The organism is Agrobacterium vacciniicorymbosi (assembly GCF_040427045.1).
In the GTDB taxonomy this organism is placed as follows: Bacteria; Pseudomonadota; Alphaproteobacteria; order Rhizobiales; family Rhizobiaceae; genus Agrobacterium.
Genome location: NZ_JBETMF010000006.1, coordinates 56,858 through 282,873, shown reverse-complemented (window position 1 = coordinate 282,873; position 226,016 = coordinate 56,858). Strand labels below are relative to the sequence as shown.

Here is a 226,016-nt window from a genome sequence, read left to right as displayed (position 1 = left end):
TTCCTTCATGGTGCGGCTGCAATCGGCGCTGGATGCGCTGCGGCACTTTACCGGCAATGCCAGCCATCAGTTGAGAACACCGCTTGCTATTATCCGCACTCAACTCGCCTTGTCGGCGCGCGCGTCTACTTTGCAGGAAGCGCAAGCTGCTGCGCACAAAGGTGATGCGTCGGTGGCTCATGCCGAGCATATTCTGGCTCAGCTTCTACGCATGGCCAATATCGACGCGGCGGGGTCGGGGGAAAAGCAGAGCCTTGTCGATGTCGATCTTGTCTCGCTGGCGCAATCCGTAACTGCCGATTATGTGCCTGTCGCGGCAGAGGCTGGCATCGATCTGGGTTTCGAACAGATGGATGCGGTCAGCATACCGGCAGAACCATTGTTGCTGGGCGAGTTGCTTGGCAACCTCATCAGCAATGCCATTGCCTACGCCGGGCGTGGTGCTGAGGTAACGGTGAGGGTGGGACGCGCGGGAGGTTCGACCTTTATCGAAGTCGAGGACAATGGCCCCGGGATTTCCGCTGAGAAGAGAGACGTCGTGCGGCAGCGTTTCGCCAGAGGTGATGGTAACGCGGCACCGGGCGCGGGCCTTGGATTGGCAATCGTCGAAGAGATTGCCTCGCTTTTCAACGGGCAGCTTTCGCTGGAAGACGGCGCGGTCGGAAAAGGGCTGAAAGCCACCGTGCAGTTTTCGTGAAGCGGCGCAGACGCGCCGCTTCTGTCGCTTGCGAGTAGTCTTACTCGTTAATCTTGTCGATCAACTGCATCATGATGTCTGCACAAGCCTTCATTGGCTCGTCGTCAGCACATTTGATGTCGATCTTCGTTTCGCCCTGCTCCAGGCGGAAATGCGCGCCCTTGGACGGTGGCGGCGGTGGTGGCATCATCATGCGGTCACGCGGGCCGCCCTCTCTTGGGCCACCTTCACGCGGACCCCAATGGCCGGGTGGCGGCGGTGGTGGAGGCGCTTCTGCCCGTGGGCCAGCACCTGGTGGCGGTGGTGGTGGAGGCGGCGCATCAGTCTGTTGGCCCGCATCAGGCCCGCCTGCTGGTGGTGGCGGTGGAGGCTGCTGGGCAAACGTCGAACCTGCCGCGAGAAGAAACGCGGCACCGGCAATAATCAGCTTTTTCATGAGGGAGACCTCTGTGTTTGACAACGCAAGACAAACGGCCTCGAAAGGCACTCGGTTGCTCATGGCCCAAAATAAAGTTCTCAACGAAAACTGTATTTACTTAGAAAGGTGCATCCATCTTAGAATGCTACAAGCTTGTTATAATCTCAGATGACGCGGTCTTGGTCTTCGCGACCAGCGAAAGCCTGTAGCCGAGCGCATCCGCCACCTTGGCAATTGTCCCGAGTTCTGGATTACTTTCACCGCTAAGGGCTTTGTAAAGCGTTTGGCGAGAGAGGCCAGTTTGACGTGAAAGATCACTCATGCCTTTTGCCCGAGCGACGACACCCAAAGCGTGCGCGAGCTCATTTGCATCACCGGATTCCGTAGCATCTGCAACATAGGCGGCAATTGCGTCTTCGCTATCGAGATAGCGGGCAGCATCATATTCGCGTGTAACAAGTGGCACGATCTATTCCTTCAGCGCTTTGGCCAGCTTCTTGGCCTTGGCAATATCACGTCGTTGAGAACTCTTGTCGCCACCGCACAGCAGCACGATAACGACTTTGCCGTCCTGGATGAAATAAACACGGTATCCCGGCCCGTAATCGATCCTGAGTTCGCTGACACTTTCGCCAACTGGTTTCACATCGCCCGGATTTCCATCCGCAAGCCGATACACGCGCCTTGCGATACGAGCTCGCGCCTGCACGTCGCGCAACCCGCCTAGCCATTCAGCGAACTCTTCCGTCTCACGGATCGTGAACATCGAAAATGTAAACCATAGTTGTCAGTTCGTCAATCTCAGTGAGCTGCCCTTAGCCCATCCGCTCCGAGGCATAGGAACCCGGGCTTGGCGGGAAAACCACTGTGCGGTTGCCGTTGATGAAGGTGCGGTGGTGGATGTGGGCGTGGATGGCGCGGGCCAGTACCTGGCTTTCCACATCGCGACCCAGCGACACGTAGTCTTCGGCAGATTGGGCGTGGGTAACGCGGACGGTGTCCTGCTCGATGATCGGGCCTTCGTCCAGATCGGCGGTGACGTAGTGGGCCGTTGCGCCGATGAGCTTTACACCGCGCTCATAGGCCTGCTTGTAAGGGTTGGCGCCCTTGAAGCTGGGCAGGAAGGAGTGGTGGATGTTGATGATGCGACCGGACATTTTGCGGCACATTTCGTCTGACAGGACCTGCATGTAACGCGCCAGCACCACCAGTTCAGCACCGCTGGTGTCGATCAAATCAAGCAGTTGCGCCTCGGCCTGCGGCTTGTTGTCCTTCGTTACCTTGATGTGGTGGAAGGGAATGTCGTGATTGACGACGACCTTCTGGTATTCGAAATGGTTGGAGACCACGCCGACGATATCGATGGGCAGCGCCCCGATCTTCCAGCGATAGAGCAGGTCGTTGAGGCAATGGCCGAAGCGCGAGACCATCACAAGCGTCTTGGTGCGCTCGCCATCGCTGTAGATATTGGCCTCCATGCCGAATTCCGCGGAAATCGGCGCAAAACCGGCTTCGATATCTTTCATGCCGACGCCTTCTTCGGAAATGAAGGAAACGCGCATGAAGAACTTGCCGGTTTCAAGGTCATCGAACTGGGAACTATCGACGATGTTGCAACCCTTGCTCGCCAGATAACCCGATATGGCTGCGACAACGCCGCGTTTGGATTGGCAGGCTACGGTGAGTACATAGGTCGTCATCGGTTTCCCTCATCAAGTGTCGCCACGGCCTATAGCGCAGGCTTGAGTTCAGCGCAAAGCCTCTCATCTGCGTGCCATTTCCCGTTCGTTACCAATGCCTTGAATTCATAAGGCATGGTGCGCGGGCCGGGACATGCCGGAAGCGACATTCGATGTTCAAAAGGAGAGCGACGATCAGGAAGGGAAAGCCGCCTCCAAAAAAATGGCAGCGGCTTAAGACGGTGTCAGGCGAGGAAGCTGTCGCGCAGCGCCTCGAATTTCGTCAGCTGGTCGGCCAGCAATTCCTTGTTCGCATCGCGGCGAACAAAGAGCTTGAACATGGCGCTGCCGCCCGCATTCATGAACCAGACCGACAGAGAGCGGCGTCCATGAAACTCACGATCGATGAAGGTGATCGAGGCACAGTTGTCTTTCTTGATATGCCCGCCAATGGGGCTATCGCCATGAATATTGAACCAGCCATGCCCTTCCGTTCCCACGGGCAGATGGCCGGGCACTTCAAAGACGATATCCGGCGTCTGCACGATCATCAGGACTTCGCCCCATGTGCGCAGCTCGTTCCAGATGTCGTTGAACTTTTCGGCAGGGGCCGAGACGGCTGCACCATGCGGCAGAAGCCCCAGAATTTCGGCTGGCGTTACGTCTGCCTTGGCGGCAATGGCTTCCACCACGCCATCGGGCTTTTCGGCAAGAGCGGCCTTGGCGCGCTCCAGCCGTTCATCGGTTTTTTCGGCAATCGCACTCATGGTCGGGTTCAAGCCGCAACGGGACGGTCTTGGCCGTCCTTGTCTTCATGAATGATGACGTCGAAACCTTCGAAATGCGGGCCGGAGAGATATTCGACCTTGCCGCGATTGTTGCCAGCATTGGCATGGGCAGCGCGGAACTGCTCTGACTTCGTCCACGCGGTGAAGTCTTCCTTGGTCGCCCAGACGGTGTGGGAAGCGTAAAGCGTATGGTCGTCGGCCTTGGCGCCTTTTAGCATGTGGAATTCCAGATAGCCGGGCATTTCGGCCAGATGGCGCTTGCGCTCACGCCAGATGGTTTCAAAGGCTTCTTCAAAGCCCGGCACGACACGGAACCGGTTCATTGCAATAAACATCGATAGTCTCCCTTTAAATGTGCGGTACCGAATGTTGGTACGTTGCCCCTGAAAAGGGGAGATATTAAAGATAACGAAAATAGTCAACTTATCGGATTGTGTGGTTTTGAAAGATGTGTAATTAACTCAACTTATATGGCGTGCAGGCTGTAGCGCGCCGCATTGTTCAGGATAGACATCATGCCGCTTTCACGTCGCTCTCTCGCTTTTGGTGCCGCTCTTCCCCTCGCGCTGGCGCTGTTTCCGCTTCATGCCCATGCCTCTGATAAGGGCAATCCCGAGGCGAAGCGGATCGTGGCGGTTGGCGGTACGGTAACGGAAATTCTCTATGCGCTGGGTGCCGGTGACCGCATCGTCGCGCGGGATTCCACCAGCAGTTTTCCAAGCGAAGCGCTTTCCAAGCCTGACGTTGGCTATATGCGGGCGCTATCTTCCGAAGGCATTCTGTCACAAAAGCCCGACCTCATCCTGTCGGAAGACGGTTCCGGCCCGGCTGACGTGATTGGCATTCTCAAAGCCAGCGAAGTGCCGATGGTCACCGTCGATACCCCACCGGAGGGTAGCGCCATTGCCAAGAAAATCGAGGATGTCGGCGCAGCCGTTGGTCTTCAAGACAAGGCCAAAGTACTTGCAACGCAGGTCAATTCGGATCTCGCAACGCTGGCCAAGGACGTGGCCGCAGTTGGCGACAAGAAGAAGCGCGTGCTGTTTGTTCTCTCCACGGCAGGCGGGCGCATCATGGCCGCTGGCAAGGAAACGGAAGCCGCAGCCATCATTGAAATGGCTGGCGGTATCAATGCCGCGCAGGACATTACCGGCTACAAGCCGTTGACCGATGAAGCGGTAATTGCCGCAGCCCCCGATGTGGTCCTGACCATGCAGCGTGGTAACCATGCGGCCAATCCCGACGAAGTCTTTGCGCTTCCGGCCTTCCAGTCCACTCCGGCTGCTGCCTCCAAGTCGCTGATCAGCATGGACGGGCTTTATCTGATCGGCTTTGGTCCGCGCACGCCTGCTGCCGGTCGTGACCTGGCGTCGCAGCTTTACCCAGAGATCGTGAAGCCGTGAGTGCCGTGGCTGTGGCAGAGGTCGCAGGCCACATACCGGGCGACCGCTCGCGCAAGGGTGTCATCACCCTTGTAGCCCTGTGTGGGTTTTTGGTGTTTGCCTGTTTTGTGTCGCTATCCAGCGGGCCGACGGGCGTGGGGCTGCATGAGCTGTGGCTCTATTTTACCGGCCACTCCCAGACCATGGAAGCGCGTGACCGTGTGATCCTCGAAGCGGTGCGCCTGCCGCGCACGGGGCTCGGCCTGATGATCGGGGCCGCACTGGCGGTGTCCGGTGCCATGATGCAGGGCCTGTTTCGCAATCCGCTTGCCGATCCGGGTCTGGTCGGCGTTACGTCCGGTGCGGCACTGTTTGCTGTGGCTGCGCTTGCGCTCGGCGGCGGCATGCTGGCACCGCTTTCGGCATTTTTCGGCATGCACTTTTTGCCGCTGATGGCTTTTGTCGGCGGGCTCATCAACACGCTACTGCTCTATATGATCGCGACCCGAAACGGCGCGACATCGACAACCGTCCTAATTCTCGCCGGTATCGCTGTGGCAGCACTCAGCGGTGCGTTGACGGGGCTGATGATCTTCATGGCCGACGACCGCGCCTTGCGCGACATCACCTTCTGGAGCCTGGGCTCGCTGGGTGGTGCGACACCGCTCAAAATCTGGACGACGCTGCCCTTCTTCCTCATCATCCTCGCCAGCATTCCCTTTGTCTCGAAAGGGCTGGATGCGCTGATTCTGGGGGATGCGGCGGCTTTCCACATGGGCATTCCGGTGCAGAGGCTCAAGCGCATCGTCATTCTGGCCGTTGCTGCGGCCTGTGGTGCGAGTGTGGCTGCGGCGGGTTCCATCGGCTTCGTCGGCATCGTCGTGCCGCATCTTTTGCGGCTCGTCATCGGCTCCTCGCATCGCTTCCTTCTGCCTGCCTCGGCCATTGGCGGGGCAGGGTTGCTGCTGCTGGCGGATAGTTTTGCGCGCACCGTGGCAGCGCCTGCCGAATTGCCGATTGGCGTCGTCACCGCTCTGATCGGCGCTCCCGTCTTCCTGTTTCTGCTGCTTGGCCGTGGCAACGGGCTCGGTTTGAGGAATGTGTCATGATTTCCACACGCGGTGTAACCGTCATCCGTTCCGGACGTAGATTGCTGGATGATGTCTCGATCAAGCTCGAACCCGGCACGTTCAGCGTTATCATTGGACCGAATGGTGCGGGTAAATCCACGCTGATGAAGGTGCTGTCAGGCGAGATGCGGGCCGATGCCGGGGATGTTGTCTATAACAACGTCGATGTCAGCCTGTTCAAGCCTGCGCAACTGGCGCGCATTCGCGCCGTTTTGCCACAAAGTACTGTATTGAGCTTTCCTTTCACCGCGCTGGAAATCGTCCGCATGGGTGCTGTGGCGCAAGGCTCCATCAAGCCGGAAGAGCAGGCTCGACAGGCGCTGGCCAAGGTGGGCCTGAGCGGCTTTGAGGGGCGGTCCTACAACATGCTTTCGGGCGGGGAGCAGCAGCGGGTCCAGTTTGCGCGCGCTCTTGCGCAGGTGCCTGCCGCTGTTGAGAAGGGGGAGGCGCGGGCGCTGTTGCTGGATGAGCCGACGTCGAGCCTCGATCTCGGCCACCAGATTTCCGTGCTCGAAACCGCCCGTGATTTCGCGCTTGCGGGTGGCACGGTGCTGGCGGTTCTGCACGATCTTAATCTCGCAGCGGAATTTGCCGATCAACTTATCGTCATGCACCGCGGCAAGATCACCGCCTGCGGACCTTCGCTGGAAACCATCAATGACGAGACGATTGCGCGCGTCTATGGCATTGAAGGCACGGTGGGGCGTATTCCCGCACGGCATATCCCTTACGTCCTGCCGCAATCGCGGCATCGGTAAGGTCAGACGTCAGGGCTCTGGCCGGGTGGTGACGAACAGTGCGGCCCCCATCATGACTGCGGCAACGATGCTCGCTCTCAGCGGGGTCGGCTCCGTTGCAAACCAGAAAATCGCGTAACTCATTGTCATCAAAGACACAGCGGCGATTTTAGCCTTGCGGGGAATAGCGCCTTTTTCCCGCCAGTTTCTCAGTGAAGGGCCAAATCTTGGGTGGGACAGAAGCCAGGCTTCTAGCTTCGGCGAGGATTTGGAAAAGCACCAGAGCGCGATCAAAAGAAAGGGTGTCGTCGGCAAAACGGGCAGAAACGCACCGACGATGCCGGTGGCAACCATAAGCCAGCCAAGACAGAGATAAAGGATGCGCATGCTTGCCGGTATCATGAGTTCAAGTGTCATGATAGTGGGAAACCTAGAGCGCCGAAGGCGGGTGTGGTGATCTGCTATGCGCCTTGAAATGGCCTCAAGGGTTGAAACTCTCGCCTCCAGCCGTTATCTGCCTGCCCCGATGCCCGCAGCATAAGCGGGCCACCACGATGCAGGAAGAAGGAAACACCATGGCCAAACTTATTCACTCTATGGTCCGGGTGCTGGACGAGAAGCGTTCGGTGGGTTTTTACAAACAGGCCTTCGGTCTGGAAATCGCAGAGCGTTTCGAGTTCGAAACGTTCACGCTGGTCTATCTCAGCAATGCCGAAGGTGACTTCGAGCTGGAGTTGACCATCAACAAGGGCCGCGAAGTTCCCTACGCGCTGGGCGATGGCTATGGCCACATCGCCGTCAGCGTAGACGATGTGGATGCCGAACATGCCCGCCTGACGGCGCTTGGCCTTTCGGTCGGCAAGATCGTCAATGCGGAATACAAAGGCGCGCCTTTCGCGAAATACTTCTTCATCTGTGACCCGGATGGGTACAAGATCGAAGTGCTTGAGCGCGGTAATCGCTTTAAATAATCACGGGGTTTTTCATGGCAGAGGCAGGCGTCAAACTGGAAGACAGCTGGAAACACGTTCTTTCAGCAGAATTCGCCAGCCCCTACATGCTCAAGCTCAAAGAGTTTCTGCTGGCCGAGAAAACGGCCGGCAAGCACATCTTCCCAAAGGGCAGCGAATATTTCCGCGCTCTGGACCTGACGCCGCTGGATGAGGTCAAGATCGTCATTCTCGGTCAGGACCCCTATCACGGTGCGGGTCAGGCGCATGGCCTGTGCTTTTCCGTGCAGCCGGGCGTGCGGATTCCACCCTCGCTCGTCAATATCTACAAGGAATTGCAGAGCGATCTCGGCATCCAGCCGGTCAAGCACGGCTTTCTGGAAAGCTGGGCCAAACAGGGCGTGCTGCTGCTCAACAGCGTTCTGACCGTGGAAGAAGCGCGCGCGGCCTCGCATCAGGGTCAGGGCTGGGAAAAATTTACCGATGCAATCATCCGCACCGTCAATGATGAGTGCGACGGCGTCGTTTTCCTGCTGTGGGGCTCTTACGCGCAGAAGAAGGCCGCCTTCGTCGACCAGACGAAGCATCTCGTTCTGAAATCGCCACACCCATCGCCACTGTCGGCCCATAACGGCTTTTTCGGCAATGGCCATTTTTCAAAAGCGAACGAGTTTCTCGTCTCGCGGGGTCGGGAGCCTATCGACTGGCAGTTGCCAGCGGATGTCTGAGCCCGTCACGCCGACTGGAAGCTATTTGACCACATTGATCTCGGACACATAGTCGCGAACGATACCGTCGTCCGATGATGCCCGGATAACGACCTTGTCACGCCCGATATATCCTTTTTGAGACGTGTAGTAGGCAACGGTTCCCATCACCTCTTTGCCTGTGCAAATCCTGTAATCGCCGGAAAACGTGCCTTCGACTTTTTCGTGAACGATATCGATCTTGCCGTGTTGAGGAGGATCTATCACGCGCATATCCGCAAATGTGCGCATGTTGCAATCGCGTTTCACAATGGCAACTCGAGTGATTTTGAGACGATCACCGCTCACAGTCGTCTTTTGAGACGAATATTGTTTCACACCATCGGCGTTGGTGGTGACGCAACTCGATAGCGCCGCTGAAATTGTCAAAACCAAAGCTGCATTAACCGCGAATCTATTCACGATCCACTCCAGTAGCAAAGTTGTGACGTGAAACTAGATGGGAGCCAACGGCAGTCAAGTTAAATTAACGGAACGAACGCGCAAAAACAGCTTTGCACTTTTAAATTGACTGCTCTAAAGATAACCGGACTGTAATCTGAAGGTTTAAGCCGGTGCTTCTTTCTGCGCAAACATCTGTCGCTCTTCCCGATCCAGCCGCGATTGTCGATGCTTTTCACGAGCATTTTGCCGAGTATATGACGATGACCCGTCAGGGCGCGGCGCTGCATTTCGAGGCGGATTACGGCAACGGCACGTTCGATGCCGAGGATGGGCGCTTTGCAGTCAGGATCAACTGCGTTTCGGAAAATGTGTTGTTGTCCGTCAAAGCCATGGTCGCCGAACATATCGTCGAGTTTACCGGCGATACGTCTCTGGACTTCCGCTGGGAAGGCCATGGCTCGGACATGCGCGAGATGCCCAATCTCTTCAGCGGTCGTGTCGTACGTGCCTATAATCTGACGCCGAACATGCGCCGGGTGGTGATTGCCATCGACAAGGGCATCGAGCGTCTGGTGAGCGGCGGTCTGCACGTCCGAATCCTCATTCTGCGCGATCAATCCCGCACGCCAGTCTGGCCGCATCTGTCGAAGACGGGTGCCATTGTCTGGGCAAAGGGCGAGGACGAGCAGGCGCGGCGCGTCTACACCATCCGTTCCGGTGATGTTGAGCGTGGGGAAATCGATCTCGATTTCGTCATGCATGAGGGCGACGATATGCCGGGCGCACATTTTGGCGCGACGGCTGCGGCGGGCGATATTGTTGGCATCGTTGGCCCCGGCGGCGAGTTGCCGGATGCGGAAACTTACGTTTTCGCCGGTGACGAGACCGCGCTACCTGTGATGCTGCGCATGGCCGAGGAAATGCCAGCGGGCAAGAAACTGACCGTCTATGCCGAAATCGACAATGAAAACGAGCTGCAGACGATTGCTTCCAAAGCTGACGTGAACTGGAACTGGCTCTATCGCAACGGCGAGGCTGCTGGATCGGCGGGTTTGCTGGAGCAGGCGCTGCGGGCGCACCCATGGTCCGGTCCTCAAGGGCTGCACGTTTTTGTTGGCTGTGAGAAGGGCGAAGCCCGCATCGTCAAGAAAATGCTGGCTGAGGAAGCCAAGCTTCCGAAGACGGCGTTTGTGACCGCGGGTTACTGGGTGAAGGGTGCCAATGACGACGACCATTGAGTGGCGCGTCATTTGCTGAACAATTCAGTTCATCGTTTCCAAATTAAGAACAATCCGTTCTGAACGTTCCGTCTATACGAATGGCCTGATCTGCACCATCTTGAGCCCATGAACGAAGGGCATCGCTTCCCGCGAGCCCGCCAATCTCTAGGGGTTTTAAAATGTTGGATCAGATCAAAGGCCTGCACCACGTCACATCCATGGCGGCCAGCGCACGCGGCAACAATCACTTCTTCACCGATACGCTCGGTCTGCGCCGCGTCAAGAAGACCGTCAATTTCGATGCGCCTGACGTCTATCACCTCTATTACGGCGATGAAGTCGGCACGCCCGGCTCGGTCATGACCTATTTCCCATTCCCGCACATCGCACGCGGTCGTCCCGGTACGGGCGAGGTTGGCACGACGCTGTTTTCCGTTCCACAGGGTTCGCTGGGTTACTGGCAGGACCGTCTTGCCAAGGCCAATGTGGATGGTTTGAAGGCCGATGAGGCTTTCGGCAACAAGCGTCTGCATTTTGCCGGTCCCGATGGCGATGGTTTTGCGCTGGTCGAGATCAAGGATGACGAACGCGCGCAGTGGACAGCCAATGGCGTCGGTGAAGATCAGGCCATCAGAGGCTTTCAGGGTGCGTCGCTGCGCCTTGCAGATGAAGGTGCAACCGCTGAACTGCTAAAGTTCATGGGGTATCAGGAAGTGGACCGTCAGGACGGCGTGCTGCGTCTGGGCATGCCCGGTGGCAATGGCGCGGATGTGATCGACATCGAGACCATGCCGAATATTTCAGGTGCGCGTTTGGGAGCCGGTTCGGTTCACCACATCGCCTTCGCAGTCGAAAACCGCGAGAAGCAGTTGGAAGTCCGCAAGGCGCTGATGGATACGGGCCATCAGGTCACGCCAGTCATTGATCGCGATTACTTCTGGGCAATCTATTTCCGTGCACCCGGCGGCGTGCTGTTTGAAATTGCCACCAACGAGCCCGGTTTCGACCGCGATGAAGATACGGCGCATCTGGGCGAGGCGCTTCGACTGCCTTCGCAGCACGAACATTTGCGCGCGACGCTGGAGCAGCATCTGGAACCGTTGGAAGACTGAAACACAGAGATAGAGAACGGCCGCGCGGCATAGACGCCGCCGGTCGCTCAGGAGAGTTGCATGAGCAAGGATAGTTACCTTCATAAGGTTCGCGCCGGTGCGCCGGGCCAACCAGCCTTTTTCGTCTTTCACGGCACGGGCGGAGACGAAAACCAGTTCTTCGATTTCGGCGCGCGGCTATTGCCGAATGCCACCATCATTTCACCGCGCGGCGATGTCTCGGAATTCGGTGCGGCCCGCTTCTTCCGCAGAACTGCGGAAGGCGTCTATGACATGGCCGATCTCGACCGCGCCACCCAACAGATGGCCGCCTTCGTCACCGCCAACCGCGATGAGCATGAAGCTGGCCTCGTGATCGGCCTCGGCTTTTCCAACGGTGCGAATATTCTGGCGAATGTCCTGATCGAATTCCCCGATTTGTTCGATGCAGCGGTGCTGATGCACCCGCTGATCCCATTCGAGCCAAAGCCCGCACCAGCGCCCGGTTCTCGCCGCGTGCTGATAACGGCGGGGGAGCGCGACCCGATCTGCCCCGTGCCGCTGACCAATGCTCTGGTGGATTACTTAAAGGCGCAGGGCGGTTCGGTGGAGATGGAATGGCATGCTGGCGGGCATGACATTCGTGGGAACGAGATAGAGGCGGCTAAGGCGTTTTTGACGCCTTATGTTTGACGCGTTCCGTCATGCCGGCCTTGAGCCGGTATCCAGCAGCACCGCGTCTGCGGTGCGAAAGAGTCTTTTGACCTGACAGACGTCAGGTCACTGGACCCCGCAGCAAGTGCGGGGTGACGGAGGAATAACGTCTACCGATACCCGCAATCCTGCAACTGCTTCTCATAGCGGATGGCCATATTGGCAGAACGGCGGGCGGCCTTTTGGATGGCGGTGTTGTTGCGCCAGACGCCGTTCGAATAGCCCGCATGGCCGGAATAGTAGGCGAGATAGAGGTTATAGGGGTCGTTCAGCGCAATGCCGTTCTGGCGGTTGCTCTTGGCGTGATACCAGCCGACGAAGTGGATTGCGTCGGTGAAATCGGTGCGGCTGGCGTTCCAGCGGCCTGTTTCGCGCTGATAGACCTTCCATGTGCCATCCAGCGCCTGGGCATAGCCATAGGCAGTGGATTTGCGTCCCCAGGGAATGAAGCCGAAGAGTTTGTTGCGCGGCGGGCGCGCATAGGGCTGGAAGCTGGACTCGGTATAGATGGTTGCCATCATGACCGGCACCGGTACGCCGAACTCCCGTTCTGCCGCCTGCGCGTCTTTCTTCCAGTTGTTGAATATGCCGTTCCGCTGTTCGAAAATCGCACAGGCATTGGTGATTTGCGACGGAGCCGTCGCGCACCCTGCCAAGGCGGTCAAAAGAAGAACGACGACAAATACGCCACGCATCGCGAAACCTCTCGTTCCGCTCATTACTAATTTGTAAATCTTAATGGTCGGTTTTGAGACAAGGTTAATGCAAATGCTTTGGATTAAGATTTGATTCATAAATGAAAAATGCCCGGCCCAGAGGCCGGGCATCGAGTTTGATATTCGCAAAAGTCCTAGTGAACGAGGCCGGAGCCGCCCACAGCGACGATGGTGAAGGGCTGTCCTTCCACCGGCAGGGTGCGCACTTCCTTCAGGCTCTGCGTATCGACCAGTCGCACAAGACTATGACGCGGATCGGTGATGGCAATCACGTCGCCAGCGACGGCAAGGCGCGGGCGTGGGTCGCGCCAGTGGCCATCCTTGCTGTAGGGCTCAGTGACCGTTTCGGTTTTGCGGATTTCGCCGCTCAGCGTATCGACCAGATGAAGCTTGCCGTCTTCGGTCAGCACATAGGCGTTTTTGACATGGGCCGGGTCCAGCGCAAAATCCACGCGGCGTGTCGGCAGATCGATGAGGCGGTAGGGCTTTTCGGCATCGGGGTCGATCAGCACGATCCTGTCATCGCCATAATTGCCGAGAAAGAACTGCATGGCCTTGCCACCCAGAAGCGTGCCGACCTTGCCCTTCGGGAATTCCTTGTCATAGGGCAGCATGGTCAGCTTCGGCTCCTTGCCGGGAACGGGTGAGGCAATCAGCACGCCTTCCTCGCAGCCGAAAGCGGCGATTTTGGCGGAGCTGGCTTCTCCGTGCAGGCCGGTGCAGGTGGCGACGTCGCCGACCTGTTCGCCCTTGCTGTCCACGATGCGCAGGCCAAGCCGCGGTGGCAGGTCACCGGCTTTGGTCTCGGCTTTCAGATTGGGCACGGAAACCAGCATGTAATCGCCCATCGGCAGTGCAACGCCGTGGTGGGGTGCAGTGGTGTCAAGACTTTTATGGGCAGTGCTGCCCTCCAGCAAGGCATCTTCCGAATGGGTATTCGCCACGCCGCCTCGATCATAGAAGATCACCACATCGTCGCCGTGCGGCACGGCATGGCCGGGCTTTTTGCCTTCGATCTTGAGGGGAAGCAGCGCCGGATCGGTGATCTCGATATCGCTGTGTTCTCCGTGGTCGGACAGTGCAATGCCGGTCTTGATGACGTGGGTTGTGTCCGCATCCGACTGAACGGCATAGACGGTCTGGCCGGATTCGCTGGCGGTGAGGGCAGCATAGCCGGTGATATCGAATTTGCCCAACTGCTTGCCGTCCTCGAGATCAAGCGCGCGCACGACTGGGGCGGTATGATCGCCGATGAAAAGGCGCCAGCTTTGTTTTTCCTCTTCGGCAAATGCCTGGCACGACAGCGCTATCCCTGCGCTTGCTGCTGCATATCTCAGGAAGGACCTATGCATCTTATTCTCCGCGTTACAATGTTACATTCCCTCGATATGTAATGATATAACGTATGTAAAGCGCTAATGTGCGAATGCCCACAGGATGGTGTGTGAAGAGTTTGATTGTGCGGTTAGATACGCCCGATGGCGCTTGCCATCTGGTAGAGCGCCAGGCCGGAGGCCGTGCCGGCATTGAGGCTATCGAGCTGCGGCGATTGCGCGATGCGGGCGGTGTGGAAGCGTGACAGCACATCCTGCGGCAGGCCATCGCCTTCTGTGCCGATGACCAATGCCATGCGGTTCGATGCCGGTATCTGACGGATTTCCTCGGTGCCTGCGGGGGAGAGGCTCCAGATATCGAAGCCCTCGGCTGCCAGTGTCTCCAGCATCTCCACAGCGCCGCCGCCGCGATGATAGGGCACGGACAGAACCGAGCCTACGGAGACGCGCAGGGATTTGCGGTAGAGCGGATCGCAGCAGGTGGCGTCCATGAAGACGGCATCCGCGTAAAAGGCTGCGGCGTTGCGGAACATCGCGCCGAGATTATCGTGGTTGGAAATACCGCAGCCTGCCAGTACCAGCGATGATTGCGGCAAGTGGCGGATCGTTTCCACCATGCTGCTGTCGCCCTTGCGCTTTCCCAATGCCAGAATGCCGCGATGCAAATGGAAGCCGACGATGGCGTCCAGCACCGATGCTTTCGCCACATAGACGGGCACATCGGGCGGAAACTGTTCGAGAATATCCGCCACGCCCGCCAGGCGGTTTTCAAGGATCAGAATGCTTTCCGCCTCGAAATCACGACCCGCCTTGTGCGCTGCTGCCAGCATGCGCAGGACGACCGTGCCTTCCACGATGAAGCGGCCCTGTCTGCCGGTCAGGTCACGTTCGCGGATGTCGCGGAAGGCGGCAATGCGCGGATCGTCAGCATCATCTATGACGGTGAGGGCAAGATCACCGGGCATCGATGGTGATGTCTGCCACGAAGCGGCCTGCCTGCACGTTGAAGACCAGCGCCTTGCGCGTGCCATTGGCCAGACGTCCGTAAAACAGCATATCGCCATTGGCGAAGGAGACGTTTTCGATTGTGAAGCCCTGTGGCAGGCTGGCGGTGGCGGCAACAGGCGCGTCTGCCGGAACCGCCGTGGCATTGTTCGTCGTTGCCGTGGTTGCGGTTTTGGAAGGGCCAACCGCCTTATAGACAACGGCACCGAAGACAGCCATAAGGCTGATAAACATCACGGAGCCCGACACGATCTGCAAACGGATCATCTTGCGGCGAACTTTTTCCATGGCCGGATCTAACGGCTTGTCTTCCTGTTCGTCTTGCTCGATCTGCGTCATCGGGTTCCCTGGACATTGCTGATGGATCGGAAAAATAAGAATGAACGACCCCTTTAAACAAGGCGGAGACGCAAGGAAAGTCCTGATTGCCGGGGAAGATGCCGAAGGCCGCCTCGATGCATGGCTGGCGGCTGAAGTCGGCGGTGATCTTTCGCGCAGCCGCATCAAGGCGCTGATCGAGCAGGGGGCTGTTTTTCTCAACGAAAAGGCCGTTACCGAGCCGAAGAAAAAGGTGCATCCGGGCGACCGCGTGGAGATCACCATGCCCGAGCCGGAAGACCCGGAGCCCAAGGGCGAGGATATTCCGCTGGAGGTGGAATATGAAGATGACGATCTGATCGTTCTGCTCAAGCCCGCTGGTCTTGTCGTGCATCCCGGTGCCGGCAACTGGACCGGTACGCTGGTCAATGCGCTGATCCACCATTGCGGCGACAGTCTTTCCGGCATTGGCGGCGTCAAGCGGCCCGGCATCGTTCACCGGCTGGACAAGGAAACCAGCGGTGTCATGGTCGTGGCCAAGAACGACAATGCCCACCGCAATCTCGCCGCACAGTTTGCCGACCACGGTCGCACCGGTCCGCTGGAACGTGCCTACAAGGCCATCGTCTGGGGGCGCCCGAAGACGTTGCGCGGCACCATTGATGCGCCGCTGGGCCGCGGGGCAGACCGCACCAAGCGGGCGGTGAAGAACGAGGATTCCAACGACGCGCGTGAGGCGATCACGCATTATGATGTTGTGGAGCGTTTCCACGAAAAGCCGGATGCGACCTGCCTTGCCTCACTGGTAGAGTGCCGTCTTGAAACTGGCCGCACGCATCAGATCCGCGTGCACATGGCCCATATCGGCCATCCGCTGATTGGCGACCCGGAATATGGCGCGGCCTTCCGCACCAAGGCCAATCTTTTGCCCGACCATGCCAGAGACGTGGTGAACCTGTTTCCGCGTCAAGCTCTTCACGCTTATCTGCTGGCCTTCGAACATCCCCGCACCGGCGAGGTGATGGAATTCGAGACCGATATGCCTGACGATATGGCCGAATTGGCAGCGGCGCTGCGGGCCTGAAATGCCTGAATTCACGATAACAGCGCTCTGGGAGAGGCATCTTCCGGAGCGCTTTTCGCTGCAAATAATTCCGGTAAGTGTCAAATAATATTCGTAAATTAGATTATTAGAAATATTCAATCGTAAGCAAAAAATCCCGCTGTCTCATTTTTGCTTCAATTACTCTTAGTTTTTGCGGTGCAATAAGAAGTATAGCGTGAGTGCCTAATAGTCTAAATAAAACTATCCTGGATTGAATTTTATTCAATCTGCTCTTTTAGATGCAGAAAACAGGGATAAAGCACAATGAACGTGAATGACCGTAAATTCATCTTTCATGACCTGCAAAAAGTCGAAGGTTATATTGATCCTCCCGATGCTCTGGTGTTCACATCACTGCTCCATGTCCAGCAACGGAAATCGCTGAAAGGCGGCGTTGCCGAGATCGGCGTATTCTACGGACGCTCCTACTTCCTGCTGCGCAAGGCCGTGGGCAATGACGGTGACGTGCTTGCCGTGGACTTGTTCGACCTCGATGATGCCGATGGCGAATGCCGTCAGTACGAACGTTTTCTGGATAATGGCAACCGCCTGAACCTCAAGGTCGATGAAAGTCTGGTGATCAAGGGCGACAGTACGCAACTGACACCGGACGAGGTGCTGGAGAAGGTCGGCAGGGTCCGCTTTTTCAGCATTGATGGCGGACATATGCTGCACCACGTTCTGGCCGACAGCAAACTGGCCATGGATGTTCTGGCCGACCACGGTGTGATTGCTTTTGATGATACGTTCAATCCGCAATGGCCGGAAGTCACCGTCGGCGTGTCTGATTTTCTGCGGCAGCATGGCGATGATTTCAGCGCTTTTTGCATGACGAAGTACAAGACCTATGTGTGTCGCCGCGAATATCACGATTTTTATGAGAAGGTGGTGACGCAGGCGCCCGAACTGCTTGCCTTCGAGCATGTGGAAACGGAGTTTCTGGGGGCGAAGGTCACACGGCTGCACAATCCCATGGGTCGCCGGATGATTTACGAGTTGATGATCCGCTCCGGCCTGACGAATTTTTCGGAACGAATTTATCGTTGATCGGTTTTCCGTGCGACCAATAGCCGAGTTATTTTAGAACGCGCGAATGAGTGCGTGCGCTTGAAACAAGTGCGCGCAATACATATTTGTTACGTGGGTTCGTGCGGGGTCGAAACTCGACCCGCGACTTTGGTTTGCCTGAAAGGGGAGCCAGCCTAAAACAAAGATAAGGGGGTGCTTTATGGCCCGCAATAGTTTGCCTTCCATTACCGCCGGTGAAGCCGGTCTTAACCGATATCTCGATGAAATCCGCAAGTTTCCGATGCTGGAGCCGCAGGAAGAATACATGCTCGGCAAGCGTTACGCCGAACATGGTGACCGCGATGCTGCGCACAGGTTGGTGACGAGCCATCTGCGTCTCGTGGCAAAGATTGCCATGGGGTATCGCGGCTATGGCCTGCCGATTGGCGAAGTGGTGTCCGAAGGCAATGTGGGCCTGATGCAGGCGGTGAAGAAATTCGACCCCGAGCGCGGCTTCCGCTTGGCGACCTATGCCATGTGGTGGATCAAGGCGTCCATTCAGGAATATATCCTGCGTTCGTGGTCGCTGGTTAAGATGGGCACGACGGCCAACCAGAAGCGTCTCTTCTTCAACCTGCGTCGCCTCAAGGGCAAGATTCAGGCCATTGATGATGGCGATCTGAAGCCGGAGCATGTGACCGAGATCGCGACCAAGCTTCAGGTGTCCGAAGAAGAAGTCATATCCATGAACCGCCGTCTGCACGGCGACGCATCGCTCAACGCCCCTATCAGGGCGGCAGAAGGCGAAGCAGGACAGTGGCAGGACTGGCTGGTGGACGATCACGAAAGCCAGGAAGCTGTTCTGATCGAGCAGGACGAGCTGGAAACGCGCCGCCGCATGCTGGCCAAGGCCATGGGCGTGCTTAATGAGCGCGAACGCCGCATCTTCGAAGCCCGTCGTCTTTCCGAAGATCCGGTAACGCTGGAAGATTTGTCCACGGAGTTCGACATCAGCCGCGAACGTGTCCGCCAAATCGAAGTCCGTGCCTTTGAAAAGGTGCAGGAAGCGGTTCAGAAGGAAGCGCTGGAGGCTGCGAAGGCTCTGCGCGTTGTCGACGCTTAAGGCACTTCTTCCGGCAGTATGACGAAATACAAAAAGGCCCCGGATGATCGCATCCGGGGCCTTTTTCGTTTCTGTGATGACGATCCTTACTGACCAGTCGTCGGCGCTGCGGCGCTCCACTCGCGAAGAGCGGTATCGAATGCAGCCTTGCCATCCGCACCCTTTTGCAGGGTCAACAGCGCGCGGCGACCGTTGCGGTAGGAGACGGGGATGTCGATCCAGTCACGCGTCCGCATCAGTTCCAGATTGGTCTTCAAAGCATCCGGGAAGTCGTTGAGCGCGATCATGTGGAAATCGTCGGTGATCTTGGCCGGAACCGCGATCAGCGCGTTGCCACGATCCTGCTCGGTGCTTTTCATCGCAATGCGCTGAACGCTGTCGATAGCGCCGCCTTCGAAACCGGCACCAACCGAGAAGACGATCTCGACCAGATGGCTGGCTGGCAGCGATGGGTCTGTGTTGCGCTTGAAGGTGATCAAAGCGCTGAGGCCACGTCCTGGGATGGTGATCTGACCCTGAACGGTGGCAGAGGGCTTGCCTTCGGCATCTGCTTCATTTTGCAGCGACCAGGAGACGGTGCCTTCGATGGCCGTCGGCACGGTCTGGCCCAGCACCTCTTCGTAGAGGAACATGCGGTGGCCGGAAGCGGCGGCGGCGGCTGGCTGTTGGGCTGCTGCCTGACCCGAGGCGGCAGGTGTTCCCGCAGCCGGTGTCTGTCCTGCCGGAGGCGCGGCTTCAGTCTGCTGGTAGACAGACTGGCCTTCAGCCGTCACAGGCTGGCCGTTCGCGCCGGGGCCTGCACCCTCATCCTTTTCGCTCCCATCCGCCAGAAGGCGCTGGGTGAACTTGGTGCCGGTGACTGAACCATCATCCGTTGCTGCCGGAGGAGTCTGCGTCGCTGGCTGCTGGGCATTGGTGCTTGGCTGTGCAGGCGTGGTCGTCGCCGGTGTATTCGGCTGGTTGGACGCGGTTTCCGTTGGCTGCGTGGACGTGGTGCCGGTCTGTGCCGATTGCACAAGGCCGCCCACCATGTCGTTCAGCGCTTCACGGTTGGTCCACAGCGCATAGGCGCCACCGGCCAGAAGCACGACGCCGCAGAGCGACAGGACGATGGCTGCATAGTTCCGGCGTGGCTTCTTCTTGGTGCGATAAGCAGCAGCAGGAATGCCATCTGCCGCAAGACCCGATTCGAAATCGCTCTTGCCTGCGTTACCCGAGTTGTTGCCGGACGCGCCATCATAACCGATCAGCTCTTCCAGATCGTCCCAGGGCGTGCGCTCGGCGTCACCCTTCTGGCCGGGCTGCGGCGCGAAGGGATCATTGTCGGCGCGGGGAAGGCCCGGGCTGGTCTTTGGTGGCAGATCGAGCGCCGTATCCTGAAAATAGGTGGAATAGTCTTCGACAACAGCAGGCGACTGCTTCTGTGCCTCGGCCTTATGCTCCGGCTGGCCGTAATCCGCATCGGAAAATGCCGGGGCATCGCCGAAATGAACATCGTCAGAGCGCTTTTCTGCCTGCTCCGGCTCGGCATTCACGTCCTGATAATAGGGGGATGGTGCGGCGTAGCTGGCTGCATAGGGCAGGGGCGTGTTTTCGTGGAAAACTTCGCTGTCGTCGGCGCGGTGTGTTGGTTCGTGATGAGGCTCAGCGGCTGGCTGCTGGGCAATCTCTTCGTCCTGCTGGTGCGCCCAAGCTGGCTCGGCGACCGTGTCCTGACCTGCCCAGTTTGCATGGGCGTGGTCTTCCTCCGCAACCGGCTCTGGCTCTGCTTCGGCAACGGGCTCGTAATGCTCGTCGGCGTAGCGCGGCTCTTCTTCCTTTGTGGTGAAATAGGAAGTCGCTTCCGGCTCGGGCTCCGGCTCGTGACGGGCATATTCCGGCTCTACCGGTTCCGGTTCGGCATAAAGCTCTTCAGCTGCCGTCTCTGGCTGCTGATGATAGGCCGCATAGTTTGGTTGATGCTCTTCCTCGACCGGGGCGACAGGCTCCGGCTCGACGGCAACGGGCTCGTCCTCATGCTGGCGCTGTTCTTCAGCGACATCTTCCTCGTAATAGGGCGAGGAGACATCGGCTGCGACCGGAGCTGCTGCCGGTGCGGCATACTCCTGCTCGTCTTCCAGTGGTGGAAGCGCCTCGGAATATTCGCCCTCGACTTCGGCAATGGCCGTGTCCAGCTTGAGGATTTGCCGCTTCAACAATTCTTCTGGCGGGCGCGGCTTCATGTTTTCGAGCTGGCGCACGACTGCGCTACGCGCCTTGTCGTACACCTTTGCCCGGTTTTCGGGAGTATTGTTCGCCAAGCCATCCACGGCCTTGCGAATGACTGCTACAAAATCCGCCATAAGCACTTTCTCGTCGAGGCCAGCGACGTACTGGCCCGATATGGTTTATGAAACTCGATCGTCGAGGACATTAATCCTCAAATGGATCAGTCACAAGTATTGTGTCATCTCGCTCAGGGCTTGTGGAGAGCAGTGCCACCGGCGCGCCGATCAACTCTTCGACCTGACGGACGTATTTGATAGCCTGAGCAGGCAAATCCGCCCATTTGCGGGCGCCGACGGTGGATTCTTTCCAGCCTTCGAGCGTGATGTAGATCGGCTCGACCCGTGCCTGTGCACCCTGGCTTGCAGGAAGATGTTCGATTTCCTGCCCGTCCAGCTTGTAACCAACGCAAATCTTAAGCTCTTCGAGACCGTCGAGAACGTCGAGCTTGGTCAGTGCGATGCCGGTGATGCCATTGGTTGCGACCGACTGGCGAACCAGTGCAGCATCGAACCAGCCGCAGCGGCGCTTGCGGCCCGTCACGGTGCCGAATTCATGACCCTTTTCGCCTAAGAACTGGCCGATTTCGTCGTTCAGTTCCGTCGGGAAGGGGCCTTCGCCAACACGAGTTGTGTAAGCCTTGGTGATGCCGAGGATATAGCCGAGCGAGCCTGGACCCATGCCGGAACCAGCAGAAGCCTGTCCGGCCACGGTGTTGGACGATGTTACATAGGGATATGTGCCGTGGTCGATATCGAGCAGCGAGCCCTGAGCGCCTTCGAACAGAATGCGTTCGCCAGCGCGGCGCTTCTTGTCGAGCAGCAACCAGACGGTTTCGCTGAAAGGCAGAATGCGCTCAGCAACCGATGTCAGCTCGTCCATGATCGTTTCATGGCTGACTTCCGCCGCACCAAAGCCGCGACGAAGCGCGTTGTGGTGGGTGAGGATGCGGTCGACCTTGGCTGACAGCGCTTCCTTGTCTTCCAGATCCATGACGCGGATGGCGCGACGACCGACCTTGTCTTCATAGGCAGGGCCAATGCCGCGGCGCGTCGTGCCGATCTTGGTGCCGCTGTTGGAGGCGGCGTCTTCGCGCATGCCGTCCAGTTCGCGGTGCAGAGACAGAATGAGGGTGGCATTGTCTGCAATGCGCAGGTTTTCAGGCGTGACCTTCACGCCCTGCGTCTCGAGACGACCGATTTCGGCGATCAGCGCATGTGGATCGACCACGACGCCATTGCCGATGACGGCGAGCTTGCCGGGGCGCACGACACCGGAGGGCAGAAGCGACAGCTTGTAGCTGACGCCATCAATAACAAGCGTATGACCTGCATTGTGACCGCCCTGATAGCGCACGACGACGTCAGCGCGCTCCGACAGCCAGTCAACGATCTTACCCTTGCCTTCATCGCCCCACTGCGAGCCGACCACCACGACATTCGTCATTTCTTGCTTTCCTGCTCATGGCGCCAAAACGCCTAACTCAAACCCGCGAATGTATACTGCGTTGTTTTGCGGAAAGCGACCCTGTTTATGCGGCGAAACTTTGCTTTTTCCGAGACATTTCAGTTTGGAAGCCATTTGTTAACCACTATCGGCGCTTGCAGAACGCGAATCGGCGGTGCAGAACAGCGACGGTTGTTCATCTGAAAGTCGAATATCCCCGTGTCATCCAGAGCCTATCTCGTTTTGATCATCGCCACGATCTGCTGGGGTGGAAACGCCGTGGCCGGAAAACTGGCCGTCGGGCATGTCAGCCCCATGGTTCTGACCTTTCTCAGATGGACGCTGGCGGTTGCCATCATCACCGCCATTTCCCTGCCGCAACTGGTGCGCGACTGGCCGGTGGTGAAGACACGACTGCCCTACTTCTTCGTGCTGGGGGCGGTGGGTTACACCTGCTTCAACGCGGCACTTTACACGGCGCTGAAATATACCTCCGCCATCAATGTCGCGGTCATTCAGGCCGGTATCCCCATGGTCATTTTCGGCCTGAATTTTCTGCTGTTCCGCACGCGGGTCTTTGCCGGGCAGATCATCGGTTTTGTTCTAACGATTGCGGGGGTGGGGCTTTTGGCATCCCACGGCGACCTCATGTCGTTGATCCAGCTGGACATGAATATTGGCGATGCAATCATGCTGCTCGCCGTTCTGTCCTACGCCATCTACACAGTCATTCTGCGCTGGAAGCCGCAGGTCAACTGGCGCACGCTGATGGCCATTCCGGCCATGGCGGCTTTGATTTCGTCGGTGCCTCTGCTGTTTTGGGAAATGTCGCAGGACGCAGCGCTCTGGCCAGATACCAAAGGCTGGGCGATTACGCTTTATACGGCGATTTTTCCGTCGCTGGTCGCACAGATATTCTTCATTCTGGGCGTGGAGCGCATCGGCCCCAATCGGGCGGGGCTTTTCATCAACCTCATCCCCGTCTTCGGCACGCTTTTGTCGGTCGCCATCATTGGCGAAACCCTTCACCCCTACCAGATCATCGCCTTGTTTCTGACGCTGGGCGGCATTGCCGTGGCGGAAAGAAAAAAACCGCCGGTTCCCTGAGGGGGAAACGGCGGCAAGTCAGTCATGAACTTTGAATTGGTGTGAGGCGCTTGGCGCGGACGCGTTACTTGGCGGCCTGTGTCTGGTCGAAACTGCCGAAATATTGATCCAGCGCTGAGAACGTCTGTTGACGCGAAACATCGATATTATCTGCGCTGGCAAGCGGCGGGATGGATGTGACGGCGTCGCGTTCGATGGCTGCAAATCCGCGCGCAAAACCGCCGGGGCCTGCTGCATCGGCATGGGTGGAGACGGAGGCGATAACGGCGCCGCAGATGGCGGCAGCAAAGAGTTTCTTCAGCATGATCTTACCCCGTTTTTGCGTCAGCCAGCTTGCCCGCCGGTCTTTTCCGCGTTTCGTCTTTGCTGCAGATTTTCCATCCGCCGCCAGTGATGACGACATTACCGGGCAGTCTTTTCAGGGGCTTTAAACCGATAGCTACAATTTTATCGGTCTTTATTTTTAATGCGATCTATCGCGATTTTTTTGAAAATCTCGAGAATGGGATCAGTTTTTCTGCTGGGACATCACATCGCTGGCGCGGCTGGCGAGGTTTTTGCGTCCGTTTTCGCCGGATGCAGTGGCAAGCATGGCTGGAATAGGGGAAGCGTCGCCTTCCTGCGCGGCAGTCAAAGCAATCATGCGCGCGGCAATCTGGGAGATTTCCTTTCGAATGGCCTCGTCATTTCCATTGCCCCTGCCGTTCAGCAGTCTTTCCGTCAGAGCCGTGCCCTGATTGCGAATGTCTTCTATTTCGCGGGCAATCTGGTCCGGCGTTTGTGCCGTCGCCCCAAGCTGGATCAGCGGGGCGGCGGTGGCAGCTGCGGCGTCGACAGTGCTGGGTTCCGCACCCGTAGAGAGGCGCTCCTTAAGCCGGGCGACTTCCTGCGCACGGCGTTCCAGCAGCATTTCATTGTCGGCATTGCGGGCCGCTTCCTGCGCCAGTTGCTCTTCGAGGCGGGCGATCTTGCGGCTTTCGCGGCTCATATGGGTGGCGGCTTCGCGGTTCTTGGCGGTTGCTTCGTCAAGTTCCTTGGTGATCGTTTCGCGTTCCTTGCGCCATGTCGCCGTCTTGTGCTTGGCCTGCTCCACCTCGATGTCGCGGGCGGAGAGTGCAATCTTCAGATCATCCAGTTCCCGCGAAATGGCGCTGACACGTTTCGTCAGGTTGGAGATTTCCTGCGTGCGGGCAAGTGCTGTCTCTTCGGCGTCGTTGAGTGTCGCTTTAAGGCGGGCTGCGGCATCTTCGTGACGGCGAGCCTTTGCGCGTAGATCGCTCGCCTCCAGCGTCATCTGTTCGAGTTGCGCTTTCTGCTCACGGGTTTCGGTCAGAAGGCGGCTGGCATCGCTGGCGGCGGTGTCGTTTCTGAATTTCAGCGCCAGCGCCTTTTCGCGCTCGGCATCCAGTTCCTGCCGGGTGCGGGCATTCTCGGCGGCATAGAGCGCGCGTGCCATGTCTTTCTGGGCGCGCACTTCCTGCGGGCTAATCGGCATCGTCGCCTGCAGGCGCTTTTCCGTGTAGACCACGATACGGCGGTGAATGGCCGGTGCCATCAGCGAAACCAGCAGAATGGCGGAGAGAAAACCCAGGCCGAAAAGAATGGCGTACTCGATCACGCAGGTCGTCTCCACTCAAAGTAACGCAAAGGTGAACTCAAATCGGGTGCATCGCAGTGCGGCTCATTCAAACTGGCGCGAATCATGCCACGCCAATCTTGCGCCAGGCCTTATCCATCATGGATGCAGCTGGCGCCATTTTACGCGAATATGTGTCGAATGCGAATCAGAAAGGATTCCAGGTCGGCTGCTGCGTCAGCTTCAGATAGCCGACATTGATGCCCAGACGCGCGCCGATGCCGGTTCTGATCGGGGCAATGGTGACATCGCTGTTTTTCAGCACGGTCATGCCGACGCCGGCGACGATGAAGGCAGAACCGCTGACACCACCGTAACGACGGTAAAGCGCATCGACTGCCGGAAGATTATAGACCAGCATCATGGCGCGTGTGCCCTGGCCACCGTAATCCAGCCCCAGCGACGGACCCTGCCAGAACACCGGGTGCTGGCCTGCATTCTTGGTATAAAGCTGGCCTTCGCCATAGGTCAGACCGGCTACGAAAGCGCCAGAACCTTCCTGGCCGAGAATATAGCCGTTTGGCAATCCATATTGCTGGAAGGCGCGTTCCACCACCTTTGCCAGTCCTCCGGTGGTTTCACCGAAAAAGCCGTGGCCAGCGTCAATGATTTCCTGAAAGGAGTATTGATCGCTGCTCTGGGCAGAGGCCTGCGCGGATGACACGCAAAGGCTTGCGAGTACCACGAAAATCTTTACCAGTCCGAGGCGTGCGATGGTGCGGAGTTCGTTAGGTCGCATCGTCAATTCCGTCCGTCTGTTTCGTTCGTTTTGTCCTGTTAAGACATTTGGCATTTTGAAACCATGATATTAACAATCGGTTTACCAAATATGGTGTCATTATGGCTTAATAACTTCCACACCGTCCGCGCAGCCTTGCGCAGGAGAGAATTTTATGACGAGCAAACCCAATCTGACGCTGTCCGGCCCCGATCTGGCGGCGCTTCTGTGCAGTCGCGTGTGCCATGATGTGATCTCGCCGGTGGGCGCCATCAACAACGGACTGGAGCTTCTGGACGAAGGTGGCTCGGACGAAGATGCGCTGGATCTCATCCGCACATCGGCGCTCAACGCCTCGGTTCGCCTGAAATTTGCCCGTCTTGCCTTCGGTGCCTCCGGTTCTGCCGGTGCTTCCATCGACACGGGCGAAGCGGAAAAGGCGGCTAAGGATTTTGCGGCTGCGGAAAAGAAGGCGGAAGTCAGCTGGAGCGGCCCACGCGCCATCGTGCCGAAGAACCGCGTGAAGCTGCTGCTCAACCTGTTCCTCGTTGCTTACGGTGCCATTCCGCGCGGTGGCAATGTGGATGTCATTTTGGAAAACCCGGAAACGGACGCCCGATTCGAAATCACCGTCAAAGGCCGCATGATGCGCGTGCCAGCCAAATTCGCGGCCCTTTCCGAAGGCACCGAAGAAGAAGCCGTCGATGCCCATTCCGTTCAGCCCTATTACACGCTGCTGATGGCGCAAGAAGCGGGCATGAAGATCGAATACAAGGTCCATGAAGACCGCGTCGTGTTTACGGCAGTGACGGTATCGGAGGGTGTTGCGTAGTTAATTTGTCAAATCGCCGCGTGCTAAATATCTCTCAAAGCCTTGATCTCTACGTATGCATTGCATAGTATGCTCTGCATATATAGCAGATTGAGGTTTTGGTATGATCGGAAAATTTGAAGAACTCACTCTACTAGCGCTATTGCGCTCTGGGCCAAATTCCAACGCTGCTAAGGTATACAATGTCCTCGAAGGAGGCGTATCTTCTCCTCCGCCATTTGCTGCGCTTTATACTGCCTTAGACAGAATGGTAAAAAAAGGCATGATTTCCGAGGTGTCTGACACTTCTGACAAGCGTGCTAGACGGCTTTTCACTATAACTGGTGAAGGCCGTCATGCGCTTGACGAGGCACTTACTGCAACGCGTGCTCTCGGCGGGAACGTGTGGGGCACTGAAGTGCTGGGTGGTGCCAATGGCTGATTTTCTCTCAATATTTGAAGGCGCGATTGGTAGCTTAGCTAAAAATACCCCTGAAAATCGGCGCAAGATCTATAAAACAGGCACCGAGGCAGTGGTGTGTCAACTCGACAAAATAAAGCCAAACATAACGAATGAGCTATATCAGAGCCAGCTGTTTAAACTGGAAACTGCAATACGGCAGTGTGAACTGAAATATACTAAAGATGCACCCAGTTCCGTGACGTTGTTGTTTGATATTGATCCTGAAAAGCATGTTGTATTCAGTGGGTACGGCCCAAATTTTTCTGACTCGAACCAGACAACTAAGGCTATGAAACGGAGTGCGTACTTCGTTGAGTTGACTTTGCCATCTGATATAAGCTCAGATTTCATCAACAACATGGAAGATATATTTCTAGAGCGCTGGGTGCCTAGGTACGGACTGCGGCGTGCTCGTTGGATTTGGCATACACAATGCTATGGCTTTATTATTAGAAATTGGTTTGAGCATATTTTGCTGATTGCAGAGCGTGTGATGAAGCTCAAAAGTGGTTCATCCTGACCTGACATCTAAACAAGCAGCAAATCCACAAAATGCCTCAAAACAAAAAAACCGCCGGAGGAGGGCGGTTTTTTCGTTTGCGGGTATGCTTGGGAGGATATCAGGCTGTTTCGAGATATTCGGTCGCGCCATCCGGCTCGCGCAGAACATAGCCACGGCCCCAGACCGTTTCGATGTAGTTTGCGCCGCCAGCGGCATTGGCCAGCTTCTTGCGCAGCTTGCAGATGAAGACGTCGATGATCTTCAGTTCCGGCTCGTCCATACCGCCATAGAGGTGGTTGAGGAACATTTCCTTGGTGAGCGTGGTGCCCTTGCGGAGCGAAAGCAGCTCCAGCATCTGGTATTCCTTGCCCGTGAGGTGAACGCGCTGGCCGCCGACTTCAACGGTCTTGGCATCCAGGTTCACGATCAGCTCGCCGGTGGAGATAACCGACTGGGCATGGCCCTTGGAGCGACGAACAATGGCGTGAATACGGGCGACAAGCTCATCCTTGTGGAAAGGCTTGGTCATGTAATCGTCTGCGCCGAAACCGAGGCCGCGAACCTTGTCTTCAATACCGGCCATGCCGGAGAGAATGAGGATCGGCGTCTTGACCTTGGAGAGGCGAAGCGTTCTCAGCACCTCGTAACCCGACATGTCGGGAAGGTTGAGGTCGAGCAGAATAATGTCGTAATCGTAGAGCTTTCCAAGGTCCACGCCTTCCTCACCGAGGTCGGTCGTATAGACGTTGAAACTTTCAGACTTCAACATCAGCTCAATGCTCTGAGCTGTCGCGCTGTCGTCTTCGATGAGTAGAACCCGCATAATTATCCCCTTTGCCGCCCGCGGAAGGTAAATGATTGCCCTTTGCGCGATACGGATCCAGTCGTTGCCTGATTTGCAGGCTGCCACCAAATGGTTAACAAATTCTAATTACCTTTGGCAAGGTGTGCAGAATTTATTAAATAATGGCTCCAGTCTACTGTTATTCAACGCGAATCCGCATCACCAAACTTGAATCATAACGTGAACAAATCCCGCTAAGTGACTCAATCGACTCTTACATTGTCGTGCCCGTGTTTTTTCGGGCTTGGCATTTACCGACCTTTAAATGATCTGCCTTATCATTAACGATGCCCGTAAACGAAAGGTTAACGACGCCATTTTTTTATTAACGTCGGGTAACTTTTCAGAATCATTCCGGCACAGCCGGGGTGAAGGGTCGGTTCCAGTTTTGACCGGGGTCTCGCTATCCACGGAGTATTGCGTATGAAGTCGCGTGACAGCCTAGTTCGCCTGAAGGAATTTCAGGTCAACGAAAAACGTCGTCAGTTGCAGCAATTGCAGTCGATGATGTCCGAATTCGAACGAATGGCCAAGGAATTGGTCCATCAGATTTCTCTGGAGGAGAGCAAATCGGGAATTACCGATCCTACGCATTTCGCCTATCCGACCTTTGCGAAAGCAGCCCGCCAGCGTGCGGATAATCTGCAGGTTTCCATTCGTGAATTGAAGATGCAGGAAGAAGCGGCAGAAGCGGTTCTGGAAGAAGTCCAGGCCGAGTACGAACGAGCAGCTGCTCTGGAAAATCGCGACGTTGCGATTCGTGCACGCGCCTGACACATAAAGAAAGAAACGAATCGTCCTCATTGACGGTGGCCAGTGGATCAGGAGGCTGCTTTCAATGACGCGACGCCGTGTCTATTCGCCGTTGTGATCTTTGATCCGCCCGGCGCAATCGTTTCTCAATAACCTACTGACAAAAAGCCGCCCGATGTTCGGGCGGTTTTTTTGTGCCTGTGAGATTTATCGATTATGCTCATTTTCAGAATGATGACATAAGCGGCGGGAATGAAGGGCTGAATGTGATGAGCGAAACTTCAAAACCATTTTCCGCACCAAAAATCACCCGTGGCTCCTGCCTGTGCGGCAACGTGCATTGGGAATTTCGCGGCGAAATCATCGATGCCACCAGCTGCAATTGCACAGCCTGCCGCCGTTATGGTGTGCTTTGGGCCTATGATTATGACGGGCACGGCATTTCCGTAGAAGATCCTAAAGGCCAACTGGTCGGCTACCAGCGCGGATCGAATGTTCTGTCGTTCAATTTCTGCAAGGTCTGCGGCAATCTGGTTTCATGGCGAGGGACCGTGGTGCAGGATGATGGTCGGGTGCGAATTGCCGTTAACCTTCGGCTGGCTGAACCGGATGATGTCGCGCATATACCGGTCGTGCGCTTGGAGGGCCTCCACAGTTTCAAGGATTTGCCGATGGATGGTCGCACCGTGGGTGATATCTGGTACTGATCAGCCCGAAATCACATCCGCCCAATCGGCATGTCGCAATGCCTGCGCCTTGAAGAAAGGACAAAGCGGCATGATTTTCCAGCCACCCTTGCGGGCCTCTTCGACGGCGTGAGCGGCAAGCGCCTGGCCAACGCCTTTACCACGCAGTTCGTCGGGAACACCGGTGTGGTCGATGATGACGAGTGTGGGTGAAACGCGCGAAAACGTCATCTCACCGACATGGCCATCCAGCGTTGCCGCATACCGGCCTTTTGATCCTGTTTCGGATGTGGAAATCTGCATCTGCTCAACTCCGTTTATATTGAGCGGAGTTTATAAGCTTGTCCGAAAAAGAAAATGCGGGGAAGTGTGAACGGTCTGGGCTCAGATTGGATCGTGCGTTGAAAACAAATCAGCGCCACGCATTCCCCGAAATCTTTGAGGAAAGGTGACGCTCGATCTTTGTCGTCGATATCCCCTTTGGAAGGGGAAAGCGCAAACTAGTGGCGGTATTGCTGAATGCGCGTGGTGCGCAGACCTGCAAGGCCGTGGTCACTGATGGAAGACTGCCAGGAGAGGAATTCCTCCACTGTCAGCGTGTAACGTTCGCAGGCTTCCTCGAGGCTCAATAGTCCTCCTCGTACCGCGGCGACAACCTCTGCCTTTCGACGAATGACCCAGCGGCGCGTGTCCGCAGGGGGCAAGTCGGCAATCGTTAGAGGGCTGCCATCGGGGCCGATGACATATTTAACTCGTGGGCGTATCATTTCGGTCATTGGACACTCTACACAAACTCAAGACCATATGCAGACGCACTTTAGGACCGTACCTTTAAAAATTACCTAAGCAGTCAGAGACAATTTATTAAGAATTTGAATGGTTTCGCCTGATTTGTTCGAGCTTTGCTGGATTCTTGTGCCAAAAAGAAAATTCATTTTGTTGTTTTTTGTGCCAACTCTTGTCCGATCAAGTCATTTCCGAATTTCGTAATATTCATCTGTAGTTAGCAATCGGCAGAAACTGGCCTTTGCCAGTATAGCGCCTTGGCCGACTTGGCCGGACTTCATGCGCCTGCCGTTTTCTTGACGAAACGACAGGCGCAAACGGCGATTTAAAGCATCGTCAAGGAGACTTCCGTCTTTCCTGGACCATAGGCCAGCTGGCAGGTGCCGCTATGCGCCAGCGAAATACGGTCATTCTCGGTCAGAGCCGCGATGAAGCTGACGGATTGCAGGCTGTTCGCCGCCGATGTCGTACCGTTCAGCGCCAGTGCACTGGTGGTGCCATTGATCCTGATGCTGACCGTGTGGCCCGATGATGAAACGACGGCAAGCGAAAGAGTGATGAGATAGGTGCCACTTGCCGGCACCTGCAATTCCTTCAGTGTGCCGGTGACGACATTGCCCAGCACAAAGCCGCCTTGCTGGACCGTGAGGTCGGTAAAGCCCGAAACCGATCCGGCGGCATGGGAAACATTGCCCGCTGCGCGTCCCGCCCGCACCAGAGGTCGGGCTGGCATGGACACGACACCGGAACCGGAAATCGACAAGGCCGTGCTCCAGTTTGCGCCATCCGCCGAGGTCTTGATCGAGAAACGGTCGTTTCCGGCCAGCCCCATTTCCGCACGGCCACCCCAGCCGGATTGAAACAGCAGCGACGCCGTATCGCCCGATGTTGCCTTGTTGACTTTCACCTGATGCCCGCCGCCGGAGGGCGCATTGGTAAACAGGCTGGCGGCGGAGGAGACGATCAGCCTGTTTCCCGCATCCGCCGTGGCATTGATACCCAGTTGCTGAAAGGAAGCCGTGTCGGGCAGGGGAGTGTCCTGCCATTCTCCGTCGCGCAGCACTTTTATGCGGCCGGTCTCGGCAAAGCAGGCGCGCCAGCCGTCTCGGGGAGAAATGTAAATCCACGCATCATCCTGGCGGAAGGCAAGGTGGCCTGCCTTTTGCGCCCAGTCTCCCGTGGGACTGGTGGCGATCAGAAAGCAGTCACCGTCTCCGACTGTCTGCGGTGGTGCTGCCACTTCGCTGTGGATGACGAGCTGGGTGATCGCATCCAGCCTTTGCAGGGCTTCGTTATGGGTGACGTGTTTTTGCGCCTGCGATGGCAGAATATAGGGAAGTTCAAGTCTTGATGTCTGTTCAGTCATGGTTCGATCTCCTTTGCGCTGGAGATTGTGCGGCCATGCCGGAGCCCGTGAATGAAAATGCGAAAATAAATTTTAAGGAGCGGCGCCCCAGGCAATGAAATCGGGATTTGCCAGGCCGTCTTGGTCGCCATCATTGAGCTCATAGCGCAACGGCATGCCCGCCATATCGAGCGTTATGCCCCCGGCGGCGCGCAAAACGGCGTCACCTGCTGCGGTGTCCCACATCATGGTCCGGCTGAAGCGCGGGTAAACATCTGCCGCGCCTTCAGCCAGCATGCAGAATTTGAGGGAGGAGCCGATGGAAATGCTGTCGATCAGACCATGTTCTGCCACGAAGGCCTCCGTCTTCGGCGTGCAGTGCGAGCGGCTGATGACGGCAATCGGAATGGTCGGCTTGGCGCGGCAGCGCACCTTGCGCGCCTCTGTCTGCTCGAACTCATCCGAAACCTGTACCTTGCAGGCCACATTGCCATCGCCTGTCCACAGCACTTTGAGCGCCGGTGCATAGACCACGCCGAGAACCGGCGCACCGTTGCGGACGAGCGCGATGTTGACGGTGAAATCCTGCTTGCCAGAAATGAATTCCTTGGTGCCATCAAGCGGGTCGACCAGAAAAAATTCGTCGCCTGCCTCTGGCACGATGCCGTTGGCGGCAGCTTCTTCGGCAATGACGGGGATATGAGGAAAATGCTCGGCCAGCGCATCCAGTATGATCGTCTCGGCGCGCTGGTCCGCCTCGGTGACGGGGGAGCAGTCATTCTTGTAGGTCACATGCGGACCGGCGTCGTGGACCGACATGATCTCTCTGCCCGCCTTCAACGTGGCCGCTGTTAATATTTCGAGCATCGAAGTCCCTTTTGCCGGTGGCCGGACGCGTCGTTCCGACGAAAACGACATAAGCTTTCAAAGCGCAATTTACAACGCAACCGGTTTCTGGCGCAGGCATGAAAATAGAGGGCGCTTGGCAGGATTTTGCGATGATGAGGCGCTTTTTGTGGCAGTTTCTGCCAAAATTATGATCGTTGTGAGTGCTGAGGAAGCATTCAATGTGGAAATTCCAAATAAAAAGCTGTTTTACAGATTTTTGACTTCACATTTCGCCTGAACGCGATATGGATTTCAACCAAGGGGGACAAAAAATGCAGCCCCCGGAATCAACATAAACGAGACCTGTTCCGTTGAGAGTAGGTCCGGGGGAAAGATATGGAGTACTTTATCCAGCAGCTCATAAACGGGCTGACTCTTGGATCGATCTATGGCCTTATCGCTATTGGCTATACGATGGTTTACGGCATTATCGGCATGATCAACTTCGCCCATGGCGATATTTTCATGCTCGGCGGCTTCGCTGCCCTGATCGTCTTCCTTATTCTCACATCGTTTTTTGCAGGCATTCCCGTCGCGATTCTGCTTCTGGTGATGATGGTCGTCGCCATGCTGATGACCGGCCTGTGGAACTGGGCAATCGAGCGCGTGGCCTACCGCCCTCTGCGCGGCTCTTTCCGCCTTGCGCCGCTGATTACGGCTATCGGCATGTCGATTGCGCTGTCCAACTTCATTCAGGTGACGCAGGGCCCGCGCAACAAGCCGATCCCGACGCTTGTAACGGAAGTGTACCATTTCGGCGCCATCACCATTTCGCTGAAGCAGCTATTGATCGTGGTGATCACCTCGGTTTTGCTGCTCGCCTTCTGGTATATCGTCAACAAGACGCCGCTTGGCCGCGCACAGCGCGCAACCGAGCAGGACCGCAAGATGGCGGCTCTTCTGGGTGTTGACGTCGATCGCACGATTTCCATCACCTTCGTCATGGGTGCTACGCTGGCTGCCGTCGCAGGCTCCATGTATCTGATGTATTACGGTGTTGCCTCGTTCAACGACGGCTTCATTCCGGGCGTCAAGGCTTTCACAGCTGCTGTTCTGGGCGGCATTGGTTCGCTTCCGGGTGCGGTGCTGGGTGGTTTGCTCATCGGCCTCATTGAAAGCCTTTGGTCTGCCTATTTCTCCATTGCCTACAAGGATGTTGCAGCCTTCGGAATTCTCGCTTTCGTGTTGATTTTCAAGCCGACCGGTATTCTGGGCCGTCCGGAAGTCGAGAAGGTTTAAGATCATGGCAAATATCGCTTCCGAAAACGGAACGTCCGGCCCGAGCCTGATGGCGCAGGCTGTGAAGGAAGGTATCTTCGCAGGCCTCGTGTCGCTGGGAATGTTCATTCTCTATGTCGGCATCGTCACCTATCAGGACATCAACAACCAGCTGATCTGGGGCACGCGCTGGGGCCTTCTGGCCATCTTCGTTGGCATCGCCGCCGTTGGCCGCTTCCTCGTCGTCGGCTTCATCCGCCCGCATCTCAACCGTCGCAAGCTGGCGAAAGCCAAGTCCGGCGTACTGGAGATTTCCGAAGACAAGGGCTTCTTCCACAAGCATTTTCTCAAGATCGCGCTCATCTTCCTGCTGATCTATCCCGGCATTGCCGTCGGTCTCTTCGGTTTTCAGGGATCGCTGAAGCTGGTGGACAATTTCGGCATCCAGATCCTCATCTATGTGATGCTGGCCTGGGGTCTGAACATTGTGGTCGGTCTCGCTGGCCTGCTCGATCTGGGTTACGTCGCCTTCTATGCGGTCGGCGCTTACTCCTACGCTCTCCTGTCCAGCCATTTCGGATTGTCCTTCTGGGTTCTGCTGCCCATGGCCGGTATTCTGGCTGCTTTCTGGGGCATCATTCTCGGCTTCCCGGTTCTGCGCCTGCGCGGTGACTATCTCGCCATCGTGACGCTTGCCTTCGGTGAGATCATTCGTCTGGTTCTTCTGAACTGGACCGATGTGACCAGGGGCACTTTCGGTATCTCGGGTATCGCCAAGGCATCCATCTTCGGCATCTGGTCGTTTGATGTCGGTGCGCCGAACAATTTTGCCAAGGTCTTTGGCCTGCCCATGTCCTCGGCCTATTACAAGATCTTCCTTTTCTACGTCATTCTGCTGCTCTGCATGCTCACGGCCTATGTGACCATCAAGCTGCGCCGCATGCCGATTGGCCGTGCCTGGGAAGCCCTTCGTGAAGACGAAATCGCCTGCCGTTCGCTCGGTATCGATACGGTCAAGACCAAGCTCACCGCCTTTGCAACGGGTGCGATGTTCGGTGGTTTTGCTGGCTCGTTCTTTGCCGCGCGTCAGGGCTTCGTTTCGCCAGAAAGCTTCGTGTTCCTGGAATCGGCGGTCATTCTTGCCATCGTCGTTCTCGGCGGCATGGGGTCGCTGACGGGCATTGCCATTGCGGCGGTCGTCATGGTCGGTGGTACGGAACTGCTGCGCGAGATGGAATTCCTCAAGCACATCTTCGGCCCTGATTTCACGCCGGAACTCTACCGCATGCTGCTGTTCGGCCTGGCGATGGTCATCGTCATGCTGTTCAAACCACGCGGTTTCGTCGGTTCGCGTGAACCCACGGCCTTCCTGAAAGAGCGTAAAGCCGTCTCCGGCAGCTTCACCAAGGAAGGTCACGGCTGATGGCTTCCGGAAACAGTGCAATGACAAAAGACACCATTCTCAAGGTCGAACACCTGTCTATGAAGTTCGGCGGCCTGATGGCCATCAACGACTTCTCCTTCGAGGCCAGACGCGGTGAGATCACCGCGCTGATCGGCCCCAACGGTGCGGGCAAGACGACCGTGTTCAACTGCATCACCGGCTTTTACAAGCCGACGATGGGCATGATCACCATGCGGCGTAAGACGGGCGAGGAGCATCTGCTCGAGCGTCTGCCGGATTTCGAGATCACCAAGAAAGCCAAGGTCGCGCGTACTTTCCAGAACATCCGGTTGTTTTCCGGCCTGACGGTTCTCGAAAACCTGCTGGTTGCCCAGCACAACACGCTGATGAAGGCGTCCGGCTACACGATCCTCGGTCTTTTGGGCCTGCCGACCTACAGCAATGCAGCGGCAGCGGCCATCGAGAAGGCCAAATACTGGCTGGACAAGGCCGATCTGACGGAACGTGCCGACGATCCCGCAGGTGATCTTCCCTATGGCGCGCAGCGTCGTCTGGAAATCGCCCGCGCCATGTGCACGGAGCCGGAACTTCTGTGCCTGGACGAGCCTGCTGCAGGTCTCAACCCGAAGGAATCGCTGGCGCTCAACAATCTGTTGCGCGGCATTCGCGCCGAAGGCACGTCGCTGCTTCTCATCGAGCATGACATGTCTGTTGTCATGGAGATTTCCGACCATGTCGTGGTTCTCGAATATGGCCAGAAGATTTCCGATGGCACGCCTGACCATGTGAAGAACGACCCTAAGGTCATCGCCGCCTATCTGGGTGTCGAGGATGATGAAGTGGAAGACGTAATTGCAGAAGAACTTGGGGGGACAATTTGATGTCCGGTGAACCCCTTCTCAAAGTCCAGGGCGTAGAAACCTATTACGGCAACATCCGCGCATTGGCTGGCGTCGATGTCGAAGTCAACAAGGGCGAAATCGTCAGCCTTATCGGCGCTAATGGTGCTGGCAAATCGACGCTGATGATGACGATCTGCGGCAGCCCGCAGGCCCGTACCGGTTCGGTGATCTTCGATGGCGAAGACATCACGAAGGTGCCGACGCATCTCATCGCCCGTCGCCGCATTGCGCAATCGCCTGAAGGCCGTCGCATTTTTCCGCGCATGACCGTTCTGGAAAACCTCCAGATGGGCGCCAATCTCGACAATCTGAAATACTTCAAGGAAGACGTCGAGAAAATCTTCACGATGTTCCCGCGTCTGAAGGAACGTCAGAGCCAGCGCGGCGGCACGCTTTCGGGTGGTGAACAGCAGATGCTGTCCATTGGCCGCGCGCTGATGTCGCGTCCCAAGCTGCTTCTGTTGGATGAGCCGTCGCTTGGTCTCGCACCTCTGATCGTCAAGGGCATTTTCGAGGCGATCAAGACGCTGAACAAGGAAGAGGGGCTGACCGTCTTCCTCGTGGAGCAGAATGCCTTTGCGGCGCTGAAGCTTTCCGACCGCGCCTATGTCATGGTCAACGGCAAGGTCACGATGAGCGGTTCCGGCAAGGAATTGCTGGCCAACCCGGAGGTGCGCGCTGCCTATCTCGAAGGCGGTCGTCACTAGGAACATCGGTGCCTGCCACTCGGCAGGCGCTGGTTAACGGCCGGTTCTGTCACTGCGACGGGCCTGCTGGGTCAACATAACAATAAAGCCTGCCGGCAAACGGCGGGCGAGAAATCAAAGGCAGGTCCCGCGGCAAAAAAGCCAAGGGCGCTGATGGGGAAAAAGATGCAGGGACTTTTTTTCGAAAGTGACAGCGGCGTTCGCTACGTGTTGCGTGGGCTGGTTGTGCTTCTCGGGTTCTGGACGGCATGGCGCACCGGCAAGTCCGTGGCCGATGGCTGGGGTGAATATCCAAGGGTGGTCATCTACACGCTGCTTCTGGGCGTCGTGATGCGCTTTTTGCACTATGCGCTGTTTGCCGGGCCAATGCTGGACGGCTTTTATTACCTGATGGATGTGGTCGTTCTGCTGGTTTTCTCGACTGTCGGTTTCCGCATGCGCCGGACCAGCCAGATGGTCGATAACTACTACTGGCTCTACGACCGAACTTCATCATTTTCTTATAAGAAGAAAGATTGACAGCGGCGTTTTTCTGAATTCAGAATACCCGCAAGAGTGGAACAGCCTGAGCAGTTAAGGTGGGTGCTGAGCAGGCAGGGATAATCAACCCAACCAATGGAACTGGGAGTAATATAATGAAGAAGTCTCTTCTTTCCGCAGTTGCGCTGACCGCAATGGTCGCCTTCAGTGGTTCTGCCTGGGCTGACATTCTCGTCGGCGTCGGCGGCCCGCTGACCGGCCCGAATGCGGCTTTCGGCGCACAGCTCCAGAAGGGTGCTGAACAGGCTGCGGCAGACATCAATGCTGCAGGCGGCATCAATGGCGAAAAGATCAAGATCGTGCTGGGCGACGACGTGTCCGACCCTAAGCAGGGCATCTCGGTTGCCAATAAGTTCGTTGCTGATGGCGTCAAGTTCGTTGTCGGTCACTTCAACTCCGGCGTTTCCATTCCGGCGTCTGAAGTCTACGCGGAAAACGGCATTCTCGAAATTACGCCTGCTGCGACCAACCCTGTCTTCACCGAGCGCGGCCTGTGGAACACGTTCCGTACCTGCGGTCGTGACGACCAGCAGGGCAGCATTGCCGGCAAGTATCTCGCAGATCACTTCAAGGACGCGAAGATTGCCGTCATTCATGACAAGACGCCTTACGGTCAGGGTCTTGCCGATGAAACCAAGAAGGCGCTCAACGCTGCTGGCCTGAAAGAAGCCATCTACGAAGGCGTTAACGTTGGCGACAAGGACTTCTCGGCCCTCATCGCAAAGATGAAGGAAGCTGGCGTCTCGGTCATCTACTGGGGTGGTCTCCACACCGAAGCCGGTCTCATCATCCGTCAGGCTGCTGACCAGGGTCTGAAGGCCAAGCTCGTTTCCGGTGACGGTATCGTTTCCAACGAACTGGCTTCCATCGCTGGCGACGCTGTTGAAGGCACGCTGAACACCTTTGGTCCTGATCCAACCGTCAACCCTGCCAACAAGGACCTCGTTGCGAAGTTCAAGGCAGCAGGCTTCAACCCTGAAGCTTACACGCTCTACTCCTACGCAGCCGTGCAGACCATCGCCGGCGCTGCAAAGGATGCAGCCTCGCTCGACCCAGAAAAAGTCGCTGCTGCGATGAAGAAGGGCAAGTTCTCCACCGTTCTCGGCGAAATCTCCTTCGACGAAAAGGGCGACCCGAAGCTTCCAGGTTACGTCATGTACGAGTGGAAGAAAGGCCCAGACGGCAAGTACAGCTACTTCCAGCAGGGCAGCTAAGCCTCAAGCGGAATTGCACCAGAAAGCCCGGCAGCGATGCCGGGCTTTTTTCGTTTTAAGTTTGGTTGTTTTGCAATTGCCATAATGGAGCCAACAAGGCAGAGAAGATCGACAGCTCGCGAAAATTGCAAACAGAGGTAGCAATGGCGGTAAAGCGGTTTGTTCTCTGGTTCCTCGTTCTTGTCGTCCTCGCCGGTGCCTTGGCGGGCATGCACCTATTCAGCAAATCCCGCACCAGCCAATTGTTCGGCGACATCATCGCGAGGGTGGAAACCGACAAACCTGTTGTGGCGCTGACCTTCGATGACGGCCCGTCACCGCGCTTCACGCAGGACGTCTTGAACATTCTGAGAGACCGCAATGTCACGGCGACGTTTTTCCTGACCGGCAAGGAGATCGAGGAAAACCTGCCGCTGGCACGATTGGTCATCGCTGCTGGCCATGAGATCGGCAACCATTCCTATTCGCATTCCAGCATGGCCTGGATGGGATCGACGCGGGTGAAGGAGGAGATCGAGCGGACCGATGTGGCTATCCGGGCCGCAGGCTATCAGGGTGAAATCCTGTTTCGTCCACCCTATGGCAAAAAGCTCGTGACCCTGCCGTGGTATCTTTCGCAGCATGATCGAAAAACCATCATGTGGGATGTCGAGCCGGAATCATTTCCCGAAGTGGCCGATAATGCCGAGGCGATGACGCGATATGTCCTCGATAACGCCAGAAGCGGATCGATCATCATCCTGCATGTGATGTATCGCAGCCGCGACGTGTCGCGTCAGGCTCTGCCGCAGATCATTGATGGCCTGCGTCAACGCGGCTTCGAATTCGTCACTGTGTCACAGCTTTTGCAGAATGGCTCGCTCAATCCAGACGGTTCAAAATGAAATCGGCGCGTTCTCGCACGCTCAGTTTCAGCAATATGATGGTTTCATAACCAAGATCGCTGTAATCGCGAAGCAGGCGTTCATATTCTTCGATAGCTGCTGCGAGATCATGCTGCCGCTCTCCATCCGTCACATAGATTTCCGGCCATGGCGGCGTCAGAAAGACAAGGGGATTGTAGCGATGCTTCTGCTTCAGCTCGTGAAGAAAGCCATCGCCGCAAACATGGTGAAGCGCAGAAGCCGCATCGATGATGCCACGATCAAAGAAGACCCTGCCGCTGTCAGGCGCATTATCCAGATCTGCCAGCGCCATGGCTACCGCGCGGCGGGCGAAGGCTTCCATATCGACCCATGGAAGGGCCGTTCCTTGCTGCTCTGTTTCCTGTCTGACGATACGCCGTCCCGGTTCCTCGACCGTGGCGTAACCACGCTTCGCAAGTTCGTCCAGCAGGGTGGATTTGCCGCCGCCAGAGCAGCCGGACAGGACGATCAGGTTATTCGTTTCTTCGCTAATATTCATTCTCCTATGTCGCTGGAAGGGCTGCGCTTTTTTGGATGAGCAACATTACGCAGGTTTAATCTTTTTCGCGGGAACCAGTGGCAGGATCGAACGTTTGTTCGCAACCTAACAATGAGGTCTCGCCATGAAAACACTTCTCATCTCTTCTTTGATTGCAGTTTCTTCCGTCTTCGTTTTTTCGGCCCCGTCCTATGCTGATACCGTGACAGTCACCACTACGCAGAAGGTTCGTACGCCGATGCGCGAAGAGTATCGTCCTCGTCATCACCGCGTTGCCCGCGATTGTTTCGTGAAGAAGGTTCGCACGCACCATCACGGTCGTGTCGTCATCAAGGAAACGCGCGTCTGCCGTTAATCCGCTGATACAGTCGTTTGACAGACGGGTGCAGATTCTGCGCCCGTTTTGTTATGCGTCGTGCAGAATATGGGCGGCTTTGACGGCTGCTGAAGCGCGGTTTTCCACGCCGAGTTTGACGTAAATCTGCTCCAGATGCTTGTTCACGGTGCGGGCGGAGAGCCCCAGAATATCTCCGATGTCCCGGTTGGACTTGCCCTTGGCGATCCACAGCAACACTTCCGATTCACGGATCGTCAGAGCAAAATGCTGGCGCAGCAGCGCATCGGCTGGTTTGTCGCTGGCCGCCGTCAGCCGGAACAGATGCTCGTCCGGCCCCATCGCGCCGAGAAACGTCAGTTGCAGCGTTGCCCGGTCTGCCTGCTGAATGGTCAGCGGTGCATCCCGAGCCAAGTCGTTTCCTCGATTGGCGAGCCACCCCGCAATATGCTGCGTGACGATCTCCAGCCCGTCATCGCGACCGGTCGCAGCATTGACCAGCCGTGTTGCCTGTGGGGTCGACCAGTGAATGGCACCGTTGGCCCGCACCGCCAGCAGGTGGCGACCTGCGGCATCCAGCGCAACCCGCGCACTTTGGGCAGAACGTGCATTCGATAGATGCACGCGAATGCGGGCGCGCAACTCATCGATATTGATCGGCTTTGTCAGATAATCGACACCGCCGGCTTCCAGCGCCCGCACCACATGTTCCGTCTCGGTCAGCCCGGTCATGAAGATCACCGGCACCTGCGTGACGGCAGCGTTGGATTTCAGTCGCGTGCAGGTTTCGAAACCATCCATGGATGGCATAACGGCATCAAGCAGGATGATATCGGGGGTGATGCGCTCCGCGATGTTGAGGGCTGATTGGCCGGAGGTGGCGATCAGAACGGAAAAGCCGGACTGCTCCAGCGCATCGGTCAGAAAGCCCAGCGCGTCCGGGCTGTCATCCACCAGTAGCACGATATCCTTCGCTAGCGCGGCAGACGGGACGCTCATGGCTGACGCTCCTTTTTGATGCTGGGCTGGTTCTCAAAACGGCTGAGAAAGGCGGCGTAGCCCGCCATGTCGAAGGACTGCACGTAACCTGTCAGTTCTTCGGTGAAGGCCAGATTTTCAGATGTGCGGGCGAGATCGGCAAGCTTTGCCTCGATGCCTCTGATATAGCCGATTTCACCCAACTGCTGCAAATCCTTGATGTGCGATGGCCCCGGCGTGGTGATTTCGGCCTTGGCTGGCGTGGGCAGGGCACGGGCATCCGTATCATAAACCCATGTCAGGCCCAGATGCACGGCGAGCTTGTCGCACAGGCGGCGGATATCGACCGGCTTGGCAATCGTGTCGTTGTGATTGTCCTCTCCTGCGCCAGCAATCGAGCCATCGCCAATATTGGCCGAGAGCATGATGAGAGGCGCTATCTGGCCTGCCTCGCGCAGCTTCGTCACCAGTTGCCAGCCGCTCATGCCGGGCATGGAAATGTCGATGAGGAACAGATCGGGTTTGACACCTTCGATCAGTGTCAGGCAATCCGGGCCGCTCTGGGCCGTCAGCACAACGAAATCGAGCGGGCCAAGCACCTCGCGCATCAATTCGCGGTGGTCCTCATTATCGTCAACCACAACGATGGTGCGGCGCGGGCCTGAATAGGAGACGATGGTTTTTTCCGGCGCGGGTGCTGTGCTGGGGCGATCCACCGCCGAGAGCATGAGCCGCACCTTGAAGGTCGACCCCTTGTCTTTTTCGCTGACCACGGAAATTTCGCCGCCCAGCGTGTTGGTCAAAAGCTGGGTGATGGTGAGCCCGAGGCCAAGGCCGGGCATGGGGCGAATGCTTTCTGCCTCGCCGCGCTGAAACGGTTCGTAAATGCGGTTCAAATCCTTCTCGGCAATGCCGCGCCCCTTATCGCAAATGGTAAAGGTCGCGACCTGGCTGCGATAGGCGACATCGAACCGCACTTGCCCTGCATCGGTGAATTTGATGGCGTTGGACAGAAGATTGACGAGGATCTGGCGCAGGCGCTTTTCGTCGGTGCGGACATATTGCGGCAGCGCGCGGGTGCGCTCATGCAGCAGCTCCAGCCCCTTTGCCTGCGCCTGCGGGCGGAAGAGATCGATGATCTGGTCGAGAAAATCCTGAATGTTGATTTCGTTGGAATAGACCTGCAAGCGGCCCGCTTCGATCTTGGAAATATCCAGCAATCCATCAATCAGCCCTGAGAGGTGATCTGCGGAGCGGCGGATGACCTTGATGGCAGATTGGCGCGGCTGCGGGATGGTGTCGTCTCGCTCAAGGATCTGCGCATAGCCGAGAACGGCATTCAGCGGCGTGCGCAACTCATGACTAAGGCCGACGACGTAACGGCTTTTCGCGCGGTTGGCAGCTTCCGCCGTGTCCTTGGCGTTCTGCAACGCCGCATCCGTCTTTTTGTGGGCGGCGATCTCCTTCAGCAGAAGAGTATTCTGGCGCGACGATTCTTCCTCCGCCACCACGCGGCTGTCATGGGCGAGAACCAGAAACCAGCAGACGATGCCCGCGATGACGGCAAAGACGAAGAAGACCGCAAGGATCGTGCGGTTCACCACATCCACAGTGGCGGGGGAGGAGGTGCCCACCTGATGGGCAATCAGGGCTAGCGTTGCGCCCAAAACGATGATGGCCAGCGCCGCCGACATGGCGTAGCGCCCCAGCCGGGTGGCGAGCCGGGCCACCAGATCATTCGGCAAGAAGGTACGCGCGACGGTGGCGACCTGATAGTTCAGCTTGGCCTTGGGCTTGCACATATCATGGCAGCGGCTGTCCAGCGAGCAGCAGAGAGAACAGATGGGCGCAGCATAGGCGGGGCACCATGCCATGTCTTCCGGCTCGAACGGATGTTCGCAGATGGAGCAGGTGATGCTGCTTTCCAGTTTCCACTTCTGTCGCGGTTTGCGCGCAAGGTAGAATTTACCCTTCGTACCCCAGGCAATCAGCGGCGATACCGTAAACGCAACGATGAGGGTAAGGTAGGGCGCAAGCGAAGCGGCCAGCGTACCGAACAGGCCGAAATGGGCCGTCAGCGCGATGGTTGCCGATAGCGCCATTGTGCCGACGCCGACGGGGTTGATGTCGTAGAGATGCGTACGCTTGAACTCGATGCCCGGCGGCGCAAGGCCGAGCGGCTTGTTGATGAAGAGATCGGCTGAGATGGTGCACAGCCACGCCATGGCGACAATGGAAAAGATGCCGAGTGTTTCTTCCAAGAGCCGATAGATGCCGAGTTCCATCAGCAGCAGCGCGATCAGAACGTTGAAGACGAGCCAGACGACGCGGCCCGGGTGGCTGTGGGTGAGGCGTGAGAAGAAGTTCGACCACGCCAGTGACCCGGCATAGGCGTTCATGACGTTGATCTTGAGTTGCGAGACGACGACGAAGGCCACCATCAGCAACAAGGCGGCGTTTTCGTTGGGGATCATATAGCCGAAGGCGGTGAGATACATTTGCGAGGGGTCGGCCGCGCGGTCTACGGGAACGCCGGAGCTGAAGGTCAGCACCACAAGGAAGGAGCCAGCCAGCAGTTTCGGCACGCCGACCAGAACCCAGCCTGCACCGGCCAGAAACACGGCAAAGCGATGCCGCAGTTTCAGCTTGCCATCGGCAGGCAGAAAGCGAAGGAAATCCACCTGCTCACCGATCTGCGACATCAGCGCCAGAATGACGGCAGACGCAGCGCCGAACTCGATGAGGTTGAAATCCGCTGTCGTCCCCGGCGGGCCGGAGGCGTGGTGAATACCGGCGAAAGCGCGCCACAGATCGAATTTGCCCCAGTCCATAAAGGCGATGAAGATGAAGGGCAGGATGTTGAGAATGATCCAGAAAGGCTGAGTGATGATCTGGAAGCGGCTGATCAGCCGCACGCCGTGGGTGACGAGCGGAATGACCATGACGGCGGAGATGATGTAGCCAATCCACAAGGGAATGCCGAGCGCCAGCTCCAGCGCGCCGGACATGATCGATGCCTCGATGGCAAAGAGCATGAAAGTAAAGGCGGCGTAGATGAGCGAGGTGATGGTGGAGCCGATATAGCCGAAGCTCGCTCCACGCGTTAGAAGGTCGATATCGACGCCGTAGCGGATGGCATAACGGCTGATCGGCACACCCACCGCCAGCATGACGGTGGCGGCGACGAGGATGGCGAAGAAGGCATTCGTGGTGCCATAGGACAACGTAATCGCGCCGCCGATAGCTTCCAGCGCCAGAAACGATATAGCGCCGATGGCGGTGTGGGAAATGCGGCTGGAGGAAAACTGCCGGGCGCTTTTGGCAGTAAAGCGCAGCGCATAATCTTCCAGCGTCTGGTTGGCGACCCAACGGTTATATTCGCGCCTGACGGGGATGATGCGTTGCCGTGCGGCCATGCCTAAAAACCAGCGCCTTTTTGGGTGTGATGCTCAATTGTGCAGTTTCGAGCCAAAGACCTTTGTTTGCAAGGAAAATACGGCAGTCTCCGTCTCAAAGACGCACTGACATGCCGCCATCCACAGTCAGGACATGGCCATTGACGAAGGAGGCCGCATCGCTGGCCAGAAACAGTGCTGCGCCAGCGATTTCATCCGGCTTTCCCCAGCGCTCCAGGGGAACACGCATCTTGGCGAAAGCCAGCATGTCCGGGTCTTCGGCAAGGGCGGCGTTGGTTTCCGTGGCGAACATGCCGGGCGCGATGGCGTTGCTGGTAATACCACGCGCGCCATATTCAACGGCAATGCTGCGCATCAATCCGGTTAGTCCCTGTTTTGCGACGGGGTAGATCGCATCGCCCGGTCGCACCACATGGCCGAGAATGGAGGTGATGGTGATGATGCGCCCGTAACCATTTGCGTTCATGGCTTCTGCTGCATCTCGCGACAGGCAGATGGAAGAGGTGAGGTCGGTGCGGATGAGATCCAGGACGTCATCGTCTTGGAAGTCACAGAGTGGGCGGCGGTCTCGTGCGCCGACATTGTTGACGAGAATATCGAGGTGCCCGGCCTCTTTCATGATGTAGCGAACGAGGCTGCTGCCAGCGGCAGTGTCCGCTATATCGAATGCGGCGTAGTCAGCTTTTCCGCCTGCGTTGCGAAGGGTGTCGACCGATGCTTGCAGCGTCTCGGCGTTACGTCCGGTCAACCAGACATGCGCACCCGCCTCGGTGAAGGCCTTGGCGATTTCAAAGCCGAGACCGCGCCCGCTGCCGGTGATGATGGCCGTGCGGTTTTCCAGAGAGAATTTTTGGAGAATGCCCATCGCTCACCATCCTGTTTTGATTGGTTCATCAGCGCGAAGAATACGCGGCGTGAAGAGGAGGGAGAAAGGTCAACTGAGAGACCAGCGGTTCGCAAGTGGGGACTCTGGACAGAAAAATGGCGTCGCCCGGATCGAGCGACGCCATTTCAAATATTAGGCAGCAGCCGACTTTGCGAGCGGCACTTCTGCAATCGTCTTCAGAACGACGGAGGCGATCTGGTAAGGGCAGCCCTGGGAGTTCGGACGACGGTCTTCGAGGTAGCCCTTGTAGCCGTTGTTGACGAAGGAGTGCGGAACACGGATCGACGCGCCACGGTCAGCAATGCCGTAGGAGAACTTGTTCCAAGGCGCTGTTTCGTGCTTGCCGGTCAGGCGCAGATGGTTGTCTGGGCCGTAAACGTCGATGTGCTCTTTCCAGTTCTTTTCGAAAGCACCCATGAGCGCTTCGAAATACTCCTTGCCGCCAACTTCACGCATGAACTTGGTGGAGAAGTTGCAGTGCATGCCGGAGCCGTTCCAGTCGGTGTCGCCGAGTGGCTTGCAATGGAATTCGACGTCGATGCCGTACTTTTCGCAAAGGCGAAGAAGCAGGTAACGCGCGATCCAGATCTGGTCGGCAGCGCTCTTGGAGCCCTTGCCGAAGACCTGGAATTCCCACTGACCCTTGGCCACTTCAGCGTTGATGCCTTCGTGGTTGATGCCGGCTTCGAGGCAGAGGTCCAGGTGCTCTTCAACGATTTCGCGAGCGATGGAGCCGACGTTCTTGTAGCCGACGCCCGTGTAGTATGGGCCCTGCGGAGCTGGGTAACCCTGCTCAGGGAAGCCGAGCGGACGGCCATCTTCGTAGAAGAAGTATTCCTGCTCGAAGCCGAACCATGCGCCTTCGTCGTCAAGGATCGTCGCGCGGCTGTTGGAAGCGTGCGGTGTTACGCCATCCGGCATCATGACTTCGCACATGACGAGTGCGCCGTTGGTGCGGGCCGGGTCTGGGTAAATGGCGACGGGCTTCAGAACGCAATCCGAGCTATGGCCTTCGGCCTGCATAGTGGAGGAGCCATCGAAGCCCCAGAGCGGAAGCTGCTCGAGTGTCGGGAATTCATCGAATTCCTTGATCTGCGTCTTGCCGCGCAGGTTAGCTACCGGCTTGTAACCATCCAGCCAGATGTACTCGAGTTTGAACTTAGTCATTACGAACCTCTCATAGGTTAAGATGCGAAGCCTTGATATCCTTATGCGAGCAAAGCCATCTTTTCAGACCACTCTCTCTTTCAAGTGCTGCCAAGGTAGATGCATTCGCCGTGCCAGTTTGAAAGGTGAGGTCGCTTGCCGCGCTATTTTTTTGGAAGCTGCACCCGGCAAATCTCGAATTTCAATTATTTTAGAAAATTTCAATTTACGAAAAACGCATTGATTTCCGATGCTTTTGTGCGGGCAGGGCCATTTTTCTGATCAAAAATGATGCCGTTTTTGAAAAGGCGCGTATTTTTTCGTTCAAAATTTCGATTTTCACGCTGCAACTGCATAAAGACTGTTCTTTGAACTTATGCTTTGGTGGCTTGCCTAAATTTTAGCCTTTGTGATATTTTTTTAATCAAAAGGGGGTGAAATGAGGCTTGATTTGTATTATATTCGGAACGAAGCAAATGCTTGAGGTATTCAACGAAGAGTAACTGTCATGAGAAGCGAACCGAACATGGAAAGTGCAAAGATTTATCAGTTTCCGGTTGGTGGCCGCGCAGGCTTTAAGGGTTTCCGCAAGGACGCCGTGTCAAAGGTGCAGGCTGTTAGCGCGCAGACGACGTATGTAGACTTCGACAGCTGGTATCATCAGGAAGCGATTTCGGAAAGTTCCGACGCCGATAAGCCGCACAACTGATCGACAGGCACGCCGCAGCACAGCGGCGTCACGCTGTTCCTGTTTCGCCACCCCTCCTACGTCAATTGACGTATACGGTTTCAATCTCGTGAGGCCGATAGTCCCACTCCAGCAGCGGTAACAAAACCGCTGAGCCCACAGAGGCTAAACAGGAGAGGGGTTCTTCCGATGACATTTCAAAAGATGCTGAGTGGCGCTTTGCTTGGCGCGATCATGTCTACCACCGCATTCCACGGTGCCTTTGCCGCTGACGACACCATCAAGGTCGGCGTGCTGCATTCGCTGTCCGGCACGATGGCGATTTCCGAAACGACCCTCAAAGACGCCATGCTGATGCTCATCGACGAGCAGAACAAGAAGGGCGGCGTTCTGGGCAAGAAGCTCGAAGCCGTTGTTGTCGATCCGGCCTCCGACTGGCCGCTGTTTGCTGAAAAGGCACGCCAGCTGATTTCTCAGGATAAGGTCGCCGCCGTCTTCGGTTGCTGGACCTCGTCTTCGCGCAAATCCGTTTTGCCTGTCTTCGAAGAGCTGAACTCCATTCTCTTCTATCCCGTTCAGTATGAGGGTGAAGAATCCTCCCGCAACATTTTCTACACCGGTGCCGCACCAAACCAGCAGGCCATTCCGGCTGTAGATTATCTCGCCGACACCGAAGGCGTCGAGCGCTGGGTTCTGGCCGGTACGGACTATGTCTATCCCCAGACAACCAACAAGATCCTGAAGGCCTACCTGATGTCGAAGGGCGTCAAGGAAGAGGACATCATGATCAACTACACGCCATTCGGCCATTCCGACTGGCAGACAATCGTGTCCGACATCAAGAAATTCGGCTCTGCCGGCAAGAAGACCGCCGTCGTTTCCACCATCAATGGTGATGCCAACGTGCCGTTCTACAAGGAACTGGCAAACCAGGGCGTGAAGGCCGAAGACATTCCGGTTGTTGCCTTCTCGGTGGGCGAAGAAGAACTTGCCGGTCTCGACACCGGCCCGCTGGTCGGCCACCTTGCCGCCTGGAATTACTTCCAGTCCGTCGATGCCCCTGTGAATGCAGAGTTCATCAAGGAATGGCATGCCTTCACCAAGAACGACAAGCGCGTGACCAACGACCCGATGGAAGCCGCCTATATCGGCTTCAACGCATGGGTCAAGGCCGTCGAAGCCGCTGGCACGACGGATACCGACAAGGTGCTGGACTCGATCATCGGCGTTTCCGTGCCGAACCTGTCCGGCGGCTACGCCACTGTCATGCCGAACCACCACATCACCAAGCCGGTGCTGATCGGCGAGATCCAGTCCGACGGCCAGTTCCAGATCGTGCAGCAGACCCCACAGGTCGTGGGCGACGAGTGGTCGGATTATCTGCCGGACTCGAAAGACCTGATCTCCGATTGGCGCAAGCCGATGTCCTGCGGCAACTTCAACGTTGCCACGGGCAAGTGCGGTGGCAAGGGTAGCTGATAGGCGCTCATAGCCAAAACTGAGCAAGGATTACCCCCCTCTGCCCTGCCGGGCATCTCCCCCTCAAGGGGGGAGATCAGCAAGACGCCACGACATTGCGACAACTCGACCGAAGAAATTGCCGGGCGGGTGCCGCAGGTCGATCTCCCCCCTTGTGGGGGAGATGCCCGGCAGGGCAGAGGGGGGGTGAACCACACCCACGGTGCTCGACCGCATGCACTGAAGCATCGTCGCAATGAGGAGCTGACATGACGATCCGATTTCTTCTTCGAGCCATTTTCCTATGGCTGACGCTCGGGATCGCCGCTCCAACCTACGCGCAGCAATCCGATCCTAAACCACTCATCGACGCGCTCGGCACTGCCGATTTCAAACAGGCAGAAGCCTTGATCGGGCAGATTGCGGCGACGGGAGACCCGCGTGTGGTCCCGCCACTGAATGCCTTTGCGGAGGGCGAGCTTTATGTTCGCAAGTCCGACACTCTCGTTTTCATGACCAAGCCTGCCGGTGCCAATTTTACGCTCATCGACCCGCTGACCGGTGAAAGTGTGGGCGAAGCGCCGAAGGCTGTGGTTGCTAAGATTAAGGTCAATAACAATCTGCGCCGCGTCATCCGTGCGGCACTCGGTGGTCTGACGCTGCTCAGCCCGGAAAAATCCGTTCGCCTGTCGGCAGCAGATGCGGTGTTGAAAGCGCCGAGCGCGGAGAACCTGCAATTGCTGGAGACGGCGCTTGCCAAGGAAACCGATGCGCAGGTGCGTGGCCGCATGGAAGAGGCGCGCGCCGTTTCGCTGCTGGCTTCGGATCGGTCGGTCGAGGAAAAGCGCGCCGCCATCGAGACCATCAAGAAGCTCGGCGGGCGGGATGCGATCAGCATTCTCATGGTCGCATCACCGGCGGTCGATGCCAGCCTGAAGCCCGATATTGATGCCGCGATTTCCGGCATTCAAAGCTCGCTTGCGCTGTGGGATTACGCGCAGAACATCTGGTACGGCCTGTCGCTGGGCTCCGTGCTGCTGCTGGCGGCCATCGGCCTCGCCATCACCTTCGGCGTCATGGGCATCATCAACATGGCGCATGGCGAGATGGTCATGATCGGCGCCTACTCCACCTTCATGGTGCAGGAGGTGATCCGCAGTCATTATCCCGGCCTGTTCGACTGGTCGCTGGCCATTGCGCTTCCGGTCGCGTTTCTGGTCACCGCCGCCGTTGGCCTCGTCATGGAGCGCGGCGTCATCCGCTTTCTCTACGGACGGCCGCTGGAAACGCTGCTGGCCACATGGGGTATATCGCTCATCCTGCAGCAGGGCGTACGCTCCATCTTCGGCCCCACCAATCGTGAGGTGGGCAACCCCAGCTGGATGTCCGGGTCTTTCAGCGTCGGCTATATGAACTTCACCTGGAACCGCGTCTGGATCGTCTGCTTCTCGCTTTCCGTCTTCTTTGCCCTGCTTCTTCTGCTCAAGCGCTCGGCCTTCGGTCTGCAAATGCGGGCTGTGACGCAGAACCGGCGCATGGCATCCTCTATGGGTATTCGCACCTCCTGGGTCGATGCCTTCACCTTTGCGCTCGGCTCCGGCGTTGCCGGGCTGGCTGGGGTGGCGCTCAGCCAAATCGACAATGTCTCGCCCAATCTCGGCCAGTCCTACATCATCGACAGTTTCATGGTGGTGGTCTTCGGTGGGGTCGGCAATCTCTGGGGAACGCTGGTTGGAGCGCTCTCGCTCGGCGTGCTCAACAAGTTCCTTGAGCCCACAGTCGGTGCGGTTCTCGGCAAAATCCTCGTTCTCGTTCTTATCATCCTGTTCATTCAGAAGCGGCCACGCGGTCTCTTCGCACTCAAGGGAAGGGCCATCGAAGCATGATTACCGGCTTCCTCCTTCGGGCGCTCGACCGCCGGATTCTCATCGCCATCGGCATCATTTTAGCCATCGCGGTCCTCGTGCCCGCGTCCAACCTGCTGCTTCCCGCAGACAGCGCATTCCGCATACCGACCTACATCATGTCCATGCTGGGCAAGTATCTGTCCTATGCCATTCTGGCGCTGGCGCTTGATCTGGTCTGGGGATATTGCGGCATTCTCTCGCTGGGTCACGCTGCCTTCTTCGCGCTCGGCGGTTATGCCATGGGCATGTATCTGATGCGCCAGATTGGCACGCGTGGTACTTATGGCCACCCCGTTCTGCCTGATTTCATGGTGTTCCTGAACTGGAAGGAACTGCCGTGGTTCTGGCATGGCTTCGATATGTTCTGGTTTGCGATGCTGATGGTGCTCGTCGTGCCGGGCCTGCTGGCTTTCGTGTTCGGCTGGTTTGCCTTTCGCTCCCGCGTCAACGGCGTCTACCTCTCCATCATCACGCAGGCGATGACCTACGCCCTGCTACTGGCCTTTTTCCGCAACGATATGGGTTTTGGCGGCAATAACGGCCTGACGGACTTCAAAGACATTCTCGGCTTTTCCGTGCAGGCGGATGGCACGCGTGCCGTTCTGTTTGCCATGACAGCCATCATGCTGGCGCTGTGCCTGCTGATTGCATCCGGCATCGTCAATTCCAAATTCGGCAAGGTGCTGGTGGGTGTGCGCGATGCGGAAAGCCGCGTGCGGTTTCTGGGTTTCCGGGTGGAAAACATCAAGCTCTTCACCTTCGTCGTTTCGGCCATGATGGCCGGTATTGCCGGTGCGTTGTTCGTGCCGCAGGTCGGCATCATCAACCCCGGCGAATTCTCGCCCGCCAACTCCATCGAGGTCGTCGTCTGGACGGCAGTCGGTGGGCGCGGCACGCTGATCGGGCCGATCCTCGGCGCTATCCTCGTCAATGGCGGCAAGAGCTATTTCACCGGTGCATTCCCCGAGTTCTGGCTGTTTGCACTGGGCGGTCTCTTCATCGCGGTCACGCTGTTCTTCCCCAAGGGCATTGTCGGCACTGCCCAGCATTATCTGGCAGGGCGGCGCGAAAAGCGGGTGGAGGCCTCTAAGGATGCGGCCAAGCGTGCGGAAAATGACGCTGCCGTCAAACCGGCGCAACAGGCTGCGGAGTAACACATATGAACACGATTGCCGAAAACAGAACGAAAAGCCTGCTCTATCTCGACGGCGTTTCCGTTTCTTTCGATGGCTTCAAGGCGTTGAATTCCCTGTCCTTCGTGGTCGAGCCCGGCGAACTGCGCGCCATCATCGGCCCCAATGGTGCGGGCAAGACAACCATGATGGACATCATCACCGGCAAGACCCGGCCAGACACAGGCAAGGTGCTGTTTGAAGACAGCATAGACCTCACCAAAAAGGACGAGGCGGATATCGCCCAGCTCGGCATTGGCCGCAAGTTCCAGAAGCCGACTGTTTTCGAAAGCCATACGGTCTGGGACAATCTGGAACTGGCGCTCAACCGCAAACGCGGTGTCTTCGCCACGCTGTTCTATCGCCTGACGGAAGAGGATAAGGCCCGCATCGAAGAGATTTTGGCCACGGTCCGCCTAAGCTCCCGCCGCAACGATCTGGCCGCCAATCTCTCCCACGGGCAAAAGCAATGGCTGGAAATCGGCATGTTGCTGGCGCAGGAGCCAAAGCTGCTTCTGGTCGATGAGCCGGTGGCAGGCATGACGGATGCGGAGACCGCAGAGACGGCGGTGCTGCTGAAGGAAATAGCCAAGACCCGTTCAGTTGTGGTGGTGGAACACGACATGGGCTTCATCCGCGAGCTGGGCGTCAAGGTGACGTGTCTGGCGGAAGGGTCCGTGCTGGCCGAAGGGTCGATCGATTTCGTGTCGAGCGATCCGAAGGTGATCGAGAATTATCTGGGGCGCTAGAAACAGTGAGGTCTGACTTGCGCCTTTAATCAGAACCGGATTTAAATCATGAAATTTAAAATCTGGAGTTGATTTAATGGCTTTGGTCGGACTTTTGGTGATGGCAATCGGGGGCGCGGCAGTTTGGTATTGGCGGCTGAAGATGATGCGGGAAGCGGGCAGCGAGATCATCGATACGGTCGAGAAAATGCGTGGGGCCTATAAGCGCCGGTCATTTCGCAAGAAGGCCGAAGTCGCACCCATCGCCTCTATTCGTGATCCCGCGATTGCTGCTGTTGCGTTCTTCATGTGCCTCGCAAACGAAAAGCCGATGCATGTGGAAGCGGCAAAATCGGTTGTTCGTGAGAAGATGAAAAACATCATCGCGTCGAAGGACATGGAAGAAGTGATCGTCTTTGGAGAGTGGGCATCGAAGAACGTCGTCAATCCTGAAGACCCAATTCGCCGTTTCCGGGACCTCTGGGCGAACGTGTTGGATTTCGATGAACGACGCCAACTGATCGATATTGCCGAAGAGGTCGCCCAAGTGGGTGGCGAAAAAACCAGTGAGCAGGACTCTGCACTACAGGCACTGAGGCGAACTTTACTGAACTAGAACAGGTGGATAAATGCTAAGCGTCGAAAACATCAATCTCCATTACGGCGCAGCGCAAGCCTTGCGCGGCATTTCGCTGAATGCGGAAATGGGCAAGATCACCTGCGTGCTGGGGCGCAACGGCGTCGGCAAGAGTTCTTTGCTCAGAGCCGTCACAGGTCAGCACCCGCTCAGCGGCGGTACGATCAGTTTTGGCGGTGAGAGCCTCAACGGGCTTGCGCCTTACCAGCGCGCCAAGCGCGGTGTGGGCTATGTGCCGCAGGGGCGTGAGATTTTTCCATTGTTGACGGTTCAGGAAAATCTGCAATCGGGCTATGCGCCGCTGCCGCGCAAGGAACGCTTCATTCCAGATGATATTTTCAGCCTGTTTCCGGTTCTGCAATCCATGCTGTCACGCCGGGGAGGCGACCTCTCGGGCGGGCAGCAGCAGCAACTGGCCATTGGCCGCGCGCTGGTAACACGCCCCAAAATCCTGGTGCTGGACGAACCGACGGAAGGCATTCAGCCATCGATCATCAAGGATATCGGTCGTGCGATTAAATATCTGCGGGACTCGACGGGCATGGCGATCCTGCTCGTTGAACAGTATCTCGACTTCTGCCGCGAGCTTGCTGATTACGTTTATATCATGGACCGAGGCGAGATCGTGCATGAGGGTGCGGCAGAAACGCTGGATACAGTTGAAGCGCGGCGACATTTGACGGTATAATAATACCTTATACTGTCAAATCTACCTCACGAACCGATAAAAATGATGTAATTCGTGACTGATATTACAACGATGCATAGCATTCATGCGTAATTTTAGCGTTTCACTGAGAAAAGACCTGTGTTATTGGCAGCGCAAATGCTGCATGCGAGACACAGTGGTTGAACCATCCGCACGCTGCTTCCGTCGATCCCTTACATTCCACGTAATTTCCGGCATAGTGTGTCGGGAACAGTGCCAATAAAGGCGTGCCGATGAATTTTACGACTGCTGCTGGCCGGTTTTTCCGGTTCGTTCGTCCCGCTCGCGCTCTTGTCGCGGGTTTTGCCATTCTCACAGCAACCAGCGCCGCAGCTTTGGCTTCAACCTGCGGTCAGACAATGGAACCCGGCAGACACGCGTTTTCGCTGATGTCTGAGGGGTCTGAACGCGCGGGCGTTTATTTTGTTCCGTCTTCTTATGACGGAAATAAAAAAATGCCTGTGGTGTTCGATTTTCATGGCAGCAACAGCAATCCGAACGGACAGTTGGATCGCAGCGGCTGGGATAAGGTCGGCGAGCGTGAAGGCATCGTGGTTGTGGCGCTTCAGGGTAGCCTGAACGGCGAACTGCCCGGCACCAATGCCTGGAACGTGCCCGGCGTGACCAAGCGCGAAGGTGGGCTGGATGAGCCCGGCTTCATTCGCGATGCGATTAGCATGGTCAAATCCAAATTCTGTGTGGATGAAGAACGCTTCTACGGTTCCGGTTATTCCGGTGGCGGGCGCATGCTTTCGCAGTTCCTCTGCAATGGCAGCAACGACTTTGCCGCTGCCGGTTTCGTCGCCTCGCTCCGCGCCGGATATCCAGTCGAGACCGAAGGCAAGTGGGCGCCGGATGCGACAAGCTGCACGCCTGCAAAGCCGCTGTCCATCGTTGCCTTCGCCGGTCTCAAAGACCCGGCCAATCCCTATCAGGGTGGCGGCAAGTCTTACTGGCAATATGGCGGGGAAACCGCGCTGAAGCGCTGGGCGGAAATCGATGGCTGCAAGGGCTCGGTCAAGAGCAAGGCGAGCGATAGCTTCACCCTGAATTCCTACGATGTCTGCAAAAGCGGTGCACGCATCCACTCCTATGTCATCGATGCCTGGGACCATGCTTGGCCGCGCGCAACGATGAAGGCGGATGTGGTTGCTTCGGCTGCTGCCATCATCCGCAAGCCTTCGAGCGATACGGCTGGAAAGGTGCAGCAAGCCGTTGAACGCAAGATGCCCACAACGGATACGGTGCAGCGGGTTGATGCGGCTGAAAGAATGTGGGAGTTCTTCCAGAACAAGGAAGGGCAGATGGTTGTCGATGCAACTGCGAAAACCGATTGCTCGGTGAAAGCGGTTCCCGCTTCCGCATCCGCGAAAGCTTCGGAGACGTCGTGCAGCCAGACGAGCAAAGCATCCCTCAACACCGCCCGCAGCGCGCCAGAGGCCGCGGGCGCGTTGTAACCAAAGCGCTGAACGGGCGCAGCCGTCTGGACGAATTGTTTCAGGAAGGCTGCGCCAAGATCAGACTGCCTGATACGTTTTCCAATGAAATGGAAGCCATTCTCATCAACTCTTCCGGCGGATTGACCGGTGGAGACGAGATCGAATGGCAGGCCGTTGCCGGTGCGGGCACCTCGCTCGTCGTTACGACGCAGGCCTGCGAAAAGGTCTACAAAGCCGCCGCTGGCACGACCACCGTCACGGCCCGTGTCGCCGCCGGCCCCAATGCCAGGCTTCACTGGCTGCCGCAGGAAACCATCCTTTTCGACCGCGCCTCGCTCACCCGCAGGCTGGAAGCGGATATCGATGCCTCCGCCGAATTCATTGCCGTGGAAGCCGTTTTGCTCGGTCGTCAGGCGATGGGTGAGGCGATGGAGGAGGGGCTGTTTCGCGACCGCTGGCGCATCCGTCATGGTGGTAAGCTGGTGCACGCGGAAGAACTGCGTCTCGATGGAAAAATTGCTGAGTTGACCAGCGCGGCGCCGGTTCTTTCCGGTCAGGTCGCATTCGCAACACTCCTTTACATCGGCCCGTTGGCGGAGGCGCTTTTGCCTAAAATACGGGCGGTTGCCGGGTTTTCCGGCGGTGCCAGCGAGTGGCAGGGAAAGCTTGTCGTGCGCCTGTCCGCGCCGGATGGATTCACCTTGAGAAAAATGCTGTTTCCGATCATTTCGCTCTTGCGAAATGGCGCGCCAGTGCCGAAAGTCTGGAATCTCTGATGAATGAAACGGGACGACAATGAACCTCACCCCCAGAGAAAAAGACAAGCTTCTGATTTCCATGGCAGCCATGGTGGCGCGTCGCCGTCTGGAGCGGGGCGTCAAGCTCAATTACCCGGAAGCCATTGCCCTGATTACCGATTTCGTCGTCGAAGGCGCGCGCGATGGCCGCGCCGTTTCCGAGCTGATGGAAGCAGGCGCGCATGTCATTTCGCGTGATCAGGTCATGGATGGCATTGCCGAGATGATCCATGACGTGCAGGTGGAAGCAACCTTCCCTGACGGCACCAAGCTGGTGACCGTGCACGAACCCATTCGCTAAAGGAGCGGCATCATGGCCCTTGAACTGCGCCCGAACTGCGAATGCTGCGACAGGGATTTGCCCCCAGACAGTCTCGACGCGATGATGTGTTCCTTCGAATGCACCTATTGCCGCGACTGCGCCACAACGGTGCTGGACGGCACATGCCCCAATTGCGGTGGCGAACTGGTTCGACGTCCCATCCGCCCGGCGGCAAGGCTGGTGAACAACCCGGCTTCTACCAAGCGGGTTTTGAAGGCAGAAGGCTGCACACCCGTCAAAGCGGCGTGACGAAGAGAGGAAAAGATCATGATTCCAGGTGAAGTCATAGCGGTAGACGGTGTGATCGAGCTCAACGCCGGTCAGCCCACCATCACCATCGAGGTGGCCAATACGGGTGACCGGCCCGTTCAGGTCGGCAGCCATTATCACTTTGCCGAAACCAATGCGGCTCTGGATTTCGAGCGCGAGAAGGCGCACGGTATGCGTCTGGATATTCCCGCCGGAACCGCGGTTCGTTTCGAGCCCGGCCAGAAGCGCGAGGTGACGCTGGTGCCGCTTTCCGGCAAGCGGGAAGTCTATGGTTTTCGTAAACTCGTCATGGGGAGGCTTTGACAATGAGTACCGAACATTATCACGGAAGTTGCCAGTGTGGTGCGGTAAGCTTTGAGGTGGATGCCGATCTTGAAAAGTCGGTGACCTGTAATTGCTCCCGCTGCAAACGGCTCGGCTCTGTGCTGGCCTTCGCGCCGAAGGAGAAGTTCACGCTTCTGTCCGGCGAAGATCACCTGAAGGAATATCTCTTCAACAAGAAGCAAATCCACCATCTGTTCTGCGGTGATTGCGGCATTGAAAGCTTTGCTTATGCCAACGGACCGGATGGTACGCCGATGGTGGCGGTGAACGCCAATTGTCTCGATGGTGTCGATCCGCGTGCGCTGACACCGCACGCCCATGATGGCGCAGCCGCCTGATGTGGGGCAGCAGCGTGATGCCACGTTTGTCATGCGGCCTTCTGCTTTTGTACGCGGGCCTGTTTTCGTCTATCGCTCTTCATGACGCCAGGGCGCAGGAAGAGCCGGACTGTGACTCGCCAACGACGCAGGCGGATATGAACGCCTGCGCGGCGATTGAGTATGAAGCGGCTGACAAGGATTTGAATGCCGCCTATCAGCAGGTTCGCAAGAAGATGAGCGCCTGGGACAAGGCCGCTGACGATGACAGCAAGGGCGCAGTCGAGGCGCTGGTTGCTGCTCAGCGCGCCTGGGTCTCCTTCCGCGATGCCAATTGCGAAGCGGCAGGCTTTCAGGCGCGTGGCGGCACCATGGAGCCGATGCTCCTTTCGTCCTGCCTTGCCGATATGAGCACGAAACGCGCCGAAGAACTTCGCGCTCTTGCCGACGGTTTCTGATTGATCGCTGCCTTTGTTTTCTCCGCCTCCCAAGGAGTCTGATTTCCATGCCTTACAAGATTTCCCGCGCAGCCTATGCCAGCATGTTCGGCCCCACCGTGGGCGATAAGGTGCGTCTTGCCGATACCGAACTCTTCATCGAGATCGAGAAGGACTTCACCACCTATGGCGAAGAGGTGAAATTCGGCGGCGGCAAGGTCATTCGTGATGGCATGGGGCAGAGCCAGGCGACGCGGGCTGAGGGCGCTGTCGATACGGTCATCACCAATGTCGTCATTGTCGATCACAGCGGTGTCTACAAGGCGGATGTCGGTTTGAAGGATGGTCGCATTCATGCCATCGGCAAGGCGGGTAATCCCGATACGCAGCCGGGTGTGACCATCATCGTCGGCCCTTCCACGGAAGCGATTGCCGGTGAGGGTAAAATCCTGACCGCTGGCGGGATGGATGCGCATATCCATTTCATCTGCCCGCAGCAGATTGAAGAAGCGCTGATGAGCGGTGTGACCTGCATGCTGGGCGGCGGTTCGGGGCCGGCCCACGGCACACTGGCGACCACCTGCACGGGCGCATGGCACATCGAGCGGATGATCGAGAGCTTCGATGCGTTTCCAATGAATCTCGCGCTGGCGGGCAAGGGCAATGCCTCGCTGCCAAAACCATTGGAAGAGATGATCCTCGCGGGCGCATCTTCGCTGAAACTGCATGAAGACTGGGGCACCACACCCGCTGCCATCGACAACTGCCTGAGCGTTGCCGATCAGTTCGACGTGCAGGTGATGATCCACACCGATACGCTGAATGAAAGTGGCTTCGTGGAAGACACGATTGCGGCAATCAATGGTCGCACCATCCACGCCTTCCACACCGAAGGTGCGGGCGGTGGCCACGCGCCTGATATCATCAAGATTTGCGGAAACCCCAACGTCATTCCGTCCTCCACCAATCCGACGCGGCCCTATACGGTCAATACGTTGGCGGAGCACTTGGACATGTTGATGGTCTGCCATCACCTGTCGCCATCGATACCGGAAGACATTGCCTTTGCGGAAAGCCGCATCCGGAAGGAGACCATCGCGGCAGAAGATATTCTGCATGATATCGGTGCCTTCTCGATCATTTCATCCGACAGCCAGGCCATGGGCCGCGTGGGTGAAGTGGCCATCCGCACATGGCAGACGGCGGATAAGATGAAGCGCCAGCGCGGTCGCCTGAAGGAAGAAACGGGCGAGAACGACAATTTCCGCGTTCGTCGTTATATCGCGAAATACACGATCAACCCGGCCATCGCTCACGGTATCAGCCATGAAATCGGCTCCATCGAAGTCGGCAAGCGTGCCGATCTGGTGCTATGGAACCCGGCCTTCTTTGGTGTGAAGCCGGAAATGGTTCTGCTGGGTGGCTCCATTGCCGCGGCCCCGATGGGTGATCCCAATGCGTCGATCCCCACGCCGCAGCCGATGCATTACCGTCCCATGTTTGCCGCCTATGGCAAGCTGCGCACCAACTCCTCCGTGACCTTCGTTTCGCAGGCCTCGCTGGATGATGGAATCGTGCAGCGTTTGGGCGTTGCCAAGAAGTTGCTTGCGGTGCGCAATGTGCGCGGCGGGATCTCAAAGGCGTCGATGATCCACAATTCGCTGACGCCGCATATCGAGGTCGATCCCGAGACTTACGAGGTGCGGGCGGATGGCGAGCTTCTGACGTGCGAACCGGCGACGGTTCTGCCAATGGCACAGCGCTACTTCCTGTTTTGACCGCTACCCTTGCGGGCCAAGGGTTTCCTTCTGTGCATGACTGCCCTGCGCGCGGCAATTTTTGCTGCACTGCGAAGGATTTTGCGGTATCGCAGGGTTAGCTTTCCCGCGTGAATTGTTCCCAAGGCTTTTCACGCTACACTCGCACAGGAGAAACCCATGCTCGGCAAAAAAGTGCCTGCTGTAACATTTCGCACGCGCATTCGCGACGAGGCCGTCGGTGGCCCAAATCCTTATCGTTGGCAGGATGTAACCTCCGACGATTACTTCAAGGGCAAGAAGGTCGTTCTCTTCTCCCTGCCGGGTGCCTTCACGCCAACTTGCTCGACTTTTCAGCTGCCCGATTTCGAAAAGCTGACACCAGAATTCCGCGCGCTCGGCATTGATGAGATTTACTGCCTTTCAGTCAATGACGCATTTGTGATGAATGCTTGGGCCAAGGGCCAGAACCTTGAAAACGTTAAGGTCATCCCTGACGGTTCGGGTGAATTCACCCGCAAGATGGGCATGCTGGTTTCCAAGGACAATCTCGGCTTCGGCATGCGCTCCTGGCGTTATGCAGCCATCGTCAATGACGGTGTTGTCGAGCAGTGGTTCGAAGAAGAAGGCCATTCGGACAATTGCGAGAGCGATCCCTACAGCGTGTCCTCGCCGCAGAACATTCTCGAACATCTCAAGGCCCGCGTAGCGGCCTGATTTTACAAAACTTTTACATGGAAAGCCCGGATATGATCCGGGCTTTTTTGTTTTCTATGCTTTTTTCGCATGGAGCGCCGTTAATAATTTGAGCCGCAAATGCCCGACCTTTTTGTGTCAATAAGGGAATACTCATATTGCGTTGCGCCATCACCAATCCGCTTAGGTATGGAATATAAGAGATCGCCTTAACCTTGTATCTCAAGGGCTTTAAGCAGCGCCTTCCCTTACGTCAGCGTCCGATCAGTAAATCGTTACCGTGTGAAGTAATCCACAAATATACCTGTGGTCGTTAAATATTTAGACATTTGATTTACTTACGGCCAATCTCTGATCTTTATCGATTAAGTCATGCAAGGGTGAGGTGTGATGGCTGAACGTTTGAAAAAATTTATTTCATTGGAAATGAGTTTGAGTGACCCGAGCGCAGTGCAGAGTTTCCGCACTTTTGCGATAAAGATGGTGTTTCTTTCGATCATTCTGACTGTCATCGTCAGCTGTCTCGTCAATGTTGTGGCGGCACATTTCAATTTGCTGCCACTGCCTTTGCTGGAAGCTCTGAGCTACAGCGTCGTCATGGCGTGGATCGTCGGTGGCGTCGTGACGGGCTTGCTGGTCGGCGTGCTGGGCAACGCCATCCGCGCGCTTCACGCGTCGCATGCGGAATTCGAGCGTCTGAGCAAGACGGATACCTTGTCCGGCCTCGCAAACCGTCGCGCATTCAACCAGAGCTTCGATGAGGTTTACGACGATGCGTCGCTGGCGATCTTCGATCTCGACCGGTTCAAAAGCATCAATGACAATTACGGCCATGCGGCTGGCGATCTCGTCATCAAAAGAGCGGCTGCGGCCATTGCCGATGTTTTCGGTGAGTTTCACTGTGTGGCGCGTCTGGGCGGCGAAGAGTTTGCGGTGATCGTTCGTGGCGGCATTCGAAGGGATCGGCTGACGCTCATCGAACTGGCGCGCATTCGCGTATCCTGCATGACGGTCAATTTCGAGGGTACGCAGGTGCAGACCACGGTCTCCGTCGGCGTTGCCGATATCGGGCCTTCCCGTTCCAAGCACGATACATTTGCCGTGGCCGACAAGGCGCTCTATCTCGCCAAGGCTTCGGGCCGCAACTGCGTTTGCCATGAGGAAGAACTGTCCATTGCTCAGGCGGTTGAAAATCTGAAATCGACCTTGCTCGTGGCGTCGTAACGACTGGCGGATGCGTGACCGTTCGGGCGCGCATTTTCTCATCGGCAGCTTGCATTCGCCGGTGCTATCCTTCAGGATTTCCGCAGACGTAAACTCACCCTGGAAATATCATGCTGCGCGTTCAATCCTATCTTCCCGCTGGAACCCCCGCGGACGAACCCACCGGTTATGTCACACTTGCCCACGACCAGAGACATCTGCGCCGCAAGCTGCTGCATCTGCAGAATGACGAGATGGTGATGCTGGACCTGAAAGAGCCGGTGTTGTTTGCCCATGGCGATCTGCTGGTCATCGAAAACGGCGATCTGGTGGAAGTTCGCGCGGCCAGTGAGAAGCTGTTCGAAATCATCGCGAAAGATACGCTGCATCTCATCGAACTCGCCTGGCATCTGGGCAACCGCCACCTCGCGGCGCAGATCGAGGAAGGCCGCATTCTTATCCTCCGCGATCACGTCATCCGCGCCATGCTGGAAGGTTTGGGCGCGACGGTGCGCGACGTGGAAGAACCGTTCCAGCCAGCCCGTGGTGCCTATCACGCCCATGGCGGCCACTCGCATGGCCACGATCACCACCACCACAGCCACGACTGATCCATGGCGCATACAGGTCGCGTCGATGCTTTGCTGCGGTTGTTGGCATGGATGTCTCCGGCCTTTCCGGTCGGAGCCTTCTCCTATTCCGGCGGGCTGGAAAGTGCCGTGAATGATCGGCGTCTTACGACCGCTCTCGATCTTCGGAACTGGATCAGCTTGCTTTTGCAGCGCGGAACACTTTGGAACGACGCCGTTCTGTTGGCGCAGGCATGGCGCTGCCATGAGGACCGCGAACAACTGGCCGAGCTGACGCAACTGGCACAGGCGCTGGCCGGTTCGGCGGAACGTTATCGCGAAACGGTGTTGCTGGGCGATGCCTTCACGGATGCCGCTTCCGCATGGCCGCATGATGTGTTTCAGCGCCTAGTGAAATCAACGCCTTATCCGGTCGCGGTGGGCGCAGTGGCCTCGGCGCATGGCGTGGCGCTTGAAGATACGTTGGCCGCCTACCTGCATTCCGGCGTGTCGCAATTCGTGTCGGCGGGCATTCGTCTGGGCGTGGCTGGACAGAAGGATGGCGTTGCCATTCTGGCGCATCTCGAAAGCGATATCGCATCCGTGGCACAGCGGGTGGCGGTTTCGACGCTGGATGATCTTGGCTCTGCGACTATTCTGGCCGATACGGCTTCCATGCGCCACGAGGTGCAGGAAACACGGCTGTTTCGGTCATGAGAATGGCGTGAAATTTGCTTGGCTATTCTCTGCGACATGTCGAATTTACTGATATGGAATAAAATATCATCCGGAAGGAAAATGGAATGAAATCGGGAAATGGCCCGCTTCGGGTCGGTATCGGCGGGCCTGTCGGCTCTGGCAAAACGGCTTTGACGGAAAAGCTGTGTAAGGCGATGAGTGCCGATTATTCGGTCGCTGTCGTCACCAACGATATCTACACCAAGGAAGATGCCGAAGCGCTTGTGCGCATGCAGGCTCTGCCATCCGAGCGCATCGTCGGCGTGGAAACAGGTGGATGCCCGCATACCGCCATTCGCGAAGATGCCACCATCAATCTTCAGGCGATTGCGGGTCTCAATGAGCGCTTCCCCGATCTCGACGTCGTCTTCATCGAATCCGGCGGTGATAATCTGGCGGCGACCTTCTCGCCTGATCTGGCCGATATTACCATCTATGTGATTTCGGTCTGCCAGGGAGAGGAAATTCCCCGCAAGGGCGGCCCCGGTATTACGCGCTCCGACCTGCTGGTCATCAACAAGAAGGATCTGGCGCCCTATGTCGGTGCTGATCTCAGCGTGATGGATACGGATGCGACGCGCATGCGCAAGGACATGCCCTTCGTTTTCACCGATATGAAACGCGGTGACGGCGTGGACAATATCGTCGGCTTCCTGAAGCAGCACGGCGGGCTGTGAGCGGCTCACGCTGAAGCAAAATCAAATCTGTTTCAGCGCGCCGATATCATTGACCTGAATAACGCGCCCGCGGACGATGACGCCTGCATCGCGAAGGCTGGAAAAGGCGCGGGAGAGAGCTTCCGGCGCAAGCCCCAGCTTGCCGGCCAGCACGCTCTTTTGGAAGGGCAGGCGCAACGAGTAGGACGTCTCGCCACTTGGTCCGTGGGTGATGAGGTAGTTCGCCACGCGCTGCGGCGCGGTTTGCAGCCGGTCATTGGCAAGGCAGTCCATGGTCGTGCGCAGGCTGTTGGACATGGAGTGCAAGACGGCCCTCACCACTTTCGGCTCGTCCTCGATCATGGCTCTGATATGGGTGAGATCGAAGCGGGCGATGGTGCAGCTATCAGCCGCCTGCGCATTATGCTGATACTGGTCGGCACCGAAAATCAGGCATTCATTGAACGTATCGCCGGGGCCGCAAATGCGCACATCCGCCTCGCGCCCATCCTTGCTCAGACGATATAGCCGAACATAGCCGTTGAGAACGCAGAACAGATACTGCGCGGCCTCACCCTCGCGAAACAGAATGTTGCGGGGAGGGGCGGTGACGATTGTCGCCGCTTCCATGAACCTCGCCGATACCGTTTCATCGCCCGCGCCAATGAAGGGCGCATGAAGAAGAATGCTTCTTTCCCTGCTGTTGAGCTTCATCGTGTTCACGTCCGTCACGCTCCCAAAACCGTTCAGACGGTGAGGCAGCCTGATGTTCCGCGCAGTATGAGTTTCATCGCGGAACGGGCCTGTCTCGGTCTGAAGACGTTATTCCCATGACGTGGACGATAGCAGCCGCTGGATAGCAGGACTTGATTTCGATCAATTGGCGCGATTTTTTGCGGTTGCTTTTTGGCGCTGAAATACAAAACGCCGGGACATGCCCGGCGTTTGAAGTCGTTGGCGGCTAAGCTTACTCCGCCGCGAGTGGGGGAAGCCGCAGGACATTGCTGCCGGATTTATCGGCGTTTTTCGGTCCTGTGCCGCTCTTCTGTTCGACATTGGCGAGACGCTCCTCAAGCCCTGACAGAGCCTCCTGGCTGGTTCGTGCGGCTTCCGACAGTTCCTCATTGGACAGAACCGGATGCTCCTCTTCCTTCTTGCCGATGAAGCGGCCGAAGAGGTGGGCGAGAAGCCGCGACAGATCATCCATGATCAGGAAGAAGGCCGGAACCACGATCAGCGAAAGGACCGTCGAGACGATGATACCGCCGATGACGGCGGTGGCCATAGGTGCGCGGAACGAGCCGCCTTCGCCGACGCCCAGTGCAGATGGCAACATGCCTGCGGACATGGCAATCGAGGTCATGATGATGGGGCGGGCGCGCTTGCGGCCAGCTTCCACCATGGCATGAACCCGCTCCATACCATGGCGGCGCATTTCGATAGCGAAATCCACCAGCAGAATGGCATTCTTGGTAACGATACCCATCAACATCAGAATACCGATGAGAACGGGCATGGACAGCGCTTGGTTGGTGATGATGAGCGCCACCGCCACGCCGCCGATGGCGAGCGGCAATGAGAACAGGATGGTGAAGGGCTGAATGACATCCTTGAACAGCAGGATGAGAACAACCAGCACCAGCAAGAGACCTAGCAACATGGCGTTGGTAAAGCCGCGCTGCATTTCACCCTGAACCTTGGCGTCACCGCTTTCGGCAAGACGCACGGTGGCAGGCAATTGCGTTTCCGCCACGATGCGGCGAAACTCCGCCGACGAGGTATCCAGCGCCGTGCCGAAGGGAACGTCGGAGCCGATGGAGACCACGCGATTACGGTCGTTGCGCTTGATGGAGCTTGGACCTTCCGAATAGTCGATATCCGCAACGCTGTAGAGCGGAACGGTCGCACCCGTCGCCGTCTTGATTTTCAGCGCACGGATGGCAGCCAGATCCCGCCGGACATCGAGCGATGCCTGAACGCGGATGGGGATTTGCCGGTCATCCAGTGAAATCTTGGTCAGCTGCGCATCGATATCGCCAATCGTTGCCACGCGCACGGTCTGCGATATCTGCTGCGGCGTGATGCCGAGGCGAGCAATCTCATCCTTGCGTGGGCGGATTTGCAGTTCCGGGCGAGGAAGCGCGCCTTCCGAGCTGACATTGACGAGGATGGGCGAGGCACGCAGGCGCGATTCCAGAATGCCGACGGCTTTTTGCAAATCCTCTTCGCTTGACGACAGGAAGTTGAAGCTCAACTCACGTTCTGCACGGTCATTCAGCTTAATGATGCGCACATCGGGAATCGTGTTCACCTTGGCGAAAATATCCCGCTCAACATCCCATTGCGGACGCGTTCTGCCGGTGTCTTCGACCTTCGGAAGATAGTTTCCGATCAACGGTATGGAACCAAGACCATCATTGACGAGGGTCTTCAGCAGCGAGTGGTCGATATGCTGGAGAATGACGCGCACGGTTGCGCGGCGCAGTTCCAGATCACCCTTCGGCGATGCGCCGCCAAGTATGAAGACGCTTTCGACGCCGTTGATATCCTTCACGGCCTGATAGATTTTCGATGTCGTCGTATCGGTCTCCTCGAGCGTCGCATTGGGCGGAAGCTCGATGGACAGCACGACGCGCGAGGCGTCATCCGGCGGCAGGAAGCTGCCGGGAACGCCGGACAAGAGGATGACGGAGCCGATCAGGAAGCCAATGGCGCCGAGCAGCGTCAGATAACGCGCCCACCATTTGCTGGTGGTTGCCGTTACCATGCGCGTATAGGCCTTCATCAGGCGGCCGTCATTGTCGTGGTGGTCATCGACCGCATCATCGGCGCGCATGAGATAGGCGGCCATCAGCGGGGTGATGAGACGCGCGACCATAAGCGAGAAGAAGACCGAGAAGGCGACGGTGAGGCCGAACTGAATGAAGTACTGGCCGGGAATGCCCGGCATGAAGGACACCGGCACGAAAACGGCAATGATGGTGAAGCTGGTCGCAATGACCGCAAGGCCAATTTCATCGGCGGCTTCCAGCGAGGCGCGATAAGGCGATTTGCCCATCTTTATGTGGCGGGAGATATTCTCCACCTCCACAATGGCATCGTCCACCAGAATACCCGTGGCCAGCGTTAGCGCCAGGAAGCTGACGAGGTTGAGCGAGAAGCCCAGCACATCCATGATCCAGAAGGTCGGGATGGCGGACAAGGGCAGGGCAACGGCTGCGATCAGGGTCGCGCGCCAGTTTCGCAGGAACAGCAGAACCACGATGACGGCGAGAATGGAGCCTTCCACCAGTGTATGAAGCGCGGCCTCATAGTTGCCGTAGGTGAAGTAGACGGCGTCGTCCACCATGTCTATCGCAACATTGGGGTGGTCTGCGCGCACCTTGTCCAGATTTTGCGCCACGGTTTCCGCAACGGAGACTTCGCTGGCACCTTTGGAGCGGAAGACGGCGAAGGTCACACCCGGATTGCCATTGAAGCGCGAGAAGGATTTCGGCTCCTCATAGGTGTCGGTTACGCGCCCCAGTTCCGACAGTTTGACGAAGCGGCCATTGGACAGGGAAATGGTGGTGTTGGACAGCTGCGCTACATCACGCGTATCACCCAGCGTGCGGATGGTCTGTTCGTTGCCCGCGACCTGTCCACGACCGGAACCGAGATCGACGTTGGTGCCGCGCAGCTGCGCGTTCACGTCAGACGCGGTGATGCCGTAAGCATCGAGCTTTGCCGGGTTGAGCGAAACACGCACTTCGCGGTCTGCACCGCCGTAACGGTCGATCTTGCCGATGCCGGCCTGGCCCTGAAGCGCACGCTTGATGGTGTCATCCACGAACCAGGACAGTTCTTCCAGCGTCATGTTGGGCGAGGAGACCGCAAAGGTCTGGATGGCCTGTCCCTCGACATCGATCTTGCTGACGACGGGCTCTTCGATATCCGCGGGCAATTCGCTGCGGATTTTGTCGATGGCGTCCTTGGTGTCCTGAACGGCTTCTTCGGTTGGTTTTTCGATGCGGAACAGAACCGTGGTCAGGGACTGACCGTCGGTGACCGTAGACTGGATTTCATCGATGCCGCTGATGGAGGCAACCGCGTCTTCGACTTCCTTGGTGACCTGCGCCTCAAGCTCGGATGGCGAAGCTCCGCTTTGAGTAACGGTGATGGCCACAACGGGCACGTCGATATTGGGAAAGCGCGTGATCGGCAGATCGTAAAAGGCTTTGACGCCCAGAAACAGCAGCAAGGCAAAGCAGAGCAGCGGCGCGATCGGATTGCGGATGGACCATGCGGAAAAGTTCATGGTGTTCTCTCAGTCAGTTCGAGGCTGCGGCGTCAGCCGGGACCGGGTTGATCTTATCACCATCGCGCACGAATGCGCCTGCTTTTTCCACCACCACATCACCGGCGGAAATTCCGCTTTTGATTTCCACGAAACCGCCATCCTGAATGCCGATTTCGACCGGCACCTGTTTGACGACACCATTTTCGACGCGTCTGGTGGTCGAACCATCACGGCCCGAGGTTACGGCGGAAAGGGGCAGGGCGAGGGCATTGGCGGAGGCGATCACCACCTCTGCGCTGCCATACATGCCCGCGCGGGCCGGGCTGTCTGTTGGCAAAACGATATGGACGGAGCCGAGGCGGGTGGTGGCATCCACCGTGGGCGAGACGATCCGCACCTTGCCTTCGATCTTGTTGCGACCACCGGCCACGGTGATGATGGCTTTTTGGCCAATCTTGACCTGCTGAATATCGGTTTCTGAGAGATCGGCGACCAGTTCGATCGCGTTGTCCTTGATGACCGTGAACAGCGGATTGCCGGAACCGCTGGCAATGGCGCCGACGCGGGCATTCTTGGCCGAGACGATGCCCGCAACCGGTGTCTTGACGCTTGTGCGTGCCAGCTTGAGATCGATATCCTCGATCTGCGCATCCACGACCTTGATATCTGCCTCGCCCACGGTCACCGCCTGTTTGGAGGCCTGAAGCCGCGCATTGGCGACATCTGCGGCGGCAGCAGTCTGTTCGACCTGCGATACGGAGCCCGAGCCGGATTTGCCGAGCCGGTCTGCACGATCACGCTGGCGCACGGCATCATCGTAATTGGCCTGCGCCTCGATGACCTGCGCCTTGTTTTGCGCAACGCCCGCTTCGGCCTTGGCGCGGTTTGCCTGGAGCTGGCTTTTTTGAAGCAGCAGGCTGTCTTTCGATAGCTCCGCCAGCACGGCACCCGCCTCAACCTTATCGCCAATATCGACATTCAGCTTATCGACCGACAGGCCATCGACCAGCGGTTGGACGTAAATTTCATCGACCGCCTTGATCGTGCCCGTGGCAATGACGCGGTCGACCAGATCCCGGGTGGCGGCCTTGCTGACGACGATGGAGGGCAGGTTTTTCCGGTCTGCTGCGGTCTGCGCACCAGCAATGCCGGGCAAAACGAGAGCCGAAACCATGATGACCGCGAGCCGGGGGGCGATTGTCTTACGCTGCATGTGCCTGTCCGTTCAAATGTCGGATCGCACGTCCACCGCACATTCCGTGCCCTGAAGGTCATGCGACGATGAATGCAAAAATAGGGGTGACTAGACTTCCCTCACCTCGCAGATGTCTGCGTCCTCCACAAAACATGCCCTCCCACAGGGCAAAGTTTATCACAAGGTAAAAACCCAAGTCTGTCGAGGCAGAATGTAATTCGTCGCGAAGGGTAATTCAATCCGTCTAGCTGGTGGGTCGGATATACGTTTTTGTATATCATTTTATACAGGTATCACAGCTTGCGGTGAGCAAAGGCGCGCAGATTGCGCGCCTTTGCGTTCTCAATCCTACTTCAAAGCGGCATCCGTAATTTCAGTGGTAAATGCACCCGTTGGCTCCTTGGTGATGACGGGATCGGAGCCACCGCCCAGAAGCGTTTTGACGGTGCGGTCATAATCCGCCTTGTCGAGTGCGCCGGTGGAGCCTGCTGTCAGCTTGGCGACCTCAGTCATCATGCCCTTCTGGTGTGCTTCGGTCTGTGCGCCGGAGGCATCGTTTTCAAGAACGATATCGGCAGCATCGTTCGGGTTCTCTTCCGCCCACTTCCAGCCCTTCATGGAAGCGCGTACGAACTTCACCATGTTCTCCTTGAACTTGGCGTCCTTCAGCTTGTCTTCCAGCACATAGAGGCCGTCTTCCAGCGTCGCCACGCCTTCGTCCTCGTACTTGAAGGTCACGAGGTCGCTGGCCTTTACGCCTGCTTCCAGCACCTGCAAATATTCATTGTAGGTCATGGTGGAAATGCAGGCGGCCTGTTTCTGCAACAGCGGATCCACGTTGAAGCCCTGCTTCAGCACGGTCACGCCATCTGCCCCGCCCGTCGTTGGTATCTTCAGATGCGCCATCCATGACAGGAACGGATATTCGTTGCCGAAGAACCAGACGCCCAGCGTCTTGCCCTTGAAATCCGCAGGTTTGGTAATGCCGCTTTCCTTGAGGCAGGTCAGCATCATGCCGGATTTCTTGAAGGGCTGGGCGATGTTGACGAGTGGTACGCCCTTTTCGCGGGTTGCGAGTGCAGACGGCAGCCAGTCAACGACCACATCTGCGCCACCGCCTGCCAGAACCTGCGCGGGGGCGATATCCGGGCCGCCGGGCTTGATCTCGACATCGAGACCTTCGGCTTCGTAAAAGCCCTTGTCCTTGGCAACGTAATAACCAGCGAACTGGGCCTGCGTGACCCATTTCAGCTGAAGCGTGACCTTCTCGGCGGCTTGAGCGCCAAACGCCGTCATCAGCGTTGCTCCGGCCAGAAGCATGGATGCAAGTCTGTTTCTCATCGCTGTTCCCTTTTTTCGTTGTTTACGTGCGTCCACTGCGGACGGACGGATGCCAGAAGGTGACGGCGCGTTCTGCCAGCGCCACCAGCCCGTAAAAACCCGAGCCTGCGATTGCCGCGACGGCAATCTCGGCCCAGACCATATCCACATTGCTCCGGCCCATCTCGGCGGAGATGCGAAATCCCATGCCCACGATGGGCGTTCCGAAGAACTCCGCCACGATGGCACCGATCAGCGCCAGCGTGGAATTGATCTTCAAGGCGTTGAAGATGAAAGGCCAAGCGGCGGGCAGGCGCAGTTTCACCAGCGTCTGCCACCAACTGGCGGCATAGGTGTGCATCAGGTCGCGCTCCATGTGGCTGGAGGCGGACAGGCCCTGCACCGTGTTCACCAGCATGGGAAAGAAGGTCATGATGACGACGACGGCAACCTTGGACTGCCAGTCGAAACCGAACCACATGACCATGATGGGCGCGATGCCGACCACCGGCAGCGCCGAGACGAAATTGCCGATGGGCAAGAGCCCGCGTTGCAGGAAGGGCGAGCGGTCGATGATAACGGCAACGGCAAAGCCCAGACCGCAGCCCAACACATAGCCCGTCAGCACCGCTTTCAAAAAGGTCTGCCGGAAATCCGCCCATAGAATGGGGACGGAGCCGATGAGCCGCAGGAAGATGGCGCTAGGCGCTGGCAGCAGGATGGAAGGAATGGCAAAACCGCGCACCATGCCTTCCCACAGCATGATGATGGCAGCACCGAATATGAGCGGGATAGCGATGCTGCTAGCGCGTTTAGCTGAAGTGGTCTGAAAACGCCGGCGCACCAGCCATTCGTTCAACGCCCAGGCGGCAAGCCAGAACAGGACTGCGCTGATGACCCAGCCGGGATAGCTCATGGCCGCTCTCCCATTCTCTTCAGCACCGCCGTGTGGGCCATGCCGACAATCGAAACCAGAATGGCCGCAACGGCTGCTGCCATGAAGAGCGCAGCCCAGATTTGCACTGTCTGGCCGTAATAGGAACCAGAGAGCAGCCGCGCACCAAGGCCAGCGACGGCACCCGTTGGCAACTCACCGACGATGGCGCCGACCAGTGAAATGGCGATGGCAATTTTCAGCGAGGTGAAGAGATAGGGCAGGGCCGATGGCCAACGCAGCTTCCAGAAGATTTGCGACGGCGCGGCATGATAGGTGTGCATCAAATCCAGTTGGATGCTTTCCGGGCTGCGCAGCCCCTTCACCATGCCGACGACGATGGGAAAGAAGCTCAGATAGGTCGAAATCAACGCCTTCGGCAGCAGGCCGGAAATGCCCATGGAATTCAGCACGACAATGATCATCGGTGCCACGGCAATGATAGGGATCGTCTGGCTGGCAATGATCCACGGCATGACCGACCGATCCATGGCCCGGTTATGGACGATGGCCACCGCCAGCAGAATACCGAGCGCCGTGCCGATGGCAAAACCCAGCAGCGTCGCCGAAAGCGTGATGCCCGCATGGTAGACGAGGCTGCGCTTGGAGGTGACGGCCTTGTTGACGGTCGTATCCCACAGCTCCGCGATGATCTGGTGCGGGGCAGGCAGAACGGGGCGTTCCTGCGCAAAAGTTTGCGGCAGGAGTTCCGAAAAGGTCAGTTGCTGACCTGCTCTGGCGGCCTGATCGCGCGCGAAGGGCATGTTGAGATAGACGACGGCGATGTGCCAGATGACGAAAATCGCGAGGAGAATGGTGAGGACGGGAAGGATGCGGTGCCTGAGAGTGGTCATGGGTGGCCTCCTCTTCCGTCGTGCCCTTGGCGACCCCCCTCTGCCCTGCCGGGCATCTCCCCCTCAAGGGGGGAGATCGACTTGTGGAGAGCTCTCGGCAAACTCTGTCGTTGAGACTGAAGCGACGTCGGTGCGCCCAGCCAATCTCCCCCCTTGAGGGGGAGATGCCCGGCAGGGCAGAGGGGGGTAGCCACACGCGCGAAGGACAACGGCTCACCCCTCATAACTATGCCCCGCCTTCAACCCCTCACGCACCCGGTGCGCAATCTCCAGAAACTCGGGCGTCTCGCGAATCTCCAGTGGCCGGTCGGTGGGCAAAGTCGACTCGATAATGTCAGTCACCCGCCCGGGACGCGGCGACATGACGACGATTTTGGTGGAGAGATAGACCGCTTCGGGAATGGAGTGGGTGACGAAGCAGATGGTTTTGCCCGTAGTGCTCCACAGTTTCAGAAGCTGCTCGTTGAGATGGTCGCGGACGATCTCGTCCAGCGCGCCGAAGGGCTCGTCCATCAGCAGCAGGTCGGCATCGAAGGCCAGCGCGCGGGCGATGGAGGCGCGCTGCTGCATGCCGCCGGACAGTTGCCAGGGGAATTTTTTGGCAAAGCCGCTGAGGTTGACCAGATCAAGCGTGCGTTCGATCCGCGCCTGCTGTTCCGCCTTGGTATAGCCCATGATTTCGAGCGGCAATGCTATGTTCTTTTCAATCGTGCGCCACGGGTAAAGGGCCGCTGCCTGAAACACATAGCCATAGGATCGATCCTTGCGAGCATTCTCCGGTGTCGTGCCGTTGACGGTGATCTCGCCTGACGTGTGCTTTTCCAGATCGGCAATGACCCGCAGAAACGTAGTCTTCCCGCAGCCGGAAGGACCGATGAAGGATACGAACTCGCCCTTCTTGACCTCCAGATCGACATTGGAAAGCGCATGCACCGGACCATCCCCGGTTTCAAAGGTTAGGCCAAGATTTTTGGCGGAAACGACGGAGAAGGGAGCGGGTTCTGTCATTGGCATTTCGGAAGCGGTCCCCAGCTTGTGCCATCCTTGAAATTGATGGTGTATCCATCGGCACTCTTTTTGAGCTCGACGGTTTCCTTTTGTCCTTTGTCCCCCTCACTTTCGCATTGGGTGACGATTTTGAAGCCGGTCGCTGTTTTTGTCGGTTTGCCGGAAAAGGCGCAGAAGGCCGTGGAGGTGGTAATGCCCTCATCATTCAGGAGGAAAAATTCGTCGGCACCGCTCGATTCACCTGTTTTCGAATAGGTGCAGCCCTCTTTTTCTCCATAGGCTCCATCGAGAAATGTCGCGCTGTTGGCTGTGGAACCTAGCAACGCCGACATAATAGCTGCTATCAAAATCGTCTTCATCATCATCACACTCCGCTCGCCGGTATGCCCGTGCGCTCCACCTTGCGGGGTGCGACGAGTTCTTTCCATGTGGACAGTGCTTTGGCTACGGCGGGGTAGGGCTCGCGGGCCACGAACTGGCCGTGGCCTTCGCTTGTTTCTATCTTGCCCTCCTCGATTGCCACGACGCCGCGAGAGAGCGTGAAGCGAGGCAGGCCCTTGACCGTCTGGCCTTCGAAGACATTGTAATCGATGGCGGATTGCTGGTTTTTGGCGGTGATGGTCTTTTCCAGCGTCGGGTCCCAGACGACGATATCGGCATCACTGCCGACGAGGATAGCGCCCTTTTTCGGGTAGAGACTGAGGATCTTGGCGATATTGGTCGAGGTTACGGCGACGAATTCGTTCATCGTCAGGCGGCCCGTGGTTACGCCGTGCGTCCACAAAAGCGGCAGGCGATCTTCGAGCCCACCGGTGCCGTTTGGTATCTTGGTGAAATCGCCGATGCCGGTGCGCTTCTGCTCTGTCGTGAAGGCGCAATGGTCGGTCGCCACGCATTGCAGCGAGCCGGCAGCAAGTCCTGCCCAGAGGCTGTTCTGATGCTGTTTGTTTCTAAACGGTGGTGACATGACGCGGCGGGCGGCGTGGTCCCAATCGGGGTTGGCATATTCGCGCTCGTCGAGAATGAGATGCTGGATCAGCGGTTCGCCATAGACACGCATACCGTTCTGGCGTGCCCGGCGGATGGCCTCATGCGCCTGTTCGCAGGAGGTATGGACGACATAAAGCGGTGCGCCTGCCATATCCGCAATGATGATGGCGCGGTTGGTGGCTTCGCCCTCGACGGAAGCGGGGCGGGAATAGGCATGCGCCTCCGGCCCGTTATTGCCTTCAGCTAAAAGTTTCGCCTGCATCTGCGCGACGATATCGCCGTTTTCCGCATGCACCATCGGCAGTGCGCCGAGTTCGGCGCAGCGGGAAAAGGAGGCAAACATCTCGTCGTCATTCACCATCAGGGCACCCTTATAGGCCATGAAGTGCTTGAAACTATTGATGCCCTTGTCCTGCACGACAGTCTTCATCTCATTGAAGACCTGCTCACCCCACCAGGTAATCGCCATGTGAAAGGCATAGTCGCACGTGGCGCGGGTGGCCTTGTTGTCCCAGCGGTTGAGCGCATCCAGCAACGACTGGCCGGGTTCCGGCAGGCAGAAATCCACCACCATCGTCGTGCCACCGCTCAGGGCCGCCCGTGTGCCACTCTCGAAATCATCCGCCGAATAGGTGCCCATGAAGGGCATCTCCAGATGCACATGCGGATCGATACCGCCGGGCATGACGTAGCAACCCGTGGCATCCAGAATAGTGCCGCCGGAGAGGTTTTGCCCGATCTCGATGATGACCCCGCCATCGATTTTGACATCGGCCTTGTAGGTCAGATCGGCGGTGACGATGGTGCCGTTTTTGATGATGGTGGTCATTCCACGATCTCCGCAGTTTCCAGAACCGCGTGCAGCAACACGTTGCAGCCTGCGGCGGCCCATTCAGGCGAAATCTCTTCGGCTTCATTGTGGGAAAGACCACCCACGCAGGGGCAGAAAATCATGGTGGAGGGTGCGAGTTGGGCTGCCCAGCAGGCGTCGTGGCCAGCGCCGGAGATGATGTCCATGTGGCTGTAGCCGAGCTTTTCCGCCGCATTGCGCACGCGCCCGACCAGAACCGGGTCGAAAGTGACGGGGTCGAAATGGCCAATGGCTTCGATGTTGCAGCCGACGCCAAGTTCGTCTGCGATGAGAGGCACCTCGCGCTCGAAGATGGCGCGCATGGCGTCCAGCTTTTCCTGCGATGGCGTGCGCAGGTCTATGGTGAAGACCACCTTGCCGGGCAGAACGTTGCGAGAGTTGGGCGAAAAGATCATCTGCCCGACACCGGCCACCGCGCCCGGCTGGTGGGCCATGGCAACCTCTTGCACCTTTTCCAGAATGCGGGCGGCGGCGAGGCCAGCATTGACGCGCATGGGCATCGGCGTGGAGCCGGTGTGGGCTTCCTTGCCGGTCAGCGTTACCTCCAGCCACCACAGGCCCTGGCAATGGGTGACGACGCCGATCTGTTTGTTCTGCGCTTCGAGGATCGGTCCCTGTTCGATGTGATATTCGAAATAGGCGTGCATCTTGCGCGTGCCGACCTTTTCTTCACCCAGCCAGCCGATGCGCTTAAGCTCCTCACCATAGGTCTTGCCCGCTATGTCGGTGCGGGCATAGGCGTAGTTGAGATCGTGAATGCCAGCAAAAACGCCGGAGGCCAGCATGGCGGGCGCAAAGCGCGCGCCTTCTTCGTTCGCCCAATTGGTGATGACGATAGGGTGCTTCGTGCGGATATCGAGATCGTTGAGGCTGCGCACCACTTCCAGTCCCGCCAGCACGCCCAGCACACCATCGAACTTGCCGCCGGTTGGCTGTGTGTCGAGGTGGCTGCCGATATAGACGGGCAGGGCATCCGGGTCGGTGCCGGGGCGGGTGGCGAACATGGTGCCCATGGCATCGACGCCCATGCTCATGCCTGCGGCCTCACACCAGCGCTTGAACAGCTCTCTGCCTTCGGCGTCCTCATCCGTCAGGGTCTGGCGGTTGTTGCCACCGGCAATGCCGGGGCCGATCTTCGCCATGTCCATCAGGCTGTCCCAAAGGCGGTCGGTGTCGATGGTCAGATTTTTCGCGGCTATTGGATTTTTTGCGGGTGTTTCCGGCATGCCAGTCTTTTCCTCACCTGTTTTGATCGTCATCATGCAAGGGGCGTGCCGTTCCATTAGGACGCGGCGAAATGCGTGGGCGAAGCGGGCAGTCGATTAATTTGACCGACTGGTAAACATTGTGAATGTTGGCTTTGGTGCCTAAAAGAAACCGGGGGATTTTTGCTGTGTAAAGCGGTATTTTCTGATTGAGCTTTCATCAACGATTATTTTTTGCCCAAACCTGCCTTCCAATTGCATTCAAAACAGACAGAGACCCTTAGATGGCCATACCCAGAGCGGCGAAAACGCAGAAGCGAACGCGGATACAGGAAGAAAAAGAAGAGGCCATTCTGGAAGCGGCGCTCGACGTTTTCTCGGTCAGCGGCTTTCGCGGCACGACGATTGATCAGATTGCCGACGTTGCGGGGATGTCGAAGCCGAATGTGCTCTATTATTTCCGCACCAAGGAGGCGATGCACCGCGCGCTGATAGAGCGCGTGCTGGATACCTGGCTGGACCCGTTGCGGGCTTTCGATGCCGAGGGTAATCCAGAGGCGGAAATTCGCTCCTATATTCGCCGCAAGCTGGAAATGGCGCGCGACTATCCGCGCGAAAGCCGTCTGTTTGCCAACGAAATCCTGCAGGGCGCCCCTCATGTGGAAGACGAGTTAAAGGGACCGCTGAAGGAGCTGGTGGATGAGAAGGCTGGCGTCATCCGGGCATGGGCCAAGGCGGGACGCATGGCGCCGTGTGATCCGTACCACCTGATTTTCTCCATCTGGGCCACGACTCAGCACTATGCGGATTTCGACGTGCAGGTGCGGGCGGTGCTGGGAGACAATGCCGGAGAAGGGCGTTTCGAGGATGCGGCGCGGTTTCTCGAACAGCTGTTCATGGGTGGTTTAGGCATATTTTCCACACCATCTGCAAAAACATGACGTTTTGCATCAAGTTTATACTTTACTCTAAAACTCATCTTTATTATCGTAGCACCAACCTGATCGCACAGGTGGTGGTTTTCAACGATAAGGTGAGGCATGGCGCGCAAGGACAAGAAGAAGGCGGAGCGAAACGGCAAGCGGGGCAACGTGCCGCAGCAGGCAGAGCAATCCGTCTCCCAACAAGCGCCTGCCGGGCCTAAGAGCTTCCTCTATGTCGGCGGCCGTGACTGTCAGGTTGCGCATCTTCGCCAGATTGCCAGCAACTTCGATGCTGAACTCATCCATCACGATGGCGGTCTGCGCGAAGCGGTTTCGCGTATCGATACGCTGCTTCCCTCTGTGGACTGCGTGTTTTGCCCCATCGACTGTATCAGTCACGATGCGTGTTTGCGGGTAAAGTCTGGCTGCAAGAAGTTCGGCAAAACCTTCATTCCGCTGCGCAATGGCAGCAAATCCAGCCTGGAGCGCGCGCTTCAGACAATGAATGACCGCGCTGCCGCCAATTGAGAAATTACTGGCGCGCCTTCTTGAAAAAGGCGGCGGCTGCCACGGCGATCCAGCCGAGGATCATGCCCATACCGCCCATGGGTGCAGCCATCGGGAAGGCGCCGCTGCCGGTAAAATGGCGTGAGACGAGGTCTCCAGCAAAAAGTACCGTTCCGACACCAAGCAGAATGGCTGCCGGTGCTGCAGTTTTGATACGTTCCCAACCGATATAGAGGCCCAGAAGAATGGGCGCATGGGCAAGGCACATTGTGGATGCGTTGCCCAGCAGTTGTGTCGCGCCCGTGTGCATTGCCGCAGCCGCGAGAGCCACGCCGCTGGCCCCCAGAAGGCCGGAGAGGAAAAGGCTCGTTGCGCGCAGCCAGCTTTTGCTCATGATGCAGTATCTTCCTGATTTTGCATGTGGAATGCCAGCCGCTCTATCGGCGTCCAGATGATGTCGCGAAGCTTGGGGTTTTCGATGGTCTCATCCATGGCGCGGCGAAAGCACAGGAGCCACTCATCGCGTTCCGCAGCACCAATGGGTGCCACGAAATGGCGTCGCCGCAGCATGGGATGGCCGTATTTTTCGACATAGACAGGGGGTCCACCGAGATAGCCGAGCAGGTAATCGGTAAATTTGCTCTCGCTGCCGGAAAGGTCTGGCGGATGGATGGCGCGGCAGCGTGCGGCTTCGGGCAGCGTATCCATCAACTCGTAAAAGCGTTTCGCCAATGCGCGGACGGTGGTCTCACCGCCAATGGCCTCATAAAGCGTGATGGTCTCGTCCGACACCGCGTGCAGTCTCCGTTTCCCTTCGGTTTTGCCGCTTCAGGACGAAAAGAGCAACAGCAAAGGGCGGGTGCGGCAATTCGCTTCGCCGCACCTTTGGAGTTCTCTCAACCAAAGTTGCGGATGAGATCGAGGCCCTTGTTCAGCAGGGTATCGGCATCGTCTTCATTGGCAGCCTCCACATAACAGCGCATTTCAGGTGCATTACCGGAGGGGCGGAAGTGGATGGTGTCGCCGTTTGTGAGCGTAACCCGCAGACCATCGATATCGCTGGTCTCTTTAACCGCGCCGACGGGCTTGAGGAAGCTTTCAAGATTGGTGCGTGAGGAGCGCAGATGCTCCATCAGCGCAGCACTCTTTTCCTGCGCGAAATCCTGCAAGCGATCTGCGGCGGCGACGGGTAGCTTGTAGGCGGCGGCGATTTCGGAGAGCGGCTTTTTCTGTTCGGCGGCGAGTTTCAAGGCGGCGAGCAGGGGGAGGAAGCAATCGCGGGTCGGCAGGGCGGAAACCGTCTTGCCATTCAGCGTGAAGGGCGATGCCGTCAGAAAACCGCCATTGGCTTCAAAGCCGATCACGCCCTTATTGCCCTTTGAAAGAGCTTCTTCCATGCCCGCAATCACGAATGGTGAGCCGACCTTGGTGCGCAGAACCTCGAATTCGCCGCTGTCTTCGATGCCGGAATTGGAAGTGACGGGCGTGACCACGACATCTGCTTTCAGGAAGTTTGCGGTGATGAGGCCGATGAGATCGCCGCGCAGGGGATCACCATGTTCATCTGCAAGCAAGGGCCGGTCGCCATCACCATCGGCGGAGATGATGGCATCGAGCTTATGCTCAGCCGACCAAGCCTTGAGCTTCTCCAGAGTGTCGGCAGAGACCGCTTCGGTATCAACCGGAATGAAGGTTTCAGAACGGCCAAGCGGCAGAACATCTGCGCCATAGTGCTTCAGAACCTCCACGAACAGGTCGCGTGCAACCGTGCTGTGCTGGTAGACGCCGATCTTGAGGCCGGACAGCGAATTTTCGGGCAGGAGCGAGGCGTTGCGCTCGAAGAAGAAGGCATTGGCCTTTTCTGCCCGGTTTTCAGCGCTTGCCGATGTGACCGGAATATTTTCGGCTTCGACCGTCTTGGCAAGCTTGGCAATTGCCGTTTCGTCCTGCTTGTCGATTTCGCCATCCGGGCGATAGAATTTGATGCCGTTGCGATCTGCGGGGATGTGCGATCCGGTGATCATCAGTGCCGCTGCCTTGAGGGACAGGCTGTAGAGCGCAAGCGCCGGTGTCGGCAGCGCTCCGCAATCGATAGGCTTCAGGCCTGCTGCTGCAAGGGCATCGATGCAGGTCTGCGCAATAGCGGGGCTTGAGTCTCTGAAATCCTGCCCGATCAAGATGGGATCGCCAGCTTTTGCCTGTCCGGAAGTCAGAAGATGTCGTGCGAAGGCCGTGGCGTAGATGGCGGATGCCTTGCCTTTCAAATCCTGCGAAAGGCCGCGGAGACCGCTTGTTCCAAACTTCAGGCTCATGTGAAATGCTTCCTTATTCTAAGTCGTTTTATCGCTTATCGGCCAAACTGATATCAAACATAACGCAAAAGCCGCCGCATTGATCCCATCTATGACATGCCTCTGGTTGGTAGACGATCCGCGATGATCTCTCAAGTTTTGACAGCTGCCGCCCGCTCGCCCTATATCAGCCGCTCGCACAGTGGCGAGCTTGGTAGAAGGATTTCAGATGGAAACGGTATCGATCGACAATCGCGGTGATTTCGGTCTCTGGGCGATTGAGCGCGCCAAGGCGATTATTGCGGCAGAGGGATCGGACCTCGCCATCGCGTCACGCGAAGGCGATGAAAACGCGATCCGTGAGGCGGCCAACAGTCTGGGTGCGGCCATTTCCGCAGCCCTGCTGGAGGTTTATGACGGCCTTGTTCCCGAGGAGTGATCTCCCCGGTCCAGCCCCGCATAGCGAAGGGCGATGAAGGCCGTAAGGCAGGCCACGGCAAAGGCGTTAAGATTGAGCAGCTTGGCAAGGTCAGGCGCGTCCCAGATGTGTAGCGCGTCGCCAATCATATAACGTGTCAGCAGAAAACCGGCGAAGACGACGCCGGTCATGCCGATCTGCCACAGCCTTTCGCCAGCCCGAAAGGACACGGCGACGAGCATGATGCAGGCTGCGAAAAACAGCTCCGTGCCGGAGCCGGTGCCGAAGAGTTTGGTTTCAAAAACCGTATCGATGGTGCCGATGAGGGGTAGGGCGATGCGGGCGGCGAGGGCCGACCGCCGGGCGATGAAGGGAATGGCAAGGAAGAACAGGGCGGAGACAACGCTGATCAGCGATGCCTCGACGCCATTTCCAACCAGCCACCAGATCGTCAGAGGATAGAAGGGCTTGTTGATGATGATCACCCAGGCGACGGTGGTCGTCGCCGCCGTAAGGGGATCGCGTGTTCCATCCTCCGTTGCCATGCTTTAGGCCTTCGCAGGCGTCAGCAGGTAGTGACCGACACCCCAGACCGCACCCTTGTCATGTCCGAAGAGCCCGGCGGTCGCCAGAAAGAACAGCCGCCAGCGCCGACGCCACAGATTGGCGTCCTTGCCATAGACGTTCTGCAAAATCGGCGTGATGTTTTCGGATTCCCGGTCGAAATTGGCGAGCCAGTCCATGGCCGTGCGGCGATAATGATCGCCCGACCAGCGCCACTCGGCCTCGACATTGTAGACGTCTTCGAAGCGATGCGGCAAATCCAGCGCGGGCATGATGCCGCCGGTGAAGAAGTGGTGTGCAATCCAGTCTGCCGGATTGTTCTGGTCGAAGCGGTAGGAGCGGTCCTTGTGATTGAAGACGTGGATGAACAGCTTGCCATCCTCCTTCAGCCAGCTGCGCGTACGCTCAAACAGCGCGCGCCAGTTGGACATGTGTTCGAACATTTCCACCGAGACGATGCGGTCATAATGGCCGGAGGGGGCGAAATCATTCATGTCGGCAGTGATGACCGTCAGATTGGTGATGCCCTGTTGTGCCGCGAGCCCGAGAATATAGGCGCGCTGGGATGAGGAATTGGACACCGACGTAATGCGTGCATTGGGAAACTGCCGGGCAAGGTAGAGGGAAAGCGAGCCCCAGCCGCAGCCGAGTTCCAGAATATCCATGCCATCATAGATATCGGCGTGTTTGACCGTTTCGGCCAAAGCTGCCGTTTCGGCAGCGGCAAGAGTCGTGGTCGCGCTGGGGTAATAGCAGCAGGAATATTTGCGCTGAGGGCCAAGGACAAGCGCGAAGAATTCGGCCGGTACTTCGTAATGCTGGCGATTGGCCTCATCCGTATGGGTGGCGACGGGGAAGTTTGCCATATCCCGCGCAAAGGCAAGCTCTTCCGCGTGCGGTACTTTTTCCAGCCGACGTTTTGTCCGGTTGCACAGAAAATCTATGCCGGTCAGTGTCAGGCTGTCGGAAAGCGGTGCTTTCTCTGCGGTGTTAATGGCGAAAGCCAGCATATTCATCTTATACCTCCTCTTTTCTTGGTCCCGGGAAAAACGCGTTGACGCGCCGTTGAAGTGAACGGAATTTCTCGCCGCGAGAGCGCAGCATATGCTCTTCCAGCGGCGGAATTCCCGATGCGTGTACCAGCAGCCAGTACATGAGTGCTGGTGCCAGCAGCGATGCCCAGCTCCATGGTGACGGGCCGGTCAGCGCCAGCAGCGGCCACGCGCACCAGAACAGCCACTCGAAGAAATAATTGGGGTGGCGGGAATAGCGCCACAGGCCTTCCTCGCAGATTTCGGTTTTCGCCTCCGGCTTCTTGCGGAAATGTGCGAGCTGGCGATCCGACAGGGCTTCACCGCCGAGCGCGATGATGGCGACGAGAATGCCGACGATATCGAGCGCAGTCGGGAAGGGGGCCGTATTTGAGGCCGCGACATAAATGGCGACAACTAGGATCAGACCAGCCAGCGCCTGTATTTGCAGGAACTGGAACAGGCGGATGCTGGCCTTAGTGCCCCATTCCTCCACCAGCTTGGCGTAACGCGGGTCTTCGCCGCCGCCTCTGGTACGCGAACCGATATGGCTGCCGAGCCTGACGGACCAGATGGCGATGATAAGAAAGGCGGCTGCGCGCCGCTCGAACGTACCGTATGCAAAGAGGATGGCAACAAGGCCGCCAATGCCCACGGAGAAAGACCAGATCGTATCGATCCAGCCGCTGGCGCCGGTTTTTCTCTGGATAGCCCATGCCGCAGTCATGACGAGGCTGAGGCCAATAGCAATGAAGATCAACAATCCATAATTCATCGCATTCTACTTCCACCCCATAATCCTGTCGCTACAGATAGACTACGGCGGGGAAGACGAAATGGTTTCCTTTGCGCGGAAAAAAACTGAAGCGCCGATTCTTTGTGATCCAATGAAACCTTTCGACCGTTCTAGTCTTCAAAGGCGGGGTGCAGACGCATTCCGTTGGAGGAGATGATCATGAATACGGCATGGAAATACGCCATCTGCATTGTGGCGGCATCTGCGGGTGCTGCTTCGGCTGCGGATATCAATGGCCAATGGGCGCGCGGTGATGGCAATGCGAAGGTCAAGATTGCGCCCTGCGGATCGGACATTTGCGCCACCAACACCTGGATCAAGCCCGGCACGCCGAAGGAAAAAGCCGGCGACCGTCTGGTGATGACAATCAAGCCGACATCCGACGGCGAATATTCCGGCACGGCTTTCGATCCACAGCGCGACCTGACCTACAAGCTGACCGTCTCGGTCAAGGGCGACACGATGACGACAAAGGGCTGTGTTCTCGCAGGTATTCTCTGCAAGGGCGTAGACTGGTCGCGCATTCAGTAATGATTTGAAGGGCTGGGATTTGCGAATGAAGAAACGTGTTGTTGCTTATGTCTCGACGCTGGTGGTGTTTGTCGCCATCGACTTCGTGTGGCTGAGTGTGATGGCCAATGTGCTGTACCGGCCAGCACTTGGCGACATGCTGGCGGCGGATTTCCGGCCGGTTCCGGCGGTTCTGTTTTACCTGATCTATGCCGCGGGTCTGACCTTCTTTGCCGTTCGCCCCGGCCTCGTGACCGCTAAATTCGGCACCTCGTTTCTCTATGGCGCGCTTTTGGGCTTCGTGGCCTACGCCACCTACGACCTCACCAATCAGGCAACGCTGGCAAACTGGTCCACGACGCTGACCATTGCCGATCTGATCTGGGGTTCCGTTCTCTCCGCCGTGTCCGCCTGTGCGGGACACTGGATCACTGAAAAACTGAATGGGCGTATCGCCCATTGACGGACCCGGCCGCCCGCGTAATGCGTCTCCAGACGGTCGGGTTCAAATTTTCTGCCGCATGGTCAATCCGGCATCCTGCGCGCGACGTAGTAGAAGAATAGTTTCGCAGCAGTTCAGGATTATCATGGCGTCTCATCTCGTTACCGTGTTTGGTGTTTTCTTTGCGATCATGCTTGGAGGAAGCGCTCTGGCCTCGGAAAAAACCGAAAGCGCAACGACAACAGGCGAAGCCCGGATCGATGTCGGCGGCTTCAAGCTGAACAGCGTGCTGCTGCCCGCCAAAAAAGGCGCAAGCCTGCCGCCCATCGTCTTCATCCACGGCGCCAGCACAAGCCTCTATGACCCGATGTATGCGTTTCGCGAGAAGCTGGAAGGCAAAGCAACGCTGCTCTTCGTCGACAGGCCCGGTCATGGCCGCTCCGATGTGGGACCAAAGGCCAATATTCTGCCGGATGCTCAGGCAGACGCTATCGCGACCCTGATGAAGAAGCGCGGCATTCGCAAAGCCATTATCGTCGGTCATTCCTTCGGCGGCGCGATAACGGCGGCCTTTGCGGTGCGACACAAGGATATGGTGGAGGGCTTGGTGTTTCTCTCGCCTGCGCTTTACCCGTGGCCGGGGGGCGTCTCCTGGTATTACGATGCTGCGCGCGTGCCCGTTGCTGGCGTGGTGTTCAGCACGCTGGTTGCGCCCGCTGCCGGGGCTCTGGTTATCGATGGGGCGGTAAAATCCGTCTTTGCGCCCAATCCACGACCTTCGGACTACATTGCCAAAACCAAGGCCTATCAGGCGCTGCGTCCCGTTGCCTTCCGCCATAATGCGCAGGAAGTGGGCGGGCTGAATGCCTGGGCGAAGACGGCTTCCGCGCAGTTTCGTGACATAAAAGCGCCGACCGTCATAATTGCGGGAGATGCCGACAAGGTCGTGTCCACCGACATCCATTCACGCCATCTGGCGCGCGACATCCGCGGTGCGGAACTGATCGTCGTGCACAATCTCGGCCACAAGTCAGATTATGTGGCGAGCGATCTGGCGATTGCGGCCATGGAAAAGATTGCTGGCAAGAAGCGCAATCTCAAATCCATCGCAAAAACGCTGGAAGCAAAAATTGCCAATGACGGCAAATAAGTAGACTGGCCGGTGCAACACCGGCCAGTCCCTGTCTTTCTGACTTACATCGACAGAATGGCGATGGCGCGAACCGGGTTTTCAACGCCCGTAATGTCACCTGCCTTGGTGGCTTTACCGGTTTCCAGATCGACGGTGTAAAGCGTCTTGTCTGCTGCCAGCCATGCGGTGTTCTTGCCTTCTGCCGTCGTCTGAATATCGAAGGCATAGGTCGCAGGCTTGCCATCGATGCCAAGCTTGCCGATGGACTTCAGCGTGCCGTCATTTGGCTTGGTCTGCTGAACCAGCGCGCCTGTGGTGGCGTCGATGTTATACATGGCGGTCTTTTCAGGCTTGCCAAACGAGTTGGTGTAGGCGGCTGCCACGACATTTGGCGTTTCGCCCTTGTGCATGTCGCCATCTTCATAGGCCAGCGTACCATCGACAGTCACGGCACCCGTATCAGGGTGGACGCGGTGGTTGGTCGTACCGGTCATGTAGCGCAGACGGTCTGCCATGGGGTTGAAGTCCACGATGACGGGTGCCTGCGTCATGGTCAGCGGCTTGTCCATTTTTGCGACTTCGGTTGCTGCACCCGTTTCCAGATTGATGGAAACGATGGTGTTGTCAGGTGTCACGCCAATAACCGTCTTGTTGCCGGGACGGAAATCGATGCCGACCAGCTTGTCGACGCCGGTCACGTCCATGGACTTGGTGACTTCAGGCTTTTCGGTATCGAACATGACAAGCGTCTTGTCGCCGGTCAGACCGAGAACGGGTGCTGCCGAGGCATAGGTTGCTGTTGCAGCGAGCAGGGCAGAAGCAATCGTTGCTGTGCGAATGATGGTCATATCTTTCTCCCGTGTTAAATCCGTTTCGAGAGGCGGCCAGCGCTGCGCTGTTCATCGCTCTCAAAGGGTAGACACATGGGGAGGGGCCTTTGGATGCAGCGGTGCAAAATTTTTTTTGATTTGCATCCAACGTGGCGTTTCCTGTGTATGGTTTTCTAGAGAACATGCACAGCGGGAGAGGCTCTTTGGACGTAAAGCAGACACAAGCAGACGATTTTGGCGCGGCCCTTACCGCCTGCGCCAAGGGGGATCGAAACGGCTTGCGGCTGATTTTCGACAGGGAAGCCGGGCGGCTTATCGCCGTGGCCCAGCGTATCGTGCGGCGACGCGATCTGGCGGAAGAGGTGGTGCAGGAGGCCTTCATCCGCATCTGGAAGAACGCGCACCAATATGCGCCGGAGCGCGGCTCTGCGCGGGGCTGGATTTATGCCATCGTTCGCAACCGGGCGCTCAATATGCTCAGAGACGGCAAGCGCGAGGATCTGGTGACGGACGATCATCTGGAGACGTTGCAGGAAGCGCAGCATGTGGAGCAGATCATGGCGTCCTGGCACCGGCTGGACCAGAACAGCAAGCTTCGTGACTGCCTCTCCACGCTGGATGAAACCCGCCGCCGCGGCATTCTCATGGCCTATGTTGGCGGCTATACCCATGGTGAAATTGCCGGACGGCTGAAAATTCCGCTCGGCACCACGAAGTCGTGGATAAGGCGCGGCCTGTCTTCGCTGCGGGAGTGCATGGCATGACCGAGATCAAGCAGGACATCGCCCGCATCGCCGATGAATATGTGCTCGGCCTTCTGGATGACGACGACCAAGAGCGCGTGGAAGCACAGATCACCGACAACCGCGATCTGCGCGATGCCATCGCCGCCAGCCGAGAGCGGTTTCTGCCGCTCGACACATCCGTCGATGAAGCACCACCCAGCCCATCGCTGTGGCAACGCATCGACGCCGGTCTAGCAGCTGCTCAGGACGAAACACCTAAAAAGCCTCTAGCCGCTTCCAACGACAATCGCCTGTCGCTGTGGAAACGAACCGCCGTCGCATCTCTTGCCGCATCGCTGCTGCTGACAGCCGGCCTCGGCTGGTCTCTCATGCGCCCGGTCGATCCGGTCGTCGTCGCAATTTTGGTGAACGACGCCGGTGAGCCCCAGGCCATCGTGGAAGACTTCAGCAACAAACAGGCCAGCATCCGCCTGCTGGCCGATTTCACCGTGCCGGAAGGCAAAACCATGCAGGTCTGGACCCTCCCAAACCGCGAAATGGGCCCCGTCTCCCTCGGCCTCCTGGACCAGCACCGCTCCGCCAAACTGGCAACGCCAACTTTGCCAGAACCGAAAAACGACCAGCTCTACGAAATCACGCTCGAACAATCAGGCGGATCACCAACTGGCAGGCCGACAGGACCGATACTGGTAAAGGGATTTGCGAAGATACCGTTGTAGTGGCGCACCCGACAGGATTCGAACCTGTGACCTTTGGAATCGGAATCCAACACTCTATCCAGCTGAGCTACGGGTGCATCCGTGCGTGCGATGAATCGCATCTGGTAGCGATTGGTTCTTAGCTCAGCTTGTCGTCCGCATCAATGCGTAAAATCGATGTGGTGGTTTTGCGACTGGTTTATTGCGTCAGAAGCATATCTCCGGGCGTGATTTTCCTCGCTTAAAAATTGTGCGACCAAAAAAATATCAGGATTAATTTTAGCGCATATTCTGGTTTTTGCATATTCGCATTGCAAGTAGTATTTTGCCGCATAATTGCTTTTTGAGTGTTTCAACTGCTTTTATTGCGAGAAAACATGATGTTGTGGGGAGGAGCCGGGATGCAACCTGAGCTATGTTTGCGCTAACTTGTAATGAAAGCGACTAATCACGGGCGCAAAACTTTATATCGTTGCTTTATCTATTATTAAACCTTGTTCTAATAAACGTAATTGGGTAATTAACTATAGTTCACGAAGACGAATCAAAGGGGACCAGAATGACAGTCAGTCTCGCATTCGAGCATGGCAGAGCTAAAATGGCCTATGTGGAAGCCGATGAAGTGCCTATGGTTTCCAAGTCAGAAATCGACTATTCGATTCTATCGGAGGCCGTTGTTTATCGGCTTCGACGCGCTCAGCTATCGGTTGTAAGTGATTTTAACGAGAGCCTGCTGGCCTACGGGCTGCGCCCGGCAGATTTCTCGGTTCTGATCGTCGTGGCGAACAATACGGGCTTGAAGCAGAGCGATGTTGCAGAAGCGCTCGGTATCCAGCGCGCCAACTTCGTTGCCATCATCGACGGTCTCGAGGACAAGGGTCTGCTGCACAGACGCCGCTCGGATTCCGACAGGCGCGTACATTATATCGAGATGACCGAGGAGGGTCGTTCCGTTCTGGAAGAGATTTCCCAGATTTGGAAAGATCACGAGGACAAGCTGATCGACCGTTTGGGCGGTGAGAAGGCGCGTGACCAGCTGGTTGGTCTTCTGCGCCGCATTCAGGATTGATCACAGGCACTTTTTATCGATGAAGACCAGAAAGGTGCGGTTTGGCCGCACCTTTTCTTTTGGAGGTGTTTACACTTTCATGGCGCCGGGGCCCGGGGTTGCGCCAGCTGGCACCTTGCCCAGAATGATCATGCCCAGCACCTCGTCCTTGGTCACATCCTGCGTTCTGGCGTGGCCGACGACCTTTCCGTTTTTCATTACGAAAACACGGTCTGCGAGGTCGAAGACATCGTGGATGTCGTGGCTGATCAGGAAAATGCCGATACCCTGCTTCTTCAGCTCCTTGACCAGATCACCCACCTGTGCGGTTTCCTGCGGGCCGAGCGCTGCCGTCGGCTCGTCCATAATGAGGATGCGGGCGTCGAAAAGAATGGCGCGGGCGATGGCGACGGATTGGCGCTGGCCGCCTGAGAGCGCCTTGACCGGCTCCTTGAAGCGTTTGAAGTTGGGGTTGAGACGGCCCATGACCTCGCGGGCAGAGGCTTCCATGGCCACATCGTCCAGCGTGCCCCATGGGGTGCGCAATTCGCGACCGAGGTAGAGATTGGCGGCGGCATCGACATTATCGGCCACGGCCAGCGTCTGGTAGATGGTTTCGATGCCGAATTTCTTGGCATCGCGCGGGTTTCTGATATCGGCATCCTCACCATTGATGAGGATTTCGCCGCCATCGCGACGATAGGCGCCGGACAGGATTTTGATCAGCGTCGATTTGCCCGCGCCATTGTGACCCAGCAGCGCCACGACTTCACCGCGGTGAAGGTCTACCGAGGCGTTTTCCACCGCGTGGATGCCGCCGAAAGAAATGGAAATATTGCGCATTTCCACAAGCGGAGTGGATTGGTCCGTCATATCGGAAACTCCTCTTTTATTGTTTGGCGCATGATCACTTGGCTCTGGCGCGGTAGACCGTGTCCAGCCAGACGGCCATGACCAGCACGACGCCGATGACGATGCTTTGCAATGGCGTATCCATTCCCAGAAGTACCATGCCGGAGTTTAGCGATTGCATGACCACGGCTCCCAGAATGGCACCGGCGATGGTCCCAGCACCACCGGCCAGCGACGTGCCGCCAATGACGGCTGCGGCGATGGTGTAAAGCTCATCCAGCGTGCCCTGCGCATTGGTCGCAGCATTCAGACGCGCCGTAGAGATGGCCGCGGCAATCGCGCATAGCGCACCCATCAGCGCGAATATCCTGACCGTGACCCAGCGTGTTTTGATGCCAGCCAGAACCGCAGCTTCCGGGTTGCCGCCAATGGCAAAGACGTAGCGACCAAAGCGGGTGCGATTGGTAATGAAGTTCATGACGATGGCGATGCCGAGCGCGATCAGCACCGGAATGGCAATGCCAAGGGAAATCTCAAGCCCACCATCCGGCCATGCTATGCCGTTTGCCTCGGCATATTTGCGGGCGAGATTGACCGGCATGTAGTAGCTGTTCAGCACTTTCACCGCGCCAAGCACAACGCCGCAGCCGATGATACCCATCAGATATTCCGCCCAGATAGGTTTGAGCGGAAAACCGAACCGTTTGCGCTGGCGTCTTGAATTGATGATGGACAGGATGATGAGGACGCAGGCGATGATGCCAACGATCCAGCTTGCTGTGGCGCCAATCGATCCGTCCGCGCCGCCGCCCATAAGACGGAAGCGGGTGTCCATGGGCGCAACGGTCGCACCGCTCGTCACCATCCATGCCGCGCCGCGCCAGACCAGCAGGCCACCCAGCGTGACGATGAAGGAGGGAACATTCATGAAGGCGATGATCACGCCCTGAAATGCACCGATGGCAGCACCCAGCACGATGCCGACGCTTAAAGCGATCATCCATGACATCGGGTGGTCGTAACCCAGCCATCCCGGCAGGAAACGCGTCTGGGTCACAGCCATGATCATGCCGACGAAGCCGAGGATAGATCCCACCGAAAGGTCGATGTTGCGGGTGACGATGACCAGCACCATGCCGGTTGCCATGACGGACACGGATGCCGCCTGAACCGAAAGGTTCCACAAATTGCGCGAGGTGAGGAACAGGCCGCCGGACAGGATTTCAAATCCAACCCATATGGAAAACAGCGCCACGACCATGCCCAGAAGCCGGGTGTCGATTTCCGTCGCGTTTAAAAAGCGTCGCAACGGGTTTCCCCGCTCTGCCCGCGCACCGGATGACGGTGCGACAACGGTTTGTTCCGCCATATTCCCTATACTCCTTGAAATATCTCATGCCTTGCGCGTGCCGCTGACGCCGCAAGGTAACCCTTGCGGCGCTGTCGGAAGAGATCGTCAGATGGCAATGCAGCTGGGCTTTGCCATCTTCCCGACCCGTTGCAGGCTTACTTGCAGGCAGCGACCGTTCCTGCCTTCACGCCCTGGCACAGCTCGCTCTTGCTGATCCATTTGGCATCCAGGACGACGTTGAGATTGTCCTTGGTGATGGCCTGAGGTTCCAGGAAGTAGGAGCTCATTTCGACACCCTTGGTGCCGCCCTTGAACTTGACGGTGCCTTCCAGCGATTCCATCTTCGTTCCCTTGGCAAGCGCTACGGCAACTTCGCCGGCCTTCTTGCCCAGCTTGCGGCTGTCTTTCCACACGGAAACCGTCTGGGTGCCAAGCGCCACGCGGTTCAGCGCAGCCTTGTCACCGTCCTGACCGGATACTGGAACGGAGCCTGCAAGCCCCTGTGCTTCCAGTGCAGCGACCACGCCGCCAGCCATGCCGTCATTGGACGACACCACAGCATCGACCTTGTTATTGTTGGCTGTCAGAAACTGCTCCATGTTTTTCTGAGCGATTTCAGGCTTCCAGCCGTCCGTATAGGCTTCGCCGACATTCTTGATCTTGCCGGAGGTGATAGCGTCTTTCAAAACTTCCATCTGGCCAGAGAAAACGAAATCCGCATTCGGATCCGTCGAGCCGCCCTTGATGAAGACATAGTTGCCGGTTGGCTTGATCTTGAAGACTTCCTTGGCCTGAAGGCGTCCGACTTCCTTGTTATCAAAGGTGATGTAGTAGGTGCCGGGGTTTTCGATCAGGCGGTCGTAACCAACCACGGGAATGCCTTCGGCGGCGGCCTTTTCGATTGCCGGGCCAATGGCGCTGCTGTCCTGCGCAAGCACGATCAGTGCATTTGCCCCCTGAGCGATAAGGCTTTCGATATCGGTCAGCTGCTTTGCAGCCGATGTCTGCGCGTCGGCAGAAATGTATTTTGCGCCAGATGCCTTCAGAGCATCCTTGATGGCGGCTTCGTCGGTCTTCCAGCGCTCTTCCTGAAAGTTCGACCAGGAAACGCCAACGACGAGATCGGCGGCAATGGCTGCGGTGTGCAGCGATACAAGTACGGCTGTACCCGCCAAAAGCTTGGCAAATGAATTCATGAATGTCCTCCCGGGTGGTGGCAAAACGCGGGGCACCTCCATGCCTGCGCGAACGCCAGAAAACCTGCCAAGCAATGCCAGAAGCATTTTTTCTCGACAGTCGAGAAATTAAATGTCAGAGAATCCGAAAGCTGTCAACAGGACTTGCGGGCTTGCGTCCGGAAGTTGATTGCGGCGGGACTACACAGGGTTTATGGCGTTGAAAACAGGCGAAGGAACCGAGACGCAATGTCGGCCATAGCGAGTACCGAGCTGGTCCGACAGCAAAACAGTCTGCGCATGCTCAGCGCATTGCGACGCCATGGCAATCTGTCCCATACCGCCCTTGCTGAACTGACGGGCCTCGCCTCTGCGACAGTTTCCGCCATCACCGCCGAGCTGGAACGCTTCAGCCTGATCGAGCGGACCGAGCAGCAGGCGGCATCGGGCAGGGGGCGTCCTCGTGTTCTGTTCCAGCCCAACAGCCGATTCGGCTATGTTGCCGTCGTCGTCATCTCGTCGGATGCGGTTCAATATTCACTGGTCGATTTCACTGGCAAACTGATGGACCGCTTCGGGGAGGGCAGATCTTCTGGAACGAGCGAGACCTTTGCACAAGCGGTTCTCGAAGGTGTTCTGCGCCTTGCCAACCGCTCCAAGATTGCGCCGGGCGATATCCTGCATATATCAATCAGCAGCAAGGGGCTGGTCGATCCGGCCAGTGCCACGCTGACGTGGTCTCCCGTGCTGGGGGAGGGGCAGCTGGATTTTCGCAGGACGCTCTCGCCGCATTTCCGCGCGCAGATCTATCTTTATAACGAGACGCTGCTGGCGGCTGAGGCCTTGTGGATGCGCAACCGTGGCCGTGAGGACGGCGTCACGTCGCTCGCGGCCCTGTCGCTCGGCCACAGCATCGGTCTTGGCGTGGCGCGGGATATTGGCGAGGGCCGCGCCGATGTCAGCGCTCCCAATTTCGGCCATATGCTGCATGTGCCTGACGGTGCACTCTGCCGCTGCGGTGCCAAGGGTTGCGTCGAGGCTTACTGTGGGTTCTACGGCATTCTGCGCGCCGCCTTCGAAGTCCCGACCAATACGATACCGGCGAAATTCGTACCGCTGGCCGAGGTGGAAAAGATTGCCGCATCCGCCCGCGCAGGAAACCGCATGGCCGCCTTTGCCTTTCGCCAGGCGGGGCTGGTGCTGGGAAACGGGCTGTCGCGGCTTTTCAGCCTGCATGGTCCCATGCCGGTCTTCGTGACCGGGCCGGGAACGCGATTCTTCGACCTTCTCAAGGCCAGCATTCAGGACGGCATGGTACAGACCAGCGTGGTTCGCATGGGTGGCCTGCCGCAGATCACAATCGAGCCAGATGAGCAGTCTTTGGTGTTCGATGGCCATATGGGGCTTGCATTGTCGCGTCTGGATGGAGATATCGTCATGTCTGGCATGGTCGCGCCGCAAGGTTCATAGCGCTGCCATCACGGTGCATGGAGAGAATATGCTGCTTATCGACACAAGCCACCCGATCTACAGACCGCTTTGGGTCAGGCTGCTGATCGTCGGCTTCTGCACGGCCTGGGCCATCATCGAGTTCGTCAATCATGAGATTTTCTGGGCAACCGTCCTGGGTGGCGTGGCGGTCTATTCTGCCTATGTGCTGCTGATCACCTTCAAGCCGCCTGCCGAAAAAGTCGAGGAAGCCACTCCGACACCGCCTGCGCCAGACGCAGAGTAATCACGTCCCTAGAAAACGGATGGCCTGATCGATCAGCAGATTGGCTGACGTCATGCGCTTCGTGGCATGTTCACGAAACAGCGGGCTGACCATATCCGGATGGTTTAGGCGGGCGAAGCTGCGGCGTTTTTCACTAAGCGTCTCTACGGTGTCCTTTTCGCTGATCGCCAATTCATCCGAGACATCCGAGAGCGATGTGCGCTCCAGATAAGCAGGCATGATCTCAGGCTCGGGTTCCGGCACTGCCGCCGGTTCTTCCAGAAAATCGAGATAGGAATCGAGTGGAAGATTGGCCGATGACGGGTTTTGCGTTGCCGTTTCGAATGCCAGACTGGCGCTGAAACTGTTCATCCCGAAGTCGGGTCGCTGCTCTTCGACCGGGGAAATGTCGTCCGCCTCACGCTCTAGGCGTTCCACCACTGACTGGAAGACGGATTGTCCGAACAGCATTTGACCTTCCCTGTTGATGTCGCGCACAGGACCACATGAAGGTGGCGTCTGGCTTGCGTGGTCAATTCCACGTCAGATTCTGGCTTTCCTCCAGTACCAGATCATAGAGCAACTGCGCGCTGGGCGGCAAAGCACGGTCCTTGGTGACGATCAGGCTATAGGGTTTGACGCTCAAATCGAAATCGGTCGGCAGAATGCGAATATCGCCCATGGGCGAATGCTGGCCGGAAACGAATTCCGCCATTTCATAGGACAGCGGCGCAATCGCATTGGTCTGCGTCACGATGGCAAGCGTTAGCACGATAGACGGCGTGTTGATGACGTTGCGCGGCAAGGCCACACCTTGCGATAGAAAGACATCTTCCATCGTCCTTCGCAGCAAGGCGCCGGGCGGCTGAAACACCCAGTCATACTGCGAAAGGTCTTCAAGCTTCGCCGGTGGGTCCTGCAGAAGCGGATGGTCCTTACGCACCAGAAGACAGGCGCGTTCGATGCCGATCTCATGCGCGTTAAAAAGCGCAGGATCGATATCATCAGGAATACGCCCGATGACGAAATCGTGCCGGGCGGCCAGCAATTCGCGCGCCAATACGTTGCTGGTTTCCACCTGAACATTCACCTCGATGCCGGGATAGGTATCCATCGCCTTGCGAAGTGCAGGCACCACCAGGCTGATGGCAGGGGCGGTGACCGAACCGATGAAGACCGAGCCGCCGCTGCCGGATTTCATCTGCGCCAACTCACGGCTGGCCTCACGCAGTTCCAGAAGAATCTTTTTTGCGCGCTTTGCCAGCGCTTCCCCGAACTGGGTCAGCACCACGCCACGCGAGGCGCGCTGACAGAGCGGGCTCTTAACAATGGCTTCCATTTCGGACAACATGCGCGATGCGGCTGGCTGGGTCATGTTGAGCGCTGCGGCGGCTGCGCTTACCTGGCCGTGTTCTTCAATGGTCACCAGCATGCGCAAATGGGCCATTTTCAGCCCTGCACGCAACAGGGGGTTGTCTTCGGTCAGAGACAGAAATTCGAACGTATTCGTTCCATTTCGTTCCATGGCGCTTCCCATTTCGCCTCCATGAAACTGGGAGGGGCTATTATATCGATTTAATATAACAAAAATGATATAGGAAAAGCAATATATTCTATTTGACAGTTATATGGATTCAGAACAGTTTGCGCCTGTGCCGAGGAGGAGTGGCAAAAGTTCGGATTGTATCTTTGCATTCCGTTCATGTAAGCTAAACTCCTAACGCTCGGGCGTGGATTTGAAGGCGCATCGCAGATAAGCAACGCCTGCAAAAGGGTTCCAAGGGAGAGAGTTCATGAAATCCATTATTTCGTTGGTTGCGGCCTGTGCCATCGGCGCTGCAGCATTTGCGTCGCCAGTTTGGGCGCAGGACAAGGGCACAGTTGGTATTGCAATGCCGACGAAGTCTTCTGCGCGCTGGATCGATGACGGCAACAACATCGTCAAGCAGCTTCAAGACGCTGGTTACGCGACGGATCTGCAGTACGCTGACGACGATATTCCGAATCAGCTGTCTCAGATTGAGAACATGGTTACCAAGGGCGTAAAGGTTCTGGTGATTGCATCGATCGACGGCACGACGCTGTCGGACGTTCTCAAGCAGGCTGGTTCGCAGGGCATCAAGGTCATCGCTTATGACCGTCTGATCCGTAACAGCGGCGACGTCAGCTACTACGCAACCTTCGACAACTTCCAGGTTGGCGTGTTGCAGGCAACGTCGATTGCCGACAAGCTTGGCTTGAAGGACGGCAAGGGTCCGTTCAACATCGAACTGTTCGGCGGCTCGCCAGACGACAACAACGCCTTCTTCTTCTACGATGGCGCAATGTCTGTTCTCAAGCCTTACATCGACAGCGGCAAGCTCGTCGTAAAGTCTGGCCAGATGGGCATGGACAAGGTCGGTACGCTGCGTTGGGACCCGGCAACGGCTCAGGCTCGTATGGATAACCTTCTGTCTGCCTACTACACAGACGCAAAGGTTGACGCCGTTCTGTCGCCTTACGACGGCATCTCCATCGGCATCATCTCCTCGCTCAAGGGCGTAGGTTATGGCTCCAAGGACCAGCCGCTTCCAGTCGTTTCCGGTCAGGACGCTGAAGTCCCATCCGTCAAGTCCATCCTGGCTGGCGAACAGTATTCCACCATCTTCAAGGACACGCGCGAACTCGCGAAGGTCACTGTTGGCATGGTCAATGCTGTCATGCAGGGCAAGGAGCCTGAAGTTAACGACACCAAGACCTATGAAAATGGCGTCAAGGTCGTTCCTTCCTACCTCCTGAAGCCTGTTGCCGTAACCAAGGACAACGTCAAGCAGGTTCTGGTTGACAGCGGTTACTACAAAGAAGACCAGCTTAAGTAAGCTTATGATCGTGGCGGGGATGGGCGTTTAGTCCGTCCCCGTTTACCCAAATAAGAACGCCGGATTGTACGGCGCTGGATTGCGATATGGACAATACCATCCTCGAAATGCGGAATATCACCAAGACGTTTCCGGGCGTGAAAGCGCTGGAGAACGTGAACCTCAAGGTTCGCCAAGGTGAGATACACGCACTCGTCGGCGAAAATGGCGCTGGAAAGTCGACCCTCATGAAGGTCCTTTCAGGCGTCTACCCCGCTGGCACCTATGACGGCGAAATTCACTATGAAGGTCAGCTGCGTAACTTCCGCGCGATCAACGACAGTGAGGAAGTCGGCATCATCATCATTCACCAGGAATTGGCCCTGGTTCCCCTTCTGTCGATTGCAGAAAACATTTTCCTCGGCAACGAGATCGCCACCAATGGCGTCATCAGCTGGCAGCAGACATTCAACCGCACCCGTGAGCTGTTGAAGAAGGTTGGCCTGAAGGAATCGCCTGAGACGCTGATCACCGACATCGGTGTGGGCAAGCAGCAGTTGGTGGAAATAGCCAAGGCTCTTTCAAAGAGCGTGAAGCTTCTTATCCTCGACGAGCCGACGGCATCGCTGAACGAAAGCGATTCGGAAGCGCTTCTTAACCTGCTGATCGAGTTCCGCAAGCAGGGTCTGACCTCCATCATCATCACGCACAAGCTGAACGAAGTGCGCAAGGTGGCGGACCAGATCACGGTTCTGCGTGACGGTATGACGGTCAAGACGCTCGACTGTCACAAGGAAGAGATCAGCGAAGACGTCATTATCAGAAACATGGTGGGCCGCGATCTAGAAGACCGTTACCCTCCACGCGACGTGCCGATTGGCGAGACCATTCTGGAAGTAAAGAACTGGAACGCCTATCACCAGCAGCACCGTGACCGGCAGATGCTGCACGATATCAACATCAACGTCCGCAAGGGCGAAGTTGTCGGCATCGCAGGTCTGATGGGCGCAGGTCGCACGGAATTCGCAATGAGCGTGTTCGGCAAGTCCTATGGCCACAAGATCACCGGCGATGTTCTGATTCACGGCAAGCCGGTTGATGTCAGCACAGTGCGTAAGGCCATCGACGCAGGTCTGGCTTATGTGACCGAGGACCGCAAACATCTGGGCCTCGTGCTCAACGACAATATTCTGCACAACACCACGCTTGCCAATCTGGCCGGTGTGTCTTCCGCAAGCGTTATCGACGACCACAAGGAAATGTCGGTCGCAAACGATTTTCGCAAGCGTCTGCGCATTCGCTCGTCCGGCATCTTTCAGGAAACGGTCAATCTTTCAGGGGGCAACCAGCAGAAGGTTGTGCTTTCGAAGTGGTTGTTCTCCAATCCTGACGTCCTCATTCTGGACGAACCGACGCGCGGTATCGACGTCGGTGCAAAATACGAAATCTACACCATTATCAACCAGCTCGCCGCCGACGGAAAAGGCGTTCTGATGATCTCATCGGAAATGCCCGAACTGCTTGGCAATTGCGACCGCATCTACGTTATGAACGAAGGACGGATTGTCGCCGAATTGCCGAAGGGAGAGGCGAGCCAGGAAAGCATCATGCGCGCTATTATGCGCTCAGGGGAGAAGAACTGATGAGTTCGGCCAACACATCCACCGAAGAAAGCAACGTCGTTTCAGTCGGCTCGTATATTCGTGCCAACATCCGCGAATATGGCATGCTGATCGCGCTCGTCGCCATCATGGTTTTCTTCCAGTTTTACACCGGCGGCATTCTGTTTCGCCCGGTTAACCTGACGAACCTGATCCTTCAGAACTCGTTCATCGTCATCATGTCTCTGGGCATGCTGCTAGTCATCGTGGCCGGGCATATCGACCTTTCGGTCGGCTCAATCGTCGCCTTCGTTGGCGCGATAGCGGCCATTTTGACCGTGCAATGGGGCATGAACCCGCTTTTGGCGGCGCTCATCTGCCTTGGCGTCGGCGGCATCATCGGTGCGGCACAGGGCTACTGGATTGCCTATCACCGCATTCCATCCTTCATCGTGACGCTGGCGGGCATGCTCGTATTCCGCGGCCTGACACTCTTCGTGCTGGGCGGCAAGAATATCGGTCCGTTCCCGGTCGATTTCCAGGTCGTCAGCACGGGCTTCCTGCCGGATATTGGCGGCATTGAAGGCATCAACGTCACCTCCATGGTGCTGACGCTTGCGATCACACTTGCTCTGTTCGTGCTGGCACTGCGTCGCCGTCAGGTGAATGTTCGCCACGGCATCGATGTCGAGCCTTTCGGCTTCTTCATTGTGCAGAACCTTCTGATTGCTGGCGCAATCCTGTTCCTCGGCTATCAGCTGTCCACCTATCGCGGCCTGCCGAACGTCCTCATTGTCATGCTGGTGCTGATCGCGCTTTACAGCTTCGTCACGCGTCGCACGACCATCGGTCGTCGCATCTACGCCATGGGCGGCAACGAGAAGGCTACCAAGCTTTCGGGTATCAACACCGAACGCCTGAGCTTCCTCACCTTCGTCAACATGGGTGTTCTGGCTGGTCTCGCCGGCATGATCATCGCCACGCGCCTCAACTCGGCAACGCCGAAGGCTGGCGTTGGCTTCGAACTGGACGTCATCGCGGCCTGCTTCATCGGCGGTGCTTCGGCTTCCGGCGGCGTTGGCAAGATCACCGGTGCTGTTATCGGCGCCTTCATCATGGGCGTGATGAACAACGGCATGTCGATCGTCGGTCTCGGTATCGACTTCCAGCAGATGGTCAAGGGCCTCGTGCTTCTGGCTGCAGTGTTCTTCGACGTCTACAACAAGAACAAGGGCTGATCGTCAGATCGGTCCATCCCATATCGAACGAAAAGAGTGGCCGGTTTCCGGCCACTTTCATGAGATGTAGACGTCATAACGTCGTTGAAAGGAATTACCGTGCTGATTTCTCAGATCAAGGATGCGAGCGGAAAGATCATCGTCGCCGTTCGTGAAGAGGGTGGGCAGGCGCGTGCCGTCAATAATGCCGAATCCGTTTACGCGCTGGCACTCGAAGCGGCCAATGGCGGAAAATCGCTGGCCGACGTCATCTCGGCCCGTGGTTACGGCGACGCCATCGATCTCGAAGAGGTCTATGCCGAAGGCCGCTTTTTGCCCCCGATCACCCATCCGGATCCGGCGCATCTGCACCTGACGGGCACCGGTCTGACGCATCTGGGCTCGGCCGCGACCCGGGACAGCATGCACAAAAAGACCAGCGAGACATCCGAGGAGAGCCTGACGGACTCCATGAAGATGTTCAAGATGGGCCTTGAGAACGGCAAGCCGAAGGCTGGCGAAAAGGGCGGTCAGCCCGAGTGGTTCTACAAGGGCAACGGCCATGTCGCGACAGCACCGGGTGCGGCGCTGATTTCTCCATCCTTCGCGCTCGACGGCGGTGAAGAGCCGGAAATGGCTGGTATCTATGTCATCTCGGACAAGGGTGAGGCTTTCCGCATCGGCTTTGCCGTGTCCAACGAGTTCTCCGATCACGTTACAGAGCGGATGAACTATCTCTATCTCGCTCACTCCAAGCTTCGCCCTGCAAGCTTCGGCCCAGAAATCCGCGTCGGCGCACCGCCCTCGGATATTCGCGGCACATCGCGTATCCTGCGCGACGGTAAGGTGATTTTCGAAAAACCGTTCCTGTCCGGTGAGGACAACATGTCCCACACCTTCGCCAATCTGGAATACCACCACTTCAAATATGGTCTGTTCCGTGCGCCGGGTGAAGTGCATGTCCACATGTTCGGCACGGCGACGCTCTCCTTCGCGGATGGCGTGAAGCCTGAGGCTGGCGACGTCTTCGAAATCGAAGCAGCCGGTTTCGGCCTGCCTCTGCGCAACGCGCTGCGTGTAGAGATGGAAGAAGCCATCACCGTGCATCAGCTCTAAGCTGATCTCCGGCAAGCATTCAAAGCCCTGAACCTATGGTTCGGGGCTTTTTGTTTTATGGCGTATCAAGGCCCCAAAGCCTCACTTCACCAACCTCGACCGAATTGCCAGCGGGATCGCGATATAGACGGAATAGCTGTCATTGTCCCAGCGCTGGTAATACTCGATTTCAATGCCAAGAGACACGAAGTGATCCCTCCAGGCATCGACTTCCAGCTTGTCCTTTGCGCAGAAGCAGAAATGTCCCTGTCCAGACGTGCCATGTCGCGGTATCGGATTGCCCGCATCGGCAACGCGTGACTTGGCCGGATCAAAGACCAGCAACATCTGCTGCCCGCATCGGAAAAAGACGAACTGCCCGGCAAGCTTCCTGACGACCTCAAGCCCAAACACCTCACGATAAAACCGCTCAGCCGCGTCCAGATCGTCGGCGTAAACCACGGTTTCCATAATTCCACGTGGCGGCTGCATGGGCGTTGCTCCCTCTTTTTCGTGGACTGTGGTTCAGGAGAACCGGAAGCGCAAGAGGGGACCGTGTTTCGTAAATGCGAAGGGAATGACGATGGATTGTCTTGAGGAAAAGCAGTGCACTCAGAAGATTGACGGAGCTTTGAGTTAGGTCGCGGTCTTGCGGAGTTATGCGCCAAAAACAAGAACTTAAGCGCCTGCAAAAAAACAGTTTCAAATTATGCGCTTCAAATGGAGCGGCTCCACAAAGTGAAACGGCGCGACCGAGGTCGCGCCGTTCGATTTCAGTTTAATCGTCAGCCTTACTTATACGTTGTTATAAGCGGCGAGGAAGACACTCGCCTGTTCGTCGTTGAGATACTGCAACTTAGGCCTGAGAGCGTCGATCGTCTCATCCGTCAGTCCCGCGATTGCATCCGTCTTCAGTCCCGGAAGTGCAGTGTTGTTGAGCATTGCAATCTCGTCAGTGGTGAAGCTGTTGAGCTCGGCTGAGTCGAGGGTTGCCACGTGATCGGATGTCAGAGCTCTGACCTGCGAGGAGGTGAGAGCTGCGATGCTGTCGGAGGAGAATGCCTGTAGCTGATCGGTGGCCAGTGCGCCCACCTGAACATTGCTGAGGACAGTGACCTGGCCGGATTTGAGGCCTGCCAGCGATGCGGTTGCGATTGCCTTTACCTGTGCTGCGCTGAGCTTCGCAATCTGGTCTGTGGTCAGAGCGCCAACCTGCTCGGATGTCAGGGAGCCGATCTGGTCTGAGCTGAGCTTGGCAACCTGTGCGGTTGTCAGCACTGCGACCCTGTCCGTATCGAGGCCAGCGAGGGCCGTTGTTGTCAGTCCGGTCAGAGAGTTGATGCTCAGAGCTGCAATCTCATCGGTTGCGAAGCTGTTGAGCTCGGTTGAGTCGAGGGTTGAAATCTGATCGGAGGTCAGTGCAACGACCTGCGATGAGGTGAGAGCTTCGATGCTGCCAGCGGTGAATGCAGCCAGCTGTTCCGTATTGAGGGAAGCGAGCTGCTTGTTGGTGATCACGGCAACCTGATCGGTCTTGAGGCCAGCGATGACGCCGGTGGAAACCACCGACAGCTGTGCAGCGGTTAGACCTACAATCTGGTTGGTTCCGATCTCTGCGAAGCTGGTCGGGGTGATTGCGCCGATCTGAGCTGTGCTCAGCGATGCAATCTGTGTGGTGGTCAGAGCCTTGAGGGTAGTGTTGTCGATGGTGCTGAGAGCAGTTGTGGTCAGGCCCTTGAGTGCGCTGATGGTCAGACCCGCGATCTCATCGGATGAGAAGCTGGCAAGTTCAGCCGTGTCGAGGGTTGCGACCTGATCGGATGTCAGAACTCTGACCTGCGAGGAGGTGAGAGCTGCGATGCCGTCGGAGGAGAATGCAGCCAGCTGACCGGTTGCCAGTGCGCCCACCTGAACATTGCTGAGGACAGTGACCTGGCCGGATTTGAGGCCTGCCAGCGATGCGGTTGCGATTGCCTTTACCTGTGCTGCGCTGAGCTTCGCAATCTGGTCTGTGGTCAGAGCGCCAACCTGCTCGGATGTCAGGGAGCCGATCTGGTCTGAGCTGAGCTTGGCAACCTGTGCGGTTGTCAGCACTGCGACCTTGTCCGTATCGAGGCCAGCGAGAGCCGTTGTTGTCAGTCCGGTCAGAGAGTTGATGCTCAGAGCTGCAATCTCATCGGTCGCGAAGCTGTTGAGCTCGGTTGAGTCGAGGGTTGAAATCTGATCGGAGGTCAGTGCAACGACCTGCGATGAGGTGAGAGCTTCGATGCTGCCAGCGGTGAATGCAGCCAGCTGTTCCGTATTGAGGGAAGCAAGCTGCTTGTTGGTGATCACGGCAACCTGGTCGGTCTTGAGGCCAGCGATGACGTCGGTGGAAACCACCGACAGCTGTGCAGCGGTTAGACCTACAATCTGGTTGGTTCCGATCTCTGCGAAGCTGGTCGGCGTGATTGCGCCGATCTGAGCGGTGCTCAGCGATGCAATCTGTGTGGTGGTCAGAGCCTTGAGGGTAGTGTTGTCGATGGCGCTGAGAGCAGTTGTGGTCAAGCCCTTGAGTGCGCTGATGGTCAGACCCGCGATCTCATCGGATGAGAAGCTGGCGAGTTCAGCTGTGTCGAGGGTTGCGACCTGATCGGATGTCAGAACTTTGACCTGCGAGGAGGTGAGAGCTGCGATGCTGTCGGAGGAGAATGCAGCCAGCTGATCGGTGGCCAGTGCGCCCACCTGAACATTGCTGAGGACAGTGACCTGTTCGGATTTGAGGCCTGCCAGCGATGTGGTTGCGATTGCCTTTACCTGTGCTGCGCTGAGCTTGGCGACCTGGCCTGTGGTCAGAGCGCCGACCTGCTCGGATGTCAGGGAATGGATCTGGTCTGAGCTGAGCTTGGCAACCTGTGCGGTTGTCAGCACTGCGACCTTGCCCGTATCGAGGCCAGCGAGGGCCGTTGTTGTCAGTCCGGCCAGCGAGTTGATGCTCAGAGCTGCAATCTCATCGGTCGCGAAGCTGTTGAGATCGGCTGAGTCGAGGGCTGCGACCTGCGCGGAGGTCAGTGCAACGACCTGCGATGAGGTGAGCGCTGTGATGCCGTCTGCGGTGAATGCAGCCAGCTGTTCCGTATTGAGGGAAGCGAGCTGCTTGTTGGTGATCACGGCAACCTGATCGGTCTTGAGGCCAGCGATGACGTCGGTGGAAACCACCGACAGCTGTGCAGCGGTTAGACCTACAATCTGGTTGGTTCCGATCTCTGCGAAGCTGGTCGGCGTGATTGCGCCGATCTGAGCGGTGCTCAGCGATGCAATCTGTGTGGTGGTCAGAGCTTTGAGGGTGGTGTTGTCGATGGTGCTGAGAGCAGTTGTGGTCAGGCCCTTGAGTGCGCTGATGGTCAGGCCCGCGATCTCATCGGATGAGAAGCTGGCAAGTTCAGCCGTGTCGAGGGTTGCGACCTGATCGGATGTCAGAACTTTGACCTGCGAGGAGGTGAGAGCTGCGATGCCGTCGGAGGAGAATGCAGCCAGCTGACCGGTGGCCAGTGCGCCCACCTGAACATTGCTGAGGACAGTGACCTGTTCGGATTTGAGGCCTGCCAGCGATGTGGTTGCGATTGCCTTTACCTGTGCTGCGCTGAGCTTGGCGACCTGGCCTGTGGTCAGAGCGCCGACCTGCTCGGATGTCAGGGAATGGATCTGGTCTGAGCTGAGCTTGGCAACCTGTGCGGTTGTCAGCACTGCGACCTTGCCCGTATCGAGGCCAGCGAGGGCCGTTGTTGTCAGTCCGGCCAGCGAGTTGATGCTCAGAGCTGCAATCTCATCGGTTGCGAAGCTGTTGAGATCGGCTGAGTCGAGGGCTGCGACCTGCGCGGAGGTCAGTGCAACGACCTGCGATGAGGTGAGCGCTGTGATGCCGTCTGCGGTGAATGCAGCCAGCTGTTCCGTATTGAGGGAAGCGAGCTGCTTGTTGGTGATCACGGCAACCTGGTCGGTCTTAAGGCCAGCGATGACGTCTGTGGAAACCACCGACAGCTGTGCAGCGGTTAGACCTACAATCTGGTTGGTTCCGATCTCTGCGAAGCTGGTCGGCGTGATTGCGCCGATCTGAGCGGTGCTCAGCGATGCAATCTGTGTGGTGGTCAGAGCCTTGAGGGTAGTGTTGTCGATGGCGCTGAGAGCAGTTGTGGTCAAGCCCTTGAGTGCGCTGATGGTCAGACCCGCGATCTCATCGGATGAGAAGCTGGCGAGTTCAGCTGTGTCGAGGGTTGCGACCTGATCGGATGTCAGAACTTTGACCTGCGAGGAGGTGAGAGCTGCGATGCCGTCGGAGGAGAATGCAGCCAACTGACCGCTTGTCAGTGCGCCCACCTGAACATTGCTGAGGACAGTGACCTGGTCGGATTTGAGGCCTGCCAGCGATGTGGTTGCGATTGCCTTTACCTGTGTTGCGCTGAGCTTGGCGACCTGTCCTGTGGTCAGAGCGCCGACCTGATCGGATGTCAGGGAGCCGATCTGTGCTGAGTTGAGCTTGGCAACCTGTGCGGTTGTCAGCACTGCGACCTTGTCCGTATCGAGGCCAGCGAGGGCCGTTGTTGTCAGTCCGGCCAGCGAGTTGATGCTCAGAGCTGCAATCTCATCGGTCGCGAAGCTGTTGAGCTCGGCTGAGTCGAGGGTTGCGACCTGATCGGATGTCAGACCTCTGATCTGCGAGGTGGTGAGAGCTGTGATGCTATCGGAGGTAAATGCAGCCAGCTGTTCCGTATTGAGGGAAACGAGCTGCTTGTTGGTGATCACGGCAACCTGGTCGGTCTTCAGTCCAGCGATGACGCCGGTGGAAACCACTGACAGCTGTGTGGCGGTGAGCCCTACAATCTGGTTGGTCCCAAGCTCTGCGAAGCTGGCAGGCGTGATTGCGCCGATCTGAGCGGTGCTCAGCGATGCAATCTGTGTTGTGGTCAGAGCCTGAAGGGTGGTGCTGTCGATGGCGCTGAGAGCAGTTGTGGTCAGGCCCTTGAGTGCGCTGATGGACAGGCCCGCGATCTCATCGGACGAGAAGCTGGCGAGTTCAGCTGTATCGAGAGTTGCGACCTGAGTGGAGGTCAATGCGCGGGTTTGCACAGTCGTCAGCGCCTGAAGGCTGTCTGAAGATAGCGCGGCAAACTTTTCGGATGCCAGCGAGCTAATCTGTGTGGCTGTGAAGCCCGAAATCTGTGCCGAGGCAATTGCACCCAATTGGTCAACGTTAAGACCGACGAGTGCGCTGGCTGTGATAGCGCCGATGTTCGTGCTGCTCAACGACGTGATCACGTCGGTTTTGATCGCGCCAATCTGGGTGGAGCCCAAGGCTGCGACTTGCTTGCTGCTCAAAGCCGCAATGTCGTCTGTCTTAAGGTTGGCGATGGTGGTGGTTGATAGATTGGAAATCTGCTTGATGGAAAGCGAAGAGATAATAGAAGTCATGGACACGTGCCCCCGTTGATAACTGGCCAAAGCGCCACACACCCAACCAATTCCACGCGGCGCAGCCTTAGGGCCGCATCCGATACCCCGGATGCGCTCTTGCGCGAATTGGCAAAGTGTCTCCCCCGATCGACGCAACGTCAAACGACTGAGTGTCCGTTCTGGACAATAGCAAGATTAAGCAGAACATGGCTCGTGTGAGCCGGCGCATCGGAAGGGCATCATGCGTACAGAACTCTGATCTTGTTCTGATCCCTACGCCATTTGGACATTAGAGCTTCGTTTTTCAACTTAGCTTTCGGTCAACGTGCCGCACCAAAAATAGGGAGCGTCCACGCGGACCTCACATGACCGCCGTCACTATCGTCTACGACACGTAAAAAATTGGTTAACGCGTGTGGCCAGATCATGTGTTGTCAAAGTTAACCCTGAGTCTAAAACTGTTGCAAGTCCTTAAAGTCGATAAGTATCTGCCCCGATATGAAGGAAGTTCGAATCATTAATGTCGACTATTAGTATGAGAAATTTCCTTTATTTGAAATCAAAATAAAAAACAGTGGCAATCGTAAAGGTGGTGACTTTTTTTGGCTTTTGCACGGTTTCGTCCGGAGTCCTACAATAAAAATCATCTGGGATTGTGAATAATCGAAATGTCTGTCGTGAATGTCGCGTATTGGAATGCGGAGGCAGAGTATATTTCATAAATATGACATATAAGCTACCTGGAAGATAAGTAACCGTCGGACGCTCTGAAATAAAAGTATCGGCGCAAAGTGAAGGCGCGAATAGACGATCAGCGCATGTAGAATGCGCCGCAATTTTTAGGTGTAAATCTCGATATTGTTACGAAAGTGGCCGGATCAACTCTGTGATTGGCTCTGAGATTGTTCCACGGTCACGGATACTGTCAGGCTTTCACCTGAAAGACCGACACGCATGCCGGAGACGGGGGCGCAATCGCGGTAGCTGAGGCCGCTGGCGATGCGGACGTAGCGCTCGTCTGGGCAGAGCTTGTTGGCGGCATCGAAACCCACCCAGCCGAGGCCGGGAACATGGGCTTCGGCCCATGCGTGCGTGGCGATTTGTTCGGCGACGTCTTCCATCATCAGATAGCCGGAGACATAGCGGGCGGGCATACCCATATGGCGGGCGGCGGAGATGAAGATATGGGTGTGGTCCTGGCAGACGCCTTTTTTGGCTTCCAGCGCCTGTTCCGCCGTGGTTTCCGTGCCGGTCGATCCGGTCTCGTATTCCACTTCGAGATGGACGAGGGCCATCAACTCGTGCAGCCGTTCCAGCTGTGTGTCACCGGTTGCCTGCCGCGCCAGTTCGCGAATGAGCTTGCCGGGCTTGGTCAGCGGTGTTTCGCGCATGAAGAGCCACAGCGGTGCGTTACCGATGTGAGGGCCGAAGACGCCGGCCTTGTCGATGGTTTCGACTTCGCCGCGCGCGATGACCTTCACGGTGCTACGCGGTCCTTCGGTTTCCACCAGTTCCACACGGTTGCCGAAGTGGTCGTCATAGCGCACCTCCAGCGTCGCACCATCGACGGTGACGTCCCAGTTCATCACCGTCTGCGTCGGCCCGGTCGCAGGTGTCAGCCGCAAGCGTTGCAGGGAATAGGGAACCGGCTCATCGTAGAGATACTCGGTCGTGTGATTGATCTTCAAACGCATTCCATGTCCCCGTTTTAACTCCGCTTACTGATAGAAGCGGTAGCCATCCGTGATTTCCTGTCCCAGCTGCGCGTTCCTGTTGACGAAAAGCTCGAGGAACTCGTGCAGGCCCTGGTCCATCACTCGGTTTATCGTGGTTTTCTGCAACGTCGCCTGAATGGCTTCCGCCGTATCATGCGCCTTGTGCCGCTCGTCATAGTCCTCGGCCAGATAACCAAGATTGCTGACGATCTTTTCGTAACAATAGGCAAGAGAACGCGGCATTCTTCCGTTCAAGATCAAGAAGTCTGCAATATTCGCCGGCTTATACTCCGCATCATAGACCCAGCCGTAAGAACGGTGTGCCGAAACGGAGCGCAGAATGGATTCCCACTGCGCATTGTCCAGCGATGAGCCCACCTGCGCGGCGGCTGGCAGAAGGACGTAGTATTTCACATCCAGAATACGCGCCGTATTGTCCGCGCGCTCGATAAAGGTGCCGATGCGCGAGAAGTTGTAGAGATCGTTGCGCAGCATAGATCCATGAAACGCGCCGCGCACGAGCCCGGCTCTGTGTTTAATAACATCGATGACTTGCGGTAATTCTGCGGCTTTTACTTTACGGCCAAGAAGATTCTTCAGTTCAATCCAGAATTCGTTCGTCGCTTCCCATGTTTCGCGCGTCAGCGCGGTGCGGACCATGCGGGCATTGTTTCTGCCGAATTCGATGCAGGACATGACGCTGGAGGGGTTGGCCTTGTCGCGCAGCATGTAGTCGATAGCGTCGGCAGAGGTCACCTTCTCATGGGTCTGGAGGAATTCCTCCCGCGCGCCCGCGCTTTGCAGCACGCCGTCCCAGTCCTCGTCGGCACTGCCGCTGCGGGTGAGTGAGACGCGCATGCCCGCATCCACCAGTCGGGCAATGTTTTCCGCACGTTCGATGTAGCGGAACATCCAGTAGAGTCCGTTCGCCGTTCTTCCCAGCATGGCTTAGTCCTCCAGTACCCAAGTGTCCTTGGTGCCGCCGCCCTGGCTGGAATTCACCACGAGTGAACCCTGCTTGAGCGCAACGCGCGTCAGCCCGCCGGGAATGATCTTTACCTTGTCCGAAACCAGAACATAGGGGCGAAGATCGACGTGGCGCGGCGCGATGCCGTTTTTCACCATGATAGGCACTGTGGAAAGCGAAAGCGTAGGCTGTGCAATATAGTTCGAGGGTCGCGAACGAAGCTTGTCCGCAAACAAAGCGCGCTGCTTCTTGGACGCCGTCGGGCCAACCAGCATGCCGTAACCGCCGGAGCCGTGAACCTCCTTCACAACCAGATCGGCCAGATTGTCCAGAACATATTTCAGGCTGTCCGGCTCGGAGCAGCGCCATGTCGGCACGTTCTCCAGAAGCGGTTTGCGGCCCGTATAGAATTCAACGATTTCGGGCATGTAGGAATAGATGGCCTTGTCGTCGGAAATACCCGTGCCCGGTGCATTGGCGATGGTTATGTTGCCAGCACGGTAGACATCCATGATGCCGGGAACGCCCAATGCCGAGTCTGGCCGGAAGGTGAGGGGATCGAGGAAGTCGTCATCCACGCGGCGATACAGCACATCGATGGCTTCATAACCGCGCGTCGTGCGCATCTTGACCTTGCCATCCATGACACGCAGGTCCGAGCCTTCGACAAGCTCAACGCCCATCATGTCGGCCAGATAGGAATGTTCGTAATAGGCCGAATTGAAAATGCCCGGGGTGAGAACCGCGACGCGTGGCTTGCCCTTGCAGCCCGGAGGTGCCAGCGACGCAAGCGATTGACGCAGTTGATATGGGTAATCTTCGACCCGCTGCACCTTGTTCTCATGGAACAGTTCCGGGAACATCTGCATCATGGTTTCGCGGTTTTCCAGCATGTAGCTGACACCGGAAGGTGTGCGGGCATTGTCTTCCAGAACGTAGAACTGGTCTTCGCCGGTGCGCACGATATCCGTGCCGACGATGTGCGTATAGACGCCGCCCGGCGGCTTGAACCCGATCATCTCCGGCAGGAAGGCCTCGTTGCGCTCTATCAGTTCGCGCGGAATGCGCCCGGCGCGGATGATTTCCTGCTTGTGGTAGATATCGTCCAGAAACGCGTTGAGTGCCAGCACGCGCTGTTCGATGCCCTGGGCCAGCTTGCGCCATTCACGACCGGATATGATGCGGGGAATGATGTCGAAGGGGATCAGCTTTTCGGCGCTGTCGGCATGGCCGTAAACGGCGAAGGTGATACCGGTCTTTCTGAAGATATTTTCAGCGTCCCGGGATTTCTGGATCAGATGCGATCTGTCCTGACGGCTGTACCACTCATTATAGTTTTCGTATGGGCTTCGCGGCGATGAGTCCGCATTTATCATTTCGTCAAATGCCAACTTTAGGTTCCCCATTTTTGCCCATTTGAATACAACGCTGATCGCAATGCAAGAAGCATGCGCAGTCTCGATCCAGATTTTTTGGTCCCTCTGCCCCCGCTAAACATACATAAAATAAGCAGTTTCAGCTCCGGCAGCACGAAAATGCGGCAGAGGTGGAAAGGTTTCATCTCCGGCCCTGATCGGCTGGCGGATTTCCATAGGTTGCAAGAAAGAGTTTGCTTAAATTTTCACCAAACTGTCAATGCTCGTTTGGAAAGCCTTGGCCGCCGCAATCGCAATACTTCGTTAATTGTGGCCGCGCGCGGTTAGAGGTTTGTTAACCATAAAATTCTACTCCTTGTTAACAGAGAGATTCATCGACCGGGGGTAATATGTCTATTTCGCGCCGTGGTGTCCTGTTTGGATTGCCGCTTCTTCTTGCTGGTTGCGCCAGCACCAATTTCGCCCAGCAACGACATAACTACGCAGCCATTCCGGATGAGAAGTTTCCGCTGAAGGCCATGCCGCTCGACAAGATTGATCCGGAACTCCGTCGCCAGCAGGTGGCCTACACGACCACGCATCCAGCGGGCACTGTCATCGTCGATACGCCTGCTCGCCGTCTCTATTATATCCTGGGCAATGGTCAGGCCATGCGCTACGGGGTCGGCGTTGGTCGTCAGGGTCTGGCCTTGCGGGGCGATGCCTATGTTGGCCGCAAGGCCGAATGGCCAAGCTGGACGCCAACGCCGAACATGATTCGTCGCGAGCCACACAAGAACCTGAAATATGCAGGCGGCATGCCGGGTGGCCCGAACAATCCGCTGGGCGCTCGCGCCATGTATCTCTATCGCAACGGCAACGACACCATGTTCCGCCTGCACGGCACCAACCAGCCGCAGTCTATCGGTCATGCCATGTCCAGCGGTTGCATTCGCATGCTGAACCACGACATTGTCGATCTTTACGAACGCGTACCGGTCGGTGCCCGCGTGGTGGTTCTGCAGGCATAACGATCTTAGAAACGCCTTGATCCGGCGCTTTGAGAGCCGGATCGCAACCTTGCAACGGTGCCAAAATGTGTCGTTTCCTCGCCTATACCGGCTCTCCCGTCTGGCTCGACAGCCTTCTGATCGAGCCGGAAAGTTCGCTGATCAGCCAGTCGCTGGCGGCGAGGGAGGCGAAGACGGTGGTCAATGGCGATGGATGCGGCATTGGCTGGTATGGCGAGCGGGGAGAGCCGGGTATTTATCGCGGCATCCTGCCTGCATGGTCTGACCGCAATCTGACATCGCTTTGCCATCAGTTGCGGTCGGGGATGTTTCTGGCGCATGTGCGCTCCGCCACCACCGGCGGTGTGTCCATGGCCAATTGCCATCCGTTCGGCTTTGGCAAGCACCTTTTCATGCATAACGGCCAGATTGGCGGTTATGAAAAGGTCAAGCGCGCCATCGAGGCGCATATTCCCGATGAAGTCTATTGTTCGCGCGCCGGCAACGGCGATAGCGAGGCGATCTTTCTGATTGCAGCCGGTTTCGGTCTCGACCGCGATCCTGTCGGTGCCCTAAAGAAAACCTTGCAGATGTGCCTGGATGTCGTTGAACGCTCCGGTGTTGATGAGCCTGTTCGTTTCAGTGCCATCCATGCCGATGGCGACACGTTGCACGCCTTCCGCTGGTCCAGTGATGCCCGCCCGCCGACACTTTATTGGCGCAACATGGGTGAGGGGATTGCCATTGCATCCGAACCCTTTGGCACGGGTGGAGAGAAGTGGGATGTCATTCCGGCCAATACGGTTGCCACCGTAAAAGGCGTCGACATCACCTTTGAGCCATTCAATCCCGTAACGCAGCCTGCCGTGCTGATGACGGCCTGACGCTTCAATCATATCCAGCCAGACAACCACTGGTTTCTCGCGCTGTGGCCTGCTGCAAGCAGGCTCTACAGGCACCTTTTTGTTACCCCATATTTCGGGTATCGGACCTGCGAGCGCGCGAGTTGTTTTTGCGTTGGAAACGTGTAACCCAATATCGAATAGATGTATTTTTCTGTCGGGTTTTGTCAGCGATAGCGCGAACCTGCTTATGAGGATAAGACACATGGCTTTTTTTGATAAACTGTCGCGGTATCAGCCCCAGTTTCTGGCTGTTCTGCGAATCGTCGCTGCGCTGCTGTTCATCGAACACGGTACGCAGAAGCTGTTCGGCTTCCCCGCAGCGCAGATGGAAGGTTCGCTTCCACCGCTGTTGCTGGTTGCTGCACTGCTTGAACTGATTGGCGGCGTGCTCATTCTCATCGGTCTCTTCACACGCCCGGTCGCCTTCCTTCTGTCTGGACAGATGGCGGTTGCCTATTTCATGGCGCATGCACCGAAGAGCGTTTTTCCGGTGCTGAACGGCGGCGATGCCGCCATCCTGTTCTGCTTCATCTTCCTGTATCTGGTTGCTGCTGGCCCCGGTGCATTCTCGATCGACAATAGCCGCCGTTAATCAACGCCGTATCTGATACGACCAACATTTCGAAACGCCGCGTGGACATTCCATGCGGCGTTTTTAGTTGGACTTCAGCTCGCCGTGTTTTGCCGTCTGCCGCATCAGCCATTTGTCGATTTTTGCCTGAAGCAGTTCCGGGCTGATGGGCTTTGACAGATAATCATCCATGCCCACGGCAAGGCAAAGATCGCGGTCGCTCTCCTGCGCATGAGCGGTCACGCCAATGATCGGAACACGCGCGACGTTCATGGCATTGTCTTCCTCGGCGCGAATGGCCTGCGTGGCCTGATGCCCGTTCATGACCGGCATGGACACATCCATCAGAATGATCGCCGGATTATCGGTGCGCCAGGCCTGAACCGCCTGTTTTCCATTGTCCACGATCCGGAAGGTGAGGCCGGTCTGCTGGAGAATCTGGGTGAAAACGATCTGGTTGACGTCGTTGTCCTCGGCAATCAGCACATCCAGAGACGAAACGCGGCTTGCGGCGACCGGCGTGCTGACTTTCGCCACGGGCTTCTGGCTCTGTTCAGGGCTGGCCTGTTTCGGCGCGATGGCCGCCTGTTGCTGTTGCCATCCGCGTTTTGCCCGTGATGTACGCACCACATCCGTCAGCGTCTTGCGAAGCAGACGTGCGCGCACAGGCTTCATCAGATGGGCATCGAAGTTGATGTCCGCCGACCCGCCCCGGTCATTGACCGCATCCATCGAAGTCAGGAAAATAATCGGCGTAGAGCTGAGGCGCGGGTTGCTGCGCAGCAAACGCGCCACCTGCATTCCGTCCATATCGGGCATGTGGTAATCAAGAATGACCGCATCGATGTCAAAGCCGATCTTCGCCGCTTCTTCCAGAACGGCAATGCCTGCCGGGCCGCTATCTGCGGCATAGCTGTCCACGCCCCAGCTTGTCAGCTGTTCGGTCAATATCTGCCGGTTCACGGCATTATCATCAATGACGAGGACGCTCACTTTTCTAGTGTCGATGGGGGAAACCGTCTGCTCGGTGCGGGTCCCAACAATACGCAGAGGCAGGCTGACCGTAAAGGCTGAGCCTTGGCCGAGTGTGCTTACCACATCTACCTTGCCGCCGAAAAGTCCGGCCAACCCCACCGTAATCGCAAGGCCAAGGCCTGTGCCTTCGTGCCTGCGGGTGGAGGAGGTGTCTGCCTGACTGAATTTTTCGAAAATGCGGTCCAGCTGGTGCGGCGCGATGCCGATGCCGGTGTCTTCCACCCGCAATGTCAGAATGACTTCGCTGTTGTCTATGGCCTCGGCTGAGAGCTCGATCAGCACATGCCCCATCTCGGTAAACTTGATGGCGTTACCGATGAGGTTCGTTGCGATCTGCCGGAAACGACCGGCATCGCCGCTGACCAGATTGCGCAAGGTCGGATCGACACGGACGATCAGCTCGATGTTCTTTTCCAGCGCCTGCGATGACAGCAGGGAGGCGACGTCTTCCACCGCCTCGGCGGCATCGAAAGGCGTGGAGCGCAATGCCATCTGTCCAGCATCGATCTTGGAGAAATCCAGAATATCATTGATGATCGTCAGCAGCGCGTTGCCGGATTTGACGATGACGTCGGTGAATGTCCGCTGTCGCGTATCCAGACTGGATTTTGCCAGCAGTTCCGCCATGCCGAGAACACCATTCATTGGCGTTCTGATTTCGTGGCTCATATTGGCCAGAAACTCGGATTTTGCCCGGTCTGCGGCTTCCGCCCGCGCCAGCAGGCCTTCAAGCTCGGCCTCGCGCTGTTTCATCTCGGTAATGTCGGTGGCGATGACGAGCCAGTAATTGCCGGCACCGATGGTGGATTCCACATTGAGCCAGCGTTTGCCATCCACATGGATCAGCGATGAGAACGGCTTGGCGGCGGCAACATTGTCCAGCCATTGCGTGCGGGTCGATATCGTCTGCTCTTCGGTTCCGAAATCGCCGCGGTCTGCACAATAGGCGAAGAATGGCAGCCAGCTGACACCTGCGGCCAGCAATTGCGGCGGCACATCGAACATGCGCGATAGAGCATCATTGGACATGATGATCTTGCCGTCCTGCACCAGTGCGAGCCCTTGCGCCATGACGCGCGTCGCATCCTGCATATATTCGCCAACGCGCTGCAATTCCTGCCGGGCGGCGCTGATTTCCTCATCGCGAACGCGCACCGCGGTGCTATCGGAGAAGGTGATGAGGATTTTGCCGCCGGCAATGCGGCGCTCTGATAGGATGATGAAGCGGCCCGACTTGCTGGAAATCTCACGCGATGTGTTGCCATCGATCCGGTTTAGCCGCTCGACACGGTCGAGATAGGCCTCCTCCAGCGTCATGCCGCCAAATTCGTACTTGCCGCATTCGTAGCCCAGTTGCAGATAGGTGCGGTAGGACTTTCCGACGAGGTCGATCTTCTCGGTTACTTCCCACAGGTCGTAAAAGCGGCTGTTGGCATATTCAATCGTCAGGTCCGGTCCCAGCAGCATCACGCCTACTGGCATGGATTGCAGAAGGGATTCGACTTCGGCGTGGAGTTTCTCCGCCTCATTGCGGGCTGCCAGCAGTTCCTGCTGTCCCTGCATCAGCGTGGTCGTATCGGTCACAGAGCCGACCAGATAGGGTTCCTCAGCAGGGGTGACGATGCGGCCAATCCTGATGATGGTGGGCACGGTGGTGCCGTTGTTGAGGACGATCTCCTGCGTCTTTTGCAGCTCTTCGCCCGTTTCCAGAATGTGGACATTTTCCTGCCGGAAGCCTTCGCCTTCGTGCAGGAAGATTTCCTCTTCCGTCAGTCCGTAATATTTCTCCCGAGGCTCGCCCCACAATGTCTCGTAAGAAGCGTTTGCGTAGGTGAGGCGGCGTTTGCTATCCAGCATGAAGACGGCAACCGGCAGGCGTTCCAGCGCTTCGCGGAACAGCCAGTTCTCGCGCGTATGCCTCTCCACCAGCATTTCCTGCGTCTTGGCATCGGTAACGTCGATACGAAGCGCAACGAGCAGCCCGTTTTCAAGCCGCTTGTTGATGAAGCGGATCCAGCGACCGTCGCTCATTTCCTGCATGAATTCGGAATAGGGCGTGCGGGTTGCCTGCAGCCTCTGTTCCACCCAGTCCAGCCTGTTGGCATCGCCTTCTTCTTGCAGCACGCCCGATTTGACGTAGCGATCATGGAAGGCCGTGACGATGGCGTTAAGCTCAAGCCCCGGCTTCCAGTCGAGGTTCAGTTCGCGATACAGATTTTCCAGACGGGCGTTGGAGTAGATCAGCCTGTCTTCGGGATCGTAAACCGCAACGCCGACATCCAGAAGATCGAGAAGGCTGCTGCCGATCAACGGTTCGTTCTGGGCGGCGGCGCGTTCCATGTCGAAAGACGGCATGGTCTCGAATATTTCGAACAGAAACAGATCGCCGTTTTCCGATTCAAAACGTTCGCATTTGACGGCATGTGTCTGGCTGGCGTGCTGATCGGCGCTTGCAGTGACTTCTTCCGTTGCAAAGACAAGGCAGCGACGCTCCTTGTCTTCGCGCCCCACATCCTTGGCATTGCCGAAGAGTTCCTGCGTGGTTTTCTGGTAGAAATCTGCTGCGGGGCGACCGTTGAAGCGGGCATAGGCGGAGTTGACGCAGACATATCGCAACTGACTGTCTTTAATGCAGGCGGGCAGAGTAAGCGTTAATACGCCCTCACATGCTTTTTCAAGCAATCCGCCCCCACTAATCAAATCATTCTCCGTAGCCGTCCGTGACACCAATAGAATCAGCGCTCAACTGCGAGCGAACATGTCAGGGAATCTATTGTAGATTGATGAAGTTGGCTACGTGTTCCGCACTGTTATTAGAAGTTGTTAACTATAGTTTTTCATCGATCGTTAAGATTTTCGCGATGCGTGGCATGCCGCTATAGCCGAATTGCCGCAGGGTCGGTGGCGTGCTTTTTGAAACATTCGCTTGACTTTCCTTGATAAAAAGACCACATCCCACTCCAAGCTTTCACCTTCGGCAGCCGCGTGAGCTGCAGCGTCAACGAAAAAAGACCCGACGCATGAAGGAAAAGCGCAGGATACAGGAGACGGCGTATTCGCCGCACTGAAGCGCAGAAAGTCATTCCAACCCACAAGTTCCCAATTCACGCGGGGTTCTTGACGCCAAGACAACCGGACAGCAGGGCTGATCCGGGTTCGAGCGTTTTGGCGCCCCGAAAGGTATACTATTGACCAGTTTTAGCGAACTCGGCCTCTCCGAAAAAATCGTGGCCGGCGTCACCCAGCTTGGTTACACCACGCCGACCCCTATTCAGGAAAAAGCGATCCCGCTTCTTCTGGAAGGCCGCGATATCATCGGTCTCGCACAGACCGGCACCGGCAAAACCGCCGCATTCGGCCTGCCGATCATCGAAATGCTTCTGAAGCAGCCCGACCGTCCGGCAAACCGCACCACCCGCACACTTATCCTTGCGCCAACGCGCGAGCTGGTAAACCAGATTGGCGAAAGCCTTCGTGGTTTTGTGCGCAAGACGCATCTCAAGATCAATCAGGTCGTGGGCGGCGCGTCCATCAACAAGCAGCAGCTTCAGCTGGAAAAGGGCACCGACATTCTCGTTGCCACGCCCGGCCGTCTGCTCGATCTGATTTCGCGCAACGCGATTTCCCTGTCCAAGGTCACCTATCTGGTTCTCGATGAAGCAGACCAGATGCTGGATCTCGGCTTTATTCACGACCTGCGCAAGATTTCCAAGATGGTGCCTGCCGGTCGCCAGACGCTGCTGTTTTCGGCCACCATGCCGAAGGCAATTTCTGATCTCGCAGGCAGCTATCTGACCAACCCGGTCACCGTTCAGGTTACGCCTCCGGGCAAAGCCGCCGACAAGGTTGAGCAATATGTTCACTTCGTTGCTGGCAAGAACGACAAGACCGAGCTTCTCAAGAAGTCGCTCAACGACAACCCGGATGGCCGCGCAATCGTGTTCCTGCGCACCAAGCATGGCGCTGAAAAGCTGTCCAAGTATCTGGAGCATATCGGTTTCAAGGTCGCGTCGATCCACGGCAACAAGAGCCAGGGTCAGCGCGAGCGCGCCCTCAAGGGCTTCAAAGACGGCGAAGTCAAGGTTCTGGTGGCAACCGACGTTGCTGCCCGCGGCATCGACATTCCTGCCGTAACCCACGTCTTCAACTACGATCTGCCGGAAGTGGCCGACGCTTACGTGCACCGCATTGGTCGTACGGCGCGTGCGGGTCGTGATGGCATCGCCATCGCCTTCTGCGCACCGGACGAAACCCGTCTGCTGCACGACATCGAAAAGCTGATGAAGATCGAAATTCCGGTCCTCTCCGGCGAACGTCCTGAAGGTCTGGCAAGCCCATCGCGCGGCAACAACAACCGTGGCGGCAATGGTGGCAATCGCGGTAGCGCGAACGGCCCACGTCGTCAGGGTGGCGAGCGCGCCCATGGCGACCGTCCGGCACGTGGTCCCCGTGAAGGGGGGCATCGCGAAGGTGGTCATCGTGATGGTGGACGTCGCAATGGCGATTTCCGTGGCCAGCGTGCAGGCGAATTCGCACCGGTCGAGCGTGACAACGATCTCGAAGTCACGTCCGACTTCAAGCGCCCGAAGGCAGATGCTGCACCGGGCAAGCCCGCTGGCAACCGCAATCATCGCGGTGGTCAGGGTCGTCCGGCCCGCAAGGCAGGCTCTTTTGCTCCTGCCGGTCAGGGTCGTCCTGCTGGCAAAGCCGGTAGTGGCCGCAAGCGCGGCTGATTTAGCCCGACTTTTATAATGAGCGCCCGGATGAAAATCCGGGCGTTTTTCGTTTCGGCCTAGAGCGCGGGTTTCTTGCCGCAGAGCATTTCGCGCTTTCCGGCAAAACCCGGTCTGCGCTCGACGGTAAAGCCCGCAGCGCCCAGATTGCGCCGCACGAAACCGGCCGCCGCAAATGTGCCGAAGGTTCCGCCAGGAGCCGTCTTTTCGAACACCGCCGACATGATCTCCAGCGACCACATCTCGGGGTTCTTGGCTGGCGCAAAGCCATCGAGGTACCATGCGTCGAATATGTCAGTGCTTTGGCTGATCCCTCGCATGGCATCACCGCAAAAGACGGTCAGGCGCGTCTGCTCGTCCAGAGTGATGTCGATCCAGCCTTCCGGGTCTGACGGCCATTGTGCGACGAAGGCTTTGCGCTCGGCATCCAACTGCGGCCAGTGGGACAGTGCCCGGTCCAGCTCTTGGGCGGTCATCGGGTAAAGTTCGAAGGACACGAAATGCAGCTGCGCATCGGCAGGTCTTGAGAGCTTCCACTGCCGCCATGTCTCGCACAGGTTCAGCGCCGTGCCGAAACCAAGTTCCCCAATGCGGAAGGTGCCCTGCGCAGTTTCCCAACGCTCCGGCAAGCCGTTGCCGGCGAGCGAAACGTGACTGCATTCCTGCCGGCCATCGGTCTGGCAATAAAAATGGTCGCCAAAGGCCAGCGAATAGGGCATATCGCCCTCTCGCCAATCCAGCATGTTTGAACCGGCTCGTTGCGGCCCACTGTTATCGAGGTGTGTCATGGTCAAAGCCGATAGTCTTCCCGATCAGACAGGTCAATCACCTTTGCCATCCAGCGTGTCGTTGTTGATCATCGGCGGCGGTATCATGGGCCTTTGGGCGGCGGTAAAGGCTGACAGGCTAGGTATCGACACGCTTCTGGTGGATGCAGGCAAAGTCGGCAGCGGCGCCAGCGGCGGCCTCTTGGGCGCTTTGATGTCGCATATGCCGGATCGCTGGTCGGACAAGAAGCAGTTTCAGTTCGATGCCCTGCTGAACCTTGAAGCTGAAATTGCAGCGGTGGAAGCCGAAACGGGCCTTTCGGCGGGTTACAGACGCTGCGGCCGCATCATTCCCCTGCCAAAGCCGCACCTTCGGGCCATTGCGGAGCGGCATCAAAGCGACGCGCTGTCCAACTGGAGTACGGACGGCCACCAATTCCACTGGCATGTGCTGGATACGCCGCCCGTCAATGGCTGGGTGGATGCCGCAGCGGGCGAGGCGGGTTTCGTGCATGACACCTTTGCCGCCAAGGTCTCTCCGCGGGCTTTCGTGGCGACGCTGGAAGGGTATTTGCGACGGTCCAGACATGTGCGCCTCATCGAGAATTGCGGCGTTACGGCTTTGGACCCGAATGGCACGGCCACGTTGGCGAATGGCGAAAGCATTCGCTTCGGGCATGCCATGGTCTCTGCGGGACATGACTCGTTCCCACTGCTTGGAGACGCGTTTAAGTTGTCTTCTGGTGCAAAACTAGGCCAGCCGGTTAAAGGGCAGGCGGCATTGCTGCAAGCCCATGTCGACCCGTCGATGCCGGTGGTGTTCCTGAATGGTCTCTACGTCGTGCCGCATGAAGACGGCACTGTTGCCATTGGCAGCACCAGCGAGGAGGAATTCGGCGATGCCTTCACAACGGATGAGCGGCTGGAAACCTTGATTGCGCAGGCGCGGCAGATCGTTCCATCGCTTGAAGATGCCGAGGTGATCGAGCGCTGGGCCGGGCTGCGCCCCAAGGCAATCGGTCGCGACCCGATGGTGGGCGCGCATCCGGACTACCCGCGCGTCATTGCACATACGGGTGGTTTCAAGGTCAGTTTTGGTCTGGCGCATCGTCTGGCCGATGCCGCCTTGGATACGGTGTTGGGCAAGCCCATGCAGGTGCCCACCAGTTTTACGTTTGAAGATCACATTCGTGTTTTCAACCAAAAGATTTGATTCGACAGCGTTTACGCGTCGTTAATCTGTCATGCAAATCACCTAACAGCTTGGCTTATGCATTATGGCTGATGAAATCCGTTCGAGGACGGCGAGGTGACGACGCATGCGGTATGCCATTCATTTTACGCCTTCCCCAAATGATCCGCTGACTCATGTCGCTGCGGCCTGGCTGGGTCGTGACGTCTATTCCGGCCAGAGCGTGGAGCCGCCTGCGGTAACCAGCCTCGGCATGCAGGAGATTTCCTACCACACCGCGCTGCCGCGCCGATATGGCTTTCATGGCGCGATCAAGGCTCCGTTCCGCTTGATGGATGATGTCAGTGAGGCGGCCCTGCTGCGCGGCCTGATGCATTTCGCAGGCACGCATCAACCCTTCACTTTGCCACCGCTGGAAATCGCCAAACTTGGCAATGTCTATGGTCTGGTGCCCTCCTGGCAATCGGAAACGCTGAATTTTCTGGCTGCAAGCGTGGTGCAGGAGTTTGATCGTTACCGCGCGCCCCTGTCCGATGCGGATATTGACCGTGCCGACCCGGATCGTCTTTCGGCAACGCAACTGACCAATCTGCACCGCTGGGGCCACCCATATGTCATGGACGAGTTCCGCTTTCAGATGATGCTGACGGGCGGCGTGATGCCAGGAGATTGTCCGCGTGTCGAGCGGGCGGTGCGCGGCGTGTTCGAGCCTTTGCTGGAGCGACAGGTCGATTTCTCCAACCTCGCGCTTTTCGTGGAAGATGAGCCGGGCGCTCCGTTCCGCGTCCATTCGCTGCACCCGATGGGGCGTGTCTCCGCCCGCAAGATTGCATAAGTCCCGCCAAGAAAATGCTCTCGACTTTCCGGTCCGCGATGTTACCGTTCACGAAATTTGCGTGAAGGTGATTTGATGATTTCCGCTGACTATCCCCGCAACCTCATCGGTTACGGTCGCAATACCCCTGATCCGAAATGGCCCGGCGATGCCAGAATTGCGGTGCAATTCGTCATCAATTACGAAGAGGGCGGCGAAAGCAGCATTCTCGATAGCGATAAGGCTTCCGAGTCGCTGCTGTCGGAAATCGTCGGCGCACAGCCTTGGCCGGGGCAGCGCAATCTCAATATGGAATCGATTTACGAATATGGGTCGCGCGCCGGTTTCTGGCGGCTGTGGCGCATGTTCACAGAACTTGGTGTGACAACGACCGTTTACGGTGTCACCGCCGCCATGGCTCGCAACCCGGACGCGGTGGCGGCGATGAAGGAAGCCGGTTGGGAAATCGCCAGCCACGGCTATCGCTGGCTGGAATATAAGGACTTTTCAGAGGAAGAAGAGCGCAAGCATGTGCTGGAAGCCGTGCGCCTGCACACGGAACTGACCGGCGAGCGACCCTACGGCATGTATCAGGGCAAGCCTTCTGACAATACATTGCGGCTCATCATGGAGGAGGGTGGTTTCCTCTATTCTTCGGATTCCTACGCGGATGATCTGCCGTATTGGGTGAAAGGTTTGAAGGACGATCCGTTCCTGATCATTCCCTATACACTCGAAACCAACGACATGCGCTTTGCCACGCCGCAGGGCTTCAATTCCGGCGACCAGTTCTTCACCTATCTGAAAGACGCCTTCGACGTGCTGTATCGGGAAGGTGCCGAAGGCTCGGCCAAGATGATGAGCGTCGGCCTTCACTGCCGCCTCGTCGGGCGCCCCGGTCGCGCGGCGGCACTTCGCCGTTTCATCGAATATGTGCTCGGCCATGAGAAGGTCTGGATACCGCAACGTATCGAGATTGCCCGCCATTGGCATGAGCATCACAAGCCGGAGGCGGTGTGATGGTGGACAAGGCGGATTTCATCAGCCGGTTCGGCGGCGTGTTCGAGCATTCCCCTTTTATTGCGGAACGCGCTTACGATGCTGGCGATGTGGCGGAGCCGCTGACGGCAGGCAATGTCCATGCGGCGCTCTGCACCCAGTTTCGTGCCGCCTCGCATGAGGAAAGGCTGGGCGTGCTGCGCGCTCACCCCGATCTTGCCGGCAAGCTTGCCATTGCCGGAGGTCTGACCGAAGACAGCCGCAAGGAGCAGGCAGGAGCAGGGCTAGATCGTCTTTCGCCGGAAGAGCATGCGCGGTTTACGCAGCTCAACGCCGCCTATGTCGAGAAGAACGGGTTCCCCTTCATCATTGCCGTCAAAGGCCTGACCAAGGACGATATTCTGCGCGCCTTCGAGACCCGCATCAACAATAACGCGGAAGACGAATTCACTACTGCAACGGCGCAGGTGGAAAAGATTGCCGGGCTGCGACTATCCGCCTTGCTGCCGGAAAGCTGATGAAACGCATGCGCCAGCAATCTGCTTTCCACATCACGGGCAGCACTCTATATTGTGGTTCAGGAGACAAGCCATGAGACCATCAGAGGTGCTGGAAAAGAACCGGGAAGCGATCCGCGAAGCGACAAAACGCTTCAACGCGGCCAACCCTCGCGTGTTCGGCTCCGTGGCACGCGGCGAGGATCGGCCCGATAGCGATCTTGATATTCTGGTGGACGCGCTGCCGGGCACGACCTTGTTCGATTTGGGTGGATTGTTGGAAGAACTCAAGGAAATCCTTGGAGTAGAGGTTGACGTTCTCACCTCCGGTGGCCTCCACCCAGCCATGAGGGATCGTATCTTGCTGGAAGCCAAAGCTGTATGAGTTCCGACCGGCTTCTCCTTTATCTGGACGAAATAGATTTAGCGGCATCGCGCGTGCAAAGCTTCATTCAAGGTATGGATGAAGCAGCGTTTTCTTCCGATCAGCGTACCCAGATGGCGGTCATGATGGGACTTGCGCTCATTGGAGAGGCGGTCGCGAAGATCGACAAATACAGTCCTGAGTTTTTACGAGAACATACTGAAATCCCTTGGATGAAAATCAAGGGCATGCGTAATCTCATCGTCCAAGATTATTTCCGGACCGAGTTGTCGGTGGTCTGGAAGACGGTGACGGAGAGTATTCCCGATTTGCAGGCGCGTATGGCACTCATCAGAAACTGGCGTGCCCAAGGTGAATGAATTTTGACTGAATTTCTTGAAATCCTGCCTCTGACCCAGCAGGCATTCGCGCCCTTTGGCGATGTTCTCGAGGCAGATCCTGCCAGCATGCGGATCATCAATGGCGGCAATACCGAGCGGTATCACGCGCTTGGCTCACCGGATGTCACGGGCGAAGGCGCGCGTGTCGTGATGAACCTGTTTCGTGGCAAGGCGCGCCACTTTCCCTATACCGTTGATATGATGGAGCGCCACCCGCTGGGCAGCCAGAGCTTTACGCCGCTGTCCGGCAAGCCGTTTCTTGTCGTCGTTTCCGAGGATGAGCAAGGCAGGCCGGGGAAGCCGAAGGTGTTTCTGGCTGGCGCCGATCAGGGTGTGAATTACCATCGCAATGTCTGGCACCATCCGCTGATGGCCATCGGCTCTACCAGTGATTTTCTGGTTGTGGATCGGGATGGGCCGGGCAACAATCTGGAAGAGTTCTTCTTCGATCAGCCCTATTTCATTTCGGAGCCCACGCCATGACCGGTCTTACCACCCATGTTCTCGATGCGGCTCACGGCACGCCAGCACAGGGATTGAAGATCGATCTCTACCGGCTTGAGGGCGAGAGCCGCGAGAAGCTGAAGACGGTGGAAACCAACAGCGATGGCCGTGTCGATGGCGGGCCATTGTTAATTGGCGAGGATTTTCGGGCGGGGCAGTATGAGCTTGTGTTTCACGCTGGCGATTATCTGAGAACCAAAGGTCTGGTTCTGCCGGAGCCTGCCTTTCTTGACATCATACCCATTCGTTTCGGCATAGCTGACGAGAGCGGACACTACCACGTTCCCTTGCTTCTCTCGCCCTATAGCTATTCCACTTACCGCGGAAGCTGACCCCCGATGATCTTTGCTGCCATTGCCGATATCCATGGAAATTACGCGGCACTGGACGCCGTGCTTAGGGATATCGAGAGGCTTGGTATTCCTGATATCGTCAATCTCGGTGATTGTTTCAGCGGTCCACTGGAGGCCGGTCGCACGGCTGATGCTCTGGTGGGGCGTAACATCCCGACTGTTCGTGGCAATCATGACCGCGCCCTCATCGACCGTCCTTTCGAGATCATGGGCGATTGGGAAAAGCCTGCACATATCCAGCTCTCTTCCGAGCATTTTGACTGGTTGCAGGCGCTGCCTTTCGATCTGGTGTTCAAGGATGTGGCCTATTGTTGCCACGGATCGCCCAAGGATGATCTGGAATATTGGCTGGAGAAGCTGTCTTCAGAAGGCGTTCTGCACCAACGACCTTTGGCGGAAATCGAGGCGCTTGCGGATGGTATCCAGCAGCCACTCATGCTGTGTGGCCATACGCATATTGCCCGAACAGTTCAGCTGTCTGACGGTCGATTGATCGTCAATCCCGGCAGTGTCGGTTGCCCGGGGTGGAAGGATGACGAACCTTTCTACCATCAGGTCGAAGCCGGTCATCCATTGGCAAGCTACGCGGTTCTGGAAGAAACGCCAAAGGGTTGGCAGGTCTATTTTCGGCAGGTGCGCTACGACAGCGGCGCAATGGGAGAACTCGCCCGTGCCAACGGCATGCCAGCTCTCGGCAAGGCCATCGCTACTGGTTGGCTAGGCTGATCCCGACTTATCCTTCGCTCGACATGACAACGCAGGAATAGGACTGTGCCTTCAAATCCTTGCAGGCGGAGAGGGCGGCTGCCTGGCTGTCGAAGCCGGTGAAGCGCGCGCGGTAGAGCGTGGCAGCGCCGCTTCGAACCGCTTCGGTATAGGGCGCGATGCTGGCATAGCTGGAGGAGATGGCCGGACGTGCGTTTTTCAAAAGCGAAATCGCTGCCGCCTGGCTGTCTGCTGCGGCAATCTGAACTTCCCATGCACTGCGTTCGGAATTGGTGGCGGGAACAGCCGAGGTCTTGATCATATCCGGCATGACGTTGTGGGCGGAGGCGATCTGCATGGCGACGGGGTCTTTACGCTCTGCAAACATGGGCAGAGGCACGCTGGCAGGGGCGACATCGAATGTGCGGCTGGTGCTGGCGCTGGCAATCAGCTGCTGGCTGCCGCGGCCTCTGGATGCCTTGGGCAGGGTTCTATCCAGCAGCGCGACCATCTGATTGTCGCGACTGCGGGAGGTCTTGCCGCCCAGTACGACACCGACGACGCTGCGGCCATTGTGGTTGACGGCGCTGACGAGGTTGAAGCCGGAGGCGTTGGTGTAACCGGTCTTGATGCCATCCACGCCCTGATAGCGGCTGAGAAGCCTGTTGTGGCCGCTGATCGTCTTGCCACGGAACTTGAAGGACCTGGTAGCAAAGAGTTTGTATTCCTTGGGATAATCCCGTTGAAGGGCTAGGCCGAGCTTGGCCATGTCACGCGCCGTGGTGACCTGCGCCTTGTTAGGCAGGCCGGAGGCGTTGCGGAAAACGGTGCTCGTCATGCCCAACTGGCGGGCCTTGCGGGTCATCATCTGCGCAAACCCGGCCTGCGAGCCACCCAAATGATCGCCCATGCCCTCGGCCATGTCATTGGCGGATTTGACGATCATGCCATAGACGGCTTCGCGAACCGTGAAGGTGGTGCCCGCCCTGACCCAGAGCTTGGAAGGAATGACCGCTGCGCCACGCTTGGACATGGTGATGCGCTGGTTCCAACTCAGGCGACCGTCATGTAGGGCTTCGAAAACGAGATAAAGCGTCATCATTTTCGTCAGCGAGGCCGGATAGTTTTTTGTGTCGGCATTCTCGGAATCCAGCACTTTTCCCGTGTTGGCATCCATCACGAAATGCGCATAGCCCGCCTGCGCCGGAGACGCGTGCAGGGAAAGGACCGCACAGAGGAAGGCCAAAGCAAATACCCACGCTCCGGCCATGCCCCGTCTGATCGTTCCCAACATGTTTTACCCCTTATCCGTCCATTCGCCGCTGCCAAGATGACTGAAACTTTCCGGCAACAAAACCATTCAAACTTTAAAGGCCGCTTTCATCCTTAATTAAGTATGAAAATCGACCCCCATTGGTGGCGGGTTATTTTCTTGAAAAGAAACCGACCGTCCGGTATGTATCTCGTCATGGATATGTTGACCGAACGTAAAAAACAGCCGGATGTCGTGCGCCGGAATTTGATGGATTGCACTGCCAGACTTGCGGCAGAGCAGGGGTTTTCGGCTGTCTCTGTTCAGGCCGTTGCGTCCGCTGCCGGTGTGACGAAGGGTGGGCTGTTCCACCATTTCGCGTCCAAGCAGGCTCTGCTGGAAGCCGTGCTTGGCGATCTTTTGGCCAAGCTGGATGACGATATCGATGCCCTGATCTCACAGGATTGTGAGGACTATGGATGCTTCACGCGGGCCTATGTAAACGCGTTTTTTGACGATCAGGGCCGTGAATCCTACGCGCAGTGGTCGGCCATTTCGGTTGCACTCATCAGCGAACCATCGCTGCGGCAGCTATGGGAAAGCTGGTTCAGCGGTCGTCTGACCCGCCATAAAAAGACGGATGATCACCTTAATCTCGAGCTTGTCCGGCTCGCAATTGACGGTCTCTGGCTTGCGGATCTGGTCAGCGAAAAGGGCCATGCCGGCGGCAACAGATCGGCACTTCACAAGCAGCTTCTCAAAGCCGCGCAAAAGGAACATGACACATGAACGGCGTCACCCTGACCTATGCGGCACTTGTCGCAGCGATTGTCTGCGAAGTCATCGGCACGTCATTCTTGCAGCAATCCCAACAATTTACCCGGTGGTTACCGACGCTTCTGATGGCCGTCTTTTACGGTGCGGCCTTTTATCTGCTGTCGATTACCCTGCGCACCATTCCCGTCGGCGTGGCCTACGCGATCTGGAGCGGACTTGGCATCGTGCTGATTTCAGCAGTGGGTTATATCTTCTTCCGCCAGACGCTGGATCTCGCCGCGATGATCGGCCTTGGGCTGATTATCGCGGGTGTAGTCGTCGTGAACCTGTTTTCGAAGACGGTGGGGCACTGAAGGACTTTTTGGCCCTCAACGCACCAGAATGCTGCGATCCACATCCGTCAGCAATCGCTTGCCGCACAAGGCCATGGTGATGTCCATTTCCTTGCGGATGATTTCCAGCGCGGTGGTCACGCCCTGCTTGCCGCCTGCGCCAAGACCATAAAGGAACGGGCGGCCGATATAGGTGCCTTTGGCACCGAGCGCGATGGCTTTCAGAACATCCTGCCCTGAGCGAATGCCACCATCCAGATGGACTTCGATCTTGTCGCCAACGGCATCGACAATCTTCGGCAGGATTTCGATGGAGGACAGCGCGCCGTCCAGCTGGCGTCCGCCATGGTTGGAAACGATAATGGCATCTGCGCCGGTTCCGGCAGCAGCGATGGCATCTTCCTCATCCAGAATACCCTTGAGGATCAGCTTGCCGCCCCAGCGTTCCTTGATCCATTCCACGTCTTTCCATGAGAGGCGCGGATCGAACTGTTCCGCCGTCCATGAGGAGAGCGACGACAGGTCGGAGACGTTCTTTGCGTGGCCGACGATGTTGCCGAAGCTGCGGCGCTTCGTGCGCAACATGTCGAGGCACCATTGCGGGCGCGTCGCCATCTGCCAGATATGCTTGGGTGTGAATTTTGGCGGCGCGGACAGCCCGTTGCGCAAATCCTTATGCCGTTGACCGAGAATCTGAAGATCAAGCGTCAGCACCAGCGCCGAGCATTTTGCCGCCTTGGCGCGGTCGATCAGGTTGTTGACGAAGTCACGGTCCTTCATCACGTAAAGCTGGAACCAGAAGGGGCGGGAGGTAACGGAGGCGACATCTTCGATGGAGCAGATGCTCATGGTCGATAGCGTAAAGGGAACGCCGAATTCCTCCGCTGCCTTGGCCGCCAGCATCTCGCCATCCGCATGCTGCATGCCGGTAAGGCCGGTGGGGGAGAGCGCAACGGGCATCGACACCTTCTCACCGATCATCTCCGTCGCCAGCGAACGATTGGTCATATCCACCAGCACACGCTGCCGCAGCTTGATCTTGGCAAAATCATCCTCGTTGGCGCGATAGGTGCTTTCCGTCCATGCGCCACTGTCGGCATAGTCGAAAAACATCTTTGGAACGCGGCGCTTCGCCTGTTTCTTGAGATCAGCAATGGTAAGCGTTTTGGCCATGAATTGATCTTTCACATCTGAATATTCATCGCCAATATCATGATTTAGAGCCTGAGTGTTATTCAAAATTTCGGTCAAGCCAGCGTTATTTTAGACAAATCTTCGAGCAAGGCCGAGACAAAAAAAGACTGCGGGCGACAGAGCCACCCGCAGTCTTTGAACTTTACGATCTTAAGATCGATCAGAACTCTTCCCAGCTGTCCTGCGCAACCGCTGCGGCGGAACCACCACCGAAGGCACCGGCGATCTTACGGCCCAGGGCACGAGCCGGGGATGGGGCCGGTCTGGATGCGGCAGAGGCCGAGCGGACGGGTGCGGACGCTGGGGCAGAGCGGCTTGCGCCGGCGCCATTGCCCAGATTGAAGCGCGATAGCAGCTGGTTGAGAGAGGCCGCTTCCTTTGCAAGGCTGTGGCTGGCTGCTGTCGATTGCTCGACCATGGCGGCATTCTGCTGCGTGCCCTGATCCATCGTGTTGACGGCGGTGTTGATTTCCTGAAGGCCAACCGACTGCTCGCGAGAGGATTCCACGATAGCGTTGATGTGGCGGTTGATTTCCTGAACTTCCGTGACGATCACTTCCAGTGCACGACCGGTTTCACCGACCAGATTGACGCCCGAGCGGACATGTTCGCCGGAGGTTGTGATGAGGGCCTTGATTTCCTTGGCAGCCTTTGCCGAACGCTGTGCCAGTTCGCGCACTTCCTGTGCAACAACCGCAAAGCCCTTACCGGCTTCACCGGCGCGGGCGGCCTCAACGCCTGCATTGAGGGCCAGAAGGTTGGTCTGGAAAGCGATCTCATCGATGACGGAGATGATGTTGGTGATTTCGCCGGACGAGCGTTCGATCTCGTTCATGGCGGTCACGGCCTGACGCACGACTGCGCCTGACTTTTCTGCGCCATCACGGGCCTTGGCAACCAGATGGCCGACTTCTTCAGCGCGGTTGCTGCTGTCCTTTACCGTGGTGGTGATCTCTTCCAGAGCGGCGGCTGTTTCTTCAACAGATGCAGCCTGCTGCTCTGTGCGCTTGGACAGATCGTCAGCGGCAGAGCGGATTTCGTTGGCACCGGCATCGATACCACGGGCATTCTGGCCGACGGCATGCAGCGCGTCATTCAGATTGGCGACCGAGCCGTTGAAGTTGTTGCGCAGCGTATCGAGATGAGCAACGAAAGGCGTTTCGATGCGGTAGGCGACGTCACCATCTGCAAGACGGTCGAGACCCTTGGCCAACTGATCGACAGCGAACTGCGTGTCGGCAGCGTCTTTTGCCTTCTGGGCCTCACGCTCGACGCGTTCCTGTTCGGAAAGGCTGCGATTGGCGTCAGCTTCTTTTTCCATCCGAATTTTTTCAAGAGCATTGTCGCGGAAGACGGAGACGGCCTTTGCCATCTGGCCGACTTCGTCCTTACGATCCTGACCTTCAACAGGTGCAGCCGTCTGACCCTGGGCCAGCGAAATCATGCGTTCGCGCAAGGATGCGATAGGCGTCGTAATGCCCTTGGCGGCAACGATGAGAGAAGCGATGATGCCGAGGGCGAATGTTAGGCCCACGGTCACCAGAGACGTCAAGATTGTTGAGTTTGTTTGGTCGGTGATCGCATCGCTCTGGGTGTTGACATTTTTGACGATTTTATCGAGGAAGGTCGCCATCTCGGTTACCAGTGGCAGGATCAGCGCATCCGCTTTTGCCAGTGTCGCTGCGGCTTCCTGATCTTTGTCCACCTGCCCATATTGGACTGCCTGATCCGTGAGCGCGATCACCTCTTTTACTCTGACGGTCAGAGCATCGATTTCGGCGCTATCATTTGGGAGTTTGGTTCTGGCATTTTGTAGCCGTACCAGCAGTTTTGCTTTGGCGTCAGCGTAGAAATCTGTCGCTGTCTTCAGTCTTGGATCGTTTGATGGATAGACGAATGACTGATAGGCACCATAAGCAGTGGCGACCATGTTCCGATTTGCACGGGCAATATCCACAGCTGCGCTGTTATCATTGGCAATGAAATCGGAATAGGTGGTGTCCGCCTGTTTATAGCGGTTGGCAATAAACCCTGTAGCGCCCAATCCCACCAGACACAGTGGAAGAATTAAGGTGAGAATTTTCGTGCGAATGCTCGCATTCTTAAGAAACGACATTTTTCCTCGCGGTTGACTTTAAAACTGCGAACACAATGCTTCTGTAAGGCGCCACAAAGGGAGGTCAGCTGGCAAGCCGTCTCAGGCAGGATCAGTTCGGAGAGATTATTGCAGCATGACAGGGAGGGTGTGCCGTCATGGCGACCGGAGTGGAAGGTTCTGTCGCGCGCAACCTATAAATTCATAGTTTCAATATTATTAAATTTGATTTTATTATTTTAGCGCGACAAGTTCTCTCAAGTTTAGTTTTGACTAAATAACACTTTTTACTGGTTTTCCTGCAATATAAGTTTCAACCACAGTACGGTCATCCCCCATGGTCAGCATCAGAAACAGCTCTTCCGTCAGACTGTTCACCACTTCCATTTTGAGTGCCATTGCCGGTGTGGATGCTGCATTTAGCACGGTAATATCCGCATCCGTACCCGCGTCCAGCGTGCCGATGCGGTCAACCATGGATAGAGCTTCGGCATTGCCGCGAGTCATCAGGTACCAGCTTTCCAGTGGGTTCAAACGTTCTCCCAGCAGTTGCTGAATTTTGTAGGCTTCATCCATGGTGCGCAGCATGGAATAGCTTGATCCGCCGCCGATATCGGTGGCCACGGCGATACGAACAGGCTTTTCACGCCGTTGCAGTTTCTTCATCGGGAACAGTCCGGAGCCGATGAAGAGGTTGGAGGTGGGGCAGTGCACGGCCACCGCGCCGGTTTCGGAGAGAACATCGGCTTCGCGGTCCGACAGATGAATGGCGTGGCCCAGCAGCGTCTTTTTGCCCATCAGGCCGTAACGGACATAGATATCCGTATAGTCGATGGCATCAGGGTAAAGTTCGCAGGTGTATTTGATCTCATCCAGATTTTCGGACAGATGCGTCTGGATGAAGAGATCGGGGAATTCCTGCGCCAGAGCTTGTGCGGCTTCCATCTGTTTCGGTGTCGAGGTGATGGCGAAGCGCGGTGTGATGGCGACGTGGTTGCGGCCCTTGCCATGCCAGTCTGCAATGACTTGGCGGGTTTCATCGTAACTGAGTTCCGGTGTGTCCAGCAGGCCTTGCGGCGCGTTGCGGTCCATCATGACCTTGCCGCCCACCATCAGCATGTTGCGCTTCATTGCTTCTGCAAAGAAAGCGTCGGCGGATGTCTTGTGAACGGAGCAATAGGCCGCAGCCGTCGTGGTGCCGTGGCGGATCAACTCATCGTAGAAATGTGTGGCGATACGCTGCGCATGTGCGCTTTCCACGAACCGGCATTCCTCAGGGAAGGTATAGGTATTGAGCCATTCCAGCAGATTGGCTGCGTAGGAGCCGATGACTTGCATCTGAGGGAAATGCATGTGCAGATCGATGAGACCGGGTACGATGAGGTGAGGGCGGTGATCCGTTTCCTCGATGTCGTCAGGCGCTGACTTGCGAATATCCGCGTAGTCACCGATGGCGCTGATCTTGCCGTTTTCCAGCAGCAGACCGCCGTCTTCGATATAGAGATAACTGGCTGTGTCATCGATGGAGTGCGGCGCGTGGTTGAAGCTTAGAAGTCGTCCGCGCAGCAGAAGCATGCTCATTCCGTTTTTCCTTGGGACACGGCGCTCTCATACCAAGCGGTCAGCACCTTGCGTTCTTGCGGCGTAATCGCCGTGATATTGCCGGGGGGCATCGCATGGCTGCGGCCCGCCTGTAAATAGATTTCCCGCGCATGGGAGGCAATTTGCGCATCCGTTTCCAGTTTGACCGACTTCGGGGTGAAGGGAACACCCTCCCAAACCGGCTCCGCCGCATGGCACATGGAACAGCGGCTCTGCACAACATCCCGCGCAGAGGCGAAATGCATATCGGCTGCGAAAAGCTGCTGGGCGGGCGAAAGCTTGGCTGCTTTTTCTTCCTGCTCTCCCGTCAACACCTTCGGCACGGTGGAGAGCCACATGATGACGATGAAGATCAGCGCTGTCACCAGCCATGTCCATGTGGGTCTGCCCTTACGGGCGTGCGTCGTGTTGAACCAGTGGCGAATGGTAACGCCCATCAGGAACACCAGGGCGGCGATGATCCAGTTGAACTGGGTCGCAAAGGCCAGCGGATAATGGTTCGACAGCATGAAGAAGATGACTGGCAGCGTCAGGTAGTTGTTGTGCAGCGAGCGCTGCTTGGCGATGCGGCCATATTTCGGGTCCGGCGTGCGACCGGCGATGAGGTCGGCGACGACAATCTTCTGATTGGGAATGATGATCATGAAGACATTGGCCGACATGATAGTAGCGGTAAACGCGCCCAGATGCAGGAAGGCCGCTCGACCAGTGAAGATTTGCGTATAACCCCATGCCATCGCCACCAGTGCGATGTAGAGCACGACCATCAGGCCCCAGGTGTTGTTACCGATGGGTGATTTGCACAGCAGATCATAAAACACCCAGCCAATGGCCAACGATGCCAGCGACAGACAGATGGCCTGAAATTGCGTCAGTTCCAGCACGGAATGATCGATCAGAAACAGATCCGCGCCGCCATAATAGACAACACACAGCATGGCAAAGCCGGAAAGCCAGGTGGCATAGCTTTCCCATTTGAACCATGTCAGGTGGTCCGGCATCGAAGCGGGCGCGACCAGATATTTCTGCACATGGTAGAAACCGCCGCCATGCACCTGCCACTCTTCGCCATAAACACCCGGCGGCATGTTCGGGCGCTTCACCAGCCCCAGATCCAGCGCGATGAAATAGAAGGACGAGCCAATCCAGGCAATGGCGGTGATGACGTGCACCCAGCGGACGGCAAAGGCCATCCATTCCCACGCAATGGCATATTCGTACATTATGTTCCCCTGACGTTGCACCGCACTGTGCGAGAAATTCGACCGTCAGAAAAGAGGGAACCTGCGAAACCGACAGATTTGTTGAGGGTAAACAGTGGCCTTCACGTTTCCGTCGGAAACTCCTCCTCCATCCAGTCACTGAAAGCCTTGATCTTGGCGACCTTGCGGCGGCCTTCCTGATAGACGATCCAGTAGTCATGCCCATCATTGCAAACGAGGTCGAAGGGTTGAAGGAGGCGACCGGAGGCGATGTCTTCAGCGAAGTGCACGGGATTGACGATGGCGACGCCATGACCCGCTATGGCCGCCTGCGCCTCAAGATTCTGGATGCCGAAATCGCTGCCGGTTCTGCTGTCGAGATCGGTTTCCGTCACGCCTGCTTCCGCAAACCAGTGTTTCCACCAGCGGTCATTGGGGCTGACGATCGGCAGTTTCAGAATATCGGCCGGATGCTTCAAACCGCCGATGGTCGCGGCCAGCTTGGGGCTGACGACGGGGGCGAAATCCAGTCGCATGATGCGCCGACTGGTCAGGCCCGGCCAATCGCCTTTGCCCCAGCGAATGCCGATATCGACGTTGGTGCGGGCGAAATCCACGATTTCGTTGGAGAGCGCCAGCTGCACCGAGATTTTAGGGTGGCGTGCCTGAAAAACGCCCAAGCGTTTGGCCAGCCATTGGTGCGCGAATGTCGTGGTGCAGGAAATGATGAGAACATCCGCTGTTCTATTGCGCGCTTCTTCCAGCGCTGTTGCGAGAATGCCGAAAGCTTGCGACGCCCGGCCAGCCAGCAACTCGCCCGCCTGCGTCAATTCCACCTGTCTCGGCTTGCGCAGAAACAGCGGTGCGCCGACGAAGTCTTCCAGCAATTTGATCTGGTAACTCACTGCCGTCTGCGTCATGCCAAGCTCTTCGCCAGCCTTGGTGAAACTCAGGTGACGGGCGGCACTTTCCAGCACGCGCATGGCATTTAAGGGGACGTTGCGGGATAGTTTCATGGATAAGTTCTCTTTATCCATTTGATCAGAAGTTTCATTGGTTTTTCCATGAAAACAGGTGCATTCCTTCTTCATAGCATCAAAAGAACTTTGGAGAAATGATATGCGTACAGCCGTTTTCAGCGTCTGGCCACGGCTATTTGCGCGTGCCTGGATTTTGGACTGGTTTTCCAAGAAATCGGCCCAGGTGAGCCCGTCTCAGGAAGACGAAATCCAGGACCACATCAAGCGTGATCTTGGCCTGCTGGATGGTCGTGATCAGATCGGGCCGGGGCGAGAGCGCCAAAGCGATGAATTGCGTGAAGCACTTCGGATGCTACCAAGGTCGCTATGACGGCTGGACGTTTGTCTTTCACGGTATTTCCACCGATGGGCAGAACCAGTCGCTCCAGTGTGGAAACTAGCACGCCTTCGCGCTCCAGCCAGTGCGCGAAGGTGGCGCGTTTGGTCTTGGAGCCGATCATGCCGACATAGGCTAGATCGTCACGGGCGAGCGCTTCCTTGGCGATCAGGAAATCCAGCGCGTGATCGTGGGTGACGATAATGACCGTACCGCCAGCGGGAACGGTTTTCACCATCGCTTCCGGCATGGCGGTAAGATGGGATGACACGGTCTCGGGCAGCCCGACTAATTCCTCACGTCGTGTTTCAATGACGGTGATGGAGAGGGGGAGGAGGGCCAGCGCCTCCGCCAGAGCTTTGCCCACATGGCCAGCGCCGAAAATGAAAACGGCGGGTTGGGATTGATGCTCTTGCGCCAGCCGCTGCTTCAGCCCTTCGGCGATGACGGGCGTGACCCTAGTGAATGTCAGCAATGTGCGCCCACCGCAGCATTGGCCGATTTCGGGGCCGAGCGGAATGTCCATGGTGTCGATGGCGGTCTTGCCCGCCAGCAAAGCGCGGGCGTGGTCGATGGCCATGTATTCGAACTGCCCACCGCCGATGGTTTGCCAGATGCCGGTGTTTGAGACGAGCATGAAGGTTCCGGCTTCGCGGGGGGTGGAGCCTTTGACGGAGGTGATTTCGATGAGGATGGTGGGGGTTGCTCCGGCGAGAAAGGCGGAGATGGGGGAGTCATGCATAGGCGTTGGCCTTGGTGCCCGCGAACCCCCTCTGGCCTGCCGGCCATCTCCCCCACAAGGGGGGAGAAACCGTGCGGCGAGGTCTTCGCTTCAATAGTAGGCGGGTGCATGAGGGACGGAGAGAGCGCGGCATGTTTTCTCCCCCCTTGTGGGGGAGATGGCCGGCAGGCCAGAGGGGGTTCTGCCGCAAACTCAAGGCTTGCCTCATCACCTCACACCTTCCTCAACCGCTCCACCGCCATCAACACCCTCTCAGGCGTCGCTGGCGCGTCCAGCCTCGGGCAGACCTTGTAATCTGCAACGCTGGCCACTGCCATCGACAGCGCTTCCAGCACTGAAATCGCCAGCATAAACGGCGGTTCGCCCACGGCCTTCGAGCGGCCAATGGTGGGCTCGGCGTTTTCGGCCCATTCCGCCAGCTTCACGTCGAAGATTTTCGGGCGGTCGGAGGCTAGGGGTATCTTGTAGGTGGAGGGTGCGTGGGTGCGCAGGCGGCCCTTCGCATCCCACCACAATTCTTCTGTCGTCAGCCAGCCCATGCCCTGAATGAAGCCGCCTTCGACCTGGCCGATATCGATGGCTGGGTTCAGCGATTTGCCGACATCGTGGAGAATGTCGGTGCGCTCCATCATATATTCGCCGGTCAGCGTATCGATGGAGACCTCCGAGACCGATGCGCCATAGGCGAAGTAATAGAAGGGTGTGCCTTTGCCCGCGGCTCTGTCCCAGTGGATTTTTGGTGTCTTGTAAAAGCCTGCGGCGGAAAGCTGGACGCGGGCGAAATAGGCCTGTTTGATGAAGTCGTTAAAGCCGATTTCTTCCGTTCCCACACGAATGCGGTTCGGCAGAAACGTGACCTCGTCCTCGCCCACATTCCATTTTTCCATGGCGAATTTGACCAGCCGCTCCTTGATCTGGCGGGCCGCATCGTAGGCGGCCATGCCGTTGAGATCGGTGCCGGAAGAGGCGGCGGTGGCGGAGGTGTTGGGCACCTTGCCCGTGGTGGTCGCAGTGATCTTGACGCGGTCGATATCCACCTGAAACGCATCGGCAATGACCTGCGCGACCTTGGTGTAGAGGCCCTGGCCCATCTCCGTGCCGCCATGGTTGAGGTGAATGGAGCCGTCGTTATAGACATGCACCAGTGCGCCCGCCTGGTTGAAGGCGGTCATGGTGAAGGATATGCCGAATTTCACCGGCGTCAGCGCAATGCCCTTGCGGATGATAGGGCTGGTCTTGTTGAACTCGATGATCGCCTGTCGCCGCGCCTGATAGTCGCTGGAGGTTTCCAGTTCTTCGACGATGCGGGCGATGATGTTGTCTTCGACCTCCTGATGGTAGGGGGTCGTGGTACGGCCCGAGCCCTGCTGGCCGTAGAAATTCAGCTTGCGGATTTCCAGCGGGTCTTTGCCCACCGCATAGGCGATTTCCTCGATGAAGCGTTCCGCACCCAGCATGCCCTGCGGGCCGCCGAAGCCACGGAAGGCGGTGTTGGAAACCGTATGCGTTTTCAAGGGCTTCGATTGCAGTTTTACGTGCGGATAGAAATAGCTTGAATCCGCATGAAACAACGCGCGGTCGGTGACCGGGCCGGAGAGGTCGGAGGAGAAACCGCAGCGGGCGGCATAGGTGGCGTCCACCGCGTGAATGCGGCCTTCGTCATCGAAACCCACCTCATAATCGACGCGGAAGTCGTGCCTCTTGCCGGTGGCGGTCATGTCTTCATCGCGGTCAGGGCGGATTTTGACGGCGCGTTTCAGCTTCTTGGCGGCGATGGCGCAGAGCGCCGCAAACTGGTTGCCCTGTGTTTCCTTGCCGCCGAAACCACCACCCATGCGCCGCACCTGCACGGTAACGGCGTTGGATGGCACCTGCAGAATGTGGCTGACGATGTGCTGGATTTCGCTGGGGTGCTGGGTGGAACTCCAAACAGTCACTTCATCGTCTTCGCCCGGCACCGCCATGGCGATGTGGCCTTCGAGATAGAAATGCTCCTGCCCGCCAATGCGCATCGTGCCGGTCAGGCGGCGTGGGGCGACGTCCATTTCCAGCTCGGCTTCGCCACGCTGAAGCGTCATGCCGGGGGTGACGAGCGGTTCGCCATTTTCCGTGGCGCCGTCGATATCACTCCAGTGCGGTAGATCGTTGTAGGTGATCTTCGCCTTGCGCGCTGCCTTGCGGGCAATGTCGCGGGTTTCGGCAAACACGGCAAAGATCGGCTGGCCGTGAAACTCCACCAGCTTTTCCGCCAGCAGCGGTTCGTCGTGGCGACCGCCGGAGGAGACATCGTTTTCGCCGGGCACATCCTTGCCGGTCATCACCCATAGAACTCCGGGCGAGGCTTCCACCTCTGACAGGTCCATCGCAACGATTTCGGCATGGGCGCGATCCGCCATGCCGATGGCACCATGGATCATGCCCGCCGGTTCGGGAATATCATCGATATATTCGGCACTTCCGGTGACATGCTTGTGCGCTGAATCATGCCGCAGGGAGCCATGCATCTTGCCATCGACAACGGTTTTGGTGCGCTCGAAGGTGTTGGTGTCCATGGCTCAGGCCTCCGCCAGTACGAAGCGCTGCAATTCCTGGCGCTCGCCTGATGTCTCTAGAAAGAACCGTGTCAGCAGGTTCTTCGCCGTCAGTATCCGGTACTCCGCCGTCGCGCGCCAGTCCGTCAGCGGCTGGAAATCCTCGTCGAGGGTATCGCGGGCCGCTTCGATGGTCTCCATAGTCCACGGCTGGCCCATCAACGCTTCTTCCAGCTTCGCAGCACGTTTCGGCGTTGCCGCCATGCCGCCGAAGGCGATGCGGAGGTCTTCGGCGGTGCCTGCCTCATCCAGCTTCAGATAATAGGCAGCGCAGAGTGCGGAGATGTCCTCGTCGCGGCGCTTGGAAATCTTGTAGACCGCGTAATGCACATCCTCAGACGGGATCGGCACGAAAATCTTCTCCACAAACTCGCCGGAGAAACGGTCCTGCTTGCCGTAGTCGATGAAGTATTTTTCGAGCGGCATAGTGCGGTTGCCTGATGCGGAGCGAAGGGTCAGCGTTGCGCCGAGTGCGATCAGCGCCGGTGGTGTATCGCCGATGGGTGAGCCGTTGGCGATGTTGCCGCCGATGGTGCCCATGTTGCGCACCTGCTGTCCGCCAATGCGGTCGATCAGACGGGCGAAGGGTGGAATGTACTTTGCGAGAACGGTGAAAGCGTGGCTGTAAGTCACGCCAGCGCCTATCGAAATTCCGTTGTTTTCAACAGTGATCGATTGCAGCTCGCTCAGGTGATTGATGAAGATGACTGGGTTCAGCGCCCGCATCTGCTTCGTCACCCACAGGCCGACGTCGGTGGAGCCAGCGACGATGGTGGCCTTTGGCTCGGCAGCATAGGCGGCGGCAAATTCCGGCAGGTTGCCCGGAATGATCGTACGACAGTCATCTTTTGTGACGGTAATCGTCTCGTTGAGCGGAATGGCCCAGAGGCGGGACATGATGCTGGCGCGGTCGCGCTCTATCGGGTCGAACAATGTGCTTGGCTTGGCAGCCGTCACGCTTTCGGCGGCGCGAATGATCGGCTCGTAACCGGTGCAGCGACAGAGATTGCCCTGCAAGGCCTTTTCGATGTCAGCTCGCGATGGCTTGTTGCTCGTCAGCCAGAGGCCATAAAGCGACATGACAAAGCCGGGCGTGCAGAAGCCGCATTGTGAGCCGTGATAATCCACCATCGCCTGCTGCACCGGGTGCAGCACGCCATCCTTGCCAGCCAGATGCTCGATGGTGACGATGTGGGTGCCGTGCAGCGAGCCCATGAAGCGGATGCAGGCATTGACGGTCTCATAGCGCAGCGAACCATCGATCAGCCGACCGACCAGCACGGTGCAGGCGCCGCAGTCGCCTTCGGCGCAGCCTTCCTTGGTGCCGGTCAGTCTTTTTCGCAGCCTCAGATAATCGAGCAGCGTCTCCGTCGGGCCGAAATCCCGAAGAGAAACGGTCTCGTTATTGAGGATGAAGCTGATTGCGTCTTTCATGCCATGCCTTCGTATGCTTGTCGTTATTGGGCGGTCCAGCCACCATCGATGGAAATATGCGTGCCGGTGATCTGTCTGGCCGCATCACTGGCCAGGAAGATCGCGGTTGCCGCGATGTCCTCGACCGTCACGAATTCCTTCGTTGCTTGCAGCCGCAGGAGAACATCGTTCTTTACCTCTTCCTCGCTGATGCCGCGTGCCTTGGCCGTATCGGGTATCTGTTTTTCCACCAGAGAGGTCAGCACATAGCCGGGGCAGATGGCGTTGACGGTAATTCCTGTCTCTGCAAGCTCCAGCGCTGCGGATTTCGTCAGGCCGATGATACCATGTTTTGCCGCCACATAGGCAGATTTAAACGGCGAGGCGACCAGCCCGTGGGCCGAGGCGATGTTGATGATACGGCCTTTTCCCGCCGCCTTCATCAGCGGAATGGCAGCCCGCATGGTGTGGAAAGAACTGGTCAGATTGATGGCGATGATCTGGTCCCATTTTTCCGGCGGAAACTCCTCGACCGGGGCCACATGCTGCACACCGGCATTGTTGACCAGAATATCCACCGCACCCATTTTCTCGTGGGTGGTTTTGACCAGATCGGCAATCTCATCCGGCTTGCTCATATCGGCGGGGTGGTAGAGAACACGTGTGCCGCTCTCGGCCTCCATCAAAAGGCGCGTGTCTTCGATTTCGTGCTCATCGCCGAAGCCGTTGAGCATGACGTTGCAGCCATCATTCGCGAAGGCCTGCGCGATGGCCAGACCAATACCGCTGGTAGAGCCGGTTACTATAACAGTCCGATGCATGCGTTCCCCTTTTTACCCAACGTTGCAACGCTTTACATCAGGTTATGCTTAAACCGGGGGAACTGGCAATCGGATTTCACAACAGTGCGCACTTGCCGTGGCTTGACTTTACGGGCTGCGCATATTGTGTTGCGCGACATTGAATTCCGGGAGGCATGAATGGGCGGCTATATTCTCGCCATCGACCAAGGCACGACATCGACGCGTGCCATTGTTTTCGATGGCTCCATGCAGGTGGCAGGAACGGGGCAAAAGGAGTTCCGCCAGATTTTTCCAGACTCAGGCTGGGTGGAGCATGACCCGGAGGAAATCTGGGAAAGCGTCGTCTGGTCCATCAAGCAGGCACTCGAAAAAGCAAAGCTGAAAGCCTCCGACATCTCGGCCATCGGCATCACCAACCAGCGCGAAACCACGCTTTTGTGGGAGCGTGACACCGGCAAGCCGTTGCACAATGCCATCGTCTGGCAGGACCGGCGCACCGCCAAGCTGTGCGAAAAGCTGAAGAAAGAGGGGCACGAAAAGGCCTTCGTCAAGAAGACCGGACTGCTGCTCGACCCTTATTTTTCCGGTACCAAGCTGTCCTGGCTTCTCTCCAAGATCAAGGGTGCACGCAAGCGGGCCGAAAAGGGCGAGCTTTGCTTCGGCACGGTCGATACGTTCCTGATCTGGCGGCTGACGGGCGGCAAATCCTTCGTGACGGATGCCACCAATGCATCGCGCACGCTGATGTTCAACATCGAAAAGAATGTCTGGGACAAACAGCTTCTCGAAATCCTAGACGTGCCGCCATCGGTTTTGCCTGAAGTGTTAGATTGCGCTGCCGAATTCGGCGTTGCGGATGAAGAACTGTTCGGCGCGCCGATCCCCATTCTCGGCGTGGCGGGCGATCAGCACGCCGCCGTCATCGGGCAAGCCTGTTTCGAACCCGGCATGCTGAAATCGACCTATGGCACCGGCTGCTTTGCGCTTCTCAACACCGGCGAAGACATGGTTCGCTCCAAGAACCGGCTTTTGACCACTATCGCCTATCGTCTGGATGGCAAGACGATCTATGCGCTCGAGGGCTCCATCTTCGTCGCTGGTGCTGCCGTGCAGTGGCTGCGCGATGGGTTGAAGGTCATCGGTTCGGCATCGGAAACCGGCGCGCTGGCCGAAAAGGCAGACCCTTCGCAGGATGTTTATCTGGTACCCGCCTTCGTTGGCCTCGGCGCGCCCTTTTGGGATGCGGATGCACGCGGGGCGATGTTCGGCCTGACGCGCGGCACAGGTCCTGCGGAGTTTGCGCGCGCGGCACTGGAAGCGGTCTGCTACCAGACGGGCGACCTGCTGGACGCCATGCATAAGGACTGGAAAAATGCAAATGGCGACACGGTTCTGCGTGTGGATGGCGGCATGGTGGCCTCCGACTGGACGATGCAGCGCCTGTCCGACCTCATCAACGCACCGGTGGACCGCCCGGTCATTCTGGAAACGACGGCACTGGGCGCGGCATGGCTTGCGGGCAGCAAGGCGGGCGTGTGGCCAGACATGAAGGCGTTTTCGCAGGCATGGTCGCGCGACCATCGCTTTGAGCCGCAGATGGACGATGAAACCCGCGAACGCAAGATCAAGGGTTGGAAGAACGCTGTGCAGCGAACGCTGAGCAAAGTGTGAGATCAGCACCACCAAGGCTGCGTGCCGGTCCCGGCGCGCAGCGGCGCAACACCATTTCTTAATGAGTTAAGTCGTAAATTCGGCAATTGAATAAAATCGACAGTAGTGTCGTTTCGATCCCGATTGAGGCTCACCCGGTGTGAGGATGATCGGCTGGTATTCGCGAAATCGCGTTCAGGCAACGCTGAAGACAAAAGGCTGGTAACCAGGCGATGTTGGGTAGATTTGCTGCGCTGGTGACGGATCGTTTTTCTCATTTTCTGCCAATGCACAGACGTGATGTCACACCGTCGCGCACCATTTTCAGCGCTGTCTAGATGTCGAGAGCAGCCGAAAACAGCCCTGTATATGATCAGCCTGCTTATAGCGGCTTGATAGGGCTTGCCGATGTCGCGGCAGCCCTGTGGCGCAGAAAACTGCTGATTTTCCTCGTCACCTTGCTCTGCGCCGGCTTGCCTTACGCGTCTTCATTTCTCATGCCCAACTACTACTTCATCTACACGCAGATTTTGCTCGATCCGGATGGGCAGCGCATTTTCGCCACCGATCTGCAAAAGCCGGAGCAGCAGCGCTCTGTCGACTGGTATGTGGTCAGCCAACAGGGCGTCATCGCCTCCGATCTCGTGCTGGGACAGGTGGTGGAGAGTGAAAAGCTTTACGATGACCCGGATTTCGGTGCGGCCTCGCCTTATTATCCCGACAAAGCGCGCAAAACCCAGCTAGCGGTCGAAAAGCTGCGTGATGCCGTTAAGCTCAAGCGTATCGGCGACAGCTACATCATCGAAGTCAAGGTCACCGATACGCAGCCGGAACGGGCCATGCGCATCGCCAACCGGATACCCGATATCTACTTTAAGGAGCGCCAGCAAAGCTCTGCGGATGTTTTTCGCCGGACGGGCAACAGTCTGGCCGAGCAGTTGCAGAGCCTCAAGGCTGCCGTCGAGGCCGCCGACCGCGCGGTGAATGATTATCGTGCCAAAAACAACATAGCTTTGATCGATGGGCAGTCCGATATCGCCGGGCAGGTCACCGAACTCAACAATCAGATATCCGATCTGGCAGGCCAGATTGCAGAGCAGCAGGCCATTGCAGCCGAGCTGGATAAGGCGCGGAAAAACCCTGATTATCGTCCCTCCATACCGGACACCAGTCTGAGCCAGGCAATCGTCCAACTTCGGACCCGCTACGAGCAGAGCAGGGCGGAGCTGAACGCGCTGGCGGCCTCGGTCGGCAGGCGCCATCCAGATTATCAGCAGGCGCAGGAACGCAGCCGCGCCATTGCTGAAATCCTCGATGGCGAGCTGCGCAACCACGCCAATGCCGCCGTGCAGAATGTTCGCACACTGAGAAACCAGAATACCTTGCTGAGCGCGCAGCTGGACAAGCTGAAGGGACAGCTGAACGAGAATGACACCACGATGGTGACGTTGCGCGAGCTGGAGCGAACGCTTGCCTCCAACCGTGCCGTCTACGAAGAGTTCCTATTGAGAACCCGCCAGCTTTCCGAGCAGGCCGGTTCGGCGCAGGAGCAGCCGCGCGTGATCGACGCCGCCGCTTATCCCCTGCGCAGAGCGGGCCCGCCTCACAACACCATCGCTTTCGTGGGTGGCCTGTCCGGCTTCATCCTGATGATGGCTGGCGTTCTTTTGAGAGCCGATCTCCTTTCTGTATCGGCAAGAAAGGGTCTGGCGGCATGAGCAACATCGCGCAATCATCGCCGCATTACGCCCCGCCGCTGGTAGCCGCCAAGGCTGGTTTCAACGGCGCGGTGCCTTGGGCTGCCTTCGTTTTGATCCTGACCTTGCCTTTCATGCAGCTGTTTACGGTCAATTTCGTATTCCCTCTGAAAGTCTTCGAAATCGCCATCATCGTCTGGGGTTTGACGGCGGTTCTCATGTTGCGCATCCACGTCTTCGACGTGCCGGTGCTGATTTTCGGGATTTTGCTGACATTTTATTGCGTGATCGCCCTCACCATCAATCTCAGAATTCTGGACAATGTCGGCAACTTCTCGCATCTGGCGCGCTGGTCGCCGGAGATCGACGGGTTGACGAAAGCCGCCTACCTGCTGATCTGTGTGCTGGGCCTGAACCTCGTGGCCTATGCCGCTTATTTCAAGCCGAAGCTTGCTGTCGATCTGTGGATTATCGGGGCGCTTCTTGCGGCCAGTGTGCATTTCGCACTGTTCCTGATGACGCTGGCTGGGATGTCTCTGCCAAATCTACCCGGCATGCCTGATAACCCGCAAATGATTGACCTTGCGGGCATGCGCCTCTATCGTGCCGCGACCTTTCTGGAAGGCAATTATGCCGGTCCGTTTTTCATCCTGTCCTTTCTGCTGGCGTGCTACAGGTACTACAGATTGCGGGCCTGTCTGCTGCTGACGGCGGCGCTCTTGACCTTCTCGACCACGGCATTGCTGGGTCTGGCTGCGGCTGGTCTGTACTGGATGCTGACCAGCAAGAATGCCATGTCGAAGATCAAGGTCCTGTTGCTGGCTGTACCGCTGCTGTTCGTCGGCGCGCCGTTGCTCGACACCTTCGTTCTGGACAAGATTTCCGACGATAGCGAAAACTCGTCCATCAGTGACCGCACCGCGACAGCGCTGGAAGCCTTGGGCATGTTTCAGAACAATGTCGTCATCGGGGTGGGCATCTCGCAATATGGTTTTGGTGTGCCGGGTCGCACGCGCTGGGATTTCACCCGCAACGATTTTGCCGTGGAAAAGGACAAGGGAATTCCCAACAATGTCTATGCCGAGACATTGTCGGAGCTGGGCCTCATGGGCTTGCTGTTTCTCGGTGCCTTCCTCGTCGCCATTTTCCGCATTATCTGGCGCTGCCCACATCCCCTTTTGCGGGCTGGCGCCTATGCCGTCTTTCTGTTCTGGATATCGTCGCCAACGATTACGCTGATGTATTATTGGGCCTATCTTGGTCTTGTCTGCGGCATTGCGCGATACGAAATGCGTTTGGCCTCGCGCCAGCCAATCGGCGGTCAACGCTCGGCGGTTGTGGCCAAATAATCCCGCGTCAAACGCCAAAAGCGCGTTGTTTTCCGGCTCTTATCGAACATGCTTAAATATTGTATGGTGTCCGCGCTTCATGGGGAGAGGGACAGCCGATGCCGAAGATCGCAGAGCATGAATTGTCGCTAAGCCGCATTATCAACGCCCCGCCAGAAAAGGTTTTCCGGGTCTGGGCCGATCCTGAATTGCTGATCCAGTGGTGGGCGCCGCTGCCCTACCAGACCTCGCAGGCCGTGATAGATCTGCGGCCCGGCGGAGCCTTCAACACGACAATGCACGCGCCGACGGGCGAGATCTACGAGAACCTCGGTGTGTTTCTGGATGTCGTCAACAACAGGCGTCTGGTGTTTACCGATGCGTTTCGCGAAGGCTGGGTCCCGGGCGACAGGCCTTTCATGACCGGTTATGTGACCTTTGAGGATGCCGGAAGCGGTGCGACCAAATATGTGGCTCGTGCCCTGCACTGGACCGCCGAAGACAAGCAGACGCATGAAGACATGGGTTTTGAAGAAGGATGGAATGCAGCCGCAGAGCAGATGGACGCATTGCTGCAACGGCTTTGATCCTGCGTGGTCACGAGCCGGATGCTGGATGACAGTCCTCATGTCATCCCATCTATTTTCTCGAAGCGTTTCTTCCAGATTTTGGGTTTGCCTCGACCCCGTTGCATCCCTATCTCTCAACAAACACCATTGAGGGCTTGGCATGGAACTTGGTCTATACACATTTGCGGATGTCGATCCGAACGCACCAAACGGCAAGGGGCCGGAAGGCGCACGCCGGCTGAAAGACCTGCTGGAGGAAATCGAGCTAGCCGATCAGGTGGGGCTGGATGTGTTTGGCCTTGGCGAACATCATCGCCCAGATTACGCGGTATCGTCACCCTCCACCGTTCTGGCCGCCGCTGCCGTGAAAACCAAGAACATCCGGCTGACGAGCGCGGTGTCCGTGCTGAGTTCGGATGACCCCATCCGTGTGTTCCAGCAGTTTGCGACAGTCGATCTTTTGTCCAATGGCCGGGCAGAAATCATGGCCGGGCGCGGCTCCTTCATCGAGTCCTATCCGCTGTTCGGCTATAATCTCGAAGATTATGATGAGCTTTTCAGCGAGAAGCTGGACCTGCTGCTGGCGCTTCGCGAGAAGGAAATCGTCACATGGTCAGGCACCAAACATCCGCCGATCAATGGTCGTGGTGTTTATCCGCGCCCCTTGCAGGAGCGCCTGCCGGTCTGGATCGCCGTGGGCGGCACGCCGCAATCCGTCGCGCGTGCCGGTGCCATGGGCCTGCCCGTTGCACTGGCCATCATCGGTGGTGAATATCGCCGTTTTGCGCCGCTGTTTGATCTCTATCGCGAGGCCGCGCGCCGCGCCGGGCAGGATGTGACGAAGCAGAAAACCAGCATCAATGTTCACGGCTTCATTGCCGATACGACGGACAAGGCTGCCGACCAGTTCTACGGTCCTCAGGCGGAAGTCATGAACCGCATCGGTCGCGAGCGCGGCTGGGGGCCTACCAACCGCGCCCTTTATGATGTTGCGCGCAGTGCCGAAGGCAATCTCTTCCTTGGCGAACCGGAACTGGTGGCGGAAAAGATCATCAAGGCGCATGGGCTTTTCAGAAATGACCGCTTCCTGCTGCAGATGGCCATCGGCCTGATGCCGCATGAGCAGATCATGCGCGGCATCGAGCTTTACGGCACCAAAGTCGCGCCGATCGTCAGAAAAGAATTGACTGGCAATGCCGATAGGGCGAAAGCCACGGCCTGAACGAACAGGCGGCACCTTAGCTCTGTGGTGCCGCGAGCATGGAACGACAATGGTTATCTCCACCGAAGAAGAACTCGCACAGCTCAAGGATATCGGTCGCATATGCGCATTGGCGATGCAGACCATGGGCGATGCGCTGGAGCCAGGCATCACCACGCTGGAACTGGACGGCATTGGCCGAAAGGTGATGGAAGACAATGGCGCGCAATCTGCGCCGGAATTCTGCTACCAGTTTCCGGGCGCGACCTGCATCAGCGTCAATGAAGAGGTAGCCCACGGCATTCCTGGCCCCCGCATCATCAAGGCGGGCGATCTCGTCAATATCGACGTGTCGGCGGTCAAGGATGGGTTCTTTGGCGATACCGGATCGTCTTTCGCCGTTCCGCCGGTCAAAAAAGAGATCGAGCGCCTGTGCCGGGATGGCAAGCGCGCCATGTGGACCGGTCTTCAGCAGATCAAGTCCGGTCGTCCGCTGGCCGATATCGGCAATGCCATCGGCGCATTTGCCAAGAAGAACCGCTATACGCTGATCACCAACCTCGCCAGCCACGGCATTGGCCGTTCTCTGCATGAGGAGCCGACCGAGCTTGCCACATGGCCGGATAAGGACGAAACCCGCATCATGACCGAAGGCATGGTGTTTACCGTCGAGCCGTTCCTCTCCATGGGTGCCTATTGGGCGGAAGATGGTGACGATGATCCGTGGACGCTGTTCAGCGACCCCAGCGCGCCGACTGTGCAGTTCGAACATACGGTGGTGGCAACCAAGAACGGCCCCCTCATCCTTACACTTGCCGAGTGATCGATCAGGCCCGGTTATCGCTGCGATCAAAATTAGTCGATTGTCGCGTCTGCGGCAGACTGGAATAAGCAGATCATGAACTCCAGTGAACACATGTCCGCTAGCCGTGCCCTTGCGCTCGGCCTTGGTGGTGCGCTTGCCATGGCATCTGCCATGGGCTTCGGGCGTTTTTCCTTTACGCCGATCTTGCCCGGTATGATGGCGGATGTGCCGCTGACGGCGGGGCAGGCGGGCATCATTGCAGCGGGAAATTTTGCCGGTTATCTGGCCGGTGCCATTTTGGCAGCCTATTCCTGGGGCGCGGGGCGGGAGCGTCTGATTGCGCTGTCCGGCCTTTTCTCTACGGCTATCCTGCTGTTTGCCATGGCGGCGTTCAGTTCTGTCGAGGCCTTCACGGTCACTCGCTTCCTGTCGGGTGTCGTCAGTGCACTGACGATGATTTTCACCTCGCAGATCATCATCGGCCACGCGGCAAAGGCGGGAAAAGACCATGTGCAATCCCTGCATTTCGGCGGCGTGGGCGCCGGTATCGCTCTTTCCTCTCTTCTGGTGTTTCTAATCGGCGTCGTTTTCGAGGCTGGCAGCGCATCGTGGCGGGAGGAGTGGATCGCGGGCGGCATCTTTACCCTGCTGTCCTTCGTCTTCGTCTGGCGGGTGCTGCCCGATGGTCCGCCGCGCACGGCGGAAACGAAAGCCGAACCGCCCATTCGCTGGCACATGAAGCTGGCTCTGGTCACGCTCGCTTACGGTCTGTTCGGTTTTGGCTATGTCATTACCGCGACCTTTATCGTGACCATTGCCCGCATGGCTGCGGCGGGCGCTGTCGTCGAGTTTCTCGCGTGGTTCGTCACAGGCTGCGCCGCCGCCGTTTCGCTCTTCGTCTGGAAGCCCGTTTTGCGCAGCATCGGCCTGAAACGCGCCTTTGTGGTTGCGCTTGCCATCGAAGCAATCGGCGTGCTGGCCTCGGTCACATTGCCGCCGGTCATCGGCGTTCTCGTCGGTGGCCTGCTTCTGGGGCTGACCTTCATGGTCATCACCGCTTACGGTCTCCAGCTGGGTCGCGAGTTCTCCGCCGAAAGCCCGCGCCGCGCCTTCGCCTTCATGACCGCCGCTTTCGGTACAGGGCAGATCATCGGGCCGCTGGTGGCTGGCTGGGTGGCGCAGGCAACCGGCAACTTTACCGCACCGACGCTTCTTGCGGTCATGGTGCTCATCTGCAGTATTGTGCTGATGCTGCCGGTGCTACGACGCCCGCATTGACGAAATATCTGAGGGTTAAGCGAGTGCGCTGTCTTACATCTTGGTAAGTTAGCGTTTGTCTCATTGCTGCGCACAAATTTCTGGCCTAGTTTCCCATAAAACTGCTTTGCCAATAATGGCTGACCTCCCAACTCGCGAGAGTTCGAAACGTGTTTCATTCCTTCTTCCCAAAACCCAAACTGTTTTTCACGTCGGCCGTAATCTGGACATTGCTCATGATAGGCCTGTGGTACTCCGGCGCACGTGACTGGGGGAATTCCATAGGATTGCCAGCGTTGCCGCAGGGAGAGCAACCTGTCATTGGGGTGTCCGTTTTCTGGTCACCGCCATTCTTGTGGTTTTATATATACTACACTGTTGCCGTTGCCTTGTTTTCAGCTTTCTGGTTCGTATACAGCCCGCACAGATGGCAGAACTGGTCTATTCTGGGTTCTGCGCTGATCGTCTTTGCAACCTACTTCTCCGTTCAGGTCAGTGTGGCCATGAATGCTTGGTACGGTCCTTATTACGACCTTGTTCAACAGGCTTTGGCTAAGACTGCCCCGGTTACAGCAGAACAACTCTATATGGGACTTGTCGGGGTAACGGGCATTCTGTTCTTCGCCATTACCGTCGGCGTGCTGAACCTCTTTTTTGTCAGCCACTATATCTTCCGCTGGCGCACGGCGATGAACGAATTTTACATGGCCAACTGGGATCGCTTGCGCCACATCGAAGGTGCCTCCCAGCGTGTTCAGGAAGACACGATGCGGTTTTCCAGTACGGTCGAAGGCTTGGGTGTTGGTCTGGTGCGGGCCATTATGACGCTTATCGCGTTCTTGCCCGTCCTGTTCACCTTTTCGGAGACCATTACCGAACTTCCGATCGTTGGTGAAATCCCCCACGCTCTGGTGTGGGCGGCCATTGTCTGGTCGCTGTTCGGTACCGGCTTTCTTGCCCTTGTCGGCATCAAGCTTCCGGGCTTGGAGTTCCGTAACCAGCGCGTCGAGGCGGCCTATCGAAAAGAACTGGTTTACGGCGAAGACCATGAGGAACGCGCCCGGCCTGCAACGGTAGCGGAGCTTTTCTCAAACGTCCGGAAGAACTACTTCCGTCTGTACTTCCACTATATGTACTTCAACGTCGCACGCATTTTCTATCTTCAGGCGGACAATCTCTACAGCCTTATCGTGCTGATCCCTTCCATTGCGGCCGGTAAGGTCACACTCGGCGTCTTCACGCAGATCGGCAACGTCTTCGATCAGGTGCGCGGGTCGTTCCAGTACCTCATCAACTCATGGACGACCATCGTTGAGCTGCTCTCGATCTACAAACGTCTGAAAGCCTTCGAAGCCGCTATCGATGACAAGCCGCTGCCGGAGATCGACCAGCGCTATCTGAAGCGTGAAGCCGAAAGCGGCGAGATGGCTGCCAACAAGCCGACGTGACACAAAAAAGGGTGGCCAAGTGCCACCCTTTTTCTTTCTAAATTGTATGCTGCCATTACCCTTCGGATTTCTGCACCCGACGCGCCTCTATCATCGGCATAGCCTGCGCATACGTCACGCAAGCCACATCCTCTTTCTTGCAGACTTCACGCAGCAGGCGCTCGAATGCGTTCCAATAGGCACCACCGTTCATCTTCACGAAATGGAAGCCGAGCTGGAGGGGTACGCGTTCGCCGTCATATTGCTTGTCGAAGGCGGCGCGGAAGGCTTGGTAGGCGCGCTCTTCGAATTCGGCTGATTTTTCCCTGTTTTCGATGGCCATGGAATGGCGCACGAAGAGGTTATAATCCATGGCGATGATGGCCTTGTTGTTGGGGCCTTCGGGAATGAGCGGCAGACCGAAATGTTCGATGCCGTCTTTCTTGATCGGCCAGGCCGGGCCCTTGGTGATGCTGGTCGCATCATAGACGAAGCCATGCTTCTTCTGCGCCGCGGTCAACGCATCGCCCTGAGAAAGATAGGGCGCGCGAAAACCGTTGATGCCCTTCACCATGTCGCGCCAGCCCTGCGGTTCTTCATCCTTCTTGCCGATCATCTGCCAGGCATTTTCCAGCGTGCTGGTGAAGGTGGTGAATTCGGCGTCCCATTGCTCCGCCGTCCAGCTGCCGCCATCGAAATGACCGCAGGTGTGGTTGGCGATTTCGTTGCCTTCCTGCTTGGCAGCCCAGATGTTGCGAAGGCGCGCTTCCACTTCCTCGATGGATTGGCCGAAACCGACATTGGAGCGACCAGCCTTCTGGCCCGGACCTTGATAGCTCTTGGCGCTGGTCTTGCGGTCCATGACCAAAGTGCAGGCAAGGAAATAAGTGAAATGCGCGCCCACTTCCTTGGCGGTGGCGCGGCTACGTTCCCACAACGAGTTGTCGCCCGCACCGTCAAAGGAGACCATCACCAATTGCTTTGGCTTCTCGGCTGTCTGCGCAAAAGCAGGCAGTGCAACGGAAAGGGATAAACTCAAAACAGCAAAAGAACGAAGCATTATTGACCACATATGTTTGGAAGGCAGGGCTCTTTTGAAGCGGCAATAAGGCGAAGCTTTGATTTGTCTGGCAATTTTGGTTCATTGGCCATAATTCAGTAGCATCTCATTTCCGCATTCGCTCAAGGGGCCATCCATGCTGCTGCTTTTGATCTGTCTTCTGCTGTTCTTTGTCACCCATTCGCTCCGGTTCATCGCGCCGGGTATCCGCGCTGGTATGATTTCGCGGCTGGGTGAGGGGCCTTTCAAGGGCATCTATTCGGTGGTCAGCATCATCGTCATCCTGCTTGTGGCCTATGCCTTTGGTCAGGCGCGGCGGGTCACGGGCATGCTGTATGATCCGCCCATCTGGATGAGCCATATTGCGGTGACCTTGATGCTGTTTGCCATGATCTGTCTTGTGGCAAGCTGCTTGCCCGCTGGGCACATCGTTGCCAAAACCAAACATCCGCTGATCCTCGCCCTTAAAATCTGGGCGTTTTCGCATCTTCTGGCCAATGGAGAGACGTCTTCGGTCATTCTATTCGCCTCGTTTCTCGCATGGGGCGTTGTCATGCGCATTCTGCTGAAGCGGCGGGCGCGGGCAGGCGAGGTGGTGACGCGTCCCTTCGTCTCGGCGCGTTACGATATCATTGCCGTCGTGCTGGGCGTCTTGCTGTGGGCCGCTTTCATCTGGAAGCTGCACGAATGGTTGATCGGTGTTCAGCCTATCGCGATGTAAGAAAGTGACTTTTCCCCTTACATATAAGGGAAAATAGGCTAGAAGGCCGACCAATGATCGTGGTTGGCCTTTTTGCTGGTCGCGACAAAGGGCTTTGGCGTGTCCGCAGACCGAACGAGTGGCAACAGTTCGGTGCGGGTATATGGAGAATTCGATGGCGAACGAGAATGATACCTTCATCCGCGAAGTAAACGAGCAGATCCGCTCGGAGCAGATGAGCAATTTCTGGGGACGGTACGGCATTGTCGTCATCGGTGCCGCTGTGCTGATCGTGCTGAGTGCTGCAGGTGCTGGTATCTATGAATACTGGAACACCACTCGCGCATCCGCTTCCGGCGACCAGTTTGCGAGCGCGCTGAAACTGGCGCAGGAAGGCAAGAACGATGAGGCGCTGAAGGCGTTTTCCGATCTGGAAACGGCGGGCCATGGCTCCTATCCGGTTCTGGCCAAGTTCCGCTCTGCCACGCTTCTGGCGCAGAAGGGTGACGCCGCTGGCGCCATCGCTGCCTTTACCGCTATCGGTAACGACACCAGCGCGCCGCAGGTCTTCCGCGATACCGCCAAGGTCCGCGCTGCATGGCTGCTGGTGGACAACGGCACTTACGAGCAGGTGTCCGCGCAGGCAGAAGTGCTGACGGGCGAAGGCCAGGCCATGCGCAATTCCGCACGCGAGGCGCTCGGTCTTTCCGCGTACAAGGCAGGTGATTTCGTCAAGGCCAAGCAGTGGTTCGAGCAGATCACCGCTGATGTACAGGCACCGCGCAACGTCACCAGCCGCGCACAGATCATGCTCGATAATATTGCCGCATCCGGCAAGGCAGCGTAACAGTCTATCCAATAATCGCCGCTGGCCGGCTGCAAATGGCATTTTCTGCGCTTCCGGTGCTCACGTACTTTGAGTACGCTCCGCTCCGGTTCTCGAAGTCACCATTTTCGCCAGACCAGCAGCAATTCTTGAATAGACTGTGCATCCAGGCCAAAGTTCAGGTTAGGGTTTCCCATGAGTTTCACCGTCGCCATAGTCGGGCGTCCCAATGTCGGCAAGTCCACGCTGTTCAACCGTCTGGTTGGCAAGAAGTTGGCGCTTGTGGACGATACGCCGGGCGTGACCCGCGACCGCCGCCCCGGCGACGCGAAGCTGGTGGATTTGCGCTTTACCATCATCGATACAGCCGGTCTGGAGCAATCCGGGCCGGATACGCTTCAAGGCCGCATGTGGGCGCAGACGGAAGAGGCCATCGAAGAGGCCGATCTGACACTGTTCGTGGTCGATGCCAAATTCGGCCTTACACCTGCTGACCAGACGCTGGGCGAAATGCTGCGCCGTCGCGGCAAGCCTGTGGTGCTGGTGGCCAACAAGTCCGAAGCGCGCGGCTCCGATGGCGGTTTCTACGATGCCTACACGCTCGGCCTCGGTGAACCTTGCCCGATTTCTGCCGAACACGGCCAGGGCATGATCGACCTTCGCGATGCCATCGTTGCCGCCATTGGCGAAGACGTCGCGTTTCCGCCAGAGGATGATTTCGACGAGGCCGAGACCGATGTCGTGCTGCGCCACGGCGACCTTGATGGCGAGGAAGACGAGGACGAAGAAGAGCCGGTCTACGATGAGACCAAGCCGCTACGCGTGGCGATCATCGGTCGCCCGAATGCTGGCAAATCCACGCTCATCAACCGCTATCTTGGTGAAGAGCGCCTGCTGACCGGTCCTGAAGCGGGCATTACCCGAGACAGCATCTCGGTTGAATGGGACTGGCGTGGCCGCACCATCAAGATGTTCGACACAGCAGGCATGCGCCGTAAGGCCCGCGTGACGGAGAAGCTGGAAAAGCTCTCGGTTGCTGATTCTCTACGCTCCATCCGCTTTGCCGAAACCGTGGTCATCGTGTTCGATTCGACCATTCCGTTCGAAAAGCAGGACTTGCAGCTGGTCGATCTCGTCATTCGTGAAGGCCGCGCCGCAGTGCTGGCCTTCAATAAGTGGGATCTGGTCGAAGACCCGCAGGCGTTTCTGGCCGATCTGCGCGAAAAGACCGAGCGGCTGTTGCCACAGGCGCGCGGTATTCGCGCCGTGCCCATGTCTGGCCACACGGGTTATGGTCTTGACCGGTTGATGCAGAATATCATCGACACCGACAAGATCTGGAACCGCCGCATCTCCACCGCCAAGCTCAACAAGTGGCTGGATGCGCAGGTCACCCAGCATCCGCCACCGGCTGTATCCGGTCGTCGTTTGCGCCTGAAATACATGACGCAGGTCAAGGCCCGCCCGCCTGCCTTCATGATCTCCTGCACGCGTCCGGAAGCTATACCGGAATCTTACACGCGCTATCTGGTCAACAATCTGCGCAAGGATTTCGACATGCCGGGCGTTCCGATCCGCGTGCATTATCGCGGCTCGGATAATCCGTTTGAGCACAAGGCGAAGAAGAAGCGGTGATTTTGGCCAACGTCACTAGGTTTGTTGAGGTTGCCGGTCCGTTTCCTTCCCGTCATTCCGGCCTTGAGCCGGAATCCAGCAGCGTCGCGTCTGCGTCGCGAAAGAGTCTTTTGCGATCAAAGACTTGATCGCACTGGATCCCGGATCAGGTCCGGGATGACGGAGTGATATGAACGCTATTCGTAGCAAAATGCGCCGCCACATCTTGGCGCGATTCTCAGGTAAAACACTATGCTGATCAAGCAGACCGATTATCATCGCATCTACCGCGTCATCAACAGCCTGCTGAGCAACGAGAATGCAGACCCTACCACGGCCAGTATGTATTTCAGCACATTCGGTGCGTTCATTCTGGAGCATCATTACAAGGTGAAGGCGAAGCCCAAGGGTGGGCTGGCGGCCTACAATCTTGATGGAAAACGCATTCTGTTTGCGGATCATCGTGACGACGGCCATGTCACCGGTGCGGGCGAGAATTTTCATTGCTGGGTGGAGGCGGATGGCTGGGCCATCGACTTCATGGCGCCTGCCTTTTCGCAGGCCGCGGCTGAACTTGCCGTTCCCGCAAAGATGTTTCAGCGACCGCTGTCATCGATGGCGCCGTCCATCAACGATCTCAACCAATCCGGTGATTTTTTTTATAAATCCGAGCCGGAAGCGACCGCCCGCCGCTTTGCCGATTGGCGCAAGCAGGCCATGATCGGCGATCTGGCCTCGATTGCGGCTGGCTGGTTCCGCAAGTCGCCGAAGCAGATGCAGAGTTCGATTTCCGTTTCGGATCAGTCAAAAGAATCTAGAATCATTCCGCTGTCGGGCAATGCCCTGACAGGCGCGTGGTGATGTGACGGTGATGAAAAAGGACGGCCAGCGTAATCTCGCGGCAGCCGCCTGACGTCAATCAGCAGCCCGACCCCGCTCTATAGATAGCGGCAGTCGCATCCCGACGCGTCTTGTGACAGCCTTGCCCGCTTTCGTCCACAGGCCTATCTCCAAAAAGCATTGAAATTCGCGATATTTCCATCACCCGTTCTCCGAGGATGGGCAAATTCCGGCAATCCACTGCTGGCCGCTGACGTGACATTGTCCAGAAACTGGCGCGACGCCTTTTCCCAGGAATAGGTGCGAGACAGCGCAAGAGCGGCATCCGGTGAGCAATGCAGCGCATTGAGGCAGGCCGTTTGCAGATCGGCGTTCAGCTGCCCTGCATTGGGATGCGCGCCCAGAATGTCGAGAGGGCCGGTCACGGGAAAAGCCGCAACGGGAACGCCGCTTGCCAGCGCTTCGAGGATGGTGTTGCCAAAGGTGTCGGTCTTTGACGGGAACACGAAGACATCCGCCTGCGCATAGGCGGCGGCCAGTTCCTCGCCGGTCTTGACGCCGGTGAAGAGGACGTTGGGGTATTTTTCCTGAAGCTCTGCGCGGGCAGGGCCATCACCAACCACGACTTTCGAGCCCGGCAAATCGAGGTCGAGAAATTCCGGCAGGTTCTTTTCGACAGAAACGCGACCGACCGTCATGAAAATAGGGCGCGGCAGGTCGAAGGGGTCAATCAGTTTCTCGCGCGGGTGAAAGAGGTCGGCATCAATGCCACGGCTCCAGCGTCTGAGGTTCTTGACGCCGCGTGCATCGAGCTCCGTCTCGAGGCTCGGCGTTGCCACCATGCAGGCGCTGCCGCCATTGTGGAACCAGCGCACGAAGGCATAGAGCCAGCTTTCGGGAATAGGGAACCGCGCCGCCACATATTCCGGAAAACGGGTGTGGTAGCTCGTCGAAAAGCGCATGCCGTGCTTGATGCACCAGCGCCGCGCCATGAAGCCAAGTGGCCCTTCCGTAGCGATATGCACATAGGATGGCTGGCTTTTTTCGATGGCGCGCGCCACGCGGCGATAACCGGCAACGGAGAGGCGGATTTCCGGGTAGGTCGGGCAGGGGACAGAATGGAAGTTCTGCGGTGTGACCATGCAGACTTCGACGCCCATGCGCTCCAGTTCTGCATTGGTGTTTTCGATGGATCGCACGACACCGTTGACCTGCGGATGCCATGCATCTGTGACGATGGTTATTCTGGTCATGCCGTGCCGACCCCCGCGCTTGCGAATCCCGGTTGTTGCCGGGCCTTCGCGTGTATGCGACAGGCGTGTTACAGCTTCATGTCAGCGACGGTTTCAGCTCTTGGGCAAAAGCTCCGGCTTTATCAACGCGCCATGGTGGCCGATGACGGTTGCCGCCGCCTTGGCGGCGAAAATGGCGGCGTCTTGCGGCGTGCTGCCCGTGACCAGTCTGGAGAGGAATGCGCCGTTGAAACTGTCGCCCGCGCTGGTCGTATCGATTACCGACACGGCCTGAACGGCGGGCGCATGGCTGCGCTGGCCTTCGAAATCCAGCGTCGCACCCTTCGCGCCGTCTTTCACGACGACATTGGCGACACCCAGCCTGCGATAGCGCGCAATGGTGGCTTCGACATCCGCATCGCCGAAGTTACCGGCCTCGTCATCGAAGCTTGGCATGACCAGCGTTGCCGCGCGCGCACCATCTGAAATGGTGTTCAACATGGTCTGCTTGTCAGCCCACAGGCGCGGGCGGATGTTGGGATCGAACACGACCTGTTTTCCAGACGCCTTGGCGCGGCGCAGTTCGGACAGGAATGTATCGACCGCGTGCGGTGTCGCCAGAATGGCGAGAGTGATGCCGGAGAAATAGATGAGGTCCGCCGCCTCTATCGTGCCGCGCAGATGATCTGCATCAGTGGCAAGCTGGCGGGCGGCGGATGTGCTGCGCCAATAGCTGAAGGTACGCTCGCCGTCCTTGAGGTTGATGAGGTAAAGGCCGGGCGTGCCGCCCTTGATGCGCGTTATGTTGCTGGTTTCAATGCCCGCTTCACCGATGAAGGCCAGCATTTCGGCAGAAAGCGGATCGTCTCCCAGTGCGGTGAAGTAGTCCACCGTCCACTCGGCGGGCAGGCAGGCGCGGGCGTACCATGCGGTGTTCAGCGTATCTCCGGCAAAGCCCTTGCGCAGCAGGCCATCTCCCGCCTGCGAGAGTTCCACCATGCATTCGCCGATAGAAAGAAACCGTCCGCCCACTGCAATTGCCTCCCGAAAATTGACGTTCCGGCATTACGATGCTTGGCGCGTGCTGGCAAGTGCAAGTCATCATATGAGTGTCCCAGTCGCGAAATGGAACGTGATTGCCGTTTACGAATTGAGATGGGCTTTATATGCTCTGCACAAAATCACTGGAGATTGCCCATGTCGGACCCCAACGCCTCCACCCCGAACGTCGTAGAACATGGAGACTGGTGGAGGGGAGCGGTAATCTATCAGGTCTATCCGCGCTCGTTTCAGGATACGACCGGTGATGGTTACGGCGATCTGCCCGGCATCACGAAACGCTTGCCCTATATTTCCTCGCTCGGCGTCGATGGCATCTGGCTTTCGCCTTTCTTCACCTCGCCCATGGCGGATATGGGTTATGATGTGTCCGATTATTGCAATGTCGATCCGCTGTTCGGCACGCTGGCGGATTTCGATGCGCTGATTGCCGAAGCGCACCGGCTGGGGCTGAAGATCATCATCGATCAGGTTATTTCCCATACCTCGGATCAGCACCCATGGTTCAAGGACAGCCGCGCCAGCCACACCAACTCCAAGGCAGACTGGTATGTCTGGGCAGACCCGAAGCCGGACGGTACCGCACCGACCAACTGGCTCTCCGTCTTCGGCGGGCCTGCCTGGGAATGGGATGGCGTGCGCAAGCAATATTACATGCACAATTTCCTCGCTTCCCAGCCGGATTTGAATTTCCACAACACCGAGGTTCAGGATGCGCTGCTGGAAACGGTGCGCTTCTGGCTTGAACGTGGCGTCGATGGTTTCCGCCTCGATACCGTGAACTACTACTTCCACGACAAGCTGCTGCGCGATAACCCGCCGCATGAGCCAGACAGCGACGACGCGGGTCTGGATGCGCCTGACGTCAATCCCTACGGCATGCAGAGCCACATTCACGACAAGACGCAGGTGGAAAACATTGCCTTCCTCCAGCGCTTTCGCGGGCTGCTGGATGAATATCAGGGCCGCATGACGGTGGGCGAGGTGGGCGATGGCGCCCGATCGCTGAAAACCGTCGCCGCCTATACGGCAGATGGTGACAAGCTCAACATGTGCTACACCTTCGACCTTCTGGGCGGGGATTTTTCCGCAGGCCATATTCGCGGTGCGGTGGCCGGGTTTCAGAAAGCCGTTACGGATGGCTGGGTCTGCTGGGCCTTCTCCAACCATGATGTGGTGCGTCATCTCAGCCGCTTTGCCGAGAACAGTGAAGAACAGACGCGCGTCGCCAAGCTTGCTTTCAGCGTGCTGGCCACGCTTCGCGGCTCCATCTGCCTGTATCAGGGCGAGGAACTGGCGCTGACAGAGGCGGAACTGGCCTTTGAGGATTTGCGCGATCCATACGGCATCCGCTTCTGGCCTGCCTTCAAGGGCCGCGATGGATGCCGCACGCCGATGGTGTGGGAAACCGGCAACCCCAATGCAGGCTTCACCACCGCCGAAAAGCCCTGGCTGCCGGTGCCTTACGCCCACGCCATGCTGGCGGCAGACGGGCAGGAGCGCAAGCCGGACTCGGTGCTGAACCATTACAAGGCTGTGCTGGCCTTCCGCCGCAACCACGCAGCCCTGCGTGATGGCGACATGGTGTTTCTGGACACCCAGCAGGATTTACTGGCCTTCACCCGCCACAAGGGCACCGAAACCCTGCTCTTCGTCTTCAACCTGACGCGAGAACCGGTGGAGTTTCTGATCCCCAAGGATTTGAAGGTCAATGAAGTGCTGAGCATGCCGGGCTTCGCGCCGCTGTTCGATGCCGGTACGGTAAAGCTGGATGCGCTGGATGTGTTCTGCGGGAAGCTTGCGTGAGGAGCGAGGTCCTTATTGTTCAGGCAGACGAAACGTCGCTGGATGATTGGGAAAGACTACGCTTCCTCCTGTGGCCGCAAACGTCATTCTCTGGACACCGGGCGGAACTGAATCAGTTTCTTTCGTCGCCAGAGAAGCAAGCTGCTTTCATTGTTTATTCGGAAGTGGGGGGCGCAATCGGTTTCGCTGAGGTCTGCCTGCGTTACGATTACGTCAATGGATGCAATACATCCCCCGTGGCTTTTCTGGAGGGTATTTTCGTCGATGAAGCGCATCGCAGAATGGGCATCGCGCGCGCATTGTTCGAACGGGTGGTGGCTTGGTCGCAGAGCAAAGGTGTGGAGGAACTTGCTTCTGATGCAGGTGTCGAAAATCGCAATTCGCACATCATGCACGAGGCTCTTGGGTTTGAAGAAACCGAAAGGGTCGTCTACTTCCGACGCAAGCTTACAAAATCCCCTTCGTCATCTCAGGGTCTAAGCTGAGAATGAATTGCCAGAGCAGGGTTTTGTCGAACTGGTCTTCGCGGCACATCATCCAGCTCAGCGCCTGTTGTGACGACCAGCCCTTTTTGTAGGGTCGGGTGGAGGTCAGGGCGTCGAAGACGTCGCAGATGGTGCTCATCCGTACTTCGACGCTGATCTGCTCGGCGCCCAGCCTGTCGGGATATCCCTTGCCGTCCAGCCTCTCGTGGTGGGAGCGGCAGATATCGAGAACCAGTTTGGGCATGCTCAAGTGTGAAGACAGCAACTCGTACCCCCGTTCGGGGTGCTGCTCGACGAGCTTGCGTTCCGCCGCATTCAAAGGGCCCTGTTTTTGCAGCACCTGCTTGGGAATAGTCAACTTGCCGATATCGTGCAGGATACCGGCCATGCAGAGATGCTCGATGGTTTCGTCATCCATATGCATGGACCGCCCGAAGTGCAGCAACAGGGCAGCAACGGCAAGCGAATGGACGAAGGTCGCGCTATCACGAAACCGCAAGCGGGACATGCCGATGTAGAGGGAAGGGTTTTCCTCCATGGTGCGTGCCACATCGCTGACCAGCGGCGTAAAGGCTTCAACCGTAATGGTGCGACCCAGGCAGACATCTTCGATTAGCGAGCGGGCTTCCGCAGCGTGGCCGTGGATTTTCCGGGCCGTTTCGAATTTATCCTGCTTGGTTGCCGTGGTGATGTTGCGACAGCCGGACGGATGATAGGAGCTGGAAATATCACGGCCAAGGGCGGTGTTAATGAAGACAGCGCTGATATTGCTGTTGAGGATGATGTCGATTTCCTGGCCGGATCTGACCGTAAAACGCCTGCCGAGTTTTGGGTTGTCCTGCCAGGCGCCTTCGAGTGCCTCGACAAACATGCCAACCTTCAATTGCGACTTATCAATCCTCGTTACGACCACAAGATGCTCCGGCAGTGACACTGCGTCTCCCAGAACTAGTTGTTTAACGTAACTATCTTAATTTAATATGAGTATGTTTTTATATTTGGAATGTCACTTAGAATGACTCCTGGGTCGAGCTGATCAGCGCAAAACGGTCCACATCCACCATGCCCATGTCTGATATCTTCAGATGCGGGATGACCGGCAACGGCAGGAAAGCCACCTGCAGGAAGGGTTCTTCCAGCGTGGTCCCCAGCGCATAGGCTGCCTTGCGTAGATCATGCAGCGTATCGCGCACGGTCTCATAGGGCTCAAGGCTCATCAGGCCTGCGACTGGCAGGGCGATTTCCCCCGTCACCTTGCCGTCTTCCACGACCACGAAACCGCCTTTGATATCGCCGAGCCGGTTTGCGGCCTGGGCCATGTCGTCTTCGCTGACGCCGACAACGCAGATATTGTGGCTGTCATGCCCAACGGTGGAGGCAATCGCACCTTTCTTCAGGCCAAAGCCCTGCACGAAGCCGTTAGCGTGGTTGCCGTTCTTGCCGTGACGCTCGATGACGGCGACTTTGATGATGTCGTTGTTCAGATCGACGCTCGTCTGGTTGCCATCTGAGGGAAGTGTGTAACGCCGATGTTCGGTGATGATCTTGCCGGGCATGACACCGATGACAGGTGTTTCGCCTTCGGTAACGGGAACACCGAAATGCGACGCCTGAACGGGACGCGCCTTGACGCTGTCGAGACCAACGGGTGCAACGGGTTTGCGGGTGGCGAACAGATCGTCTGTGACCCTGCGCCCGCCGGAAAACACCATGCTGGCCTTGCAGTTCTGCAAAGTGTCGATCACGGCAAGATCGGCCCGCCAGCCGGGGGCGACAAGGCCACGGTCCCGCAGCCCGAAGGCCTTGGCAGCCGAAATGGAGGCGGCGCGGTAGATGGCCAGCGGCTCGACGCCATTGGCGATGGCCGTGCGGATCATGTAGTCGAGATGCCCCTGTTCGGCGATATCCAGCGGGTTGCGGTCATCGGTGCAGAGCGCGAGATAGGGCGACAGACGCTCGGTAATGATCGGCATCAGGGAGTGCAGGTCTTTGGACACAGAGCCTTCGCGCACCAGAATGTGCATGCCCTTGCGGATTTTCTCCAGCGCTTCCTTGGCGGTCGTGCATTCATGCTCAGTGCGAATGCCAGCGGACAGATAGCCATTGAGCGCCGTTCCGGACAGCAGCGGCGCGTGGCCATCGATATGCTGGCCCTGAAATGCTTCGAGCTTGGCCATGCAGATCGGGTCTTTATGGATGACGCCAGGGAAATTCATGAACTCGGCAAGGCCGATGACCTTGGGATGATCGCGAAACGGCAGCAGCTTTTCGATCGGCAGATCGGCACCGGATGTTTCCAGATGTGTGGCGGGCACGCAGGAGGACAGCTGCACGCGAATGTCCATGATGGTTTCCAGCGAGGAATCCAGAAAGAACTGAATGCCTTCCGCGCCCAGCACGTTGGCAATCTCATGCGGATCGCAGATCGCGGTCGTTACGCCATAGGGCAGAACGCAGCGGTCGAATTCATGCGGTGTGACCAGCGAGGATTCGATGTGCAGATGCGTATCGATGAAACCGGGAACGACGATCTTGCCGGTGATGTCGATGACCTCGACGCCCTCGTAGCTCTCGCAGGTCCCGATGATGGTATCGCCGCAGATGGCGATGTCGGATGCGACAAGTTCGCCCGTGACGAGGTCGAAAAAGCGACCGCCCTTCAGCACGATGTCGGCCTTCTCGCGGCCCGTTCCCTGGTCGATCCTGCGCTCGAGTGCCGATACCATGCTTCACCTCATTGCGATTCTGCCGTTGCGGCAGAGTAAGCCAGACCAGCGGAGGGCTTGTCCAGCTTGTAAAAATAAAACCGGGCGCGAAGGTCGCACCCGGTCATCTCAATTCTATCCGTCGTGGATTACTCGGCAGAAACGATCTTGCCGTCTTCCCACTTGTAAAGTGCGAATGCCTGCGATGTCAGATCGCCGGTTTTGCCGTAGGTCAGCTTGCCAATGGCGGTTGCAACCGGCTCGCCGGACTTGAGGGCCTTGGCAACGGCTTCGGAGTCTTCTGCGCTGCCAGCCTTTTCGATACCGGCTTTCAGCACTTCAACGGCTGCATAGGCGTTCAGCGTGAAGGCTTCTGCCGGAATGTTGGCGGCCTTCAATGCGTCTGCTGCGGCTTTGGAGTCGGCGCTCTTGGTGGCGTCGGCAGCGTTGGTGAAGATGGTGCCCGCTGCTGCATTGCCGCCAATGCTCCAGAATTCGGAGTTGGACAGGCCGTCGCCGCCGATGACGGTTGCCTTGGCACCGGCGTCTTTCAACTGGCGAACCAGCAGGCCGGCTTCGGGGTGGTAGCCGCCGAAATAGACGACATCGACATTTTCCGACTTCAGACGGGTCGTCAGCGCGCTCAAATCTTTTTCACCCGGCGTCAGGGCATCGTAGAACACTTCGGTCACGCCGCCATCGTTGAGCGTCTTCTTGAAGGAATCTGCCAGGCCTTTGCCATAGGCACCCTTGTCGTGGATGACCGCGATGCGGCGGTCCTTGAGCTGCGCCAGAACCAGCTTGGCAGCCACTTCTGCCTGCTGGTCGTCACGACCGCAGGTGCGCAGCACGTTCCACAGTTCGCGGTTCGTCAGGTCAGGTGCGGTCGCCGTTGGGGTGACCATCAGGATGCCGTTTTCAGCGAAAACGTCGGAAGCGGGAATGGCAACGCCCGAGGTGACGGGACCGACCACGAAACGAATGCCTTCGGCAACCAGCTGGTTTGCGGCGGAAACGCCCTGCTTGGGCTCGCCACCATCATCCGCCAGCTTCAGAACGACCTGCTCGCCCAGAATGCCGCCATTCTTGTTGATGACGTCAACAGCAGTCTGTGCGCCGTTCTTCACCTGATCGCCATAGGCGGCAACCGGACCTGTCAGCGGCGCGATGAGGCCGATGACGATCTCTGCATGGGCCAGCGGTGCGAAAGCAACGGAAGCGGCGAGCGTCAGGCCCGATAAAATCTTGAATTTCATTGCAGTCTCTCCTTGGGTTGGGTCGTCCCCGGTATTTCGGCGGGAGGCCGGGCGCTCGATGCGGCGCAGATCAACCGTTCCTCCGGACGACGAGGTGTCGTTTCATATTTGATTTCCGACATCCTGTTCCCGTCATACCCGCCAGACGCGATTCCGCAAGCCATGTTTGATCCAAAACGGGTGGAATGGCGTAAATCCTCTGTGAGGGCGGGCGCAAAGGCCTCAACTCACCGTCAATCCATATGGCATCTGGCTTTTCGTCGTGTTGAGGAGGATAGTGCCGTCATGACATCGACTGACGACGAATTTCTGAAAGAACTGCCGGTCTTCCTGCATTTTGAGGATGTTGCGGACCCGACTCTCTATCGTGCCCTGCCGGATGGCTGGGCGCTGGCCCTGGCTGACATCATCGATTCCACCGGCGCCATCGATGCCGGGCGATACAAGGCCGTCAACATGGCCGGGGCCGGTGTCATTTCCGGCATTCTCAACGCGCTGGGTCGCCACGATCTGCCCTTCATCTTTGGCGGCGATGGTGCAGCCGTTGCCATTCCACCGTCGCAGGTCGAGGCGGCGCGGGAGGCTTTGTCGAAGGTACAAAGCTGGGTGGCCGACGACATTGGTCTGAAGCTGCGGGCAGCCATCGTGCCGCTTTCCGCCATTCGCGAAAATGGGCTGGATGTGCGCGTGGCGCGGTTTCAAGCCAGCGACGACGTGTCTTACGCCATGTTTTCCGGTGGTGGCAACCACTGGGCCGATGAGCAGATGAAGCAGGGGCTCTATCTGGTCGAAGCCGCTGGCCGTGGTGAACGCCCCGATCTGACCGGGCTGTCCTGCCGCTGGAACCCGATCGAGACGACCCACGGCAAAGTGGTTTCGATCATCGCCTTGCCCGGCCCGGCGGGCGATGCGCTGGCCTTTCGCGAGATCGTCTCGGAGATCGTGGCACTTGCCAGTGAGGACGGGCGCGGCGGGCATCCGATTCCCGTCGATGGGCCACCGCTTGGCTTCATCCGCGAGGGGCTGGTGCTCGAAGCGCGCGCGCTTTCCGCCTACCGTGACAGGATTTCGCAATTGCGAAAGGCGGCGTGGGTGCTGTTTCAAACCGCGCTGATTGCGGTGCTCTACGGCTTGCGAAAGCCGGTGGGGCGGTTCGATCCGGTGCAATACAAGCGCTCGGTCGCCAGCAACACGGATTTCCGTAAATTCGATGACGGGCTGAAAATGACCATTGATGTCGACCCTGAGCGTCTGAAACGGATCAAGTCCCGGCTGGAAGGCGCTGCCCGCGAAGGCATCTGCTATTATGGCCTGCATGAGCAGGACACAGCGCTCGTCACCTGCATCGTACCGTCACCGCTGTCCAAGGATCACATGCACTTCGTTGATGGCGGGGAGGGTGGTTATGCGAGGGCTGCCACCAATCTCAAGGCGCAGATGCTACCCGCCGAATGACGGCAGCAAAAAGCGCCACGCGTTCGATGGAACTCATGGCGCTCAACAGATTTCAACGGGCGTCGGAAGCTTTAATGAAACTTCCGATCCTTGATGTCATGTTGCTGCTTAAGCAGCGGTCTTTTCAGCGTTGGCGGTTGCGGGAGCGCAATAAATCGCTTCCAGCGTCGCCAGGATTTTTTTGACCGATTCCGAGGTGCTGGAATAGTAGATTGTCTGCGCGTCGCGGCGTGTCTTGACCAGTCGCTGTGCACGCAGTTTGGACAGGTGCTGGGAGAGAGCGGACTGGCTGAGGCCGACCTGCGTTGCGAGAACGCCAACTGGCACTTCACCTTCAACGAGACTGCAAAGGATCATCAACCGCTTTGGGTTTGCCATTGCGGAAAGAAGCCCTGCGGCTGCGTTGGACTGTTCTGAAAGAGATTCTGTATTCATATTCTCACTTCTCCTGAGTGAAGCCCGCCCCGGACTGTCTCAATCGCAAAACTAAATGTTATATGGCCTAAGTGTATCAATTCGGTAAGATCGTTGTATATACCTAAATCTAAGGTACAGCCTACTCTTTATTAGCAATGTATGAAATTCGTGTGTTTCCGTGTGTGTGTGCACAAAAATAGTCGAATGTTCTTTCTTTAGAGTTCGTCTCGAATTTCCGTAAACGAATATTCCCGGTTGTGTGGAAATGAAGGTAATTCATTTTCTTTTTGCTAAAATGATTATGTCCGTGAATTATTTTCACTTTTTCCGTCCAAGCTCCTAAATTTCGCACTTCGGCAATTAGCAAGTTGGAATGCAGTCTGACAGATTCTGTCGACTTCGAGCGCTCGCGGACAATTTTTCGTTGTGGTCGATTGCTATTTTTAGGACCGAGGCCGAGGCTGACGGATCGATCTGCGGCGCTGCCGGGCAACGCCGCAGATGAGACTTATCGTCTTCTGTGCCGCGTCAGTCCGCGAACGATATCGTCCGCAGACACGGTGCCTACAACCGCACCATTATCCACGATGCCGATGGCGCCGGGCTGCTTTGCCATGGCGTCGAGAATATCGACCAGCGGAGCGGTTGGTCGCGCCGTACCGGATACGGAAAGACCGGCATTCTGCGCGGTTACGCCCGGCTGCATTACGTCGGCCGCCGTCAGCATGGAAATCGGGTTCATGTTTTGCACGAAGTCCGCGACATACTGGTTGGACGGGGCTTTGACGATTTCCTGCGGTGTGCCGCACTGGATGATGTGGCCGCCATCCATCATGGCAATGCGGTTGCCGATGCGGAACGCTTCGTCCAGATCATGGCTGACGAACAGGATGGTCTTCTTTAACCGGCTTTGGAACTCCAGCAACTCATCCTGAAGGCGGCTGCGGATCAGTGGGTCCAGTGCTGAGAAGGGCTCGTCCATCAACAGAATGGGTGCGCCGGTTGCAAAGGCGCGGGCCAGACCCACACGCTGCTGCATGCCGCCGGAGAGTTCGCCCACCTTGCGGGTGGCCCAATCCGACAGATTGACGAGTTCCAGCTGTTCCGCCACGCGTTTCTTGCGCTCGGCTTCCCGCATGCCGGATAGTTCCAGACCGAAACCGACATTGTCGGCCACATTGCGCCATGGCAGCAATCCAAACTGCTGGAAGACCATGGACACCGTGTGGGTGCGCAAATCCCGCAGCGCCTTGGTCGATGTCTTGTACGGGTCGATATAACCCGATGACGTCTTGACGCTGACATTGCCGCGCACAACGGGTGCAAGACGGTTGACCGCGCGCAGAAGCGTGGATTTGCCCGAGCCGGACAGGCCCATCAGAACGAGGATTTCGCCTTCTTTCACTGTCAGCGAAGCATTGGCCACACCCAGCACAAGGCCGGTCTGCTTGTTTATCTCGGCTCTGGTTCTGCCCGCATCCAGCAGCGGCAGGGCCTGAGAGGGGTTGTCGCCGAAGATGATATCGACATTTTCAAATATGATCGCGTCACTCATGCCTCATCCTCCGAACCGGGCAGGCGGAACAGACGGTCGAGTATGATCGCGACAATCACGATGCAAAGCCCGGCCTCGAAGCCCATGGCGATATTGACGGTGTTGAGCGCACGCACAACAGGCACGCCAAGGCCATTGGCACCGACCAGTGCGGAAATGACGACCATCGACAGCGACAGCATGATGGTCTGGGTCAACCCCGCCATGATCTGCGGTGTGGCGAAAGGAAGTTCCACCTTACGCAGCACCTGACCGGGTGTTGCGCCAAAGGCAACGGCGGCTTCCACCAGCGCAGGCGGGGTGGAAATAATGCCCAGCCGCGTCAGGCGGATTGGCGCGGGTAGGGCGAAGATGACCGTTGCAATCAGTCCCGGCACCATTCCAAGCCCGAAAAGCACAAGCGCTGGAATGAGATAGACGAATGTCGGGATGGTCTGCATGAGGTCGAGCGCGGGGCGCATGAAGGCATAGACCCATTTGCGCCGTGCCGCCAGAATGCCGAGCGGAACGCCGACGATCATGCAAACGGCACTGGCGGCAATGACCAGCGCCAGCGTTTCGGTGGTCGCTTTCCAGTATCCCAGATTGATGATGAGCAGCAATCCGAGTGCTGTGAACAGCGGCATGCCGATGGAGCGGCGCATCCATGCGGAAAGCGCAGTCAGGATGGCAACGATGATGAGCGGATGGGGTGCCTGTAGAACATAGAGAAAAGCGTCGATGACGCTTTCGAAAATGAAGGATAACCAATCAAAGAAAAAAGAAAGATTTCCGGTCAACCAATCGACTGCCTCCTTGGCATATCGACCGATCGGCAAACGATTTTGAGAAGCGCTGAGCCATTCCACGGTAAGAGCAAACCTTTCGTGAACGGAGTCGTGATCGTCTTCCGACCGCGTTTGGGCCGGAAGACGGGTTCAATGCACTGAAATGCGACGGCTAGAGACCAATATTCTTCTTGGCAGCGGCGAGAGCGTCTTCGCTGCCGTCCTTGGTCTTTACGCCTGCAAGCCATGGCTCGATGACGGATGGGTTGGCCTTCAGCCAGTCCGTTGCCGCAGCTTCGCCTTCCATGCCGTCATTGAGGATTTTGCCCATGATTTCATTTTCCATGGGCAGAGTGAACTGCAGGTTTTTCAGGAAGGTGCCGACATTGGCGCATTCCTGCAAATAACCGGCGCGGACATTGGTGTAGATCGTCGCGCCGCCAAGGTTCGGGCCAAAGACGTCATCGCCGCCGGTCAGATAGGTCAGCTTGAAGTTGGAGTTCATCGGGTGGGGTTCCCAGCCGAGGAAGACGATGGGATCACCGGATTTTTCGGCGCGGGCCACCTGTGCCAGCATGCCCTGTTCGGAAGATTCGACCACTTCGAAGCTCTTGAGGCCGAACGTGTCCTTGTCCACCATGCCCAGAATGAGGCGGTTGCCGTCATTGCCGGGCTCGATGCCGTAAATCTTGCCGCCCAGCTTATCGCTATGGGCTGCGATGTCCTTGAAATCCTTGATGCCGAGTTCGGCACCCTTGCTGTTGGTGGCCAGCGTATATTTCGCGCCGGTCAGGTTCTCGCGCACCGTTTCCACGGATTTATCGTCGCGGTAGGCTTTGATATCGCCTTCCATGGTCGGCATCCAGTTGCCGAGGAAAACGTCGATATCCTTGTTTTTCAGGGAGGTGTAGGTCACCGGAACGGAGAGAATTTTGACGTCCGTCTGGTAGCCGAGGCTTTTGAGAATGACGGAAGCGGTTGCCGTGGTGGCTGTGATATCGGTCCAGCCGACATCCGAGAAGCGGACCGTTCCGCAGCTGGCGGGTTCTGCGGCAGAAGCGGCAGTGGTGAAGAGTGCCATTGCAGAAACTGCTGCGGCAAGGGCCAGACAGCGGTGATTTTTTGCAAGCATTGCTTACTCCCTGTTTTTTTAAGTTCCCTAACCATTATCAATATCTTCGCCGCACAATCAACTCATGTGCATTTGCGTGGATTGCGGTGCAGTTTGCGACACTAAGCAGAAAATTGTGCGGTGCACTCAAAATGCGCCGGTCGTGAAAGCTGTGGTTTTTGCCATCTCGCTCTTGCCCTTGGCACGGTCAAGCCTGCAAAAGGCCTGCAACACACGACCCGGAGGACATGATGGCCAAGCTCTATTTCAATTATTCGACAATGAATGCTGGCAAATCCACCATGCTGCTGCAGGCGTCCTATAACTATCAGGAACGCGGCATGCGCACCCTGATTTTTACCGCAGCCTTCGATAATCGTGCCGGTGTCGGCAAGGTGGCCTCGCGCATCGGCCTGTCCTCGGATGCGCTGGTGTTTGACGACGCGACCGACATTTTCTCCGAAGTACAGCGCCTACACGGCGAAGAGCCGGTCGCCTGCGTCTTTATCGATGAGGCCAACTTCCTGTCGGAGCATCACGTCTGGCAACTGGCCAGCATTGCCGACACGCTTGGTATTCCCGTCATGACCTATGGCCTGCGCACCGATTTTCAGGGCAAGCTGTTTCCCGCGTCCAAGGAGCTTCTGGCCATTGCCGACGAGTTGCGGGAAATCCGCACCATCTGCCACTGCGGGCGCAAGGCCTCCATGGTGGCGCGTTTCGATCATGACGGAAAGGTCGTCACGGAAGGCGCGCAAATCGATGTCGGCGGAAATGAAAAATACGTCTCCTACTGCCGTCGCCATTGGATGGAAACCATCAAAGGTCAATAAGGGGCAACGGCTGCTTCTGCCGCTGTCTGCGACAGCTTGGCACATTTGATTTTGGTCAAAGAAGCCAGCGGCCTGACGCTGTAGGACCTGATGCGGAAAGACCGCCATTGCGGTTTCGCTCAGGAGTAAGTCTCATGATGAACAATAACGTCCTTCGCCTTTTGACCGGCGCTGCCGTGGCCGGCTTCTTCACCTTCCCGGCGCTGGCCGCAGACATCGAAATCAAGATGCTGAACAAGGGCTCGGACGGGCAGGCCATGGTGTTTGAGCCTGCGGCGGTCAAAGCCAATGTGGGCGATGTCATAACCTTCGTACCGGTGGACAAGGGTCATGATGCCGCTGCCGTCAAAGGCCTCATTCCCGATGGCGTGGAAGAATACAAAGGCAAGATGAATGAGCCTTTGAAGGTGACCGTGGAAAAAGAGGGCGCCTATGTCTTCAAATGCACCCCGCATGTCGGCATGGGCATGGTGGCGCTGGTCGTGGTGGGTGAGGCACCCGCCAATCTAGAAGCGGTGAAAACCGGCAAGCTGCCGAAAAAGGCGCGTGACAAGCTGGACGCCGAGATCGCCAAGCTCAATCTTTAAAAGCGCCTGTTTTTCCACTCCCGCATTGAGAAAAGGCTGCGCATATTTATATGAGCGGCCTTTTTGCCGATCAGCGATTCGGGAGACAATCCTTCATGGCACGATTGCCGTCTTTTGACAGTCAAATCGAAACGGCGAAAGCCGATGCGCAAAAGGTGCAGGAGCTGTCTTCGCAGCTTGCCGCATCCATTGCCGTGCTGCCCGATACCGCGTCAGAAGCGGCTTTTGAGACGGAAACCGCGCAACTGGCAGAGCTTCGAAGCGCTAAGACCTCACTCGAGGCTGAGCTTCTGACATTGATCAAAGGCTTTGCAGCACGAACCGACGCCGCTTATGCGGATTTCGATAGGGTGGATGAGGTCACGCGCCGCGAGAAGATCACCGCATTTTTCACACGGCGCGCTGCAGGTTCATTCAAAGCCGTTCGCCTGAAGAAGCTGGCAATCGCGGAGCGGCTGAAAGTCATTCTGCTGGAAGCCGCCGCCGTTCACGCTGTACTTCAGACCCGCAAGGATAATGCCGCCCCCTTGGTGTCCGCCTGCGAGCCGAAGCTGGAGGCCAGCATGGAAGCGCGCCGCAAGGTAGTGTCATCCATGGATGACGCCCGCCAGCGTGATAGGGCACTCGCTGCTTCGCTTGCTACCTTGCAGCGGAAGATTACCGATGCGAGCGATGAGAGCCGACTGAGCCAGTTGAAGGCGGATGAGGCGGAAGCAACCACGCAGCGCGATGTCGTGTTGGCGGAGCGCAAAAAGCTGGGGCAGCAACATGACATTCTCGACCGTCAGGCCATTCTCTTTGGCGATCTCATCGACCTGCTGAATGACGAGATTTCGCTCCACACCCTGCTGCTCAATGCGCTGAACATCGAGGCTGAACGCTGCCTTCAGCTTTACGATGCGGTTTTCGGCTCGCTGGAGCCACTTCTGGCCGAGGCCGAGCCGCGTCGAGCCATTGCTCACGGTGAAGAAACACCGTTGCCACTCAGCGCATTCCGGGAATTGCTGCTGCTGCATACGCAGGGTGCCGTGACCATGCAGGACATCGAAAAACGCAAGAAACGAGTCGATGAGGCGCTTCTGCGGCGCGGCGAGCGACCTGCTGCAAACGGTGTCTGACGAAACCCCTGCGGGAAAAACATCACCCCCTCCGTTGTATCGCGCAACACGGCACCATATGTGAGTGACAGCCGATCCCGCATCTCGGGTGGCAATGTTGGTCGCACTGGAGCGTCGCGTGTCGTTTGGATACGCAATAGCCGCTCCGGCTTGGTGAAGTCAGGCATCGTGCTTTTCGAAAATCTCTCAGGATTTTCAGGCCGATGCGCTCAGGAGAGTTGAACGATGCTCGATCCGGTAATCGCGTTTTTCAAGCGCATTTTCGCAGCGCTTGGAAGAGGTGCCTCTCTCGTGATCGCATGGCTGCTCTGGCCCTTCCGCGCCGCCCACGGTTGGTATGGAAACCGCAACGGCGTCATCAAGATACCCATTGCGGCAGCGTTGGTCTTCCTCGTCGGGCTTTATGGCTATTTCGTTTGGCAAACGCAGGTCTGGACAAATTTCAATCCTGACTACGTCAACACTTACAAATTCTCAGAGCGCACCTTGGGTGCAGGCCAGGAACTGCCAGCGCAGACACCGGCAGCGACATCCACGCAGGCCACGCCCGCCGTTGCCGCTGCCAAAAGCTGTCAGAGCTCAGCCATTGTCGATGTTGCCGCTGGCCTGATCGATTTCAATGTCGACCAGAACGCCTGGATATCGTCCATGCTGCTCTACCGGCTTGGGCTGTTCGGCATGGATTGGGACAATACGCCGTTTCTGGATAACAAGGCGTCCTTCCAGCGTGGCGTCAATCAGGCCGTGCGCCGCACCTCCGTGGAGCTGGTCGATTCGCTCGGTCGCGTTCGTGGCACGTCCGGTGTCGATAACAACTTGCAAAGCGCCCGTGGCAATCTGCAGTTCGACGAATATTCCTGGTATTTCGGCCTGAACCCATTTGGCCCCAAAACCCCAAGCCCCAGCTATTATCGTTCAGCGGCTGAAAGCCTGCGCAAGTTCAACACCAGCCTGTCGCAGTGCAACTCCGTTTTCGATGGCCGCGCCGACAACCTCATTCAGTTTGTCGATCGTATCGCCAACGACATCGGCGGCACCTCGGCCATTCTTCGTGAGCGCTCGGAAAACTACAATGGCGGCTGGTTCGATACGCGTGCCGACGACCGTTTCTGGTTCGCTTATGGCCAGCTCTATGGCTACTACGGCATTCTCTCTGCCGCCGGTGCGGATTTCTCGCAGGTCATTCGCGAGCGTAACCTGACCAGCCTATGGAACGACACGCTGTTGCAGACACGCGCAGCACTTCGCATCCAGCCCTTCGTTATCTCCAATGGTGATGAGAGCGGATGGATCATGCCATCGCATCTGGCGACAATGGGCTTTTATGTGCTGAGAGTTCGCTCGAACCTTGTCGAACTGCGATCCGTGCTGGATCGGTAATCTTGCCTCGGCTGGCGCTTCGTTGAGCGAAGCGTCAGCTGATCAGCTTCAGACGAATGGACTTGGCCACCAGCTGTGTGCGGTTGACGCAATCGAGCTTGCGGATCGCATTGTTCAGATAGGCATTGATCGTGTGGTCCGAGAGCGACAGAATCTGGCCGATCTCTGCGGATGTCTTGCCCTGCGATGTCCAGCGAATGACTTCGAGTTCGCGCTTGGTCAGCGCCCGTGGCGTGACCATCTCCGCCCGGCGCATGCGCTCATAGACATCGAAAGCGTGTAGGGCGATCATGCCGAGTTCGTTGAGTATAACCTGGGATGGATGATCGCAATGACCATCGAACCGCATCACATGCCTGTCGCCATTCAGCGAGTTGGTGGGAATGAGCAGCCCGTTGTGAATGCCGAACTGTTTTAGCACGGTGACGATGGAGTCCATGCCAGTCTGTTCCGCATCGAGTTCTTTCAAAGACCACCGTTGCGGCATCAGCGAATGTTCGAACTTCGGCAGAAGGGGACAATGGCGCATCAGGCGCATCTGGTCGAATTCGCGAATGAAGCGGATCGGCAATGTCGTTTCCACCAGCGTGGATGACAAAAGGTCTTCCTCTGGCCGAGGAAGCCGCATCAGGCTGACATGCGCGTAGCCAAACTCTTTCGCAACGCCCTGCAACACATGCAGCCACCGAGGACGGCTTTCTGCTGCCGAAATGTCCTTACTCAGTAGCGACTGCCGTTCGAGTGTGATCATGAGCGTTTTCGTTCGAGAAACGTTGATATGTTAACGGTAACAAATATACGAATTGTCTTGAAAATCCACTTTTAATTTCAGGCGTGGTTCCTGTTTTATAACTTTGGCTTTAACTGTTTTAATTCAAATGCTTGTGAAGGTAACCCGTCACCGCGACTTTTGGACAGTTTTTTACTTGGGCATGCGCGGCAGGCAATTTTGCCGATACCGCGATGGAATCAGCCTTAGATATCGGAGGTATCCGCCGCAGCCTTCGGCTTTGCCATCAGCTTCTCCAGAAAGCCCAGCATGACGGCAGAAACGACGAAGGCCAGATGGATAATGGTGAACCACATCAGCTGGCTATCGCTGTATTGGCTGGCATTAAGGAAGATTTGCAGCAGGTGAATGGACGAGATGGCGACAATGGACGACGCCACCTTGATCTTAAGGCTGCCGGAATCGAGCTTGCCCAAAAACGAAACCTTGTCCTCTCCCTCATCGAACCGGCTAACGAAATTCTCGTAACCGGAAATCATAACCATAACGATCAAACTCGCCACCAGTGCGGCATCGATCAGTGCCAACATGGCCAAAATCATCTCAGCATCTGTATAAACGAAGACGTTTTCGGCGATTTTCAAGAATTTGAACCCGAAGGACAATGCATAAACCGCCAGTGCCGCAACAAGACCAAGATAAAACACCACCAGAAGCCAACGGCTGGACAGGATGATTCTCTCTACGAGCAACTCAAGGGATTTCATGGCGTTTTCCGGATCAATATGGCCGCGATTTTTTAACGTTTCGGGGTTGATCTAGTCGGTGCAGCCTGATGCTTCAAGTGCTTGGCCCGACCTTTTCCCTGCGAATTAATAGATTAGAAAAATACGATTTTCGTCAGCCCGTAACCCGCGCGAGAGCGGTCGTTCTATGTGACGATGACTATGTTGTTGCAATGCAGCATTTGGGCCGAATTCGGCCTGTCACATTTCAGCAACATATGGGGTCACTGCAAAATATGAATGATAGAATCATGTTTTATTAGTTGACAGAGAAACTCATGTTTCTTAATTCTCGGCTCACGGTGGGACCGTAAAAATTCAGGGCAGTTATCGAGCCATATCGCGACGGCAACGCAAGTTGCCGCCCGCTTTCGTGCGCTCGAATTCAGGGGGTAATGATGACTATTGGGCGTTCCAAATCCGCTTTGCTTGTCTGCACGGCAATGACGCTTCTTACAGCGAATTCAGTGGCATACGCGCAGGACGCAGCGGCGCAATCCAGTGGGACAACTTTGCTTGAAACGATTACGGTCAAGGGCAAACGGGTAAAAGCTGGTAACAGTGCCGCAAATGCAGCAGCAGATACGCCGCTAGCAAGCACCACGACAGCGGAAGACATCCTAAAGAAGGAAATCAATGGTATCAGTGATCTTGGTAAAACTGAGCCTGGCGTAGATTACTCTCAAACAAAACCTGGACGTCCAGGCGGATTGTTTATTCGCGGCCTTGGAGGTCCAAGGATTGTCACACTTATTGACGGTATTCCAGTCCCGTATTTCGATAACTTTGCTCGTTCGGGAACATCCTCCCCTACAACAAGCATGGGCGACAGTGCAAATAGCTATGATTTCTCGTCGCTTTCGACAGTAAATGTCGTTCGTGGAGCGGACTCCAGTCGCATTGGTGCTGGTGCTCTCGGTGGCGCACTTGTCTTGCGTACATTGGAGCCAGAGGACCTTATTGAGGATGGAAAAGACTGGGGTGGGGTCGCGAAAACAACGTATGACGGCGAGGACAGGGGAGCTGGGGGCTCAATCGCCATCGCTAAGAAAATTGAAAACACGTCTGTGCTCTTTCAGGGTGCTTATAAAAAGGGAAACGAGCGAGACAACCAAGGTACAGCCAATATCCTCGGTATAAATCGGACTGATGCCAATCCATCTGACTACAAGCAGTACAATGTTCTGTTTAAAGTTCGCCAAGATTTGGAAGGTGGTCATCGTATTGGTATGACGGCGGAGCGTTTCAACCTCGATAACACAACTGATTTGAAGACGCTCCAAGGCACTGCAGCACCTACACCTTACACACCGGGTAATTACTGGGGATTTGATGATACCCGACGCGACCGCGTTTCGCTGGATTATAGCTATGAAGCAATATCGACCGACTCCATCATAGATTCAGCAAATATCAGTGCCTATTGGCAGAGATTGCAAAAAAATGTCGGTTCGTACGGCACGCGAAACACTCCAGCAACCGCTTATTCGCGTGACAATGAACAGGAAGAACGCTCATTTGGCATCACCGGTGACGCGCTTTCGGCATTCGATGTCGGTACGTTTAGTCACCAAGTGCGGTTCGGCGGCGCCGTGCAAATTTCGAAAACTGAGCAGCTACTCTCAGGCGTTCCCGCTGGCGGGACAATCAATTACTCCGATATGCCGAATGTTGATGGTCGACGTGTTGGGTTATATGTAGATGACCGTATCGGGTTCGGTCAAAGTGGCTTTGCATTGACGCCAGGTATTCGTTTTGATTGGTATGATTACGATCCCAAGCCCTCCGCCGAATTTAGTCGTAATACTGGTTTTGGCACATTTGGTCTGCCTGAAGGACAGGATGGATTCCGTTTATCCCCAAAGCTTCTTGCTACTTATCAGTTGACACCCGAAGTTGAGTTGTTCGGCCAATGGTCTATGTCGTATCGCCCGCCGACGATTAGTGAACTTTACATTGATTTTAGCAATCCTACACAAGGCTACGCCAATATAGGTAATCCAAATTTGAAGCCAGAAACGGGAAATGGCTTTGAGATAGGTGCAAATTACGAAAGTAAAGATCTGTCTGGAAAGCTAACGCTTTTTCACAATGTATATGACAATTACATTGATGTAAGCCGTGACACTGTTGCGGGTTATCCAAACGGTTACTGGACTTGGCACAACCGCGAAAAGGTTGAGATTTCCGGCGCTGAAGTTAAAGCTCGTCAGAATTTCGCTAATGGTTTCTTCTTGCACGGTTCCATCGCCTACGCTTATGGCAAAGATAAAAAGACAGGCGAATTCCTGCGCTCTGTTGCGCCGTTTAAATCCATCCTCGGTGTAGGCTATGACCAAGAGCAGTGGGGTCTGGATTTAACCACCATTCTTTCTGCGGGAATGCGGAAAAACGGAAGTGTTTACGATGCGAGATCGAATAGCAATTACGATGCCTTCGATGCTCCCGGTTACGGTATCTTCAACCTCACTGGATGGTGGGAGCCGGAGCAGGTGAAAGGGCTTCGCATTCAAGCTGGCATCTATAACATATTTGACAAAACCTACTATAATGCCGTCGCCTTGCGTGACCTAAGTGTTGGCGCGTCGAATACGGCAAACCAGCCTGTCGCATTCTACTCCGAACCCGGCCGTACCTTCAAAATTTCTCTCACCCAGAAGTTTTGATCCACGAACTGGAATGACAAAAAAAGCGGGGCGCAAGCTCCGCCTTTTCGCATGTCACCGACAATACAAATACCCACCCTTCCTCTCCAGCACATCCAGATGCAGATGGTCCTGGTGGGTGGCGTCGCTGCCGGGGGAGAGGACTGTGCGGAAGAAGAGGCAGGCGGCGGTGGTGATCGTGCGTTGGAAAGCGCCTTCCATGGTGCCGTCTTCGGTGCGCGGCTTCATGACCAGTGGTTCGCCCTTGTCGAAGGTGAGTGTGGCGATATCGACTGCGCTGCCTTTCGCGTGTTCGGAAATCTTGCCGGTTTCGGCGCTGTTGCGGTTGCGGCAGACATAGGTTGAGGCGTTGCCGAAGGCGGTGACGTTTTTGTCGGGCAGGGCGATTTTGGCGGTCGGCACGACCACATTCTTGGCCCAGTGCGCCAGCGCAAGAGCTGCTTCACAGCGCATCGTGCCCTCCGGCTCCAGCTTGATGCCGGGAATGACGGTGGTGAGTTCGAGAGGTGAGGCGATGCCGCAGCCTTCTTCCTCGCCCGGGATTGGTGGGAGTTCTTTGAACTCTGCGCCCAGTTTCTTCAGCTCTGTAAGGCAGGCTTTCAGCTCTTCCGGGTTTTCCGCCTTCACGGGCTCCCGTGGCGGCTCCTCGGGTTTCTTTTCTTCTTCTTTCTTCGGCTCATCCGGCTTTGTGGCCGGTTCCGGCTTTTCCTCCGGCTTGGGCACGGTGTTTTCAGCGGGGGGCTGGGTCGGTTGCTCGTCCTTTTTCTTTTCCTCAGGCGCAGGTGTAGGCGCGGCATCCTCCTGCTGCGGTTTGGGCTGGGGAACGGGAACATCCTGTGGCGGTTGGGCGGCGGCGATCAGCAGCGTGCTGGCTGCGAGGATGATAAGACGTTGAAGCATGAGACCGGTTGCTCCCCTGTTGCGGCAGAGCCAGAACGTCTCAGCCCGCTTTCGGTTCAAACCTCCATGCAAATCCGCTTGCCATCCCGCGCTGTTGGAGCTAACAATTTGCGTCATGAACAACATGGCTAAGAACATTGTTATCTGGTGGTGGGGCAGCTTTACGCGGCCTTGAGCACCCATGTCCTTAGACTAAGTCCAAGCCGCCCGAAATCTCAGGCGGCTTTTTTGTTATTATGCCGCCTGTCATCGGGCAGAAGTTATCAGGCAAAAACGGGAAGTGCGAAGAAATGGTAACGATCATTCAGGATGACGGGGCGGAAATTTACGAGACCAAGGGCGGCATCAAAGTGTCGCGCCAGCGCCGTGCCGCCGATTATGCCAGCGCCATCGACAGCTATGTCGAAGGGCTGGACGAGCGCCGTGGCGCGGTCTTCTCGTCCAATTACGAATATCCCGGTCGCTACACCCGTTGGGACACGGCCATCATCGATCCACCGCTTGGCATTTCCTGTTTTGGCCGCACCATGTGGATCGAAGCCTACAATGGCCGTGGCGAAGTGCTGCTGTCCTTCATTGCCGAAAAGCTGAAAGCCACGCCGGATTTGACGCTGGGCGAAAGCACCGCCCGTCGCCTGGACCTCATCGTCAACGAGCCTGACCGGGTCTTTACCGAGGAAGAACGCTCAAAAATACCGACGGTGTTTACGGCCCTGCGCGCCATCGTCGATCTGTTCTATTCCAGCGCCGATGCGGCCATCGGTCTGTTCGGTGCTTTCGGATATGATCTGGCCTTCCAGTTCGATGCCATCAAGCTCTCGCTTCAGCGCCCCGAAGATCAGCGCGACATGGTTCTCTTCCTGCCGGATGAAATTCTGGTGGTGGACCATTACTCCGCAAAGGCGTGGATCGACCGCTACGATTTCGAAAAGGACGGCGTGACGACCCATGGCAAGGCGGAAGAGATTGCGCCGGAGCCCTTCAAGACGACCGATACCATTCCGCCGCGCGGCGACCACCACCCCGGCGAATATTCGGAGCTGGTGACCAAGGCCAAGGAAAGCTTCCGCCGTGGCGATCTGTTCGAAGTGGTGCCCGGCCAGAAATTCATGGAGCGTTGCGACAGCAACCCATCGGCCATTTCGCGCCGGCTGAAGGCCATAAACCCGTCGCCCTATTCCTTCTTCATCAATCTTGGCCATCAGGAATATCTGGTGGGTGCCTCGCCGGAAATGTTCGTGCGCGTCTCCGGTCGCCGTATCGAGACCTGCCCGATATCAGGCACCATCAAGCGTGGCGATGACCCGATTGCCGATAGCGAGCAAATCCTCAAGCTGCTGAATTCCAAGAAGGACGAGTCCGAACTGACCATGTGTTCGGATGTGGATCGCAACGACAAGAGCCGCGTTTGCGAACCCGGCTCGGTCAAGGTCATCGGCCGCCGACAGATCGAAATGTATTCGCGTCTCATTCACACGGTGGACCATATCGAAGGCCGTTTGCGCGACGATATGGATGCGTTTGACGGGTTCCTGTCCCACGCATGGGCCGTGACGGTGACAGGTGCGCCGAAGCTGTGGGCCATGCGCTTCATCGAAGGCCATGAGAAGAGCCCGCGCGCATGGTATGGCGGTGCCATCGGTATGGTCGGCTTCAACGGCGATATGAATACGGGTCTGACGCTACGCACCATTCGCATCAAGGATGGTATTGCCGAAGTGCGGGCGGGAGCAACCCTGCTCAACGATTCCAACCCGCAGGAAGAAGAAGCCGAAACAGAGCTGAAGGCATCCGCCATGATTTCTGCTATTCGCGATGCAAAGTCCCAAAACTCCGCCGCTACCAAGCGTGATACGGCAAAGGTTGGAACCGGCGTCAAAATCCTGCTGGTGGACCATGAAGACAGCTTCGTGCACACGCTGGCCAACTATTTCCGTCAGACGGGTGCGACCGTGTCCACCGTGCGTTCGCCGGTGGCCGCCGAGATATTCGACCGCTTCCAGCCGGACCTCGTCGTTCTGTCTCCCGGCCCCGGCAACCCCAGCGACTTCGATTGCAAGGCAACGATCAAGGCCGCCCGCTCGCGTGATCTGCCCATTTTTGGCGTCTGCCTTGGCCTACAGGCGCTGGCGGAAGCCTATGGCGGCGAGCTTCGCCAACTGGCCATTCCGATGCATGGCAAACCATCGCGCATCCGCGTGCTGGAACCCGGCCTCGTCTTCTCCGGTCTCGGCAAGGAAGTCACGGTCGGTCGTTACCACTCCATCTTCGCCGATCCGGCCACGCTTCCCCGCGAATTCATCATCACGGCGGAAAGCGAAGACGGCACGATCATGGGTATCGAGCACAGCAAGGAGCCCGTCGCCGCGGTGCAATTCCACCCGGAATCCATCATGACGCTGGGTGGCGATGCCGGTATGCGGATGATCGAAAATGTGGTCACGCATCTGGTGCGCAAGGCAAAGGTCAAGGCCGCCTGAGCGGATAAGCACGACCTGCGGCGTTATGAAACGCCGCCGCCTCCCTTCAGCCGCGCAGGTGATGCAGAGTGAAGTTTTTCAAACATCTATGCATGCTGCTGACGCTGATTTTGGTCTGCGTTGCTGCGGGTACCTTGCTGCCAAGACCGATCTTCGGCGAAAAATCCGATATCGCTGACACCACGCCCCATAGCGTCCTCATCCTCAGCAACCCCATCCACACCGATATCGCCCTGCCTGTCGATGCAGAGCTTCTGGCGCGGTTTGGGTTTCTGCGCGAAGGCGATCTGGAGATCGATAATCCCGGTGTCCGGTATCTCGTTTTCGGTTGGGGCGGACGGGCTTTCTACACGCAAACCCCGACATGGGCCGATTTGAAGCCGCTTCCGCTGTTCAAGGGCGTCACGCTTGACCAGTCCGTCATGCATGTCGCACTTGCCGGCGAGATACCGCTTGTCGATTCGGGTGTCACCGCGCTCAACCTCTCCGACGCAGACTATCAAAAGCTGCTGGCATTCATTCTCGGAAGCTTTGCCCAGCCCCAGGGCAAACCGGTCCCGCTGCTCGGCCAGTCCTATGGCAGGGATGACGCGTTTTTCGAAGGCGTCGGATATTTCAACGCGCTGCTTGGCTGCAACACATGGACGGCTGCGGCTCTCAGACATGCGGGCCTGCGAACAGGATGGTGGACGCCATTGCCACCGCTTTTGACGACGTCGTTGCGGCTGCATAACGATATGCCAAATCCCTGATGTGCTTGCGCGTTCCGGGAATTGACAAAACCATTCAAGCGGCTGCAAGTATCTGCTGGGTTTGAAAATGGTGTTTAGGCTTCGCTCCGATGATCGATTTCCATCAGCTTCTACTGGTTTACGTCGCCTACATTATCGCGGTCGCCAGCCCCGGTCCCAGCAACATGACCATCATGGGTATCGCCATGAGCGAGGGCAGGGCGCCTGCCATCATTCTCGCGCTCGGTGTCATGACGGGCTCGCTCTGCTAGGCTGCTGTCGCGGCGACGGGCCTGTCTGCCGTGCTCGCGACATTTGCCAACGCCCTTTTCATTATCAAGATCGCCGGTGGTCTCTACCTGCTCTATCTGGCCTACAAATCCGCTCGCTCAGCCTTTGCCAAGGCACCGCAGGCGCAGCCCGGCGACGTCGTCAATAGCAGGCCGGATTACCCAAAGCTGTATCGCCGCGGTCTGCTGCTTCACCTCACCAATCCCAAGGCCGTCCTCGGCTGGCTCGCCATCATGTCGCTCGGGCTCAAGCCCGGTGCAGGCCCTGCCACTCTCGCAGCCATCATCGGCGGCTGCGCCATGCTCGGCCTCATCATCTTCTGCGGCTACGCGCTGCTGTTTTCCACCGCACCCGCCATCCGTATCTATCAGAAGGCCAAGCGGTCTATTGAAGTAACGCTTGCGCTGTTCTTCGGCTTTGCGGGTATCAAGCTGCTGTTGAGCAGGGTCTAACTAAATATTCCACGGGAGCTTAATATGTCGAACCTGCCCCACTTCACCCGCGTCTGTCCCATCCTGCGCATCTTCGATGAGACCAAGGCGCGCGAGTTCTATGTGGAGTTCCTCGGCTTCTCGGTGGATTGGGAGCATCGGTTTGGAGAGAATTTTCCGCTCTACATGCAGGTGTCACGTGCCGGACTGGTCCTTCATCTCAGCGGGCATCATGGCGATGCGACGCCCGGTTCGAACACTTTCGTCAATACCGCGAATGTGGAATCCTTCCAGCGTGAACTTGCAGTCAAGGACTACACGTTCATGAAGCCGGGTGTCGAGAAACTGCCTTGGGGGCTTCAAATGGAGGTCACAGATCCATTTGGAAACCGCATCCGTTTCTGCGAGCAGAACGGGGCGGAAAGCGCTTGACCTCACGCCCACTTTAAATCATAGAAGCCGCACATATGAACCGCCCGCACGGAACCTCCGTGCGGGCGGTTCATGCGTTTTGGGGTCCATTTCTGCAATTCATTCTCAACCGCACGGGGCAGGTCATGAACAGTCAGGGTAACGCTCTCGTCAGAAAGCTCGCTTTCTGGGGCATCCCTTTTTCCATCACGGTGCTGGGGCTGAAGCTTTTGGCTTGGTGGGTCACGGGCTCGGTCGCGCTGCTGTCGGATGGTCTGGAATCCACCGTCAACGTTGTCGCAGCCTTCATTGCCTATTTCGTCATTCGTTATGCGCAAAAGCCTGCCGATGACGATCACCAGTTCGGCCACCATAAGGCGGAATATCTCTCTGCCGTGGTGGAGGGCGTGCTGATCGTCGTTGCCGCGTTGCTGATCGTTAAGGAAGCGTGGGGCGGCCTGATGGCGCCGCATCTGCCGGAAGCGCCAGCGCTCGGTCTTGCGATCAATGCTTTCGCGGGCATTCTTAACGGCATCTGGGCGACGGTGCTGATCCGCGTCGGAAAGAAGCAATCGTCGCCAGCGCTTTTGGCGGATGGGCAACACATTATGTCGGATGTTGTCACATCAGGCGGCGTTCTGATCGGCCTCGTGCTGGCAATTGTCACCGGTTATGCGATCCTCGACCCTATTCTCGCCATCGTCGTTGCCATCAACATCCTGTTTCAGGGCTCGAAGGTCATCATGCACTCGCTCGGCGGCCTTATGGACCGTGCGGTGGAGCCGGAAGAGGACGAAGCAATCAAGAAAGCGATTGCGGAGAATTCCGCCGGAATTCTGGGCGTGCATGACCTGAAGACCCGCAGGGCCGGGGCGGTCGCCTTTATCGATTTCCATGTGGTGGTTCCCGCTGCTTTGTCCGTGGGGGCGGCACATGATATTTGCGACCGGCTGGAAGATGCCATAAGAGAGGCCATACCCGGTGCCGTGCTCGCCATTCATGTGGAGCCTGAAAGCGAACAGGCGCATGGCGTTCGGGTCGAGTTTCAAGAAGCAGGAGTTTAAACCATGTCAGTCACGGATGTTTCCGGCCTGTCGCAACTGGGCGCGCAAGTCGCAGCCCCCGAAAGCCCGGAAAAGGCTGTTCTGGAAAAAGTGCCGAACGGCAATGCCGGTACGGATTATGTCGTGCGCTTCACCGCACCGGAATTCACCTCGCTGTGCCCCATGACCGGCCAGCCGGACTTCGCCCATATCGTCATTGACTATATTCCGGGTGATTTTCTCGTTGAATCCAAGTCGCTGAAGCTGTTCCTGCATGCCTTCCGCAACCACGGCGCATTCCATGAGGATTGCTCGGTCTATATCGCCAAACGTCTGGTCGATTTGCTCCAGCCAAAATGGCTGCGCATCGGCGCCTACTGGTATCCGCGCGGTGGCATTCCTATCGATGTCTTCTGGCAGACCGGCGCGCCACCGGAAGGTGTCTGGTTGCCGGAACAGGGCGTCGCGACCTATCGCGGTCGCGGCTGACCCCCATCAAAGCAATTCCAGCAAAAGTGAAGCGGAATTGCGTTAGCAAAGAACTGTTCGATTCAGGCGAAGCTGTCGCCATCGCCTGAATCGAAATCCGCATCGTCATTGCTGTCGTCGTAATCTGCCTGCTGCAGATTATCGTTGTTGTCGGTGGCATCCTGCTGCGGCTTGTCGTCATCGCCATAGTAATTGTTGATGACAGTCTCCTCTACAGGCGCGTTAGCGCCGCCCGAACCGCCAAACGGTGAACCCCAGCCAGTCGAAGCGACGTGGTTCGAGAAAATGCCGCTTAGCGAATTGGCCAGCAGCATGCCTCCCGCCACACCCGCCGCAGCCCCAAGTGCGCCTTGCAGAAAGCCGCCGCTGCCGCTTGGGCGTCCGAACGCCGATGGTTGCTGGTTGTTCCAAGGTCCACTAGCTTGCGGCGCATCGGGTGCGCGGCCCCATGGCCCCTGTGTTTGGCCAGATGTATCATTGCGATAAGTCGGAGCAGGCGTTGGTGCCGGTGCCTGCTGCTGGCTGCCGCCAAAAATCGAGCTCAGGAAGCCGCCTTGCTGTGCCTGCTGCGGGGCGGTGTTGCCGCTTTCCAGCTGGTGAATGCGTTCTTCCAGCTGGCGAATATGCGCCGCTGCCGCTTCCAGCCCCTTTTCCTGCACGATAACGGCTTGGGCCAGATAATAGGGAGAGGCGGGCTGATCACGCACGGCTTGGCTGATCAGCGTTTCCGCTTCCGCATCGCGCGGCGTGGAGGATGCGGATTTGACCCTGTCGAACAGGGATTTGAGCAGTTGGGTTTCTTCTGGTGACATCGGTTGCCTCCTTGGCGTGTCGAGAAACGCACATCAAGGAAGTAGGGTTCAATTCCGGCTTTTGAAAGCCGGAATTTTCTTACATTTTTGTAAGGTTAAAAGCCAGTCTTCAACCGCCGAAAACCAGCGAAAGACCGGCCAGCGCCGTCAGGCCACCGACGATGCGTGCAGCGACCGTTCCAAGCTTTGCAATGCCCAGCCCCAGCGCAATACCGGCAACATGCAGCAAAGCCGTTGCAATCACGAAGCCGACGCCGAACTGAAGCGCGCCAGCGCTGCCCAGTTCACCGCCATGGGCATGGCCATGAAACAGCGCAAAGACGCCAACGATGCCAGCCGCGACGCTCACCGGAACGCGCGTCGCCATGGCCACCAGCAGGCCGAGTGCGATAACGGAAGCTAGAATGGCCGGTTCCACGAAGGGCAGCTCGATGCCGCCGAGTGCCAGCAGGAAGCCAACGGCCATCGTCCCGACGAAAGCAGCGGGAACGATGAACAGCGCGTTCTTATTGTTCTTCGATGCCGCAATCTGCGCGGCCCAGATACCGACGGCGACCATGACGAGGATGTGGTCTGCGCCGAACAGCGGATGCGAAAACCCGGCCATGAAGGAGCCGTGTTCTTCCGGGTTCAGGTGTGCAAAGGCTGGCAGTGCGGTAAGGCCAAGCGTTGCTGCGGCGAGTGAAAGTCTTTTGAACATCGTTCCCTCTCGAAATTTTTACATGCGCGGCTCAAGAGCGCTTGGGTCGCCCGCTGGGCCGCGCAGTTAACGATATCGTAGTCATGAAGAGCCTGTCCATGCGTCATTTGCCGGTGCCCTGTTTATTAAGCAGTTCCGCGCCTTGCCTTTTTCACTCATTGTTTTACGAAACAAATCACACTATGTCCGGTAGGTAATGAATTACGTTGGAGACCGCCACATGAACGAAGAAGAAGACGACAAGAGCAAGGAACTGCCGATCGGCAAGGAAACGGAAGCGAATCTTTTCAAGTCGCGTTCGATCTTCATCTATGGCGGCATCACGCAGGAACTGGCGCAGAAGGTTTGCACGCAGCTCGTGGCACTTGCTGCTGCCAGCGATGAAGACATCCGCGTTTATGTTAACTCGCCCGGCGGCCACGTCGAATCCGGCGACAGCATTCATGACATGATCAAGTTCATCAAGCCGAAGGTCTGGATCATCGGCACGGGCTGGGTCGCTTCCGCTGGCGCGCTGATCTATGTATCGGTGCCGAAGGAACGTCGTATCTGCCTGCCAAACACCCGCTTCCTGTTGCACCAACCATCCGGCGGCACACGCGGCATGGCGTCCGACATCGAAATCCAGGCACGCGAAATCATCAAGATGAACAAGCGCCTGATCAAGATCTTCTCGGTGGCCACAGGCCAATCGGAAGAAAAGATCGCCAAGGACATCGACCGCGATTACTGGCTGGGTGCCGAAGAAGCCGTGGCATATGGCCTTGCTTCGCGCATTGTTACGTCGCAGGGCGAAATCTAAGGCGTTAGCTTTTGCTTACTATCAAACCCGCACCGGCATGGCTGATGCGGGTTTTTTAATGCTTTGAATCAAGCCAATTCGCTTTCAAGGAATGAGACGGTTCTTCCGCAGCGTTTCGAACAGGCCAAAGAATGCATCGTCCGTCGGCTGGTATTCCCTGAAACCCAGACGGCGGCTTTTGCTCATGTCGGTGACGACTTCGATGGGGCGACCCAGATCGGCATCGGTGTGCCATGGTGATGCGAGGCGGGCGAGGTCTGGCTCGGCCAGATTTTCGCGCGCTGCGATCTTGCTCCAGATATCAGCATCATCTTTCATCTGCTGCTCAAGCGGAATGACGGTGCCATCGAAGGATGCGGGTTCGATGCCGAACCAGTCTGCGATGCGGCCCCACATCCAGCTCCAGCGGAAGATATCGCCATTGACCACGTTGAAGGCTTCGTTGCTTGCCTCTGGCGTTTCGGCTGCCCAAAGCAATTGCTTGGCCAAGAGGTTGGCATCCGTCATGTCGGTCAGGCCGTTCCACTGCGCGGCAGAGCCGGGGAACCGGAAGGGGCGGCCCGTTTCGCGGCAGATGGTGGCGTAGACCGCAAGTGTCGTGCCCATGTTCATGGCGTTGCCGACCGCCTGACCGATCACAGTGTGCGGACGGTGGACGCTCCACGAGAAGCCATCGCGCTTGGCGGCGGCAAAGACTTCGTCTTCCTGTGCATAATAGAAGTTTTCGACATCGAGACGGCCTTGCTCTTCGCGGAACGGCGTCTGCGGCAGCTTGCCTTTGCCATAGGCCTCGAAGGGGCCAAGATAGTGCTTGAGGCCGGTGACCAGCGCTACATGGTGGATGGATTTGCCGAGGCTGAGGCCATCCAGCAGATTGCGGACCATGGCGGAGTTGACGCGGATGTTTTCCGCTTCGCTATCCTGTCGCGCCCATGTGGTGATGAACACCGCATCCGGGCGTACATCAGCCAGGGCCTTTGCTGTTTCGACTGCATTTTGCAGATCGGCGGCGACGGGAATGATGCTTTCCTGCTGGCCCGGTTTGCGCGAAAGGCCGTAGACCTGCCAGCCCTGTTCCAACAGAAGATTTGCCGTGGCGCTGCCGACGATCCCGCTTGCGCCCACCACCAATGCCGTTTTAACCATGCTCGAACTCCATTTTTGCAAGAGCTATAATTAGGCATCCCGCGCACCATCGTGTAGACGGCACGGATTGGGGACATGGATACCAAAGGGTGACCACGATGAAACCGGGAAGCAATGAGGCCGAATGGCGTGAGGACTGTGCGCCGAGACGCGTGCTGGAATTGTTCTCGACCAAATGGACGAGCATGATCCTGCATGCGCTACATAAGCTGCATGATGGCGCTGCCCGCACCGGCGTGCTGGAGCGCAGCCTGCCGGGCATTTCCAAGAAAATGCTGACGCAGACCTTGAAGGAAATGGAGCGGACAGGGCTGATCACGCGGCATGTGCATGCGACCAGACCGCCCGCTGTGGAATACAGGCTGACACCGCTTGGAGAGAGATTCATCGAACCGGTGGAGATGCTTTATGCCTGGGGCAGGGATAATGCCGATGCGCTGGATGCTCTCGGGGAGCGCTCTACGTCGCGGCGTTAAGCCTTGGCCGCCAGCCACAGCGTATGGCGCGCGCCGCCGCGTTTGCCATTGGCGCGAACACTGATCTCGTCTGTCGCAAAACCGGCCTGCCGCAAACGGCGGGTGAAGGCGGCATCCGGCCCTGAAGACCAGACCGCGAGTACGCCTTTCGGGCGCAAGGCTGTTCTGGCGGCTTCGAGACCTTCTCGATCATAAAGACTGTCATTGGAGGGGCGCGACAGTCCGTCCGGTCCATTATCGACATCCAGCAGAATGGCGTCATAGGCGGCCTTCTTCGAGCGGATGAGTGCACCGACATCGCCGACATGGATGTCGACGCGGGCGTCGTCCAGTGTGCCCTTGTGCAGATCCGCCATCGGCCCGCGTGCCCACTCCACCACCGCTGGCACTAGTTCCGCCACGGTCACGCGGGCATCCGAAGGCAGGGCGCCAAGCGCTGCGCGGAGCGTGAAACCCATGCCAAGCCCGCCGATGAGCATGCTCTGGCTTGCACGCCCCCCAATGCGTTCGCAGGAGAGCGTCGCCAAGGCCTCTTCCGAGCCACTCAACCGGCTGTTCATCAGCTCATTTGAACCCAGCATGATGGAAAATTCCTGGCCGCGCTGCTTCAGGCGCAGTTCGGTGCCATCACCGGGAATGGCTGCACGGTCAAGTTCTATCCAAGGAAGCATTTGTTATCTCGCTGTTTGATGGCGCGGGTTTACACGGGCTGGATGGCGAGAACAACAGGGCAGGGTGCAGACCATGCACAAGTCAGGCGCGAGTACCCTCGCCGGAGAAAGCAACCTTGCCAGCGCATGCATTTTTTGATCTGGAATGATGACCGCGTTTTCTCCGTGCCAGAGCCCAGCCATGTTAAAAGAATTCTCTCTCCAAAGCCTGTTCATGGGCCTGCTGACAGCCTTCGTCGGCTTTGCCAGCTCCTTTGCCGTGGTGCTGCAGGGGTTGAAGGGTGTCGGCGCGACGGATTTCGAGGCGGCATCCGGGCTGATGGCCCTGTCGGTTTCCGTCGGCCTTTGCGCCATCCTTCTCTCCGCCATGACGCGACTTCCCATCAGTATTGCATGGTCTACACCGGGTGGCGCGCTTCTGGCGGCAACGGGGGTGATCGAGGGTGGTTTTCCAGCAGCGGTGGGTGCATTCATCATCTGCGCGGTGCTGATCATCATCGCAGGTCTTTTCAAACCGCTCGGGCGGGCGGTGGCTTCCATTCCGACGCCGCTCGCTAATGCCATGCTGTCCGGCGTCATTATCGGCCTGTGTTTTGCGCCCATCAAGGCCATCGGCTTCAACCCGTTGCTCGGCCTGCCGATCATTCTGGCGTGGATCGTCGTTGGCGCTTTCAAACGCCTGTTTGCGGTGCCAGCAGCCCTAGCCGCCTTCGTGCTGGTAATGATCTTTGGCGTCGATATTCCCGCAGGCGCGCTGGATAGTGTTGCGCAGTCGCTTGTTCCGCCGATGGAATTCGTCATGCCGGTGTTCAACCTGCAAGCCTTGATCTCCATTGCCTTGCCTCTGTTCATCGTCACCATGGCCTCGCAGAATATTCCCGGTATCGCCGTGCTGAAGGTCAATAATTACGATCCGCAACCGGGACAGCTGTTTGCTACGACCGGTCTGTTCTCGCTGCTCGCCGCGCCTTTCGGTGGCCACGCGGTCAACCTCGCCGCCATCACCGCCGCCATGTGCGCAGGCGAAGATGCCCATCCAGACCCAAAGCGCCGTTACTGGGCAGTCATCGTCAGCGGCGTAGGTTATGTGATTTTCGGTCTTCTAGCCGGCGCTGTCACGGCCTTCGTGGCGCTGGCCCCGCCTATCCTCATTCAGGCAGTTGCAGGTCTAGCTCTCGTCGGAGCGTTCTCCGGCTCAGCGGTCGCCGCCTTCAAAGACCCCGAAACCCGCGAGGCCGCCGCTATAACCTTTCTTATCACGGCATCGGGTCTGTCGTTTGGTGGTATTTCAGGCGCTTTCTGGGGTTTGCTCGGTGGTGGATTGATGATGGCTTTGACCAGCTTCGTCGCTAATCGCAGGCGCTCGTAATTTGTGGAGTATTTGATGGTGATCAAATCGCCAAAGAATAAGGACAAATGTGATGTGACGCCTCTCATTAGAGGCGCTGAATGGATTGGCGTCTTGAAGGCTTTTTGGACCACAATGTCTTCGACTTTAAGGAATAAAGGCCAGGACAATAAAATTGACAACGAATGACGGTCTTGGCTTGCAACGAAAAATTTCGCCGCTTATAAGATTCGCTATGACCAATCGCACCGCAACCATTTTCGGCATGAGCACGCAGATTTCTGCGAAGGCTTGCCCATGCGGTGCACTCTCGCTTCTTAGCCTCGACCTTACACGCGGTTGCCGGGTCCAGTGAGGAGCGCCCGGCGGCCGAAAGCCCGCTGGTGCCAATGCTCCTCAACTCGAAATCTCACTTTATACTGGATTTAAGGCCCGTTTGGGCGCGCATCTGCCAAGGCTTTTTCAGCCGCGATGCGTGGAAGGAGCAAGATTATGGACGCCAAGACCTCTCAGATTTCCAAGGGCATGCCGGACGCGAACGTGAAGTATCGCCCATACCCTGTCATCGATATCAAGGACCGCACCTGGCCTTCGAAAACCATAGACAAGGCACCGATCTGGTGTTCGGTCGATTTGCGTGATGGCAACCAGTCGCTGGTCAACCCGATGGGGCATGACCGCAAGGCGCGCATGTTCAAGCTGTTGCTGGAAATGGGCTTCAAGGAAATCGAAATCGGTTTTCCATCCGCTTCGCAGACGGATTTCGACTTTGCCCGCTGGTGTGTGGAGCAGGGCGGAGTGCCTGAAGATGTGTCGTTGCAAGTGCTGGTTCAGTGCCGCCCGGAACTGATCACGCGGACCTTCGAATCGCTGGAAGGCGCCAAGAACCCGATCATCCATTTCTATAATTCCACTTCCGAATTGCAGCGTCGTGTGGTGTTCGGCAAGGATGTGCACGGCATCAAGCAGATCGCCGTCGATGCCGCCAAGATGATCACTGACATGGCGGCCAAGGCCGGTGGCGGTTATCGCTTCGAATATTCGCCGGAAAGCTTTACCGGCACGGAGCTGGAAGTGGCGCTGGAAATCTGCAACGCAGTTGTCGAGGTGGTGAAGCCGACGGCGGATAACAAGCTGATCCTCAACCTGCCGTCCACGGTTGAGATGGCGACGCCGAACATCTATGCCGACCAGATCGAGTGGATGTGCCGCAACATCGACAACCGCGAAAACGTTATCATTTCGCTGCATCCGCACAATGACCGTGGCACCGGCATTGCAGCCACGGAACTGGGCCTGATGGCAGGCGCCGACCGCGTGGAAGGTACTCTGTTCGGCAATGGCGAGCGCACCGGCAATGTCGATGTCGTGACGCTGGCGTTGAACATGTACACGCAGGGCGTTGACCCGGAACTGGATTGCCGCGATATCGAGCGCATCAAGTCGGTCTATGAATATTCCAACGAAATGACGATCCCCGAGCGTCACCCTTATGTCGGTGAACTGGTGTACACGGCCTTTTCCGGTTCGCATCAGGATGCGATCAACAAGGGCATGAAGGCGATCAAGGTTGCCAACCATCCCGTCTGGGAAGTGCCTTATCTGCCCATCGACCCGAAGGATGTCGGTCGGTCCTACGAGGCGATCATCCGCATCAACTCGCAGTCCGGCAAGGGCGGCATCGCCTATATTCTCCAGCAGGATTACGGCCTGAACCTGCCCCGTAATTTGCAGGTGGAATTCCGCGAGGAAATCCAGCGTATTACCGATGAAGAAGGTGTGGAACTGCCCGCCAAGCGCATCCATGACCGCTTCATCGAGCAATATGTGACGCAGCCGAATGCACGCATCAAGTTCGTGGATCACCATACCTATCCGGCTGGCGACTTCCGCGGTGTGCGCGTGGTGGCAGCCGAAATCACCGACAAGGGCGAGATCAAGCGCATCGAGGGCAAGGGAACAGGTCCCATCGATGGCTTCATCAACGCACTGTCCACCTATCTCGGCATCGATCTGTCGGTGAATGACTACTCCGAACACTCGCTGCAACACGGCTCCAACGCCTCGGCCATCGCCTATGTCGAGATGGAGCATCCCGGCGGCAAGCTGTTTGGTGCGGGTATTAATACCAACATCGTGGCGGCTTCGCTGGAGGCAATTGTGTCTGCGGCGAACCGGGTGTTGGAAGAGCGGGCTGCGAAGGGCTGAGACAACATGCAATCACGTTATGCTCGGGCTTGTCCCGAGCATCTAACCACGTTTGATGTCGTGGTTCGTTAGATCCTCGGCACAAGGCCGAGGATGACGTAAAGTTCACTGTGCTAAGCTTTCTCCGAAGAAAATGCAGTTAAGGGGAACCCCTCACTCATCATCCCCTTGTTCCACCGGATTGCTGAAGCCCAGCGGTCCGCCGTTATTGTAAAACACCCGCACGTCTTCCAGCTCTATACCGGTGGCCTTTTCGTTCAGGCCATAGCGTTCGCAGGTTACGTTCCATGTGCCAGGGCCGCCGTCTATGTGGAAGAGGTTGTAACCGGCGCGGGGTTTATGGCCGCCTGGGCCTTGGGAAGCTGACGCGATGCCGACGACGGGGGTGTGGTCGCGGCCGCGATGGGTGTTCAGCCAGTAGACCGTGTTGAGGTGGGTGTGGCCGTGCAAAACGAGTTCGGCGCCGCCCGTGCCGATGGCTGCGGCAAAGCGGCGGATGCCGATCATGCGTTTGTGGGTGGAGGCTGCGCCGCGGATGGGTGGATGGTGGATCATGACCACGCGAAACAGCCCCTGTTCTCCCGCTTTACGTAGCAGTTCCGCGGTGGCTCTGGCCTGTCTGCGGCCAAAATAGCCGGTGGCGGAGAAGGGAGGCGTTGCAATGGACGTGGAGCAGCCGATCATGGCGACAGGGCCGCGCACGCGCATATAGGGGAAGATCTTGCGGTCTTCGTCCCAGTCTTCCGCATCTCCATCACCGCGCACGTAAGGATACCAGGCGGCCATGGCCTTGTCATGCGCGCCGGGAACATAGGCATCGTGGTTGCCGGGCACGACGGAAATCTTGAGCGGATCGCCCACTTCTTCCAGCCAGTCTGCGGCAGCACGAATTTCGATGCCTGTCGCAAGATTGACGAGATCGCCGGTGATGGCAACATGGTCAGGCGCTTTGCTTTCCATGTCGTCCACCACCTTTTCCAGCGTATCGCTGAAAAGATGCTTGCGGCGGTTGAGACGCCAGTTCACAAAGCCAAGAATGCGCTTGGAGGCAAGTTCACGAAAGGTCAGCTTGGGCAGCGGGCCAAGGTGGATGTCGGAAATATGGGCGAGTTTGAACATGCATCCAGCCATAACGTATGAAATGTTGAGCGTCCAACCCAAAACCCCTGTTTTTCAATGAGATAAAGGAGAGTTGAGCGTTGGGTGAAAACCATGTCAGCGGGCAAGGGTTCCGGGATTTGTTTCGGAATGTTGCAAAGCGTGCCCTGCATGTCTTTTTCTTTGTCCGCAGGGGCATGACGCTGGGCGTGCGTGCCGCCTGTTTCGATGCGCAGGGGCGTGTGTTTCTGGTGCGGCACACCTACATTTCTGGCTGGCATATGCCGGGCGGCGGGGTGGAACGACGCGAGACGGGTTTACAGGCGCTGCACAAGGAAATCCGCGAGGAAGGCAATCTCGTCGCCGCCTCCAGCCCTCAGCTTTTCCATGTCTATTTCAACAATCGCACCAGCGACCGCGACCATGTTCTGTTCTACCGGCTCGAGGTGACGCAGACCTCTCCGAAAGTGCCGGACCGGGAGATCAGCGAAAGCGGGTTCTTTCCGCTGGATGCTCTACCCGAGGGAACGACGGGCGCCACCCGCCGTCGTCTCGCGGAACTGGCGGGCGAAAAGACGCCGGATGATTACTGGTAGGCCTTAGCCCAGCCTTTCACGGTCATGCGCCTTGTCCAGCTCAAGCTCCGGGCCGATGGGCACGATGCCGGTGGGGTTGATGATCTTGTGGCTGCGGTAATAATGGTCCTTGATGTGGCGCATGTCGACGGTCTCGGGAACGCCCGATGTCTGGTACAGATCGCGCAGATATCCTGTCAGGTTGGGATAGTCATGAATGCGGCGAATGTTGCATTTGAAATGGCCGACATAGACAGGGTCGAATCTGACAAGCGTGGTGAACAGCCGCCAGTCCGCTTCCGTCTGCCGGGCGCCCAACAGAAAGCGTTTGTCCTCGAGTCGCGCTTCCAGCAGGTCCAAGGTTTCGAAAACCTTGGTGGCAGCTTCCGCATAGGCTTCCTGCATGGTGGCAAAACCGGCCTTGTAGACGCCGTTATTGACGGTGTCGTAGATGACGTCATTGAGCTTATCGATCTCGGCGCGCAGCGGCTCAGGGTAATAATCATCCTGCGATCCCGTCAGGGCATTAAAGGCGCTGTTGAACATGCGGATGATCTCGGCCGATTCATTCGAGACGATGGTGTTTTGCTGCTTGTCCCACAGCACAGGCACGGTTACGCGACCGGAATAGGAAGGGTCTGCCTTGGTATAGACCTGCCACATTGCCGAGGAGCCGAAGAGATGGTCTTCCGTGGCGCCTGGGGTGCGCTCATCCGCCGGTTTGAACTCCCAGCCATTTTCCAGCATCAGCGGATCGACAACCGAGACGGAAATAAGATCTTCCAACTTCTTGAGCTTGCGGAAGATCAGCGTGCGATGCGCCCAAGGACAGGCCAGCGAAACATAGAGGTGATAGCGGTCGCTCTCGGCTTTGAAACCAGACTCGCCGGAGGGGCCGGCTTGTCCATCTGCGGTGATCCAGTTGCGAAACTGCGAGGCGCTGCGCTTGAAATGGCCCTTGGTTTCCTTGGTGTCGTACCAGACGTCTTTCCAGACACCCTCAACCAGCATACCCATCGCGCGTTCTCCTTTATGTTGCTGCACACACTGTAAGCCATGGTTTTGCGGGAAGTGAACCCAAAAGGCAGTGAACAGTGCGTTCGTATCACACTCACATTATTGAATGGCCAAGCTCTGGATTTGTTCTGGACGGGTCGGAATTTTCCTGATATCCGCGTTTATCACAATTCTGAGGGAATTCTGCTTTATGACCGCAACACGGATGCTCCGACGACGCTGACGCTTCGAACGCCTTAACCGGCGCAGCCGTCACATCGCCCTATCCGTATTTAACGTTCCGGTCTTTCCATGTCCAAGCACGAACTGGTCTACCTCACCGAAGACGCGTCTCATGACGCCGTTATCGAACTCATCAATGCAGAAGCCTTCGGCCCCGGTCGGCACACCCGCGCCGCTGCCCGTATCCGCGAGCAGGGCCCGCACGACCGTTCGATTTCCTACATCTGCGCCGACGATGGCGAGACGATTGCCTCCGTTCGCATGACGCCGGTTCTGGCTGGCGGTGTGAAGGGCCACATGCTGGGCCCATTGGCTGTGAGGCCTTCCCACAAGAACATGGGCATCGGTCGCGAACTGGTCCGCATCGCCATCGCCGCCGCCAAACGCAAGGGCTCGGAAGCCGTCATTCTCATCGGCGACCCGCCCTATTACATGCCGCTGGGTTTCGAGAAGGTGGCCTATGCGGCGCTGGATTTCCCCGGTCCTGTCGATATGAACCGGGTGCTTGTCGTGCCGCTGGCGGCTGATACGCATGAGCGGCTGAAGGGCAAGATTGGCTGGCGGAAGTGTGAGGCTCCTACAGGTCTGAGTGCAGTTGAATATGGCGTCTACGACGAGCCACTCAAGGCACGCGCGTAGAAATTTCGCATCTCATTTGAACGTTGGCGTTCGGGCTGTACTTGCGCTATAATCTTTCCAGTTCTTTGGAAGGTTTATCTATGTTGCTCGCCATCGGAGAAAGTCTTAGCGCAAGCGAAGCCTCGTCAGTGACCGGTGTTCCGCTTAAGCACGTCAACAGAATTATCGACGCTGGATTGTTGCGCAATTATGCGAAATCCAAGGGGCGAACGCGTTCCATATCTATGGCTGGTCTTATAGGGTTGCGGTTGGCCTATCTCACAGCTTCAACGCTTACACCGGCGGCGCGGCAACGCATCATCGCTAAAGCCTTGTCTGGCAAAAACCAAGCGATCGTGGAAGATGCACCGCTTCAGGTCGATATTCGCCCAATTCTGGCAGATGTCGAAGCAGGTCTAAACAGGCTGGAACGTGCGAGGGGCGCCGTGTCGATCCAATCTGATGTTATGGGTGGCCAGCCTGTTTTCGCGGGCACGCGCATACCCATTTACGACGTCACGGAAATGTTGACGGGCGGTGACACGCGTGAGGCAATCATTGCGGCGTTTCCCCAACTCTCGCTCGAGAAATTAGATGCTGCTGCGGATTATGCTCTCGCCTATCCAAAACGTGGACGCCCTGTTGCCAAGCCGGAATGGCGGCATGGTGATGCTAAAACTGTTCGAACCCTCAAGCTCGACATACCCCCGGTCAAATCGTGAAGTTTCTGATCGATGAATGTCTGAGCCCTGAGCTGGTGAAGATTGCCCATGGTTCGGGTTTTCATCAATCGACGTGTGTTTTATGGCTCGGCATGTCCGGTGCCAAAGACCACATCGTTGGACGGATTGCTGTTGATCAGGGATATATTCTCGTCACGCATAATACGGTAGATTTTCTGCCGCTTTACAATCGAGAAGATATTCACGTCGGGCTCGTTGCGTTCAATACCACTGCCGGAATTATGAGCCTTGAACTGCAGAAGGCGCTGATGTCAGTCGTGATCCAGGAACTGAATGGAAGCGAACTCTGGAATGAGGTTCTGGAGATATCCGTGAACCAGGATTTCGCTGTCTCGATCTCGCGTTACGATCTGCCAAGGCGATAGATCGTCGCGATTATTTGAGCGATTTCTTCAAATATGTTAGCGATCCAGTATCGCCGAAATTCTCGATCTGGCCGAAGATTTCGTAGCCACATTTCTGGTAGAGCGCCAGCGCATCCGGGTTCATCGTGTCGATGTATGCGCCGATGCAACCGCGTTTGCGGGCTTCCTCTTCCGCCATGGAAAGCAGCTTGGGGCCGAGGCCTTGGCCGCGCAGGGTTTCGGGGATGAAGAGCAGTCTTGTATAGAGCCAGCCGCGGGCGGTGTGGCCGCAGAGGCCGCCGGTGACTGTGCCCTCGTCATCACGCAGGAAGATGACGAGTTCCTGCCAGTCGCTGGGGCCGAAGCGGTTGATGTTGTAGTCTTTGAGAGCCGACAAAATGGCCGCTTCGCTGTCCTTGTCGCCTTCTTGGCTGATGGTGATGTGTGGTTCCATTATCGACCTTCACGCCACCAGAGCGCGGAGAATGCCATCAGCAGGGCGGCAAGACCTGCGAAACCGGCAAAAAGCGGTAGGGTGTTGACGCCCTTCAGTACGGTTTCGTCCGTCAGGCGGATGAGCATGCGGTCATTATCGGCCACGCGCACATCGCCGCGCACGGGCAGGATATCCGGCAGCACGACTCTGCCATTGTCGTTGACGACGCGGTGAATGCTGCCCTTCGTGGCATCGACAATAGGCTTCAACGGCTCGGTCGTAGAGATCATGGCCTTGAATTCGGGAGCATCGACCGCGCCGACATGGACCAGCGTGGTGAAATCGCCATTGGTAATTTCGTAGAGGCCGGTTTCGTCCATGCGGCGTTCGATCTTGTAGAGACCGGGCTCTGTTTGCGTAAACGCCATCGTCTCGGTCTTGCCGGTGGGGAATTTGACCGTTGCATTGCCGGGATTGTCGCCGATGGTCTGGCGGGTGATTTCCAGCGTGCGGCCATTGGCGCGGGCGGTCAGCGCCTCTTCTTCAAGCTCCGGCTCTTTCATCAGCCAATGGGCGATGCGGCGGTAGAGGCCCACATGCGGGCCGCCGCCTTCGAAACCACGTGCCCAGAGCCAACCTTGATCCGACAGCAGCATGGCGACGCGGCCTTCACCCTGGCGGTTCAGCACCAGCAGCGGGTCCTGGCCGTCGCCCAGCATCACGGTCTGGCCCTGCGGCGGCTCTACGCCGACGGTGCGGAACCAGCGGCCCCATTGCGGCGGCTCTTCGCCCGAACCTTCCAGACCGCGCGTGACCGGGTGCTTCTTGCCTGCTTCCGACAGTCGTGGGTAAAAGGCAGACTGATGCATTTCGCCGGTGGGCTGCGCTGGCAGCACCGAGGCGAGCGGCGTCATGGCGATGGAATCCTGCCCCGCATGTTCAGGGCCGGCAGCGATCAGAAGCGCGCCGCCCTTTTCGACATACTGGGCGATGTAATCATAATAGAGGATCGGTAGCACGCCGCGATGCTGGTAGCGGTCGAAGATGATGAGGTCGAAATCCTCGATCTTTTCGACGAACAGCTCACGCGTCGGGAAAGCAATCAGCGATAACTCGTTGATCGGCGTGCCATCCTGCTTTTCCGGCGGGCGCAGAATGGTGAAATGGACGAGATCGACGGAGGTGTCGGATTTCAGCAGGTTGCGCCAGGCGCGCTCACCGGCATGCGGTTCGCCGGAAACCAGAAGAACACGCAGGTTCTGCCTGATACCTTCGATGACGTGGACGGCGCGGTTGTTGCTGGTGGTGACTTCACCGGGAAGCTCCGCCACGGAAAACTCCATGACATTGTTGCCGCCGCGCGGAACCTTGAAGCTGAAGGGCAGGGGCTGGCCGGGCGTGGCTTCGAGTGTGGCGATCTCTTCGCCATTCATCTTCACCGTGACTTCCGCTTGACCACCTTGGGCGCGACCGTCATCGAAGACGCGCAGCGTCAATTCCTGCTGCTCGTTGACGATGCCGAAGCGCGGCGCGCGCACCACTTCGATGCGCCGGTCGAATTCTTCCGCCCGCCCCGTAATCAGGCCATGGATCGGGGCCTTGAAGCCAAGCGCCTGTTCGATGTTCGGCGTAACATTAGGGATGTCATGGATCTGGCCATCACTGAGGAAAATCGCACCGCCAACGCGTGAGGGCGAAACATCAGACACAGCTGCGGCCAGCGAAGAGAAGAGATTGGTGGCCGGGGCATCGCTGTTGGGGTCGTTCTGAACTTCCACGATGCGAGGTTCGATGCGCGGAAAGCGGGCGAGGCGTTCTTTCAGCGTCGCCAGCGCCTGATCCGTCTGTTCCGGGCGCTGCTGCACATCCTGGCTCTGCGATCGGTCCACGATGACAGGGACGATGGTGGAAAGCGGATCGCGCTCCTCATTGGTCAGAAGCGGGTTGGAAATGGCCAGCAGAAGTGCTGCGAGTGCCAAGCCACGCAGCCAAGCACCACGCACGCCGCGCCATAGGCCGATAATGGCCAGCACGAAGGCGGCGGCGGCGAGAATGCCGATGACGATCCACGGCAGGAAGGGTGCAAAGGTCAGTGTCATGTCATTGCCCCAACCGCTGGAGGATATCGGGCACATGCACCTGATCGGCCTTATAGTTGCCGGTGAGCATATACATCATGATGTTGACGCCGGTGCGGAAGGCATGTTCACGCTGCACCTCATCCGGCGGCACGGTGGGCAGCACGGGTGCGCCATTTGCATCGATGGCCCATGCTCCGGCAAAATCATTGCCGGTGATGAGAATGGGCGAGACACCATCGCCGGAGGACGAGATGCCCGAGGTGGTCTTGGCGGCATCCTGCCGCGATTCCACCCATAGCGGGCTGCCATTGTAGCGACCGGGGAAGTTGTTCAGCAGATAAAAGGAGCGCGTGATGACGTGGTCCTTTGGCACGGGCTCCAGCGGCGGAATATCGACATTGGCGAGGATTTCCTGAAGGCGCTGGCCGTTGGGGCTGGTGTTGCCACCACCATCCAGCGACGAGAACTGGTCGCGCGTATCGAACAGCACCGTGCCGCCCGCGCGCATATAGGCATCGATGCGGGAGATGGCGGCTGTTGACGGCATCGGCGCTGTGGCGGAAATCGGCCAGTAGATGATGGGGTAGAAAGACAGCTCATCCTTGGAGATATCCAGCCCTACTGGCTGTCCTGGCTCCAGCGTCGTGCGCCATGTGAGAAACTCGGACAGCCCCTGCAAGCCCTGTTCGGAAATCCGGTCCACATCGTCCTCACCGGTGCGGACATAGGCCAGATGGGTCGTGTCCAGCCGCTCGAAAATCGCCTCATCACCCGGTTTCGGGTCGTCGGCACGGGCGGTATTTGGCGAAAAGACAGTGAGGCCAGCCGCAAAGGCCAGCAGGATGGCGGCGGCGGATGAGCGGGCGCGGGGCAGGCGCGAGAAGACGCCGTGCATGAAGAGAACGATGAGCGTATCGGCAAAGAGCATCAAAAGAGCCGCAATAAAGAGGGCTGGGCGCAGCGATTTGGCAGCTTCGCCAACCAGACCTTCCCGGGTGGTCGCCGTTCCCGCAAGCGAAGTGTCGATGGGGCGCAGCGTTGCGTCCGGCGGCAGCAGGTTGAGCGCGACGAAACCGGATTCCGTGCCGTAAAGGCCGGGCGGATTATCGAAGCTGGCGCGCGGCGACTGGCCGGGCTTTACCTCTAACGGGCGCGCAGTACCGATTTCTGGCGATAGTGCGCCGGTCGCGGTCAGCAGGCGATAGGGCGGCAGCGCTGCGGCGGGCGCGTTGGCGGAAGCCGAGGAGCCGCCGACCTGCGACAGCTGAACGATACGGCGCAGCATTTCCACGAAATGGCCGGAGATCGGCAAATCCGACCAGCTGGCTTCGGCGCTGACATGGAAGAGAACGATGCGGCCCGCATCGACATTTCGGGTGGTGACTAGTGGTGTGCCATCAGCAAGGCTTGCCCATGTGCGCTCGGCCAGATCAGGCGTCGGCTCGGCCAGAACCTGCCGTTTGATGTGGATGCCATCTGCCTTCGGCATGCCAGCGAAAGGGCCAAAATTCGGGAAATCGGCCAACGGTTGAGGCTCCGCCCATGACAGCGCACCGCCAAGAGCGCGCTCGCCCTGACGCAGGGTCACAGGCACAAGCGGATCATCGGCAGGGGCGGCGGCAAGGCGTGGCCCGGCGAAACGGATGAGCGTGCCGCCACGCGACAGCCAGCGCTCGATGGGCGCATATGTCTCCTGCGGCAGACGACCGATATCGGCCATGACGATGACGGAGGGATTGGATTGCAGCAGTTCGGGAATGGCGACGGCGAGGTCGGCTTGACGCTGCGGCACCAGATCGACATAGGGCTGAAGCGCGCGGCTGATGTAGAACAGCGGCTGAAGAAGAGGCTGGAAATCATTGCCGGTTTCGCCTGCCAGCAGCGCCACGCGACGGCGGCGGAAACCGTCATCCAGCAGATGCACGGAGCCTGCGGTGGACAGCCGTTCGATGGAAAGGCGGGCGAAATCGTTGCGAAGTTCGAAGGGCGCGCTCAATACGGCGGTGGTTTCGGCAGCACCCGGCGCGAATGTGGCGTTATCGCTGGCCAGCACGCGTCCCTGGCTGTCCTGCGCATTGATGGTGAGATTGGCGGGGCCGCTGGTCTCCAGTCGTGACAGTTTGACCGTCATGGTTTCGGCACCGTTTTCAGCGCCGGTAATGGCGGCAATGGCCTGGCCATCGCCTTCCACGACACGAAACTCGGCAGCCTGCATGGTGGCGAGGTTGCTCAGCGCTGCGCGGTCATCCGGGGTGGCAACGCCATCGGTAATATAGGCGAGCGTGCCGGGTGCTGCGCCGTTCATGGCTTCGATGACGGCTTCTGCGGTGCGGACGCGGTCCGGCACAAGAGGCTGTGGCTTGGCGGCGGCAAGCTTTTCCAGCGCCGCTGCCGTCGTTCCGGGCTCGGCGTCATGGTCGCGGTCGGCGGTGAAGGCGATGGCGACGGGGCGTTCAGCCCGCTCGGCATCACCAATGAGGGCCTCGGCGGTGCGCACGCGGCGGTCCCAATCCGGTGCTGCGGCCCAGCCATTGTCCACGATCAGGACCAGCGGGCCGCTGCCTGCTAGCGTGTTGTTGCGCGGGTTGATGACCGGATCGGCCAGCGCGAAAATGACGGCGGCGGCCAAAAGCATGCGCAGCAGCGTCAGCCACCATGGACTCTTGGAGGGCGTTTCTTCGCGCTTCAGTACCGTTGCCAGAATGCGAAGTGGCGGAAACACTTCAGCTTTCGGGCGCGGCGGTGTCAGCCGCAGCAGCCACCAGATGGCAGGGAGCGCCAAGAGACCGAACAGAATAAAGGGGCTGGTGAAAACGAAAGGCAGGGCGCTCATGTCCGGCCTCCGTTCTTGCCACCCACCGGCGCGCCGGAGAGATACATATGCATGGTAACCAGCGCTTCGGATGCTAGATGATCGGTGCGGTGGAAGACGAAGTTCCAGCCCAGGCGACGAAGCGACGAGGACATGGCATCGCGCCGCGCGAGATAGGCGCGGGTGTAGTCATCGCGAATGGTTTCGGCACGGCCAGACGTCAGCTTTTCGCCGGTCTCCGGGTCGGAAAACTCGGTGCGACCACTGTAAGGAAAGACCTCTTCGGCGGGGTCTGCAATTTCCACCACATGGCCACGCAGGCCACGGCGGGCAAGCGGCGACAGACGCTCCATCACGGTCGTTGCGTCATCCAGAAAGTCTCCGATCAGCACGATATCGCTGGAGCCACGGATCATCGATGTGTCCGGCAGGCCGGTGGTGGCGGGGGCGTGCATGATGGCGGTTGCCAGTCGCTCGGCGGCGTTGCGGGCGGATACGGGCTCCATGATGCCGGGGCAGCCGATGCGTTCGCCGGAGCGGGCCAGAATTTCCGCCAGCGCCAGCATCAGCACAAGCGCACGGCTTTCCTTGGAAACGGAACCGAGCGTGGATTTGAACATCATAGAGGGCGAAAGATCGGCCCAGAGCCAGATGGTATGGGCGGCTTCCCATTCCCGGTCGCGAACATAGGTATGGTCGTCACGGGCGGAGCGGCGCCAATCGATACGCGACAGGCTTTCGCCATCCGCGTAAGGGCGGAACTGCCAGAAATTTTCGCCGATGCCGCGTTTGCGGCGGCCATGCCAACCTGCTGTCACGGTGTTGGCAATGCGTTTTGCCTCGACCATGCAATCAGGCACCAGAGCGGCACGCTGGCGCGCACGGGCAAGCACGTCACTGCCGGGCGTTTGCTCTACGATCTGGCCGATGGATGCCACATGCACTCCTTACGTCTAACCTAAAACGGTCAGTTCCTGGCCTGCTCCACAAGGCCCGCAATAACGTCGCGAACCGACATGCCTTCCGCACGGGCTGCAAATGTCAGCGCCATGCGGTGTTCCAGAACAGGCTCTGCCAGCGCGTAGATATCGTCCAGTGACGGTGCAAGACGGCCTTCGTAAAGAGCGCGCGCACGGGCCGTCAGCATCAGCGATTGGCCGGCACGCGGTCCCGGTCCCCATGCAACGTTCTTGTCGGTCAGTTTGTTGCCATGGCCGGGGCGGGCGGAGCGCACCAATGCAAGAATGGCATCCACCACCTTGTCGCTGACCGGCATCTGACGAATGAGCGTCTGAATTTCGACGAGACGGTCGCCTTCGATCATCCGGCGTGCTTCGCCTGATGCCGTGCCAGTCGTGTCGAGCAGGATCTGGCGTTCTGCAGCAAGGTCGGGGTAATCGACATCGACCTGAAGCAGGAAGCGGTCGAGCTGGGCTTCCGGCAGCGGATAGGTGCCTTCCTGCTCCAGCGGGTTCTGGGTGGCCAGAACGTGGAAGGGCTTCGGTAGGTCGAAACGCTGGCCAGCGACGGTAATGTGATATTCCTGCATGGCCTGCAAAAGGGCGGACTGGGTACGTGGGGAAGCACGGTTGATTTCATCCGCCATCAGCAGCTGGCCGAAGATCGGTCCCTTGATGAAGCGGAACGAGCGGCGACCGCTTTCATCCTGATCCATGACTTCGGAACCAAGAATATCTGATGGCATCAGGTCCGGTGTGAACTGGATGCGGTTGGCATCGAGACCGAGGACGGTGCCGAGCGTCGTTACGAGCTTGGTCTTGGCGAGACCGGGAACACCGATCAGCAGCGCATGGCCGCCGGACAGAATGGCGAGAAGCGTGTTCTGCACCACCTTTTCCTGCCCGAAGATAACCTTGGAAACTTCCGCCCTGACAGCGGCAATATCCGACAGCGCCTTTTCGGCAGCGGCAATAATCGCCTTTTCGTCGAGGGTTTCGCTGGTATTCATCATGCCCATATCGCTCTCCTCAAACTAAAGACGCGCATCGTCTCGTTACCGGTCATCACTCGCATACAGGACGCATTTGGCGCTGCCTATAGCTTATTGCCATCTGGCCCGCTGACAAGCATCCTTTGAATGACTATCTCGTTACCCATGTCAGAGACTTCAATAGGTGACAAAGCAGGGCTCGAATATGGCGGTTGAGACGATAAATTCGGCGAAAGATGCAGCAGGGCTTGCCGCGATGATTTCCCATGCAGCCGAGCAGACGGGTGATAAAAGCCGGGGACCAGCCCCCGTCGAGCGCTGGAACCCGCCCTTTTGCGGCGATCTGGACATGGAAATCCGCGCCGATGGCACATGGTTCTACATGGGCACACCCATTGGCCGCGCCCCGCTGGTGCGGCTGTTTTCCACCGTTTTGCGAAGGGATGAGGACGGCAAGACCTACCTCGTAACACCTGTGGAAAAAGTCGGCATCCGCGTGGTGGATGCGCCTTTCATCGCTGTCGAGATGAATGTGGGCGAAAAAGACGGCGCACCGCTTCTGACCTTCCGCACGAATGTGGGTGACGTGGTGGAAGTTGGTGCGGAGCATCCGCTGCGCTTCGAAATCAGCGGCGAAAACAAGGAGTTGAAACCCTATCTTCTTGTTCGCGGGCGGCTGGAGGCGCTTGTCTCACGCGCGGTAATGTATGATCTGGTGGAGTTGGGTGAAGTGATTGAAATCGATGGAAAAGACATGTTTGCTGTGCGCTCTGGCGGTGAGATTTTTCCTGTCATGCCCGCCGATGAACTGGATGCGCTTTCCCGATGACTTCTGATGTAATGACCTTTTCCGCCGCCGATTTCCGGCGTCGCGTGCTTTCGGATGGCGAGGGCGTGGCCGAGCGGGAGGACGCGGATCATGGCGACCATGTTCTCAACCCCGGTGTGCGGCTGACGGGCGAAGGCATTCGCCTGAAAGATGCCGCCGTGCTGGTGCCGGTTGTGGATTATGGCGATGAGGCGCGGGTCATATTTACCCAGCGCACCGCTACGCTTCGCAAGCATTCCGGCCAGATTTCCTTTCCTGGCGGCGGGATCGACAAGGAAGATCCCTCTCCGGAGGATGCTGCTCTTCGTGAGACGGAAGAGGAAATCGGCCTATCCCGTTCTTATGTCGAGACGGTGGGACGGTTGCCGGATTATATTTCCGGCACGGGCTTCCGTATCAAACCGGTGCTGTCAGTGGTCAAACCCGGCTTCGATCTTACCCTCAACCCGACTGAAGTGGACGAGGTCTTCGAGGTGCCGCTGTCATTTCTGATGAACCCGAAAAATCACAAACGCGGCAGTCGCATCTTTCAGGGGAAGGAGCGGTTTTTCTACGAAATGCCCTATGGCGAGCGTTACATTTGGGGCATTACGGCGGGCATCATGCGCAGCATTTACGAAAGGTTTTATTCATGAGCAACATTGCCGGACAGGACTGGTTTTCAAAGCCGGGTCTTCAGCGGATTTTGGCGCTTTTGAATGCCGATGGCGGTGAAGCCCGCATCGTGGGCGGTGCCGTGCGCAACGCGCTGATGGGCATGCCCGTGGGCGATATCGACATGGCAACCACGCTGCCGCCGCAGGATGTGGTTGAGCGCGCCAAGGATGCTGGTATCAAGGCTGTACCGACCGGCATCGAACACGGCACGGTGACGCTGGTGCTGGATGGCGAGGGTTTCGAAGTCACCACCCTGCGCCGCGACGTGGAAACCGATGGCCGCCATGCGCAAGTGGCTTTCGGCACCGACTGGACAGAAGATGCGCAGCGGCGTGACCTGACGATCAACGCGCTTTATGCTGATGCCTCGGGCGAGGTGATCGACCTGATCGGCGGCCTGCCGGATATCGAGAAGCGCAATGTGCGTTTTATTGGCGATGCAGACCAGCGCGTATCAGAGGATTACCTACGCATTCTGCGCTTCTTCCGCTTTTTCGCCTATTACGGTTCGGGTCGGCCCGATGCCGATGGGCTGCGCGCGAGTGCACGCGCCAAGGACAAGATTTCGACGCTCTCGGCAGAGCGCGTCTGGAGCGAAATGAAGAAGCTGCTGGCCGCAGACGATCCCTCGAGAGCGCTTTTATGGATGCGCCAGTCCGGCGTCCTCACGCAGGTTCTGCCGGAAACGGAGAAGTGGGGCATCGATGCCATCCATGGTCTGGTGGCGGCAGAGCAGGCGCTGGGCTGGAAGCCGGATGCGTTGGTGCGGCTTGCCGCCATTGTGCCGACGGATGCGGAGCGGGTGGATGCGATGACGTCCCGGCTGCGTATGTCGAACGCGGAAGGCAAACGCCTGAAGCAATGGGCAACTTCACCTAACGTCGATCCTACCGTGACGGATGCGGCCTTTGATCGTCTTCTCTATCGTCAGGGTGTGGAAGGCGTGGTCATGCGGCTGAAGCTGGCGCTTGCGGCGGCGCGGGCCGATGTCTCGGCGGGCGAGGCGGCCATGCAGAAGATTGCGCGCTTCTCGACCTTGCTGGAGCGCGCTCAGAAATTCCAGCGCCCGAGCTTTCCTCTGACCGGTGCGGACGTGCTGGCAGCCGGTGTGGCACCGGGCCCGAGGGTGGGAGTGATTTTAAGCGAGCTTGAGGAGAAGTGGATCGAGTTCAACTTCTCACTGGACCGGGCAGCTTTGACCGCCCGGCTGGAAAAGGCGCTCAACAATCAGGCCTGAATGGTGCTTTCATCGCGAATGCGGGTCTTGATGTTCTCGACCATGTTTTCGCGGATGACGGTTTCGCCGTGTGCCTGACGCAGATGATCCACCGTGCGGCGCACGATTTCTGCGTCCTCGTCAGCGCGTGTGTGCCATTCACAACCCGGCACCAGGGTTCCACATTCAAACAGTCTCATCATATGCCTCCCTCTGTGAAATGCCGGGGCAGAACCTTTCGATTGAAAGGCTTTGCCCCTGCTCACCAACAAACGGGTAGGAGAGATAGAAGGTTCCGTTTCAGACCTTTTCAGGCATTGCCCAGCAATGGAAAACGGAAGATGTGGCGGCGGCTGGTACATTCGTCAGCTCCACCCGGTCGTCATTGGCAGCAGCTTCATTGGCAAGCTTACGCTTGACCTGTTCGACGTAAAAAGAATGGGGCAATTCGCGATCTCCCGTCGCGCGCATTTCCGCTGCCAGACGATCGATCAATTCAGGTGTAGGTATGGCGCGGGATGGATCAGTACCAACCGCGGATATGGGCATGCTGTTCGAAGTAATCATGACGATAGCTCCTCCAGTCATCAACGGAATGGAGCCTATCACCAGAGATGTCTTTTCATAAGAGCTAATTTTCTAAAATCTGCTCCGAAAAGACTAACAAAGATCAAACTTTTCGTGATTTTTTAGAGCCCGTGCTTCAACTCGAAAATTGAAACGAGGCCCAGCCGCCCAAATCTTAAGGCCAGCGCACCACGGGTGGAAGCGAAGACAGAATCGAATCCACATTGCCGCCGGTCTTCAGACCAAAAATCGTGCCGCGGTCATAGAGCAGGTTGAACTCCACGTAGCGTCCGCGGCGGATCAGCTGTTCGTCGCGATCCTCTTCCGTCCAGGGCTGGTTGAAGTTGCTCCGCACGATCTTCGGATAGACCAGATTGAAGGCGCGCCCGACATCCTGCACGAAGGCGAAATTGGCGTTCCAGTCGCCTTTTTCCTCGTCCGGGTGCAACCAGTCGAAGAAGATACCGCCGATGCCGCGCGGTTCGTTGCGGTGCTTGAGATGGAAATATTCGTCGCACCATTGCTTGTAGCGCGGATAATCGGCCACCGCGTGACGATTGCAGGTGATTTCAAAGACCCGGTGGAAGATGAGGCTGTCATTGTCATCCTGCGTGCGGCGTCGGTCGAGAACCGGCGTCAGGTCCGCCCCGCCGCCAAACCAGTGGCTGGACGTGACGACCATGCGCGTGTTCATATGCACGGCAGGAACATTTGGGTTGACCGGGTGGGCAATCAGCGAAATGCCGGATGCCCAGAAGCGTGGGTCTTCTTCCGCGCCGGGAATCTGGCCGCGAAATTCCGGCGAAAATTCGCCATGGACGGTGGATGTGTGGACGCCGACCTTTTCGAAGACGCGGCCTTCCATCATCGACATCTTGCCGCCACCGCCTTCGCCGCCGTCACGCTGCCAGTCCTTTTGTACGAAACGGCCGGGCGGCTGGTCGGAAAGCGGACCCTGCAACTCGTCTTCGATGGCTTCGAACGCGCTGACGATGGTGTCGCGCAGGCTTTCGAACCATGCCTTGGCCAGCGCCTTCTTGTCCTCGATGTCGTCGGGCAAGCCTTTCGGCAAATCTGGCCGTTCCATATCCGATGTCCTTCAAGTCGAATCGTTGCGTCCTGCCCGGTTTATCAGCCGGGCGGCAGAGACACAAAACTGAATTGCGCCAGGGTGGCGATGTTGACACAAACGTGCGGTGGCACGATAGTCGGGTATTACCTTTTTATACCTGAGGACCTCTCATGCCTGGACCCCATCCCGTTGCGGTAAAGCTCGACCCGGATGTCCACGCCCGGATGCGAAAGCTGGCCGAGACACAGCATCGCTCCACCCATTATCTGATGCGGGAAGCGATCGCTCAATATGTCGAGCGGGAAGAAAAGCGTGAGTCGTTCCGGCAGGAGGCTTTGGCCGCCTGGTCTGCCTATCAGGAAAATGGCCTGCATCTAAACCAAGATGAGGCGGATGACTGGCTGGCTCAGCTTGAAGCCGGGCAGGATGTGGAACCGCCTGAATGCCACAACTGATATGGACGCCAGAGGCGCTGCGTGCCGTTCAGCGCTGCTATCGTTTTCTTGCGCCAAAGAATCCGGATGCTGCATCTCGCGCCGTTAAAACCATCCGGGAGCAGATGCGGATTTTGGCGGCTCACCCCGCCATAGGTCGACCTGCCGATAAAATGTCACCGGAATTTCGGGAGTTACTGATCCCTTTCGGTGAAAGCGGCTATGTCGCTCTCTACCGTTTCGATGGGGATATGGTCGTGGTCCTGACCGTGCGGCATCAGAGTGAGGCAGGATATTCCTAAGCGAAGGATAAGCCCGTCAAATCCGTTTGTCCGCCGCGCGAAGGCGGCTTTCTCCCAGCACGCCGCCCTGATCGAGAATGGGGTGGGCGACGGAGACAATGTGGGCGTTGATGCGCTTAAGGTCGCGCAGCATATCCAGATGCAGAGAGCTGGTTTGCAGGCTCTGCATCAGGCCGTCGCGCAGTCGTTCCAGATGGCGGCCTGAAGACTGCTTTTCCAGCCGTCTGATATCGATCTTGATTTCCATCAGGCGGCGGGCGAGATCGAAATCGCCGGTGACGAAAATGCTCTGGGCGGCGCGCAGATTTTCGATGGTCATATCGAACAGCGTCTTCAGCTCGTCATAGCCTTCATCGGAGAATTTGAAACCGTTGGAAATCTTCTTGCGGATCTGCTCGGCCAGTCCTTTTTCAACGATATCGCCGATGTGTTCGAGGTTGATGGCGTAATCGATGATGGTGATGGACCGGCGGGCGTCATGCTCATCCAATCCCTTGCGGCCCAGCTGCGAAAGATAAATCTTCACATCCTGCTGGCGCGTATCGACCTTTTTCTCCAGCACAATGATCTCGGCAAGCGGGGCGAGATCATTATGCTTGAAGGCATTTTCGGCACGGATCAGCATCCGCTCGATGGTATCGCCAACGACGAGAACTTCGCGGGTGGCATTGGCCAGCGCCACGACCGGCGTGTCGAGTGCATCGGCATCGAGAAAGTGCGGGCCTTCGTCTGGCTGTGGATCGTTAGGCACGATCTTTGCCATCATGTCAGAGATCACGCTGGAGAAGGGCCAGGCGATTGTTGCGAGTGCCAGATTGAAGATCAGATGCGCATCCACCGGCAGCATGGCCTGCGACAGCGGCAGCATCTGGAGCAACTCTGCGCCATAACCGGCGAGCGGCAGGGCAATAGCGCAGCCCACCGTTCGCACTACGAGATTGCCGATGGTGATGCGACGGGCCGATGCCGGTGCAGACAGCGTGGCAACGACCGGCGGGATCGCGCCGCCGAGATTGGCGCCGAGAATAAGCACGATGATGAGGCCGGTGGAGAGAATATCGGCTGATGCCAGCGACAGGATGAGAACCACAACAGCCAAGCTGGAAGATGAGATGAAGGCCAAGGCTGCCGAAAGAAGTAGGGCGACGGGCCATGCGTCATCCAGCAGGCCAATAAATGCGCCGAGTGCCGGAGAATCGCGCATAGGCTCCGTTGCAGCGCTGAGTAGATGAAGTGACAGCAGCATCAGGCCGACACCGACCAATGCCGTGCCGCCGCCCTGACGCGCGCTGGAAGTGCCCTTGCGCACGATCAGCCCGGTGAGGATGAGCAGGGGAGACAGCCATGCGACGCCGGTTGCGAAAATCCAGGCGGTGACGGCGGTGCCGATATTCGCGCCGAGCAGCACGACTTGCGCCATGCGGGGGCGGATGAGATCACGCTCTGCGAAGGAGGCGACCGTCAATGCCGTGGCAGTCGAACTTTGCAGGGCGATGGTGGCGAGAAAGCCTGATAGCAGCGAGCGCGGCCCGCTCTTGGTGCCAGTGGCCAGCACGGTCCTGAGTTTCACGCCGAAGGCGCGCGTGACGCCATCCTTGACCTGTGCGAGGCCGAACAATAGCAGCGCCACAGCGCCCAGCAGATTGACGATAATGATGGTGGATTGCATGCTCGGTCGCCCTCCTTCCGTCAGTATTTTTATTGTGCGCCCATCGCCTTGCCCGAAACCGTTTCGCTTTCGGACGACATGCTGCGCGGAAAGTTTTCGGGGGCAGGAATCTTTAGTTGGCTAATAAATATAGGACTGAAATACCGTGTCGTACAGGGCTGATTACGACATTTTGAAGCGCAATGGCGATGGCTGGCTTTACGCCCACGCCGTCTGGCGCAAGGCCTCTCCGGCGACCATCGCCGCCGACATGGCGACATTGATGGAGCGCTGGCCTTCGACCATGGGAATGATCAGCCGCTCATCGGCCTTGTCATGCACATGATCAGGCACGCCAGCGCTTTCGCGCCCGAAAAGCAAGATATCATCGGCACGATAAGCGACATCCACATAGGGCAGGGCGGCCTTGGTGGAGGCAAGAATCAGCCTGCGTCCGGTGGAGGCGCGCCATTCCTCGAACCGCTCCCAATTGACGTGGCGGGTTAGCGAGGCTGTGGTGAGATAATCCATTCCGGCCCGTTTCAGGTTGCGGTCGGAAATGTCGAACCCAGCCGGTTCGATGATGTCAACGCCGATGCCGAGGCAGGCGGCGAGGCGCAGAATGGTGCCGGTATTGCCGGGAATATCCGGTTGGTAAAGAGCGATCCTGATATCGGGCATGGCATGGTCTTTCGTGGGGCAATGCGCCGGGACTTATCACGACGGAGAATGTGGAAACAAGCAAGCTGCACAACCGGGGCTGTTGTCACGTAGACACACTCGCGTGTTACGGCCTGTTTTGCGAGGTTTGAGGCGGTTTGGTGCTGGTCAATGCATATTTTTTGAGCTACAAGGGCGCATCTTTCAACACCAGCCACGGAGGTTCAGATGAATAAGCTCGTTCTATATCGCCTCCCGGCCATTGTAGTGCCTTTACAGGCCTAGGTGTTTCTCGCGGTTCGTCCGCAATTTCCTTGTTTTAGATTCGTCATGTGGCTGTCGTGGCCATATTCCATTTTCTTCCCGTGCTGGCTTTGGGAGCTTTTTTTGCCCCGCGCCGTTTTTTCGGGATATGTCTGTCCGGAGCTAGGCCATGTTCGGCTGGTTTGAAAAACGTCTCGATCCATTTCCCGCATCCACGCCCGTCGTGCCGCCAGCCAAGCTGCTGCCGTTCATGTGGCATTATATCCGGCCTGCGGCACCCTGGTTGCTGCTGCTGGGCCTGATGTCCATGGGCATCGCGGTTGCCGAAGTGATGCTCTACCAGTTCCTGGGCAATATCGTGGACTGGCTGTCGTCTGCCAACCGGGAAACCTTCCTGCAGGACGAGGGCTGGCGTCTTGTCGTCATGGCCTCCATTGTGCTGGTTGCCCTGCCGTTGATGGGCTCCATCCACACCATGACCATGCACCAGACGCTGGCTGGAAACTTCGGCATGATTGCCCGCTGGCACATGCACCGGTTTCTGCTGCGCCATTCCATGACGTTTTTCGCCAACGAGTTCGCAGGCCGCGTCTCCACCAAGGTCATGCAGACGGCGTTGTCCATCCGCGAAGTGGCGCTGAAGGTCATCGACGTCTTCGTCTATGCCATCAGCTTTGTCGGCTCCATGCTGTTCATGGTGGCTGCTGCGGACTGGCGCTTGGCCCTGCCACTCGTCTTCTGGCTGGTGGTTTATATCGCGATCCTGACCTATTTCGTGCCAAAACTCGGTCGTCTGGCCAGTGAGCAGGCGGATGCGCGCTCGCTGATGACGGGCCGTATCGTTGATAGTTACACCAACATCGCCACCATCAAGCTGTTTTCCCATGCGGGGCGTGAAGAGGTCTATGCGCGTGAAGGCATGAATGTGTTTCTGAACACGGTTCACCGTCAGATGCGCCGGATTTCGGCCTTCAACATCGCCATCGATATCAACAATGCGCTGGTGATGTTCTCCACCACGTCGCTCGGCCTTTACTTCTGGATGATGGGCTCGGTCTCTGTGGGTTCCGTGGCAGTCGCCATTGGCCTTTCCATGCGCGTCAACGGCATGTCGCAGTGGATCATGTGGGAAGTCACATCGCTGTTTGAAAACATCGGCACGGTCTATGACGGCATGAATATGATGTCCAAACCGCACGACATCGTGGATGCCGCCAATGCGCCCGCACTTTCCGCGCACAAAGGCGAAATCCGTTTCGACGACATTCGCTTCCACTATGGCAAGAACAAGGGCGTCATCGAAGGCCTGTCGCTGGATATCAAGCCGGGCGAAAAGGTAGGTCTTGTCGGTCGCTCCGGCGCGGGCAAGACGACGTTGATGAACCTTTTGCTGCGCTTCTACGATCTCGAATCCGGCAAGATTCTGATCGACGGGCAGGATATTTCCAATGTGTCGCAGGATAGCCTGCGCTCGCTGATCGGCGTCGTCACGCAGGATACGTCGCTGCTGCACCGGACTATTCGCGAAAACATCGCCTATGGCCATCCCGGCGCATCCGACGAAGAGATCATCGCGGCGGCAAAACGTGCCAATGCCTGGGACTTCATCGAAACACTTGTCGATATGCACGGCCGCCAGGGTCTGGATGCACAGGTGGGCGAACGCGGCGTCAAACTCTCCGGTGGTCAGCGCCAGCGTATCGCGATTGCGCGCGTGTTCCTCAAGGACGCCCCGATCCTCATTCTGGACGAGGCGACCTCGGCGCTTGACTCCGAAGTCGAAGCGGCCATTCAGGAAAACCTGTTTGCGTTGATGGAGGGTAAAACCGTTATCGCCATCGCCCACCGTCTCTCGACCCTTACGGAGATGGACCGCCTGATCATTCTCGACATGGGCAAGATCGTCGAGGCCGGCACGCATCAGGAGTTGGTGGAGCAGGGCGGTATCTATGCCGACCTGTGGCTGCGCCAGTCCGGCGGGTTCATTGCGGATGAGGAGCAGGGCATGAAGGTGGCGGGGGAGTAGGCTTCGGCCTCTCGGTAGATGCTTTCGTCATGGTCGGGCTTGTCCCGAGCATCTGCTACGTCGCAATTTTGGATACGTGAGTGGATTCCCGGGACAAGGGACAAGCCCGAGGATGAAGAAAGAGTATGTCGCGGCGTCAGCAATCCATTTGAGCGAGCGACGGTTTCAGACGCTCTATCCCACCTCATTACCAAAATATAATCTCACTCCCGCTTTGCCCATGCCCCGATTCCGCCTATATCAAAACCATGGTCATCACCCGTATTTTTCGCTTTTTCGAGAACTGGATCAAGCCCTTCGCCCGCAAGGACGATTTGCGTCCGCCGGAAGATACGTTTGCTTTCATTTGGTTCTATCTTAGGCAGGCCAAGACGCCCTTTTTTGCCATGCTCATTCTGGGTGGCCTGACTGCGGCGATTGAGGCGGCGTTGTTCTGGTTCGTCGGGCGGCTGGTGGATATTCTGTCCACGGTCAAACCGGGCGAGGGCTGGGCGGGGCTGATTTCCGGGCACGGTTATGAACTGATTGGCATGCTGTTTCTCATTGCCGTCGTTCGCTTCCTCGTGACCATGGTCACGGCGCTGGTGGACCAGCAGATTATTACCCCCGGCTTTTATAATCTCGTGCGCTGGCAATCCTATATGCATGTGGCGCGGCAATCGCTGACCTTTTTCCAGAACGATTTTTCCGGTCGCATCGTCACCAAGGTCTGGTCCGGCGGGCAGGCGGCAGGCGATCTGGTGACGTCGCTGATGGAAAGTGTCTGGTTCGTCGGCATCTATTCCGTGTCGATGCTGCTTCTGATCGGCGGTCTGGACTGGCGTCTGGCCATGGTGGTGCTGGTCTGGGTCGGCATATTTTCGATGCTGGCGCGTTATTTCGTGCCGCGCATCCGCAAACATTCGCGTGAAACGGCGGAAGCCGCCTCCATGTTGTCGGGTCGCATGGTGGACGCCTACAGCAACATTCAGACGCTGAGGCTGTTCGGGCGTGACGACGCCAATGACCGTTACATGCGCCAAGGCTTCGATATTTTCCAGAACACCACCATGATGTTCACGCGCTTCATTACCGGCGTGCGCGCGTCCATGGCGCTGCTGTCCGGTATCATGATCACCTCGATGGCGGCGCTCTGCATCGATCTCTGGCTGGCTGGCAAGATCAGCTCCGGCGCGGTGGCCTTTACGCTGGCCTTGGTGCTGCGGCTGAATTTTCTGCTGGGCCGCCTGATGACGCAGTTCAACGGCATCATGCGCAATTTCGGCACGGTGCAGAACGCAGCCGAGCTGATTTCGCAGCCCGTCGGACTTGTCGATGTGCCGAATGCGCCGGATCTGGTCGTGGCCAAGCCAAGCATTCGCTACGAGAATGTCAGCTTCCATTATGGGCGCAGCAAGGGTGTCATCGACAATCTCAGCCTTGATATCGCGCCGGGCGAAAAGGTCGGTATCGTGGGCCGGTCGGGCGCGGGCAAGTCCACTCTCGTCAATCTGCTGCTGCGTTTCTACGATGTCGAAAAGGGCCGCATCTTTATCGATGGACAGGATATCGCCAAGGTCAGTCAGGAAACCTTGCGCGCCCATATCGGCATGGTCACGCAGGATACCTCGCTGCTGCACCGATCCATTCGCGATAATATCATGTTCGGGCGCATGGATGCCAGCGAAGAGCAACTGCTTGCCGCCACACGCCGCGCCAAGGCGGATGATTTCATCGAACGTCTTGAAGACCAGCGTGGGCGCAAAGGCTTGGAAGCCCATGTGGGCGAGCGTGGCGTCAAGCTTTCCGGCGGTCAGCGCCAGCGCATCGCCATCGCCCGCGTCATGCTGAAGGATGCACCGATACTGGTGCTGGATGAAGCGACCTCGGCTCTCGATTCCGAGGTGGAAGCGGCCATCCAGAGCAATCTGGATGAGTTGATGCACGGCAAGACGGTTCTTGCCATCGCGCATCGCCTGTCCACCATCGCCGCGCTCGACCGGCTTATCATCATGGATGCAGGGCGCATCGTGGAGCAGGGCACCCACACGCAGCTTGTAAATAGCGGCGGGCTTTATTCGGAGCTCTGGGCGCGCCAATCGGGTGGTTTTCTCGATGCAGACGAGACGGTGCCTACGGTTTAAGACCCAGCAATAGCGAAATCCGCCACCAGTCCGTAATGGTTGGAGCCGTGATTGTCCGGCAGGCGCTCCAGTTTCATCAGGGTTGCCGGTTTGCGGGCGAAGATGTGGTCGATGGCGATGCCAAACGGCCCGGCGTCGATGGGCCATGTGGCCGGTTCCCACTGCGCCTTCTTCAGATCCGTCGCCAGCAGGAATTCCCTCATGTCAGGCGCAATGCTGGCGGAATTGAAATCACCACCGAGAATGAGCGGGCCTGTGACCGAGGAGATCGCGGAGCGGATGCGGCTCAGCTCGTTGCGGTGATAGTCATCGAAATAGGGTTTTGCCAGATGCGCTGCCGCCAGCGTGAGCTTGATGCCATCAATGTCGATCATCGCCATGGCGAAGCGCTCGCGGCTGACATAGCTCAAACTGCCAATGCGGGCATTCTCCAGCGGGCGTTTGGACAGAATCAGCAGATCGCAGTTTTGCGTGCCCACGCCGCAGCCAATGCGGTAAGGGTAGGTCTGGCCCAATCGGGGCAGGGCGGTCGCTACTGCGTCGGCCTCCATCACATAGGCCACGTCGGCATTGGATGCCAAAATCGTATCGGCAATTGATTCGGCATTGCCCGGGTTCTCCCTCAGCACGTTGAAGGACAAAAGCCGGAAGGATTTTGCGCCTGCGGGCGCATAGGCGTCCGTCACGAACTCCTGGTGCATGTAGAGGGCGTGCGCGCCCAGCATGAAAGCCCAGGCCAGAAGCACGATGAAGATGCGGGATCGAAGGACCAGAAGGCATAAAAGCGCGCCAAATGCCGCGAGAACGGCAATATGCAGCTGAAAGCTGTTGACGAAGGCCAGCAGCCAGAAATCACCGACATATCGGATACTTATAAGAAGAAGCGCAAGTGCGAGCGCAAAGGACCCGACACAGGTGAGCCTAGCTTTCAAAATCAAAACCCCGCTTATCGGCTCTCCCTGATTCTGATTAGCATGCGCGATTTGGGTGCACAATGTTGCAGGATGGACAGCAGAGCCGGAAAAGGCGGAGAAAAATAGCCCGGCAAGGCAGAATTACGGCAGCTTTGTGTGCTTTCCTCTTGCCAAGGTCCGCCATATTTTGCGATCAAGCAGAATAGGCGCGATTTATCGTCGCGCACTGACCAGGGCAAGGGGGATCGAGTTTGTCCTGGATCAAAACATAGCTGGAGGACTCATGCGACTTTCAACAAAATTAGCGCAGAGGATGGTGTAGCGGTGAGCGAGCACGTAAATGACCATGACGCCTCGGGTGAACCGACCCGTCGCGATTTTCTTTATCTTGTGACTGGTATGGCGGGTGCTGTCGGCGCTGCTGCCGTGGCCTGGCCCTTCATCGACCAGATGCGTCCCGATGCGTCCACCCTGGCGCTTGCATCCATTGAAGTGAATGTCGCCAGCGTCGAGCCGGGCATGTCCCTGACCGTCAAATGGCGCGGCAAGCCGATCTTCATTCGTAACCGCACGCAAAAAGAGATCGATGAAGCCAACGCTGTTGCGCTGACCGATCTGAAAGATCCCGTCGCGCGCAACGCCAACCTCGATGCCGCCGCACAGGCGACCGATGTTGACCGTTCCGCAGGGCAGGGCAAGGAAAACTGGATCGTCATGATCGGTTCCTGCACGCATCTTGGTTGTGTTCCGCTGGGTCAAGCCGGCGATTTCGGCGGGTGGTTCTGTCCCTGCCATGGCTCGCACTACGATACGGCGGGCCGCATTCGCAAAGGTCCGGCGCCGGAAAACCTGCATATTCCGACCTTCGCATTCACATCCGATACCGTGATCAAAATCGGATAAGGGGACATTTGAAATGAGTGGTCATTCCAGTTACCAGCCCTCGACCGGTATCGAAAGATGGGTCGACTCCCGCCTGCCGCTGCCGCGCATGGTCTATGACAGTTTCATAGCCTATCCGGTGCCGCGCAACCTGAACTATGCCTACACCTTCGGCGCCATGCTTGCCGTCATGCTGATCGTGCAGATCCTGACCGGCGTCGTGCTGGCCATGCATTATGCCGCTGAAACGACGGTTGCCTTCAACTCCGTTGAAAAGATCATGCGCGATGTGAACCAAGGTTGGCTGCTGCGCTACATGCACGCCAACGGTGCGTCCTTCTTCTTCATCGCCGTCTACCTGCACATTGCCCGTGGCCTCTATTACGGCTCCTATAAGGCACCGCGTGAAATCCTCTGGATTCTCGGCTGCGTCATCTTCCTTCTGATGATGGCTACCGGTTTCATGGGTTACGTTCTGCCTTGGGGCCAGATGTCCTTCTGGGGTGCAACGGTTATCACCGGCTTCTTCACAGCCTTTCCGGGCGTGGGTGAGTGGATCCAGCAGTTCCTGCTCGGTGGCTTCGCTGTTGATCAGCCGACGCTGAACCGCTTCTTTGCGCTGCATTACCTTCTGCCCTTCATGATCGCAGGCGTCGTTATCCTGCACATCTGGGCGCTGCACGTAACGGGCCAGACCAACCCGACCGGCGTTGAGGTCAAGACGAAGACGGACACGGTTCCGTTTACGCCTTACGCAACGCTGAAGGATGCGCTCGGCGTTTCCGTCTTCCTGCTTGGCTATGCTTGGTTCGTCTTCTACATGCCGAACTTCCTCGGTCACCCTGACAACTACATCATGGCCGACCCGCTGAAGACACCGGCGCATATCGTGCCGGAATGGTACTTCCTGCCATTCTACGCCATGCTGCGTGCCATCACCTTCAACATCGGCCCAATCGATTCCAAGCTGGGCGGCGTGCTGGTGATGTTCGGTGCCATCGTTGTGCTGTTCTTCCTGCCATGGTTGGACACGTCCAAGGTTCGCTCGGCCGTCTATCGTCCGTGGTACAAGCTGTTCTTCTGGATCTTCGTAGTCGATTGCATCATGCTCGGCTGGCTGGGTTCGCGTCAGCCTTCGGACCTCTACACGCAGATGGCTCTGTTTGGCACGATCTACTACTTCGGCTTTTTCATCATCATCATGCCACTTCTCGGCCTGTTTGAAACGCCAAGGCGTATCCCGAATTCGATCACCGAGGCCGTTCTGGAAAAGAATGGCAAGACCGCTGCCGCCCCCGCGGCTGCCGTCAAGATATAAGTGCGAGAGAAGGACGCTTACAATGAAAAAGCTTGTAACGAGCATCGCGCTTATCGCTGCCATGAGTGGCTTTTCTTCTGCGGGTTTCGCTGCAGAAGAAGGGCATGACCTCAAGGAACTGACCGAACATGCAATTGCGGGCGGGCACTTCCCCATCCTCAAGCCGCATGAAGAGAAATGGTCCTTTGCCGGACCTTTCGGAAAATACGACAAGGGCCAGCTTCAGCGTGGATTGAAAGTCTACAAGGAAGTCTGTTCCGCCTGTCATTCCATGAATCTGGTGTCGTTCCGCACGCTGGAAGATCTGGGTTACTCGGAAGATCAGGTCAAAGCCTTCGCTGCCGAATATGAAGTGCAGGATGGTCCGAATGCGGATGGCGAGATGTACACCCGCAAGGCTGTTCCATCAGACCACTTCCCATCGCCCTATCCGAACCATGAAGCAGCTGCTGCCTCAAACGGCGGTGCGGCACCACCTGATATGTCGCTGCTGGCGAAAGCCCGTGGCGTCGAACGCGGCTTCCCGACATTCCTCATCGACATGATCCCGATCGTCGGTGGATATCAGGAAGGCGGACCGGATTACATCCACGCGCTGCTCAACGGTTATCAGGACGCACCCGAGGGCGTTGAAGTTGCCGAAGGCACACACTTCAACCCATACTTCGCCAGCGCCTCCGCCCTCAAAATGGCCCCGCCCATCAGCGCCGATCAGGTGACCTATGATGACGGTGCGCCACAGACGGTGGAGCAATACTCCCATGACGTCGCTGCCTTCCTCATGTGGGCGGCAGAACCGCACATGGAAGAACGCAAGCGCACCGGCTTCATGGTCATCGTGTTTCTTTTGATCTTCACGGCACTGATCTATCTGACGAAGAAGTCCGTATATTCCAGAAAAGAACACTGAACTTTGAGACGAAACTAAAGGCGGCCGAAAGGCCGCCTTTTTGCTTTATAGAAGAATTTTCGCCAGTTCGCGCTCACAGGCCATTTGATCCAGTGAGCCGAGTGTTCCCAGCCTCCTCAGAATGAGTTCATTGGGAATGGTCGCGAAGCGCCATCTCACCAGGCATGTCTGGGGCAAGCCTGCTGCATCGAGATCGCCAAGAACAACGTCACTCGGCCACGATGATGCTTTCGCCGTCGTAATCATGGCCACAAGGGTGGAAGCATTCTCTCTGTTGAAATTTTGACCTGATATCACCACCGTCGGGCGACGCTTGATGACGGGAACATCGGCGAAGGGAAAGGGCACGACAATTGTCGTATAGCGCTCACAGATCACGAAACGCTTCCTCGTCTTCCTTGCTCTCCCACTCTGGGAAAAGGCTGGAAATGTTGACGAGGTAATCGTCTTCAAGCTTGACCTCACGCAGCGGAATACGTTCTCCTTTGCGCTTTCGGTACCAGTTGCTCCACACCGTCTTCATCTGCCCTTCCGGGCGAATTGCTTCGGTAGGACGACCATCACGACCCGTTTTCATCCGCACCCACCCACCGACGACGCCATCGGCTTCGAGATTGATATGCTCGTTGTCGCTCAGCCCACGAAGGCGTTCTCGAAGCTTGTCGCCGTCTATGTGCTTGAACCAGATAGCGACATCTGTGATCTGAACCTGAAATGCCATCGTTCTTCTCCTGCCGACAGTCAAACCCTACAGGGGGTGTAGGGGGGGTGTCAATCGTGGGGCGGCGGGCGTTTTCGTTCTCTTTGAATGGTCTTTTCTGTTTGTCCGGACGAGCCAAGTTGATAGTGTGCAGCGAAATTATTCTGTCACTTTCTAAATCGGAAATTCCATGACCGTTATCGCTTCGGAGCTTGCTGCTGCCATTCGTTCTATTCCCGACTATCCGAAGCCGGGGATTATCTTTCGTGATATCACCACGCTGCTGGGCAATCCGCGTGCTTTTCGCCGGGCGGTGGATGAGTTGGTGCAGCCCTATGCGGGTACGAAAATCGACAAGATTGCGGGCATGGAAGCGCGTGGCTTCATTCTGGGTGGCGCCGTTGCGCACCAGCTTTCCGCTGGTTTCGTGCCGATCCGCAAGAAGGGCAAGCTGCCGCACACCACTGTGCGCGTGGCTTACAGCCTGGAATATGGTGTCGATGAGATGGAGATGCATGTGGATGCCGTGCAGCCAGGCGAGAAGGTCATTCTGGTGGATGATTTGATTGCAACCGGTGGAACGGCTGAAGGTGCGGTGAAACTGCTGCGCCAGATGGGCGCGGACATCGTCTCGGCCTGCTTCGTCATCGATTTGCCGGATTTGGGCGGGCGCAAGAAGCTGGAGGATCTGGGTGTGGAAGTACGCACGCTGGTCGAGTTTTCCGGGCACTAATTTTCGCATCTGGCAGGGGTCTTTCATTGCAAAAGCTCATGGAATTCAAAACATGGCTGTTTCGATTTTTGAAATATGCCTGGCTGCGTCCAAGAGCCTGGAGCGATGACACCATCAATGGCCGCAATGTCGTGGTCGTTGGCTCGGCCCCTGTTTCGGCCAAGCCCTTTGATTTTGATGAAAGCTATCTCGTCATATCCGTGAATGCCTCGCAGATCGTTGCGAAGGGTTGGGGCGTTGAAAAGCCCGACATCACGCTGATGATGTTTCACCAGATCGAGGGCAAGTACAAGAACGCGCAGGAAGTACGCCGCGTGCTGAATGGCGAGAGCACCGGCAGCCTTTACCTGCTCTTGTGGCGGCATGATCTTGCGCGGCTGAGGGCAGGGCTGACCCGTATCAATTACGGCTATGATAGATTGTCGATCGTCGATCGCTTCAGCCGTGTCGCACTCGTCCGCGCCATGACCGGCAAGTTGAATTTCGAGATCAGCCCGGAATCGAAATATTCAAACGGTGTCATCGCGGTCATGCTTGCGCTGCAAAGCGGGGCAAAGCGCGTCGTCATCGCTGGTATCAACCCAGCCTCTACCGGGCACATCTATAATGCCGAAAACCTGCACCGCAAACATAGCGGCCCCGATCTGGAGGCGCTGAAACAGATGCAGCAGGTGGGGCTACCCGTCTATACGGCGGATGCCGCAGTTGCGGATGCTACGGGGTTGCCTTTGTGGAAGCCAGAGATTGCGGAGAGTTGAGCCACCGCCTCACTCAAACTCCAGCACATTGCTCTCAAACCGAACCACCATCTCGCCATGTTGATTGACGCCTTCGTTGAGCGTGGTGTTCATCAGCATGCCGGGGCGTGAGGCCAGCGGTCGGGATGCGGTCAGCGTGGTGAAATAGGTGACGTCGTCGCCTGCATAGACCGGGCGCAGCCATTTGAGATTGCGGATACCGGGCGAGGGGCCGAGTTTGGGTGGCTCTATGCCTTCGGAGATCAGGCGTTTTGCCTCGGTGGTCCAATAGTTCAGAAAACACTTCATCCATGAGGCGCTGGTTTGCCAGCCGGAGGCGCAGAGGCCTTCGAATACCGAGTTCCTCGCCGCTTCCGCATCCAGATGAAACGGTTGCGGATCGAATTTTTCGGCGTAGCGGATGATGGATTCTGCGGAAAAATGCACGGTGCCGAGTTCGAGCCGGACGTTGCTTGGATAAAGCTCAATGAATTTCATGCGCTTGCTCCTACCGTTGCGGTGGCCAGCATGGCGTTCAGCTCGACCACGCAGACGAGGTCGCCGCGCTGGTTTTGCAACTCATGGCGCAGCTTGACCACGCCCATGCCGGGCCGCGTTTTCGATACGCGTTGCTCGATAACCGTCGTCGTGCCGCTCAGCGTATCACCGGCCAGAACCGGCTTCTTCCACTCCACGACATCCACACCCAGCCCCGCCTGAGAGGGCGAGCCGCTGATATAGCTGTCCACCGTCATGCGCATCAGCATGCCGCAAGTGTGCCAGCCAGAGGCGGCGAGGCCGCCGAGAATGCTGGCCTTGCCTGCTTCTTCGGAAAGATGCATCGGCTGTGGGTCGAATTCGGAGGCGAATTCGATGATTTCTTCCGCCGTCACCAGTTTCGGCCCCAGCTGGAACTGACGCCCGGGGGTGAAATCCTCAAAAGCATATGTCACTGGCGAACTCCTCCTCCACAGTTTTATAAGCAAAACCTACCGTAACTTTGCCTTTTACGTAAAGGTAAAATTATTGATGGTCCGCGCAAAAATCGTGATGAAAACAAAAGGCCCGCGACGAGGTGCGGGCCGGTTTTGTCGCTGGGCTGGCTTAGAGCATTCCCATCCAAAGAGGAAACGCTTCAGGTGTTGAAGCGGAAGTGAATGACGTCGCCGTCATGCACGACATATTCCTTGCCTTCGTCACGGCCCTTGCCAGCTTCCTTGGCGCCGACTTCACCCTTGAAGGTGACGTAGTCGTCATAGGCGATGGTGAAGGCGCGGATGAAGCCGCGTTCGAAATCCGTGTGGATCACGCCGGCGGCGCCCGGAGCCTTGGTGCCGCGCACGATGGTCCATGCGCGCGTTTCCTTGGGGCCAACGGTGAAGTAGGTGATGAGGTCGAGCAGGTGGTAACCGGCGCGGATCAAGCGGTCGAGACCGGCTTCTTCGAGACCCAGAGCCGACAGGAATTCCTTGGATTCTTCCTCGGGCAACTGTGCGACTTCGGATTCGATGGCGGCGGAAATGATGACGCATTCCGCGCCCTGCGTCTTTGCCATTTCGGCAACGGCCTTGGTGTGCTCATTGCCATCGACAGCGTCAGCTTCCGCCACGTTGCAGACGTACAGCACCGGATGCGAGGTCAGAAGGTTGAGGCCCTTCAACACTTCGATCTCGTCGGCAGCAAGAGTCTTCAAGAGCAAGCGGGCAGGCTTGCCTTCGTTCAGAAGCTTGATCACGGCTTCCATGACGGGAAGCTGCGCCAGCGAATCCTTGTCCTTGGAAGAGGCGCGCTTGCGCGTCTGCTCAACGCGACGCTCAAGGCTTTCCAGGTCGGCCAGCATCAGTTCCGTTTCAATCGTATCGGCATCGCCAACCGGGTTGATGCGACCTTCGACATGGGTGATGTCGTCATCTTCAAAGCAGCGAAGGACGTGCACCACGGCATCGACTTCGCGAATGTTGGCGAGGAACTTGTTGCCCAGACCTTCACCCTTGGAGGCGCCGCGCACCAGACCGGCAATATCCACGAAGGAGATGCGGGTGGGGATGATTTCCTTGGAACCGGCAATATCGGCCAGCACTTTCATGCGCGGGTCGGGCACGGCCACTTCGCCGGTGTTGGGCTCAATGGTGCAGAAGGGATAGTTTGCCGCCTGCGCCGCTGCCGTTTTCGTCAGCGCGTTGAAAAGTGTGGACTTGCCGACATTGGGCAGACCGACGATACCGCATTTGAAGCCCATGGCTTGAACCTGTCTCTATCTCAAAAATTCCGTTGCCAGCCTTTTGCGGAATGGGCAGGGCAAGGTCAAGCCTTGTTGCCGGAAACGATAAGGATTCCCGCAAAAGACATGGCTCATATGGCCGGTTGGCCCCAGCCGAACCAGCCGGAGATCAGCGCCCAGCCGCCATAGATGATGGCGCCACTGGTGAGAACGGAGAGTGTGGCAAGTCCAAGCCCGGTGATAACAGCCATATCATCCTTCTGAGCCAGCCCAAGCGCGATGGTCAGAACGGCAAGGCCCGGAAGCATGTTGCCGAAGGGAATAGGCAGCGCGATCAAAACCGCCATCAGGAAAATAACGATGCCAATGCTGATGGGGCCGAGATGTTCCGCCAGAACATGGCCGCGTGGCCGCAACAAGCCCTCCAGCTTCTCCAGCCGCGGCGCAGCCTTCTCAGCCGTAATTTCGATCAGCGAACGAGAGACGGATAGGCGACCGAGAAAACCCGGTAGCATTAGCTTCCGGGAACCAAACATGATCTGGAGCGACAAAATGGCCAGTGCCGTTCCAAAGATCATGCCTGCAGGAATGCCGGGCGTGGGAATGATGGCGGGGATGGCAAACACCAACAGAACGAAGGCAATCGCCTTATCGCCCAGCTTTTCCAGCAGGCCCGCCAGCGTCACCTTTTCAGGCAAGTCTTCGGCCAGCCGCTTCAGCGCCGCTGCCATGGTGTTATGCTGCGCGGTTTCATCCATGTGCAGGGGTTTTCTGCGGTGCGGATGCGGATCGGGAAGGGGCGTCTGATGTTTTCATCAGCGTGAAATGGGGATGCGGCGCAAAGTTTCAAGCCGCATCGAGACTGCTGGCGGAATTGTCAGTCCTTCTTGCCGAACATGCGTTTCAGCATTTCCGCCATCGGGCCGGTTTCCGGCAGCTTCTTGGGCTGGGCGGAATTGCGGGCTTGGTGGATGTGCGACTTCGCTGCCGGTTTGGCGGGCTTTGCCTCTTTCTCTATTTCGCTCTTCACGCCAACGGCCAGCGCCAGCTTGTTCATCAGCTGCGAGTCTTCGCCTTTGACCAGCATCTCGGCATTGTCAGCGATGGCGTCGAGCAGTGGCTCCAGCCAGACCTTGTCGGACTTGGCGAAATCGCCCAGCACATGGCCGTGCACCCGTTCTTTGTCGCCGGGGTGGCCGATGCCCAGACGCAGGCGGCGATAGTCCTTGCCGCAATGGGCGTCGATGGATTTGAGGCCGTTATGGCCGCCATGGCCGCCACCGATTTTGATACGAGCGCGACCGGGAGCGAGATCGAGTTCATCGTGAATGGCGATGATATCGCCGGTTTTCACCTTGTAGAAGCGCATGGCTTCACCGACGGATTCGCCTGACAGGTTCATGAAGGTCAAAGGCTTCATCAGAAGCACCTTTTCGCCCGCGATCTCGCCTTCGGAAATTTCGGCCTTGAACTTTTTCGACCATGGCGAAAAAGAGGGTAGGCGTTGCAGGGCATCCACCGCCATGAAGCCGATATTGTGCCGGTTGGCGGCATATTGCGTGCCGGGATTGCCAAGGCCTGCAATGATGATCATGGACGTGTCCGCTTGGGTTCGATTTGACAATTGTCCTTCACCACCGAAAAAACCGGCGGGTGTCAACGTTTTTGTCACCGGCAAGGCAGCTATTGGTGGATGATGAGGCCGTATTTTTCATAGATGCGCCGCTGGGCGCCATCCTTGATCAAGTCGTCCAGCGCAGCTTGCATCTTCCCGATCAAGCTGTCAGGAACGGAAAGATTGCAGGCCATGCCGAGGTTTTGCCACGCCAGAACCATCACCTCCACGAATTGACCCGGCACCAGGTTTTTCAAAACGCTTTCCGACATCGGCATCATGTCTACGCGCCCGGCTGCCAGTTTTGAAAGCGTCTTGTCGAAATCGGCGCTCAGATCGACGCGCGGAAATCCCTTCGACTTCAAAAGCGCTTCCGTATAGTCGTTTCGCTGCGTTCCAATCGTATAGGCTTTGGCATCATCAATGTTTTTAACGTCCAGACGCCGTTCCTTCAACGCAACGAGGATGTTGCGGTCGGTGTGGACGGGTGACACCCATTTGAAGAGATTTTCACGCTGCGGCGTACGGGCG

At 57.5% G+C, this 226,016-nt stretch carries 225 protein-coding genes, 1 tRNA gene and 3 pseudogenes (2 of these 229 running past the window's edge); 123 read left to right on the top strand and 106 right to left on the bottom strand.

The window, feature by feature from the left end:
• Positions 1-697: the 3' portion of a sensor histidine kinase gene (locus ABUK73_RS12190; protein ID WP_353577494.1), read on the top strand. Its footprint begins 680 nt before the window's first position; 697 of the gene's 1,377 nt are visible here — the last part of the coding sequence; its start codon lies beyond the left edge, outside the window; its stop codon occupies positions 695-697.
• 40 nt (positions 698-737) lie between these two features.
• Here the strand turns inward: ABUK73_RS12190 and ABUK73_RS12185 are convergent, their stop codons facing one another.
• From ABUK73_RS12185 to ABUK73_RS12160, 6 genes are all read right to left on the bottom strand, one after another.
• The gene (locus tag ABUK73_RS12185; protein ID WP_353577493.1) at positions 738-1,133 is read right to left on the bottom strand and encodes a hypothetical protein; all 396 of its coding nucleotides are present in this window, start codon (positions 1,131-1,133) and stop codon (positions 738-740) included.
• A 127-nt stretch (positions 1,134-1,260) separates the two neighbouring features.
• Positions 1,261-1,581, bottom strand: a complete 321-nt coding sequence (locus ABUK73_RS12180) for an addiction module antidote protein (protein WP_353577492.1) — start codon at positions 1,579-1,581, stop codon at positions 1,261-1,263.
• Between the two features lie 3 nt (positions 1,582-1,584).
• Complete coding sequence (locus ABUK73_RS12175) at positions 1,585-1,881, bottom strand: type II toxin-antitoxin system RelE/ParE family toxin (RefSeq protein ID WP_353577491.1); 297 nt, start codon at positions 1,879-1,881, stop codon at positions 1,585-1,587.
• Between the two features lie 49 nt (positions 1,882-1,930).
• Positions 1,931-2,815 carry a formyltetrahydrofolate deformylase gene (gene purU, locus ABUK73_RS12170; RefSeq protein WP_353577490.1) on the bottom strand — a complete coding sequence of 295 codons (885 nt, stop codon included), beginning with the start codon at positions 2,813-2,815 and terminating at the stop codon, positions 1,931-1,933.
• 224 nt (positions 2,816-3,039) lie between these two features.
• Entirely contained in the window at positions 3,040-3,561 is a 522-nt protein-coding gene (gene hutX / locus ABUK73_RS12165; protein WP_353577489.1) for a heme utilization cystosolic carrier protein HutX, read from the bottom strand.
• Positions 3,562-3,569: 8 nt separating this feature from the next.
• Positions 3,570-3,917, bottom strand: coding sequence for an antibiotic biosynthesis monooxygenase family protein (locus ABUK73_RS12160; protein ID WP_113088877.1), 348 nt, complete (start codon positions 3,915-3,917; stop codon positions 3,570-3,572).
• A 180-nt stretch (positions 3,918-4,097) separates the two neighbouring features.
• On the opposite strand from ABUK73_RS12160, the gene ABUK73_RS12155 reads away from it, so the two are divergent.
• Genes ABUK73_RS12155 through ABUK73_RS12145 form a run of 3 tightly spaced genes read left to right on the top strand, consistent with a single transcriptional unit; the run spans position 4,098 to position 6,852 of the window.
• On the top strand, positions 4,098-4,985 hold the full coding sequence (locus ABUK73_RS12155; protein WP_353577488.1) for a heme/hemin ABC transporter substrate-binding protein: 888 nt from the start codon (positions 4,098-4,100) through the stop codon (positions 4,983-4,985).
• Positions 4,982-6,073, top strand: coding sequence for a FecCD family ABC transporter permease (locus tag ABUK73_RS12150; RefSeq protein ID WP_353577487.1), 1,092 nt, complete (start codon positions 4,982-4,984; stop codon positions 6,071-6,073). Before ABUK73_RS12155 ends, ABUK73_RS12150 begins: the two co-directional genes overlap by 4 nt.
• Positions 6,070-6,852 carry a heme ABC transporter ATP-binding protein gene (locus tag ABUK73_RS12145; RefSeq protein ID WP_353577486.1) on the top strand — a complete coding sequence of 261 codons (783 nt, stop codon included), beginning with the start codon at positions 6,070-6,072 and terminating at the stop codon, positions 6,850-6,852. The genes ABUK73_RS12150 and ABUK73_RS12145 overlap by 4 nt, the downstream gene beginning before the upstream one ends.
• A gap of 9 nt (positions 6,853-6,861) precedes the next feature.
• On the opposite strand, the gene ABUK73_RS12140 is transcribed toward ABUK73_RS12145, so the two are convergent.
• Positions 6,862-7,218, bottom strand: coding sequence for a YbaN family protein (locus tag ABUK73_RS12140; RefSeq protein WP_353577533.1), 357 nt, complete (start codon positions 7,216-7,218; stop codon positions 6,862-6,864).
• 188 nt (positions 7,219-7,406) lie between these two features.
• On the opposite strand from ABUK73_RS12140, the gene ABUK73_RS12135 reads away from it, so the two are divergent.
• The gene (locus ABUK73_RS12135; RefSeq protein WP_353577485.1) at positions 7,407-7,802 is read left to right on the top strand and encodes a VOC family protein; all 396 of its coding nucleotides are present in this window, start codon (positions 7,407-7,409) and stop codon (positions 7,800-7,802) included.
• A 14-nt stretch (positions 7,803-7,816) separates the two neighbouring features.
• Entirely contained in the window at positions 7,817-8,509 is a 693-nt protein-coding gene (ung, locus tag ABUK73_RS12130) for a uracil-DNA glycosylase (RefSeq protein ID WP_353577484.1), read from the top strand.
• Between the two features lie 21 nt (positions 8,510-8,530).
• Here the strand turns inward: ung and ABUK73_RS12125 are convergent, their stop codons facing one another.
• Positions 8,531-8,755, bottom strand: coding sequence for a hypothetical protein (locus tag ABUK73_RS12125; protein WP_353577483.1), 225 nt, complete (start codon positions 8,753-8,755; stop codon positions 8,531-8,533).
• A 347-nt stretch (positions 8,756-9,102) separates the two neighbouring features.
• On the opposite strand from ABUK73_RS12125, the gene ABUK73_RS12120 reads away from it, so the two are divergent.
• From ABUK73_RS12120 to ABUK73_RS12110, 3 genes are all read left to right on the top strand, one after another.
• On the top strand, positions 9,103-10,170 hold the full coding sequence (locus tag ABUK73_RS12120) for a DUF2218 domain-containing protein (protein WP_353577482.1): 1,068 nt from the start codon (positions 9,103-9,105) through the stop codon (positions 10,168-10,170).
• A gap of 161 nt (positions 10,171-10,331) precedes the next feature.
• Positions 10,332-11,264 (top strand): VOC family protein, encoded by a 933-nt coding sequence (locus ABUK73_RS12115; RefSeq protein ID WP_113088871.1) that lies wholly within the window; start codon positions 10,332-10,334, stop codon positions 11,262-11,264.
• A 60-nt stretch (positions 11,265-11,324) separates the two neighbouring features.
• Positions 11,325-11,936, top strand: a complete 612-nt coding sequence (locus ABUK73_RS12110; protein ID WP_353577481.1) for an alpha/beta hydrolase — start codon at positions 11,325-11,327, stop codon at positions 11,934-11,936.
• Between the two features lie 131 nt (positions 11,937-12,067).
• On the opposite strand, the gene ABUK73_RS12105 is transcribed toward ABUK73_RS12110, so the two are convergent.
• The 4 genes from ABUK73_RS12105 to ABUK73_RS12090 form a co-directional block, all read right to left on the bottom strand.
• Positions 12,068-12,652, bottom strand: a complete 585-nt coding sequence (locus ABUK73_RS12105; protein ID WP_353577480.1) for a transglycosylase SLT domain-containing protein — start codon at positions 12,650-12,652, stop codon at positions 12,068-12,070.
• 155 nt (positions 12,653-12,807) lie between these two features.
• Entirely contained in the window at positions 12,808-14,025 is a 1,218-nt protein-coding gene (locus tag ABUK73_RS12100) for a hypothetical protein (RefSeq protein WP_353577479.1), read from the bottom strand.
• Positions 14,026-14,138: 113 nt separating this feature from the next.
• Complete coding sequence (locus tag ABUK73_RS12095) at positions 14,139-14,972, bottom strand: TrmH family RNA methyltransferase (RefSeq protein WP_353577478.1); 834 nt, start codon at positions 14,970-14,972, stop codon at positions 14,139-14,141.
• Positions 14,962-15,351: a hypothetical protein gene (locus ABUK73_RS12090; RefSeq protein ID WP_353577477.1), complete on the bottom strand. Its 390-nt coding sequence runs from the start codon at positions 15,349-15,351 to the stop codon at positions 14,962-14,964. Before ABUK73_RS12090 ends, ABUK73_RS12095 begins: the two co-directional genes overlap by 11 nt.
• Before the next feature lie 40 nt (positions 15,352-15,391).
• Between ABUK73_RS12090 and ABUK73_RS12085 the strand changes: the two genes are divergently transcribed.
• The 3 genes from ABUK73_RS12085 (at position 15,392) to rpoH (ending at position 18,566) form a co-directional block, all read left to right on the top strand.
• Complete coding sequence (locus ABUK73_RS12085; protein WP_113088865.1) at positions 15,392-16,414, top strand: RluA family pseudouridine synthase; 1,023 nt, start codon at positions 15,392-15,394, stop codon at positions 16,412-16,414.
• Between the two features lie 285 nt (positions 16,415-16,699).
• Complete coding sequence (locus tag ABUK73_RS12080; RefSeq protein WP_353577476.1) at positions 16,700-17,482, top strand: class I SAM-dependent methyltransferase; 783 nt, start codon at positions 16,700-16,702, stop codon at positions 17,480-17,482.
• A gap of 181 nt (positions 17,483-17,663) precedes the next feature.
• Positions 17,664-18,566 (top strand): RNA polymerase sigma factor RpoH, encoded by a 903-nt coding sequence (gene rpoH, locus ABUK73_RS12075; RefSeq protein WP_353577475.1) that lies wholly within the window; start codon positions 17,664-17,666, stop codon positions 18,564-18,566.
• A gap of 86 nt (positions 18,567-18,652) precedes the next feature.
• On the opposite strand, the gene ABUK73_RS12070 is transcribed toward rpoH, so the two are convergent.
• A complete protein-coding gene (locus ABUK73_RS12070) occupies positions 18,653-20,908 on the bottom strand; it encodes a hypothetical protein (RefSeq protein ID WP_353577474.1) in 2,256 nt (751 codons plus the stop codon).
• A 70-nt stretch (positions 20,909-20,978) separates the two neighbouring features.
• Complete coding sequence (locus tag ABUK73_RS12065; RefSeq protein ID WP_353577473.1) at positions 20,979-22,277, bottom strand: adenylosuccinate synthase; 1,299 nt, start codon at positions 22,275-22,277, stop codon at positions 20,979-20,981.
• A 219-nt stretch (positions 22,278-22,496) separates the two neighbouring features.
• Between ABUK73_RS12065 and ABUK73_RS12060 the strand changes: the two genes are divergently transcribed.
• Positions 22,497-23,384: a DMT family transporter gene (locus ABUK73_RS12060; protein WP_353577472.1), complete on the top strand. Its 888-nt coding sequence runs from the start codon at positions 22,497-22,499 to the stop codon at positions 23,382-23,384.
• Between the two features lie 64 nt (positions 23,385-23,448).
• Here ABUK73_RS12060 and ABUK73_RS12055 read toward each other — a convergent pair whose 3' ends face one another.
• From ABUK73_RS12055 to ABUK73_RS12045, 3 genes are all read right to left on the bottom strand, one after another.
• A complete protein-coding gene (locus ABUK73_RS12055) occupies positions 23,449-23,688 on the bottom strand; it encodes a hypothetical protein (RefSeq protein WP_353577471.1) in 240 nt (79 codons plus the stop codon).
• A 204-nt stretch (positions 23,689-23,892) separates the two neighbouring features.
• The gene (locus ABUK73_RS12050; protein WP_353577470.1) at positions 23,893-25,002 is read right to left on the bottom strand and encodes a coiled-coil domain-containing protein; all 1,110 of its coding nucleotides are present in this window, start codon (positions 25,000-25,002) and stop codon (positions 23,893-23,895) included.
• 166 nt (positions 25,003-25,168) lie between these two features.
• Complete coding sequence (locus tag ABUK73_RS12045; RefSeq protein WP_162727840.1) at positions 25,169-25,765, bottom strand: DUF1134 domain-containing protein; 597 nt, start codon at positions 25,763-25,765, stop codon at positions 25,169-25,171.
• A 148-nt stretch (positions 25,766-25,913) separates the two neighbouring features.
• Between ABUK73_RS12045 and chpT the strand changes: the two genes are divergently transcribed.
• From chpT to ABUK73_RS12030, 3 genes are all read left to right on the top strand, one after another.
• Positions 25,914-26,570, top strand: coding sequence for a histidine phosphotransferase ChpT (gene chpT, locus ABUK73_RS12040; protein ID WP_353577469.1), 657 nt, complete (start codon positions 25,914-25,916; stop codon positions 26,568-26,570).
• 103 nt (positions 26,571-26,673) lie between these two features.
• On the top strand, positions 26,674-26,991 hold the full coding sequence (locus ABUK73_RS12035; RefSeq protein ID WP_353577468.1) for a PadR family transcriptional regulator: 318 nt from the start codon (positions 26,674-26,676) through the stop codon (positions 26,989-26,991).
• Positions 26,984-27,532, top strand: a complete 549-nt coding sequence (locus tag ABUK73_RS12030) for a hypothetical protein (RefSeq protein ID WP_353577467.1) — start codon at positions 26,984-26,986, stop codon at positions 27,530-27,532. The genes ABUK73_RS12035 and ABUK73_RS12030 overlap by 8 nt, the downstream gene beginning before the upstream one ends.
• Positions 27,533-27,632: 100 nt before the next feature.
• Here ABUK73_RS12030 and ctrA read toward each other — a convergent pair whose 3' ends face one another.
• Positions 27,633-28,337 (bottom strand): response regulator transcription factor CtrA, encoded by a 705-nt coding sequence (gene ctrA, locus ABUK73_RS12025; protein WP_042617459.1) that lies wholly within the window; start codon positions 28,335-28,337, stop codon positions 27,633-27,635.
• Positions 28,338-28,781: 444 nt separating this feature from the next.
• Here ctrA and ABUK73_RS12020 point away from each other — a divergent pair, with 444 nt between their 5' ends.
• Together ABUK73_RS12020 and ABUK73_RS12015 are read left to right on the top strand one after the other, a co-directional pair.
• Entirely contained in the window at positions 28,782-29,132 is a 351-nt protein-coding gene (locus ABUK73_RS12020; RefSeq protein WP_113088855.1) for a flagellar export protein FliJ, read from the top strand.
• Between the two features lie 248 nt (positions 29,133-29,380).
• On the top strand, positions 29,381-29,818 hold the full coding sequence (locus tag ABUK73_RS12015) for a GFA family protein (RefSeq protein ID WP_353577466.1): 438 nt from the start codon (positions 29,381-29,383) through the stop codon (positions 29,816-29,818).
• Here the strand turns inward: ABUK73_RS12015 and ABUK73_RS12010 are convergent, their stop codons facing one another.
• The 4 genes from ABUK73_RS12010 to cysQ form a co-directional block, all read right to left on the bottom strand.
• On the bottom strand, positions 29,819-30,100 hold the full coding sequence (locus ABUK73_RS12010) for a GNAT family N-acetyltransferase (protein ID WP_353577465.1): 282 nt from the start codon (positions 30,098-30,100) through the stop codon (positions 29,819-29,821).
• Between the two features lie 197 nt (positions 30,101-30,297).
• A complete protein-coding gene (sciP, locus tag ABUK73_RS12005; protein WP_027675777.1) occupies positions 30,298-30,573 on the bottom strand; it encodes a CtrA inhibitor SciP in 276 nt (91 codons plus the stop codon).
• Positions 30,574-30,908: 335 nt separating this feature from the next.
• The gene (locus tag ABUK73_RS12000; protein ID WP_353577464.1) at positions 30,909-31,949 is read right to left on the bottom strand and encodes a DUF2793 domain-containing protein; all 1,041 of its coding nucleotides are present in this window, start codon (positions 31,947-31,949) and stop codon (positions 30,909-30,911) included.
• A gap of 72 nt (positions 31,950-32,021) precedes the next feature.
• Positions 32,022-32,795: a 3'(2'),5'-bisphosphate nucleotidase CysQ gene (cysQ, locus tag ABUK73_RS11995; protein WP_353577463.1), complete on the bottom strand. Its 774-nt coding sequence runs from the start codon at positions 32,793-32,795 to the stop codon at positions 32,022-32,024.
• Here cysQ and ABUK73_RS11990 point away from each other — a divergent pair.
• From ABUK73_RS11990 to ABUK73_RS11955, 8 genes are all read left to right on the top strand, one after another.
• Positions 32,746-33,054 (top strand): hypothetical protein, encoded by a 309-nt coding sequence (locus tag ABUK73_RS11990; protein WP_353577536.1) that lies wholly within the window; start codon positions 32,746-32,748, stop codon positions 33,052-33,054. The genes cysQ and ABUK73_RS11990 overlap by 50 nt on opposite strands.
• A 98-nt stretch (positions 33,055-33,152) precedes the next feature.
• The gene (locus ABUK73_RS11985) at positions 33,153-34,055 is read left to right on the top strand and encodes a branched-chain amino acid ABC transporter permease (protein ID WP_353577462.1); all 903 of its coding nucleotides are present in this window, start codon (positions 33,153-33,155) and stop codon (positions 34,053-34,055) included.
• A gap of 4 nt (positions 34,056-34,059) precedes the next feature.
• Positions 34,060-35,457, top strand: coding sequence for a high-affinity branched-chain amino acid ABC transporter permease LivM (gene livM / locus ABUK73_RS11980; RefSeq protein WP_113088849.1), 1,398 nt, complete (start codon positions 34,060-34,062; stop codon positions 35,455-35,457).
• Positions 35,457-36,320 carry an ABC transporter ATP-binding protein gene (locus tag ABUK73_RS11975; RefSeq protein WP_353577461.1) on the top strand — a complete coding sequence of 288 codons (864 nt, stop codon included), beginning with the start codon at positions 35,457-35,459 and terminating at the stop codon, positions 36,318-36,320. The genes livM and ABUK73_RS11975 overlap by 1 nt, the downstream gene beginning before the upstream one ends.
• Positions 36,320-37,048 carry an ABC transporter ATP-binding protein gene (locus ABUK73_RS11970; RefSeq protein WP_113088847.1) on the top strand — a complete coding sequence of 243 codons (729 nt, stop codon included), beginning with the start codon at positions 36,320-36,322 and terminating at the stop codon, positions 37,046-37,048. Before ABUK73_RS11975 ends, ABUK73_RS11970 begins: the two co-directional genes overlap by 1 nt.
• Before the next feature lie 165 nt (positions 37,049-37,213).
• Entirely contained in the window at positions 37,214-37,567 is a 354-nt protein-coding gene (locus ABUK73_RS11965) for a DUF6867 family protein (RefSeq protein WP_353577460.1), read from the top strand.
• Positions 37,568-37,683: 116 nt separating this feature from the next.
• Positions 37,684-38,802 carry a branched-chain amino acid ABC transporter substrate-binding protein gene (locus ABUK73_RS11960; protein WP_353577459.1) on the top strand — a complete coding sequence of 373 codons (1,119 nt, stop codon included), beginning with the start codon at positions 37,684-37,686 and terminating at the stop codon, positions 38,800-38,802.
• Positions 38,803-38,945: 143 nt separating this feature from the next.
• Positions 38,946-39,686: a polysaccharide deacetylase family protein gene (locus ABUK73_RS11955; RefSeq protein WP_353577458.1), complete on the top strand. Its 741-nt coding sequence runs from the start codon at positions 38,946-38,948 to the stop codon at positions 39,684-39,686.
• Here ABUK73_RS11955 and ABUK73_RS11950 read toward each other — a convergent pair.
• On the bottom strand, positions 39,664-40,206 hold the full coding sequence (locus ABUK73_RS11950; protein ID WP_353577457.1) for an AAA family ATPase: 543 nt from the start codon (positions 40,204-40,206) through the stop codon (positions 39,664-39,666). The two genes, ABUK73_RS11955 and ABUK73_RS11950, sit on opposite strands and share 23 nt — an antisense overlap.
• A gap of 124 nt (positions 40,207-40,330) precedes the next feature.
• On the opposite strand from ABUK73_RS11950, the gene ABUK73_RS11945 reads away from it, so the two are divergent.
• Complete coding sequence (locus ABUK73_RS11945; protein WP_113088842.1) at positions 40,331-40,561, top strand: hypothetical protein; 231 nt, start codon at positions 40,331-40,333, stop codon at positions 40,559-40,561.
• 51 nt (positions 40,562-40,612) lie between these two features.
• Here ABUK73_RS11945 and ABUK73_RS11940 read toward each other — a convergent pair whose 3' ends face one another.
• From ABUK73_RS11940 to ABUK73_RS11920, 5 genes are all read right to left on the bottom strand, one after another.
• On the bottom strand, positions 40,613-41,539 hold the full coding sequence (locus ABUK73_RS11940) for a response regulator (RefSeq protein WP_353577456.1): 927 nt from the start codon (positions 41,537-41,539) through the stop codon (positions 40,613-40,615).
• Positions 41,536-44,934 carry a hybrid sensor histidine kinase/response regulator gene (locus tag ABUK73_RS11935; RefSeq protein WP_353577455.1) on the bottom strand — a complete coding sequence of 1,133 codons (3,399 nt, stop codon included), beginning with the start codon at positions 44,932-44,934 and terminating at the stop codon, positions 41,536-41,538. Before ABUK73_RS11935 ends, ABUK73_RS11940 begins: the two co-directional genes overlap by 4 nt.
• A 94-nt stretch (positions 44,935-45,028) precedes the next feature.
• Positions 45,029-45,799, bottom strand: a complete 771-nt coding sequence (locus tag ABUK73_RS11930; protein ID WP_353577454.1) for an SDR family oxidoreductase — start codon at positions 45,797-45,799, stop codon at positions 45,029-45,031.
• A gap of 153 nt (positions 45,800-45,952) precedes the next feature.
• On the bottom strand, positions 45,953-46,987 hold the full coding sequence (locus ABUK73_RS11925; protein WP_045228543.1) for a glutamine synthetase beta-grasp domain-containing protein: 1,035 nt from the start codon (positions 46,985-46,987) through the stop codon (positions 45,953-45,955).
• A gap of 200 nt (positions 46,988-47,187) precedes the next feature.
• A complete protein-coding gene (locus ABUK73_RS11920; RefSeq protein ID WP_353577453.1) occupies positions 47,188-47,322 on the bottom strand; it encodes a hypothetical protein in 135 nt (44 codons plus the stop codon).
• Between the two features lie 152 nt (positions 47,323-47,474).
• On the opposite strand from ABUK73_RS11920, the gene ABUK73_RS11915 reads away from it, so the two are divergent.
• The 20 genes from ABUK73_RS11915 (at position 47,475) to ureG (ending at position 63,811) form a co-directional block, all read left to right on the top strand.
• Positions 47,475-47,675 carry a DUF2735 domain-containing protein gene (locus ABUK73_RS11915; RefSeq protein WP_113088838.1) on the top strand — a complete coding sequence of 67 codons (201 nt, stop codon included), beginning with the start codon at positions 47,475-47,477 and terminating at the stop codon, positions 47,673-47,675.
• Positions 47,676-47,843: 168 nt separating this feature from the next.
• Positions 47,844-49,133, top strand: a complete 1,290-nt coding sequence (gene urtA, locus ABUK73_RS11910) for an urea ABC transporter substrate-binding protein (protein WP_353577452.1) — start codon at positions 47,844-47,846, stop codon at positions 49,131-49,133.
• 248 nt (positions 49,134-49,381) lie between these two features.
• Entirely contained in the window at positions 49,382-50,998 is a 1,617-nt protein-coding gene (gene urtB, locus ABUK73_RS11905; RefSeq protein ID WP_353577451.1) for an urea ABC transporter permease subunit UrtB, read from the top strand.
• Positions 50,995-52,173: an urea ABC transporter permease subunit UrtC gene (gene urtC, locus ABUK73_RS11900; protein WP_353577450.1), complete on the top strand. Its 1,179-nt coding sequence runs from the start codon at positions 50,995-50,997 to the stop codon at positions 52,171-52,173. The genes urtB and urtC overlap by 4 nt, the downstream gene beginning before the upstream one ends.
• Positions 52,174-52,178: 5 nt before the next feature.
• A complete protein-coding gene (gene urtD, locus ABUK73_RS11895) occupies positions 52,179-52,940 on the top strand; it encodes an urea ABC transporter ATP-binding protein UrtD (RefSeq protein ID WP_353577449.1) in 762 nt (253 codons plus the stop codon).
• A 76-nt stretch (positions 52,941-53,016) separates the two neighbouring features.
• The gene (locus ABUK73_RS11890) at positions 53,017-53,535 is read left to right on the top strand and encodes a hypothetical protein (protein ID WP_353577448.1); all 519 of its coding nucleotides are present in this window, start codon (positions 53,017-53,019) and stop codon (positions 53,533-53,535) included.
• A 13-nt stretch (positions 53,536-53,548) separates the two neighbouring features.
• Positions 53,549-54,244: an urea ABC transporter ATP-binding subunit UrtE gene (gene urtE / locus ABUK73_RS11885; protein ID WP_353577447.1), complete on the top strand. Its 696-nt coding sequence runs from the start codon at positions 53,549-53,551 to the stop codon at positions 54,242-54,244.
• Positions 54,245-54,498: 254 nt separating this feature from the next.
• A complete protein-coding gene (locus ABUK73_RS11880) occupies positions 54,499-55,722 on the top strand; it encodes an alpha/beta hydrolase family esterase (protein WP_353577446.1) in 1,224 nt (407 codons plus the stop codon).
• A complete protein-coding gene (locus tag ABUK73_RS11875) occupies positions 55,653-56,480 on the top strand; it encodes an urease accessory protein UreD (protein ID WP_353577445.1) in 828 nt (275 codons plus the stop codon). Before ABUK73_RS11880 ends, ABUK73_RS11875 begins: the two co-directional genes overlap by 70 nt.
• A 19-nt stretch (positions 56,481-56,499) precedes the next feature.
• Complete coding sequence (locus ABUK73_RS11870; RefSeq protein WP_062451978.1) at positions 56,500-56,802, top strand: urease subunit gamma; 303 nt, start codon at positions 56,500-56,502, stop codon at positions 56,800-56,802.
• A 12-nt stretch (positions 56,803-56,814) separates the two neighbouring features.
• A complete protein-coding gene (locus tag ABUK73_RS11865) occupies positions 56,815-57,072 on the top strand; it encodes a DUF1272 domain-containing protein (protein WP_353577444.1) in 258 nt (85 codons plus the stop codon).
• An 18-nt stretch (positions 57,073-57,090) separates the two neighbouring features.
• A complete protein-coding gene (locus ABUK73_RS11860; protein ID WP_353577443.1) occupies positions 57,091-57,396 on the top strand; it encodes an urease subunit beta in 306 nt (101 codons plus the stop codon).
• A 2-nt stretch (positions 57,397-57,398) separates the two neighbouring features.
• On the top strand, positions 57,399-57,755 hold the full coding sequence (locus ABUK73_RS11855; protein ID WP_353577442.1) for a GFA family protein: 357 nt from the start codon (positions 57,399-57,401) through the stop codon (positions 57,753-57,755).
• A gap of 17 nt (positions 57,756-57,772) precedes the next feature.
• Positions 57,773-58,192, top strand: a complete 420-nt coding sequence (locus ABUK73_RS11850) for a lysozyme inhibitor LprI family protein (RefSeq protein WP_353577441.1) — start codon at positions 57,773-57,775, stop codon at positions 58,190-58,192.
• A 47-nt stretch (positions 58,193-58,239) separates the two neighbouring features.
• Positions 58,240-59,949 carry an urease subunit alpha gene (gene ureC / locus ABUK73_RS11845; protein ID WP_353577440.1) on the top strand — a complete coding sequence of 570 codons (1,710 nt, stop codon included), beginning with the start codon at positions 58,240-58,242 and terminating at the stop codon, positions 59,947-59,949.
• A gap of 159 nt (positions 59,950-60,108) precedes the next feature.
• The gene (locus ABUK73_RS11840; protein ID WP_113088826.1) at positions 60,109-60,645 is read left to right on the top strand and encodes a peroxiredoxin; all 537 of its coding nucleotides are present in this window, start codon (positions 60,109-60,111) and stop codon (positions 60,643-60,645) included.
• Positions 60,646-61,056: 411 nt separating this feature from the next.
• Entirely contained in the window at positions 61,057-61,848 is a 792-nt protein-coding gene (locus tag ABUK73_RS11835; protein WP_353577439.1) for a GGDEF domain-containing protein, read from the top strand.
• A 110-nt stretch (positions 61,849-61,958) separates the two neighbouring features.
• Positions 61,959-62,438: an urease accessory protein UreE gene (ureE, locus tag ABUK73_RS11830; protein WP_353577438.1), complete on the top strand. Its 480-nt coding sequence runs from the start codon at positions 61,959-61,961 to the stop codon at positions 62,436-62,438.
• Between the two features lie 3 nt (positions 62,439-62,441).
• The gene (locus ABUK73_RS11825) at positions 62,442-63,113 is read left to right on the top strand and encodes an urease accessory protein UreF (RefSeq protein ID WP_353577437.1); all 672 of its coding nucleotides are present in this window, start codon (positions 62,442-62,444) and stop codon (positions 63,111-63,113) included.
• A gap of 86 nt (positions 63,114-63,199) precedes the next feature.
• On the top strand, positions 63,200-63,811 hold the full coding sequence (gene ureG / locus ABUK73_RS11820) for an urease accessory protein UreG (protein WP_353577436.1): 612 nt from the start codon (positions 63,200-63,202) through the stop codon (positions 63,809-63,811).
• A gap of 21 nt (positions 63,812-63,832) precedes the next feature.
• Here ureG and ABUK73_RS11815 read toward each other — a convergent pair whose 3' ends face one another.
• The 10 genes from ABUK73_RS11815 to ABUK73_RS11770 form a co-directional block, all read right to left on the bottom strand.
• Complete coding sequence (locus tag ABUK73_RS11815) at positions 63,833-64,504, bottom strand: Crp/Fnr family transcriptional regulator (protein WP_353577532.1); 672 nt, start codon at positions 64,502-64,504, stop codon at positions 63,833-63,835.
• A gap of 253 nt (positions 64,505-64,757) precedes the next feature.
• On the bottom strand, positions 64,758-68,087 hold the full coding sequence (locus ABUK73_RS11810; RefSeq protein WP_353577435.1) for an efflux RND transporter permease subunit: 3,330 nt from the start codon (positions 68,085-68,087) through the stop codon (positions 64,758-64,760).
• A gap of 13 nt (positions 68,088-68,100) precedes the next feature.
• The gene (locus ABUK73_RS11805) at positions 68,101-69,282 is read right to left on the bottom strand and encodes an efflux RND transporter periplasmic adaptor subunit (protein WP_454892360.1); all 1,182 of its coding nucleotides are present in this window, start codon (positions 69,280-69,282) and stop codon (positions 68,101-68,103) included.
• 330 nt (positions 69,283-69,612) lie between these two features.
• Positions 69,613-70,605 (bottom strand): ABC transporter substrate-binding protein, encoded by a 993-nt coding sequence (locus ABUK73_RS11800; protein ID WP_353577434.1) that lies wholly within the window; start codon positions 70,603-70,605, stop codon positions 69,613-69,615.
• A gap of 22 nt (positions 70,606-70,627) precedes the next feature.
• On the bottom strand, positions 70,628-71,500 hold the full coding sequence (locus ABUK73_RS11795) for an ABC transporter permease (protein ID WP_353577433.1): 873 nt from the start codon (positions 71,498-71,500) through the stop codon (positions 70,628-70,630).
• Positions 71,497-72,372, bottom strand: coding sequence for an ABC transporter permease (locus ABUK73_RS11790; protein ID WP_353577432.1), 876 nt, complete (start codon positions 72,370-72,372; stop codon positions 71,497-71,499). Before ABUK73_RS11790 ends, ABUK73_RS11795 begins: the two co-directional genes overlap by 4 nt.
• Positions 72,373-72,585: 213 nt before the next feature.
• Complete coding sequence (locus tag ABUK73_RS11785) at positions 72,586-73,380, bottom strand: ABC transporter ATP-binding protein (RefSeq protein WP_353577431.1); 795 nt, start codon at positions 73,378-73,380, stop codon at positions 72,586-72,588.
• Positions 73,377-73,742: a hypothetical protein gene (locus tag ABUK73_RS11780; RefSeq protein ID WP_353577430.1), complete on the bottom strand. Its 366-nt coding sequence runs from the start codon at positions 73,740-73,742 to the stop codon at positions 73,377-73,379. Before ABUK73_RS11780 ends, ABUK73_RS11785 begins: the two co-directional genes overlap by 4 nt.
• Positions 73,743-73,744: 2 nt before the next feature.
• Positions 73,745-75,199 (bottom strand): dihydropyrimidinase, encoded by a 1,455-nt coding sequence (gene hydA, locus ABUK73_RS11775; RefSeq protein ID WP_353577429.1) that lies wholly within the window; start codon positions 75,197-75,199, stop codon positions 73,745-73,747.
• The gene (locus ABUK73_RS11770; RefSeq protein WP_454892359.1) at positions 75,196-76,467 is read right to left on the bottom strand and encodes a Zn-dependent hydrolase; all 1,272 of its coding nucleotides are present in this window, start codon (positions 76,465-76,467) and stop codon (positions 75,196-75,198) included. Before ABUK73_RS11770 ends, hydA begins: the two co-directional genes overlap by 4 nt.
• A gap of 263 nt (positions 76,468-76,730) precedes the next feature.
• Here ABUK73_RS11770 and ABUK73_RS11765 point away from each other — a divergent pair, with 263 nt between their 5' ends.
• Together ABUK73_RS11765 and ABUK73_RS11760 are read left to right on the top strand one after the other, a co-directional pair.
• On the top strand, positions 76,731-77,387 hold the full coding sequence (locus tag ABUK73_RS11765) for a TetR family transcriptional regulator C-terminal domain-containing protein (protein ID WP_113088953.1): 657 nt from the start codon (positions 76,731-76,733) through the stop codon (positions 77,385-77,387).
• 201 nt (positions 77,388-77,588) lie between these two features.
• Positions 77,589-77,897 (top strand): annotated as a pseudogene (locus ABUK73_RS11760) (DUF2325 domain-containing protein); the annotation flags it as partial.
• A 4-nt stretch (positions 77,898-77,901) separates the two neighbouring features.
• On the opposite strand, the gene ABUK73_RS11755 reads toward ABUK73_RS11760, so the two are convergent.
• The 3 genes from ABUK73_RS11755 to ABUK73_RS11745 all read right to left on the bottom strand — a co-directional run bounded on the left by ABUK73_RS11755 (position 77,902) and on the right by ABUK73_RS11745 (position 80,188).
• A complete protein-coding gene (locus ABUK73_RS11755; protein WP_353577427.1) occupies positions 77,902-78,270 on the bottom strand; it encodes a DUF423 domain-containing protein in 369 nt (122 codons plus the stop codon).
• The gene (locus ABUK73_RS11750) at positions 78,267-78,668 is read right to left on the bottom strand and encodes a group II truncated hemoglobin (RefSeq protein ID WP_353577426.1); all 402 of its coding nucleotides are present in this window, start codon (positions 78,666-78,668) and stop codon (positions 78,267-78,269) included. Before ABUK73_RS11750 ends, ABUK73_RS11755 begins: the two co-directional genes overlap by 4 nt.
• Before the next feature lie 104 nt (positions 78,669-78,772).
• A complete protein-coding gene (locus ABUK73_RS11745) occupies positions 78,773-80,188 on the bottom strand; it encodes a phosphomannomutase (RefSeq protein ID WP_353577425.1) in 1,416 nt (471 codons plus the stop codon).
• 208 nt (positions 80,189-80,396) lie between these two features.
• Here ABUK73_RS11745 and ABUK73_RS11740 point away from each other — a divergent pair, with 208 nt between their 5' ends.
• Positions 80,397-80,606 (top strand): hypothetical protein, encoded by a 210-nt coding sequence (locus ABUK73_RS11740; RefSeq protein ID WP_113088958.1) that lies wholly within the window; start codon positions 80,397-80,399, stop codon positions 80,604-80,606.
• On the opposite strand, the gene ABUK73_RS11735 is transcribed toward ABUK73_RS11740, so the two are convergent.
• The 3 genes from ABUK73_RS11735 to ABUK73_RS11725 are packed head-to-tail and all read right to left on the bottom strand — an operon-like array spanning position 80,579 to position 82,955.
• Positions 80,579-81,130 carry a hypothetical protein gene (locus ABUK73_RS11735; RefSeq protein ID WP_353577424.1) on the bottom strand — a complete coding sequence of 184 codons (552 nt, stop codon included), beginning with the start codon at positions 81,128-81,130 and terminating at the stop codon, positions 80,579-80,581. The genes ABUK73_RS11740 and ABUK73_RS11735 overlap by 28 nt on opposite strands.
• 3 nt (positions 81,131-81,133) lie before the next feature.
• Positions 81,134-82,165 carry an SAM-dependent methyltransferase gene (locus tag ABUK73_RS11730; protein WP_353577423.1) on the bottom strand — a complete coding sequence of 344 codons (1,032 nt, stop codon included), beginning with the start codon at positions 82,163-82,165 and terminating at the stop codon, positions 81,134-81,136.
• Between the two features lies 1 nt (position 82,166).
• Positions 82,167-82,955: a DUF1295 domain-containing protein gene (locus tag ABUK73_RS11725; RefSeq protein WP_353577422.1), complete on the bottom strand. Its 789-nt coding sequence runs from the start codon at positions 82,953-82,955 to the stop codon at positions 82,167-82,169.
• Between the two features lie 180 nt (positions 82,956-83,135).
• On the opposite strand from ABUK73_RS11725, the gene ABUK73_RS11720 reads away from it, so the two are divergent.
• From ABUK73_RS11720 to ABUK73_RS11710, 3 genes are all read left to right on the top strand, one after another.
• A complete protein-coding gene (locus ABUK73_RS11720) occupies positions 83,136-83,507 on the top strand; it encodes a DUF2147 domain-containing protein (RefSeq protein ID WP_353577421.1) in 372 nt (123 codons plus the stop codon).
• Between the two features lie 25 nt (positions 83,508-83,532).
• A complete protein-coding gene (locus ABUK73_RS11715) occupies positions 83,533-83,949 on the top strand; it encodes a DUF2177 family protein (RefSeq protein WP_353577420.1) in 417 nt (138 codons plus the stop codon).
• A 124-nt stretch (positions 83,950-84,073) separates the two neighbouring features.
• Positions 84,074-85,078 (top strand): alpha/beta fold hydrolase, encoded by a 1,005-nt coding sequence (locus tag ABUK73_RS11710; protein WP_353577419.1) that lies wholly within the window; start codon positions 84,074-84,076, stop codon positions 85,076-85,078.
• 44 nt (positions 85,079-85,122) lie between these two features.
• Here the strand turns inward: ABUK73_RS11710 and ABUK73_RS11705 are convergent, their stop codons facing one another.
• Positions 85,123-85,908 carry a DUF4394 domain-containing protein gene (locus tag ABUK73_RS11705; RefSeq protein WP_353577418.1) on the bottom strand — a complete coding sequence of 262 codons (786 nt, stop codon included), beginning with the start codon at positions 85,906-85,908 and terminating at the stop codon, positions 85,123-85,125.
• Between the two features lie 185 nt (positions 85,909-86,093).
• On the opposite strand from ABUK73_RS11705, the gene ABUK73_RS11700 reads away from it, so the two are divergent.
• Together ABUK73_RS11700 and ABUK73_RS11695 are read left to right on the top strand one after the other, a co-directional pair.
• Entirely contained in the window at positions 86,094-86,654 is a 561-nt protein-coding gene (locus tag ABUK73_RS11700) for a sigma-70 family RNA polymerase sigma factor (protein ID WP_353577417.1), read from the top strand.
• Positions 86,651-87,355 carry an anti-sigma factor gene (locus ABUK73_RS11695; RefSeq protein WP_353577416.1) on the top strand — a complete coding sequence of 235 codons (705 nt, stop codon included), beginning with the start codon at positions 86,651-86,653 and terminating at the stop codon, positions 87,353-87,355. The genes ABUK73_RS11700 and ABUK73_RS11695 overlap by 4 nt, the downstream gene beginning before the upstream one ends.
• Here the strand turns inward: ABUK73_RS11695 and ABUK73_RS11690 are convergent.
• Positions 87,356-87,432, bottom strand: a tRNA-Arg gene (locus ABUK73_RS11690).
• 461 nt (positions 87,433-87,893) lie between these two features.
• Between ABUK73_RS11690 and ABUK73_RS11685 the strand changes: the two genes are divergently transcribed.
• Entirely contained in the window at positions 87,894-88,403 is a 510-nt protein-coding gene (locus tag ABUK73_RS11685) for a MarR family winged helix-turn-helix transcriptional regulator (RefSeq protein ID WP_113088967.1), read from the top strand.
• 69 nt (positions 88,404-88,472) lie between these two features.
• On the opposite strand, the gene ABUK73_RS11680 is transcribed toward ABUK73_RS11685, so the two are convergent.
• The 3 genes from ABUK73_RS11680 to xylF all read right to left on the bottom strand — a co-directional run bounded on the left by ABUK73_RS11680 (position 88,473) and on the right by xylF (position 91,781).
• Positions 88,473-89,255, bottom strand: coding sequence for an ATP-binding cassette domain-containing protein (locus tag ABUK73_RS11680; RefSeq protein ID WP_113088968.1), 783 nt, complete (start codon positions 89,253-89,255; stop codon positions 88,473-88,475).
• 34 nt (positions 89,256-89,289) lie between these two features.
• Positions 89,290-90,603: a sugar ABC transporter permease gene (locus ABUK73_RS11675; protein WP_113088969.1), complete on the bottom strand. Its 1,314-nt coding sequence runs from the start codon at positions 90,601-90,603 to the stop codon at positions 89,290-89,292.
• Positions 90,604-90,740: 137 nt separating this feature from the next.
• On the bottom strand, positions 90,741-91,781 hold the full coding sequence (gene xylF / locus ABUK73_RS11670) for a D-xylose ABC transporter substrate-binding protein (protein ID WP_113088982.1): 1,041 nt from the start codon (positions 91,779-91,781) through the stop codon (positions 90,741-90,743).
• Between the two features lie 228 nt (positions 91,782-92,009).
• Here xylF and ABUK73_RS11665 point away from each other — a divergent pair, with 228 nt between their 5' ends.
• Both ABUK73_RS11665 and ABUK73_RS11660 read left to right on the top strand, forming a co-directional pair.
• Positions 92,010-93,230 (top strand): ROK family transcriptional regulator, encoded by a 1,221-nt coding sequence (locus tag ABUK73_RS11665; RefSeq protein ID WP_353577415.1) that lies wholly within the window; start codon positions 92,010-92,012, stop codon positions 93,228-93,230.
• Positions 93,231-93,258: 28 nt separating this feature from the next.
• Complete coding sequence (locus tag ABUK73_RS11660) at positions 93,259-93,495, top strand: hypothetical protein (RefSeq protein WP_353577414.1); 237 nt, start codon at positions 93,259-93,261, stop codon at positions 93,493-93,495.
• Here the strand turns inward: ABUK73_RS11660 and ABUK73_RS11655 are convergent, their stop codons facing one another.
• Positions 93,496-93,945 (bottom strand): hypothetical protein, encoded by a 450-nt coding sequence (locus ABUK73_RS11655; protein WP_353577413.1) that lies wholly within the window; start codon positions 93,943-93,945, stop codon positions 93,496-93,498. It abuts the gene before it with no gap.
• A 61-nt stretch (positions 93,946-94,006) separates the two neighbouring features.
• Positions 94,007-94,999, bottom strand: a complete 993-nt coding sequence (locus ABUK73_RS11650) for a LysR family transcriptional regulator (RefSeq protein ID WP_353577412.1) — start codon at positions 94,997-94,999, stop codon at positions 94,007-94,009.
• Between the two features lie 268 nt (positions 95,000-95,267).
• Between ABUK73_RS11650 and chvE the strand changes: the two genes are divergently transcribed.
• From chvE to araD1, 4 genes are all read left to right on the top strand, one after another.
• Positions 95,268-96,332 carry a sugar ABC transporter substrate-binding protein ChvE gene (gene chvE / locus ABUK73_RS11645; RefSeq protein ID WP_113088974.1) on the top strand — a complete coding sequence of 355 codons (1,065 nt, stop codon included), beginning with the start codon at positions 95,268-95,270 and terminating at the stop codon, positions 96,330-96,332.
• Between the two features lie 86 nt (positions 96,333-96,418).
• Entirely contained in the window at positions 96,419-97,954 is a 1,536-nt protein-coding gene (gene gguA, locus ABUK73_RS11640) for a sugar ABC transporter ATP-binding protein GguA (RefSeq protein WP_113088975.1), read from the top strand.
• Positions 97,954-99,150, top strand: coding sequence for a sugar ABC transporter permease GguB (gene gguB, locus ABUK73_RS11635; protein WP_113088976.1), 1,197 nt, complete (start codon positions 97,954-97,956; stop codon positions 99,148-99,150). The genes gguA and gguB overlap by 1 nt, the downstream gene beginning before the upstream one ends.
• A gap of 99 nt (positions 99,151-99,249) precedes the next feature.
• Positions 99,250-100,245 carry an AraD1 family protein gene (araD1, locus tag ABUK73_RS11630; RefSeq protein ID WP_353577411.1) on the top strand — a complete coding sequence of 332 codons (996 nt, stop codon included), beginning with the start codon at positions 99,250-99,252 and terminating at the stop codon, positions 100,243-100,245.
• Between the two features lie 55 nt (positions 100,246-100,300).
• Here araD1 and ABUK73_RS11625 read toward each other — a convergent pair.
• The 5 genes and pseudogenes from ABUK73_RS11625 to ABUK73_RS11605 form a co-directional block, all read right to left on the bottom strand.
• Positions 100,301-100,716 (bottom strand): annotated as a pseudogene (locus tag ABUK73_RS11625) (VOC family protein).
• Positions 100,717-101,019: 303 nt separating this feature from the next.
• Positions 101,020-105,672: a beta strand repeat-containing protein gene (locus ABUK73_RS11620; protein ID WP_353577410.1), complete on the bottom strand. Its 4,653-nt coding sequence runs from the start codon at positions 105,670-105,672 to the stop codon at positions 101,020-101,022.
• Between the two features lie 860 nt (positions 105,673-106,532).
• Positions 106,533-107,348 (bottom strand): transglutaminase family protein, encoded by an 816-nt coding sequence (locus ABUK73_RS11615; protein ID WP_353577409.1) that lies wholly within the window; start codon positions 107,346-107,348, stop codon positions 106,533-106,535.
• A 24-nt stretch (positions 107,349-107,372) separates the two neighbouring features.
• Entirely contained in the window at positions 107,373-108,314 is a 942-nt protein-coding gene (locus ABUK73_RS11610; RefSeq protein ID WP_113088432.1) for an alpha-E domain-containing protein, read from the bottom strand.
• A gap of 3 nt (positions 108,315-108,317) precedes the next feature.
• Entirely contained in the window at positions 108,318-109,727 is a 1,410-nt protein-coding gene (locus ABUK73_RS11605; protein ID WP_353577408.1) for a circularly permuted type 2 ATP-grasp protein, read from the bottom strand.
• A 374-nt stretch (positions 109,728-110,101) separates the two neighbouring features.
• On the opposite strand from ABUK73_RS11605, the gene ABUK73_RS11600 reads away from it, so the two are divergent.
• The 3 genes from ABUK73_RS11600 (at position 110,102) to ABUK73_RS11590 (ending at position 112,198) form a co-directional block, all read left to right on the top strand.
• Positions 110,102-110,722, top strand: coding sequence for a L,D-transpeptidase (locus ABUK73_RS11600; protein ID WP_353577407.1), 621 nt, complete (start codon positions 110,102-110,104; stop codon positions 110,720-110,722).
• A 65-nt stretch (positions 110,723-110,787) separates the two neighbouring features.
• Positions 110,788-111,585 carry a class II glutamine amidotransferase gene (locus tag ABUK73_RS11595; RefSeq protein WP_353577406.1) on the top strand — a complete coding sequence of 266 codons (798 nt, stop codon included), beginning with the start codon at positions 110,788-110,790 and terminating at the stop codon, positions 111,583-111,585.
• 223 nt (positions 111,586-111,808) lie between these two features.
• A complete protein-coding gene (locus ABUK73_RS11590; protein ID WP_353577405.1) occupies positions 111,809-112,198 on the top strand; it encodes a DoxX family protein in 390 nt (129 codons plus the stop codon).
• Positions 112,199-112,261: 63 nt separating this feature from the next.
• Here ABUK73_RS11590 and ABUK73_RS11585 read toward each other — a convergent pair whose 3' ends face one another.
• Complete coding sequence (locus ABUK73_RS11585) at positions 112,262-115,894, bottom strand: response regulator (protein WP_353577404.1); 3,633 nt, start codon at positions 115,892-115,894, stop codon at positions 112,262-112,264.
• Positions 115,895-116,400: 506 nt separating this feature from the next.
• On the opposite strand from ABUK73_RS11585, the gene ABUK73_RS11580 reads away from it, so the two are divergent.
• The gene (locus ABUK73_RS11580; protein ID WP_353577403.1) at positions 116,401-117,945 is read left to right on the top strand and encodes a DEAD/DEAH box helicase; all 1,545 of its coding nucleotides are present in this window, start codon (positions 116,401-116,403) and stop codon (positions 117,943-117,945) included.
• A 59-nt stretch (positions 117,946-118,004) separates the two neighbouring features.
• Here the strand turns inward: ABUK73_RS11580 and mnmD are convergent, their stop codons facing one another.
• On the bottom strand, positions 118,005-118,733 hold the full coding sequence (gene mnmD / locus ABUK73_RS11575) for a tRNA (5-methylaminomethyl-2-thiouridine)(34)-methyltransferase MnmD (protein WP_353577529.1): 729 nt from the start codon (positions 118,731-118,733) through the stop codon (positions 118,005-118,007).
• Between mnmD and ABUK73_RS11570 the strand changes: the two genes are divergently transcribed.
• From ABUK73_RS11570 to ABUK73_RS11530, 9 genes are all read left to right on the top strand, one after another.
• Positions 118,732-119,925 carry an NAD(P)/FAD-dependent oxidoreductase gene (locus tag ABUK73_RS11570; protein WP_353577402.1) on the top strand — a complete coding sequence of 398 codons (1,194 nt, stop codon included), beginning with the start codon at positions 118,732-118,734 and terminating at the stop codon, positions 119,923-119,925. The genes mnmD and ABUK73_RS11570 overlap by 2 nt on opposite strands.
• A gap of 106 nt (positions 119,926-120,031) precedes the next feature.
• Positions 120,032-120,739: a DUF1045 domain-containing protein gene (locus ABUK73_RS11565; protein WP_353577401.1), complete on the top strand. Its 708-nt coding sequence runs from the start codon at positions 120,032-120,034 to the stop codon at positions 120,737-120,739.
• Positions 120,740-120,814: 75 nt separating this feature from the next.
• Positions 120,815-121,738 (top strand): allantoinase PuuE, encoded by a 924-nt coding sequence (gene puuE, locus ABUK73_RS11560; RefSeq protein ID WP_353577400.1) that lies wholly within the window; start codon positions 120,815-120,817, stop codon positions 121,736-121,738.
• Positions 121,738-122,235, top strand: coding sequence for a 2-oxo-4-hydroxy-4-carboxy-5-ureidoimidazoline decarboxylase (uraD, locus tag ABUK73_RS11555; protein WP_353577399.1), 498 nt, complete (start codon positions 121,738-121,740; stop codon positions 122,233-122,235). The genes puuE and uraD overlap by 1 nt, the downstream gene beginning before the upstream one ends.
• A 73-nt stretch (positions 122,236-122,308) precedes the next feature.
• Positions 122,309-122,599 (top strand): nucleotidyltransferase family protein, encoded by a 291-nt coding sequence (locus ABUK73_RS11550; protein ID WP_320194862.1) that lies wholly within the window; start codon positions 122,309-122,311, stop codon positions 122,597-122,599.
• The gene (locus ABUK73_RS11545) at positions 122,596-122,958 is read left to right on the top strand and encodes a HepT-like ribonuclease domain-containing protein (RefSeq protein ID WP_320194861.1); all 363 of its coding nucleotides are present in this window, start codon (positions 122,596-122,598) and stop codon (positions 122,956-122,958) included. The genes ABUK73_RS11550 and ABUK73_RS11545 overlap by 4 nt, the downstream gene beginning before the upstream one ends.
• Before the next feature lie 3 nt (positions 122,959-122,961).
• Positions 122,962-123,462: an ureidoglycolate lyase gene (locus ABUK73_RS11540; RefSeq protein ID WP_353577398.1), complete on the top strand. Its 501-nt coding sequence runs from the start codon at positions 122,962-122,964 to the stop codon at positions 123,460-123,462.
• The gene (gene uraH / locus ABUK73_RS11535; RefSeq protein WP_113088446.1) at positions 123,459-123,815 is read left to right on the top strand and encodes a hydroxyisourate hydrolase; all 357 of its coding nucleotides are present in this window, start codon (positions 123,459-123,461) and stop codon (positions 123,813-123,815) included. The genes ABUK73_RS11540 and uraH overlap by 4 nt, the downstream gene beginning before the upstream one ends.
• 6 nt (positions 123,816-123,821) lie before the next feature.
• Positions 123,822-124,562: a metallophosphoesterase family protein gene (locus ABUK73_RS11530; protein ID WP_353577397.1), complete on the top strand. Its 741-nt coding sequence runs from the start codon at positions 123,822-123,824 to the stop codon at positions 124,560-124,562.
• Positions 124,563-124,569: 7 nt separating this feature from the next.
• Here ABUK73_RS11530 and ABUK73_RS11525 read toward each other — a convergent pair whose 3' ends face one another.
• A complete protein-coding gene (locus ABUK73_RS11525) occupies positions 124,570-125,811 on the bottom strand; it encodes a D-alanyl-D-alanine carboxypeptidase (protein ID WP_353577528.1) in 1,242 nt (413 codons plus the stop codon).
• 186 nt (positions 125,812-125,997) lie between these two features.
• Here ABUK73_RS11525 and ABUK73_RS11520 point away from each other — a divergent pair, with 186 nt between their 5' ends.
• Together ABUK73_RS11520 and ABUK73_RS11515 are read left to right on the top strand one after the other, a co-directional pair.
• On the top strand, positions 125,998-126,582 hold the full coding sequence (locus ABUK73_RS11520) for a TetR/AcrR family transcriptional regulator (RefSeq protein WP_353577527.1): 585 nt from the start codon (positions 125,998-126,000) through the stop codon (positions 126,580-126,582).
• Positions 126,579-126,923, top strand: coding sequence for a DMT family transporter (locus ABUK73_RS11515; protein WP_113088450.1), 345 nt, complete (start codon positions 126,579-126,581; stop codon positions 126,921-126,923). Before ABUK73_RS11520 ends, ABUK73_RS11515 begins: the two co-directional genes overlap by 4 nt.
• Positions 126,924-126,938: 15 nt before the next feature.
• Here ABUK73_RS11515 and ABUK73_RS11510 read toward each other — a convergent pair whose 3' ends face one another.
• The 9 genes from ABUK73_RS11510 to ABUK73_RS11470 all read right to left on the bottom strand — a co-directional run bounded on the left by ABUK73_RS11510 (position 126,939) and on the right by ABUK73_RS11470 (position 139,918).
• Positions 126,939-128,075, bottom strand: a complete 1,137-nt coding sequence (locus tag ABUK73_RS11510) for an alpha-hydroxy acid oxidase (protein ID WP_353577396.1) — start codon at positions 128,073-128,075, stop codon at positions 126,939-126,941.
• A gap of 181 nt (positions 128,076-128,256) precedes the next feature.
• Positions 128,257-130,212: a methyl-accepting chemotaxis protein gene (locus ABUK73_RS11505; protein ID WP_353577395.1), complete on the bottom strand. Its 1,956-nt coding sequence runs from the start codon at positions 130,210-130,212 to the stop codon at positions 128,257-128,259.
• A 252-nt stretch (positions 130,213-130,464) separates the two neighbouring features.
• A complete protein-coding gene (gene guaD, locus ABUK73_RS11500) occupies positions 130,465-131,772 on the bottom strand; it encodes a guanine deaminase (RefSeq protein ID WP_353577394.1) in 1,308 nt (435 codons plus the stop codon).
• Positions 131,769-133,016 (bottom strand): urate hydroxylase PuuD, encoded by a 1,248-nt coding sequence (puuD, locus tag ABUK73_RS11495; protein ID WP_353577393.1) that lies wholly within the window; start codon positions 133,014-133,016, stop codon positions 131,769-131,771. The genes guaD and puuD overlap by 4 nt, the downstream gene beginning before the upstream one ends.
• A 101-nt stretch (positions 133,017-133,117) precedes the next feature.
• Positions 133,118-134,011: a LysR substrate-binding domain-containing protein gene (locus ABUK73_RS11490; RefSeq protein WP_353577392.1), complete on the bottom strand. Its 894-nt coding sequence runs from the start codon at positions 134,009-134,011 to the stop codon at positions 133,118-133,120.
• Between the two features lie 224 nt (positions 134,012-134,235).
• A complete protein-coding gene (xdhC, locus tag ABUK73_RS11485) occupies positions 134,236-135,093 on the bottom strand; it encodes a xanthine dehydrogenase accessory protein XdhC (RefSeq protein ID WP_353577391.1) in 858 nt (285 codons plus the stop codon).
• Between the two features lie 212 nt (positions 135,094-135,305).
• The gene (xdhB, locus tag ABUK73_RS11480) at positions 135,306-137,645 is read right to left on the bottom strand and encodes a xanthine dehydrogenase molybdopterin binding subunit (RefSeq protein ID WP_353577390.1); all 2,340 of its coding nucleotides are present in this window, start codon (positions 137,643-137,645) and stop codon (positions 135,306-135,308) included.
• A 3-nt stretch (positions 137,646-137,648) separates the two neighbouring features.
• Positions 137,649-139,118, bottom strand: coding sequence for a xanthine dehydrogenase small subunit (xdhA, locus tag ABUK73_RS11475; RefSeq protein ID WP_353577389.1), 1,470 nt, complete (start codon positions 139,116-139,118; stop codon positions 137,649-137,651).
• A 23-nt stretch (positions 139,119-139,141) separates the two neighbouring features.
• On the bottom strand, positions 139,142-139,918 hold the full coding sequence (locus ABUK73_RS11470; protein ID WP_353577388.1) for a 3-hydroxybutyrate dehydrogenase: 777 nt from the start codon (positions 139,916-139,918) through the stop codon (positions 139,142-139,144).
• Between the two features lie 159 nt (positions 139,919-140,077).
• On the opposite strand from ABUK73_RS11470, the gene glpK reads away from it, so the two are divergent.
• The 8 genes from glpK (at position 140,078) to bacA (ending at position 149,855) form a co-directional block, all read left to right on the top strand.
• Positions 140,078-141,571 carry a glycerol kinase GlpK gene (gene glpK / locus ABUK73_RS11465; RefSeq protein ID WP_353577387.1) on the top strand — a complete coding sequence of 498 codons (1,494 nt, stop codon included), beginning with the start codon at positions 140,078-140,080 and terminating at the stop codon, positions 141,569-141,571.
• A gap of 317 nt (positions 141,572-141,888) precedes the next feature.
• Positions 141,889-143,268 carry a GumC family protein gene (locus ABUK73_RS11460; RefSeq protein WP_353577386.1) on the top strand — a complete coding sequence of 460 codons (1,380 nt, stop codon included), beginning with the start codon at positions 141,889-141,891 and terminating at the stop codon, positions 143,266-143,268.
• The gene (locus tag ABUK73_RS11455) at positions 143,265-144,596 is read left to right on the top strand and encodes an O-antigen ligase family protein (RefSeq protein WP_353577385.1); all 1,332 of its coding nucleotides are present in this window, start codon (positions 143,265-143,267) and stop codon (positions 144,594-144,596) included. Before ABUK73_RS11460 ends, ABUK73_RS11455 begins: the two co-directional genes overlap by 4 nt.
• A gap of 98 nt (positions 144,597-144,694) precedes the next feature.
• A complete protein-coding gene (locus tag ABUK73_RS11450; RefSeq protein ID WP_353577384.1) occupies positions 144,695-145,162 on the top strand; it encodes an SRPBCC family protein in 468 nt (155 codons plus the stop codon).
• 142 nt (positions 145,163-145,304) lie between these two features.
• Positions 145,305-146,366, top strand: coding sequence for an LLM class flavin-dependent oxidoreductase (locus ABUK73_RS11445; protein WP_353577383.1), 1,062 nt, complete (start codon positions 145,305-145,307; stop codon positions 146,364-146,366).
• A 49-nt stretch (positions 146,367-146,415) separates the two neighbouring features.
• Entirely contained in the window at positions 146,416-147,168 is a 753-nt protein-coding gene (map, locus tag ABUK73_RS11440; RefSeq protein ID WP_353577382.1) for a type I methionyl aminopeptidase, read from the top strand.
• Positions 147,169-147,243: 75 nt separating this feature from the next.
• Positions 147,244-148,428, top strand: coding sequence for an MFS transporter (locus tag ABUK73_RS11435; protein ID WP_353577381.1), 1,185 nt, complete (start codon positions 147,244-147,246; stop codon positions 148,426-148,428).
• Between the two features lie 149 nt (positions 148,429-148,577).
• Positions 148,578-149,855 carry a bacteroid development protein BacA gene (bacA, locus tag ABUK73_RS11430; protein ID WP_113088464.1) on the top strand — a complete coding sequence of 426 codons (1,278 nt, stop codon included), beginning with the start codon at positions 148,578-148,580 and terminating at the stop codon, positions 149,853-149,855.
• Positions 149,856-149,910: 55 nt separating this feature from the next.
• Here bacA and ABUK73_RS11425 read toward each other — a convergent pair whose 3' ends face one another.
• Positions 149,911-150,894 carry a polysaccharide deacetylase family protein gene (locus tag ABUK73_RS11425; protein WP_353577380.1) on the bottom strand — a complete coding sequence of 328 codons (984 nt, stop codon included), beginning with the start codon at positions 150,892-150,894 and terminating at the stop codon, positions 149,911-149,913.
• Positions 150,895-151,030: 136 nt separating this feature from the next.
• On the opposite strand from ABUK73_RS11425, the gene ABUK73_RS11420 reads away from it, so the two are divergent.
• The 4 genes from ABUK73_RS11420 to ABUK73_RS11405 all read left to right on the top strand — a co-directional run bounded on the left by ABUK73_RS11420 (position 151,031) and on the right by ABUK73_RS11405 (position 154,895).
• Positions 151,031-151,615 carry an NnrU family protein gene (locus tag ABUK73_RS11420; RefSeq protein WP_353577379.1) on the top strand — a complete coding sequence of 195 codons (585 nt, stop codon included), beginning with the start codon at positions 151,031-151,033 and terminating at the stop codon, positions 151,613-151,615.
• Between the two features lie 154 nt (positions 151,616-151,769).
• On the top strand, positions 151,770-152,441 hold the full coding sequence (locus tag ABUK73_RS11415) for a tetratricopeptide repeat protein (RefSeq protein ID WP_113088467.1): 672 nt from the start codon (positions 151,770-151,772) through the stop codon (positions 152,439-152,441).
• A 174-nt stretch (positions 152,442-152,615) separates the two neighbouring features.
• Complete coding sequence (der, locus tag ABUK73_RS11410) at positions 152,616-154,055, top strand: ribosome biogenesis GTPase Der (protein ID WP_062448760.1); 1,440 nt, start codon at positions 152,616-152,618, stop codon at positions 154,053-154,055.
• A 231-nt stretch (positions 154,056-154,286) separates the two neighbouring features.
• Positions 154,287-154,895, top strand: coding sequence for a DUF2026 family protein (locus ABUK73_RS11405; RefSeq protein WP_353577378.1), 609 nt, complete (start codon positions 154,287-154,289; stop codon positions 154,893-154,895).
• Positions 154,896-155,038: 143 nt separating this feature from the next.
• Here the strand turns inward: ABUK73_RS11405 and ABUK73_RS11400 are convergent, their stop codons facing one another.
• Both ABUK73_RS11400 and ABUK73_RS11395 read right to left on the bottom strand, forming a co-directional pair.
• Positions 155,039-156,127 carry a bifunctional monoglucosyl/glucuronosyl diacylglycerol synthase gene (locus ABUK73_RS11400; RefSeq protein ID WP_353577377.1) on the bottom strand — a complete coding sequence of 363 codons (1,089 nt, stop codon included), beginning with the start codon at positions 156,125-156,127 and terminating at the stop codon, positions 155,039-155,041.
• 93 nt (positions 156,128-156,220) lie between these two features.
• The gene (locus ABUK73_RS11395) at positions 156,221-157,138 is read right to left on the bottom strand and encodes a sugar kinase (RefSeq protein WP_353577376.1); all 918 of its coding nucleotides are present in this window, start codon (positions 157,136-157,138) and stop codon (positions 156,221-156,223) included.
• Between the two features lie 165 nt (positions 157,139-157,303).
• Between ABUK73_RS11395 and bglA the strand changes: the two genes are divergently transcribed.
• Together bglA and aac(6') are read left to right on the top strand one after the other, a co-directional pair.
• A complete protein-coding gene (gene bglA / locus ABUK73_RS11390) occupies positions 157,304-158,971 on the top strand; it encodes a beta-galactosidase BglA (RefSeq protein WP_353577375.1) in 1,668 nt (555 codons plus the stop codon).
• Positions 158,968-159,456 carry an aminoglycoside 6'-N-acetyltransferase gene (gene aac(6'), locus ABUK73_RS11385; protein ID WP_353577374.1) on the top strand — a complete coding sequence of 163 codons (489 nt, stop codon included), beginning with the start codon at positions 158,968-158,970 and terminating at the stop codon, positions 159,454-159,456. The genes bglA and aac(6') overlap by 4 nt, the downstream gene beginning before the upstream one ends.
• Here the strand turns inward: aac(6') and ABUK73_RS11380 are convergent.
• From ABUK73_RS11380 to ABUK73_RS11370, 3 genes are all read right to left on the bottom strand, one after another.
• On the bottom strand, positions 159,419-160,369 hold the full coding sequence (locus ABUK73_RS11380; protein WP_353577526.1) for an HD-GYP domain-containing protein: 951 nt from the start codon (positions 160,367-160,369) through the stop codon (positions 159,419-159,421). The genes aac(6') and ABUK73_RS11380 overlap by 38 nt on opposite strands.
• A 97-nt stretch (positions 160,370-160,466) precedes the next feature.
• Positions 160,467-162,182, bottom strand: a complete 1,716-nt coding sequence (gene ade, locus ABUK73_RS11375) for an adenine deaminase (protein WP_353577373.1) — start codon at positions 162,180-162,182, stop codon at positions 160,467-160,469.
• 128 nt (positions 162,183-162,310) lie between these two features.
• Positions 162,311-163,417: a branched-chain amino acid ABC transporter substrate-binding protein gene (locus ABUK73_RS11370; RefSeq protein ID WP_353577372.1), complete on the bottom strand. Its 1,107-nt coding sequence runs from the start codon at positions 163,415-163,417 to the stop codon at positions 162,311-162,313.
• Positions 163,418-163,702: 285 nt separating this feature from the next.
• Here ABUK73_RS11370 and ABUK73_RS11365 point away from each other — a divergent pair, with 285 nt between their 5' ends.
• Positions 163,703-164,872 carry a DUF3095 domain-containing protein gene (locus tag ABUK73_RS11365; protein WP_353577371.1) on the top strand — a complete coding sequence of 390 codons (1,170 nt, stop codon included), beginning with the start codon at positions 163,703-163,705 and terminating at the stop codon, positions 164,870-164,872.
• 108 nt (positions 164,873-164,980) lie between these two features.
• Here the strand turns inward: ABUK73_RS11365 and ABUK73_RS11360 are convergent, their stop codons facing one another.
• The 4 genes from ABUK73_RS11360 to ABUK73_RS11345 form a co-directional block, all read right to left on the bottom strand.
• A complete protein-coding gene (locus ABUK73_RS11360; RefSeq protein WP_113088477.1) occupies positions 164,981-165,307 on the bottom strand; it encodes an ArsR/SmtB family transcription factor in 327 nt (108 codons plus the stop codon).
• Between the two features lie 490 nt (positions 165,308-165,797).
• Entirely contained in the window at positions 165,798-166,844 is a 1,047-nt protein-coding gene (gene choV, locus ABUK73_RS11355; protein ID WP_113088478.1) for a choline ABC transporter ATP-binding protein, read from the bottom strand.
• On the bottom strand, positions 166,841-167,692 hold the full coding sequence (gene choW, locus ABUK73_RS11350; RefSeq protein WP_353577370.1) for a choline ABC transporter permease subunit: 852 nt from the start codon (positions 167,690-167,692) through the stop codon (positions 166,841-166,843). The genes choV and choW overlap by 4 nt, the downstream gene beginning before the upstream one ends.
• A gap of 91 nt (positions 167,693-167,783) precedes the next feature.
• Positions 167,784-168,743, bottom strand: coding sequence for a choline ABC transporter substrate-binding protein (locus ABUK73_RS11345; RefSeq protein WP_454892358.1), 960 nt, complete (start codon positions 168,741-168,743; stop codon positions 167,784-167,786).
• A 230-nt stretch (positions 168,744-168,973) separates the two neighbouring features.
• Between ABUK73_RS11345 and ABUK73_RS11340 the strand changes: the two genes are divergently transcribed.
• The 4 genes from ABUK73_RS11340 (at position 168,974) to ABUK73_RS11325 (ending at position 172,640) form a co-directional block, all read left to right on the top strand.
• Positions 168,974-169,555: a thymidine kinase gene (locus ABUK73_RS11340; protein ID WP_113088481.1), complete on the top strand. Its 582-nt coding sequence runs from the start codon at positions 168,974-168,976 to the stop codon at positions 169,553-169,555.
• A 137-nt stretch (positions 169,556-169,692) separates the two neighbouring features.
• Positions 169,693-170,142 (top strand): pseudoazurin, encoded by a 450-nt coding sequence (locus tag ABUK73_RS11335; RefSeq protein ID WP_353577524.1) that lies wholly within the window; start codon positions 169,693-169,695, stop codon positions 170,140-170,142.
• A gap of 95 nt (positions 170,143-170,237) precedes the next feature.
• Positions 170,238-171,260 carry a hypothetical protein gene (locus ABUK73_RS11330; RefSeq protein ID WP_353577369.1) on the top strand — a complete coding sequence of 341 codons (1,023 nt, stop codon included), beginning with the start codon at positions 170,238-170,240 and terminating at the stop codon, positions 171,258-171,260.
• Positions 171,261-171,485: 225 nt separating this feature from the next.
• A complete protein-coding gene (locus ABUK73_RS11325) occupies positions 171,486-172,640 on the top strand; it encodes a DUF2333 family protein (RefSeq protein ID WP_353577368.1) in 1,155 nt (384 codons plus the stop codon).
• Between the two features lie 34 nt (positions 172,641-172,674).
• Here the strand turns inward: ABUK73_RS11325 and ABUK73_RS11320 are convergent, their stop codons facing one another.
• Complete coding sequence (locus ABUK73_RS11320; protein WP_113088484.1) at positions 172,675-173,391, bottom strand: helix-turn-helix transcriptional regulator; 717 nt, start codon at positions 173,389-173,391, stop codon at positions 172,675-172,677.
• A 224-nt stretch (positions 173,392-173,615) separates the two neighbouring features.
• Complete coding sequence (locus ABUK73_RS11315; RefSeq protein ID WP_113088485.1) at positions 173,616-174,137, bottom strand: TIGR00645 family protein; 522 nt, start codon at positions 174,135-174,137, stop codon at positions 173,616-173,618.
• Between the two features lie 416 nt (positions 174,138-174,553).
• On the opposite strand from ABUK73_RS11315, the gene ABUK73_RS11310 reads away from it, so the two are divergent.
• Positions 174,554-176,821, top strand: a complete 2,268-nt coding sequence (locus ABUK73_RS11310; RefSeq protein WP_353577367.1) for a TonB-dependent hemoglobin/transferrin/lactoferrin family receptor — start codon at positions 174,554-174,556, stop codon at positions 176,819-176,821.
• A 54-nt stretch (positions 176,822-176,875) separates the two neighbouring features.
• Here ABUK73_RS11310 and ABUK73_RS11305 read toward each other — a convergent pair whose 3' ends face one another.
• The gene (locus ABUK73_RS11305; protein ID WP_353577366.1) at positions 176,876-177,721 is read right to left on the bottom strand and encodes an extensin-like domain-containing protein; all 846 of its coding nucleotides are present in this window, start codon (positions 177,719-177,721) and stop codon (positions 176,876-176,878) included.
• Between the two features lie 290 nt (positions 177,722-178,011).
• Here ABUK73_RS11305 and ABUK73_RS11300 point away from each other — a divergent pair, with 290 nt between their 5' ends.
• The 6 genes and pseudogenes from ABUK73_RS11300 to queF all read left to right on the top strand — a co-directional run bounded on the left by ABUK73_RS11300 (position 178,012) and on the right by queF (position 183,597).
• Complete coding sequence (locus ABUK73_RS11300; protein WP_353577365.1) at positions 178,012-180,201, top strand: anthranilate synthase; 2,190 nt, start codon at positions 178,012-178,014, stop codon at positions 180,199-180,201.
• 68 nt (positions 180,202-180,269) lie between these two features.
• Entirely contained in the window at positions 180,270-180,953 is a 684-nt protein-coding gene (locus tag ABUK73_RS11295) for a TIGR02117 family protein (RefSeq protein WP_353577364.1), read from the top strand.
• An 89-nt stretch (positions 180,954-181,042) separates the two neighbouring features.
• Positions 181,043-181,675: pseudogene (locus ABUK73_RS11290) on the top strand (LysE family translocator).
• 24 nt (positions 181,676-181,699) lie between these two features.
• The gene (locus ABUK73_RS11285) at positions 181,700-182,086 is read left to right on the top strand and encodes a glyoxalase superfamily protein (protein ID WP_353577363.1); all 387 of its coding nucleotides are present in this window, start codon (positions 181,700-181,702) and stop codon (positions 182,084-182,086) included.
• Between the two features lie 125 nt (positions 182,087-182,211).
• Positions 182,212-183,129 carry a cation diffusion facilitator family transporter gene (locus ABUK73_RS11280; RefSeq protein ID WP_353577523.1) on the top strand — a complete coding sequence of 306 codons (918 nt, stop codon included), beginning with the start codon at positions 182,212-182,214 and terminating at the stop codon, positions 183,127-183,129.
• Positions 183,130-183,132: 3 nt separating this feature from the next.
• Complete coding sequence (gene queF, locus ABUK73_RS11275) at positions 183,133-183,597, top strand: preQ(1) synthase (RefSeq protein ID WP_113088491.1); 465 nt, start codon at positions 183,133-183,135, stop codon at positions 183,595-183,597.
• A gap of 62 nt (positions 183,598-183,659) precedes the next feature.
• Here the strand turns inward: queF and ABUK73_RS11270 are convergent, their stop codons facing one another.
• Together ABUK73_RS11270 and ABUK73_RS11265 are read right to left on the bottom strand one after the other, a co-directional pair.
• The gene (locus ABUK73_RS11270; RefSeq protein WP_353577362.1) at positions 183,660-184,409 is read right to left on the bottom strand and encodes a DUF2076 domain-containing protein; all 750 of its coding nucleotides are present in this window, start codon (positions 184,407-184,409) and stop codon (positions 183,660-183,662) included.
• 109 nt (positions 184,410-184,518) lie between these two features.
• Complete coding sequence (locus ABUK73_RS11265; protein ID WP_353577361.1) at positions 184,519-185,109, bottom strand: HupE/UreJ family protein; 591 nt, start codon at positions 185,107-185,109, stop codon at positions 184,519-184,521.
• Positions 185,110-185,329: 220 nt separating this feature from the next.
• On the opposite strand from ABUK73_RS11265, the gene ABUK73_RS11260 reads away from it, so the two are divergent.
• Positions 185,330-185,911, top strand: coding sequence for an ATP-dependent Clp protease proteolytic subunit (locus ABUK73_RS11260; protein ID WP_113088494.1), 582 nt, complete (start codon positions 185,330-185,332; stop codon positions 185,909-185,911).
• Between the two features lie 84 nt (positions 185,912-185,995).
• Here ABUK73_RS11260 and ABUK73_RS11255 read toward each other — a convergent pair whose 3' ends face one another.
• Positions 185,996-187,057: an SDR family oxidoreductase gene (locus tag ABUK73_RS11255; RefSeq protein WP_353577360.1), complete on the bottom strand. Its 1,062-nt coding sequence runs from the start codon at positions 187,055-187,057 to the stop codon at positions 185,996-185,998.
• 98 nt (positions 187,058-187,155) lie between these two features.
• On the opposite strand from ABUK73_RS11255, the gene ABUK73_RS11250 reads away from it, so the two are divergent.
• Complete coding sequence (locus ABUK73_RS11250) at positions 187,156-187,533, top strand: winged helix-turn-helix transcriptional regulator (protein WP_062448821.1); 378 nt, start codon at positions 187,156-187,158, stop codon at positions 187,531-187,533.
• Here the strand turns inward: ABUK73_RS11250 and ABUK73_RS11245 are convergent.
• Positions 187,530-188,204, bottom strand: coding sequence for a spermidine synthase (locus tag ABUK73_RS11245; protein WP_353577359.1), 675 nt, complete (start codon positions 188,202-188,204; stop codon positions 187,530-187,532). The genes ABUK73_RS11250 and ABUK73_RS11245 overlap by 4 nt on opposite strands.
• A gap of 181 nt (positions 188,205-188,385) precedes the next feature.
• On the opposite strand from ABUK73_RS11245, the gene ABUK73_RS11240 reads away from it, so the two are divergent.
• Complete coding sequence (locus ABUK73_RS11240; protein ID WP_353577358.1) at positions 188,386-189,573, top strand: benzoate/H(+) symporter BenE family transporter; 1,188 nt, start codon at positions 188,386-188,388, stop codon at positions 189,571-189,573.
• Between the two features lie 471 nt (positions 189,574-190,044).
• Positions 190,045-191,760, top strand: coding sequence for a 2-isopropylmalate synthase (leuA, locus tag ABUK73_RS11235; RefSeq protein ID WP_353577357.1), 1,716 nt, complete (start codon positions 190,045-190,047; stop codon positions 191,758-191,760).
• 153 nt (positions 191,761-191,913) lie between these two features.
• On the opposite strand, the gene ABUK73_RS11230 is transcribed toward leuA, so the two are convergent.
• Positions 191,914-192,879, bottom strand: coding sequence for a metallophosphoesterase family protein (locus ABUK73_RS11230; RefSeq protein ID WP_353577356.1), 966 nt, complete (start codon positions 192,877-192,879; stop codon positions 191,914-191,916).
• A 176-nt stretch (positions 192,880-193,055) separates the two neighbouring features.
• Between ABUK73_RS11230 and ABUK73_RS11225 the strand changes: the two genes are divergently transcribed.
• Positions 193,056-193,454, top strand: coding sequence for an NUDIX domain-containing protein (locus tag ABUK73_RS11225; protein WP_353577522.1), 399 nt, complete (start codon positions 193,056-193,058; stop codon positions 193,452-193,454).
• Between the two features lie 3 nt (positions 193,455-193,457).
• Here ABUK73_RS11225 and ABUK73_RS11220 read toward each other — a convergent pair whose 3' ends face one another.
• A complete protein-coding gene (locus ABUK73_RS11220; protein ID WP_353577355.1) occupies positions 193,458-194,450 on the bottom strand; it encodes a glutathione S-transferase family protein in 993 nt (330 codons plus the stop codon).
• Between the two features lie 291 nt (positions 194,451-194,741).
• Here ABUK73_RS11220 and ABUK73_RS11215 point away from each other — a divergent pair, with 291 nt between their 5' ends.
• From ABUK73_RS11215 to ABUK73_RS11205, 3 genes are read left to right on the top strand one after another with little or no spacing between them, the layout of a single operon-like run.
• Positions 194,742-195,311 (top strand): GNAT family N-acetyltransferase, encoded by a 570-nt coding sequence (locus tag ABUK73_RS11215; RefSeq protein ID WP_353577354.1) that lies wholly within the window; start codon positions 194,742-194,744, stop codon positions 195,309-195,311.
• A 41-nt stretch (positions 195,312-195,352) separates the two neighbouring features.
• A complete protein-coding gene (locus tag ABUK73_RS11210; protein WP_353577353.1) occupies positions 195,353-196,012 on the top strand; it encodes a DUF433 domain-containing protein in 660 nt (219 codons plus the stop codon).
• Positions 196,009-196,398, top strand: a complete 390-nt coding sequence (locus ABUK73_RS11205; protein ID WP_353577352.1) for a DUF5615 family PIN-like protein — start codon at positions 196,009-196,011, stop codon at positions 196,396-196,398. The genes ABUK73_RS11210 and ABUK73_RS11205 overlap by 4 nt, the downstream gene beginning before the upstream one ends.
• Positions 196,399-196,408: 10 nt before the next feature.
• On the opposite strand, the gene ABUK73_RS11200 is transcribed toward ABUK73_RS11205, so the two are convergent.
• Genes ABUK73_RS11200 through ABUK73_RS11180 form a run of 5 tightly spaced genes read right to left on the bottom strand, consistent with a single transcriptional unit; the run spans position 196,409 to position 203,684 of the window.
• Positions 196,409-196,831: a GNAT family N-acetyltransferase gene (locus tag ABUK73_RS11200; protein ID WP_353577351.1), complete on the bottom strand. Its 423-nt coding sequence runs from the start codon at positions 196,829-196,831 to the stop codon at positions 196,409-196,411.
• Entirely contained in the window at positions 196,831-198,912 is a 2,082-nt protein-coding gene (locus tag ABUK73_RS11195; RefSeq protein WP_353577350.1) for a hypothetical protein, read from the bottom strand. The genes ABUK73_RS11200 and ABUK73_RS11195 overlap by 1 nt, the downstream gene beginning before the upstream one ends.
• Position 198,913: 1 nt before the next feature.
• A complete protein-coding gene (locus tag ABUK73_RS11190; protein WP_353577349.1) occupies positions 198,914-201,727 on the bottom strand; it encodes a DUF4159 domain-containing protein in 2,814 nt (937 codons plus the stop codon).
• The gene (locus ABUK73_RS11185; protein ID WP_062448842.1) at positions 201,724-202,644 is read right to left on the bottom strand and encodes a DUF58 domain-containing protein; all 921 of its coding nucleotides are present in this window, start codon (positions 202,642-202,644) and stop codon (positions 201,724-201,726) included. The genes ABUK73_RS11190 and ABUK73_RS11185 overlap by 4 nt, the downstream gene beginning before the upstream one ends.
• A gap of 29 nt (positions 202,645-202,673) precedes the next feature.
• Positions 202,674-203,684 (bottom strand): AAA family ATPase, encoded by a 1,011-nt coding sequence (locus tag ABUK73_RS11180; protein WP_062448843.1) that lies wholly within the window; start codon positions 203,682-203,684, stop codon positions 202,674-202,676.
• Between the two features lie 178 nt (positions 203,685-203,862).
• Here ABUK73_RS11180 and ABUK73_RS11175 point away from each other — a divergent pair, with 178 nt between their 5' ends.
• The 3 genes from ABUK73_RS11175 to ABUK73_RS11165 are packed head-to-tail and all read left to right on the top strand — an operon-like array spanning position 203,863 to position 206,380.
• A complete protein-coding gene (locus ABUK73_RS11175; RefSeq protein ID WP_353577521.1) occupies positions 203,863-204,486 on the top strand; it encodes a DUF1285 domain-containing protein in 624 nt (207 codons plus the stop codon).
• Complete coding sequence (locus ABUK73_RS11170) at positions 204,483-205,121, top strand: NUDIX hydrolase (RefSeq protein WP_353577348.1); 639 nt, start codon at positions 204,483-204,485, stop codon at positions 205,119-205,121. The genes ABUK73_RS11175 and ABUK73_RS11170 overlap by 4 nt, the downstream gene beginning before the upstream one ends.
• On the top strand, positions 205,118-206,380 hold the full coding sequence (locus ABUK73_RS11165; RefSeq protein ID WP_353577347.1) for a CCA tRNA nucleotidyltransferase: 1,263 nt from the start codon (positions 205,118-205,120) through the stop codon (positions 206,378-206,380). The genes ABUK73_RS11170 and ABUK73_RS11165 overlap by 4 nt, the downstream gene beginning before the upstream one ends.
• Here ABUK73_RS11165 and ABUK73_RS11160 read toward each other — a convergent pair.
• The 3 genes from ABUK73_RS11160 to hemF form a co-directional block, all read right to left on the bottom strand.
• Entirely contained in the window at positions 206,371-206,559 is a 189-nt protein-coding gene (locus tag ABUK73_RS11160; protein ID WP_353577346.1) for a DUF1059 domain-containing protein, read from the bottom strand. The two genes, ABUK73_RS11165 and ABUK73_RS11160, sit on opposite strands and share 10 nt — an antisense overlap.
• 100 nt (positions 206,560-206,659) lie before the next feature.
• Positions 206,660-206,926, bottom strand: coding sequence for a hypothetical protein (locus tag ABUK73_RS11155; protein ID WP_353577345.1), 267 nt, complete (start codon positions 206,924-206,926; stop codon positions 206,660-206,662).
• 175 nt (positions 206,927-207,101) lie between these two features.
• Positions 207,102-208,013, bottom strand: a complete 912-nt coding sequence (hemF, locus tag ABUK73_RS11150; protein WP_113088513.1) for an oxygen-dependent coproporphyrinogen oxidase — start codon at positions 208,011-208,013, stop codon at positions 207,102-207,104.
• Between the two features lie 155 nt (positions 208,014-208,168).
• Between hemF and ABUK73_RS11145 the strand changes: the two genes are divergently transcribed.
• On the top strand, positions 208,169-208,453 hold the full coding sequence (locus ABUK73_RS11145; protein ID WP_353577344.1) for a CopG family ribbon-helix-helix protein: 285 nt from the start codon (positions 208,169-208,171) through the stop codon (positions 208,451-208,453).
• Positions 208,441-208,734, top strand: a complete 294-nt coding sequence (locus ABUK73_RS11140; protein ID WP_353577343.1) for a type II toxin-antitoxin system RelE/ParE family toxin — start codon at positions 208,441-208,443, stop codon at positions 208,732-208,734. Before ABUK73_RS11145 ends, ABUK73_RS11140 begins: the two co-directional genes overlap by 13 nt.
• 16 nt (positions 208,735-208,750) lie before the next feature.
• Here ABUK73_RS11140 and ABUK73_RS11135 read toward each other — a convergent pair whose 3' ends face one another.
• Positions 208,751-210,403, bottom strand: coding sequence for a Na/Pi cotransporter family protein (locus ABUK73_RS11135; protein ID WP_353577342.1), 1,653 nt, complete (start codon positions 210,401-210,403; stop codon positions 208,751-208,753).
• A gap of 198 nt (positions 210,404-210,601) precedes the next feature.
• On the bottom strand, positions 210,602-211,063 hold the full coding sequence (locus ABUK73_RS11130; protein ID WP_353577341.1) for a tRNA (cytidine(34)-2'-O)-methyltransferase: 462 nt from the start codon (positions 211,061-211,063) through the stop codon (positions 210,602-210,604).
• Between the two features lie 412 nt (positions 211,064-211,475).
• Between ABUK73_RS11130 and ABUK73_RS11125 the strand changes: the two genes are divergently transcribed.
• Both ABUK73_RS11125 and ABUK73_RS11120 read left to right on the top strand, forming a co-directional pair.
• Positions 211,476-213,332, top strand: coding sequence for an ABC transporter ATP-binding protein (locus ABUK73_RS11125; RefSeq protein ID WP_353577340.1), 1,857 nt, complete (start codon positions 211,476-211,478; stop codon positions 213,330-213,332).
• A gap of 248 nt (positions 213,333-213,580) precedes the next feature.
• Positions 213,581-215,455: an ABC transporter ATP-binding protein gene (locus ABUK73_RS11120; protein ID WP_353577339.1), complete on the top strand. Its 1,875-nt coding sequence runs from the start codon at positions 213,581-213,583 to the stop codon at positions 215,453-215,455.
• On the opposite strand, the gene ABUK73_RS11115 is transcribed toward ABUK73_RS11120, so the two are convergent.
• Entirely contained in the window at positions 215,452-216,387 is a 936-nt protein-coding gene (locus ABUK73_RS11115; RefSeq protein WP_353577338.1) for an endonuclease/exonuclease/phosphatase family protein, read from the bottom strand. The two genes, ABUK73_RS11120 and ABUK73_RS11115, sit on opposite strands and share 4 nt — an antisense overlap.
• A gap of 306 nt (positions 216,388-216,693) precedes the next feature.
• Here ABUK73_RS11115 and petA point away from each other — a divergent pair, with 306 nt between their 5' ends.
• From petA to ABUK73_RS11100, 3 genes are read left to right on the top strand one after another with little or no spacing between them, the layout of a single operon-like run.
• Positions 216,694-217,272, top strand: a complete 579-nt coding sequence (gene petA / locus ABUK73_RS11110) for a ubiquinol-cytochrome c reductase iron-sulfur subunit (protein WP_113088521.1) — start codon at positions 216,694-216,696, stop codon at positions 217,270-217,272.
• Positions 217,273-217,285: 13 nt separating this feature from the next.
• A complete protein-coding gene (locus tag ABUK73_RS11105; RefSeq protein WP_353577337.1) occupies positions 217,286-218,569 on the top strand; it encodes a cytochrome b in 1,284 nt (427 codons plus the stop codon).
• A gap of 22 nt (positions 218,570-218,591) precedes the next feature.
• Positions 218,592-219,479, top strand: a complete 888-nt coding sequence (locus tag ABUK73_RS11100; RefSeq protein WP_353577336.1) for a cytochrome c1 — start codon at positions 218,592-218,594, stop codon at positions 219,477-219,479.
• A gap of 45 nt (positions 219,480-219,524) precedes the next feature.
• On the opposite strand, the gene ABUK73_RS11095 is transcribed toward ABUK73_RS11100, so the two are convergent.
• Both ABUK73_RS11095 and ABUK73_RS11090 read right to left on the bottom strand, forming a co-directional pair.
• Complete coding sequence (locus ABUK73_RS11095; protein ID WP_353577335.1) at positions 219,525-219,857, bottom strand: type II toxin-antitoxin system PemK/MazF family toxin; 333 nt, start codon at positions 219,855-219,857, stop codon at positions 219,525-219,527.
• A complete protein-coding gene (locus ABUK73_RS11090; RefSeq protein WP_162727826.1) occupies positions 219,847-220,200 on the bottom strand; it encodes a hypothetical protein in 354 nt (117 codons plus the stop codon). Before ABUK73_RS11090 ends, ABUK73_RS11095 begins: the two co-directional genes overlap by 11 nt.
• A 169-nt stretch (positions 220,201-220,369) precedes the next feature.
• Between ABUK73_RS11090 and ABUK73_RS11085 the strand changes: the two genes are divergently transcribed.
• On the top strand, positions 220,370-220,912 hold the full coding sequence (locus ABUK73_RS11085) for an adenine phosphoribosyltransferase (protein WP_077106284.1): 543 nt from the start codon (positions 220,370-220,372) through the stop codon (positions 220,910-220,912).
• 38 nt (positions 220,913-220,950) lie between these two features.
• The gene (locus ABUK73_RS11080) at positions 220,951-221,670 is read left to right on the top strand and encodes a membrane-anchored protein (protein WP_353577334.1); all 720 of its coding nucleotides are present in this window, start codon (positions 220,951-220,953) and stop codon (positions 221,668-221,670) included.
• A 9-nt stretch (positions 221,671-221,679) separates the two neighbouring features.
• Here ABUK73_RS11080 and ABUK73_RS11075 read toward each other — a convergent pair whose 3' ends face one another.
• From ABUK73_RS11075 to ABUK73_RS11050, 6 genes are all read right to left on the bottom strand, one after another.
• The gene (locus tag ABUK73_RS11075) at positions 221,680-222,147 is read right to left on the bottom strand and encodes a MaoC family dehydratase (RefSeq protein WP_353577333.1); all 468 of its coding nucleotides are present in this window, start codon (positions 222,145-222,147) and stop codon (positions 221,680-221,682) included.
• Complete coding sequence (locus ABUK73_RS11070) at positions 222,144-222,602, bottom strand: MaoC family dehydratase (protein WP_353577332.1); 459 nt, start codon at positions 222,600-222,602, stop codon at positions 222,144-222,146. Before ABUK73_RS11070 ends, ABUK73_RS11075 begins: the two co-directional genes overlap by 4 nt.
• Before the next feature lie 182 nt (positions 222,603-222,784).
• Positions 222,785-223,888: a redox-regulated ATPase YchF gene (gene ychF, locus ABUK73_RS11065; protein ID WP_113088526.1), complete on the bottom strand. Its 1,104-nt coding sequence runs from the start codon at positions 223,886-223,888 to the stop codon at positions 222,785-222,787.
• Positions 223,889-224,001: 113 nt separating this feature from the next.
• Positions 224,002-224,628 (bottom strand): exopolysaccharide biosynthesis protein, encoded by a 627-nt coding sequence (locus tag ABUK73_RS11060; RefSeq protein WP_353577331.1) that lies wholly within the window; start codon positions 224,626-224,628, stop codon positions 224,002-224,004.
• Positions 224,629-224,747: 119 nt separating this feature from the next.
• Positions 224,748-225,464: an aminoacyl-tRNA hydrolase gene (pth, locus tag ABUK73_RS11055; protein WP_353577330.1), complete on the bottom strand. Its 717-nt coding sequence runs from the start codon at positions 225,462-225,464 to the stop codon at positions 224,748-224,750.
• Positions 225,465-225,553: 89 nt separating this feature from the next.
• On the bottom strand, positions 225,554-226,016 hold the 3' portion of the coding sequence (locus ABUK73_RS11050; RefSeq protein ID WP_353577329.1) for a substrate-binding periplasmic protein. Its footprint extends 254 nt past the window's final position; 463 of the gene's 717 nt are visible here — the last part of the coding sequence; the start codon falls outside the window, past its right edge; its stop codon occupies positions 225,554-225,556.

Bases quoted from the DNA above. Each gene is read 5' to 3' on its own strand.
- ABUK73_RS12185 (WP_353577493.1), bottom strand. From the start codon at position 1,133: ATGAAAAAGCTGATTATTGCCGGTGCCGCGTTTCTTCTCGCGGCAGGT.
- ABUK73_RS12175 (WP_353577491.1), bottom strand. From the start codon at position 1,881: ATGTTCACGATCCGTGAGACGGAAGAGTTCGCTGAATGGCTAGGCGGG.
- purU (WP_353577490.1), bottom strand. From the start codon at position 2,815: ATGACGACCTATGTACTCACCGTAGCCTGCCAATCCAAACGCGGCGTT.
- hutX (WP_353577489.1), bottom strand. From the start codon at position 3,561: ATGAGTGCGATTGCCGAAAAAACCGATGAACGGCTGGAGCGCGCCAAG.
- ABUK73_RS12160 (WP_113088877.1), bottom strand. From the start codon at position 3,917: ATGTTTATTGCAATGAACCGGTTCCGTGTCGTGCCGGGCTTTGAAGAA.
- ABUK73_RS12155 (WP_353577488.1), top strand. From the start codon at position 4,098: ATGCCGCTTTCACGTCGCTCTCTCGCTTTTGGTGCCGCTCTTCCCCTC.
- ABUK73_RS12145 (WP_353577486.1), top strand. From the start codon at position 6,070: ATGATTTCCACACGCGGTGTAACCGTCATCCGTTCCGGACGTAGATTG.
- ABUK73_RS12140 (WP_353577533.1), bottom strand. From the start codon at position 7,218: ATGCGCATCCTTTATCTCTGTCTTGGCTGGCTTATGGTTGCCACCGGC.
- ABUK73_RS12135 (WP_353577485.1), top strand. From the start codon at position 7,407: ATGGCCAAACTTATTCACTCTATGGTCCGGGTGCTGGACGAGAAGCGT.
- ung (WP_353577484.1), top strand. From the start codon at position 7,817: ATGGCAGAGGCAGGCGTCAAACTGGAAGACAGCTGGAAACACGTTCTT.
- ABUK73_RS12115 (WP_113088871.1), top strand. From the start codon at position 10,332: ATGTTGGATCAGATCAAAGGCCTGCACCACGTCACATCCATGGCGGCC.
- ABUK73_RS12110 (WP_353577481.1), top strand. From the start codon at position 11,325: ATGAGCAAGGATAGTTACCTTCATAAGGTTCGCGCCGGTGCGCCGGGC.
- ABUK73_RS12105 (WP_353577480.1), bottom strand. From the start codon at position 12,652: ATGCGTGGCGTATTTGTCGTCGTTCTTCTTTTGACCGCCTTGGCAGGG.
- ABUK73_RS12100 (WP_353577479.1), bottom strand. From the start codon at position 14,025: ATGCATAGGTCCTTCCTGAGATATGCAGCAGCAAGCGCAGGGATAGCG.
- ABUK73_RS12095 (WP_353577478.1), bottom strand. From the start codon at position 14,972: ATGCCCGGTGATCTTGCCCTCACCGTCATAGATGATGCTGACGATCCG.
- ABUK73_RS12090 (WP_353577477.1), bottom strand. From the start codon at position 15,351: ATGACGCAGATCGAGCAAGACGAACAGGAAGACAAGCCGTTAGATCCG.
- ABUK73_RS12085 (WP_113088865.1), top strand. From the start codon at position 15,392: ATGAACGACCCCTTTAAACAAGGCGGAGACGCAAGGAAAGTCCTGATT.
- ABUK73_RS12080 (WP_353577476.1), top strand. From the start codon at position 16,700: ATGAACGTGAATGACCGTAAATTCATCTTTCATGACCTGCAAAAAGTC.
- rpoH (WP_353577475.1), top strand. From the start codon at position 17,664: ATGGCCCGCAATAGTTTGCCTTCCATTACCGCCGGTGAAGCCGGTCTT.
- ABUK73_RS12070 (WP_353577474.1), bottom strand. From the start codon at position 20,908: ATGGCGGATTTTGTAGCAGTCATTCGCAAGGCCGTGGATGGCTTGGCG.
- ABUK73_RS12065 (WP_353577473.1), bottom strand. From the start codon at position 22,277: ATGACGAATGTCGTGGTGGTCGGCTCGCAGTGGGGCGATGAAGGCAAG.
- ABUK73_RS12055 (WP_353577471.1), bottom strand. From the start codon at position 23,688: ATGCTGAAGAAACTCTTTGCTGCCGCCATCTGCGGCGCCGTTATCGCC.
- chpT (WP_353577469.1), top strand. From the start codon at position 25,914: ATGACGAGCAAACCCAATCTGACGCTGTCCGGCCCCGATCTGGCGGCG.
- ABUK73_RS12035 (WP_353577468.1), top strand. From the start codon at position 26,674: ATGATCGGAAAATTTGAAGAACTCACTCTACTAGCGCTATTGCGCTCT.
- ABUK73_RS12030 (WP_353577467.1), top strand. From the start codon at position 26,984: ATGGCTGATTTTCTCTCAATATTTGAAGGCGCGATTGGTAGCTTAGCT.
- ctrA (WP_042617459.1), bottom strand. From the start codon at position 28,337: ATGCGGGTTCTACTCATCGAAGACGACAGCGCGACAGCTCAGAGCATT.
- ABUK73_RS12020 (WP_113088855.1), top strand. From the start codon at position 28,782: ATGAAGTCGCGTGACAGCCTAGTTCGCCTGAAGGAATTTCAGGTCAAC.
- ABUK73_RS12015 (WP_353577466.1), top strand. From the start codon at position 29,381: ATGAGCGAAACTTCAAAACCATTTTCCGCACCAAAAATCACCCGTGGC.
- ABUK73_RS12010 (WP_353577465.1), bottom strand. From the start codon at position 30,100: ATGCAGATTTCCACATCCGAAACAGGATCAAAAGGCCGGTATGCGGCA.
- sciP (WP_027675777.1), bottom strand. From the start codon at position 30,573: ATGACCGAAATGATACGCCCACGAGTTAAATATGTCATCGGCCCCGAT.
- ABUK73_RS12000 (WP_353577464.1), bottom strand. From the start codon at position 31,949: ATGACTGAACAGACATCAAGACTTGAACTTCCCTATATTCTGCCATCG.
- ABUK73_RS11990 (WP_353577536.1), top strand. From the start codon at position 32,746: ATGATCTCTCTGCCCGCCTTCAACGTGGCCGCTGTTAATATTTCGAGC.
- cysQ (WP_353577463.1), bottom strand. From the start codon at position 32,795: ATGCTCGAAATATTAACAGCGGCCACGTTGAAGGCGGGCAGAGAGATC.
- ABUK73_RS11985 (WP_353577462.1), top strand. From the start codon at position 33,153: ATGGAGTACTTTATCCAGCAGCTCATAAACGGGCTGACTCTTGGATCG.
- livM (WP_113088849.1), top strand. From the start codon at position 34,060: ATGGCAAATATCGCTTCCGAAAACGGAACGTCCGGCCCGAGCCTGATG.
- ABUK73_RS11975 (WP_353577461.1), top strand. From the start codon at position 35,457: ATGGCTTCCGGAAACAGTGCAATGACAAAAGACACCATTCTCAAGGTC.
- ABUK73_RS11970 (WP_113088847.1), top strand. From the start codon at position 36,320: ATGTCCGGTGAACCCCTTCTCAAAGTCCAGGGCGTAGAAACCTATTAC.
- ABUK73_RS11965 (WP_353577460.1), top strand. From the start codon at position 37,214: ATGCAGGGACTTTTTTTCGAAAGTGACAGCGGCGTTCGCTACGTGTTG.
- ABUK73_RS11960 (WP_353577459.1), top strand. From the start codon at position 37,684: ATGAAGAAGTCTCTTCTTTCCGCAGTTGCGCTGACCGCAATGGTCGCC.
- ABUK73_RS11955 (WP_353577458.1), top strand. From the start codon at position 38,946: ATGGCGGTAAAGCGGTTTGTTCTCTGGTTCCTCGTTCTTGTCGTCCTC.
- ABUK73_RS11950 (WP_353577457.1), bottom strand. From the start codon at position 40,206: ATGAATATTAGCGAAGAAACGAATAACCTGATCGTCCTGTCCGGCTGC.
- ABUK73_RS11945 (WP_113088842.1), top strand. From the start codon at position 40,331: ATGAAAACACTTCTCATCTCTTCTTTGATTGCAGTTTCTTCCGTCTTC.
- ABUK73_RS11940 (WP_353577456.1), bottom strand. From the start codon at position 41,539: ATGAGCGTCCCGTCTGCCGCGCTAGCGAAGGATATCGTGCTACTGGTG.
- ABUK73_RS11935 (WP_353577455.1), bottom strand. From the start codon at position 44,934: ATGGCCGCACGGCAACGCATCATCCCCGTCAGGCGCGAATATAACCGT.
- ABUK73_RS11930 (WP_353577454.1), bottom strand. From the start codon at position 45,799: ATGGGCATTCTCCAAAAATTCTCTCTGGAAAACCGCACGGCCATCATC.
- ABUK73_RS11925 (WP_045228543.1), bottom strand. From the start codon at position 46,987: ATGACTAAGTTCAAACTCGAGTACATCTGGCTGGATGGTTACAAGCCG.
- ABUK73_RS11920 (WP_353577453.1), bottom strand. From the start codon at position 47,322: ATGCAGTTGCAGCGTGAAAATCGAAATTTTGAACGAAAAAATACGCGC.
- ABUK73_RS11915 (WP_113088838.1), top strand. From the start codon at position 47,475: ATGAGAAGCGAACCGAACATGGAAAGTGCAAAGATTTATCAGTTTCCG.
- urtA (WP_353577452.1), top strand. From the start codon at position 47,844: ATGACATTTCAAAAGATGCTGAGTGGCGCTTTGCTTGGCGCGATCATG.
- urtB (WP_353577451.1), top strand. From the start codon at position 49,382: ATGACGATCCGATTTCTTCTTCGAGCCATTTTCCTATGGCTGACGCTC.
- urtC (WP_353577450.1), top strand. From the start codon at position 50,995: ATGATTACCGGCTTCCTCCTTCGGGCGCTCGACCGCCGGATTCTCATC.
- urtD (WP_353577449.1), top strand. From the start codon at position 52,179: ATGAACACGATTGCCGAAAACAGAACGAAAAGCCTGCTCTATCTCGAC.
- ABUK73_RS11890 (WP_353577448.1), top strand. From the start codon at position 53,017: ATGGCTTTGGTCGGACTTTTGGTGATGGCAATCGGGGGCGCGGCAGTT.
- urtE (WP_353577447.1), top strand. From the start codon at position 53,549: ATGCTAAGCGTCGAAAACATCAATCTCCATTACGGCGCAGCGCAAGCC.
- ABUK73_RS11880 (WP_353577446.1), top strand. From the start codon at position 54,499: ATGAATTTTACGACTGCTGCTGGCCGGTTTTTCCGGTTCGTTCGTCCC.
- ABUK73_RS11870 (WP_062451978.1), top strand. From the start codon at position 56,500: ATGAACCTCACCCCCAGAGAAAAAGACAAGCTTCTGATTTCCATGGCA.
- ABUK73_RS11865 (WP_353577444.1), top strand. From the start codon at position 56,815: ATGGCCCTTGAACTGCGCCCGAACTGCGAATGCTGCGACAGGGATTTG.
- ABUK73_RS11860 (WP_353577443.1), top strand. From the start codon at position 57,091: ATGATTCCAGGTGAAGTCATAGCGGTAGACGGTGTGATCGAGCTCAAC.
- ABUK73_RS11855 (WP_353577442.1), top strand. From the start codon at position 57,399: ATGAGTACCGAACATTATCACGGAAGTTGCCAGTGTGGTGCGGTAAGC.
- ABUK73_RS11850 (WP_353577441.1), top strand. From the start codon at position 57,773: ATGCCACGTTTGTCATGCGGCCTTCTGCTTTTGTACGCGGGCCTGTTT.
- ureC (WP_353577440.1), top strand. From the start codon at position 58,240: ATGCCTTACAAGATTTCCCGCGCAGCCTATGCCAGCATGTTCGGCCCC.
- ABUK73_RS11840 (WP_113088826.1), top strand. From the start codon at position 60,109: ATGCTCGGCAAAAAAGTGCCTGCTGTAACATTTCGCACGCGCATTCGC.
- ureE (WP_353577438.1), top strand. From the start codon at position 61,959: ATGCTGCGCGTTCAATCCTATCTTCCCGCTGGAACCCCCGCGGACGAA.
- ABUK73_RS11825 (WP_353577437.1), top strand. From the start codon at position 62,442: ATGGCGCATACAGGTCGCGTCGATGCTTTGCTGCGGTTGTTGGCATGG.
- ureG (WP_353577436.1), top strand. From the start codon at position 63,200: ATGAAATCGGGAAATGGCCCGCTTCGGGTCGGTATCGGCGGGCCTGTC.
- ABUK73_RS11815 (WP_353577532.1), bottom strand. From the start codon at position 64,504: ATGAAGCTCAACAGCAGGGAAAGAAGCATTCTTCTTCATGCGCCCTTC.
- ABUK73_RS11810 (WP_353577435.1), bottom strand. From the start codon at position 68,087: ATGAACTTTTCCGCATGGTCCATCCGCAATCCGATCGCGCCGCTGCTC.
- ABUK73_RS11805 (WP_454892360.1), bottom strand. From the start codon at position 69,282: ATGCAGCGTAAGACAATCGCCCCCCGGCTCGCGGTCATCATGGTTTCG.
- ABUK73_RS11800 (WP_353577434.1), bottom strand. From the start codon at position 70,605: ATGAGAAACAGACTTGCATCCATGCTTCTGGCCGGAGCAACGCTGATG.
- ABUK73_RS11795 (WP_353577433.1), bottom strand. From the start codon at position 71,500: ATGAGCTATCCCGGCTGGGTCATCAGCGCAGTCCTGTTCTGGCTTGCC.
- ABUK73_RS11790 (WP_353577432.1), bottom strand. From the start codon at position 72,372: ATGACCACTCTCAGGCACCGCATCCTTCCCGTCCTCACCATTCTCCTC.
- ABUK73_RS11785 (WP_353577431.1), bottom strand. From the start codon at position 73,380: ATGACAGAACCCGCTCCCTTCTCCGTCGTTTCCGCCAAAAATCTTGGC.
- ABUK73_RS11780 (WP_353577430.1), bottom strand. From the start codon at position 73,742: ATGATGAAGACGATTTTGATAGCAGCTATTATGTCGGCGTTGCTAGGT.
- hydA (WP_353577429.1), bottom strand. From the start codon at position 75,199: ATGACCACCATCATCAAAAACGGCACCATCGTCACCGCCGATCTGACC.
- ABUK73_RS11770 (WP_454892359.1), bottom strand. From the start codon at position 76,467: ATGCCGGAAACACCCGCAAAAAATCCAATAGCCGCGAAAAATCTGACC.
- ABUK73_RS11765 (WP_113088953.1), top strand. From the start codon at position 76,731: ATGGCCATACCCAGAGCGGCGAAAACGCAGAAGCGAACGCGGATACAG.
- ABUK73_RS11755 (WP_353577427.1), bottom strand. From the start codon at position 78,270: ATGAGCAAAAGCTGGCTGCGCGCAACGAGCCTTTTCCTCTCCGGCCTT.
- ABUK73_RS11745 (WP_353577425.1), bottom strand. From the start codon at position 80,188: ATGAGCCTGAAGTTTGGAACAAGCGGTCTCCGCGGCCTTTCGCAGGAT.
- ABUK73_RS11740 (WP_113088958.1), top strand. From the start codon at position 80,397: ATGGAAACGGTATCGATCGACAATCGCGGTGATTTCGGTCTCTGGGCG.
- ABUK73_RS11735 (WP_353577424.1), bottom strand. From the start codon at position 81,130: ATGGCAACGGAGGATGGAACACGCGATCCCCTTACGGCGGCGACGACC.
- ABUK73_RS11730 (WP_353577423.1), bottom strand. From the start codon at position 82,165: ATGAATATGCTGGCTTTCGCCATTAACACCGCAGAGAAAGCACCGCTT.
- ABUK73_RS11725 (WP_353577422.1), bottom strand. From the start codon at position 82,955: ATGAATTATGGATTGTTGATCTTCATTGCTATTGGCCTCAGCCTCGTC.
- ABUK73_RS11720 (WP_353577421.1), top strand. From the start codon at position 83,136: ATGAATACGGCATGGAAATACGCCATCTGCATTGTGGCGGCATCTGCG.
- ABUK73_RS11715 (WP_353577420.1), top strand. From the start codon at position 83,533: ATGAAGAAACGTGTTGTTGCTTATGTCTCGACGCTGGTGGTGTTTGTC.
- ABUK73_RS11710 (WP_353577419.1), top strand. From the start codon at position 84,074: ATGGCGTCTCATCTCGTTACCGTGTTTGGTGTTTTCTTTGCGATCATG.
- ABUK73_RS11705 (WP_353577418.1), bottom strand. From the start codon at position 85,908: ATGACCATCATTCGCACAGCAACGATTGCTTCTGCCCTGCTCGCTGCA.
- ABUK73_RS11695 (WP_353577416.1), top strand. From the start codon at position 86,651: ATGACCGAGATCAAGCAGGACATCGCCCGCATCGCCGATGAATATGTG.
- ABUK73_RS11685 (WP_113088967.1), top strand. From the start codon at position 87,894: ATGACAGTCAGTCTCGCATTCGAGCATGGCAGAGCTAAAATGGCCTAT.
- ABUK73_RS11680 (WP_113088968.1), bottom strand. From the start codon at position 89,255: ATGACGGACCAATCCACTCCGCTTGTGGAAATGCGCAATATTTCCATT.
- ABUK73_RS11675 (WP_113088969.1), bottom strand. From the start codon at position 90,603: ATGGCGGAACAAACCGTTGTCGCACCGTCATCCGGTGCGCGGGCAGAG.
- xylF (WP_113088982.1), bottom strand. From the start codon at position 91,781: ATGAATTCATTTGCCAAGCTTTTGGCGGGTACAGCCGTACTTGTATCG.
- ABUK73_RS11665 (WP_353577415.1), top strand. From the start codon at position 92,010: ATGTCGGCCATAGCGAGTACCGAGCTGGTCCGACAGCAAAACAGTCTG.
- ABUK73_RS11660 (WP_353577414.1), top strand. From the start codon at position 93,259: ATGCTGCTTATCGACACAAGCCACCCGATCTACAGACCGCTTTGGGTC.
- ABUK73_RS11655 (WP_353577413.1), bottom strand. From the start codon at position 93,945: ATGCTGTTCGGACAATCCGTCTTCCAGTCAGTGGTGGAACGCCTAGAG.
- ABUK73_RS11650 (WP_353577412.1), bottom strand. From the start codon at position 94,999: ATGGAACGAAATGGAACGAATACGTTCGAATTTCTGTCTCTGACCGAA.
- chvE (WP_113088974.1), top strand. From the start codon at position 95,268: ATGAAATCCATTATTTCGTTGGTTGCGGCCTGTGCCATCGGCGCTGCA.
- gguA (WP_113088975.1), top strand. From the start codon at position 96,419: ATGGACAATACCATCCTCGAAATGCGGAATATCACCAAGACGTTTCCG.
- gguB (WP_113088976.1), top strand. From the start codon at position 97,954: ATGAGTTCGGCCAACACATCCACCGAAGAAAGCAACGTCGTTTCAGTC.
- ABUK73_RS11620 (WP_353577410.1), bottom strand. From the start codon at position 105,672: ATGACTTCTATTATCTCTTCGCTTTCCATCAAGCAGATTTCCAATCTA.
- ABUK73_RS11615 (WP_353577409.1), bottom strand. From the start codon at position 107,348: ATGCGTTTGAAGATCAATCACACGACCGAGTATCTCTACGATGAGCCG.
- ABUK73_RS11610 (WP_113088432.1), bottom strand. From the start codon at position 108,314: ATGCTGGGAAGAACGGCGAACGGACTCTACTGGATGTTCCGCTACATC.
- ABUK73_RS11600 (WP_353577407.1), top strand. From the start codon at position 110,102: ATGTCTATTTCGCGCCGTGGTGTCCTGTTTGGATTGCCGCTTCTTCTT.
- ABUK73_RS11595 (WP_353577406.1), top strand. From the start codon at position 110,788: ATGTGTCGTTTCCTCGCCTATACCGGCTCTCCCGTCTGGCTCGACAGC.
- ABUK73_RS11590 (WP_353577405.1), top strand. From the start codon at position 111,809: ATGGCTTTTTTTGATAAACTGTCGCGGTATCAGCCCCAGTTTCTGGCT.
- ABUK73_RS11570 (WP_353577402.1), top strand. From the start codon at position 118,732: ATGGTCAAAGCCGATAGTCTTCCCGATCAGACAGGTCAATCACCTTTG.
- mnmD (WP_353577529.1), bottom strand. From the start codon at position 118,733: ATGACACACCTCGATAACAGTGGGCCGCAACGAGCCGGTTCAAACATG.
- ABUK73_RS11565 (WP_353577401.1), top strand. From the start codon at position 120,032: ATGCGGTATGCCATTCATTTTACGCCTTCCCCAAATGATCCGCTGACT.
- puuE (WP_353577400.1), top strand. From the start codon at position 120,815: ATGATTTCCGCTGACTATCCCCGCAACCTCATCGGTTACGGTCGCAAT.
- uraD (WP_353577399.1), top strand. From the start codon at position 121,738: ATGGTGGACAAGGCGGATTTCATCAGCCGGTTCGGCGGCGTGTTCGAG.
- ABUK73_RS11550 (WP_320194862.1), top strand. From the start codon at position 122,309: ATGAGACCATCAGAGGTGCTGGAAAAGAACCGGGAAGCGATCCGCGAA.
- ABUK73_RS11545 (WP_320194861.1), top strand. From the start codon at position 122,596: ATGAGTTCCGACCGGCTTCTCCTTTATCTGGACGAAATAGATTTAGCG.
- uraH (WP_113088446.1), top strand. From the start codon at position 123,459: ATGACCGGTCTTACCACCCATGTTCTCGATGCGGCTCACGGCACGCCA.
- ABUK73_RS11530 (WP_353577397.1), top strand. From the start codon at position 123,822: ATGATCTTTGCTGCCATTGCCGATATCCATGGAAATTACGCGGCACTG.
- ABUK73_RS11525 (WP_353577528.1), bottom strand. From the start codon at position 125,811: ATGGCCGGAGCGTGGGTATTTGCTTTGGCCTTCCTCTGTGCGGTCCTT.
- ABUK73_RS11520 (WP_353577527.1), top strand. From the start codon at position 125,998: ATGTATCTCGTCATGGATATGTTGACCGAACGTAAAAAACAGCCGGAT.
- ABUK73_RS11515 (WP_113088450.1), top strand. From the start codon at position 126,579: ATGAACGGCGTCACCCTGACCTATGCGGCACTTGTCGCAGCGATTGTC.
- ABUK73_RS11510 (WP_353577396.1), bottom strand. From the start codon at position 128,075: ATGGCCAAAACGCTTACCATTGCTGATCTCAAGAAACAGGCGAAGCGC.
- ABUK73_RS11505 (WP_353577395.1), bottom strand. From the start codon at position 130,212: ATGTCGTTTCTTAAGAATGCGAGCATTCGCACGAAAATTCTCACCTTA.
- guaD (WP_353577394.1), bottom strand. From the start codon at position 131,772: ATGAGCATGCTTCTGCTGCGCGGACGACTTCTAAGCTTCAACCACGCG.
- puuD (WP_353577393.1), bottom strand. From the start codon at position 133,016: ATGTACGAATATGCCATTGCGTGGGAATGGATGGCCTTTGCCGTCCGC.
- ABUK73_RS11490 (WP_353577392.1), bottom strand. From the start codon at position 134,011: ATGAAACTATCCCGCAACGTCCCCTTAAATGCCATGCGCGTGCTGGAA.
- xdhC (WP_353577391.1), bottom strand. From the start codon at position 135,093: ATGCATGACTCCCCCATCTCCGCCTTTCTCGCCGGAGCAACCCCCACC.
- xdhB (WP_353577390.1), bottom strand. From the start codon at position 137,645: ATGGACACCAACACCTTCGAGCGCACCAAAACCGTTGTCGATGGCAAG.
- xdhA (WP_353577389.1), bottom strand. From the start codon at position 139,118: ATGAAAGACGCAATCAGCTTCATCCTCAATAACGAGACCGTTTCTCTT.
- ABUK73_RS11470 (WP_353577388.1), bottom strand. From the start codon at position 139,918: ATGCATCGGACTGTTATAGTAACCGGCTCTACCAGCGGTATTGGTCTG.
- glpK (WP_353577387.1), top strand. From the start codon at position 140,078: ATGGGCGGCTATATTCTCGCCATCGACCAAGGCACGACATCGACGCGT.
- ABUK73_RS11460 (WP_353577386.1), top strand. From the start codon at position 141,889: ATGTCGAGAGCAGCCGAAAACAGCCCTGTATATGATCAGCCTGCTTAT.
- ABUK73_RS11455 (WP_353577385.1), top strand. From the start codon at position 143,265: ATGAGCAACATCGCGCAATCATCGCCGCATTACGCCCCGCCGCTGGTA.
- ABUK73_RS11450 (WP_353577384.1), top strand. From the start codon at position 144,695: ATGCCGAAGATCGCAGAGCATGAATTGTCGCTAAGCCGCATTATCAAC.
- ABUK73_RS11445 (WP_353577383.1), top strand. From the start codon at position 145,305: ATGGAACTTGGTCTATACACATTTGCGGATGTCGATCCGAACGCACCA.
- map (WP_353577382.1), top strand. From the start codon at position 146,416: ATGGTTATCTCCACCGAAGAAGAACTCGCACAGCTCAAGGATATCGGT.
- ABUK73_RS11435 (WP_353577381.1), top strand. From the start codon at position 147,244: ATGAACTCCAGTGAACACATGTCCGCTAGCCGTGCCCTTGCGCTCGGC.
- ABUK73_RS11425 (WP_353577380.1), bottom strand. From the start codon at position 150,894: ATGCTTCGTTCTTTTGCTGTTTTGAGTTTATCCCTTTCCGTTGCACTG.
- ABUK73_RS11420 (WP_353577379.1), top strand. From the start codon at position 151,031: ATGCTGCTGCTTTTGATCTGTCTTCTGCTGTTCTTTGTCACCCATTCG.
- ABUK73_RS11415 (WP_113088467.1), top strand. From the start codon at position 151,770: ATGGCGAACGAGAATGATACCTTCATCCGCGAAGTAAACGAGCAGATC.
- der (WP_062448760.1), top strand. From the start codon at position 152,616: ATGAGTTTCACCGTCGCCATAGTCGGGCGTCCCAATGTCGGCAAGTCC.
- ABUK73_RS11405 (WP_353577378.1), top strand. From the start codon at position 154,287: ATGCTGATCAAGCAGACCGATTATCATCGCATCTACCGCGTCATCAAC.
- ABUK73_RS11400 (WP_353577377.1), bottom strand. From the start codon at position 156,127: ATGACCAGAATAACCATCGTCACAGATGCATGGCATCCGCAGGTCAAC.
- bglA (WP_353577375.1), top strand. From the start codon at position 157,304: ATGTCGGACCCCAACGCCTCCACCCCGAACGTCGTAGAACATGGAGAC.
- ade (WP_353577373.1), bottom strand. From the start codon at position 162,182: ATGGTATCGGCACTCGAGCGCAGGATCGACCAGGGAACGGGCCGCGAG.
- ABUK73_RS11370 (WP_353577372.1), bottom strand. From the start codon at position 163,417: ATGAAATTCAAGATTTTATCGGGCCTGACGCTCGCCGCTTCCGTTGCT.
- ABUK73_RS11365 (WP_353577371.1), top strand. From the start codon at position 163,703: ATGACATCGACTGACGACGAATTTCTGAAAGAACTGCCGGTCTTCCTG.
- ABUK73_RS11360 (WP_113088477.1), bottom strand. From the start codon at position 165,307: ATGAATACAGAATCTCTTTCAGAACAGTCCAACGCAGCCGCAGGGCTT.
- choV (WP_113088478.1), bottom strand. From the start codon at position 166,844: ATGAGTGACGCGATCATATTTGAAAATGTCGATATCATCTTCGGCGAC.
- ABUK73_RS11345 (WP_454892358.1), bottom strand. From the start codon at position 168,743: ATGCTTGCAAAAAATCACCGCTGTCTGGCCCTTGCCGCAGCAGTTTCT.
- ABUK73_RS11340 (WP_113088481.1), top strand. From the start codon at position 168,974: ATGGCCAAGCTCTATTTCAATTATTCGACAATGAATGCTGGCAAATCC.
- ABUK73_RS11335 (WP_353577524.1), top strand. From the start codon at position 169,693: ATGAACAATAACGTCCTTCGCCTTTTGACCGGCGCTGCCGTGGCCGGC.
- ABUK73_RS11330 (WP_353577369.1), top strand. From the start codon at position 170,238: ATGGCACGATTGCCGTCTTTTGACAGTCAAATCGAAACGGCGAAAGCC.
- ABUK73_RS11325 (WP_353577368.1), top strand. From the start codon at position 171,486: ATGCTCGATCCGGTAATCGCGTTTTTCAAGCGCATTTTCGCAGCGCTT.
- ABUK73_RS11320 (WP_113088484.1), bottom strand. From the start codon at position 173,391: ATGATCACACTCGAACGGCAGTCGCTACTGAGTAAGGACATTTCGGCA.
- ABUK73_RS11315 (WP_113088485.1), bottom strand. From the start codon at position 174,137: ATGAAATCCCTTGAGTTGCTCGTAGAGAGAATCATCCTGTCCAGCCGT.
- ABUK73_RS11310 (WP_353577367.1), top strand. From the start codon at position 174,554: ATGACTATTGGGCGTTCCAAATCCGCTTTGCTTGTCTGCACGGCAATG.
- ABUK73_RS11305 (WP_353577366.1), bottom strand. From the start codon at position 177,721: ATGCTTCAACGTCTTATCATCCTCGCAGCCAGCACGCTGCTGATCGCC.
- ABUK73_RS11300 (WP_353577365.1), top strand. From the start codon at position 178,012: ATGGTAACGATCATTCAGGATGACGGGGCGGAAATTTACGAGACCAAG.
- ABUK73_RS11285 (WP_353577363.1), top strand. From the start codon at position 181,700: ATGTCGAACCTGCCCCACTTCACCCGCGTCTGTCCCATCCTGCGCATC.
- ABUK73_RS11280 (WP_353577523.1), top strand. From the start codon at position 182,212: ATGAACAGTCAGGGTAACGCTCTCGTCAGAAAGCTCGCTTTCTGGGGC.
- queF (WP_113088491.1), top strand. From the start codon at position 183,133: ATGTCAGTCACGGATGTTTCCGGCCTGTCGCAACTGGGCGCGCAAGTC.
- ABUK73_RS11270 (WP_353577362.1), bottom strand. From the start codon at position 184,409: ATGTCACCAGAAGAAACCCAACTGCTCAAATCCCTGTTCGACAGGGTC.
- ABUK73_RS11265 (WP_353577361.1), bottom strand. From the start codon at position 185,109: ATGTTCAAAAGACTTTCACTCGCCGCAGCAACGCTTGGCCTTACCGCA.
- ABUK73_RS11260 (WP_113088494.1), top strand. From the start codon at position 185,330: ATGAACGAAGAAGAAGACGACAAGAGCAAGGAACTGCCGATCGGCAAG.
- ABUK73_RS11255 (WP_353577360.1), bottom strand. From the start codon at position 187,057: ATGGTTAAAACGGCATTGGTGGTGGGCGCAAGCGGGATCGTCGGCAGC.
- ABUK73_RS11250 (WP_062448821.1), top strand. From the start codon at position 187,156: ATGAAACCGGGAAGCAATGAGGCCGAATGGCGTGAGGACTGTGCGCCG.
- ABUK73_RS11245 (WP_353577359.1), bottom strand. From the start codon at position 188,204: ATGCTTCCTTGGATAGAACTTGACCGTGCAGCCATTCCCGGTGATGGC.
- ABUK73_RS11240 (WP_353577358.1), top strand. From the start codon at position 188,386: ATGTTAAAAGAATTCTCTCTCCAAAGCCTGTTCATGGGCCTGCTGACA.
- leuA (WP_353577357.1), top strand. From the start codon at position 190,045: ATGGACGCCAAGACCTCTCAGATTTCCAAGGGCATGCCGGACGCGAAC.
- ABUK73_RS11230 (WP_353577356.1), bottom strand. From the start codon at position 192,879: ATGTTCAAACTCGCCCATATTTCCGACATCCACCTTGGCCCGCTGCCC.
- ABUK73_RS11225 (WP_353577522.1), top strand. From the start codon at position 193,056: ATGACGCTGGGCGTGCGTGCCGCCTGTTTCGATGCGCAGGGGCGTGTG.
- ABUK73_RS11220 (WP_353577355.1), bottom strand. From the start codon at position 194,450: ATGGGTATGCTGGTTGAGGGTGTCTGGAAAGACGTCTGGTACGACACC.
- ABUK73_RS11215 (WP_353577354.1), top strand. From the start codon at position 194,742: ATGTCCAAGCACGAACTGGTCTACCTCACCGAAGACGCGTCTCATGAC.
- ABUK73_RS11200 (WP_353577351.1), bottom strand. From the start codon at position 196,831: ATGGAACCACACATCACCATCAGCCAAGAAGGCGACAAGGACAGCGAA.
- ABUK73_RS11195 (WP_353577350.1), bottom strand. From the start codon at position 198,912: ATGACACTGACCTTTGCACCCTTCCTGCCGTGGATCGTCATCGGCATT.
- ABUK73_RS11190 (WP_353577349.1), bottom strand. From the start codon at position 201,727: ATGAGCGCCCTGCCTTTCGTTTTCACCAGCCCCTTTATTCTGTTCGGT.
- ABUK73_RS11180 (WP_062448843.1), bottom strand. From the start codon at position 203,684: ATGGGCATGATGAATACCAGCGAAACCCTCGACGAAAAGGCGATTATT.
- ABUK73_RS11175 (WP_353577521.1), top strand. From the start codon at position 203,863: ATGGCGGTTGAGACGATAAATTCGGCGAAAGATGCAGCAGGGCTTGCC.
- ABUK73_RS11170 (WP_353577348.1), top strand. From the start codon at position 204,483: ATGACTTCTGATGTAATGACCTTTTCCGCCGCCGATTTCCGGCGTCGC.
- ABUK73_RS11165 (WP_353577347.1), top strand. From the start codon at position 205,118: ATGAGCAACATTGCCGGACAGGACTGGTTTTCAAAGCCGGGTCTTCAG.
- ABUK73_RS11160 (WP_353577346.1), bottom strand. From the start codon at position 206,559: ATGAGACTGTTTGAATGTGGAACCCTGGTGCCGGGTTGTGAATGGCAC.
- ABUK73_RS11155 (WP_353577345.1), bottom strand. From the start codon at position 206,926: ATGATTACTTCGAACAGCATGCCCATATCCGCGGTTGGTACTGATCCA.
- hemF (WP_113088513.1), bottom strand. From the start codon at position 208,013: ATGGAACGGCCAGATTTGCCGAAAGGCTTGCCCGACGACATCGAGGAC.
- ABUK73_RS11145 (WP_353577344.1), top strand. From the start codon at position 208,169: ATGCCTGGACCCCATCCCGTTGCGGTAAAGCTCGACCCGGATGTCCAC.
- ABUK73_RS11140 (WP_353577343.1), top strand. From the start codon at position 208,441: ATGCCACAACTGATATGGACGCCAGAGGCGCTGCGTGCCGTTCAGCGC.
- ABUK73_RS11135 (WP_353577342.1), bottom strand. From the start codon at position 210,403: ATGCAATCCACCATCATTATCGTCAATCTGCTGGGCGCTGTGGCGCTG.
- ABUK73_RS11130 (WP_353577341.1), bottom strand. From the start codon at position 211,063: ATGCCCGATATCAGGATCGCTCTTTACCAACCGGATATTCCCGGCAAT.
- ABUK73_RS11125 (WP_353577340.1), top strand. From the start codon at position 211,476: ATGTTCGGCTGGTTTGAAAAACGTCTCGATCCATTTCCCGCATCCACG.
- ABUK73_RS11120 (WP_353577339.1), top strand. From the start codon at position 213,581: ATGGTCATCACCCGTATTTTTCGCTTTTTCGAGAACTGGATCAAGCCC.
- ABUK73_RS11105 (WP_353577337.1), top strand. From the start codon at position 217,286: ATGAGTGGTCATTCCAGTTACCAGCCCTCGACCGGTATCGAAAGATGG.
- ABUK73_RS11100 (WP_353577336.1), top strand. From the start codon at position 218,592: ATGAAAAAGCTTGTAACGAGCATCGCGCTTATCGCTGCCATGAGTGGC.
- ABUK73_RS11090 (WP_162727826.1), bottom strand. From the start codon at position 220,200: ATGGCATTTCAGGTTCAGATCACAGATGTCGCTATCTGGTTCAAGCAC.
- ABUK73_RS11085 (WP_077106284.1), top strand. From the start codon at position 220,370: ATGACCGTTATCGCTTCGGAGCTTGCTGCTGCCATTCGTTCTATTCCC.
- ABUK73_RS11080 (WP_353577334.1), top strand. From the start codon at position 220,951: ATGGAATTCAAAACATGGCTGTTTCGATTTTTGAAATATGCCTGGCTG.
- ABUK73_RS11075 (WP_353577333.1), bottom strand. From the start codon at position 222,147: ATGAAATTCATTGAGCTTTATCCAAGCAACGTCCGGCTCGAACTCGGC.
- ychF (WP_113088526.1), bottom strand. From the start codon at position 223,888: ATGGGCTTCAAATGCGGTATCGTCGGTCTGCCCAATGTCGGCAAGTCC.
- ABUK73_RS11060 (WP_353577331.1), bottom strand. From the start codon at position 224,628: ATGGATGAAACCGCGCAGCATAACACCATGGCAGCGGCGCTGAAGCGG.
- pth (WP_353577330.1), bottom strand. From the start codon at position 225,464: ATGATCATCATTGCAGGCCTTGGCAATCCCGGCACGCAATATGCCGCC.